Below are 207,888 nucleotides of genomic sequence, written 5' to 3' on the forward strand. Positions count from 1 at the left end.
ACTGTTCCTTATGTGGAGTTAAATAATTTATTGAAAAAGCTGGAGAGTTAATACCATACATGAAGAACATAGGTAATTTTACCATACACCAAACAGGCAATGTTCTTGTTATTGATTATACCCGAAGTTTAAAAGACTGGATAGATACGATTATAGCACTGGCTATTGGTTTAGGCTGTGTTGTTGGTGTTGTTTTTATAGCTTCTATGATGTTTGAAAAGTTTGATTGGATTTTACTGTTACCCCTTGGTTCATTTGGCTTTGTTGCTTTTTTAAAATTAACCGATGGTATAGAAAAACTTTTTCAAAAAACAGGTGCTGTTATTACCATTGATAAAGATGCGGACCTGTTAATAGCCAATTATTTTTGGGGCAAATCTCGCTCCCTGCCATTCGAAACTATTAAATGTATACAACTGAACGGACAAGTTGATAATATTAAAACGGGCAAGTATTTGCAAAGGAGGGTGTTTTGTAAAGTAGAAGTACAAACAAAAGACGATAAAATAGAAAGCCTCGTGTATATTAACCCAACACAAATAGTAAGAATATCTGATGCGGAAATAGATGCAGATGTATATACTATAGGAAGTAAACTGGCTAAATTTATAGCTGAAAAAACGGGCATACCATATCAATGGACAGGCTTTCATGAGCAGGATACAGCGATGTAGAGACGTTGCATACAACGTCTTGATAAATAATACGCATTACGCTGCCCAAGGTTGGTGTCCTCATCAACCTTATACTTATTCTACACATTTAGCGGTTGGTCGGGAGACACATCCCGATAGCTATCGGGAGCGGACTGCAGATATATTGCATTTAGCCAATGCAGGCGTCCTCGCCTGCATTGTTTGTTTAAAGACGTTCCATGCAACGTCTCTACGTACCATACACACATTTGCATAATTCATTTATATTACAAGCCATAAAATGGTAAATAATATATGGATATATCAAATATAAAAACACCGGGTGTGTATATACAGGAAATTAACGCTTTTCCTAATTCTGTAGTGCCCGTGGCAACTGCCGTACCTGCCTTTATTGGTTATACACCAATGGCTATGTACGAGGGTAAATCATACACCAACGTAGCTCAAAAAATAACTTCGTTTGCCGAGTTCCAGGCCATTTATTGTTTGCCAGATGCACCGCCACCTGCGGCTCCTACCAAGCAATACAGTCCTGAGTATTATCTGGTAAAGCAAAAAAGCCAACCAACCACTGGCGATTATATGTTAATTGACAATGCTTATTATTCCATATTGCCCGACCCCAATACCATTTATTATATGTACAATAGCATTCAGTTATTTTACCAGAATGGGGGAGCCGATGCCTATATAGTTTCTGTAGGCTCTTATGGTCCACCGTCTAAAAATCCGATGCCTGCCGGGGAGCAACATATAGTAAACCCCAATGTGCAGTTAACTGATTTAATGAATGGATTGGCATTGCTGCGCAATGAGCAGGAACCCACTATGTATATTTGTCCAGATGCTACATTGCTTTCCATTGACAACAATGGAACACTGATGCAGCAAATGTTATTGCAGTGTACCGAAATGCAAACGGCTGTTGCTGTTTTTGATATTATAGGTGGCCGCAATCCTGACCCTATTATGTACACCAACGATATTACTACCTTTAGAAACAATACAGGTACAACAGGTTTAGATTATGGTGCGGCTTATTACCCATTTGTAGGCACTACCATTATGCAAAATTCGGATATTGACTATACCAATTTATTTGGTGGCGATACCGCGCAGCTTGCAGCTTTACTAAATCCGGCAGATAATCCTAACCTGGCTGTGGCAAGTATTTTTGCTACTATTAATAACCCCGCTTCCACCTTAACCGTTACCCAAAACAATAATGCTTTACTGGTAGCCAGTAAAACATATGGCTTAATAATAAAGCATGTATTAACCGATGCCAATATATTACCACCAAGCGGTGCTATGGCCGGGGTTATAACTACCATTGATAACCAGGATGGTGTTTGGCAGGCACCTGCCAATACCTCTATTGTTGGAGCTGCCTCATTACCCATCAGGTTGTCAGAAAGCCAGCAGGGTAATTTAAACATGGATCCTGTGTCGGGTAAATCAATCAATGCCATTCGCTTTTTTAACGGGCAGGGTATTTTAGTATGGGGCGCACGCACTTTAGATGGCAATAGTTTGGACTGGAAATACCTTCCGGTAAGGCGAACCATGACTTTTTTAGAGCAATCGTGTAAGCTGGCAGCAAGGGCTTATGTGTTTGAGCCCAATACTGCTAATACATGGGCAAGTGTAAAAGCTATGATTAGCAGCTTCCTGACCACCATCTGGAAAGAAGGAGGTTTAATGGGCGCTTCGGCTTCTGATGCTTTTTCAGTGGAGTGCGGCTTAGGAACTACCATGACGGCAGATGATATATTAAATGGTATAATGATTGTTAGTATAAAAGTAGCCGTAGTGCGTCCGGCTGAGTTTATAGTAATAACCTTTCAGCAACAGATGCAGACCAGTTAAAGAGCCATGAAACTATTTGTTCGTAAGCTTATACGGTTTTTGTCCGTGGTTGGTGTCCTCACCAATCACAGACAGTAACGTAGAGACGTTGCATGCAACGTCTTACTTTTTTTGCAAGATTAAAAAAGAATGGTATTTTGCTGAAGCAATGTTTTAACAATTCAACAATACTAATAATGATGAAAAGATTGAGCTATTACTACTGGGCGTTTATTTTGCTTTTGCAGGTAGTCATTATTGTACAAAAAATACAAAACGAAAGCATTTATATATGGAATGTGGTGGCTTTAATAAGTGCCGTTTTTTTTCTATACCACAGGCTTATCAAAAACAAAGTATATCAGAGTGCCGAAATATCCATGGCACTATTGATAGCCATTAACGGCATAACCGCAGGCTTGGCTCAAATAATAAACCTAAACAGCTTATTGGTACTGGTAACAAGCTTAGCGGTAACAGCTATATCCATTTTTATGGCCTATTTTATTTGGAAACAGGAAGGTGAAAAATAATATGAAATGGACTTATAGGAGATATCGGTTATGGGTTATTAATACGCCAACAGAAGCAAACCTATACTTATGGGATAAATGGAACCTGCTCATGCCCGCTATTAATAAGCTTGTTAATATAACTAAAGAGGAAGCGTTTATTCGTTCTTTCCAAAGTTATGAACAAGAGAATAGCTGGCTTGGCTTTGGTCGCATGCCATGGAACGAAGACAATAATATTAAATGGACTACAAAATATAGGAACATAGCTTCGGAAGATAAAATACTTAACTTTTTTAGTACCGAGGTTTGGGCTCCGGATTGGAATAAAGTTTCCAAAGAAAACATACCACCGGATATATTTATTAAGCTGTATAATTACTCCAATGCGCAAACAGTAAAAGAGGGTTTTGTTATAGCTATGCCTAAAGCTATGTATAAAAAAAACAAAACGCTGGTTGATGTCGAAATAACAAAATTGGTTAACCACATTCCCAATGCCAGCTTAAATACTTTAACCAGATTGTGGCAACCTGTATGGAAATTTAGCAACCGTATAGAGAATATAAACTTTCACGAAATACAAGAAATAATTAAACAGAAAAACTAACCAATTACAATAGCGTAGAGACGTTGCATGCAACGTCTCATTTTTGCATCATGATAAAAGAAATGTATTTTGCTAATGGAATGAAAAACACTGCGCATTTTGAGGTATATATTTAAGCTAATATTTTAAACAAGAATTAATAGAGACAATCAATGAAGCAATTTATAATTATAGTTATGCTCTATTTTTTCACAACTCATTTGTTTGGGCAAGCAAATTTTTTAGTAGAAGGTAAGATTGTTAATGTTGGAAGCATGAATAAAACATACAATTTCGCATATCAATACAAGGACAGTATTAGCTTGTATTTTATGGATAGTACGGTAGAATTTATTAACCCAACAAAAACAATTATTAAAGAAACACATTACTCCATAATGGATTCACAACCCAATGTTAGAATACAATATCTTAAAACCAATGGAGAGGATAGTATTGAAAAACATTTTATAGGCGAAAACTTAAAAACGGTTCATGAAACAAAGGTTGATAGCTTGAGTAGAATAATTTATAGCGCAATGACAGATGTTATGAATAATAATAAGACTTTTGAATGGACTTATGAATATACTGATAGTATTATTAGCAAGGGTAAAATAGCGATACAAACTGTTTTTATTAATGATTTTTATGGCTGTAAAAGATTTCAATTTAGAGTTTTGGAAGAATACAGTCAGAAGAGTTTGATGATAAAAAGGATTTTAGAAAGTAAATTAAATGATCCAACTCCTATAGTTAGTGAATACAAATACGATACAAACAATAAATTAATTAGTGAGGAAGAAGATGGGATTGAAGATATATTTCCTATAAAACATGTTAACACAACCTGTGACATAGAATTAGAAAAGGTTTTAACTGTTTCGAACTTTAAAGACATAAATAATCTTGTCAAACAATTACTTTTAAAAAACAAGAAGATGCTTACAACCAATAAATGTAAAAATTATGTGTGTAAATACATTTCTCCTGACAAGCAGAATACATTAGTCATAATAAAACGAGAGCCTTATTGGTGCGGTGGCCGAACGGTAATATTTACAATGAGTAAAACCTATTAGCAAGTATCTACAAACGGGACGAAAGATGTTCGGATTTATTTAATGAAGCAATCAGCTCTGTTTAATTTTCAATAACAATATATAACAATTATAAAATAGATATGTGGAAGTTTTTTAAGAACCTATTTAGTCATATTAGTAAGCAAAAAGCAAAAGAATTTACCCAACAAGAATATGAAATAGATTATGAACTAAAATCGCAAGGACTTGAAAGTATTCTGGGCAAAATGAACGACTTGGTTGGACACGCTATCATATCATTTGCTGTTGGTGGGGCTGTTGATATGTATTATTTTTCGAATCATATTAAAGGGACGGGCTTTGCAACAATGGAGCTTTTGGAACCAGACGGAACAGGACCATTACCAAATAGACTTGGAACTTATGAACTTGTTGCATTTACAAAACATGATTATAATACTGGTGAAGATAAACAAACTCCTTTTAACTTAATTGAACGAAAGATTTGTGGATTTTTTACTACAATTGGATTTTATTCGCGAGAAGCAGTATTAAGTCCAAATGAAACTTGTGAAGTACCTAATGGTGACAACCAAGAAAATATATGCTTGGTTTTTGATTTGTATAAACCAGACAATAAAATATTTAAGGTTGGAGAAAGAGAACATCATTTGCTATTATGCATTGAAGTGTTCAGAAGCGAAATGGAATATGCAAGAGCAAATGGGAGTATAAAATTATTTGATAAACTGAAACAAGCTGGGCATTATCCATATTCTGACTTGGATAGACAACCTGTTATATAAAACCTAAAAATAAATGCTAATGACAAGACTGTTAATATTTACAATAATTTGTTCGACATTTTTTACTCAGTTAAAGGCTGATTCTTGGATTGACCCCTCTTGGAAAAGAATGTTGGATAGTTCTGATATGATTGCATTAATTCAATACACCTCAAACGGAGACTTTAGAGCAAGTGCTAAAATTACTAGTATTTACAAAGGGCAGCTTAAAGTAGGAGATGAAATTTGGGTTTCTGGTTTTAGCAATCATTATGGACCAATTGATAAAATGAAAGTAGGAGATCAATATTTAGTTTTTTTAAATCTCTCTGAACTTACTGAACAAAGAATTGAATATTGGAATAATGAATTGTTAAAAAAAACTGAACTTAAAGACTATATAGAATCATTAAAAAACAAAAGAGCATTTTATGTATGTACTCCAACTTCTGGTGACTTAAAAGTGAATAACAACAAAGTTCAATACGATTTAATTCAAACAACATTTTATAGTAAACAGAACTTTTATTCATTGCAAGTATTTGAATTTTTTTTGAAAGCTTACAACGACAGCACAATGAAAAATAATTTATCAAAAGAACTTTTGAATAAAATAAAGAAGGGGAAAGAAAGTGAATCTAGTTCACAAGACTTAATGATGCTATCTCTTTTAAAGTATAATCAGTATGATAATGCATTTGACAAATATGCAAAAGTTAAAGATCCTTCTACTAAGTATGCATTAGCGCAGTTGATGGGAAACATGAATAGCGAAAAATCAAAACAAATTTTATTAGTTTTAATTAAAGATAAACATAGCTTAGTTCAAGGTGAAGCCGTGCGGCAACTTTCAAACGGATTTCCAAATGAAGTGGGAGCTGTTTTATTAAAGCAGCTTAAAGATGCTAATCCATATAACTCCGGACCTAAAAATATTATGGATCCCGTAATGAATCATATTGACGGAGGCAAATCTCAAATTATAAAAACACTTGGCAACATAAATTATAAGCCAGCTATTCCTGAATTGCTCACATTACTTGATACCAAAGACGATAATGAATTTGAACTTATAGTACAAACATTGAGAAAACTAGGAACAAGGACTTATGCAAGCTATATCAATAAACATTTAGACAACTTAGATTATGAAATGGTACTTCAACTATGTTTCATTATTCGTGATGATAGTCTAACAGAATGTATTCCTTCATTAATGAACTTTGTAAAAAAACATAATAGGACTATACTGCCAACACAAGAATGTACAATATCAAAGAATTTCGGTTTAGCACATTTTAAAACAGATTCAGTAAAAGAATTTTTGTCTTCAGATTTTTTAGACTTAATGAAAATGCCCAATACAAATAACGAATCTATTGATACAAAAAAGAAATGGGTAAATGAGTACATTTTAAGTTTCACTGAGTTAGGAATTCATAAACCTAAAGATGTTGTATATGATTATATGTTTGATTATTACGGATTCAATTCATATTTTAAAATGAATCCAAAATATTTTCAACGGAAATATGAAATAGAAGATTCTTTAGCAAAAATTGTCGAGTACGTTTTGAAGCCTTTAGAACCTAATGTTAAAGTTACTGCTGTAGCATTAATAGATAGTAATTTTAAACAAGTAAATTACTCTGTTAAATATAAAATTGATAAACCAGAAGGGTTTGATATGTGGGGGAAAAACAAACTTGATACATTAAATCAAATAATATTCAGTAATACCCAAATTAACAAACAGCATTTAGTGTGGTCAGCAGGTAATTATACAGGTACGGATGGCGCCATAAATTTTGAAAGATTTGGAGATAGTTTTATGAATGATTTTCTTGAATATATTTCGGTTTCTGCTGACAAAACAGACGTGGTGTTTATTGAGAATTTAATAAAGTATAATTATGCTAAGACTACCCATGAAAAGGAAAAATTGGATAAATATTTATTAAAAGCCAAAACCAATATTGGACAATAAAAAGGCTAATTTATAAAGTGTTAATTTTATAGCAATACTTATTTTAATATTATTAGTGCTTGCAATAGTTTTATTCTGGTAATCAATTCACCTTCCCAAGGTGTAATAAAATTCCTTTATAGCCACAAATTCCCCTTCCCAAGCTATATATAAGTTTATAAATGCCTCGGTCACCTGCTTCCCGGTGTATATGTAAGTTTGATTATGCCTGGGAAGCAGCTTCCCGAGCTATATATAAGTTTACCGATGCACTGGTCACTTGCTTCCTATGGTATATGTAAGTTCCTTTGTACCCATAAATTTTCTAAAATGGCAATAAAGAAGGTCCTTTATACCAATAATTTTTCTGAAATGTCTATAAAGGAGTTCCTTTATGCTCATAAATTTTCTTAAATGGCTACATAGGACTTACTACATATCTATGTTTTTTCTTAAAAACAGTTAATACTAAACTTTATAGTGTTTTTATTTGCTAATTTGCAATATAATTAAACTTTATAGTTGCAATTAATCAGATTGTGTTTATTTTTGTTATACAAAATTAGCTTATGAGTACAGAAGCCCAAGTAACATCCTTTTTAAAAGACTTTAAAGAAAAAATGAAGTTTTGGGATGTGGTGTTTCGTGATGAAAGGGGCAAAAATGCACAAGCTTTGATAGATTTGGAGCTTCGCCCCATTGAACGCAAAAATATACTGGAAGCACTGGAAAGTAAAGATTACAGCGAAGGTCCGCTGGAAGAAAAGCTATACGGAGGTGCTGATATGTGGGTGTTTGGTAAAACTGTAAAGGCAAAGGAAGTATATATTAAAATTACAATGGGTATAAAGGGTAGCAGTGTAATTTGTATTTCCTTTCATTTAGCACAACATAACATGAATTATCCTTTAAAATAATACAATATGAAAAGCCCGATAACAGGAAAAGAAATGATTTTGACCAAAGAGAAGCGGTCAATGGATTTTAGAAAGGAAACATTTGAAATTGTTTTTCATTATTACCAATGTGAGGATAGCGGAGAGCAATTTACCACCACGGCATTGGATGAGGTAAACATGAACCAGGTATATAACCAGTACCGCGATAAATTCAATATTCCGTTTCCCGATGAAATTAGCAGCATTAGGGAAAAGTATGGTTTGTCCGCTTCAAAAATGTCGGCTATTTTGGGGTTTGGGGTAAACAGTTACCGCCAGTACGAAGCAGGTGAAATGCCCAGTGTTTCCAATGCAAGGTTAATACAGGTAATAGGTGACCCCACTCAATTTATAAGCATGGTAAAGCTGTGCGATGGATTGGATGAAAACACCAAAGCAAAGTATATTCACAAAGCACAGGCAATTATAGAAGCGCAACAACGAAATAGTTTTGGCTTTAATTTAAAAGAGTATTTACTTGGTAATCATTTGGCCGATGTTTACTCGGGTTACCGAAACCCCAACTTTGAAAAATTTACCGAAATGGTGGTGTATTTTTCGGAAAAAGTGCAGCCTTACAAAACCAAAATGAACAAGCTGTTATTTTATGCCGATTTTTTAATGTTTAAGCAAAGTTGTTTCTCTATAAGTGGAGTGCGATACAATGCCATAGATATGGGACCCGTGCCTCATAATTTCCAAAGCATATTTGAATATTTATGTAACGAGGATGCAATAGACATTGTAAATACGCCATTTCCACAAGGTTATACAGGCGAACAATTTATAGCACGGAAAGACAGACCCTTTAATGCCGCTTTGTTTTCAGAAACGGAGTTAGCCGTTTTAGAAAAAGTAGCAACCGTATTCAAACCCATAAAAACAAATATTATTATTGAACTCAGCCATTTGGAAGAAGGCTGGAAACAAAATGAAAAAAACAAAAGCGTAATCAGTTATGAATATGCCTTTGAGTTAAGCCAAATTTAGAATAACAAGAACCCCCAATAAATATTATAAACATGGATATATTAGAAAAAAAACTTGCCAATATCATTGATGATTTAGATACTATTAAATTGGATGCTAAGGCTTCCGTTGACAATACCATAGTATTAGGTGATCGATTAAATAATATTACTGATGAAATAACTAAATTAAAAAATACACAAGTTGATATTTTTAAAATTCTTGTGAGAATTTCTCATAAATCTGGTGTAAATATTAAAGATATTTTTGATGGTCAAGTCTAGCTAAACTGTACGGCTAAAATTGTAAGTTTATACTTAACAACACACCTAGTAAACTAATGAAAAAAGAAAAATGGATAAATACGCCTTGGGCTATTGGTATTGGTACCGCTATATTTGGCTTATTATTGACTATTGGCTATGATTATTTAAAAGATCGACCAGTACTTACAACAATTTGGGCCATTATAATTTTTATATTAACATACAAATTACCAGTCTTTGCTTTTTTATCAGTTATTGGTTTATACTTTTTTACAAAACTATTAATTAAATTTTTTAGTAAAAAAAACGATCCAATTTGGGATGAGCAAGTGGGTAATTATAAGTTTAAAGAATTATACAAAATTCTATCAAGTCAAAATCTACCTATTAAAACTGTTGGAATGCGTTTTTCAGGATACGAACCACCAGAAGATAATTTATTGAAAATGTTTCATGCATATTCGACCTATTTTAATAAAGGAGTGGACTCAGAGGATGATTTATTTGATGCTGGATACAAATACAATGTTCTTGCTCCCAAACTTTTTGGTTATGGTTTGTTAGATAAAATAGAAACGAAGAATCTAGAACTAGATATTATGGATATAAAATATCAAACATCAGAAGTAGGGTTTAAGTTTTTTGCATTATTAGAAAAATCAATACATTTATCAAAAGACAAGAAAAGAGATAATAAAATAAAGTGGCAAGAGTAAAACTAAAAAGACTTTTTATTATTATTACACTATGCTGCATTATGGCTGGCATAGTTAGCCTAGTGTATTTAGTAAAAAAGCTAGGTTATGCTATGGGTGATAACATAATCCATTACTCAAACGGAATAGAAGCATCAAAACGGGATGGCATGTTTTTAGGTTATTACAAGCCAATACAAGATAGTATAGTGTTAGATAGCTTGGTTTTGAAAACGGAGAATATTTGGTACGAAAAGAACTGGACAACACATCACAACTTTCTTTTCCAAAAAAGTATTAAAGTGAATTCTGGTATTCATATCATTGCCCCCTATTTTTCATTATTATCAAGTGATTTAAAAGTTGATATTTTTATAAAGCAAAATAATCCTGATTGCAGTCCATGTTATTATGACATTGAAAAACATAAAGGCCTTGGTTATGCATACTATATAAATGATATACCTGATACACTGGTATTGTTATTTGGAACAGATAATGGCTTTGGAAGTAAAGACAGTGTAATTTATATAAGAGAATAAAATCACCTAGCGATTTTGTCCATGGTTGGTGTCCTCACCAACCATATCATAGCGGTTGGTCGGGAGGCACATCCCGATAGCTATCGGGAGCGGACAGTAAATAGGAATATGTTTATACCTCCACCGCTTGCTCTACTACTATGGCTTTGTTGTTACCGTCATATTGTATTACAACGGTATGCGGGCCTTTTTCAATAGTTAAGGTATTGTTCCATTCGTCAAAATCAAAGTCAATAGGCAAGGCTATAAAGCGGTATTTGTGGTGGTTTAGTTGCCACTGATTAATAATATTGGTTTTTTCCGCCCGGTCTATCTCTGCTAAAAACTGGCTTTTAGGTTTAACTTTAAAATATAAATAATAATCAATAGCCACCAGTTGCTTCAATACTACATCATCGGCAAAGGCAGTGCTTACATAACTGTTCAGTATGTCGTATATATCGTCAAGCGAGTGCTTGTGAAAGCTTTTTTGGGCTATAAAATGTTTACCCAAGCCCAGTAAAAAGTCGAAAATACCATAGTTAAGGCTGATGTATTTTAAGGTATTAACCGCGCGTTTTTTATTCCAGTATATTTCCAGTGCTTCTTCCAAAATAGTTATCTGGTGCAGCTCATCAGCCGTTAAATAATTGCTTTCTATAATCTGGTAGGGTGGGTTAGGGTCAAATTTGTAACCGTGTTGCTCGTGCTTGTGCCTTACGGGTGTTCCTTTTAAAAACTTTAAGAAGCCCAGTTGCAGCTCTGGTGGAAACAATTTAAATACCTCTTCTATACTATATTTTATATCGTTCCAATAATCCAAAGGCAAACCTACTATTAAGTCCAGGTGCATTTCTACCTTATTATCCAAGGTTTTAATAACGGCACTGGTCTTGTCAAAGTTTTGCTTGCGGCTTACCTGCAAGTTGGCTTGTTGGTTTACGGTTTGTATGCCTATTTCAAAACGGAACAAACCTTCCGGCACATGTTCCTGTATAAATTTAACAATATCCGGGTGTACTATATCGGCCGTAATTTCAAACTGAAACACATTTTCAGGGCTGTGGTGTTCCAGTATAAACTTAAACATATCAATGGTAAAATCCTTTTTCACATTGAAGGTCCTGTCTAAAAACTTAATAACCCTGCCGTGTTTCATCAGGAACAGTAAATTGGCCTTTATATCAGCTATGGGTAAGGAGCGTACCTTATTATCCAAGCTGGCTAAGCAAAACTCACATTTATAAGGGCATCCGCGCGAGGTTTCTACATAACATACTTTGTTGTAAAGCTCCTGGGGTGTATCATTTATATAAGGGTTTATGCCTGCATAGTTTATTAAATCAAACATAGGCGCGCTTGGGTTTTCGCAAACTTTATCGCCTGTTTTATATACCAGGTTAGGTACCTTTTCTACATGCGGGTAGGTATTTAAAAACTCGGTAAAAGGTGTTTCTCCTTCACCGGTAATAATATAATCAACCTCTGCTTTATCTATTACATCCGCATAGTCGTAACTCACCTCAGGGCCTCCCAACATTATTTTTATATTGGGGTTTATTTGTTTTATTAAACGCGCTACCTCCAAAGTAGGGGTTATATTCCATATATAGCAGCTAAAAGCCACCACATCAAAGTCCTTGCAAAAATCAGCTATACCGGTCCTGTCCTCTTTAATGGTAAACTCTTTCCACTCTATACCCTCTTTGTCCTTATTCAATTCATAAAGCAGGCGTATAGCCAGGTTTATATGAATATATTTTGCATTGAGGGTAGTTAAAAGTATGCGCATGTGTGTTGTGTTTATCGTGTTCCAAAAATAGTACTGCCAATTCTAACCATAGTGCTGCCTTGGGCTACGGCTATTTTATAATCGCTGCTCATACCCATAGAAAGTTGGGCAAATGATGGGTGTGTACTTAAATAGTTTTGTTGCAATTGGTTAAAAATGGTTTTTAAATGGGCAAATTCATTGGCTATTTTTACTTCATCATCCGTAAAGGTAGCCATACCCATGAGCCCTGTTATATCAATGTTTTTAAAAGCATTATCACCGTATTGCTTTACTATATTGAGTAATTCTGCTTCCTCCAAACCAAACTTGGTTTCTTCGTCAGCAATGCTTACTTGTAGCAAAACTGCTTGTTTTTTATTCAGTTTAGCTGCTTGTTTATCTATTTCCGTTAATAGGTTTAAGCTATCAACCGAATGAATAAGGCTTACAAACGGAATAATATATTTTACCTTATTGCTTTGCAAATGGCCTATCATATGCCATTCAATATCCTTTGGCATTTGTTCATATTTGCTTACCAGCTCCTGTACCTTGTTTTCGCCAAATATTTTTTGCCCTGCTTGGTAGGCTTCCATAAGGGTTTCAACAGGTTTGGTTTTACTTACTGCAATTAATTTAATATTTTGGTCTAGTTCTTGTTTTATTTTCTCAATATTTGCAGCTATACTCATTATGATAAAATTATTTTACAAATATGCACTAATTGCATTAGTAATTTCAATATCGGCTTGCGCACAAACCGAAACTAAGCCCAGTCCTTTCTTTGACAGGAAACAAATGGGCGATATAATAACCGATGTGCATTTGGCCGAAGCCAAAGTAAATGCCCTTGTTTTAAGTGGCGATACCTTAAATAAAAGCATGTTGGCTCACTACGATTTTATTTATAAAAAACACAATATAACCGAAAAGGCATTTAAAGATAATTATAACTATTATTTAGAAAACCCTGTTTTGTTGGATAGCGTGTATGCGGATGTGCTGGTTAATTGCGCACAAATGCAACTGGCTAAATAGTTGCCTTATAAGGCAGTATTGGTTTGGTAGTTTTGGTGCAAAAAGGTTTTCATTTTATCAAAAGCCCTTGCCCGGTGGCTAATGGTATTTTTTTCGCTTAATTCCATTTGTGCCAGCGTTCTGTTTTGGTCAACAGGCATAAAAACAGGGTCGTACCCAAAGCCATTGCTTCCAATTTTTTCGGTAATAATGTTTCCGTGTAAAGTGCCTTCAAACAAAAACTCCTTACCTTCAATAATAAGGGCTATAATGGTTACAAACCTGGCCGAGCGGTCCGTTTCAGTAGCCAGATTTTTTAGCAATAAATCCATATTGTCAGAGTCGTTTTTTTGTGCGCCTGCGTAACGGGCACTATATACACCGGGTGCACCTTGCAGGGCTGTTACCAATAACCCCGTATCGTCTGCAAAACAGTTTTTTTGTGTATGCTTGTATATGGTTCGGGCTTTAATCAAAGCATTAGCCTCCAAAGTGGCTCCGTCTTCTATTATATCTTGCGTATAAGCTATATCGCTCAGCGATTTTACCGTAAAACCCTCACCCAACAGGGCATTAATTTCCTTTACCTTGTTTTGGTTATGCGATGCAAATATCAGTTCCATTAATGAATCATTTTTTTAATACCCAGGTTCCACAACTGTAATTTTTGTTCCTTGTTGGTTTCATATACCATTAGCTCATCAGCCTTTAATAAATGCGTGCTTCTTATATTGGCTATCTGGTGCAGTTGCATATTCCATTTTTCCTTTTCCATCCACTCATTGCAGCCCCAAACTATCATTTTAAGTGGTTTCAGGTTTACTATCAGGTTACTGATGGAAGCCCCGTCAGGTTGCTCGCTAATATTTACCAATGCCATTTCACTTAACTCCAGTTTTAAACCCGCCTGAATGATATTATTCAGTAAATTCAATTCCGTATCAGTTAATGCTTTATCAACCAATAAAACAAAGCGTTGTTGGTTATTCCCTTCATACTTGTATTGTATTGAATTTTGTTTTTCTTTGACCCCGAAATATTCATCGAATAATAACTCAATAAATGGGTTTTCGACTTTAATAAGTTCATTCATTATTTAAAAAAATTACAGATGACAACAAGCATCAAAATTAACAAAAACACACAAACAAGAATCAATCTTTGTGATTTTAATAATATAGAGTTCGGAAAAATATTCTCCGATCATATGTTTAGGGTTGATTATGAAAATGGTGCGTGGCAAACTGGCGAAATAATTCCTTACGGAGATATTAGTTTTTCACCTGCTTTATCGAGCCTGCATTATGGCCAAGCCATTTTTGAAGGTATGAAAGCTTTTAAAGATGAAAAAGGTAACCCGCAGTTATTCCGCCCCGATGCTAATTTTGAACGTTTTAATTTGTCAGCAGAAAGAATGGGTATGCCTACCATTCCCGAAGAACTTTTTATGGGTGGCTTAAACGAACTGGTAAAATTAGACAGAGATTGGATTCCTACCAAAGAAGGAAGCGCTTTGTACTTACGCCCGTTTATGTTTGCTACCGATGATTTTGTGGGTGTGCGCCCGAGCAATAATTACTCATTTATTATATTCTGTTGCCCCGTTAACAGCTATTACCCAAAACCAATTAAAGTAAAAGTAGAAGAAAAATATACCCGTGCTTTTGATGGCATGGCAGGTTCAGCCAAAGCAGCCGGAAACTACGGTATAAGCATGCGCCCAACCATTGAAGCTAAAAAAGAAGGTTTTGACCAGATTATTTGGACAGACGGACGCGAGCATAAATATGTAGAAGAGTCTGGTACCACCAATTTGTTTTTTGTGTTAAACGATAAAACAGTTATTACTCCCGCTTTAGACGGTAATATATTAAAAGGGGTAACCCGCGATAGTTGTATTAAGCTATTAAAAGCAGAAGGTTATACGGTAGAGGAAAGACATATTAGTATAGACGAAGTAGCTGCTGCTGCCCGTGCAGGTGAGTTAACCGATGCATTTGGAACCGGAACTGCTGCTTTAATTGCTAAAATTGAAACCATAGCTTACAAACAAGAGCGTTTTGAATTACCTGATCCAGCACAAAGAAAAGTATCTAACTGGTTGTACAAAACCTTAGGCGAAATTCAAACTTCGAAAATTGAAGATAAATACAACTGGATAGTTAAATGTAACTAAGTTTATATTTAAACAAGCTATAAACTAAAAAGGCTTCCGTACCAAGTACAGAAGCCTTTTCTAGTTAACCAAACCCAAACCTTATCTTATATATACTTTACTAACTTCTACTTTATTGTTGTTGTTAATTACTACCAAATACAAACCTTTTGGTAAATTGCTGGTATCAATATTTTTAATGTCTTCGTAGCTTTCAATGGTTGTTTTAGTAAATATATTACCATTTATATCTCTAATCTCCACATCGCTGTATGTATTGGTTTTGTTGCAAACCATAATGGCATTGTTATCAATACCCACCGAAACCTCGTTGGCTTTTTTAGTGATGCTTTCCTGGTATTGCTCATTGCTTACATCAAGCGTGTTTTCATATATAACTCCCGGTATATCAGTTCTGCCTGCCGGTAATATGGTAACAAACGCTTTTTTGCAAATGGTATCTACTTTCGGTCCTTTCGATACAATCATTTTTACATCATATATACCAACTCTGTCGTATACGTGTGCAGGGTTAATAGAAAACTCCATTTGTCCATCGCCAAAATCCCATCTAACCCAGTCGTATTTTTCAGGATTTTCAGTTACAAAATAAACGGTGGTTTTACCTTTAGCTACCATATTCCTGTTAGGAGTAAAGTTATGGTTTTGAGCTGAGGCATTTACTAATAAGCCAATCAAAAGTGCTGCGGTAAGGAATAATGTTTTCATAATTGTTGTTTTTAAAATTATGAACCTTTAACGCTGCCCGTTTTCAAAAAGTTACCGCAAAAAGGGGTAATTGTACGTAAACGGTTACAATGGAAAGATGAAGGGAAAAAGGAGCCTTGTTTTTCTTTAAAAAAAGAAGGTAACAAACAGGTAAAATAATTTTATGGAAGCATTTAGGGCCACTACAAAGGCATTTTTGGGTTATTGATAAACCACAAAACAGATATTAAACCAAGAAATAAGTTCGGTTAGAACTTTTGGATGGAAAGCTATTAAATAGAAATGTAAAATATTTTACCGAGGAGTAAATGGTATTACAGCAGGTAAATACCTGCTAAGTTTTTTGTTTCTTTTTCTTAGCGCTTGGAAACAATATATTATTTAAAATTAAGCGGTAGCCCGGTGAGTTTGGATGCAAATTTAAATCAGTAGGGGGTTCGCCTACCAAATGTTGGTAATCCTCCGGATCGTGTCCGCCATAAAAAGTCCAGGTACCTTTACCAATAGAGCCATGAATATAACGGGCCTCTTTCAGTTGTTTGTTCTCGCCCATAATCAATACCGTATTTTTAATAAACTGTTTTCTAAAAGCAGTGGTTTGTCCCATAAAACCTTTAATGGTAGGGGTATGGTTTTGGCATAACATGGTAGGTACAATGTCAGATTTAGCTGAAAACTCAAACAAAGTAAATAAGTCATTGTCCTCATTTACCGGTCTGCTTTCCGGATTTGCATCTATATAAGAGTATTCATACTCATACGGATTCATAATTAAATTATAGTCTTTAAAAGCAATAGTCTGGCTGAAATCAAGCTTGCTGTTGGCATTTTGGTCTGCAGGGTCACCATCAAACATTTGTTCGCATATATCTACTCCGTCAGCACTCAAGGCTATATCATACGTATCGGTAGCGCTACACATGGCAAACAAAAAACCTCCGCCCATGGTAAAGTCTCTTATTTTTTTAGCCACCGCTAGCTTTAGTTCCGATACTTTTTTAAATCCGTGTTTGCTGGCCATCGATTCATTTTCTTTCACTTCGGCTTGATACCAGGCAGTATTAGCAAACTGCGCATAAAACTTTCCGTATTGTCCTGTAAAATCTTCATGGTGTAAATGGAGCCAATCGTATTTAACCAGTTTATCACCCAGTACTTCATCATCAAAAATAACTTCGTAAGGTATTTCAGCATAGGTTAAAACCATTGTTACCGCATCATCCCAGGGTTGTTTGGTTTTAGGCGAGTAAACAGCAATTTTGGGTGCTTTAAACAGTTTAACCAATTCCATATTCACATCCGGTTTGGCTATTTCCATTAAAATTTCGCTTACCTGTGCTTCGCTTATTACTTCGTAAGTAACACCTCTAATTTTTAATTCGCGTTCGTAAGCGGCATCGTAACTAAACATAAAGCTACCCGCTTTGTAATTTAATAACCAGTCTACTTCTATATCCTTGGTTAAAATCCAAAAAGCCATGCCATATGCTTTTAAATGATTTTTTTGAACCGCATCCATAGGGATTAAAATACGACCCGCAAAACTCGAAGTACTTATAAATATAAAAATTGCTAGAATGAATTTACGCATGTTGCCTTTGTTTCAGGTCAAATATACTTTTACTCATTAACTCATACAAGGCAATTAAGTCAATATTTTGATGAAGGAGCATTTTGTGTGTATGTATGGTTTCCGTATCGTTTCTTACTGCAGCACCCGTTTGAATAAGTGCAGGGTCAAAGTTAAATGCATTATTAATACCATTGCTTACCAAGTGTTGTAGTAATTTGTAATCAATGTTTTGTTCATCCAATATTTGTTTGGTGAGTGCCAGTAAATGGTTACTGAAATTATTGCTGATGGTAGCTGCTAAATGCAAGTACTGACGTTCAATGGAACTTTTATGTAATACCTTTTTCGATAATCTATCTGCAAAAGCTTCAATAATGCGGTAGTTTTCATCCGTATTGGCTTCAATGCATACAGGAGTATTGGTAAAGTCGGTAAAGCTATTTTTGTTTACACTTTCTATAGGCCAAAACACCGCTTTGTTTTTTACAGTACCCAACTCCTCCAATTGTTTTATACCCGAAAAGTGAACAGCTAAACTTGCTCCAATGTTTAATTGAGTAGCTACTTCGGCAATGGCATTATCGCTTACGCATAGTAAATACAAATCAACATGTGTAGGAATTTCATTTAAAGCAGTAAAAGAATTGACGGCATATTTAAGGCTTAATGCTTCACTCTTGGCTATAGACTTTCCGTAAATACCCACTATTTCAATATCAGTTGTTTTAACTGATTTGAGCAAGGCTTCGGCCATGTTTCCGGTTCCTATAATTACGCAATTTATCATTGAAAAGAATTTGATTGAATGCTTGTAAAAGCGAAAGTAGTTTTAAAAACCACAACAATAAAAATATAAGCATAAAAAAAGCTAAACGTTATCGTTTAGCTTTTTTATATAATTAACTAGTTTTAATTAGTTTTTAGTAAATGTTTTCGATACGGTTTTACCATCGTCTTTAAAGCGAATAAAGTAAATACCGTTTTGTAAATCTTCAATGTTAACATTGGTTTGAGTGCCCGACATATTAACCGATTTTACTTTAACTCCTAAAATATTGTAAATATCTACCTGTATGTTTTCTTTGGTAGCATATTTTAAAATCAATTCGTCTTTAGCAGGATTCGGGTAAAAACTGAATTCTTTATTTTGTTGCGCTGTAACAGTTTTAACAGCCACGTTCCAAACTTTAGCTTCAGCTATAAAAGTATCTACTGATTGCGTTTTAACGCTTCTAACAAGTACTTTAGCACTACCATTTCCGGGAACACCGTTTGGTTCAAAATCAATTTTAAAGCTACCTGCTACATTTTTCATTAAAGTAAAGTCGCTTTTAAAGCCAACAGTACCGCTTCCATCTATACATTTTTCCGGATCACAAACAACTACTTTCCATGTGGCAGGTACGTTTACTTCAAGTACTTCGTATTGGTAAAAAGTATCAGTAGCATCTATTGAAGTATTGTTAATTACAATATTCATATCAATAGCACTTTTTGTACTGCTACCCTGTGCTTTAATGTTTTTAGGGTTTAAAGTAAAGTTTTGAGCATTAACTACATTTGTAAGTGCAGATAAGGCTAATATAATTGTAAATATTTTTTTCATAATTATTGCATTAAGTCTATAATATTGCCACAATATTAAATAAAATAAACTTAAAAATAAACTTAAAACTTTATTAAATAAAATAAACTTAAAAATAAACTTAAAACTTTGAAACTTATCATCATAAATGGCCCAAATTTAAATTTATTGGGCACTAGGGAGCCTTCAATATACGGTTCCGATACTTTTGAAACTTATTTTAATAAACTACAAAGTGTTTATAATAAGGATATTGAATTGTTTTTTTACCAGAGCAATGTGGAAGGAGAGCTCATCAATAAATTACATGAAGCCGGGACGGGAAATAATAAATATGACGGAATAATTATTAATGCCGGTGCTTATACACATACATCCATAGCCATAGCTGATGCTATAGCTGCCATCAATTTAAAAACGGTGGAAGTGCATATAAGCAATGTATTTGCCCGGGAAGAATACCGCCATATTTCGTATTTAAGTAAAAACTGCGCAGGTACCATTACCGGCTTTGGCTTAAAAAGTTATGATTTGGCTATTGATTATTTTCTAAAAAAATGACACCCGTAAAAATAAAAGTAATTACAACTGTTACTGACATGTTAAACCAGTTTAACTTAATCAGGCAATTAAGTCCTGATGTTTCAGCTGCACAATATGAAATTCTATTAAAGGACATGATTAAATGTAATTACAAACAAGCCGTTGCTTATTTAAACGAGGTGCCCATAGGTGTTTGTGGTTTTTGGATTAATACCAAAATATATTCAGGTAAATACGTGGAGCTGGACAACGTGGTAATTGACACACAATACCGCAACTACCAAATAGGCCAACAACTTTGCAATTATGTAATACAATTGGCTACAAAAGAAGGCTGCCAGGTAGCCATGCTCGATGCTTACTTAGAAAATGAAAAGGCACACCAGTTTTATGAACGAAATGGTTTCCATAAAAAAGGTTACCATTTCATTAAAAAGCTGTAAGGCTTACCAAATATTAACCCTTAAGCTATCAGGTACAAACATTTTATCAGTTGGTTTTACTTGCCAAACTTCATAAAAAGCAGGTACACTTTGAAAAACACCGTTTACCCTGTATTTGGCAGGTGAGTGTACATCGGTCATCAAACGGTTTCTCAATTGCTCGTTTCTTTGGTGACCAAGCCAGCCCAATGCATAACCTAAGAAAAAACGTTGTGCAGGTGTGTAACCATTTATAGCTTTATTTTCCTGATAAGCTTTGGTTTTTATAAAGGCATCCCACGCAATAACAGCACCACCTAAATCGGCAATGTTTTCGCCTAAAGTAGCTTCCCCGTTTATATGCAGTTTATCAATAGGATTAAAGTTATTGAACTGGTTAATCATTTTTTGCGCACGGCCCATAAATTTATTGCCATCCTCTTCCGTCCACCAATTAGTTAAATTACCGTTTTTATCAAATTTTCTGCCTTCGTCATCAAAGCCATGTGTTATTTCGTGTCCAATGGTAGTAGCTCCTGCATATCCATACACAATGGCATCGTCAACATCTTCATCTTTTAGTCCCGGTATGGCAAAAATAGCTGCAGGTAATACTATTTCGTTTAAGCTTGGATTGTAATAAGCATTATAGGTTTGCGGTGTCATATCCCACGTTTCTTTATCAACGGGTTTACCAATCTTATTCATTTCATAGTTGTGCCACCAAATATTGCTTTGCAACATATTCTCTGCATAACTATTGTCTTTTATTTCCAAAGTTGATAAATCTTTCCATTTGTCGGGATAACCTACCTTTTTTTGAATAGTAGCTAATTTATCTAAAGCCTTTGTTTTGGTGGCTGAGCTCATCCAGTCCAGCTTAGTAATCCTGTTAGCTAACGATTCTTTAATGGCTTCTACTAAATCGCTGTAACGTTTTTTAGCTTTATCATTAAAATATTCTTTTACATACAATTGTCCGAGTAGTTCGCCCATTACTTTTTCCTCCACTCGTAATACGTTTTTCCATCTTGGTTTTTGTTCAGCAACTCCACTAAATACTTTTTCAAAATCAAAGCTAGCATCAACGTAGGCTTTAGGTAAATAATCAGCCATATTGTTTACCACATTAAATGTTAAAAGGGTTTTGATGGTGTTTAAGTTTTGAGGAGTAAATATCTTATCAAAATTTTTGTAGTATTCAGGTTGTCCAACAATAACAGTATCAATTTTAGCTGTACTTATTTGTGATATGTATGTTTTTAGGTTTAAGCTTTTACTCAATGCCGCAAATTGATTTAAACCCATTTTAAAATAATTTTTTTCAGAGTCGCGGGTTGCAGCCAGTGTTTTGTGTACTTTAGCTATTTGTGTTTCCAGTGCTAGTATTTGCGCAGCACTTGCTTTTTGTATAGGGGTTTTGGTACCAATTAAATTTAATATTTTATCAATATAAAGAACGTAAGCTTCACGGATTTTTTTGTTTTCATCGTCATTGTTTAAGTAGTATTCACGCTCAGGTAAGTTAAGTCCGCCTTGCCAAAACTTTAACACAACAGAGCTGCTGTTTTTATCATCCTGGCTTACATAACTGGCTATAAATTGTTGTATTCCGTGCTTTTCAAGCAAAGCCATACAGCTCACTAAATCATTGTTATTTTTTATGTTAGCAATGGAGTCTAATAAAAACTGAATTGGAGCAATGCCTGCTTTTTCAATGGCTAAGGTGTCCATAGCAGTACGCCAGAAACTGCCTATTTTTTGGTTTACAGAACCTTTTTCTGCTTTTTCTTTGGCCGCATCTTCATTTATTTTTTTAAGTCTATCAAGGTTTTCTTTATAAACCATATTGCCTATGCCCCAAGCACTTTCCTCTTTGGGAATAGGGTTGTTTTTTATCCAGTTGCCATTGGCAAAAGCAAAAAAATCATCTTGGGCTCTAACTGTTGTATCAATATTGGTGGCAGCAAAATCAGTATTAGCAGATTGGTTTGAATTGTTATTGTTGCATGCGGTCAGGCATACAAACACAGGAATAATAAGGGCAAATTTTCTCATAAAAGTGGGGCAATATACTTTTAAAAAGAAAAGCGGATTTTATATTTTTTTGAGCGGTTAATGAACCAATTTATTGGCACAGTAGCTACTGGCAAAAGCATCGGGTTTGGCTTTAAAAACAAAGCCCATTCCTTTTATATAACCCATTGCTTCGCTCAGTGCGCTATTTGATTTAAACTGAGGGTTTGTATTAATATCAGCATGTACTTCCATCTCCACATTGTATAGCTCTAATAAAGGACATATTTCGTAAGCTATACTTATTGATTTGGCTACTTCGGTAAGCATTCTTTCTTTAATGGACATGGGTTGATGGGTTTTATCGTTACTGATAAACATAAAGCCACCTCTTTTCTTTCTTAGAAATACAATAACAGTGGCAAACTGTGTTACATTACTATAAACCTGGCTATCAGTTCCAATACAAACTTTCAGAAAATTACCGGCTTGTGTTTCTTTAATAATTGCTTGTTCTACTTCATTAACAATGGAAGTATTCATTTTTTCACCATTTAACTTTGTCCATTCCATGATTACTTTATTAAAGTTATAATAGGGACAAGTAAGTTAAATTTTTACTACTAAACAAGTAAGCAATAATTAATTAACAGGAAATAGGAATAGGTGTTTTGTTTATTTAGTGGCTTGTGGAATGTACTCGTACACTACTTGAAAATTCGTTTTTTTCAATTCGGTGGTAATTTGTCCAATCAATAAATCTTCCGCTTGTGGGGTCGGATCGCATATAGAGTATTTGCGTCCGTTATAAGTTATTGGTTTGCCTTGTGGTTTATCAAATTGCACTGCTATAGTTACATGTGTTGGATACAATAAAGCTATCATTGGCAGGTTGTATATTTCTTTTACTAGGTAAAAAAATAAAGCTGCTCTGTCGTCACAGTCGCTGTGTTCGTATAATAAAGTTTGCTCTGGCGATAATCTTTTTTCTTTGCCAAAATTGTCCTGATCGTTCTCGTATAAGAATGCATAACGGGTAAAATGCATTAAGTAATCAATACCTTCTTTTTGACTTAAGCTTTGTATATTGGCTTTTAATAATGGTATTAATGTACTGTGAGTTTCTCTGCTTAGTGGAATGTTAAAGTAAGTAGCAAAATCAACTACAGGATAGTTTTTAAATATGGTTTGTACCTCATTGTTTAACTTAACTTTAAAATGGTAGCTTTTTTCTTTATAGTTAAACGATAAATCTTTTTCGGCATAAGTTTCCGGTTTGAAATTAGGTAACTGGGTTACTTTATACGAAAATGAATTAATTGCTTCCGGAATGTCAATGTTGATAGCAAATAGTTTTTCTGTTTCAAAATTTATTTTGCCATAATCATGGTAGTTTAAACAAACATACTGTTTGCCATTGCTCATGTAAAAAGGAATATCGTAAATATTGTCGTCACTTTTTACGTAAAACAAAATTTGATTTTTGCCTATTACCAAGGTCGCATCGTAACCTGATTTGGCTAGCAAAAACCATTTGTACAAGGTATAGCAATTATAGTTTTCTTGTTTTGGACTTAACTCTTGAGCTGTTTTCCTAATAAGCTGGTAGTATAACCAATCGTTTAAGTTAAGTTGTTTTTTGTAGGAAAGTAAAGTGTTTACCAGTGTTTCGTAATTGCCACCATCTAGCTGGTTGTAAAACGATTTGACAAATGATTCTGAAATTTCAAAGTCGTTTTTAAAAATGGTTGATTGATTAATAGGAACGCTTATAGAATCGCCATAAAACTCAAATTTAACCAACTGGGTGTTCCATTGGCTGTACACTGGTTTTGTGTAACATAAAACCAGCATGAATGAGTATAATATGATTAGTTTTTGTCTCAACGTATTAACCTGTTATTACAAATGTAAACTTAAATTAATAATTACATAACATTTAAAATTAAAAAAAGCATAAGAGATTTTGTAATGGACTAAATCCGATACAAAATGTAATTGCTTGAAAATAAGAAAACTATTTGTAGTGTGGGCTAGCTTTTCGCTTTTAGGTTTAAAAGGAATGTTTAAAACATCACTTCGGCTTTATTTTTTGTCGTTTCAGTTATAAAAAATAGCATTTAAATAAGTAAGCCCTGCTTCCGCTAATTGATTAATAAGACTTTTGTGTTACAATTATTAACCAAACAATGAAAACAACATTTAACTATTTACTTACCGTATTATTTTTAGGTTTTTTTACGGCTAATGCACAAGAGGTAACCCAAACAGCGAGGGGAACAATTTATGATAAAGACACCAAGCAGCCTTTAATTGGCGCTACTGTAATTATTATAAACGATACAAAGAAATTAGGCTCCATTACCGATGCAAATGGATTATTTAAAATTGAAAAAGTACCTGTAGGCCGACAAATTATTAAAGTTACTTATTTGGGCTATGAACCTTTGTTAATGCCTGATGTAATGGTAACAGCGGGTAAAGAAGTAGTACTTGAAATTGGGTTAACGGAAGCCTTAAAAAAGATGAATGATGTGGTTATTTCATACGATAGGAAAAAAGACAGAACGGTAACGAACAATGAAATGGCAACGGTAAGTTCGCGTTCATTTAACCCTGATGATACTAAAAAATATGCAGGTGCTTTAGGCGATCCAAGCAGAATGGCGGCTAACTTTGCAGGAGTTGTTGCGGGTAACGATAGTAGAAATGATATAGTAGTAAGAGGTAATTCGCCAAGTGCTATGTTGTGGCAATTGGAAGGTGTTAATATTCCTAATCCCAATCACTTTGGAAGTAATTTTGTTACAGGTGGCCCGGTAAGTATGTTAAATGCAAACAATATTGGTAAGTCTGATTTTTTTACGAGTGCATTTCCTGCACAATATGGTAATGCCAATGGAGGAGTGTTTGATTTGGTATTACGTGAAGGAAACAATGAAAAACGTGAATTTATCGGGCAGATTGGTTTTAACGGGTTTGAGTTAGGGGCAGAAGGTCCTTTTAGTAAAAAAACAAAGGCTTCGTTTATATTTAACTATCGTTATTCAACTTTAGGTTTACTTAAAAATGTGGGAGTAAATGCGGGAACAGGTTCTGCTACCCCATTGTATCAGGATTTAAACTTTAAAGTAGCCATACCAACTAAAGGAAAGGGTAAGTTTACAATATTTGGTATGGGCGGAATAAGCTCTATTGATTTATTGGCTAAGGATGTTGATACTGCTGGTGTTGATTTTTATGGTAATGTATACCAGAACCAATTGCCCCGCTACAGTAAAGCATTGGTAGGAACAGCATTTGAAAAAAGTTTAAGCAGTAAAACATGGGCAAAAGCTACCTTGGCTTATAGCCATAGCGATGATTCGTACACAGCAGATAGTATTAACTTACCTAATACCACAACATGGCGCCAAGCCAAAGGAACTTTTTTGGATGATAAGTATTCGGCAGTATTAAATATAACCCATAAGTTCAATGCTAAAAATACATTGAATATAGGTTTTACAAATGACTTAACGCTTTTTGATTATAAAAATTCAAATTATTATTACTCAGGCACTGTTGATTCGGTAAGGGTTAACCAAACCGGAAACGTTAATTTAACCCAGGCTTATGCACAGTTAAAACACAGGTTTAATTCAAGGCTTACTTTAAATGTGGGCTTACATGCTCAATATTTTTCAGTGAATGAGAAAGCTGCCATTGAACCACGTGTTGGTGTTAGGTATGCTTTAAACGAAAAATCAAGCATCAATTTTGGCTATGGATTACATCACCAAACATTGCCTATTTATAATTTGTACGTACAAAATGAATCGGGAGAGCGGACTAATAAAAAATTAGATTTTATCCAGTCGAATCATTTGGTATTAGGTTACGAAAGACAAATCAGTTCATTGATTAAATTTAAAGTGGAAACATATTATCAATACTTAACCAATGTACCTGTCAATAATTATGCGTCTACTTATTCAGCTTTAAATATAGGAGCTTCATTTTCGCCAAGCGATGAGTATAATTTAGTGAGTAGTGGAACAGGTCAAAACTATGGTGTGGAGTTAACATTGGAGCGATACTTTAACAAAGGTTTTTATTTTTTACTGACAGGTTCGTTGTTTGATAGTAAATACAAAGGCAGCGATGGGGTAGAGCGTAATACTGCTTTTAATACCAAATATGCAGCTAATTTTTTAGCAGGAAAAGAGTTTAACGTGGGTAAAAAAGGAAATATTTTATATGCCAATATTAAACTAACTACTATTGGAGGTAAGTACATTACCCCACTTGATTTTGCTGCATCGCAAGCAAAAGGCGAAGCGGTATATAATGATGCAAATGCATTTAGCCAGAAACAAGATGCTTACTTTAGAACGGATTTAAAATTGGGTTACAGGCGTGATTTTAAAAAGAGTTCGATGGAGTTTGCCATCGATTTTCAAAACATAACCAACCACCAGAATATATTCAGTCAGGGCTATAATAAATTGCGCAATAGTATTTCAACCAACTACCAGCAAGGATTTTTCCCTGTACCTATGTTTAGATATACATTCTAAATTTAATTGATAAATTGCATAATATTTAATTTATAAATGGCCATATCATCAAGAGCATTTGAAAAATTCATAAGTACTAAAGATATTATTATCAGGCATTTGATAATAGTTGTAATATCATTAGTTTTTGGGTATTTATCTTACTTAAGTGCTCCAGTTAAAACCAGCCATTTTTTTATGAGAGCTTATTTTTCAAACTTTATTTACATAGCACTTATTTGGAATGGAAACATCCTTTTAATGGGCATTGTAGATAAAGTTTATGATATTAATAAAGAAGTTAGAAAAAAGTTATTGCTATCGGCAGCGGTAGCATTGTTCTTGCCAATTTTTATGCACTATACCTATAGTTTTTGGTTCTTTCCTTTAATTAATGGCTTTGATTGCACTGTAAATTCAAAGGAAAGTTTGACCTATTTAATTGTATCGGTGGTAAGTACTTTATTGGTAAATAGTATTTATATGTCAATAGAATTCTTTAACCATTGGCGTAAAACCTTAACCGAAAAAGAAGAGTTTAAAAGAACCAGTTTAAGTGCGGAGTTTGAAGCTTTAAAAAATCAGGTAAACCCACATTTTTTATTCAACTCATTAAATACATTAAGCAGCTTAATTGACGAAAATCCAAAGCAGGCCAATGAGTTTGTTCAAAAGCTTTCCAGTGTATACCGTTACGTATTGGCACATAGAGACAAGGAAACCGTTATGCTACAGGAAGAACTGGAGTTTATTAAATCGTATATTTTTTTAAATAAAATACGCTTTGGTGATAACCTAAGCACTGCTATTGATATTAACGAGGAATGTTTTGGCTTACGCATTCCAACTCTGACATTACAAATGCTTGTGGAGAATGCCATTAAACACAATGTGATTTCATCGCAAAAACCTTTACATATTACCATAGGTTGTAAAGATGGATTTATTGAAGTAAGCAATAATTTACAACCCAAACTAATGCTAGCTGAAAGCAGTGGAATAGGGCTTAGCAATATTATTGAACGCTATAAATTTTTAACCAAGCAAGAAGTACTTATTACTAAAACAGAAACTTGTTTTGTGGTGAAAGTCCCTTTGCTATAAATGGTATGTACAACAAACATTATTGTACTAAAAGTATAACATAAATGAAGATTATTATTATAGAAGACGAGGCTCCTGCTTTGAGTAGAATAAAAAAAATGGTTTATGAACTTGAGCCAGATATAGAAATTATAGCAACGGCTGATAGTATAGAACAGGCAGTAAGTGTTATTAAGAAAAATAACCAGGTTGATTTAATTTTGATGGATATTGAATTGGCCGATGGACAAAGTTTTGAAATATTTAATTTAGTAACCGTTCAAAGCCCGGTTATATTTACTACTGCCTATGATGAATTTGCGTTAAAAGCATTTAAAGTAAATAGCATTGACTATTTACTAAAGCCAATAGACAAGGATGAATTACAGAAGGCTTTTAGCAAATACAAAACATTGCAAAAGAGTAATAGCATAATGGATGTTAACCAGCAAATGCAAGAGTTATTGTTTAATTTAAAGCAGCCTAGCGGAGCTTATAAAAATAGGTTTTTGGTTAAGCAAGGGCAAAAATTAATCAGCATAGCTACGGATAATATTGCTTATTTCTTTACGCAAGATAAACTGTGTTATGTGCAAACAAACGGGAGCAGTAAATATGTAATTGATTATACGTTGGATGAGTTAATGGGTATGGTAGATACAACTTTGTTTTTTCAATTAAACAGGCAAACCATAGCTTCTATTGCATGCATTCAATCGGTCCATACCTATTTTAACGGTAAACTTAAAGTAGAGTTGAAACCCTCTTTGAGTAACGAAGTAGTTGTTAGCCGTGAAAGGGCTGCGGAGTTTAAAGATTGGTTGGGCAAATAAAGTATGCACTTATTTTATTTTAGAGCGTCTGGTACGTTCTTGTAAAATAAGTTTAAGTTCTCTTCCTGTTTGCCCTTTTACGCTGGTGTTTTCAGCAGCTCTTCTAAACAAATAAGGCAATACGGATTTTACAGGTCCATATGGTAAATACTTGGCTACATTATATCCCGCATCAGCTAAATTATAGCTTAAGTTATCACTCATACCATATAACTGACTAAAGTAAATGCGTCTGTCATTGTTAGGTATGTTTTTAGCCAACATTAATTCTGCTAATAATCTACTGCTTGTTTCATTATGCGTTCCTGCACAAATGCTAATGGTATCGATATTTTCAATGCAGTATCTTAACGCATTGTCATAGTCTTTATCACTCGTTTCTTTGGTAGGTTGAATAGGGTCAGTATAGTTTAGTTCTTGTGCACGTTTGCGCTCCTTCTCCATATAAGCACCCCTTACCAGTTTTAATCCTAAATAATAATTATTTGCTTTGGCCTCTTGGTGGCTTTCTTTTAAAAACACCAATCTATCGTGTCGGTATAGTTGAATGGTATTAAAAACAATGGCTTCTTGTTTATTAAACTTTTCCATCATTTCATGGGCTAAATTATCAATAGCCGTTTGAATCCAGGTTTCTTCTGCATCAATAAAAATACGTACATTTTTATCGAAAGCTATTTTACATATTTTATTTATTCGGGCTTTTACACGGCCATATTCGGTTTCTTCTTCAGTTGTTAATGTTTGGTTTGCTGTTACTTTTTCTAACAAGGCAAAACGTGCCAAACCAGTAACTTTAAACACACAAAATGGTATTTTGGGGTTTTGTGCAGCCTTTTCTATTGTTAAAATGGTTTCATCACAAGTGTGTTCAAAATCGTTTTCTTCTTCTTTTCCTTCTACCGAATAATCCAGTATGGTACCAATATTAAATTTGTATAAAGTGTCAATGGCTTTTTCGCAGTCGTTAATGCTTTCGCCTCCTACAAATTGCTGGTAAACTGTTTTTTTTATTAAACCTTTTATAGGTAAATGCAAATTAAATGCTAATTCTACCATAGGTGGACCCATTTTTACCAACCAATTTATGCCAATAGCTTTAAACAGATAATAAGAAGTGCGTAATTCGCTATTGTTCTTTGAACGAAAAGCTATTTCCGTATTCGAAAAATCCAGATTTAATATTTTATTAGTCATAAATTGTTTTAAAGATAAAGTGTAATTTAGCCCCGCAATTATAACATATTACAAACATTGTTTTTGCTACATTGATGAAAGTTATTTTCGATAAAAATTATAAAGTATTTTTTGGATCAGATGTTTTGAGTCATTTGGCTCAATCTATTATACAAAAATCTTATAGTCAGGTTTTTGTGTTGGTTGATGAAAATACGGAAAAATTCTGTTTGCCAGTTTTAAAACCCTATTTAGAAAAGTTTACACTCATTAGAATGAAGAGTGGCGAGCATAATAAAAATTTAGAACAGGCCACTATTATTTGGAATACTTTACAAAAAAATTTAGCCAACAGAAACAGTGTATTGCTTAATTTTGGTGGAGGTACTTTAAGCGACTTGGGTGGTTTTTGTGCCTCAACCTATAAAAGAGGTATTGACTTTATAAATATACCAACCACTTTACTCGCTATGGTCGATGCATCAATAGGAGGAAAGCAAGGAATTGATTTAAATAATTATAAAAATTTAATAGGGGTGTTTAACCATCCTACACAGGTTTTCATCTATCCTCAGTTTATCGAAACTTTATCAGCAGCTGATAAGAGAAATGGTTTGGCTGAATTATTAAAACATGCTTTAATTGATGACAAAGAATTATTTGAGAAATTAATTAAAACAAGACAGATTGATTACCATCAGATAGAAAAATTCATAGAGAAGTCGACCAAAATTAAAATTAAAATAGTGAACAAAGACCCTTATGAAAAAGGGTTACGCAAAATGCTCAATTTTGGACACACCATTGGCCATGCTATTGAAACGTATAGTTTAATAAATGATGCTAAACCTTTAAAACATGGAGAAGCTATAGCTATAGGTATTATTTGTGAATCGTATCTATCGAATAAAATGCTGAAATTGTCTAACAGCGATTTGAACAGTATTGTTAAGTTTATACAATACAATTTTGAAAAATACAGCAATCAATGGCGTTATGATGATTTAATAACCAATATGCATCACGATAAAAAGAACAATACCAATCAGATTAATTTTACTTTGTTAAAAAAGTTGGGTAAAGCTGAAATTGATTGCCATTGTAGCACGGAGCTTATTATTGAATCGTTACAATTTTACGAATCGCTTTCCTTTTATAATTCATAATGTATAGTTTAGTTTATCAAAAAAAAGCACTAAACTATTGTTCCATTAACCTACCTACCTCCAAGAGCATTAGTAACAGGGCATTAATATTAAATGCTTTTTTAAAGCAACAAGTCCAATTACATAACTTATCAACGGCTGACGATACGCAACTGATGGTTAAAGCACTTAGCCAATCGCAACCTGTTATAAACCTTGAAAATGCGGGTACCTGCATGCGCTTTTTAACAGCCTATTTTGCTTGTATGGAAAATCAGGTTACTGAATTGCTTTGTAACGAAAGGATGAAACAAAGACCGATTAAAGAATTGGTTGAGGTATTGAATTATTTGGGTGCGGATATTGAATATTTAACACAAAGTAATTACCCTCCTTTAAAAATAAAAGGTGCTACACTATCAGGAAAGCCAGTTGAGATAGATGCTTCACAAAGCAGCCAATATATTACAGCTTTGATGTTAATTGGTCCGTTTATACAAAATGGATTGAGTATACAGCTAAAAGGGCAGGTAGCGTCCTTTGATTATATTAAAATGACAGCTTCATTAATGGATGTTTTTGGGTTTGATGTTTTGGTAAATGAAACAAATATTGAAATTAAGCCATTAACTAAACCTATATTATTAATGGAGTATACTATTGAAAAGGATTGGAGCAGTGCTGCTTTCTGGTATTTAATGGTAGCCCTGGAAGCGGACTTAAAAGTGTGTTTAAATGGATTGTCAAAAAGTAGTATACAAGGTGATAAAGTAACAGCCGAAATATTTGAAAAACTAGGAGTGAGGTCAGAAGAAATAGCTGAGGGTTTACTTATTTATAAATATAACAGCTCTGGTTCAGACATGCATTTTGACTTATCTGCATGTATTGATTTGGCTCCTGCTTTATGTGTGGCCTGTGCAGCACTCAATATAAAAGCAACCATATTTGGATTACAAAATTTGGTTATAAAGGAAAGTAACAGATTGGTCGTTATTGTTAATGAATTAAGTAAACTGGGCTACCACATTACACATACTTCTAACAGTATATTTATTGATCAAATGGTACAAATTAATTATCAGAAAGCCGTTGTAATTGATACGTATGATGATCATAGAATAGCCATGGCATTTGCTCCTTTGGCTGTGCTGTTTTCGCAATTACAAATAAAGGATATTAAGGTAGTGTCTAAATCCTATCCTGCTTATTTTGATGATTTAAGCAGGGTAGGGATTACTGTAAAATAGTTATTAGTTAATCTACGATACCATAAGTAATAGAAACACTTGTTAATGGAGTATTTACAAATAACTCATCAGCCGTTTCCCTATCAATTCGCAGTATTACATCTTTTTCTTCTTTTTCAGATAATGTGCCGGTAACGCGCACATATATTTTTTTAAAGTTATCTAAATTAGTAACTAAAAGTAATGTTCCTGCCGGGGCTGTTTTATGTAGTATACCTGTAAAAATTGGATTGTCAGTTAAAATACATAAACCTCTTTCTTGTACGGCCAATATTTTATTTGATTTATCATTTTGTTTAATTTGGGTTTTTTGATCAGGCGTAATTGAGTTAAGCGCTAAATATGGTTTAGCAGCTCTTTTAGCATTTACAATTAAATCTTGCCCAACTCTTACTCTTTCTTGGTATAAGTTATTCCAGTTGGCGATATCGCTGGGTGCTATTTTATATTTTCTAGCTATACTTTCTAGGGTTTCTCCTTTTACAACCACATGCGTATAGTTTTCTTTTGTTTCTCCATCGGAAGCATTGGCATGTACATCTTTTATATTAATGTCTTTAATATTATCGGCAATTGTTTTCCTGGCACTGTCTTCTAACCTGTCGTTAGCAGGTACTATTACATCTCCCCATTTAAAACTTGGATCGTATGGTTTTTGCTCGGTGCTTGCAATAATTTGTTCTGCTTTTCCTGTTTTTGGATTTTTTGTTTTTTTAACTTTAGCTTGTTTAGGCTGTTTTTCTTGCTTGTCTTCTTTCTCCTCTTGAATAGGTTTAGGTTGTTTTATTTTACTGGTTTTGGCTACGGCAGTATTTTTTGTTTTTTGCCCGTAAGTTAAACCGGTTAGTTTCTTTAAAACCTCTTTGCTTGTAGGTATTAATAATATTTGCCCAGTTGTAACTTTTGTTGAAGTTAAACCATTAACAGCCAAAATACGGGCATTTGTTGAGTAATTTGTTTTCGAAATTCTGGTCAAATCTTCTCCGCTTATTACCCGGTGTTTAATATATAATTTACCTGCTTTTTTTACTACAATATAATCACCTAATCTTGATTCACCAGGTTCTAATCCTTCATCTACTACTTGTTCTTCCTCGTCAATAACAACTGGTTCTGCAGCTATTTGCTCTTTCATCACCACAGGTTCTTCCACTTTGGTTGTTGTAATCAATGTTGAATCAATAGCCGTTTTATCCGTGGTATCTACTGCATTTGTGGTTTCTTCAAAAGCTACTACTTGTTCTCTTCTTACCGGTATTTTTATGATTTTACCAACCTCAAGCTGTGGGTTTGCATTTGGGTTGAATTCCAATATTTCCGCAGGTGTACAGTAATAATGTTTGGCTACATCTTTTAAATTATCGTTTTTACCAATTCTGTATACTATTAAACTATTTGCGCCTCTGAATTCAGTTCTTAATTCTTCTCCGTATACTTTTGCCCTTTCGATTTTAACAGTTTTTTTTGTTTCTTCTCCGGCTTTTGTAACGGTAGTATCTCCGGTGTATGGTAATACAAAAGAATCGGTATCAGTATTATTTATATTAATATCAGTTGCTTGTTTCTGTGCTTTTTTTTCTGATGGAGGTATGATAATGGTTTTTGCTCCTTTTAAATTTTCTTTCAACTCAGGGTTAGCAACGTAAAGCGCACTGATGGAAACAGCATATTCATCTGCAATTGATTGCCAGGTATCTGTTGTTTTAACAGTGTATACGGTATATGTTTTACCGTCAATAACGCGTGTTTGATTTTGTGCTGTTATACTTGTAATACCAATTACAACAACAATAAAAAATAACAAAAAGTGTTTCATTTTCATTTGTATTTAATTGACCAAAAATAAGTAAGATTATGGATTTTTTTCAATAATCTTAAGCTTCTTATAGTCAAAACCTGTGGATTGTCTAGTTTTTAAGTTACTGACTCAAGATGTTATGGTACAATTGAAGGTACTGATTTGCCATAGCCTTATCGGTATAAAAAGTGTTTAATTTTACCAATGCTTTTTTTGTTTTGTTATAGTTTATATCAAGTGTTCCTAAGATGGAAGCCTGTAAACTGGCAGTATTTTCGAGTTCAAAAAAAGTAACCTCATCGTCTGAAAGCAATTCTTTAAAGCTTTCAATATTGGAGCAAACAATCGGTTTTTCGCATGCTGCTGCTTCCATTAATGAAAGTCCGAACCCTTCTGAACGCGATGGCATAATGAAACTATCGAACTGGTGAATATAGGAAGCGCCATTGGGCTTATAGCCTAGAAAAAGTACGCGGTCTTCAACCCCGAGTGTTTTGGCTAAAGTTTGTAAATTGACTTTTTCTTTACCCTCTCCAACTATCACATAAGCACATGCAGGTAAATGTGGTAGTGCTTTTATTACTTGGTCTAAGCCTTTCCGTTCAGTTAATTGTGCTACAGAACCTAGAATTTTGTAATTGGCCTTTAAATGGTTTATTTTATTTAAATCAATAGCATCAATAGTTGAATCAATTTTACTATTAACACCATTATAAATAAAAGTAGTTTTTCCTTTTAATTGGGTTTTATAGAAAGAAGCCATGTGGCTGTTAATGCAAACTACTTTATCGAATGCTTTAATCAACCTTATCCAAATAGGAGAGAACAGGGTCGCAATAAATTTATTATAACTGTAATAAAGATTCTGAAAAATATATTGGTGTAATGTAGTGATTAATTTTGGCTGTAGCTTTCTTTTATGCCACCACACAAAACAATCCGGCCTAAGCATATGACTGTGAATAATATCAAAATCATTTAAACCAAGTGGGCTAAAAAAATTGATACGTGTACAAGGACAATTGAATTGGAGCTCCCGTATATCATCAAAATAAAAAACCTCAAAATCTATTTCATGGTGTAATTGACTAACAATATTTTGAGCTACAATGATTGGTCCTGTATTGGCCAACGATGGAAGTATAATAGCAACCTTTATCATTTATTAAACCTTGTATAAGAGTTTACTTTTTAGCCAAAATACTCTATTTGTTGCATAATCTCCTACAAACTTTGAAAACAAAATATTGACATTAGCCACAACCATTACCATACAATTCAGCTTAACCAATAAGTTACCTTTTATAAACGAGGTAAGTATTATTTTAAATATGCGTAAGCTTATCCAGTTATTTATTTCTGTTTTTTCTGCTTGTGTAATTGTTTTAGCTTCTTGTTGAAAGTATTTTTGTGCTGTGTTTTTTAGTGCGTCAATAGCCTTGTTTATTTGCTTTACCGTATAAGTTTTCGTTATTTTTAAATAAATAATCTCATGCAATAAAGACTCTATTTCAATTTGTAAAATAGTATGAAGATTTTTTTTCGATAACTGTAATGTATTTTCGCTTTGTGTATTCCTGTTATGGTTTGATACACTGTTAATATTTCTCCGGTACTGATAAAATAAGGCTTTTGATGCATCAACCGCTATGTTTAAATTATCAATTAACAGGCGGGAGAATAAGTCGTAATCTTCTATATGTTTAGCCTCATTAGTAAAGTTATATTTATACTGTTTAAGTACATCGGTTTTAACAATAAGCCCTGCATGTAATAAAGGACACTCAAACAATGCTACAAATTTAATCGCTTTAGGTAAAGTGCAATAAAAGTGGTCAACCTTACTGTGGTAATAATCTTGATGGGTAATATAAATAGCTTTTGAGGTCAATAAATCAATATTGGCATTTTGATTTAGCCTGCTAATTTGTAATTCAATTCTGTTGGTATCAATTAAATCATCTGCATCAAAACGAGCTATGTATTCGCCAGTAGCTAGATTAATACCTTTATTTAACGTTCTTATCAAACCTAAGTTTGTTTCATTCTGAATTACTTTTACCCTTTTGTCCTTTTCTGCAAATTGTTTTAGAATAGCTAAAGTTTTATCGCTTGAACCATCGTCAATAGTAAGTACTTCTAAGTTTTTATAGGTTTGATTGATGACACAGTTTAGCGCTTTTGTTAAATACTCCTCTGCATTGTAACAAGGTATTAGGAATGTTATTTTGGGGTTTAATATCATTTATAAAAGTGTGTCAGTATGAGTTTGAAGTACTACTTCGTTTTGTTGTTCCAAAATATAAATAATGCAAAGTTGAACTAAAAAAAAAGGAAATGCTAGACTAGCAGCTGAAAACCCCATTGTTATTAATGGTAAAACGACATAGAAAGACCTCCATGATGTATTCTTTCCAAGAAAATACATATTTATACTGAATAGAAGTAACCCAATTAAACCTGTTTCTATTAATAGGGTTATTATTAAGTTATGAGCACCCATTCCGATGAAACTAGCGGTGTTACCCATCCCAATTCCAAGTAAAATAGTGTTTAATGATGCACTTTTTAATAATGTTATGGCTAAATCTATTAATATAAATTTAGAATTAAAGCTAGCATCTCTACTTAAAATTGATAGTAAAATTAAAGAAATAAAAATTAAAATTATTGCCAAAGATATTATCCCAAATATTTGTTTTTTGTTGATGGTTATTGGGAATGATATTCTGTTAAATATAACTGAATAGAGTAATAAGGTAATTATTGCGGAGCGTGATGTAGAAAGTATGGTAAGAATAAAAAGCAGTGATTTAATTATCTTCGCATTTGGGATAATTATGTTTTTTTTGCTTAAATAAACCATAAAAAAGTAAGTTAGACATATTTGAACTCCAACAAAGTTAGCATCTAAGTACATTATAGAGTTAAATTTAAACATATAAGCCAATCCTTGCTCTCTTGTATGTCCTGAATACATATTTGTTGAGTACAAAGTTGGGTGACTTAATCTCCAAAAAGCATCTGCAATAAATAGAAGAGTATGGAAAATAAGCATGTAATAGATTAAATTTTTGAAACTATTTTTAGAAAGGGAGTTTAAATTTTGATAACAAAAGAAAAAGAAAAAATACGGTAAAATTAACCCTAAAGTGTTTGGGAATTTGGTATTAGGAATAAGTGATTGTGCGGCAAAACTGAATATGAAAACAAACAAATTAAAATAAGCTAATTTATTGTGTTTTATTTCGGGTTTCAATATTTGCTTAAATGCAAAAACTATAATAGCTAATAACAGGAAAAAATAAATAGGGCTATAAGGTGTTATACCGGCTAAAAACAAACCAGAACCTATTAGTAACAATAAGGAAATAAAATAATCTGCACTAGTTGCCATATTTGGAAAACAATTTTATAAATAGCCAACTACTTGATTTAACAGTTCTTTTAATATTGGTATTTGAAATGTTGAATTTAAAGTAATGTAAAAAGTAATCAGTAAAACTAATTTTAGCATTAAGTAGTAAGTATAATTCTTTATAATGAAATTCAGAAATAATTTGATTGATTTTCTTTTTCTTGTCTTTACTGTTGTTAGGTATAAAATGTAATTTTATGTCCATAACACTTTTTTCAAAAGCAATGAGTTTATTTATGTCTTTACTTTTTGAACCTGACTCATCTAATATTCTATAAACACAAGTTATCTCTTCCATATACTTTACTTTCGCTTGTTTTGCGAAAAAAATCCATAATGGTAAGTCCCCAAGTTTCCAGTCTTTATTAAAAGGATCTATTTCGTTTTGATAGCTTATAAATAAATCTTTTCTAAAGCAGGTTGTTAACGTACCTATTATATTTCCCTTTGTTAGTAGGTGATTATAAATATTGTCTGTTTTAGGAATATTAACTTTTACTGGTTCATATTGTTGTGTATGCTGATGCAATTTTTTATAGTTAGTATGCACTAATCCATAATCAGCATGCGTTTCTAAAAAGGCAACTTGTTTTTGTAATTTCTTTTTATCAATCCAATAATCATCACCCTCAAAATAGGCTATGTATTTTGAGGAAGGGTAACTTAATAGGTCAATCCAGTTTGTATTGGCACCTACATTCTTTTCCTGTAAAATAAGTTTTATTTTATCAGGGTACTTTTCTTTATAACCTAAAAGTATTTCTCTTGTATTATCAGTCGAAAAATCATCTGCAATAACAAGTTCCCATGTATATTCAGTTTCCTGCATTAATACACCCTCAATGGCTTGAGCAATGTATTTTCCATGATTATATGTAATAAGACAAACTGATACTAATGGGGTAGTCATTGTATTTTATTTTCCCTTTTCACACATTAAAAAAATACTTGAGCATAAATCAGGGTATTGTTGACCTAACTGGTAGCAACCATCCAAATATTCTTTTGAAATAATATCAGTATTTAATAATCTATCCCACTGGAAATTGGCTAAAGCTTTAAAGAATATTCCTGAGCGATGAACTACTTTTAACCCTGCGGCTTTTGCATCTCTTTCCAGTGTATCTAACGAATAGGTAATTCTATGTCCATGTTCAGCCTCGGCCGGAGTTACAGCGCTGTTATGCGTAATTAACCCCATTTTTACAGCTATTTGTCTTGAAGGAGCATTGGCATTAGGACATACTAAGAAAAAACGCCCGTTATCAGATAGCCATTCATCGTTAATACGTTTCATTACTTTAATAGGATCATCAATATGCTCCAATACATGGGTTAAAACTATATTGTCGTATTTGGTAGGCAGCGTGGCTGTTTCAAACATGGAATTGATAAACTTTACTTTGTCACCAAATTCTTTTTTTGCTATTTCAATAGCTTCGTCCGATGCTTCCACACATGTAATATCGTCAAAGTGGGGTAAAAATCTTCTGGTAAAATTTCCTTGAAAACTACCTAATTCTAAAAAGTTACCTTCCTTAAAAAAGGGCTCAAATGATTTTAACATATAAGGGTGCATTACATCCAAGTCAAAACCATAGGTGTATTTGCGGCCTTCATTATCTTTAAATTCTTCGTTATAGTTTCTGGTTGTGTTCATTTTTAATTAATTATTTTGTTCAAGTTCTGCTAAACCAAATCCGGTTCTTCCAAATTCATTTCCGTTGTAAAGTAAATAAACTTTACCATTACATTCAAAAATATGCGGATAACACATCATTTCCGAATCCCAATCGTTTTCGCTTAAATCAATCCCTGCATTTTCATCATCGCGGGTCCAGTTTATCAGGTCGTCAGAATAAGCATACCCCAATTTATAACCACGGCCTTTTACGTTTCTAAAGCCTGTGGCAAACCTGTAGCAAAAGTACATATGGTAACGATTACCTATTTTAACAACAGTTGGCAATGCCTGGCATTCATCTTCTCCAATTTTATTAGGTATAATCAGATTACTGTTTTTATTCCAGTTTATGCCATCTTTTGAAGTAGCCTGTGCAATTTTATATACGCGCGATTCTGTTCCGTCTGTTTCGGCATTGTTTATCCATTTTACTCCATAAATATACCACATGTAAAATAGCCCTTCATAAAACTGAACAAAAGCATCACATACTAAAAATGGCTCTTTCAGCGAAGAGGATACAATAGGGCCTTTACCATATTTTTCAAAAGTTAAACCTTCATTGTTGCTATATGCTAAACCAATGGAGGTTTCAAGTGAGACAGATTTACGTCTGCTTAATCCACTTGTAAAGCCGTAAATTTTACCCTCATGACGTAACACATTCATGGGGAAAATTCCATGCTCATCAAAAGTCCCAAGGCCTCCTAACGGAATAACCGTATCTTTTGAAATATTGATGATGTTTTTGAAATCTTTATCAAAATCAACAAATGCAATATGTCCTAAGTATTTACCTGTTGGTTCTACCTCGCGGGTAGTAAAATATATTCTTACAAAATTATCTGATACCAGTACTTGCGGTGATTGGGCAAATTGAACGCAATTATTGGGTAATTGATGTTCTGTCGGATCAAATATTTTTCCTAATTTTTTCCATTTCATAGTCTATAAATTCCCCTTTAATTTTGCCAATCCAAAGCCATAACGGCCAACTTCATTACCTATGTATAACATGTAAATATTATTATCCAATTCAAAAACATGTGGGTAGGCATTCATTTCTGAATCCCAACCTTCTTCTGAAAGTTCAATCCCCACTTTGCTATCATCCCTAGTCCAGTTTAATAAATCTGTTGAATATGCATATCCTATTTTTCTAGTTCTAGTTTGCCTGAAAGATGAAGGAACCCAACCGCAAAAAAACATATGGTATTTTCCATTGGCATAGAAAACATCAGGGCTTGCCTGTGCCTCGGTTTTATCCCAGCCATCAGGAATTATGTCTTTATTTATTTTATTCCAATTAATGCCATCGTCAGAAATAGCTAATCTTATTTTATGGCTGATTTCTGGTTTGTTATTTTCTAAGTACCAATTGGCACCGGCTATATAAAAAAGATAATATTTATCGTTGAATTTTCTGATTTTAGGTCCACTTAAAGTAAATGGTTCTTCCGGTGTATATGGTAAAACAGGTCCTTCGCCCATTCGTTCAAAATGTTCGCCATTATTTTTACTAACAGCTAATCCTATTCCCACATTAAATGGTACTGATTCACACCTTGTCCAACCTGCGTAATAACCCCACAATTCATCGTTGTTTTTTATAATGGATAGGGGATAGGTTCCAAACTCATCAAATGTTCCTTTGTTGCCTAAGTTAAGTACCGGTTTTGCTGCAAACCGCTCTATTTTAAATAAGTCTTTTCTATTTAAATCAACATAGGTTGTGTAAGTAACATATTGGCCATTTTCATCGCGTTTTGGTCTGCATCCAAAAAACACTCTCACAAAATCATCAAATACCAAAGTACATGGTGCCTGAGCAAACTCATTCATCCATTCTTTCCTGTTTTCATAATCCAGTGGATTATATATTCTTCCTAATTTTTCCCAACTAAACATTAATTATTTATTATTTTTTATGATGGTAGTTTACAAAGATTTCTAGCTCCGGTTTTTAAGGAGCCGTAGTAGTAATCATTAAAGCCTGCTTTATCCATTAATTCAAATACTTTTTCCATATTGTATTCAACTCTATGTAGGTTAATTGAATTGTTTTCAATAGTAGCAAAAGCTGCCCTTGGGTCTCCGTCTCGCGGTTGTCCAACAGAGCCAGGATTACAGTAGATTTTATTCTTGAAATTTTGCAAGGTTTGTAAATGGGTGTGTCCTGAAAAAAATATTTCACCTTCTACTTTCGAAAAATACTCCTCGTTTGGTTCTAGTAAGTACTCATCAATAGGGTCAGCCCAACCACCATGTACCATTTTTATATGGTCTATTTCAAATTGTAACTGAAATGTTTTTACCCAACTTAAATTTTCTGCTGTTATAACTTTACGTTGATATGCTAAGCAGTCATTAACACTTTTTGATCGCGGACAGTATCCTCCACCGGCCATATACCAATCGTGGTTACCCATTAATGAAGGTATATTTCTTTTCCTTAACTCATCGCAGCATTCATTTACCTGCGAGTAATAACCAACTACATCACCTAAGCAATATATTTTAGAAATATTCATTTCATCTATCTTATGCAACACGCTTTTCAGTGCTTCATAATTTCCATGTATATCAGATATGATTGCTATTTTCATAAAATATAAAATCCTCAGTATATCTTACTGCTTTTCCTTTTCTTATTAAAGGTTGTAAAGGTAATTTATTTTCTAAATAATATTCAACCGACATTAACGATTCATTGTAGCCAAATGCTGTTCTGATAGATGTGGCGGAGGATATGCGGGGGTTTATTTCTAACAATTTAAGTTCACCGTGGTGGTTTCTAAACTGAAAATTGGTAGGGCCTACAGGTTTAAAAATGGCACAAAGTTCCAGTATTGCTTTTTTAATAGACTCCATTTCAACTACTTCAGCCTTTTCTGTAAAACCATCATTTGATAGTTTCCTCCTGATAGCCATGTAGGCACAAATGCCTCCTTTACCATCGCAGAATGCAGAAGCAGAATATTCTTCATTGTCAGTTCCAATAAAAGGTTGTACCATTAAATCGGTACCAATTTTGGATTGATGAATAAGAAAGGTTTCTTTATTATTCACTTTTACTATTCCTTTTGAGCCAAATCCTATCCTAGGTTTTAATAGTAAATTAGCACCAAATTCTTCAACTATTAACTCGTAATCATTTTCTAAACTTGTAGGAATAGCTGTGCTTACATTGTGTTTTTGTAATTGCTCATAAAAAAGCCATTTGTCTTTGGTAAATTTTATAAGGTCAGTATTATTTAATAATATTTTTGCCCCGCTTGATTCTATCTCACTAATATGTTCAACCCATTTGTATAAATCGGCTTCAATGCCTGGTATAATGAATGCAATATTGTGCTTTTTAATAGTATCTGTTAGCCATGTTATATAATTGTTATCGTTTGTTAAAATGGCTTTTTCAAAAATATCACAAAATCCTTGAGCTACTGAATCTTCATATATAGTAGTTCCAATTAGCTTTAAATTTTTATTAGCACTTTTAAGCGATTTAAGGATACCATAGCCTACTATTCCGCTAGCGCCTGAAACAAGTATATTACTCATTGGTATTCCTCCTGTATGCTGCAATTTTATTCATTCCTTGTTCAATTGTAATTTGAGGAAAAAAGTTTATTAAGTTGTATAAAGTATTATCATTCCCAAAAACATTATTGGCAATGTTTTCCTTGTTTGTAATGAAGTTTATTTGTCCATTGCTATTGAATGCCTGCATAGCCGCTCGGGCTATTTGCGAAATGGTTACATCTTCCGTATTGGTTAATGAAAAACTACCCGTAATTGTATGTTGCATTACTTTTTTTATAATTATAGCCAAATCGTCAATATGTAAATAGTTTCTTTTGGCATCGTGGTTACCAAATATGTCTATATTTTCTTTTAATTGAGCTTTATCAGCAAATGCATAAATTAATGGTTGGTGTTTCCTGAAACTATCATCGTTGCCATAAAGCATGGTAGGCTTTAAAATAGTAATCGGTAGTTGTCTTTTTTTGCAATAAAACAAAGCAATTTCTTCCGCATGCTTTTTCGATATTGAATAAATGGAATAATTAGCAGAATTATCTTTCAATTCAGTATAAATGCTGGATATATAGATGAAATGTTTAACGTTTGCTTTTACAGCAGCCTCACATAATTTTAGGGTACCAATTACGTTTACATATTCAGTATTTAAAATATCCTCAAATGAGTTTCCTCCAAAACTAGCTGCTATATGTAATACTACATCTATATTATCAGGGAAATTAATTACCTGATTTGTATTATTTAAATCAATAATAATATCGCAATCTTTTCTTCCGGCCGTTATCACTTCTGAAAACTCAGAGAGTATAGGCTTAAGTGTTTGTGCGATAGAAGAAGTACCTCCAATAATTAAAATATTCATCTAAATTGTGGTAAATGAGTTATTTAAATAATTAGTAATTGCTGATTTTGAATTAAACATCATTACATCAATAATAGATAAAAATGGAATAAACTCATTATTGAATTGTTTGTATTGAATGTTGTCGGCCTTTATAAATTGTAAATGTATTGACTCTTTTAAAAAATGTTCTTTGCTATACAAGTCAGTTCCACCAATAGGATTTATATAGGTAGTAGCATGTAGTTCTTTACAAATAGCTATTACTTTTTCTTCGGCCTTTAAATGATGGTTTATTGGTAAAGTGGAAGAAACTACAATTTCGGTTTTAATAGATAAGTAATCTAAAGTTTTATTTAACGCATTAAAAATAAAGCCGAATAAATTAGTTGATGAATAATTAAAACAATCTTCTATTAGCTTGATAACATCATTAAAGTGTGGTGCTTTTCTGTAGTTTTCCTTTATTTTATTTAATAGCTTACCTTTTTCTTTATGCCAGTCGGCCGATAGGTGTCTATCCATAACATCTAAAAAGTCGGAGTCTTTTAATAGGGGTAATGTAAAATATTCATCTTTACCATTACTAAGTATTCTATTTCTATTAATCCAACCTTTTTTTGTGTATTGAATATTGTCGTAAATTACAAAACAATCAACCGCATTTATTAATTGAAAATACCCAATATATGGAAATATATAGGGCTGCATAATCCCAATTTTCATGTTTTAATTGTTTAAAGCACGTAATAGAATTCTACATACATAATCTATCTCTTCATTTGATAATTTATGATACATAGGAAGACATAAAATTTGCTTTGAAATACTTTCGCTTACGGGTAAGGTATTTTCACTTTTATAAATTTCAACTGTATTTAATGATGGATAAAAATACCTTCTGGGATTTATTCTATTGGCTTCTAACTCATGTTTAACTTTTAGTAAAACACTTTCACTCTCAAAAACAACCGGGTAATAAGCGTAGTTAAAATCAGCTTTACTATTCAATTCTATTTTTTTGAGTTTTGGATTCGTTAACCATTTGTCGTAATGCAAACTTTGGTTTTTTCGTGAAGCCAGTATTGCTTCTATATCTTGTAAGTTCGCCAACCCCATGGCTGCATGGAACTCTGAATTTTTACCATTTATACCAACTGCATCAAAATGCTCGGGTCCGTTGTGTCCAAAATTCCTAAGCAGGGCCATTTCTTTTAACAGCTCAGGGTCGCTTGTAAATACTGCACCACCCTCTACTGTATGGAATAATTTTGTAGCATGAAAACTGGTAGTAACGATATCGCCAAACTCAAATACTGATTTGCCTTTGTATTTTGTACCAAAGCAATGGGCAGCATCGTATATAACTTTTAAATTATGTTTTTTAGCTATTTTATCAATTGCATCAATATCGCAAGGATTACCAAAAACGTGGGTAGCTAAAATAGCACTTGTATTTGGCGTAATGGCATCTTCAATTAATTGTGGGTTTATGTTTAAAGAGTCTTTATCAATATCGACAAATACTGGTTTACATCCTTCCCAAACCAAACTACTTACTGTGGCCACATAACTAAATGGAGTTGTAATAATTTCTCCTTTTAATTGTAGTGCTTTTATTGCTATTTGTAATGCAATAGTACCATTGTTTATGTAAAGTAAATGAGGTACTTGAAGATATTCTTTTAATTTTAATTCTAACTCATTAACTAATGGTCCATTATTTGTAAGCCATTCACGTTGCCAAATACCTTTTAAGTATTCTGTATAAGTTTCTAAGCTAGGTAAATATGGAGTAGTTACATTTATTGCCATAAGGATATAAAATAGGGTGCAATATATCTTATTTCTATAGGAAATAAAGTTTTAATTTTTAATGTATTCGACTACTTTAGACTAATAACACTTTAATTATATGCGCGTTATGATTTTTTTAGCGTAAATCCTTTTGTCAAAATTTTAATGTCGTCAATAACAGCAGGATAAAATTTAAATAAAATAAACACAAAAGATATAATAGCTAAACAAAAACTGATTCCGATACCTAACAGTTCACCTATAAAAGGAATAAGTAGTATTTTAGAAAGGTAGAGTATAATTAAATAAACAATAGCAATACCTGCAATAGGTAATATATCAATAAGTTGATCTTTTATATTATAGCCAGAAACTTTACCTGAAACATACAGGTTAAAAAATACACCTATAAAAGATATTGTCATTATGCCGATAAGCATTCCTAAAATACCGAATGATAAACCAATTCCAATTCCAATTACGAGCAATACTTTTTTTATAATCTCTAAGTTTAAAAACTTATCAGCCCGACCTTTGGCCAATAAAATGTTTATATTTAAAGCACTGATAGGGTAAAGAATGCCTAATATAGAAAAGAGTTGTATGTAAGTTACCATCGGTAACCATTTTTCTCCCAAAAGTAAATGAATAATTTCATTGGCTAAAACGGCTATTGTGCCCATAGCAGGTATAATAAATAAATTAGCCATGTTAAGGGCTTTTTTATACGTGTTTTTGAGTCTTTCAAAGTCGTTTTGCGCTTCTGACATAACTGGAAATAAAACCTTTACAAAAGCACTGGTAAAGGTTCCAACCGAAACGTTAATTAATGTTTGTGCATAGCTGTACAACCCAAGTATGGAAGCTGAAAAATAGCGACCAATTATCATGGTATCAATACTGCTAAATGCAGTATTGATTATGCTTGAAGCAAAAACTTTTAACCCAAAACCTAGTAAATTTTTTAGTGAATCTTTACAAATAATAAAGGAAGGTCGCCATTTTTCGTAAAGCCATATCAATCCTACATTTATTACACTTGCTACTACTTGTTGGGCAACCAATGCCCATACACCAAAATTTAAAAAAGCGAGACTTAAAGATACCAAAGAAGCAACAACAACGGATATGGTTGAAAATAATTCCATCCGTTTAAAGTTAAGCTGTTTTGTTAGTATGGCGTTGTGAGTAAGAATTAATGAGTTAAATAAAAAAATAAGCGATAAAGCCCTTATAATAGGAAGCAAGGCTTCTTCGTGGTAAAATATAACAATAAGTGGTGCGGTAAAATACAGCAATAAACAAATAGCAATACCAAGTAGTATGCTCACCCAAAATACCGAAGATAGTTCTCTTTGATTTACTTCTTTTTTCTGAATTAAACTCGAAAATAAGCCTAATTCACCTAATGAAGTAAGTAAGGCAATAATAACAGAAACCATGCCTATTAAACCAAACTCTTTAGGCGTAAGTAACCTTGCCAAAGCAATGTTTACCCCAAATTTTATTATTAATTTGGTAAACTGTCCAATTATAGACCATGTTCCTGCTTTTACAATTTGTTTTGACAATTTGGTAATACTTCTAATTACTATTGATAATAGTTTTTAAATTTTTTGTTATCAGATAAATTGATAATAAAATGGATGTTATAACGGATCCAATGATAGCAGAAATCAATCGCGATAATTTCTTTTTTTCAAGAGGTAAAGTAGGTTTATCAACCGTTTGAAAAAATGGAGTTTGGTTATCTAAAGCAAATTTTGCAATCTCTAGGTTTTTAAGAACTTCTGCATACATCAAGCTTAGCATTTCTACATCTCGTTTTGTCCTTTCAACGTCTACGCGTCCTTGCATTCTAATTACTTTTAAATTTCTATCAAATATACCTGCGCCATAACTTTCTTTTTCGTATAACAATGTTCTTATGGAGTCAGCTCTAAATTTAATTAGCTGGTAATTTTTTAATTGGCGATGAATACTTTTTGTGGTATAATATTCGGATAAATTTTTAAATAGACTTTCAACGAATAATTTAGCAAATTTTTCATTTATTGATTTAAAATCAATGGCAATAATTCCAGCACTTTGGATAACAATACCTGTTTTCTTTTTGGTATCTATAGTTAATAATTTATCATCAACTATTCGCTTTATAATTAAATCGAGTACTTTATTTTCCTGATATGACAAACTATCAAGGAGGTTATGTTTAAAATAAGTAAATGAATTTAAACTGGTATCTGATTGAAAAATACTTGATAGCTTATAAATATCTATGAAATGATTAACTAATAATTCTGGTTTATCATTGATAACTACTTTTTCTAATAGCGTATTTCCAATAAGTTGACGAGAATTGGCTATATATAATAATTTGTCTTCATTTACATTAGTATTTCCTCCAATACCAGCAATACCAGCAATACCAGCTAATGAAGATAAATTAAATCCTGAAGAACCTTCATTTTCATTTAAAATAAACGAATATTTGGAAATATAAGTTGGCTTTGAAATATGAGCAATGTAAAATCCAATTAATCCCCCTAAGAGACTTATTAATATAATAATTAATAGTTTAGTTAAAAGGAACATAATAGAGTTTTTTATAAAACTTATTATGTCAATTAATTCCACTGAATTCTTCATTAATTTATATAAATTTAGTAAACCTTTTGTATAGCGACAATAGTAATATTTTATATTGAATTTCTGTTAAAATAGTGTTTTGTATCTATGTAAAACATAAATAAGAAGGTTATAGCGTAATACATTAAATTTGGTTGTAACAAATAATGAATTAAAAATATTAAAAAGAATATAAGCAAGTGATTTTTAAATGCTCTTTTGGCTAATAAAAACAATAAATAAAAAGGAATGATTGATAATATTCCATATTGAACTAAAATAAATAATAAGCCATTATGGGGTTCATGGGCATTTGTAAATGATATCCACCTAGAAGAAAAATTTAATGCACCCGGACCATAAATAAAATAGTTATCTACACATAAATTTAATCCATCCGTTAAAGAATGTTTTCTATCCAAGTTACTTTGTAATGACCGCTCATTTTCTTCACTTTTTAAAAGCCGGGCAATAGAAGAACTTGGATTTTCTCGGGCGTAATTAGTAAGTTGATCTGAGAATATAACAGCAGAAAATAGAGTAACTATTACCGTTACTCCAATAATAATTGTTTTAAAAAAAGTTATATTTTTTAACAGCAAATAAAAAACATAGCTAAACAACATAATTAAGCCTTGCCTTGACCCAGCCAAATCTGTAAGATATAAAGCCAATAAAAAAATAATTACTAATAGGACTTTTTGTAAACCTTTATTCTTTAAATTTAGCTCATACGATAAAATTAAGAAGTATATACAAATAGCTCCTGAATAAGAATTGGAATCAATTAAAGTACCAGCAATTCGTGTTAAAACCCTTTTTTCAATATTATCGGAAAGAATAATAGAAAACAAGAGAGGATTGGCATTTTCAAATAACCCTTGGATAGTTAAAATTATGATTGAAAGTAGACTTATGTGTATAAACCACTTATTTAATTCTGGTTTTTTATTATTAATGCTAAAGGTCCACGAGAAATAAAAAAAATACAATAACACTCTTATTAAATCGTTTGCAATGGGAACAGAACCATTAATAAACCAATCAATAAAACATAATGGTATTGAAGTCGTTACAAAAAAAATAGTGTTCCAGCTATTTATAAAGTTAACAATCTGGTCTTTGTTAAAATTTAAAAGAAAGAATAACAAGCTAAGCAATAAACAAATGATGATTATGATAGAAGAGCTTAATCCAAATATTCCGGAGAAATAATATAAATTATTAATTATAGTTATTCCTATTCCTATATTGATAAATTTCTCTAATTTTCTTAGCATTTTTATCTAGATTGTTTTTTAAGTTATCTAGAAAACAATTTTTGCTTTAAGGAATAAAACTGTAATAGATATTAAACAAATAAAACTGAACAGAAATGCACCGATAATACTAAATACGATTAGTGATTTCGATAATTCTTCAAGGGGAAAAGAGGGTTTATCTATTACTTGAAAAACAGGTTTTTCTTGGTCATAATTAAATTTAGCAATTTCTTTGTTCTTTAATAATTCGGCATACAGCACATTTAATAATTCAGTTTCTTTTTTTAGTCTTGCTTCGTTTACTTTACCACTAAACCTGATTATTTTATTAGAAATGTCCATCTCATTAGCAACAGCGACTTCACTTCTTTCCATAATTCTTTTTGTTGAGTCTAATCTTTGGGAAACCAAATCTAAATTAGCCTTTAAGCTTTTTGTTATAATCTGTGTATAGAAATCGCTTAAATTAAAATAAATGGCATCGATAAGTCTTTTTGATAAGAGCTCATCTTTTGATTTATAACTAATTAAAATAATACCACTAGAAGACTGGCCAACAAAAGAAGAAGTTTTCTTTTTTACAGCATCGCTTTGTAAGTCGTTTGATTTTAAAATTTTTGATATTAAAAAATCCATTATTTTATTCTCTACATGGCTTAAGTTATCAATGTTTTTAGAAGTGAAGTGATTGAAATTTTGTAATGAAGTATCTTTTCCGTCCCAATCTTTTTTATAGTCGTTTAGTGCTATTAATTTATCGGCAACCGTAATTTTTTCTTCCTCAATAATAGCAAGTAGTGATTGGCCTAATATTTTTTTTGTTGTAATTAAAAACAAAATTCTATCATCAGATACATTCACACTTGAGCCAGATGCACCTAATTGCCCGGCTAGCGCTGCTATTGGATTTTGACTTATACTTTTTGCATCGTTTATTATAAAGCTTAACTTAGCTTCATACTTTACAGGGCTTAATTTAACGTATGTAAAGCCAGCAGCTAAACCAATCAATACAGAAATAATTAAATATACTTTATGGTTTAGAATATACTTTAAATAATCATTTATATTGTTTATAACATTTTTAAAATTAACAAGTTCTTTATTTTCATCCATACTATTTTACAGTAATACTTCTAACTATCGTAAATACTAATACTAGGGTAGTTGTAATAGCCGAAGAAACAGTAACCATTTCCATGGTATTCAATTTTTTGTTTTCTTCTTTTTGTGGAATTACTATTTCTCCCCCTTGTTTTATTTTAGGATAGAAATTAATAAACATAAATCTTTTAGTGGCTTTAGCTGTACCATTTGCATAAACAACATAAGCTCTTTTTCTCAAGGCGCGACTTGTAAAACCACCGCTATTTGAAACGTAGTATTTTAATCCTTTTCCTTTCTCGAATTTTAATTTTATTGGGTATAATATTTCCCCACTAACCAATACAGTCTGTTTTTCAATCGGTATTTTAATTATATCGCCATCACGTAAAAATAAATCTGATTTAGAGCCTGGGTTTTTTAATATGTAGTTTAAATCAATACCTACCAAATCATAATTGGAGCTTTTTTCATCATCAATTGTTTCTGAAATTTCAGTAGTATCTTTTGTTTGCTTTTTTAGTGCTTTTAACTTACTTTCTTTAATAAATTCTTCTGTATTAGTTTGTATTTTTGGTCTTAATAATATCGCTCCATCAGGATAAGCAGTTGCAGTAACCCCTCCGCTTCTTTTTATTAAATCAGATATACGTTCGTTGTTTTTTTCAAGACTATACGTACCTGGGTATAATACTTCACCATCAATCGATACATTTTTTTGAGCAACATATCCCGGCAGCATAAATACGGTTACATTATCAAAAGGTAGGAGCTCAAATTTTAGACTAGGATTGTCCTTTAAATCTTTGTCTAAGTCGAATTGTTTAATAACAGAAATTTCACTATTAGCTTTTGTTCTGTCAACATCAAATTTTCTTCTGGCTACTTCAATTCTTTTTATAGATGCTGCTTCTTTAAACCCACCAGCAGCTATAATAAGGTCTTCAATTCTCATGTTTTCAGCATAAGGAAATACACCAGGTTTTATAACTAAACCATTGATAGTAACATTGTATGATTCTTTTAACTCTTGTTTAGAAGCAATTTGAATGTTGTCTTCTCGTTGTAAAACTATATCTTCTGCTTTACCTTGCATAGCATCCGCTAAATTGATTGAAAGCATGGTCAGTGTATTATCGCTTTGCAGTCTGTATATAATTGCTCTTGTTTGAAAAGCATCTTCTCGTAAGCCTTCTGCCTTTTTTATTAATTGTAAAATAGTTAAGCCTTTCTCTAAGGCGTAAGTACCGGGTCTAAATACAGCGCCATTAATTTGCACCCTGTTTTCAAATCTGTCTAAAAGCATATCCACGGAATATACATCACCACTTTTGGGATTGAATAGGCTAAATAATTCTTTTTGAATATCAGCTACACTTTTTTGTTTTGATGTATTACGTGTTACTTTAATTCGTTCAGTAAATGCATTATCCGTAAATCCTCCGGCAAAGCCAATAACATCATTCAAATTTTCATTTTTAGTTACTTCATATAAACCAGGTCTTTTTACTTCACCGGTTAATTCTATTCTGTTTTCATATGCATTTACTTTTATAACGTCTTGATCCTGCAAACGTATATTGCCTTTTGCCTCACCTTTAGTTAAAAAATCATATATATCAAGAATGGCTATTGTTTTATTGTTTCTGACCACTTTAATATTACGCATAGACCCATTTTTATTGGGCCCGCCAGAGGCATATAAAGCGTTAAACACAGTAGCTAGTGAGGGTAATGTGTAAGTGCCTGGGAGATTGACTTCTCCAATTATTAATACTTTAATGCTTCTAATGTTTCCCAAAGTAATACTTACACTGGTTTCACCGGTATTAATTCTATCGTATACTTTGGTTAAATTCTGAGTTATTTTTTTTCTGGCTTGCTCAATCGTTAATCCTGATACCTGCACAGGGCCTACATAAGGAATTCTTATATTACCGTCAGGAGAAATCTTTAAGTTAAAAGTTTCTTCTGAAAAACCATAAATATCAATGATTAATTCATCGTCAGGACCTAGCTGATAGTTAGTAGGCGTTGCAATTTTTAAATTGGGTTCGAAAGTAAGATTCTTATTGTTAAATAATTCGGCACCAAACACTTTTGGCCTGATCTCTGAAAATACTAAATCTTCATTATTGATTTCAGCATTATTGTTGTCGGTTTTACCTCTACTGCCTTGATTATTATTGTTATTGGTAGGAGTTGAATTACCTAAATTTTCTATCCTTGTTTTTAACTTGGCAAATTCGCTACTGGACATTTTACGTTTAGTAGCTTCCTGCTCCAATTGATTCATGGATAATCCTCTAGATTGTGCTTTATTCCAAAAGTCAGCAATTTGATCATCGCTTAATTCATTGACTTTTACTTTTGAAAGATTTTGAAAATTTAGCACCTGTCCAATAGCGCTAAATGATAAAAAGATAATTAAAAATGTACTTAAGCAAATTTTTATTTTACTCATAAGGTTTCGCTAATGGGCTTATTTATTGAATTTAGGTCGCAAAGTAACACTAATAACCTAATTTTAATAATTACGATGTTTTTTTACCTTATGGAGGATAGATTAATTGCTAAATAAGCTTTAATTGCGCTTGAAATAATATTGATAAATTGTTGGTGAAATAAGGTTTTAAATCAATTATTTCGCTTTTTGTTGTATTGAGTTTTTTGTATGAATAAAATTAAGTTAAATGTGTTAGGCTTAAGCAGTGGGCAAACCAGCGGCAGCTATACACTTATATTGGGGGAAGCTAATGGCAATAGACGCTTACCTATTGTTATTGGTAGTTTTGAGGCGCAAGCCATTGCTATTGAAATTGAAAAAATTGTTCCTTTCAGGCCAATGACGCATGATTTGTTTTTGAGTTTTTTTAAAGAGTTTGGAATAGAACTGGTAGAAGTACAGATATATAATTTGAATGAAGGCGTATTTCATGCAAAGCTAGTTTGCGACCAAATGGGTATTATAAAAGAAATTGAAGCAAGAACGAGCGATAGTATTGCTTTAGCTGTTAGGTTTAAATGTGCTATATACACTTTTGATGATATTATGGAGGAGGCTGGGATTATAATTGATGCCAGTGAGGAGGAAGAAGACGATACTTTTATTGAAGATGAAATAGAAAAAACAATTGATATTAAAGCAGCAAAGACCAATGATTTTTCTAAGTTAAATTTAGACGATTTAAATAAATTATTGCAGGAAGCACTGAACATTGAAGATTATGCAATAGCAGCAAAAATTAGAGATGAAATCGAATTGAGGAAGAAATAAAAATGATGGAAAAATACACAGGTATTTTAGGTATATTAGGTATATTAGGATTAGCCTTTTTGTTGTCAAACAATAAAAAGAGAATAAACTATAGATTGGTTTTTAGTGGACTGGCTTTACAGTTATTGCTAGCGTTATTAATTTTAAAAGTACCTGCCGTAACATCCTTTTTTCAATTGATTGGACGTGGAATGCAAAAAATAGAAGGTTTTGCGAGAGAAGGAGCCAAGTTTTGTTTTGGAGGCGTATTGCCTAATCCACCTGAAGCCGCTAAAGTTTTTGGTGCAAATAATTCCTTTATTTTTGCTTTAAACATTCCTGCCACTATCATCTTGGTTTGTGTTTTAGTTGCCATTTTATATCATTTTGGTATTATGCAACGTATTGTGGCTGTGATAGCAAAAGGAGTTTATTTTATTATGCGAGCCAGCGGGGCTGAAACCCTGTCAAATGTCGCAAGTGCTTTTGTTGGACAAGTAGAGGCGCAGGTTATGATACGTCCGTATTTACAAACAATGACCAAAAGTGAAATACTGGCCAGCATGAGTGGGAGTATGGCTTGTATTTCGGGAGGTATATTAATTGTTTATGTTAATATGGGTATTCCTGCCGAATATTTAATTGCAGCCAGTTTAATGGCAGCTCCGGCCAGTTTAGTTATAGCTAAAATAATTTATCCGGAAGTGGAAGAATCGCAAACAAAAAACGAAATAAAAGTAGAGGTTAAAAGCCATTACACCAATGTAATTGATGCTATTTCTCACGGAGCATCGGATGGTATGAAAATATCAATAAACATTGTAGCTATGCTGATAGGTTTTATAGCCTTAATTTCTTTAATAAATTATATAATAGGAAAAGCATTTCCCGGCTTAAGTCTGGATATTATTTTTGGCTACTTATTTTACCCATTTGCCTACGTAATGGGGGTTCCCAAGCAAGATATAATGCAAGTAGCTACATTTATGGGACAGAAACTGAGTATAAATGAATTTGTAGCTTATAATAGCTTAACAGCAGTAAAGCAAACTTTAACCCCAAAGGCAATAGCCATTGCTAGTTTTGCTTTATGTGGTTTTGCAAATTTCAGTTCAGTTGGAATGCAAATAGGTGGTATTGGAGCTTTGGCACCCGAAAGAAGAGGTGATTTAGCTAAGCTGGGACTTAAAGCACTTTTATGTGGCACTTTAGCCAGTTACTTAAGTGCTTGTTTAGCAGGAATAATTATGTAAAAAAAACCGCCCGCTTGAATAAACAAGCAAGGCGGAATTTCATTTAACCTCTAAACATTTTCAATTACGAAAACAAATTCAATTATATAGACACTAAGTTTGTTTTATTGGTTGCACTCCAATGTTCGTTTTATTTAAATGAAAGTTTTATTTACTTAAATAATGCAATCATTTATCCAAAATAGGTTTTTAGTTTTTCAATTAAAATGGTAGGAGCCAAGCAAGGCTTTTTTGTTTTCATATCAATGTTTACCAATACTACCTCAGCCTTTGCTATTAAAATAGTTGTATCACGATATATTTCGTAATGAAAGTGGTTACGTATTTTGGGTAACTCTTTCATCATAGTTACTATTGTTAGTTCATCATCGTAATAAGCAGGTTTAATGTACTGACATTGTAAACTAATAACAGGCATCATAATTCCATTTTCTTCAAAACTTTTGTAGGTAAGCCCCATTTGTCTTAAAGCGTCCGTTCTTCCAATTTCTAAATATTGAGCATAATTGCCATGGTATACTACACCCATTTGGTCCGTTTCTGCATACCTGACTCTTACTGTTGTTTTACTTTCAAACATAAACTTACTGGATAATTTTGAACTCCGTTCTCCTGTTTTTACTTCTATTGCTCTCCGTTAAATTATCTGCAATGGGTTGTGTTTCTGCATATCCTTTATACGAAATTTGAGTTGGGTTGATTTTCTTTTCTACCAAGTAGTCATAAACAGCTTTTGCCCTGTTATTTGATAAAACCAAGTTGCTTTGTTTATTGCCTTGGTTATCCGTATGTCCGCCTATTTCAACTTTTAATTTAGGGTTTGCTTGTAAGAATTGAACCAATTTATCAAGTTCTGTTACCGATTCAGGTTTTAAATCAAACTTAGCCGTTTCAAAGAATATATTTTTTAATACCACTTTAGCTCCAGCCGTAATTGGTATTAACGGAACATCTAAAAATAAAGGATTGGTAGCACCTTGGTCTTTTAAACTAAAGTTTTCCGAATAGAATAAATACCCTGGCAAACTCACATTTAATGCATAATTTTTATTGCCTTGTAAACACATCAAAAACTCGCCACTTAGTTTGTTTGAGTAGGTTTCAATGACTGTTTTATTGGTTGCCAAATCAATTAGCTCCAGTTTAGCTGAAAGCTTGTTCTTTTTAACGGCATCGTAAACGACTCCTTTAACATAACCGGTTTGTTCGGGCCTAGCTTCTTTGTACAACTCAAATTTATAAATATCCAAGCCTCCAAAACCTCCGGCTTTAGCTGATGAAATGAAAGCATTTACGCCATCAGATGTAATGCTAAAGCTTTGTTCGTCTTTATTTGTATTAATAGGGTAACCAATATTAGTTGGTTTTTGCCAGCGGCCATTTGCATCTTTTTTGCTTCTGAAAATATCCAAGCCACCCATACCCGGATGTCCTTTACTTACAAAATACAATGTTTTATCATCTAATGCAATAAAAGGGTATTGCTCTTCACTATCCGTATTTATTTCAGGGCCCAAATTAACCGGTGGTGACCATTTTCCATTGTTGTAATTAGTCATCCAAATATCGCTGCCACCAAAGCCTCCCGGGCGTTCACTGGCAAAATAAACTGTTTTACCATTAAACGATACACTAGGTTGCGTTTCCCAGTGCCTTGTATTTACAGGTGGGCCTAAGTTTTTAGGTTCGCTCCAGCTTAATCCGTCCAGTCTGCTTAATTCAATATCGCAGCTTGTTTCAGGGGTACAAAATGTAAAAAATATATATTGCCCGTCTGCACTTATTGAAGCAGTTCCTTCATTTTGGTCCGTATTAATAGGGTAACCCAATGGTTTTGCCAATGAAAATACCTCTTCATTTTTTTTACTGATAAAAAAGTCTTCGTTTCCCGAAACCCTGTCGCCTAGGTTTCTAGTAAATATAAGTGTTTGCCCGTCAGCCGTTAATACCGGAAAATAATCATCATGAGCTGAATTGATGTTTTGTCCTAAATTAATAGGTTTATAGGGAACCGGATTTTTGATAGCTTGAACTGCAAAATCAATATGTTTTTCTAGTTTTAGTCCAATAGGTTTACGTGCATACCAATCAGGGTAAGCTACAAATTTTTTAATATTGATATAAGCACTATCGTATTGAGCATGGTCAAATTGATAGCTTGCCAAGCCTAAATAGGCCAAGGGAAAATTAGGGTTAATAAGTACTAATTGGTTGTAAATTTCCTGCGATTTCTCTTCCTGTTCATTGCGTTCGTACAAATCAGATAAAAGCATTCTTGCATCTATATAGTTATTATCAGCACTGATGGCTTTGTTACAAAGCGCTATAGCTTCACTATAATTTTGCAAATTGTAATTTGACAAAGCTTCATTGAACATTTTTTCTGCCCGCCCATTTTTTGTAGAGGTAAACGGTTTTTCCTGAGCAAAACTCAGTTTAATTAAAAATAAACAAGTAATAAATAGATATTTCTTAATCATGGTGGCAATATATTCAAATATTGTGCTAAAAAAGGAGAGGTGGTTTGTAACAGTAAGAAAATAAACCATTTTCTTTATTGAGCATATACAAAAACCTATCTGTGGTATTATTGTTTATAAATGAAAAAGCAAAAGCAATAAAATTGAAAATTAATTTAAAGTAAAATGTCAGAACAATTAGAACATATACATTGCCTTATAATAGGTAGTGGTCCTGCTGGATATACAGCGGCTATTTATGCAGCGCGTGCCGATTTAAAACCAGTTATGTATACAGGCCCTCAACCTGGTGGGCAGTTAACCATTACTAACGATGTTGAAAATTATCCAGGTTATCCTACAGGTATTATGGGACCGGAAATGATGGAAGATTTCAGAAAACAGGCGGAACGATTTGGAACAGATATTCGTTACGGAATGGTAACTAAGGTAAATTTTGATGGTATTCCACCTTATAAAATCACGATTGATGAAACCAAAGAAGTACTGGCCGATACGGTAATTATTTCGACTGGTGCCAGTGCTAAATGGCTAGGCATTGAAAGCGAAACCAAACTAAACGGACATGGTGTTTCGGCTTGTGCTGTTTGCGATGGTTTCTTTTTCAGAGGTAAAGAGGTAGCTATTGTGGGTGCCGGTGATACTGCTTGCGAAGAAGCAAGTTACCTGTCAAAAATATGCAGTAAAGTATATATGATAGTGAGGAAAGAAGAGTTCAGAGCATCTAAAGTGATGCAGCACAGGGTAGAAAACACTCCGAATATTGAAATTTTATTTAACTCTGAAACAGATGAAATTTTGGGTGACCACAAAGTAGAGGGGGTAAGAGTAAAAAATAATAAAACAGGCGAATTAAGAACAATAGAGCTAGGTGGTTTTTTTGTGGCCATTGGCCATAAACCCAATACTGAAATATTTGCACCGTACCTTGAAATGGACGAAACAGGTTACTTAATTACGGTACCAGGTACCAGTAAAACAATAGTGGAAGGTGTATTTGCTTGTGGCGATGCGCAGGATAAAATTTATCGACAAGCGGTAACGGCTGCTGGTAGCGGTTGTATGGCTGCACTGGATGCAGAACGTTATTTATCTGCTAAACAATTTGGCATGCACGCTTAACAAAAAGCCTCTTAGTAAATTTGCTAAGAGGCTTTTTTTATGAATACATATTGGTTAGGCTTGTTCTTCCCAAACCTGAACCAGTTCTACCAATACATCAACAGCTTTTTGCATATCCTGAACACTTACGTATTCCTGTTTGCTATGTATAGCCATTTCACCTGTAAAGATATTGGGACAAGGTAAACCCATAAAAGAAAGTCTTGAGCCATCAGTACCACCGCGAATATTGGTTTTTACAACCTGTAAGCCGGCACGTTTATATGCTTCTTCTGCATTGGCCATTACTTGCGGAAATTGATCCAAAATTTCTTTCATGTTTCTGTATTGCTCAGTTACTTTTATTTCAAAAGTAGCACCCGCAAATTTATCAATGGTTTTTTGTGCCAAATCAGTAAGCATGGCTTCATGTTCCTTTAGTTTAGCAGTTTCAAAATCGCGTACTATAAAACCAACCGTAGCTTTTTCAACGGTACCTTCTATAGAAACAGGATGCACAAAACCTTCATAGCCATCTGTTTTTTCAGGGCACATATTGTCGCTTGGCAATAAACTGGTAAAGTATGAAGCTGCTTTTATAGCACTTACCATTTTGTTTTTAGCATAACCCGGATGTGCACTAATACCATGAAATATTACTTTACAGCCATCAGCACTAAATGTTTCTCCTTCTAGGTGAGCTCTTTCCCCACCATCTAAGGTATAGCCAAAATCAGCATTTAGTTTTTTCATATCTATCTTATCTACTCCCTGGCCAATTTCTTCGTCAGGCGTAAATAAAACTCTGATATCACCATGTTTAATTTCCGGGTGATTGATAAGCAATTGAGTTAAATCCATAATGATAGCCACACCTGCTTTATCATCGGCACCTAATAAGGTTAAACCGCTTGCCGTAATTAAATCGTCACCAATTCTTTCCAACAAATAAGGATGATTTTTTGAAGATAGCACAACAGTATTGTCGTCAGGCATTACAATATCTTGCCCGTTCCAGTTTTTATGTAATACAGGTTTAACATTGGTGCCGCTACAGTCAGGGCTTGTGTCAACATGCGAGCAAAAACAAATAACAGGAACTTTTTTAGTAGTGTTTGAAGGAATAGTGGCATATACATAACCAAACTCATCCGTTTCTACTTTCTCTAAACCTAAATCAAGTAATTGCTGGCAAAGTAATTTACTTAAATCCTTTTGTTTTTCACTACTTGGATTACTGGTACTATTGGGGTCGGCAGTCGTATCTATTTGCACGTATTGCATTAATCTTTCTGCTACAGAATATTTATAATTTTGCATGGTAATGTGTTAAATTGTTTTGCATGCAAGGTTAAATATTCTGGCTAAATTTTATTCATAAAAATACAGCTAAACATTATTTTTTTGTGATAAATCTACTTTGCTTAAATGATGTTAATATTTTTGTCATGAATAGTTTTTATAAATAGTAAAACCGCTTATTTTCGCACGGATTTAAAATTAAATAACATGAACATTTCAGTTGATTATGCGGCAATATTTATCCAGTTTTTGGTAGGTTTTGGCTTTGTGGCTACTACTATGGTGGCTACGCATTACCTTGGCCCTAAGCGTAAAACAAGTGATAAGCTGGAGATTTTCGAATGTGGAATCGATAGCCAGGGAAATGCTCGCTTACCTTTTTCTATAAAATATTTTTTAACAGCTATATTGTTTGTAATGTTCGATGTGGAAGTTATTTTTATGTACCCATGGGCTGTTAATTTTAAAGAATTAGGCACTCACGGTTTTGTTGAAATGCTTCTTTTTATTGGAACACTGTTAATTGGCTTTGCCTATATTATTAAGCGTGGTGCTTTAAAATGGGAATAATCAGATTTTTCTTCCCCGGTTAAATCTATAAAATTAAAAACGCTCAATCGATAAATAACTTAGAATGTCAGATATAAAAATTTCACCAACTCCACCAAGTATCGAAGGACCAGGCTTTCAAGCTACCTCGTTAGATAAAATAATTGGATTGGCCAGAGCAAATTCACTTTGGCCTTTGCCTTTTGCTACTTCGTGTTGTGGTATTGAGTTTATGGCTACCATGGGTTCAAATTACGATTTGGCTCGTTTTGGTTCAGAACGTATCAGCTTTTCACCTCGCCAAGCCGATGTTTTATTGGTAGCCGGAACAATTGCTAAAAAAATGGGTCCGGTTTTAAAACAAGTATATTTACAAATGGCTGAACCACGTTGGGTAATAGCCATTGGTGCTTGTGCATCAAGCGGTGGTATATTTGATACCTATTCAGTATTACAAGGAATAGATAAAGTAATTCCTGTAGATGTATATGTGCCGGGTTGTCCTCCGCGCCCTGAGCAAATAATAGATGGTATTTTAAAATTACAGGAAATAGTTAAAAACGAATCGCTTCGCAGAAGAAATTCAGATGAGTATAAAGCGCTTTTAGGAAGTTACGGAATACAATAATGGTAAACATAGATAATCAATATATTTTAGCTGAAATTACCAATCAATTTGGCGATAAAGTGTATAGCTCATACGAGCCATATGGTTTGTTAACCATTGAGTTTGATAAAAACAATATCAAAGATTTACTTCAGTTTTTATACAATCACAAAGAATTGCAAATGCAGTTTTTAACTGATGTATGTGGTATTCATTACCCTGAAGTAAAAGGCAAGGAAATAGGAGCAGTTTATCATATACACAGCTTAGTAAACAATATACGTTTACGTGTGAAATGTTATATGCCTGTTGAAAATCCTAGTATAGATTCAGCTACGTTTTTATTTAGCTCGGCTAACTGGCAAGAACGTGAAACCTTTGACTTTTATGGCATAAATTTTATCGGGCATCCTAATTTAAGACGCATTTTAAATGTGGACGAAATGGACTATTTCCCAATGAGAAAAGAGTATCCATTAGAAGACGGAACAAGAACAGATAAAAACGATAGTTATTTTGGACGATAAATCCTTTGGGTTTTAAATGATATAAAATTAAATGATTGAATCATTAGAATTAAATACAAAAAGCGAGAAAGAGGATTATAATATTTTAAATCTCGGTCCTACACATCCTGCTACACATGGTGTGTTTCAAAATATATTGAAAATGGATGGTGAAATTATTCATGATGCCACTTCAACCATAGGATATATACACCGTGCTTTTGAAAAAATTGCAGAACATCGCCCATATTATCAAATAACACCATTAACTGACAGGTTAAACTATTGTTCATCACCCATTAACAATATGGGTTGGCACATGACAGTAGAAAAATTATTGGGTGTAGAAATACCAAAGCGTGTTGATTACATGCGTGTAATTATTATGGAATTAGCGCGTATTGCCGACCATTTGGTTTGTAATGCAGTTATTGGAGTAGATACTGGTGCGTTAACAGGATTTACTTACATGTTCCAATGGCGTGAAAAAATATACGACATTTACGAACAAGTTTGTGGTGCACGCTTAACAACCAATATTGGCAGAATAGGTGGATTAGAAAGAGATTTTACACCGGAATGTATTAGACGTATACGTGAATTTTTAACCGATTTTCCTAAATACTTTGATGAGTTTTCAGGCTTGCTTGAACGCAACAGAATATTTATGGACAGGATTATAAATGTAGGGCCAATAAGCGCTGAACGTGCTTTAAACTATGGCTTTACTGGTCCTAATTTACGAGCAGCAGGCGTTGATTACGATGTACGCGTAATGAATCCATATAGTTCATATCAAGATTTTGATTTTATGATTCCTTTGGGAACACAAGGTGATACCTATGATAGATTTATGGTTCGTCAGCATGAAATCAGAGAAAGTTTAAAAATTATAACACAAGCTTTAGAAAATTTACCGGAAGGTAAATTTTTTGCGGATGTGCCTGATTTCTTTTTGCCCCCAAAAGAAGAAGTGTATAATAATATGGAAGCTTTAATTTTCCACTTTAAAATAGTAATGGGCGAAGCAACAGTTCCTGTTGGCGAAGTGTATCACTCGGTAGAAGGTGGAAATGGCGAATTAGGATTTTACATGGTAAGTGATGGCGGACGTGCTCCTTATCGTTTGCATTTCCGCAGACCATGTTTTATATTTTACCAAGCTTACCCGGAAATGATAAAAGGTTCGATGCTTTCAGATGCTATTTTAACCATGAGTAGCATGAATGTAATTGCTGGCGAATTGGACGCATAAATAATTATGAATTATGAATTATGAATTTTGAATGGACTTTTATTCAATCTTTTTTGTTCATATTATTATATAAAAACAACTTAATACGGATACTAGTTTTGGATAATCCAACATTCAAAATCTGACATTCAAAATTTAAAAAGATGAGTGAAATAAAATTTAATGATGAAACACTTGCCATGGTGCAAAGTATTATCAAACGTTATCCCGAAGGCAAGCAGAAATCGGCATTACTACCACTTTTGCATTTAGCACAAGCTGAATTTAATGGTTGGTTAAGTTCACCTGTAATGGATTATGTGGCATCGTTATTAAATATTAAACCTGTTGAGGTATATGAAGTGGCTTCGTTTTACAGTATGTACAACTTAAAGCCGGTAGGAAAATGCTTGCTTGAGGTTTGCAGAACAAGTTCATGTTGGTTACGTGGTGCTAATGAAATAGTGGAGCATATTGAAAATAAATTGGGTATTAAAGATGGAGAAACCACTGCCGATGGTAAGTTTACTTTAAAAACAGTTGAATGTTTGGGTAGTTGCGGAACAGCGCCAATGCTTCAATTGGGTGCAGACTTTCATGAAAACCTGACATTTGAAAAAGTTGATGCTTTAATTAGCGAATGGAGCAATAAAGCTGAGCATAGTAAATATTTAGACATTGATACATTTAGAAAAAACTAAACGTAATTATTAATTCTGAGAGCTAAATTACAATGAGTAAAAAAATATTATTAGAACATATAAACGTACCGGGAATTAATACTTTAGCCGTATACCGTGAAAAAGGTGGTTATGCTTCAGTTGAAAAAGCTTTGAAAACAATGGCACCGGATGCTATTGTAGAAGAGGTTAAAAAATCAGGTTTACGCGGACGTGGTGGAGCTGGTTTTCCAACAGGCATGAAATGGAGTTTTTTAGCTAAACCAGAAGGTGTAGCCAGATACTTAGTTTGTAATGCTGATGAAAGCGAACCGGGAACTTTTAAAGACAGGTATTTAATGGAAAAAATTCCTCATTTATTAATTGAGGGAATGATTACTTCAAGCTTTGCTTTAGGAGCTAATAGTTCATACATTTATGTACGTGGGGAGTATTTTTATATTATTAAAATATTGGAAAAAGCCATTGCCGATGCTTATGAAGCAGGTTGGTTAGGCAAAAATATTTTAGGAACTGGTTATGATTTGGATTTATATGTGCAAGCGGGTGCTGGTGCTTATATATGTGGAGAAGAAACAGCTTTATTAGAAAGCTTGGAAGGTAAACGTGGTAACCCAAGAATTAAGCCTCCATTCCCTGCTATAGCCGGTTTGTACGGTTGCCCAACAGTGGTAAACAATGTAGAAACCATTGCAGCCGTTGTACCTATTGTAAACAATGGTGGCGATTGGTATGCAGGCATTGGTATTGGAAAATCAACAGGAACTAAATTAATTTCAGCATCAGGACATATTAATAAACCCGGTGTGTACGAAATTGAAATGGGCATTACCGTAGAAGATTTTATATATAGTGAAGAGTATTGCGGTGGTATAAAAAATGGTAAAAAACTAAAAGCAGTAGTTGCCGGAGGCTCATCAGTGCCTATTTTACCTGCCGAAATGATATTAACTACTGCCAGTGGCGAAAAACGCTTAATGAGCTACGAAAGTTTAGCTGACGGTGGTTTTGCAACAGGAACCATGTTAGGTTCAGGCGGATTTATAGTAATGGATGAAACCACAAGTATTGTACAAAACTTACATACGTTTGCTCGTTTCTATCACCATGAAAGCTGCGGACAATGCAGCCCATGTCGTGAAGGGACAGGTTGGATGGAAAAAATATTGCATAAAATATTAGATGGACATGGTACTATACAAGACGTAGATTTACTTTGGGAAATTCAACGTAAAATAGAAGGAAATACCATTTGTCCGTTAGGTGATGCAGCAGCTTGGCCGGTGGCAAGTGCTATTCGTCATTTCAGACACGAGTTTGAAGAGTATGTGAAAAATCCTGCTGTAATTAAGGAAGTAAAGCATTACCATAACATGCATAATTTAGCAACAGCATAAATATAAAGTCTGATTAACGACTAAAAGAAATTATAAATGGCAAAAGTAACAATAGACGGACAAACAATAGAAGTAGCAGACGGAACAACCATTTTGCAGGCTGCACGTATGATAGGGCCAGAAGTGGCTCCGCCAACTATGTGCTATTATAGTAAACTAAAAACCAGTGGTGGTTATTGCCGCACTTGTTTGGTTGAAGTAAGCAAAGGTTCAGAAAAAGATCCTCGTCCTATGCCTAAATTAGTAGCAAGTTGTCGTACTACTATTATGGATGGTATGGAAGTAAAAAATGTTACTTCCGAAAAAGTAATAGATGCACGTAAAGGAGTAGTAGAATTTTTATTGTTAAACCATCCTTTAGATTGCCCTATTTGTGACCAAGCAGGAGAGTGCCAGTTACAAGATTTAGGTTACGAACACGGCTCTGCTAAAACGCGTACCGATTTTGAACGTAGAACGTTTGATAAAATAAATATTGGTAATAAAATCCAGTTACACATGACCCGTTGTATACTTTGCTACCGTTGTGTAAAAGTAGCCGAGCAAATTACCGATGGACGTGTGCATGGAGTAATGAATCGTGGCGATGCAAGTGAAATATCAACGTATATTGAACAAGCTATTGAAAACGATTTTAGCGGAAACGTAATTGATGTTTGTCCCGTTGGTGCATTAACTGATAAAACATTCCGATTTAAAAGCCGTGTTTGGTTTACCAAACCGGTAGATGCACATAGAGATTGCGATAAATGCTGTGGCAAAGTGGTAATTTGGTATAAAGGTGAAGACGTTTTACGTGTTACCGGTCGTAAAGACCAATGGGGCGAAGTAGAAGAGTTTATTTGCAATACTTGCCGTTTTGATAAAAAGAGTACCAGTGACTGGACTATTGAAGCTCCTACAGCTATTAGCCATCAATCAGTTATTTCAGCTAATCATTACGAGAAAATGGTAAGACCAAAAGAATTAACATTAAATAATATAAAACCAATTGCTTTAACGGAGGGAGATAACAAATAATGTTTTTATTATTTTTTAAAATAGCACTTATAGTCATTTTATTTTTAATAAGCCTAGGTGTTGCTGCTTATGCTACTTATGGTGAACGTAAGGTGGCTGCATTTATGCAAGATAGAATCGGGCCAGATCGTGCAGGACCATTTGGTCTATTACAACCCATTGCCGATGGCGTAAAAATGTTTATGAAAGAGGAAATTATTCCAAATGTTTCCGATAAGCTATTGTTTATTTTAGGTCCTTGCATTTTTATGATTACCGCTTTAATGACCAGTGCCGTTATTCCTTGGGGAACTGCAATGGAATTTAACGGTGTAAAATATGCATTGCAGGTAGCCGACATCAATATTGGAATTTTATACGTTTTTGGTGTAGTAAGTTTAGGTGTGTATGGTATTATGATTGGTGGCTGGGCGTCAAACAATAAGTTTGCTTTATTAGGTGCTGTGCGTGCTTCAAGTCAAATGATCAGTTATGAATTGGCTATGGGTATGTCGCTTATTGCCATTATCATGATGAGTGGTTCATTAAGTTTAACGGATATTGTAACAGCACAAGGTCAAGGAAACCTTTGGGGATTTATTCCAGTAAGTGGTTTAAACTGGAACATATTTTACCAACCCTTAGGATTCATTATTTTTCTTATTTGTGCTTTTGCAGAATGTAACAGAACACCTTTTGATTTACCGGAATGTGAAACAGAATTAGTAGGTGGTTACCATACAGAATACTCATCAATGAAACTAGGTTTATACTTATTTGCCGAGTATATCAATATGTTTATTTCTGGTGCTATTATTTCTTGCTTATATTTTGGTGGTTATAACTTTCCAGGCTTAGCTTATTTAAGTTCGGTTTTAGACCCTAATATAGTGGCTGTAATTAGTTTTGGTGCCTTGTTTACAAAAGCTATTTTCTTTGTATTCTTCTTTATGTGGATTCGTTGGACAATTCCGCGTTTCCGTTACGATCAACTAATGAAATTAGGCTGGCAAGTGTTATTGCCATTATCAATATTAAATGTATTATTAACCGGTGGCGGATTAACCTTTTTTAGCAAATAAAACAGAACAAAACATGGAAAATACAGTAAAAATTAATGATATAATTGATTATAAATTATTAACCGAACGCAAAGTTTTTTTATGGGGGCAGGTAGATGATGATTCTGCTAAACACGTAATTGATAGACTACTGTATTTGGATATGATTGAACCTGGAAAGGATATCACTTTAATTATAAATAGTCCCGGTGGGTATGTTACCTCTGGTTTTACTATTTATGACACCATAAAATCTATTAGCTCACCGGTGTCAACCGTTTGTATGGGTTTGGCAGCTTCTATGGGCTCAATATTGTTATCAGTTGGAACAAAAGGAAAACGTTATATATACCCTAATGCCAAAGTTATGATACACCAGCCAAGTGGTGGGGCTCAGGGGCAATCGTCAGACATACAAATACAGGCACAGGAAATTTTAAAAACAAAAAGATTAGGTGCCCAGATTTTAGCTGATAACTGTGGTCAAACAATAGAAAAAGTACTAGCTGATTTTGACCGTGATTATTGGATGGATGCAGACGAATCATTGGCATACGGAATAGTAGACGGTATAATAAAATAAAAGTAAAATGCAATTAACCAATAGATCAAAAGTAGTAAGCAATAAGGAAATGAGCTTTAAAGAAAAGCTTTATATTCCTGCTATATTATCGGGTATGGGCGTAACTTTTAAACACATGTTTAAAAAGAGCGTTTCATTGCGTTATCCTGAAGTTACCAGGGAGTTTAGCCCGGTTTACAGGGGCTTGCACGTTTTAAAACGCGATACTCAAGGACGCGAAAACTGTACAGCTTGTGGTTTATGTGCTGTTGCATGTCCTGCAGAAGCTATTACCATGGATGCAGCAGAGCGAAAAAAAGGCGAAGAGCATTTATACCGCGAAGAAAAATATGCAGCGAAATACGAAATAAATATGCTGCGTTGTATTTTCTGTGGTTTGTGTGAAGAAGCCTGCCCTAAAGATGCCATTTATTTAACTGACAGAATTGTTGAATCGGATTATAAACGTAACAGTTTTATATATGGTAAAGATGTGCTGGTTGAAAAAATGGAGCAACGAATAGATATTACCAAACGTAAAAAAAGCTATAAAATTGATTAGGATCAGAGATGGTTTTATAAAAAAAGCGACTAAATTTTAGTCGCTTTTTTTATGACATATTACCACTTAATTTCCTTGGGTAAAAACTGACTGGTCTCGCCATTATTTCTTATTAAATCACGTACTACCGATGAACTGATGGGTGTATACGCAGGGTCGCACATTAAGAAAACAGTTTCCGTTTGCGGATGAATTATTTTATTCATTTGGGCTATGTTTTTTTCATAGTCAAAATCAGCCATGGTGCGTATACCACGTAAAATATATTGTGCGTTTATTTCTTCACAAAAAGTAACAGTTAGTCCTTCGTATGCTTTTGCCTGTACTTTTGGTTCATCAACAAAAATATCGTGAATCCATTGTAAACGCTGCTCAATAGTGAATAATGTACTCTTAGAGCTATTATGGCCAATACCCACTATAATTTCATCAAATAAAGGTATTGCACGTTCTATTATGTTTACGTGTCCAATGGTTATAGGATCAAAAGTTCCTGGAAAAAGAGCGATGCGTTTCATCAAAATAAAATTAGGTATGTTTAAAAAAACTAAAAGCCGATTGGCCGTATTTTCTACAATCAAAAAAATGCTTTTGTTGGCTTAAATCCAAATTGCTTTGGTGTTCAACTATAAGCCATCCATCCATATTAAGCAGTTCTTTATTAAAAATGTGTTCAGGAATACTTGCTAAAGTATCTAATGCATAAGGTGCATCGGCAAAAATAATATCAAATTTTTCATCGCATTGCTGAATAAAAGTAAAGGCATTTTTCTTAAATGTTTTCAGCTGGGTAAACTGATGCTTTTTGGCTGTTTCTTTTATAAAGTTTACGCAGCCAAAATCTAAATCAACACTCACTACTTTATCAGCTCCTCTGCTACAAAACTCATACGCTACATTACCTGTTCCACTAAATAAATCTAAACAATGCAGTTTACTAAAGTTAAAGTTGTTTTCTAAAATATTGAACAAACTTTCTTTGGCCCTGTCCGTTGTGGGGCGCACTGGTAAACCTTTAGGAGGATTAATAATAATTCCTTTATGTGTGCCACTGATTATTCGCAAAGCAATACGCTTGAAGCAGCAAAATAAAAATGTGCAGGCATTTTTGAAAAATCTATCGGGTAAGTGAATTTATCTAGACGTTTACCCAATTCAATTTGGCTACAATATTTTTTTAGTAATAAGTACTGGCTGTCATTTACCTCAATACCTCCAAATACCACTAAATGCAGGTCTTTACTTATATTTAATTGCTCAGCAACAGCCAATACATAATAGGCTATGTCTGTTTGGTTATCAAATTTAAAGTTGTTGTAAAAATGAATCTGGTCGTTTTTAAATTGCAAAATCTCAATATAATCAACGTGCAAATTTAAGTAAAGCGTATGCTCCCTATTTGTTTCTTCCAAGTGGCTGCATGCTTTTATAAACAGCAATGACTGATGCAGTATTTCTGCCGTTGGCATATTGAAACGAATAAATTTCAATATTTCGTTTCTGATATTGAATAAGCTAACCGTATGATGTAAGTTTAACTTATTGTATAATACTTGCGAATTAACCTTTATACGTTTGTTTAACTGGTAATACGACTCTGATTCTATAATATTATTTAAGCTATCAGGTACTAAAGTGCAGTTGTCGTCAGCTATAATTACTTTTTTACTTTTATAGTTGGGTTTAAATTCATCAGTTACTTCCTCCAGTTCTTTTAGCTGGTCATAATTCATATCTAAAAATGAAATAGAATTATTGGTAAATATTTTAAATGAAACTACCCTGTTTATTTGTTCGTCAGCTATTATTGATAACATTTCATGCTGTGCAATAATTAAAAAGTACTGATATCTAAAACTACTTTCAGCGTTATAGTCGCTATCAATGTAATGTTTTACTTGTAGTGATAAATTATTTTCTGTTTGCATGAGCTAGACTTACATTCGCAAAATATTTTATTTAACTTAAAAACGTAAATTATTTTATTAACCATGATAGAAAACTTGAACTGGACGCCTGCTAATACTAATTTTAAAGAAATGATTATTGAAAAATCAGTTGGAAATTTGTTTATGCAGGATGTAGGTTATCAATTTAAAACCATAGAGGCCGGTTATATTGAAACGTATTTGGATTTAGAACAAAGGCATTTACAACAAATGGGTTTTGCTCATGGAGGTGTTACTGCTACCATGGCCGATATTACAACCGGTTTTGCTGCCTATACTTTGGTAAATACAAACCAGGGTGTAGTTACGGTTGATTTAAAAGTTAATTATATAAATCCGGGTAAAGGGCAGCGTTTAAAAGCTGTAGGGCATGTATACAAAGCAGGCAGTAAGTTGATGTTTTGTAAATGCGAAATATTTATTGTGAACAACGGACAGGAAACACAAATAGCCTTTGCTGACAGTATAATGGCAATATTGAACGAAAGTGATGTAAAGAAATAAACCAATCAGGAGGGGAGATAGAACAATTTATTCAAAGCCAAGTTGCTTGATTATTTGTTCTATTTGCCAATCTTCTACCGGATTATATTCATCTTTTAAATTACCACCAAAAAATTTGGTCATACCTTGCCAGTAATAAGCAGTAAAGCTACCCCGATATGTTTCTAATAATTCATAAGTAGTTTTACCTGTTTCTCTATAAATAAGCTTAATAAGTATTTTACCCTGGCTAACAGTCAATCCTTTTAAGTCATCCATAAACTGATCCTTTATATTGGCCTCCGTTTTCTTTAAGTAAGCTTTACGAGCCTTTTCCGTATTTAGTAACTGCAGGTTTTGCTCCAGCATTTGGTATCTGAAAGCTGCCAGCTTAGCATAGGGTAACGCTTTTTTTACGTTGTATACCAAACGCTGGTATTTTTTTTCGTATTCAGGATCCTTCTGCGCGTTTACAATAAAGTCGGGTAATGTTATGTTCCGAATAGTATCCTGTGCTTTTGAGCCAAGCATACATAACAAAGCAACGAATAGAAATAGTGATTTAGGCATAATACTTTTTGTTCAAGAAAATATAATGCCAAAAATATCTTTAATTAGGTGAAATTTCAACTTGATGTTTTTTTAACAGGAATTTTAATTTTCTCACCCCATACCTGAAACGACCTTGAATGGTATTTATATTTTCACCTAAATGGTCTGCAATTTCCCTGAATTTCATATTGCCCCATTGTTTTAAGATAATAACCTCTTGTTGATCTTGCGGTAGCTCCAGTATTAGTTGTCGTATTATTTTAGCTTCTTGTTCAGCTTCATATTCAACAAAAGGCATTTTAACCTTGTCGTCAGCATAGTTATCAAAATAAGAGTATGATTCATCTTCGTCAGATGAACTGATGAAACTGGAGAATACAATGTCTTTTTTTCGTGATGATTTACGTAGGTAATCGATACAAAAATTGTTGCATAAACACAGTAGATAAGGCTTGAACTTACCAATTTCAGTGTATCTACCATCATTGATTACTTCAATAATTTTGATGAATACATTTTGGAAAATTTCTTCAGCATCATCTTTACTTTTTACTTTTTGTAAAATAGTAGCGAATGCAGCATTTTTATGCTTACGCAGTAAAATTTCAAAGCTACGGGCATTACCATTCAGATACTGAATAATTAATTCATCGTCACTAACATTTGAAGTTTGCATGGTTTTAGGCTTTTAAAGGTTTTGTAAATCTTTTAGCAAACAGTAATTTTTAATTGGTTAGTGTAAATATGTGTGTGTATAGGCGATGAATTGGTTGATTGTGAAAACGAATTTACTAACAAATATCATAAATGCAAGTATTCGGTAAAAAAATATGAAAAATAAATTAAAACGAACTAAAAAGGAATTTAGCTCGTTAACTAATGCTGGATATTATTATAAAGCAGTATTAAACAGCAGCCTTTTTCGACTGAAACATTTCAGCTAAAACAGCCACCGTTTTATCAATATCTTCACGGGTGTTTTGTTTACCAAACGAAAAACGAACAGGTGCTCTGTTAGGTTCTACATTTAAAGCACGTAATACATGGCTTCCTACTTCTGAACCACTACTGCAAGCGCTGCCACCACTTACTGAAATACCTGCAATGTCTAATTTAAACAATAACATTTCGCCTATAGGATGAGGAGGAAATGAAACATTTAACACGGTATATAATGAGTTACCTTCTGCATCACCATTAAATTTTATTTCAGGTATGGCAGCCTTCAATTTTTCAATCATATATGTTTTTAACGATTGAATTTGTGCTTGTTTTTCTGCTACGTGGCTATAAGCTAATTCTAAGGCTGTAGTAAGTCCAACTATACCATACAGGTTTTCTGTACCACCACGCATGTTTCTTTCCTGTGCTCCACCGGTAATAAATGGTTGTAATTTGGTAGAGGAGTTTATATAAATAAAGCCAACTCCCTTAGGGCCGTTAAATTTATGCGCAGCACAAGCTATAAAATGTACTTTTAACTTTTGTACATCAATAGGGTAGTGGCCTATGGTTTGAACAGTATCGCAATGGAATAAAGCATTGTATTGCTCGCATAAATTACCTACTTGTTCAACGTTTAATAAATTACCGATTTCATTGTTGGCATGCATTAAACTTACCAAAGCATTGGGGTTGTTTTTTAATAGTTCTTCTAAATGTTCGTAATTAACATGTCCATTCTCTGTTAATTGAACCAAATGCATTTTTATTTTTCCTGCGTGGTCAAGCTCTTCTATAGTATGTAACACGGCATGGTGCTCAATAGGAGAGGTAATAATGTTTTTTATATTGTAATCTTTTACCGCTTTTCTAATAGCCATATTATCGGCTTCGGTACCGCCTGAAGTAAAAAATACTTCACCCGGTGAACAATTGATTAGCTGAGCAACTTTCCTTCTGCATTCTTCAATTAAACTACGCGTTACTCTACCATGCGCATGGGTACTACTTGGATTTCCAAATTCGTTCACCATTACGTTGTACATGGCATCTGCAACTGTTTTGTCAAGAGGAGTGGTTGCTGCGTTATCAAGATAAATTCTGTCCATACTATTAAAAAAAGTTTTCAAAAATACGTGATTAATTTATAATCGCTAATAAAAATTCAGGAATGGCTTTTAGCCATTTTGGTTCTTATTTTACTTAAAAACTCAGCGCTTATCCCTAAAAATGAGGCAATATGGTGCTGGGCTACGCGCTGGGGTATTTCGGGATAGGTTAATAAAAATGTTTTGTAACGTGTTTCAGCATCTTTTGATAAAGTATTTAAAAAACGTTGTTGCAAAGCGGCATGTGTTTTCTGAATCATTAACCTGAACATGCGTTCAAATTGCGGCACTGTTTCAAATAGTTTTTCTTTATCCTGCTTTTCTATAATAAACAGCTCACAGTCTTCTAATGCCTGAATGTTAAGTTGAGTAGGCGTGTTTTGTGTATAACTGGCCAAATCACTTACCCACCAGTTTTCGGTACCAAAATGTAATACTACTTCCTGGTCGTTTTCATCAATATGGTAAATACGCATACAACCTTTAATAATGAAGGCTTCAAAGTTGCAAACCTCACCCATAGTAAGTAAAAGTGTTTTGCGTTTTACTTTTTTAAACCGTAATATGGAATGAAAAAAGTTGAGTTCACTTTCGTTAAGTGTGATGCAGTTAAAAATGTATTGATCTATTTGATTATACATAACTTTAGTTTATAGCTAGTTTACGATATAAGGATGATAGTTTTGTTGCTTCTTTTTGCCAGTTGTAGTGGGTTTCAGTAGCACTTAAACAAGCACTGATACAGTTATTATAAAATGCAGTATCATTAAATAGTTTTGCTATGGCATCACTTACTTCAGTAGCATTATTTAAATCAACAGCTATTCCTACTTGGTATTTTTGCAACACATCAGTATAAATGGTGCTGTTACAAAAAACGGAAGGTAAACCTACTGCCAGGTATTCAAAAAACTTTCTTTCATGGCTCACAATCATTTCAGTGGGCTGGTTTTTTAAACAAATGGCTATTCTGCATTGCATGCTTATTTTATAAGCAGTATCCATATCCAAGTATCCATAAAAATGAATTTGATTTTTTATTTCATGGTAATGCGGATTGCTTTCAAAGTTTTGATCGGTTCGTGAGCCAAAATAACCAACGCAGTGCAGGTAATATACTTGGCCTTTTTGTTTCAGTAAATAAAGGGCATTGATTAAAACATTGATGTCGTAATACATATCCTTAATCATGCCCACATAAAATATATGATTACCTGTTAACGATAGCCTGTCATCTATGCAATAGGGTTTCATTTTTTCTGCATCGGCAAAATTTTCAATAATGGTATACTGGTTTGGTTTTACATGGAAAATGGGCAAGAAAGAGTCGTTGGCAACTACCGGTATATAATGAATATGCTTACTTGAATAACTTAAAAGTCTATCGTAAAAGTTGGCAATTAACTGTTTTCGTTTTGCGGGAATCCATGGTTTTAGTAAAATATCCTGTTTGGTATTTTCATGAATATCGTAAATTACTTTTTTGCCTAAAAGGGAAAGCAATAATCCAAATGGAAGCATTTCAGCATCGTGTATATGGTAAATATGTGCTTGTTCTTTTAATGCCAGTGTGAAAACGTTAAAAATAGTGGCAAAAACTCTCTGCCAACGATTTTTAGGTTTGGGAATACCAATAATTTTAACCCCGTTTTTATTACCTGAATAATTGCCGATGGCAATTAAAGTTACATCAAAATCAGTTGCCATACTTACACATTCCCGATAAAAAACGCGTGTGTCTATAATACTATGTACTGAAGAAAAATGGCAGATTTTAATTTTCAATTGATTATTTTAAAAATATGGAGCAAGGTAAAAAAAAATGTACAATTTGAAATACATCAATCAAAAAAGCTAAATAATTCGTACTGGTTTTCGGAGTTTAGCTGCCATGAAAAATGCTGTAATCCGTTGCTGATGATAATGATTTTACATTTGAATTGTTGGTTGTACAAGGCTAATTGCAGGGCTGTTTCGCTGTTTAGTTGAATAGATGGTGCTTTGCATTCAATTAAAATATCAGTTTCTGCATTTTTGTTAAAAACTAAAACATCAAACCTTTTTGTAGTATTTAAGTACACTATTTGTCGTTCCACAGCAATATGCGCTTTGCTAATATTTTTGTGCGTAATTAAATAGCTAATAATGTGCTGTCTTACCCACTCTTCGGGGTTTAAGCTTACAAATTTTTTCCTTATCTGGTCGTAAATAAAGGGTTTATTTTGCTGCTTTTTTAGCTTAAATGGATATGTTGGTAGGTTAAGGTGCAAAGTTTTGTATACAAATGTTCACAAATCAAATAAAAAGGCTCGAAAACTTTTAATTATTTGCAAACATAAAATAAACGAAAAGTGGCTACAGAAATATCTCTTCAGTTCAATAAAATAATGCAGGATTTAAAGGCAAAAAAGTTTGCTCCGGTTTATGTTTTGCATGGCGAAGAAACCTATTTTGTTGATGTTATTGCAAATTATATAGAACATAATGCATTAGCTGAACATGAAAAAGGCTTTAACCAAACCATATTTTATGCTAAGGATATAGAGCCTAATCAGGTAATTGAAAGTGCCAGGCGTTTCCCTATGATGGCTGATAAGCAACTTATTATTGTAAAGGAAGCACAGGGATTTAAAAACTTTGATTCATTTGAAACTTATTTAGAAAAGCCGGTTCCCAGTACTATATTGGTTATATGTGTAAAAGGGAAAAAGCTTGATAAACGTACCAAATTCTATAAATCGGCCGACAAGTATGTAACTTTTGAGAGTGCCAAACTATATGAAAAGGATTTATTACCTTGGATAAAAAGTTATGTTCAAACGCAGGGATACACTATCAACGATAAATCGATTGCATTGATTGCTGACTCGTTGGGAAGTGATTTATCAAAAATTGCCAATGAATTGGATAAACTGTTTATCAATAAAAACGGCCCTGATAAAGACATAACGGATAATGATATTGAAAAGTATATAGGCATTAGTAAAGAGTTTAATCCCTATGAATTATTATCAGCTATAGCTGCAAAAAACTCACACAGGGTGTTTAAAATAGCCCATCATTTATCAAGAAATAAAGACTTTTCTATTATTCCTTTTGTAGCTATGGCTAGCGGTATGTTTGCCAAAGCTTACATCATTTCAAAAACAAATACACGCGATAAAAAAACAATTCAGTCAGCATTTGGGTTAGGTTACTATCAGGCTGATGATTATGTGAATTTGGTAAAAAATTACTCCATGAACGAATTGGAACGTATTATAGCCTTGTGTGCTCAATACGACTTAAAAAGCAAGGGAATCAATAGTGTAGCGCTAAGTAGCCAGGAAATATTAAAAGATTTTTTGGTAAGACTATTCAAATAAACCCACCGCTCGGCTTGATAATTTGTTATTTAATTGTTATTTCTGCATTTTAAAATAAACTAAAAAGAGTATTTATATGAAGAGAATTTTCCTATTTGGTATGGCTGCCTTAAGCATTTCTGCTTTTGCGCAAGCACCGCAAAAAACAAGACTTGCAAAGGTTACAACAGGAGTTGAACCAATGCAAGCTACAAAAACTGTGAAGGAAGCTGACAAGCCTTCGGTAGTTAGAGTAAATGGTTCTAACAAATCAACTGCAACTTTTGGTAAAGGTGCAGAATTTCAAAGAACAGCTAAAGTTGGTGAAACTTTTAACAACCAACAAACCAATGGTTCTGTAGCTAACCACGTTTACTTACATGCCGGTGGAAAGGTTTCTTTAACCTGGACAACTGCTCAGGACAATCCTTCGCAAGGATCTAACTCAAGGGGTTCTGGTTATAATCATTTCAATGGAACTTCATGGATAAACCCAACTCAGGCATCTTTAAGAATTGACCCTGAGCGTACAGGTTTCCCTTGTTATGCATACAGCGCAGCTACAAACGAAGAAATGATTATATCGCACGTAGTAAAAGCTTCGGGTACTCCAAATGCGGGTGCTGCAACCGGTTTAATGTTAAACCGCAAAACCGGATTAGGTGCTGGTACCTGGACAGGAACTACTGTTTTAGATTCATCTAACATAGCTATACCGGGTGTTCTTTGGAACAGAAGTGTAGTATCGGGTAACTATTTACACGTATTTGCTTCTTTTACTGATTCTGGAACCAACCAACCTAACAGACCTTATATTAATGGTGTTAGAACGCCTCAGGTTTATTCACGTTTAAACATTAGCGGTAATACTTGGGAAGTTAAAAAACAAGTATTAACAGGTTACAACTCTGACCGTATCTGGAGTGGTGGAGGTGATAACTATGCAATGGATGCAAGAGGTTCAAACGTAGCTATTTTAATAGGTGGATTAACTGATGATATGATGTTATTCAAATCAACAGATAACGGAGATACCTGGACTAAAACCATTATTGATTCATTCCCGGTACCTGCTTACGATTACAAAACTTTAGTAGATACTGCTATGTCGAATGATGGAACAGTTAGCGTTGTTTTAGATGCTGACGGTAACGCACATTGCTTCTGGGCTATCAGCCAGGTGTTAGATAACGATACTACTGATAACTCAGTTACTTTCTTTAGAGGTGCAGGTTTAAATGAAATCAGACACTGGAAAGAAGGTACTCCTTTAGATAGTATTCAAATTATTGGTCAATCGCCTGATGCTGACGGAAGCGGTGCTTTAAATTTAAGTGCAAGCTGGAATGCAACAAGTGCTAGATATGGTAATATTTCCATTACTTCTATGCCACATGCTTCTATTGTAGGAGATACTATTTTCATGATATTTTCTGGTATGACTGAAGGTGATGCTGATGCTAACGGAAGAAACTACAGAGATGTGTTTTTAACTTACTCAACTGATAAAGGTGCTACTTGGGATACTACTATGCAAAACTTAACCCAATACATGGGCTTTAACTTAGAAGAAATGTACGCAAGTATTTCTCCAACAAGTGATGCTAACTTACACATTACTTTCTCTCAAAGCTCTTCAATTGGTGCTTATGATGCAACTAACAATCCTGATGCATTAGGTCCTTATGATTTGGTTTACATGAGCATTCCTAAATCGTCTATCTTAGCTAAAAAAACAGGTATTTCTACCCTTAAAAACGAAGTGTTTAATGTAGTTTCAAACTACCCTAATCCATTTAACGGTAAAACTAACATCAGCGTTAACTTTAAACAAAGTACTAATGCAGTAGTTCGCGTATTAAACGTAATGGGACAAGAAGTTTATAACCAATCATACGATAAAATTCCTGCAGGTTTATCTAACTTAGAAGTTAATCTTTCTAATGTGGCTGCCGGTGTTTATTTCTACAGCATTGAAGCCAATGGTTTTAAAGCTACAGGTAAAATGATTGCTGAATAAGCAGTACCTTTTATCCAACAAAAAAGAGGCTGAACTTTTAAAAGTTCAGCCTCTTTTTTTTATTATTGATTCCGTCATTGCAATCATGTCGAGCGGAGTCGAGACTAGTTTTCGGCTTCGCTCAAACTACAGACGACAATTACTGAATGGGTTCGAGTGTTTTGTTATAACAAATATCGAAAATATCAGGCTTGCTTTCTATAATATTAAACTGAACTAACTTATCTAATATCTGGTTCATTTCCTCTTCACTTACCTCTGCTTTGGCGGCATATTCTAACTCCGAAAACCACGACATCGCATCGGCCAGTTTTATTTGATAACGCCAGGCAATTAGGTCAACCGCTTCATCGTTATATTTTAAGTCGTTACAGCTTTTGTTTACTACTTCCAATACTTCATCAAGGGTAGTGGGTTGTGTATTGATAAAATTATCCGTAGCTACTATGGCAAAACATGGCCAAGGTGTTTTACATTCTCCAATCATTCTAAACTCACCACTATCTACATAAGGTTTAGTCGTAAATTTTTCCCACATAAATAACTGGGCTTCGTTAGCGGCTAAAGCTTTCCTGGCTCCGTTTAAATTACCTACTAAAACAAAATCTTCGCTATCGTTAATGGATAAACCATTGTTAGCGGCATTTACATAAGCCATTAAATGCGATCCCGATTTATATCGGCTAATGGCATATTTCTGGCCTTGCATTTGGCTAATGGTTTTGATGTTTGATTTGGCATCAACAAAAATACCCCAACGTAAAGGGGAGTTAACGTAAAACTGTACCAGCTTACTTGGATTACCTTGCATAATATCGGAAACTACTCCTTCGGTTAAAGCAATGGCAATATCAATTTCGCCATCGCGCAACATTTTACACATGGCTCCTGTGCCTCCGGGCACATCAATCCATTCAATGGCAATTCCTTTTTTGGCAAAATCGCCACGTTCAATAGCCAGGTGCCAGGCTAAGTTAAAATGCTCCGGTACGCCTCCAACTCTTATTGTTTTAAACATTGTTTTAATTGTTTATTAATACAAAAATATACTTTTATTGGTAGCAGTAAAGCCAATTTACAGGATAAAATTCATCTTTTAGGCCTATAATTATCAGTTGTGCGGGTTTATAAAAGCTTTACTTATTATAACGTAATTAAAGGCAATTGGTTTTAGTTTATTTAAAGCGGGTATGGGGTTAAAGACTTTGCATGCAAGGTCTCTACGGGTTGTATTTATACCTATATTTTGAAATGGGTTTTTTGGATGCTTTTTAGGCTTTTGGGAGGGTAAATAAGGGGTGTTTTTTAGTAAAAATTTAGGTACAGGCAGAACGAACCTACAACGAAGGAAAAACGAACCCAAAACGAAGGTTTTTTTTGGTCATTTTTTGGATGGATGGTGTTGGTGTTTTGCTTACTTGTTTTATATTGGAAAGTATATTTTAAACTGTTTGGGAAGTGGGTTGGTGTCTTGTTTTTGAGCTTTTGGAAGGGGATATGCTCACTCGCAGCACGCGAGCGAGAGCGGATATTTGCTATAAAAACCTATAGCCGACTGATAAGCCAAAGCCAGTATTTTTTTCGCTTAGTTTACTGCTGCTGTTAGCATTAATATTTATTAGCCCTAATTGTGAAGTAAGCATCATGTTTATGCCATTGCTAAATTCATAACCTACGCAAAAGTTAGCACCTACATCCCATCTTTTATAGTAAATAAGGTTATTTGCATCGCTGCCTGGTGCATCGGTTGTAAATTGTAAGTCGGTATTGGCAGGCGCATTGGTGCCAGTAAATTTGGCATTACCAGCCATGGCATAGCCAACATAAGGTCCAAATGCCAATACCAAATGTCCGGTTCCTAATAATGGTTTATACACTAAATTAACAGGTAGCTCAATATAAAATATAGACAAGTTTCGGGTTAAAGAACGAGTTCCTGAATTATCAGTGTAATTTACATTTCCCTCAGTTCCTTTTGATATAAACTGCAAGCCAGGTTGTATGTAAAAATCAGTTGCAATTGGAATTTCCTCGTTTACTCCTATATTAAATCGGGTTACCAACGAGTTGGAAAGTGTACTGCCTCCACCATCATCTCCATTGATGTTTTGAAAATTTATACCACCATATATGCCAAACGACATACTGCCTAGCGTATTGTTTTGTGCGCTAGTATTTAGGTTAAACGCTAGTAAAAAAAGGGAAACTATAAAAATACTTTTCATAAATATAAGCTTTTTTAAAATTAGTTAGTTGATTCCTTTTCGGCCTCTGCACGCATTTTGCTATTGGCCGTTATCAAAAATTCAACACGCCTGTTTTGTGCTCTACCATCTTCTGTTTCATTGGTGTAATTGGGTGCACTTTCGCCATAGCCTTTGGTGCTTATTCTTCTACCTACAACACCACTATTTTTTAGCCAACTAGCTACCGATGAAGCCCTGCGCTTTGATAAACTCATGTTGTATTGATCTGTTCCTGCGTTATCAGTATGTCCTTGAATTTCAATATTCGTTTCGGGGTATTTATTTAACACACTTACCAATTTGCCTAAATTATCTTTGGCATTATCATTCAAATCTGATTTATCAATTCCAAAAAGAATTTTGCTGTTAAATTCTACTATAATTCCTTCACCTACTCTATAGACCTTGGCATCAGGAATCGAATTTTTTAAATCTTCTGCTTGCTTATCCATTTTTCGGCCTATTATAATACCTGTTGCTCCACCAACTGTAGCACCTATTAAAGCACCTAAGGCTGTATTGCCCGATGCTCTGCCAATTACCGCACCTATAATACCTCCTCCTGCTACGCCAATTACCGCTCCCTTTTTAGTTTTGTTCATGCTTTTACAGCCATTTAATACAAGGCTTAAAGAGAATATACTAAGTATAAAAACAGCGATTACCTTAGTTTGTATTTTATTTGATTTCATAGTTTGTTTCATCATTTTTTTTGTTTCAAATTTGTTGTTATGCTTCAGCATAATTGTTATAAAGCATTTATTAAATGTTATATAATTCTCACTAACGGAACCAATAAAAATCTATGCAGCTCCGTCTTTTAATGTTATTTATTTTGTGATAAAAAACTTCATGGCAGTTTGAGGCAGTGAATTATATTCGCATTCTATTTTACTGAAATAATGAAAAAGATTTTAATTGCTAACAGAGGCGAAATAGCTTTACGTGTAATGCGTACAGCCAAGGAAATGGGTATAAAAACAGTAGCGGTTTTTAGTGAGGCTGACAGAAAAGCTTTACACGTGCGTTATGCTGATGAAGCAGTATGTATTGGGCCTCCTCCAAGCAATCAAAGTTATTTGTTAGGCGATAAAATTATAGAAGTGGCCCTATCATTAGGGGTTGACGGAATACATCCGGGATATGGTTTTTTAAGTGAGAATGCGCACTTTGCCCGTAAGGTAAAGGAGGCAGGTATTACATTTATTGGGCCGAGTGCAGAAAGCATGGATTTAATGGGTGGAAAAATTTCAGCCAAGAATGCGGTAGCTGCATTCAATGTGCCTATGGTACCGGGTACTAAAGATGCCATTACCGATATTGGTGAAGCAAAGAAAATAGCTGCCGGTATTGGCTATCCGGTATTGATTAAAGCAAGTGCCGGTGGTGGTGGAAAAGGCATGCGTGTAGTAGAGCAGGAAAGCGAATTTGAAGAGCAAATTAGAATGGCTCAGTCGGAGGCAAAATCTGCCTTTGGCGATGATGCTGTTTTTATAGAAAAATATGTGGGTTCGCCACGCCATATTGAGTTTCAGATATTGGGCGATACGCATGGTAATATAGTTCATTTGTTTGAACGCGAATGCAGTATTCAGCGTAGGCACCAAAAGCTGGTAGAAGAAGCGCCAAGCAGCTGTTTAACGGAAGAGGTGAGGCAAAAAATGGGCGAGGCGGCTGTTAATGTAGCCCGTGCCTGTAAGTATGTGGGTGCCGGAACGGTTGAGTTTTTAGTAGATGAAAAACTGAACTTTTATTTCTTAGAAATGAATACGCGTTTGCAGGTGGAGCATCCGGTTACGGAGCAAATTGTAGGTATGGATTTGGTGAAGGAGCAAATACGCGTAGCAAGGGGCGAGGCTTTAGGCTATACGCAGGAAGATTTAAAAATAAGCGGACACAGTATTGAATTGCGTGTTTGTGCGGAAGATCCTGCCAATAATTTTTTACCGGATATAGGTAAATTGAATTCGTATAAAATTCCGCAAGGATATGGTGTAAGGGTGGATGATAGCTTTGAAGCAGGTATGGAAATACCTATTCAGTACGACCCGATGATAGCCAAGCTGATTACCTTTGGTAAAGACCGTAACGAAGCCATTTTGCGTATGATACGTGCTATTGATGATTACCAGTTAACGGGTATTGAAACTACTTTGCCTTTTGGTAAATTTGTGATGCAGCACGAAGCATTTGTTTCGGGTAACTTTGATACCAAGTTTATTGATAATTACTTTAAACCTGAGTATTTGCAAAACACTGCTGATTACAACCAGGTAAGTGCTTTTGCAGCGGGTGAGTTGTTTTTTAAAGGCGATGCAAATGCTACCCAAAAAGTAGCAGAAGGAAATAAGAGTAACTGGTTACAAAACAGGAAAGCCTAAAAGCTATTCTGGATAAGTAAAATCATTATTTTTAGCTGAACAACAACGTGATATTTATTTATAATTGTACACTTTTTTACAGTGAAAGCAATAGAAAAAACACAAGATAAACCATTGGAATGCCCGGTACCACATAACAAAAGGTGGAAGTGGTTAGGGTATGTTAAAAAGCTTGGCTTTTGGGGCTTTATGTTCTTTTTGGTAAAAGGTGTTGTATTGTATATTCTGTTGCCTTATCTGGCTGCCAAAGGTGTTTTTAAATGGTAGTTTGGCTTTAAAGTTATCTTGTAGTGCGGATAGTCTGGCCTTGTGTGGTTGATTTGTGTAAAGTAGTCCCAAAGTAAACTTTTGCCGTTAAGATGATTCAAAGTCCAGTTCAATCTATTGCTATTATAATTCTATTTTTTATTTTCAGCCTAATTACAAAAAGGCATTTTAAGTAATACACATATCCCAATAGAGACTGTGTATTTAATTGACTTTTATTAATATAAATGTTTATATTAATCTCATTTTATATTTCATAATTATATTACATTTGAATTTAGTTATTTGCCGATGAGTTAAAGTAATTTCTTCAGACCTATTGATTTTAAAGGCAAATGACACGTTTATTAAATTAGCTCTATTTTTATTTATAGCTTAAATTAAAAAAACAATGATGAATCAAATTAACAACCAAATGGAACAGTTAAATACTGTTCAGGCAAATGCCTCAGCATCAGTTGTTGCAGGTAACGTTCAAAATGCAGTTCTTAGAAGACTAATTGAAGAAGTGCGCAACGAGGGCAAGAACTTTATTAACGCTTATGACCGCACTCACAGCCGCCACAACCGTGGTAGATAATGAGCCAAATACTAATACTCATAGAGATTTAGATACGGTTTTAATTAAGGTTGCTAGCAGGTGTAATATTAATTGCAGCTACTGTTATGTATATAACATGGGAGATACCAATTGGTCTCGCATGGAAAAATTCATATCCAAGGAAACAGTAGATGCTATTGCCGATTCGCTTAAACTCTTATCAGATACACAATCTACACCATTTAGCATCGTTTTACATGGCGGAGAGCCTCTTCTTTTAGGAGAGGAGAGGCTGGATTATTTGCTTGCAACCATACGAAAGTACTTGTCCGATAAGTATTCGATAAGCATTCAAACAAATGGGGTACTTATTAGTAAGTCAATCCTTAATATTTGCTCAAAATACCAAGCCAGTGTGGCTGTTAGTATTGATGGGCCTAAACATGTTCACGATAAATTAAGGGTTAACCATAAAGGCGAGGGTACTTTCGAAGAAGTTATAAAAGGAATAAATGAGTTGAAGTCTCATCCTGATTCATCTTTTTTAAATGCTGGATTGCTGGCAGTAATTGATCCTACTTCTAATCCTGAAGAAGTTTATTCATTTTTTAAGCAGCTCAATCCTCCAAGTGTTGACTTTTTATACAGGGATGGAAACCATACAAGGCTTCCCGCAGGTAAATCAGCTATCAGCTCTACAGAGTATGGCGAGTGGAAGAGTAAGCTTCTTGAGGTTTACTTAAGTGATCAAAACCCAATGCCTATAAGGGTGTTAGATGACATGCTAAAGGTGTTATTGGGTGGAATTGTTACAAAAGAAGGCTTAGGTTTAACAGATTTTGGCATTGTTATAATAGACACGGATGGCACCGTTATGAAAAACGACACTTTGAAAAGCTCGTTTGACGGTGCAGATAAGTTTTCAAATCCTATTAATATTAAAAATGCCAACCTCAGAGAGTTTTTAAACTCGGTTGAGTTTGATGAATACAGGAAAATGCAAAGGCCTTCAAATCCTAAATGTTTAAGCTGCCCTGAACTTAATGTTTGTGGTGGTGGTATGATATTGCATAGGTGGCAAGATGGAAATGGATTCGATAATCCTTCGGTGTATTGTTCAGACCAATTGTATTTAATCAACAATATGCGGGAGGCGTTATCTCAAATTATAGTTACAAATGAATAGTTCAGTTATTTTAAATTTCTCTAACACTCAGGCTGAGTATACACCGTTCCCGCATTTTCACTGTTCTTCAATTCTTCAAAACGGCCTTGAAACAACATTATACAATTGGTTTGAAAACACAGCACAGTGGCATTTAACCAAAACCGACTTTTACGAACAATACGAGTTTGATTTTTTAAATGCCGAACTGCCCGCGGATATAAAATGCCTTGTAGATGAAAATTGCTTAGCCACTATAAAAGAAAACATACAGCATAAACTTAATGTTTCGGCTATTGAATTGGTTGGAATTGCAGCGCATAAGCTGGTGGATGGTCACCGTATAGGTATTCATAATGATTTTATAAACGATGAAGAAAGCCACAGGCTGGTTATACATATTAACCCACATTGGCAAGAACAAAACGGGGGAGTGCTTATGCTTTTTAACTCCTACGAAGCCAGCGATTTAAATAAGTTAGTTAATCCTATTCATAACTCGGCTTTTGCGTTCGAAATTTCGCCCAACTCTTACCACGCAGTGTCAAAAATTTATGATTCATCAAGGTATACCATTATTTATACATTCAGGAAAGTTTAAGCATGAGTATTGATAAAACAGTACAAAATTTCCTTGCTCAGCCCATTCCGTTATGGGAGAACACAGCAACCGAATACGTTGTTAACCAGGCATGGGATAAGCTAAAAACACAGGGAATAAGCAACCCTGATGAATACACCACTGCAAGAATTATCAATGATTCCGCCATTGCTATTGGCAACAGAATTGAGATAATAAAAGATGAAAAAGGTTTGCCAATTTATATGGAAGCTCCATCGGCCGATAGGTTAGGTGTTTTTTATGATGGACATGGCCTTGTGCCTGATTATGAAATAGAAACAGGTACACAGCTAAACAAACTTAAAGAGGCAATTGATACGCTGGCTCAGGTACAACCAGTGTTTAGTTGTGTAGCAACACTTGTCAGGTGTATACAGGTTTTAAAGCAGGATGATGCTGAAATTGATTTAAGCTATAGCAGCCCTAAAATTCCATTCACTGTTTTTGTTTCTGTTTGTGCTGATGATTCAATAATTACTAACCTGCGGGTGGCTGAATCTATTTTGCACGAAGCCATGCATTTAAAGCTTACCCTTATTGAGGATATTACTCCTTTGCTTTTGCTAGATACAGGCAACAGGTACTTTTCGCCATGGCGCGATGAAAAAAGGCCAGCCCGCGGAGTGTTACATGGGTTGTTTGTTTTTAAAGCAATATTAGATTTTTATAAAGAGATTAGACCGATATATACCCAAAATGATGAAGTTATTAGCTATTTAGACTTCCGTATAAAATCAATCAGATCAGAGATTAATTCTTTAGCGGATTTTCCTTCCAATCCTGACTTAACAGAATATGGCGAAATGATTGCTTTTAACATAGTGCGACCTTCTTTACTTTCTATATAGTCGATTGCCATTGCAGAAAATTCACCTTTTGAGCTTATTGCATTTTGGGTATATTTTATAGCGTCATTAATATCTATTTTGTCTTTACTAGTTTTTAAAATAACTAATCTTGCTTTTATATCGCTAATTACTTTAAGCCTCTTGTTATTCAAATCATCTCTGTCTAAATCACATATTTCGATAGTGTATTTACCATATTCAGATGTCCCTTCAATTAATTGACTTTTAAATATAATATGCTCCCGAGGATTTTTCACTCCACAAGGATCAAGCAAATATGGGGCTTCATTTTTTATACTCTTTTTATGATAAAGGGCTCTTTTTTTCTCATCTTTTAAAGGAAAAATAGTGCTTTTTTTTCGGTTACAATGGGTGCATACGAAAAATAAATTACTCCAATCATATCCTAACCAATAGTAGCCTGGTCGGATTAACTTGTCACCTTTCTTTATCTGAAAGCCTTTTTTTGGTCTATAATGCTCTACGGCTCCATCTTCATGCTCTTGATCTTTTTCACAATAACAACATTTATTGTTTTGAGCTTGCTTTAAAATAGGTTTAACCGACTTATCATTATATACTTTATCGCTTATAATAAATTCTTCTTTACCACTTTTATATAATTTAGGATTTGAGCTATATTTTTTACAATTAGCTTCATTTAACTCAGTTCCCTTTGTCGTAAGCACCAATGGAATATCGACAGGTTTATCTATCCTTATCATAGTTTATTGTCTATAATTTTAGATGCAAGCTTAGCTATTAATTCTCTATTCTTAATTTCCTCGGCAGTTTCTCCAGAAGGCAATTCGGACATTTGTTTTGTTATAATAGCTAACCTTACTCTATCTCTATTTAATAACCTTTTCTTTGCAAGTAGTTTCTTCCGCTCATCCATCAGTTCATCATACTTAATACCTCTAGTAGATTTTAGATTAAAATAATCTTCACTGGTTAATATTTGATCAGCACGCCAGCCATCAATTCCATGAGGATCATTTAAGACTATTAATCCTCCATCATCGTCATCTTTTACAACTGCATAATTAGGTTTTATGGTTATTAATTTATTATCAAACTCTATATCAAATTCAGGTTGAACCATTAATGGGCTATGAGCAGTTGCAATGAATTGAACATTTGGAAAGTGCGTAGAGAGATTTTTCATAATTTCTCTTTGCCACTTAGGGTGTAAGTGTAAATCCACTTCATCTATTAATACAATAGCCGCTTCTTTTAAAGGATCTTTACTTGTAGGATACTCCTGAAAAAGCCTCCAGGCTAAATCAACCGTCCATGAAATTACCGTTCGGTACCCAAGACTTGCATTCTTAAAAGGTATTTTTAATCCGTGTTTCGTTGTTAACAATACGTTTCCCTTCTTTTCGTATTCGCTTAAAAGTTTGGGTGTTATAATTGTTATGTGTTCAGGTTTTTCAATATTGGGCAAAACGGAGGCCAACATCAATTTAACTTTATCCAAATACTCTTTGGATTTCTTTTTTTCTTGTCCTTTAGCCCCTAATGCAGCATAATTTGAAGTATGAAGGATATCTTCTGCATCAAACAATACTGTTCTTTCTGCAATGAACTGAGGAAGAGTATCCTCTAGTTCCGAATCATTCATATTTAGTTTCCCTAAACGCCTTGAAGCGCTGTATGCATAAATGATTGGCATCCTCTTATAAAAGATTTGCTCTGGTTTATTTGTTTCATGCTTAACAGTTTCAAGCTTGCCGGCTGAATTAAGTGTTATTTTAATACTTGTATTACAAATATTTTCCTTTAATACTTTACTGTTTAACTTCTTATTGGCAATAAATATAGCGTCAATTTGTGCTGATAGCTCTGGCTTTGTCTTTGTTTTTCTTACAAGTCTTAAGAATGTTTCATTCTCCTCATCGGTAATATATGGCTGTATCTTATTGTTATAATCTTTTTTGTTAATATCAGAATATGGAACGGGTTTCATCCAAGCAATACATTGTAAAAGAGTAGATTTACCAATACCATTTTCTCCTATAATCAGTGTCCATTGAGGAATTGTACCATCCTCATTTTCGAGGTTAAGTTCTACCTCTTTAAATGTTCTTACATTTGTGAGCTTGAGTGATTTGACGTAGATAGGGGCTTTCATTTTGTTTCATTTTTATGGCAATATATTTAAAATTGGGAGATAAGTAAAGTAGTGTGTTAGTTAGGTTGTAGTTTCCTTATCTCATGTAGGCCAAGAGCGGTGTTTTATTGTGGCTTCGTCTATGCCTTGTGCTTTAGGTTTCTTAGTTATATCTGCATCCTTTCTTTCTAGGCTATGGCTATTTACAATAATGCTAACTGTATACAATTTTACTAGTCAGTTAGGGCTATTTACCTGTTTATATGTTTGGCATTTTTATGTTTTGCGGTATGGCAATCAATTATCATTGTAGCTATTAACTATAATACGTATGCTGCATTGGTCCATTCAACAATTACAACTGAACTTAAAATACACCTGGAAAATTTCGCGTAATGCGACTGATTTTAAGGTAAACAGTATTATTACCTGTACCGATCATATACATGAAGGAAAAGGGGAAGCAGCACCTAATATCAGGTATAATGAAACACCGGAATTGTTGTTGAGTAGCTTTGAGCAGTTTGTAAATGCGGGTGCCAATGCCATTAACAATGCCAACGATTTATCCCTATTACTTAATCAGGTAAATGTACCCAATGCATTGCGCTTTGGTATTGAGCAGGCTTATATTCATTATTTATGCGCCCAAAGGAAGGAGAGTATTTATGAGTTTTTAAAAATAGAACAACCTGCTAAAACGCATACTTGTTATACTTTACCCATTATGGAACCCAGTAAGGTGGTAACTTTTTTCAACGAAAACAACCTGAATAGGTTTGCCTATTTAAAAATAAAAATAAGTGTTGATGGTGCTTTGGACGAAATAAAAACACTGGCTTCTATGTATGATAAACCTATTTTGGTGGATGCCAATGAAGCCTGGAAAGACCCTGATGCTTTGGTTAATTTTATGGATAGCTTACAGGGTTTAAACATTGCCATGATTGAACAACCAATGCATAGCAGTATGGTTGATGAATATAAATATGTGAAGCCACATGTAAAGCTGCCTTTAATGGCGGATGAAAGCTTTTGTGCGCATGTTGATTTTAACGAATTGAAACAACAGTTTGATGCGGTAAACATGAAACTAATGAAGGCCGGTGGCTACTTAAATGGTTTGCGTTTAATTTATGAAGCTAAAAAGTATGGTTTAAAAACCATGGTGGGCTGTATGGTAGAAACTACCCTGGGTATGAGCGGTGCTTATGCTTTTACGGGCCTATGCAATTATGCTGATTTGGATGGTTATATGATTGTAGAGAATGAACCTTACGGCTTATTGCAGGAAGTAGATGGCGAGGTATATTTAAAAGCATAGCCGTCATTTATACGGTTCTATTGATATTGGTAAAGACGTTGCATGCAACGTCTCTACATTATTTTTCAATTACTTCGTACATATCCAAACGTCTGTCTTTCCAGTTTAAAACGGTTCCTGTATTACGGGCACGTTCAATGGCTGCTAAATCTAGGTCGGCAATAACTACTGTTTCTATATTGGTGCTGGCTTCTCCGGCAATGGCATCGGGCGGAAAAGCAAAATCGCTTGGCGTGTATATACCCGATTGCGCATAGTTAATATCCATATTATCTACCGAAGGTATATTACCTACGGTACCTGCTGTAGCCACTATTATCTGGTTTTCGACAGCACGTGCCTGGGCACATAATTTTACGCGTAAATGCCCGTGTTTTTCATCGGTACTAAATGGTACAAAAAGTATTTTAGCCCCTTTGTTACAAGCAATACGGGCCATTTCAGGAAACTCTACATCGTAACAAACATTAATAGCTACTTTACCACAATCGGTATTAAATACTTTTATTTCATTACCCGGTCTTACTCCCCACCATTTGGCCTCGTTAGAGGTAATGTGTATTTTGTATTGCTTTTCGTAGGTTCCATCTCGTTTAAACAAGTAGGATATATTGTATAAATGGTCGTTTTCTACCTGTAAATGCGTTCCTGCTATGATATTGATATTGTACTCTAAAGCTAAGCGGGAGAACAGGTTTATATAATCTTCGGTATAATCATCCAGTTTACGGATACTATCTTCCGGGCTCATGCTTTTGTACTCGTGCAGCGATAAAAGCTGTGTGGTAAACAATTCAGGGAATAAAGCAAAGTCTGATTTATAGTTACTGGCCACATCGGTAAAGTACTCGCATTGTTGGGCAAACTGCTTAAATGAAGTAATTTTACGCAACTCATATTGAATACAACAAATACGTACTTTTTTCATCAACACGCTTCTTTCGCGTGTTTCTGCCTGGTAATCTAAGTTTACCCATTCCAGTAAAAGACCATATCCTTCGCTTTCTCTGTCTTCGGGTAAATAGTCTTTAATAATGCGCTGTATGGTAAAACCTTGTGCTAACTGAAAGGTAACAACGGGGTCTTTAAATTTTTTATCGACAACACGTTTTATATAAGCACGTACGCCAAACTCTTCAGAGTGTTTGTGGTAATTGGGTAAACGCCCGCCAATTAAAATACGCATCAGGTTTTTGTCTTCGCACAAAGCCCTGCGCATTTCGTATAAACGCCTGCCAATTTTTAAACCTTGATAGTTGGGGTGAACCATTACTTCTATACCGTAAAGGGTATCGCCTTCTTCATCGTGGTTAGTTATATATCCGTTATCGCATATTTCTTTCCAGGCATGGTCGTCATCGTATTCGTCCCAACTTACCATTAAACTGGTTGCTGAGCCTACAATTTTTCCTTCAAAGCTGATTACCTGCATGCCCTCCGGAAAAATTTTATACTGACTTTCTAACATGTCGTATTTCCAGGGTTCGTTGTCGGGGAAACAAATTTTAGAAAGAGCTATGATTTCGTCAAAGTCACTTTTTTCGGCATTGCGCTCAATCAATTTGGGCTTACGACTATTGCGTATTTTCATTCTGTTTTTATTTTATCATTAACTTTAATGAAATAATATTGCTGGCACTTAACAAGTCTTTGTTAAAGGCATTGCCTAAAGCGTAATCCAATTCAATTTTATTCAGTTTTAAGCCTACACCAATAGCCGGTGATACATTGTAGGAGGTACTGTTATCTATATTTTTTATTTTCTGGAAGTTGTTTACACCACCTCTTATAAATATAAATTCTTTGTAAGCTAATTCTGTAGCAATACGCGGATCAAGGTTTAAAAAGCTGGTGGAAACAAGGGTGTTTCTTTGTCCATCTGTATACACATCAAAATCGCAACTACCTAAAACGGAGAACCAGCTTTTGGTATACTTATAGCTACCGCCAACGGTTAGTTTGGGTAAGGTTAACTCTAAATTATTATTGGGTAATGCATTACCTGTACTTACCAGTTTTTCTTTTTCTGCCTCTGAAAAAGTATAGGTCCAAGCATTAAAGGTGGTGGTTACATCGCGTAAAATGGCTCCGAATTTAAATGTGGGCGTGGAGTATAGGGCACTTGCATCTAAACCAAATCCCCAGGCATTGGCAAAATCGCCAATTACCCTGCGTATTACTTTTACATTGCCACCTAATTGTAAGTTTTTTACCCAATTGGTTTCTGTAGCGTAGCTACCTATAAAAGCGTAATCAACGGCTGAAAATTGTGATATTTTTGTGTAATCTATTTGCCCGTTGCTGTTCATAATAAACAGCGTGTTGGGAATATTATCAACCCCTAAACGAATAATAGAAAGGGCTGCCACTGATTTTTCGTTTAAGCGGAAAGCTCCGGCTAAATAATCGTGGGTTAAAATGCCTGCAAACTGGCTGTTGCGCATACCTATTATTTGCGCCTTGTCTTTCATGTTGTTCAGGGCTGCCGGATTGTAATAACCTGCAGTTACATCATTAACCGCTGCCACCGAAGCACCTGCCATACCTAAATTTCTGGCACCTACTCCCAGACTCAAAAACTCATTGCTATATTTTAACTGAGCCCACGCATGTTGGCTTAATATAAAGATTAAAATGGCTGTTATTATTTTCTTCATCTATTAAAAATGCCTTTGTGTGCTTTATTTATTGCGTTTGGAATACTGTTTTTAATGCTGCTAATATAGTCATTGGTTCATTAAAATATTTTTGTTCTATAAAATTTACCAATTGCTTAACCAACATTTTGTCGTTTAATGTAATGTCTGTTTTTGTTGTATGGGCGTAAACTCTTGTTAACGAATATACAAAGCTTTCGTCCAATGCATAACCAAATAAATACCTGGCATCGCAAAAATGCCTGAAATTCTTGATGAAAGGGTCTGCGTTTTTAAACGAAAATCTACTAACGTAAGCATGGAGTATTTTAGTATCTATTTGTGCTAAATCGTTGTAAAACTGGTGGCAAACTTCGGGCATTTGCTTTACAATTAACCGGTCAATAAGCATTTCTGTCAGTATATGGCCCAAAAACCATTTACGGGGTAAATGTGCCAGTGGCTTAAACTGGTTTATTTCCTCCACAATGGCTGTATTGTATTGGTTAAAAAAGGCAGAGGGATGAAATGTTTTATCGGCTTGGTAATGGGCTAAACAACCTTCCAGTAAATTTTGCTCATGCTCCGTAAAATCGGTAAAAGTGTTGGTGAAATGCTTCACATAATTGCGCGCAAAATCGGGTAAAAACAAGGCAGCGTTAAAGTAATAATTACCTTTCTGGTTGTCTATGTAATAATGCGAGAGATAGTTCACTTATATGAACAACAATAAGTTAAATTTTTTGTTTAATAACAATCAGTTTTAAGGAAATTGGATTGATAGGTAGAGACGTTGCATGCAACGTCTTTACATCCCTAATCATTTTCCATATCGCTTAACTCAAGCTCTAAGGCGTGGGTTGATATATTGATTTCGACTAACGATAAAGCCAATGATACCAAGAAAACAAGTAAACTGAACCCGAATATAGTTTGTGCCCATATAATGTAATCAGTATACAGGAAAAACATAGTGAGTACACACATAAAGAAACTTATTACGCCAAATGCCTGCATGTATTTTATGAGTCGCAAGCGTTTACGTAAATTTTTTATCTGGGCAATAACGGTGAGCTTATCTGTGCCGTTTTGCTGGAATTTTGTGTGTAAATTCCTTATCAGGTTGGCTACGGCTAAAAACCGGTTGGTATAAGCTAACATTAATAAGGTAATCGCTGGAAAGAGTAAAGCCGGGGTATTTATAGTTATTTCCATATTGATAAGTGTTAATTTTAATCAATAATATATTCTTCCGCTTCTAATCCATCATTCTCCAAGCGGATAATGGTTTGGTTATTTTTGTTTCCTATGGTAATTATTTCGGCTGAAAACCGACCATTTTCTTCTTCCACTAAAACATCGTCAATAATAGTATTAACCAAATGTTCCCAAGCTTTTGTTTTACCGGCATTACGACTTTGGTATTGCAGTTGCCCGTTAAAATCGCCCATAAGCTGAGCGTTTAATGTGGGTATATCAATAGCAGCAAGCGGTAAAATCATGTCGTTGTCTTCGGCTTTTTGCAAAACCAAAGTGCTGCCATCTTTCATCAATAATTCAATATATTCTACAAAGCTGAATACATCGTCAGGCTTTGATTTATTAACCCAAAAATGATAATATACCTGGGTTAATAATTTGCCTTCAATACTTTTAAGCAGCAGTAGTTGTTCCTGGTTATAGTACATAACTATTCTACCAGCTTGGCTAACTCACTGATGATAATTTTTTCCATGTTGTTTTCTAAATTATCGTAAGTACCTTTTATAAAGGTTAAGCCCGTTATGTTTTGGTATAGTTCTACGTATCTGTCGGTAATGCTATCAATTAAATCGTTTGGAAACAGGGGAGCACTTGTTCCTTCTTGCCCTTGAAAACCTTGCGAAATTAACCATTGGCGCACAAACTCTTTCGACAGTTGTCTTTGTTGCTGGTCCTTGGCTTGAATAGCATCGTAAGTATCAGCATAAAAGTAGCGTGATGAATCAGGGGTATGGATTTCATCCATAAACATAATTACACCGTCTTTATTGCCAAATTCGTATTTGGTATCTACTAAAATTAAACCTTGTGTTTTGGCATAATCAACACCAAATTGATAGAGCTTGTGGGTATAGTTTTCAATTACTTCGTAATCTTGTTCGTTTACCAAACCTTGTTTTATAATTTCTTCTTTGCTTATATCCGTATCGTGGCCGCTACTGGCTTTAATAGTTGGCGTTATAATAGGCTTTTCAAATTTGTCGTTTTCGCGCATGCCATCAGGCATTGGTACTCCGCAAATGCTACGTTTACCGCTTTTATATTCGCGCCATGCATGGCCTGTTAAATAACCCCTGATAACTATTTCTACCAAGTAGGGTTTACATTTATGGCCTATGGTAACGTTGCTGTGTGGCGATGAAATTCTCCAGTTAGGCACTACATCTTTGGTAAGGTCGAAAAAGAAAGAAGCCGTTTGGTTTAATACCTGACCTTTGTATGGAATGGGTTTAGGCATTACTACATCAAAAGCCGATATTCTGTCTGATGCAATCATAACCAGAATGTCATCGTTAATATTATATACATCGCGCACTTTGCCGCGATAAAAGTTTTTTTGTTTATGAAAAAAATAGTTTGTAGCTATTAATGCATCCATGGTATTTTAAAAATATTGAAATGCAATAATACTGCTTTATAAAATTAAACATCGTTAATTATACCAATGTTCAAAAAATTATGGCTCCATTTTAAATTAAAACAATTATAACAGTCTTACGTTTAACTAATTGTTAATGTATGCGTTCAATTCGTTTAAGAGGTTGAAACAAACATGTTAACAAAAGCTATATTGTTTCGTATTTTTCAATTGTCAGCAGGGTATAAAACAGTGGACAATCAACAGTTTTTTTGTGACTGAAAGGCTGTTCCGGTTTGTATTTGGTGTCAATTATCTTTTAATTTGTTTACTAATCTTTACTCAAAAAATGAAAAGAAAAAATTTATTGGTCAGTAGTTTTTTAATGATAGCCTTACTGGGCTTGGGTTTTATACTGATTGCTTATCCACCAGCAAAAGCTGTTTGCAATTCAATTACTGATAGATTGGCTATTACATCGCCAAGTTATCCGGGATTTGGAATTGACTTACCGGAAGACTATGAAGTACATGGAATTGATGTAAGCAGGCATCAACGTGATATTGATTGGGAAGCTGTTTCTAATATGTTTCACGATCAGATAGGTATTTCGTTTGCTTTTATAAAAGCGACCGAAGGGCGTACTGTTGGTGATGATTACTATGAATACAACTGGAAACAATGCAAAAAAAATAATTTATTACGCGGAGCGTACCATTTTTTTAGGCCACATTTAACGGCTGAAGAACAAGCTAATTTCTTTTTCAGTAAAGTAAAATTGGATCAGGAAGATTTACCTCCGGTATTGGATATTGAAATAAAAGGTAGTGCTACACCTGCAGTATTAAAAACAAAGGTTAAACGCTGGTTAGTGCTTACCGAAAAACATTATGGTGTAACACCAATTATTTATACCAACTATAGTTTTTACAAAAACTATTTCTCGGGTAAAGAGTTTGAAAAATATCCGTTTTGGATTGCTCATTACGCTACCAACGATTTAAATGAAAAAACAAAAGAATGGCGCTTTTGGCAACACCACGATAAAGGCAGAGTGAACGGAATTAGAGGAGGAGTTGACTTTAACGTATTTAAAGGAAGTTATGACGATTTGTTGAAGCTTTGCAAGAAATAAAAATGCTTCTGGCCTCTGGCAACTAGCTTCTAGCTAGATATCAATAAAAAAAAACTCGAAAGTGATAAGCTTTCGAGTTTTTTTTATGCCCTGCTTCGAGCAGCTATAGTTATTTGCTAGTTGCCAGCAGCTAGTTGCCAACCTTATTTCATCTTAAAATCCTCCAGCATATTCTTTTGCTTTTCCCATACTTTACCGTTCCAAAGCATATAATCGTAACTGCCATCAGGAATATAGGTTTCGTACATACCTACATTATCAGCTTTGGGAGGAATAATATTTTCGTAAATTAATAGTCTGGGTTTTTCTTCATAACGCAAGGTCATGGTGGCTTTGTTGTTAAACTCCCAGATTAAGCGGTGCAAAGGTTGTTTGCCTTTTATATCAAAAATGGGTGCGCCAAATACGGGTGTATTGTTTTTAAATAATAGCACATCAACTACTTTTTTATTGCTGCGTTCTGTTGCGCCATCCCATCCAAGTAAAGTGTAATAAGTTCCTTTCTGGTTTTGTGTTTTTATTATTTTGTAATAGATAGCACCGAACCAATGGCTGGCATCGGTTTCTACATAAAACACATTTTCTATGCTGTCACTTCTGTCTATTAAAGGAAAAAAGTCGGGCATGCCAAATAGTTTCTTTTCCCTTTTTATTTTGTTTGGATTCATTTGTATAACACCAAAATTTCTGAAATGCTCATCGTTACTGGCTACGTTCCAGGTAATAATCCTGAAATAATCATCGGGCGATTTTACAATGGAAACATTTTTAAGAGAATCAAATGGAAAGAAATAAGAATTCTGTACGCGTAAAGTTCGGGCCAATGTTTTAATAAAATTGGTTCCGCAGGTAATGCGCGTGGTTTCGTCAAAACTGGTTACCATCTCTTGCGAAAGGCCAACCAACCTTAGCTCAGCATCCTTAAGGGTATCAAGCGTTAAAGAGTCAATTTTTTGTGCTTTAACATGACTAACAAACAGAAAAATAATGATTGAAAAGAGTATGTGTTTCATGAGTGGCAAATGTAGTGTTTAAAATAAAAATAAATTGCTGCGTAAAATCTTAACAAATTATAAAAACGTAAAGTAAAAATGGTTAGTATTGTACAATTATGAAAATGCTAAAATCATTAACAGTAAACGTATTACTAATTTTGTTAACGCTTTATTTGCTAAGCTGGTTAGGTGCTTTTTTGTTAAGTGGTTATACCCGACACGGACAATCGCTGACACTACCTAATTTAAAAGGTCTTGCTTTTGAAGATGTAGAGAAAATTTTAGCACAAAAAAAACTACGTTACATTATTACCGATACTGCTTTTATTGATAATATGCCCAAAGGAAGTGTGGTGGAACAAAATCCATCGGCTAATACCAAAGTAAAAGAAGGCCGTTACGTATATATAACCATTAATTCAAACTCAAGTATAGGCGTGCAAATGCCCAATTTAATTAATAGTTCATTGCGTTTTGCAGAAACCGTATTGTTAGGTGCAGGTTTACAATTGGGTCGTGTTATTTACAGACCGGATGTAGCACAAGGCGCAGTTTTAGACCAATTATACCACAACCAAAGTATTCAACCCAATGTTAAGGTTCCCAAAGGTGCCAGCATTGATTTGGTAGTTGGAGACGGCATGGGCTCAAGCATGGTTACTATTCCTGATTTAACCAACTTAACGTTGAACGAAGCACGTGGCGTACTGGAAAGTAGTATGCTACAAGTTGGAAGCGTTGTGTACGAAGGTAAAAAAGACTCATTGAATGCCACCGTAAAAAGACAATCGCCTGCTTTTGAAGAAGGGCAAACCATTAAGAGCGGCCAACAGGTTGATTTGTTTTTAGGTGATTAATGGGACTCGTTTTACAGCTTTCAATAAAATACATTTAATTACGTTAACACCATTTATGAAATTATATTTATGCTTATTAGCCTGCTTTTTAATTATACAAACCAAAGCGCAGGAAATAGTGCTTCCTTTGGGCAGCAATGTATGGTTAAACAACCATGCTGATAAAAATGTAGTAGCCAATAACAGTAAACAGTTGGGTAAAGCCGCTACATTAAGTATTCCTTTTACAGAGTATTTTAACGCACGGAATTATGCTAAGCCCGATACTTTAAAATGGATGGATAGCAATGTAACCGTTACTAACTTAAACGCTACATTTGACAATAGAGATATCAACGGAACGGTTTACAGTAAAGGTTTTGCCGATGCTGATGTATTAACTTCCCGTTTAATAAATACAAGCGGAGTTGGCAATGTTTTTATCTATATCAATTATTCAACAGGTATTGATTGGCTTACCAACGATTCATTGATACTACAAATAAAAGGCAGTAACGATGTTTGGAAAACAATCTGGAAATCGGCCAATGATACTTTTACCAACCGCGATGTTTTTGTAAACTTTAGCTTTGTGAATGAGTTTGCAAGTAATAATATCCAATGCAGGTTTATTAACTATTGTCAAACTACCAATGCTATTACTGAAGATTTCAGGATAAACAAATTTATTATTTCTTATAAAAACATTATACCATTTTACCAATCGTTTAGAAGTTACACGCCATTAACATTTGCCCCTTTAAATACCAACTGGATAGGTTTCTCTACCCAGGTAAGCATTAACGATAGTGCAAAAATGATGTGGGGTAACAGTGTTATTTTTAATTCCATTACACAGTTTAAAGACTCAAGCTATAATGGTAACAGTGGTGCTTATGGCAGTGCTGATACCTTAATGTTAAATCCCGTTGATTTAGCAACAGCCAGCGTTTCTGACCAACTGGTATTAAGCTTTTGGGTAAGAAGCTTTACGGAGGCACGCAGCAACGACTCCCTTTATTTAGAAACCTTAGATAATTTAGGCAGGTGGCAACGGGCTTGGGCAGTAAGCAAAATTGATACGCTTTACCAGAAAGTAAGCATTCCTTTAACCGGGCGTTTACGGCATTCCGCTTTTACATTCCGCTTAATTAATAAAGGTACTTATACTTTAAACGATACACAAAGTTTTGCGGTGGCTGCTTTAAAAATAACAGCCAAACAAAATTTACCTTTGGTCGAAGATTTTTCAAGTACTACAGGTGTTTATCCTGATGCGGAGAAATGGATTGATAAAAAAGTATTCATCAATAATAACTTTCCTAAAAACCAGCCTAGTTTAAACGTAGCCACGTTTGACGGATTAAATGAGAATGGTAATGCGTATAGCAAATTCCCTGTAAAGGGTATAGCTGATATGCTTACCAGTAAAGGCTATAATTTATCAGCCTTTTCTGTTAATGATTCCATTTATTTAAGTTTTTATTACCAATACCAGTTGCAGGGTACTACGCAACAAATATATCCTGACGATTCGTTGATTTTAGAGTTTAGAAGTTCGCCCAATGATGCAGATTCGTTTGATATAGTTTGGAAAAAATCGGCATTGGATACGCTTGGTTACGACACCTTTTACAGGATACTGATTCAGGTGCCTGCTGCTTATTTGCATGATGATTTCCAGTTCAGGTTTAAAAACAGGGGAAGCTTAACAGGTAACTTAAGCCAATGGCATGTTGATTATATTAAACTCGATAATGGACGCAGTCGTTTTGATACCGCTAATTACGATTTGGCTATATCATCAACACCCACATCTATACTCCGTAAATACAGGTCAATGCCTTGGAGCCATTTTACCATGAACAAAAATAAGTATACTAACGATACCGTATATTTTAGTGTGTTTAACAATGATAAACGTAACTTTTTGGTTGATTACCGCAGGCAGTTATACGACAACGAACAAAGCTTGGTTTTTACCAATAACAAAGCGGCAGGGAGTATTCCTTATCAGGTAAGCAGTAATTTGGTAAGTGATAATCCAACTACTTTAAATAGCAGTTCAACAGGTTTGGTAAAAACATTCAGAAGCAAAGTAGCAGTAAGCGATAATAACTTTGCTAATAATGATAATATTCCAATCAACGACAGTATCAGTGTAAATACCAAGTTCAGCAATTATTTTGCTTACGATGATGGCACAGCCGAAGGAGGTTATGGTATTTATTTAAAAACAAATGCTTCCGTTGCGCTGGCTTACGATTTAGAGAAACCAGATACCATTTATGGTGTAGAAATATTTTTTAACCAGGCCGAACAAGATGTAAGCACGCGTAGTTTTGATTTGATGGTTTGGGAAGATATTAGCCCCATTAACCAAACAGCTACCAGCGATAAAATCATATACCGCAAAAATGGTTTAAAACCTATTTACAATAACACTATTAATGGCTTTGCTACTATTTTATTTGATTCGGCTATTGTAGTTGGACAACGCTTTTTTGTTGGCTGGGAGCAAATAGGCCAGTTTGTATTGAATGTAGGTTTAGATGAAAACTATTATGTAGGTAATCAAATATACACCAATCCAAACATGTTTTATAAAACAGATGGCTTTTGGAAACCTACCGAAATTCCAGGTGCTTTAATGATAAGACCATTGTTAGGTCAGGTAAGAGATTTTCCTGTTTCAATACCGCAAACACCTCAACCAAAAGCAGGTTTTGATTGTGTTATTTATCCAAACCCAACTACTACGGCATTTACTATTGAAACACTTTACAAAGGCAATTTAACAGTAAGCGTGTTTGATTTAATGGGTAAAGAAATAATGCAAACCAATATGAATAATGGATTGCAAACTATTAATTTGCCATCACTAACAAGCGGCATGTATTTGGTACAATTGGTTGATGAAAGCAACGGTACTAAGCTGACTAAAAAACTAATTATTGACTAATAAATTTTATATAAATTATGACAGATATAACTACAGATGAATTAAAGCAACGTATGGATGCGGGTGAAAAATTAACCATTATTGATGTACGCGAACCCCATGAATTTGAAGAGTATAATATTGGAGCTACTTTAATTCCATTGGGCACGTTGCCTGCTAAAGTAGATGAGTTAATGCATTTAAAAGACCAGGAAGTAATAGTACATTGTCGTAGTGGTGCAAGAAGTGCCAATGCCAAAATGTTTTTATTAGATAATGGTTTTAGCAATGTACGCAACTTGTTAGGTGGCATGATGGACTGGAGAAGTAAATACGAATAGTATTGATACAGCTAAAATATTTCGGCTATTGAAATTATTTTATTTTAGAACAAAAATTTTAATCACACTTACCATTATAGCCTGTGCTGTAATGGTAAGTGTTTTTTGTGGCACAGAGCAAAACACTACAGCCACCAATACCAGCCCTTATTTAAACCACAACGACACCGTAAAGTATGTGGGTATGCAACAATGCAGGGCTTGCCACGAAGGTATTTACAAAACATTTATTGAAACAGGTATGGGCAAAAGCTTTGATTTAGCTACCAAGCAAAAATCAAGTGCTGATTTTTCCAAAAACCATGTGGTGTATGATAAATTTAAAAACCTCTACTACCATCCTTATTGGCAAAACAACAATATGTACATTATGGAGTTTCGTTTAAAAGGTAAGGATACCGTTTATAAACGAGCCGAAAAGGTGGATTATATTATTGGGTCAGGACAACACACTAATTCCCATTTGATGAACATAAATGGTTACGTATATCAAATGCCACTAACGTGGTATGCGCAGGAAAAAAAATGGGATTTACCTCCCGGTTTTGAAGGTGGTAAAAACTCAGGCTTTAACCGCAGTATAGAGTTTGAATGCATGAGTTGCCACAATGCCATGCCTGCCGTTACTGATTATACGGCCAACCAGTTTGTAAGTGTGCCCAACGGCATTGATTGCGAGCGTTGTCATGGTCCGGGAGAAGCACATGTAAAAGATAAGCTGGCTAACCATATAGTAGATACCGCACACGAAATAGATTATACCATTGTAAACCCACGCAAACTTCCGTGGGAACGACAAATAGATGTATGCCAACGTTGCCATTTACAGGGCAATGCCGTTTTAAAACCCGAAAAAACTTTCCGCGATTTTAGACCCGGTATGCAGTTGAGTGATTTTTGGGATGTATACATGCCTAAACAAAAAGACGGTGATGAAAGTTTAATAATGGCTAGCCACGCGCAGCGTTTGCAGCTGAGCAAATGTTTTATAGAAGGCAATAAAAATACCAAACAAGGCGACAAAAGTTTTGAAACACTTAACCTAACTTGTATTACTTGTCATAACCCACATGTAAGCGTTAAAAAAACAGGCACACAAATATTCAATACAGCTTGTATCAATTGCCATAACGAACCACAGGAAACCAAATGTACCGAAACTGAAAAAGTACGTATGGTCAGCAATAACAATTGCGTACAATGCCACATGCCTCGCTCTGGTACCATTGATATTCCGCATGTAACCGTGCACGACCATTGGATAAAAAAGCCTGCTAAACAAACAGAAATAAAAAGCATTGAAGAGTTTGCAGGTTTGTATTGTATCAACAATAAAAAAACTACAGAGCTATCTCAGGTAAAAGGTTTGATTAATTATGTAGAGAAATTTGAAGGCAAGCCCGAGGCATTACAGCAAGCTGCCACTTATTTTAAAAACGATTACAAGCAAAACGATTGGCTAGATGCACAAATTCATTTGCATTATTTGCAAGCCGATTACAATGCTATTATTGCCAAAGCCTCCTTTATAAAAGTACAGGAACAAACCAGTGCCTGGTTATGTTACAGGGTAGGACAGGCTTTTCAAAGCAATAACGATTTTGTAAGGGCTGAGTTATTTTACCAAAAAGCAGTTGATTTATCGCCAAGCAGCATTGATTTTATTGATAAGCTGGGGCAGGTGAAAATTCAATTGAATAAGTTAGAAGAGGCTATAAAAATATTGCAAGGCAACTTGCTTTTCAATGCAAAACAAGCCAATAGTTTAACCAATTTAGGCTTTGCTTATATTAAGCAGGGCAATACTGCTTTGGCTAAAACCTATTACCAAAAAGCATTGCAACTGAACCCCGACTACGAACAAGCCTTATTTAATTTAGCCGCTGTTTACAATATGGAAGGCAATACAGCAGAGGCCAAAAAGCTATTGCAACAAATTATGCAATTAAACCCGGGCAATACACAGGTAAAACAGCTATTGAAAACCCTTTAATAACCCCACTTTTTATTGGTTTGGCTAAATAATAGCACGCTTAATTGTGTACTGTGTTAATTGGCTTATATTTGCCGCTTATTTTTAGTTAAAAAGCGGTAAAAGCAATTTATGAATCAAGACGATATAATTAAACGCAGAACTTTTGGAATTATCAGCCATCCCGATGCAGGAAAAACTACTTTAACAGAAAAGTTTTTGTTGTTTGGTGGAGCTATACAAACGGCTGGTGCGGTAAAAAGCAATCGAATAAAAAAGGCAGCTACTTCCGATTTTATGGAAATAGAGAAGCAGCGTGGTATTTCGGTAGCTTCATCAGTAATGGGTTTTGATTATAAAAACTACAAAGTAAATATATTAGATACACCCGGTCACAAGGATTTTGCGGAAGATACCTACCGTACTTTAACGGCTGTAGATAGTGTAATATTAGTAGTTGATTGTGTGAAAGGGGTAGAGGACCAAACACGTAAGCTGATGGAAGTTTGTCGCATGCGTAATACCCCTGTTATTGTTTTTATCAATAAAATGGATCGCGAAGGGCAAGATGCTTTTGACTTGTTAGATGAAATAGAAAAAGAATTAAATATACATACACGCCCGTTAAGCTGGCCTATAGGTATAGGCTCAAGCTTTAAAGGCGTATATAATTTGTACGATAAAACATTACAGTTATTTGCACCCAGCAAAACAAAAGTATCGGACGATATACATGCCATTAATGATTTAGCCTCGCCCGATTTAGAGAAATACATTGGTGATAAAGCGGCAAAAAAATTACGCGATGATGCAGAATTGATAGAAGGCGTGTATGAGCCTTTTAACAAGGATTTATATTTAGATGGTTATTTAGCTCCCGTATTTTTTGGAAGTGCTATTAATAATTTCGGAGTAAAAGAGTTGTTAGATACCTTTGTGGAGATAGCCCCGGAACCACGCTCACGCTATACCGAAACACGCGAAGTATTACCTACCGAAAAGAAATTTACAGGCTTTATATTTAAAATTCACGCCAACTTAGACCCTAATCACCGCGATAGAATTGCTTTTTGCCGCATTGTTTCAGGCAAGTTTGAGCGCAATAAATTTTACCACCATACCCGTTTAGAGAAGAACTTCAGATTTTCGAGCCCTACCAGTTTTATGGCCAACGAAAAGAGTATTGTTGATGAAGCCTTTCCGGGTGATGTAGTGGGCTTATACGATACCGGTAACTTTAAAATTGGCGATACCTTAACCGAAGGAGAAAAAATCAGCTTTAAAGGTATCCCTAGTTTCTCTCCTGAAATATTTAAAGAGTTGGTGAATAAGGATCCTTTAAAAACAAAACAATTAGAAAAAGGTATTCAACAGTTAACAGACGAAGGCGTAGCACAGTTGTTTACCCAACAACCCGGTAATATAAAAATTATTGGTACCGTGGGCGACCTCCAGTTCGATGTAATACAATTCAGGTTATTACATGAGTATGGTGCTTCTTGTTCGTTCAGACCGTTGAATTTTGAGAAAGCCAGTTGGTTTACTTCTACCGATAAAAAAGCGTTGGATAAGTTTTATATGTTAAAACGCCATAACATAGCGCAGGATAAAGAAGGCAGGCCGGTTTATTTAGCAGAGAGCTTATGGTCGTTAAAAATTAATCAGGATAACTTCCCCGAAATTCAGTTTCACTTTACCTCCGAGTTTAAAACCGATCAGGATACCATTAAGAATGCCAGTGCCTGGTAGTTTTTTAGTTGGTTAGAATGAATTACTTTTAATGAAGCATAAACAAAAGTAAAATGGAATTATGAAACAATATATTTTAAAAGTTATTTTACTGCTAGGAGTTCCTGTCACTTTTATGGCTTCACTGTGGTTGAAGTTTGTTAAGAAAGCAGGTACTGGTAAAATGGGCAATCGTATTTTTATGCAATTAGGCATTTTACCTATTTTGGATCATTATTATCAACCAATGATTAATCCCGAAAAGCACTTGACTAAATCATTAAGAGATGATAGAAAGCTTACAGGGATTGATTTTAATGCAGAGGAGCAATTAAATTTATTAGCTCAATTCAACTACAATGAGGAACTTTTAACATTCCCTGTTAACAAACAAAATAACATTGCATTTTACTACAATAATAGTTCCTATGGCTCAGGCGATGCAGAGTACCTTTACAATATGATTAGGCATTTTAAACCCAATAACCTCATTGAAATAGGAAGTGGTAATTCTACATTGATGGTAAATAATGCTATTCATGCTAATAAACTTGAAAATACCCAATACAACTGTAACCATATTTGTATAGAACCTTATGAGCAACCTTGGCTTGAAAAAACAAGTGTTAATGTAATAAGAGAAAAAGTTGAAACCCTTGATGTATCATTTTTTCAGCAATTAGAAGCGGGCGATATTTTATTTATAGATTCTTCTCACATTATAAGACCTCAGGGAGATGTTCTTTTTGAATATTTAGAATTATTGCCAACCTTAAAATCGGGAGTTTTAATTCATGTACACGATATTTTTACGCCTAAGGATTATTTGGATGACTGGATATATAAGAATCATTTTTTATGGAATGAGCAGTATTTACTAGAAGCATTTATGACTTATAATTCCGAATTTAAAATTATTGGCGCATTGAATTATTTATCGCATAATTATAGAAAAGAGTTTGCTGATAAATGCCCAGTTTTTGCACAACAACAAGGCCGAGAGCCTGGTGCTTTTTGGTTGAGAAAAAAGTAATGCATAATTATTAAAATTTCATATAAGCTATTGCACACATCCAAACCAGCATAGCTATTCCTTACTTCTTTTACTGGCTTGTAAGTTTTGTTCGTAGTTTTCTATCCAGTCCTTCACACTTACTTTTTTTATCAATTCAGCTATAAGTGCATAAGGTATGTCATCCATTTTTTTAAAGCGCACACAACTCTTACCCATATCGAGTTTGGTTTTAGCGTATTTAGGGTATTCGCTCGTAAACCAATGTAGTAGTTCAGGGTTTGCATATAGCCCCATGTGATATAAAGCTATAAAGTTTTTTTGCGAAGCTATATTTATAAAAGGCAATGCCAGTTTTGGGTCGCAATGATAACCCGGAGGATAAATACTATGTGGTACAACATAACCAATCATACCATAGGTCATCTTCTCTTCAAAACCTTCAGGTAAATTGCTTACAATGGTATTGCGTAATTGTATCAATGCCGTTTGTCTTTCTTCCGGTAGTTCGGCTACATAATCTTCAATAGTATTGGCTTTTGATTGCATGTTTTTTTATTTCAAACTAATGTTTTTTTGAGTGCTTTTGCAATAGGTGTAAAGACAATCCCGATAACTATCGGGAGGACCGCGCATCAGCTCACCCACCACTGTCCCTTGTAGTGTCTCCTGACCAACAAGCAGTCTATCATTTTAGATACTTTTTGACAACCAATCGTTATCTTGCTTTTAAATCATGAAAGAAAAATAAGATGATGAAATACTTATTAGGTTGTTTTTGTTTGCTGAGTATATGGCTATATGCACAGCAGCGAACTAATACCGCTACTTTGGCACAGCAGGCAGGAACCAAAGTAGCTACACGCTTTGTAGTGCCCGAAACTTATGGAAGGAAAGTATATGCCAAAGGTTCATTTGGCGATTATTTACAGCAGTTGGCTTTGCAGCCTGTTGGGAGCAAAGTATTGTTTTACAATGGCGATATAAAGCCCAATCAAAAAGTAGCTGCAGCCGTATTAACTTTAGATGTAGGCAAAAAAGACTTACAACAATGTGCCGATGCCGTAATGCGCTTACGGGCCGAATATTTATTTGCCCAAAAAAAATACACAGCTATTCATTTTAACTTTACCAGTGGTTTTGTAGCCGACTATGTAAAATGGGCGGAGGGGCAGCGGATTAAAGTAAAAGGAAATACTTGTACTTGGTATAACGCAGGCGAGTCCGATTATTCCTATAAAAATTTCAGGCAATATTTAGATATCATATTTTGTTATGCAGGTACTTTATCATTGAGTAAAGAAATGAAAAAGGCTAAGTTAGATAGTATAGAAGTGGGCGATGTATTTATAAAAGGAGGCAGCCCCGGGCATGCTGTTATAGTGGTTGATATGGCTATACAAAAAAGTACAGGCAAGCGCATATTTATGTTGGCACAAAGTTATATGCCCGCACAAAGCATGCATGTGTTGGTCAATGAAAACAATGGTGCTTTATCACCTTGGTATGAAACAAATGAGAGCGATATGTTATATACACCGGAGTGGACTTTTAACTGGACCGATTTAAAACGTTTCTGATGAAATTATATAAAAGAATAATCTTGTTACTTGGCTTTGGTACGTTGTTACTACAGGTTGGCGGACAGGTAAAACCTGCTGATTTAAAAACAGCTTGCGAGGCTTTTAACTTATACAATAAACAAGTAAGAGATGCTTTACTAAGTAAAGAAAAAGCAAAGAGTTTGTTTGTAGAAAAAATGCAGGCTATAATCCATGCTTATACAAGCTTGCACCAAATGGATAGTATGGCCAATCCGCAGCTTCACTTTCCTTTACAGGGTTATACCGCTAAAGCCATTGGTGGAAAAAATGGCAATGGTTACTATGGCAGCTCGTATAGTTATTTTGATGGCAATAAACACAAAGGACATCCTGCACACGATATATTTATCAATGATAGAAACCAAGATGCTTTAGATGATAAAACCTTAAAACCTGTAGCTGTTGTATCGGTTGACTATGGAGTGGTAATAGCCATGGAGCAACATTGGGATACTACGAGCAGTTTAAGAGGAGGTAAGTATATTTATATTTTTAATCCACAAACCAAACGCATTTGGTATTATGCCCATTGTGCAACTATTAAAGTAAGCTTAGGCGATGTAGTGTATGCAGGGCAGCCCATAGCTACTGTTGGACGTACAGGTATGAATGCTTTTAAAAAACGTTCGCCAACTCATTTACATTTAATGTTGTTAGCGTTGAATAAAGCAGGTTTACCGGAACCTATTAACTGTTATTCATTGTTGAAGAATTTATAACGATTAGCAGCGTTAGTTTTTTGCCCTTGTTGTGTCTCCCGACCAACAAGCACTCTAAAGCAGGTTTACTACGACCCATTAATTATTACGGATTGATCAGCCTAACGAATAACATCTACAGAACCTCGTTTTACATAATATTTACCCGATACACCAAAAGCTTCAATTAAATAAGTATACGAATCAGCCTGTACAGGCTGGCCTTTGTATAATGCATCCCAACCCTGTTCCTTGTCAGTGCTTTCAAATATAATATCGCCCCACCTGTTCATAATGCTAAGGTTTATTTTACTCATACCGCTGAATACCGGTTTAAATATATCGTTCAGCCCATCCTCATTAGGCGTAAATGCATTCGGTACATAAAAGTGTTCATCCGTTACCAATATTGTTTTCATGGTGGAGTCAGGGCAACCATCTTTTGAAATAGCATAGAGTTTAATATCCGTTTTACCCGTATCGCTTAACAGCAGCAAAAAACTATGCTGATTCATACCGTATATATTGAATTTTTTTATCTCCCAGTTTATTTTGTCGTTAGCATTGCCCCCGTATTTTATGGTTACTGACTGATTCTTTTGGTATACGCCCGTATCAGGCCCAAATTCCATCATGGGTTTGCGCCCTAGTTTAATAGTATAATGGAGTGTATCTTGGCTTTGGCTGCATGCCAGGCTGGTGGTTAATACCCAACCGTTGGTATCAGCTATTATTTGCATGTATTTACTGGCTTGCGTACTTTGGTTATCCCATAGTATTTGTTGGGCATTGCTTACGGTAATAGATACCGTATCGCCATAGCAGGCTATAGGTGGGTAGTTTATTTGGGCTTTGGCTGCATTAATAAGCACATAGCCAATTACGGGCGGGTTTTGGCAATGCAGTATATTACTTTCCGTTACACTTACAGTACCTATGCCCGGTGCGCTGCCCCAATCAACAAAAATCTGATGCGTACCGTTGCCTGCATTAATGGTGCCTCCGTTTACTTGCCATTGATAGTCCGCCCCGGTATGCTCGTCTACAAAATAGTGAACGTTTCTATCTCCGGGGCAAACGGTATCAATAACCTGAGCTGTTAGGCCGGTAGCGCGCAATAGTGTTGCAAGTAGTACTATGGCAGGGAATAAACAGCGCAAGTAAATAAGGCTTTACACTTTTAATAATGTCTGATGGCAGAAGTTCCTGTTTTTGGTATAACGGTTACATTGGCATTACCCGAAAAAGTTCCGGTACAGCCTAAACGATCGCTTAAAGAAGTAACAGCATATGCTTTTACGCCTGAGCTGGTATACACTTGTGAGTTAAAATTGTAAGTACTGCTTGAAGTAGTTACGCTTCGGGCAGTTCCGTTTTCGGTATAGTTAACCAACCAAGGAGCTACCCCTGTAAAAGTAAATTTTAATTTTCCCAGTACAGTAGCAGCGTTTACACAAATAGAATCAGTTCCGCTAAGTACTACTGTAGGTGGCGCCAAACGCAAAACAGCCAATGAAACAGTATCCATAGGGCAGCCCAGTATATTTATTTCAACCACTTTTAAAATATCAATACCTGGGGTGGCCGACCAATTGATAGTAATAGAATCAGAAGTGCCTCCGCTGGTTTTGGTACCATTGGTAATAATCCATTGAAAAGTGCTGCCCGCTAAGCCATCAACCGAATAACTTTTTCCCGTTGCTCCCGCACAAACGGTATCGGGGCTGGTGGTGCTTTGGGCAAAAGCTAGCTGAGTAAGGCTTACTAATACAAGTAATAAAGCCATGCGTAAGTGTTGAAGTGTTTTCATATAATGTTTAGTTTAGTAGTGGTATAAAATGGTTGTTGAATTCGGTATGGTAGATTGCCCCTGGGCATAGTTGGTTTGGTTATACGCACGGCCTCTGGCTACGTGGTAATTGTTTCCGTTGAGTTCATCCGCTTTAAAACGGAAGGCATATACACGATAATACACCGCCTTGCACTCGTACGTATGCGTATAAGTAAAACTAAGCGTTTGAGAATTATTAATAATACCTATAATGGTGGAGTTGCCTATACTTTGCCCGTTGGTATAAGTTCTTCCATCCGTAGGTAATGCTGTAAAATTGCTGGTGGTGCTGCTTACTATCAGGTAACCTTGCAGCGTATCGGTAGGATAAGGATCCGTCATACCATTCCATTTAAGCGTATCGGTAGTATAGTTGGCATTGGAATTAACCGTTAGTGTGGGCGAGCTCCAGGCTGGCTCTCTTATACTAAGCCAAAAGGTTTGGTTGTCAGTGGTGGAGGTGGTACGTATATTGGGTAAACCTTGGGTAAATCCACTGCTTATCATATTTGTTTTGATGGTATCTTCACTCGTATTGGTATAGCCCCCTATATTGGCTCCCGGGCAAACCTGTATCAGTCTGTTATCATATCCATCGGGTTCATTAATTACTTTGGGGTTATTGGCTACATTCCAGTTACCATGGTTACCTCCGTGCCCCAAGGAGTGGATATCAGTACTGCCATTTTTAATGGTAACCATATCCGTATTATTGTTAAAACTTAATTTGCTGCTGTTGGTAGCGGGTGTATTACTAAAAACCGATGTTAATTGGGCATGAACACTTATAAAGCCATCTGCGGCCGAAGTGTCAACGGTGGGAGCATTGGCACTGCGGCAATACAATACAATAATGGTTCCTTTGCGCAAATGGTTCCATAGGTTAATGGGTTTGAAAGCAATACTTTGGTAGCTGTTTAAATGGCCACCATTGTTGGCATTGTAATCACCTATGGTCCAGTTCCTGATATCCGTATTGTCCTCCGTAACAAGGAGTTCTATCCAGCAGCTTTTTGCATCTTCGCCAATATAATAGCTGCTTACTACCATGCTTTGGGCATGCAGGTATGGGCTAATAAACAAGAGACAGACAAGACAGTAACAGTATTTCATTAAATTCTATTTACATAGCAATATTAGCAGCTTAAATAAATAAAAGCGCAATTCAAATAAATAAAATACAGAAACGAACTGATAGATAGTTACATAAACTATTATTAATTTGTTTGTAATCTTATCTTAATGCGTGGGTAGTTTCCTAACTGTCATGGTGTTAGGTGTTTTACCGTTGTTTTGGGCCATAAAATAGAGTAGGTATATTGGGTTTCAACGAATGAGCGTTTACGCCATTGCAGGCGTCCTCGCCTGCAATTATTTCATTGCTATCCTAAACAAAAACATCTTTCTCCTTTTTATATTCGATACTTTTTGCATTGTCAAAAAAATATCAAAAAATACGAGTGTGTTGTTGGTCGGGAGACACAACAACGGCAATGAGTGATATGATGCATAGCCGCTTTATGTGTTCATTAAAATATATTCTTCACCTTTAGTTTCATCTTGCTGTCAAATAAAACACTATAAGGTTTATAACTGAGTTTACCATTTTTTATAAGCAGCAATGAGGGTGAATTAGTTTGGAACGTGGGCACCAGTTTAAGTAATTCAGTTTTATTAATAAAGAATAAGCTGGGTTTGGTTTGATGAAACAGGTACTTATTGGCTATGTTTTTATAAGTAATTACACTTTGGTTTTTATTATTGTTGAGTATAAAAATAGCCGTGCTGGCAAAGCTGTTGTGTTGTTTAATCAGTTGGTTTATCTGCTCTAAACAGGTACCACAATAAAGGTTATCAAAGAGTATTACCAGCTTAAATTTTGTTTTGCGTATGTCCAGTTGTATGGCTTCATCCTGTAAGTTTTGTAATACAACTGTTTGCGAACGGTTTTGGTGTAACAAACCAAAAAGACAATAAACGAAAAGGAATAGTTTAGTCATGCTTTAAGTATGTATAAGTGTCAATATTCAAACAAGGGTTTTTTATTTGGTTAGAGAAAAAGGTATTGATAGCCTCTTTTTTAATAGTATATCTATTGGTGCTGCCTCCGGTACAAAGCGTAACCAATTTGTTTTTATAAAACCCAAAATTATAGGCATTGCTTACCGTATTGGGGAAATTAACGGGCTCAAAGAATACTTGTTCCTCTGCCATAGGCTCCATGTAGTTGGCTTTGGTATTACTTATTATTAGTTGCCATTTGTTTTCACTCTTTTGCCAAATATCAATGTACTTGTCTTTATCTTTTTGGTACATTACAAAAACAGTATTTTCATCTATCATCTTAGTAGCTGTTATGCGTTTTAATGTTTTATCTAATTGCATAACCATGGCTATGGGGTTGCCTGCATATTTTTTTTCTGCTTGTTGTATTATTTCTTCTTTACCTGCATTGAAGTCTGCCTGGTATATAGAATCAACCTTATCAAGATTTTGATTATAGAGGTATATTTTATAAGTATAGCTATTACCCGTTAACAGCGTATTGTTACCATAATCTACATATTGGCAAAAGTAATCAACCTTTACGCTGTTCGGAAAATCAAAGGCAAAGTCTTGGCTATGGCTAAAGTCAATGCCTTGGGGTTTAATAGTGCCTTTATCTATAAAATTGGTGCCCTTATTGTATAGCCGCGAAGCTATAAAAGTACTGTCGTTTATAAAACCTATATGGGTAAACGATTTGTATTTTATCTGATGCAATAATTGGTAATGATTGTTTGGTGTTTGCTTGTATACATTTAATACATCCTGTATAAGCAATATTATGTATTGCGATGAAGCGGCTAATAGCAAATTGCCATTTTGCTCAATGTTCTCTTTTAAAAAAGCCACGTTATCGACTTGCATGGGTAATTGTACATAACGGGTACTGATAGCCGTAGGGAGCTGATTGTTTATTTGGTATATGCCTACCGATAAACCAGTATCATTAAGCAGAGTAAAATTGCTGAAATAAACTGCTCCATTGTAAAAGGCCGATGCCGGTTGTGTTATTAAATCGTAGCCTGCCTGTAGCTGGCAATTCACTACCAGCGTATCAAATTTAAATACCTGGTGTATGGTATGTTTGGGCGTATTTTTACCACAGGCAAGCGTAAGCAATGCCATGACAAGCGTAATGAAATATAAGGGAGCTTTTACTCCCTTATATTTGGGTTTAATTGTGTTATTGCAATTCCAATCCATCGCGTTTTACTTGAATACTTATTCCTTCATCGTCTTTAAGCCAGTTAAGCGTATAGGGCATAGGCATATTGGTAACAGGGTCTAAATAATTTTTATGGGCTGTTCCTTCGTCTGTTCCTGCCGCTATTTGCTCGTAAGCATATGTTTCTAAATTTGCCGAAGCTATATCATCAACACTTGGATTGGTAGGCATTAAGTCGCCTTTTTTGGGGCAAAACTCCCAACCGGGATGCAGGCAACGGATAATGGTAACTTCCAGCTCTACGGTAGTTCCGCCATAACTTCCATAGGCTTTCACACTGGTTACATTGGTATAGTTATACCCGGTAGAGCCTCCGCCAAAGGTATGCCTGTAATATACTTCGCCACCTGCTACGAGGCCTGCGTTTGCACCGTAGCTTAATAGGGCTAAGCATAGGGCTGTTATTATTCGTTTCATTATTGTTTGGTTAATAAGTTTGTTGTTTACCCCGCTATTTAAAGCTAGCCTTGGGGTTATGGCATTTTTAGGGTATCAGCAAATCAGTATTGCTATGTTTTGTTATTTGGCTACTTTCGTAGCTAAATAGGATGGAGTTTTATCAGCATAGGACACGTTTTATTTATTTACATGGCCTGTAGGTGTTAGCGCACCTATGGGCTTTTTGTTTGTATATGTATAAATATATATTATACAATGATAGAGAAGTGTCTATTGGCAGTCAATAGGGGAAATACTCTTTTTTGATAGGGAAAACACTCTTTTTTAAATATATGATTGCAGGTGTGTTGGGATAGTGTTTGATGCTTTTGCATAGACTTTACTATCCGTGGAGTTAGCAAAGCGCTCTACGGATTACATATGAAAAGGAGTGTCTTTGACACGGTGTTTTAAAAGAAGAGTCTGAGACTCTTTTGCATTTGATATCCGTAGTCGCCCTTGCTTATCCTTTTGCTTCAGACTACGGATAGTAAGATAGTAAGGTTCCTTGTTTCTTGCTTCGATACTTTTTGCATTGCCAAAAAAGTATCCAAAAACGCTAGACGAAAAAATGCTTCTGCCCGCAGGCCGGATGCGCGGCCCGCTCCCGATAGCTATCGGGATTGTCTGGCCAGCGCTAGCCTTCTATTTATATTATGTGTGCAATAATGCATGTGGAGTGTGTTATCATTCTTCTATCTGCCTTGCGCGCACTTCCTTTTTGTGTTTAGAGAATGGTTATGAAATATTGTGGGGAGGACTTGCAATGTAGTTGAGAGGTGTTGCGATGCAGTTGAGAGGACTTGAAAGATAGCTGAGAGGTGTTGAGAGATAGTTGAAAGGACTTGACATGTGGTTGAGAGGTGTTGCGATGCAGTTGAGAGGACTTGAAAGATAGCTGAGAGGTGTTGAAAGATAGTTGAGAGGACTTGACATGTAGTTGAGAGGTGTTGCGATGTAGCTGAGAGGACTTGAAGGATAGCTGAGAGGTGTTGAAAGATAGTTGAGAGGACTTGAAGGATGGTTGAGAGGTGTTGCGATGTAGTTGAGAGGACTTGAGAGATAGCTGAGAGGTGTTGACATGTAGTTGAGAGGAATTGATATGTAGTTGGGGTGTTTTTTTGTCAGGGATTGGGTCGGAAAATAAATTTATGCAAAACTGTTAAAATAAATATGCCACAGCTCACAATAAAATAAAAGTTGCTTACGTTGTAAAGGGTATTAAATTTTTAATTTTATGTCCAGATACTTTAATGAAAAAATGAGTACTTACAACAAGGTTGAACAGGTACTCTCGGAATCACAAAGTGTGATTAGGAACGTTACTCCTTTAACTCAATTAGTCACCGAATTCAGTGCCCTGCAATTATTAATCAGGAGCAATATGCAACTGAGTGTAGGTGCCAAGGGAACGCTGCATGATAATAAGCTGCAGAAGTTTGATGACATGGCAAAACTATGTGTACGCAATGCACGCAAAGCTTTGGTATGGGCTAAAAAGAACAACAAGTTTGATGCTATTCATGTGTATGATGTAGTGCCCAGTGATTTTAAAACCTCGGGTGTAAATGCGCTGAGCATAGCGAGTAATGTGCTGGACAGGTTGCAGATTGATTTAACCCAATTGAAAGACTATATGATACTGGAAGCAGATGTAGATGCTTTGGAAAGTGCTATAGATGCCGCACAGATTTACAGCAGTGAACCTGCTACCAAACGCAAAAAAGGAGCAGAAGCTAACAGAACCATTCGTGATTTAATTAAAAAGACCGATGACTTATTGGATAATATTGAAGATTTGATTGTAGCCGCTTTTGAAGATACCCATCTTTCCTTTGTGCGTTTGTTTTTAAGTGCCAGGCAGATTTCCGATTTGGGTAGCAGGAAAACAAAGGTATTGGTACATGTAACGGATAAGGATAACAACCCCGTTGAAGATGCTTATGCTGATATAGTGGAAATGGAAGATGAAGAGCAATACAGCGATGAGTATGGTGACTTAACTATATTGGGTATTAAAAGGGGTACTTATACTTTGGTGGTTACCAAAGGAGCGTTTAGGGTAAGTACTAAGTTTACTATTCAACTAGGGGAGCAGTTGAAGTTAAAGGTAGTGTTGGTGTAGCCCCGTCCCGATAGCTATCGGGAGCTATCGGGGGTAGTTTATGTTGAAGGAATCCCGGGGTGAAAGCTCTGGGATTTTTTTTTGCTTGATGCTTTTTGTATTGTCTTTAACAAAGGTTATTTTAAATAAAACAGTTTCTTCTTTTCTTACTTCGATACTTTTTGCATTGCCAAAAAAGTATCCAAAAACGCTAGACAAAAAAATGCTTCTGCCCGCAGGCCGGATGCACGGCCCGCTTTTTTGTCGGGCTAGCGCTCGCCTCCTTTTTGTCCCGATAGCTATCGGGATGTGTGGTGGGGAATGGGGGTGAAAGCCCTGGGATTTTTTTTGCTTGATGCTTTTTGTTGGCAATGTGAAACCTTAATAGATTGGTTTGGTGTTTTGTTGAATTTGTAATTTAAAATGTAGGTATTTTCTATTTGGTTATTTAATGTTTTATTATAATTTGCTAACACTAGCAAAACAGGTGTAAAGCGAATGTTAAACTTTAGTACAAAAGAAACAATAACATTTATTAAAAATTAGCCACATGATAAATACAAATAAAGTGGGTCCTATAGTTGGGCACACTAAATCGGACGTATCCAAAATATGGATTAAGGGAGAAAAATTTGATGAAAATGATTCGAAATTATGTATAGGAACTCTAGACCTTTATGATAATCAACAAAATTATCAATATTCAAAAATTGTATTTCTAGAAAACTATTATGATTATACTGGAGTAATTTTGGTTGATGGGTTAAACGCCTCTAGTTTCTATCACTTTCAAACAGGTATATTTTATAGAGATTCAAAAGAAAATTTGGATATTTCCATAAAGTACAATCATCCATTTGGTACTGAAGGAGAAAGAGTAGCAGGTAGTTTTACTACTGCTCCTACTGATGGAGACGGCAATACTCTTCAATTTGCTTTTGGTTCTTGTAGAAGTAATATTTTGAAAAAGGACCCATTAAAAGGGGACCGTACTTTTCAATCTCTTAATATTCTTAAGGAAAACAATAAACTTGATTTGGTTCTTATGACTGGCGACCAAATTTATTCGGACATTCATGGACCTATTAATAAAATAAACAGTGAGGATGAGTTTTACGAAGAATATAAAAGAGCCTTTTCTACGCCTAATATAAGGAAATTAATGCAAAACGTTCCAACTTATATGATTTGGGATGACCATGAAATCAGAAATGATTGGTCAAAAGATAAAATGTATGATCCAAAATTAAAACAAGAAGATATTGCTAATAACAAAATGATATATGGTTTTGCTAAAAGTGCATATTATTCATACCAACATCTTCATAACCCGACTACTTCAAAAGCAAAAAATTCGAATGAAAAATTCTGGTATGAATTTGTTTATGGAAAATTTCCTTTTTTCGTTATGGATACAAGAAGTTATAGATTTAAAAAAGACTATGAACAAAAAGGAATAAGCAAGACTATGCTTGGTGAAGAGCAATTAAAAGATTTGCTTACTTGGATAGAAAAAAATAAAGATGCCCCCGTTAAATTCATTGTTTCAAGTAACCCATTTTTTCCTGATAAAAAAGATAAAGATAATACAGAGCTATGGGGGCATTTTAGTGAGGAACGTAAGCAGATTCTTGACTGCTTATATTCAAATAATTGTAATAACACGATTATTTTATCAGGTGACATACATAATTCTGCTGTAAGTATATTAGAACACAGGGATAATCACTTCAAAGTAGTAAATCTCATATCTTCGCCATTTTACTGGGGTGCTTATTTTGAAGATTTTGAGTTTCTTTATGAAAAAGAAAAAGAATTATATGATGGAGAATATAAATATACAACAAGTAAAATGTACGGACAGAGTGATTTGTTTATGCATGTAGATGTTAATTTGGAAAGAAACCCCATTGTTCTTGCACAGATTTATAATGGCAAACCTGAAAATTCAGGAACATTAAAAACTATTACTAATCCAATTGCTATTTATTAAATAATGAGGCAACTATCTAGTTCACCTATTTTATTTCTCTTGTTGTAAGTATCTGGTTTTTGCTTGATACTTTTTGCATTGCCAAAAAAGTATCCAAAAACGCTAGACAAAAAAATGCTTCTGCCCGCAAGACCTGATGCACGGCCCGCTTTTTTGTCGGGCCAACGCTAGCCTCCTTTTGGTATGTGGGTTTCTAATTAGATGAAATAAAAGGTTGAGGTTATTTCTATGCCGATAATCTGTCGATTTCCTTTTCAAGTTTTATTAAAACAATCTTTTGATTTTCTATATCCAAAGTATCACAGATAAATGTGCATAGCGCTTTTTTGTCTAAATCTCTTAAAATACTTTCTGCGCCATAATCATTCTTTTTTGTTCTTTCTGTATAAAAAGAAGGCACATTAATACTTTGATTAATTGTTAAGAGATTCTCGACACCAATTTTAAAAACCAAATTTTCATTATTGACTTCCATTTTTCTTATTAATAGGTTTTCAATATTCTCCTCAGGCTTATTTGTATCACTATCATAGAACAATACTATTTTGCTTTTTATTTGTTCCATATTTGCGGTGAAAAATGTTTTGGCTTGATTTAATGCAGTGTCTCCAGTGTTTTCTGCATTTCCTTTGTCATTTATTCTTCCTATCCATTTAAATTCAATTGGCAAGTGTGTTTTATTGAAGATTTCAAGACATCTGTTATAATATTTTTCATCTGTTTCACCCTCTACAAAAACAGTTGTTTTGTTATCCGTTAAATAATGATTTATGTTAAATGCTTCCTGAATTAATTTTTCGTTTGACCAACCAAAGAATTTGGCTTCGTTTGGAATAAAAGTTTTACCAGTTATGCCTTTTTGTAGAATAATTACTTTGTCATCATTTCTATTTGCATTGTGAATTATAAATGGAGAGTGAGTTGATATAATTATCTGTGAAGTTTGCTCGCCATCATTATTTGTAAAAAGTTTTTTGAAAAAACTGAGTACTTTAAGTTGCCAATTTGGGTGAAGACTAATTTCAGGCTCGTCAATCAATATCAATGCTCCCATAGAACTTTCCTTATCTTTTAAAAGGAAACTACCTCTAAAAACTATTTGTTTTTCGCCTGAACTTAATTTACTAATGGACATTTCCTTTCCATTTTCTACAAATATTACTTCTTTTTTATTATTTACATTTTCAATACTCTTATATCTCTTTTGAGGAAACATAAAATCAAAGGCCGAAGTAAAACGTTTGATTCTTGTATCCATTTTATTTGTATCAATTACCTGACCGAGATTATTTCTAGCCCATTCAGTAAATTCTAGAGCATCTAAACTTTGTATATCAATTAATAACTGAGTTATTTCCGTAGCTAGGTTTGGATTACTGCGTTGGCTTCGTAAATTATTACTATCGATGTTTGTAGATGTGACGGTTGAAATTTCATTCGGTGTAAAATTGATTTCTACATCTGAGAATATTGCCCCTAAAACACTTTTTGTGTCTGTATGTGAAAATAAGCTACCTGCCATTGATTGTGAAAACCCATTTTCTTCTTTTCCTTTAATGTCTATTTGAGCCCAATTATCTATAATATTATAATCAATATGAATTTGAAAAATATTATCTACATAATTCTTATTGAATTGCTGGTGTGAGTGTTTTCCAACTTTTAGTATATTTATTTCTTTTTCTGAAAGTTCTATTTCAAAATCTCTTTTCTCATCTCTTTTGTCATTCGTTAATGTTAGATTAGAAAATTCAAAAATGCTATTAAGTAAAAGAGATTTGCCAACTCCATTTTCTCCTGCAATAATTATTGTATTAATGGTCTTACCATTAGTATCTGTAAAGTCAAGTTCTAAGTTTCCAAAAATTGGATGATTTGTAAATCCTATTTTTCTAATTTTCATTGTTTATGTATTTTAAATATTAAGGCTTAAAGAGTTTTTTCTCAAGAAAAGAGAAGATTTTTTCAAAATTATTTTTTGTTTGATTATCGAATTCAAAATTTCTTTTATTGATTAAACACTCTTGAATTGTTCTATTAAAATGTGTTTTGTTGAGAGATGTTGAAGATGGGTAAGCAATTAATTGAAATTTTAATGCTTCATTTTTGTCAAACATATTTTCCATTTTAAATTTCTTCCAAACTTTGTTAATGTCTTCTAACGTGAAAATTCTGGGTTCTACCATAATTCCAAACTTTTCGATATATCTATTTTTTTGGTTGACTCCTTCTTTGTCAGAATCAAGTAAGACAATAAACTCCTTCCCCCAAGCAATATATAAACTTATTAGAGTATCAAGATTTCCAGAACCCGTGCTTGGAGCAATATTTACTCTAGTTGTCTTTTTTAAAATTACTTCCTGAAAATATTCCAATGTATAAAAGTCATTTTTACCTTCCATAAAAACACAATTCGGAAGCGATTCTAAATTGCTTGGAGAATAATCAAGCACATCAAGTATTGGTTGAAAGTAAGCCGCATTATGAGGATGATTAATTACAAACTCTCTGTAAGGTTCAATTGAAATATTTGTTTTCTTTATATTATATGTTTCCGTATCTTCAATTTTCAATCCATCATTTTTTACAACATAAGTGCTTTCAAGCCAATTAGGATTTATTAAATGGTGGCTATGTGTGGTATAAATTATTTTACTGTTTTTAGTGAGATTTTCAAAACTCTTCAAAAGTTGTTTTTGTGCTGATGAATGTAGGTTAGATGCTGGTTCATCAAAAAGGTAAATGATGTTTTGTGGAGTGTTTTTTCTGAAAGGTCTAAATTGTGTAAAAAGTAAAAAAATAAAGAACCACTTAAAACCTAGTGACCTTTCATTGATTTGATATATACCATCTTGTGCTTCAATTTCAAATTCAAGGTAAGGAAGCTTTTCATCATCAATATTATAGTTGATTGTAATTCTTGTATCCTTTATTTCTCTTTTAAATATTCTATTCCACGCCTCAAAAACGACATCAGTTACTTTTCTACTCATTTTTTGTAATAAACTGTGTAAATTTCTTTTGTCATTTGGATCACCACTTTTTATTCTATTAATAAGATGTGTTTTAATATTAGATTCATTTTCAAGTGAGTATAAAATGTCTTGAATAAGTTCAGTATAAAAAATTTCTTTCGAAGTCGCTACACCTTTAGCTTCAAGATAAATTTTTGAAGGGAAATCAAAAAGAAAATTCGGGAAGTAGAGAATGCTAGGGATTAATCTTTGACATAAAAGATATAACCCTTCATTTTCTTTTGTGTATTGTTTGCCATGTATGTCGATGTACTTTGTCTTCGGTTGAGTTTTCAATAAACCCTGAAAACCAGTCCACATTGCATCTAGTTTATGAAACTTTGAATCTTTAAATATATAATCACGATAGTATTTTATACTAGTAGTAGTTTTTACTTGTCTGAAAGGTGTATTTGCTTTAACGTATTCATTTATTTTTTTTAAATCATTAGCATCAAGTTTTATTGTAACTTCAAGCGAAATAACACCATTGAAATTGTCACGTTTACTTATTGGAATTAAGATATTATAATCTTTAATTATTGCCCCTGGGAGTTCCAAGGGACTTAGCCCTTTATCGTTAGGATTGAAAAAATTGATTGCTTCTAGTATTGTTGTCTTACCACTTTCATTTAATCCAACTAAAGTATAAATATTTGCATCAGGTGATTTATCAAGGTTGACAGTTACATTTTCGATTCCTTTGAAATTTTTTATTTTGAACTCTGTAAATTTCATATTATTTAGGTTAGTATTTTTATAATAAGTTGTTCATTAATTTTACCAAACCTATTCATAATATTTAACAGTAACAACCATAATAGGAGAAAGAGTAGTTTTACTAAAAGGGTAGTATTTATACTAGAAAAACACCCTTTCTTTTATGTGAAATATGAGCGTTAATCCGTTACCTGCTTTTTTTACTAAACAAAACACATTTCAGTGTTAAAAACCCTACCCAATAAACGCTGTCTTTAATTGTACATTCGCTCAGTTAAAATGGCAAAAGGCACAAAAGAAAATAAAGTATTGTTTGGCGATGTAAAAGACTTTACAGAGCCCGAGGTGGAAGCACCCAAAGAGGCACCTAAGAAAGGAGCTAAGGGAAGCTTTAAACCATTTAAGTTTTTAGCAGACGAACGTTTCATCAAATCGTTGGGCATAGGCTTGCTGTTGTTTGCGGTGTTTTTAGCCATAGCGGGCTTTTCATTTTTACTTACCTGGCAAGCCGACCAAAGTTTGGTGAAGGATATGAGCTTTGGCTTGTTCCAGCTAGACAATGAACTGAGTGCCCAAAACGCTTTGGGTAAGTTAGGTGCCTGGTTAGGTTTTGTATTTTTTTACAAAGGTTTTGGCGTTGCTTCCTTTGCTTTCTGCTTAATATTTATGGCCGTGGGTATTTTTCTGCTTACCAAACTACAGCCTATTCCTATTTTTAAAACCCTGCGCTATTCGTTCTTTACCGTTATATTTATTTCCCTGTTCTTGGGTTTTGTGTTTAACCACAGCTACCAGATATTGGGAGGAGTATTCGGGCATTTTGGAGCCCAGTACCTGCAAGGTATATTGGGTAATATAGGTACCAGCTTGTTTTTGCTCAGCTACGTACTCGTATTTACCGTGGCCATATTCAATATTGAGTTTTACAAGCCCGGTTTTAAAATAGGCAAAGAGCAGTTTTTTGAATCGAGCGTAGGGGGGGGAAGTGAAGTAAAAGATGCTGCAAATACAGGCAGCAATGTAGTAGAAGGTGAGTTGGCTGCAGCCGAAGAAGAAGCCTTGCCTCCTTTAGATGCCGATGATTTTGTATTGGTAGAAAAACCCATAGAAAATACAGCAGAAATAACCGAAGAAGAAGCGGAGTTTCCCGAAGATACCCAAAATCCGCAAATAACTTTTGCCGATGGTTTACCGCTAGAGGAGCTGGATACGGAAGAAGATGCTTTGGATGAATTACCCATTACTGAATTAGCCGAAGAGATAGCAGCAACAGTTCCTATAGAATTACCCCTAACACGCGATACCAATCATGCACCCGATGCGGCTGTTTTTAAAACCGATAGCGGTTTGGTGCTGGAGGTAAATGATGCCTTGGCTAACGAAGAAGAAGAGCCAGCCGAGCCAGCCCGCAAAGCTCATTATGGTATAGACGAAGCGTACGACCCTACTTTGGAATACAGCAATTACAAGTTCCCGACCATTGAGCTGCTAACCGATTACGGTGACAGCAAGTCGAAAATGGATACCAATGAGCTGAACGAAAAAACACGCATGATTGAAGAAACCTTGCGTAATTACAATATAGGTATTAAAAAGATTTCGGCTACCGTTGGGCCAACCGTTACCTTGTATGAAATTATTCCGCAGGACGGGGTGCGTATAGCTAAAATAAAAAACCTGGAAGACGATATTGCTTTGAGCTTAGCCGCTTTGGGTATACGTATTATTGCGCCTATTCCGGGTAAAGGAACCATTGGTATAGAAGTGCCTAACTCAAACCCTGCTATGGTGCCTATGCGCAGCTTAATCAGCTCATCCAAATTTATCAATTCGGATATGGATTTGCCTATAGCCTTTGGTAAAACCATTTCCAACGAGGTGTTTGTGGCTGATTTGGCCAAGATGCCCCATTTGTTAATGGCGGGTGCTACAGGGCAAGGTAAATCGGTTGGATTGAATGCCATACTGGTTTCGTTGCTGTACAAAAAGCATCCATCGCAAATTAAGTTCGTATTGGTCGATCCGAAAAAGGTAGAGTTAAATATATACAAACTGATAGAACGCCATTTCCTGGCTAAAATACCTGGCGATGCCGAAGCCATTATAACCGATACCAAGCTGGTGGTTACTACCCTTAGCTCGTTATGTAAAGAAATGGACGACCGCTACGATTTGTTAAAGGATGCACAGGTAAGGAATTTAAAAGAATACAACGCCAAGTTTTTAAGCAGGCGTTTGGTACCTACTGATAAAATGCAGCACCGTTTCCTACCTTATATAGTGGTGGTGATTGATGAGCTGGCTGATTTGATGATGACGGCAGGTAAGGAAGTTGAATTGCCTATAGCACGTTTGGCCCAGTTAGCCCGTGCCATTGGTATCCATTTAATTTTGGCTACGCAACGCCCTTCGGTTAATATTATTACGGGTACTATTAAAGCCAATTTCCCGGCCCGTGTGGCTTTCCGGGTTTCGCAAAAAATAGATTCGCGTACCATTTTAGATGCCAACGGAGCTGACCAATTGATAGGAAAAGGAGATATGTTGTTTAGCAATGGAAACGATTTGGTGCGTTTGCAATGCGCTTTTGTTGATACACCGGAAGTAGAACGTATAGTAGAGTTTATAGGCAACCAGAATGGCAACGAGCCATATTTATTGCCACTGGTACAAGTGGAAGGTGATGATGGCATAAACAGTGGCGAAGGATTTAACAGCCGCGATAAAGATGAACTGTTTGATGAAGCCGCCCATTTAATAGTATCGAGCCAGCAGGGTTCTACCTCGTTATTGCAGCGTAAGCTAAACTTAGGCTATAACCGAGCAGGCCGCTTAATTGACCAATTGGAAAAAGCGGGTATAGTAGGTCCGTTTAAAGGCAGTAAAGCCCGCGAAGTGTTGGTATCGGATATTATAGAGCTGGAAGATAGGTTGAAGAATTTGTAGCGTAACTGACGTTTGAGCGGAGCCGAAAACGAGGTTTCGGCTTCGCTCAACCTCCGTGGGCTCCGCTCGACCTACGTGCGTGAGCAACATGTAAAGACGTTGCATGCAACGTCTCTACGAAGTGGTGGTTGAGCGTAGCCGAAACCACTGTTGGGGAGTAATCATTTAATTTAACATTTAGTTATTTAATAGTACTTGCAAATTGGCGTTTGAGGTCGTTGAGTGAAGCCGAAACGAGGTTTCGGCTTCGCTCAACCTCCGTTAAAATAATAGTCGCTCAACCTCCGAAGGAAGTGGTGGTTGAGCGTAGCCGAAACCACTGTGGGGAGTAATGATTTTATTTAACATTTTAGTCATTTACAATTTGTATCTTAGCGCGATTTTTTAACGCTGTGAAAAAATACACACTCCAAATAGAAACAGAAGAAGACAGCCTGTTTTATGCTTTATTAAGCACTGAAAAAATTACCCGCTTAGCATGGCTTTTAAATGCGCAATTCCAGTTTAATTTTGAACGTGTGGAGAGTATTGAATGGTACAACGAATCAGAAAGAGCCAATTATTATTTCAGCAAATTTATTTACAACGATGAGCTGAACCATTTAACCTATACTTTGTTTGCTAACTATAGCGAAGCCAAAATATTGTTTACCGAGCTTAGGGCTATGCAATACTTTATTTTAGTAGAAGGCGGCTTATCCTTTTTTAGCGAAAAGCCATTTTTAGCACAGCTTAAACAAATTAACGAAATACAACTAACCATGCAGGTTGACCAAAGCAGGTTAAAGCAAAAACCAAACTTAATTTTATAATAAATAGATTTTAAAAATAGATACAGATACATGACAAAAGCACTTTTTAACCGTACTAAAATAGTTGCCACCATAGGGCCGGCAACCAGTAGTTTAGATAATTTAAAAGCCATTATAAACGAAGGAGTAGATGTATGCAGGTTAAACTTTTCGCATGGTACTTACGAAGACCACCAAAAGGTAGTTGACAATATAAGACAAGCCAACGAAGAGCTAAGCACCAATGTATGTATGCTGTTAGATTTGCAAGGGCCTAAGCTGCGTGTGGGCGAAATGGAGAACGGTAAAGTAGAGTTGATACAGGGCGAAATTATAGAAGTAACTACTGAAAAATGTATTGGAACGAGTAAACGTATTTATATCAATTTTGAAAACCTGCCTAAGGATGTAAATATAGGAGAGCGTATATTATTAGACGATGGCAAGCTGGAATTAAAAGTAATTGAAACCAATAAAAAAGACCTGGTAAAAGCCCTGGTTATATTTGGTGGCGTGCTTTCCAATAAAAAAGGATTCAATTTACCTGATACCAAAATGAGCATACCGAGCATGACGCAGAAAGATTTGGATGATTTGAAGTTTGGTATAGAAAACAAAGTTGAGTGGGTAGCTTTATCGTTTGTGCGCAGTGAGCACGATGTAGTTTTTATCAGAAATATTATTGATCAAAACGATTGGAAACCGCGTATTATTTCAAAAATAGAAAAGCCCGAAGCGGTTGAAAATATTGATAAAATAATTGCTGCATCGGATGGAATTATGGTGGCTCGTGGCGACTTAGGTGTGGAAATGCCTATGGAGCAGGTGCCCGTTATTCAAAAACGCATTGTTAAAAAATGTATTGAAGCCAGCAAGCCTGTAATTATAGCTACGCAAATGATGGAAAGCATGATAGTAAGCCCTGTGCCTACCCGTGCGGAGTTAAACGATATAGCCAATGCGGTAATGGATGGTTCTGATGCGGTAATGCTAAGTGCTGAAACTTCGGTAGGTGCTTACCCCGTTAACGCCATCAGCTATATGCGCAGAACCATTATGGAGGTAGAAACAGGCACCAATGCGCCTTACTTTAAAGGCCAACGCCCTTCGGCTGATAGTGAAACCTTTTTATCGGACGAAATATGCTTTACAGCCGTAAGGGTAAGCGACCATTTAAAAGCCGATGCCATAGTTGGCATGACTTTTTCTGGTTACTCTGCGTATAAAATTTCATCGTTCCGCCCGAAAGCCAGTATATTTATTTTTACCACCAATCCGCGTTTGGTAAATACGTTGAGTTTGGTTTGGGGTGTTAGAGGCTTTTTATACCGCGAGTTTGAAAGTACTGACGACTCGATGCAGGATGTAAATAACAGTTTATTAAAAGGTGGATTTGTAAAATCAGGACAGTTGGTTATTAATACAGCCAGCATGCCTATTATTGAACGCAACAGGGTAAATACCATTAAAGTATCAGAAATAAAATAAGGGTAAGTATGAGAAAATATTTTTTATTAATAGGCGTAGTCAGCATGTTATATGCCTGTTCCAAGTCAGATAACAACAGCCAGCCATCGCAGACCATTATAACCAGCGATAGCTCGGAGTACAGCGGCCGTTTAAAAGTAGTGGTGTTAGATGGTGCCAATAACAATAATGTTATCAATGGTGCATCGGTATTTTTATATCCTACTTACGAAGATTTAAAACGTAACTTTTATTTAAATACGGTAGTGAGTGCGGGTGGTAATGCCGACTTTGGTTATGTACTGCAAGGCAACTATTATTTAAGGGCGCAAAGCGGTACCAAAAGCGATACCAATGTAGTGCAGGTAATGGGGCAAAAAACCATAACCCGTACCATGATTGTACGATAAGCGATATGGAAACAAACGAACTGATACCAATAGAAAATAAAATAGCCAACAGTGGTTTAATTACCATTGATTTGGAAACCCTGCGCCATAATGGTAAGCGGGTGGCTTTCGATATAAAGGACTGGTTGTTCAGGGAACTGATATTAAAGGAAAAAGACTTTAGAGAGTTTGTTAAAAACCACAACTGGACACAATACGAAAACCAGAATATTGCTTTTTATTGCAGTACGGATGCGCTGGTGCCTACCTGGGCATATATGTTACTGGCAAGTGCTGTACAACCCTATGCGCATAAATATGTATTTGGCACTTTAGCGGAGCTGGAAACACAATTGTATATAGATGCTATTGAACAATTAGATATAAACGAATACATAGATAAACGCATTATTATTAAAGGATGTAGTCAGGATGAATTACCTGTTACGGCTTATGTGGCTATGACCAATAAACTATTACCTGTAGTAAAAAGTTTAATGTATGGCGAGGCTTGCAGCAATGTGCCTATTTATAAAAAACGATAAGAGATTTGAATGGATAATAAAGTAAAGATTAAACTAGGTAATATTAATAACTTAAGCGATGCGCGTTTTGCAGCCGCAGCGGGCATTGACTATATGGGTTTTTGTTTTGATAATACCAATGTGAATTATATTCCGCCCGTAAGGGCACAACAAATTATAGAGTGGACAACAGGCTGCTTTATAGTAGCTGAATTTGGTCAGCAAAGTCTGCGTGAGATTACTGATATAGTTGATATGCTAAATATAGATATAGTTGAATTAAACAACGATTTATTACCTACAGATATTAGCGGTATTGATAAACCTATTATTAAGAAAATAGACATTGATGCCTGGAGCACGGAAGCCATCGAAAAACAATTAAGCGCTTATGCCGAAAAGGTGGATGCTTTTCATTTATACAACAGCCAACACACTACCAATCTGGATGAAGCATGGCTTAAAAACCTGTGTGCTACCTATAAAATTATATGGGGCTTAAACACCAGCTCTGAAAACATACCACACATCGTAAACACTTACCATCCTTACGCCTTAAACATAACCGGTGGCGATGAAGAAAAAACCGGCATGAAGGATTTTGAGGAACTCAATTTGGTGTTGGATGCGTTGGGTTTATACGAGAGTTGATTTTTGATTTCGGATATAGGATTTATGATATGGCAACCATCATAAATCACAAATCAAGAATCCGCAATTAATTTTATCAGTTTATCTACTTCCCCCGTATTGTTATAAATGTGGGTTGAAACACGTAGAGAGTTCAATCCATTTTCGGGTACCATCCTGATGCGTATTTTATTTTCAACTGCAGTTTGGTAAAACTTAGCGTAATCTACCCCCTTAATTCTAAAGCCATTTACCGCGCATCTTGATATGGCTTCGGTGGGTGTGAGTAGCTCAATTTTATCGCCTAATGCAAGCAGTTTCTCTTGTGTATAGTTACCTAAATATTTAATGCGTTCGTGTATGTTTTGTTGCCCGATGGTATTGATAAAGTCAATGGCAGCATCAACACCACGGTATAAACCCAACGATTGTGTGCCACCAAAATAACGGTGTGCTGAATCGGCATAGGTGCCCATTTCAGGAGGGTTAGCCATCATGTTCCATTTGGCATTATCGCTGCCTCCGCCTACAAAATAGGTTTGTAAGGTGTTTTGGAAATCTTTACGCACATATAAAAACCCGGTTCCTTTTGGCCCTAACATCCATTTGTGGCAACAGCTTGCATACATATCGCAACCCATTTCGTGCAGGTTAAGCGTTAGCATACCGGGGCCATGCGCACCATCAATAAATGAAAAAATACCACGTTCTTTAGCTAACTTACAAATAGCTTCTACAGGTAATATTTGTCCTTGTGTACATGGAATATGTGGTACGGCAATTACTTTGGTTTTTTTGGTAATTAATGCTTCAATGCGTTGCAGTGTTTCGGCAGCGGTAGCAGCAGGCGTAAATGTTTTTATAACTATGCCATGCAGCTTACGCCTGTTAAGCCAGGGAAAAGCATTGCCCACATGTTCGTGGGTATTCATTATTACTTCATCGCCTTTTTGCAAAGGCAAACCCCAGCACGAAATATTAATGCCATCGGTTACATTATGCGTAAGGGCTATTTCATTTTCGTTAGCTCCCACAAAAGTGGCCAGCTTAGCGCAGGTTTGTTCCCAACCACCGTAGTTGCCTTGTTGGTCCATGTCCATCATTCCCTTTTTTACTGCTTCAATAACAGGGTAGGGCGAAGGGCCCATGGTGCCGTTATTTAAGTATATAAAATCTTTGGTTAAAGGAAACAATTGCCTTACGGTTTGCCAATAGTCTTCATCGTTATGGGCAACGGTGGTATTGGCTTTGTAAATAGAAGCGTTACTGTTTATAGCATTTAAACCGTTTACATGTATGCCGGCAAAAAGAGCTGTGGCTGTTGTTTTAATAAAGTTCTTTCTACTTGTTTTCATACATCATGTATTGTTTAAATGCTATAAATAAATGGAGTGTTTATAAGACGCATGTAAAGACGTTGCATGCAACGTCTCTACCCAAATAGGCTATCTATTTCTTTTTGGTGGTGTACTTGGTACCTTTTCCTAAAAAGAAATTAAAGGTATCGCTACGCAATCCTAAGCGCAATGTTTCGCTAGGTATTACATCGTTAGGTGCAATATTGCCCAGGTTTACATTGGCGCCTACCAGTTTTATAAAATAAGTTTGTTGTGCTTTTTGTGGTGCTTCCCAAATAATTTTTTCGTGCGGAATTTTGGTTAATATTTCTTGCACCAATCCTTCTCTTACCTCGCCACTGCTTCTGTATACACCTACGTTACCAGCCTCGCGTGCTTCGGCTATAACCTTCCATGCTCCGGCTTCAATTTCGGTTTGCATCAGCTCTATCCATTGGTAAGGAGGAATAATTTTTTCTACATCTTTACTTCCTACTTCGCTTAATACGGTTACGTATTTGCTTAGCTTTTGTATATAATCCAATTTAATATCGTGTGGTAACTCAAGCGTTCCGTCCGATATTTCGGCATGTGTTAATTGGAATTTATCTAATGCTTTTAAATAATCGTCAAATTGGTTTCTCACTAAAAAAGCTTCAAACAAAGTACCTCCAAAATAAACTATTACATTGTTGTTTTGGTAAAGCTTAATTTTTTCAAGCAGGTTGGGTGTTACTACTGCCGTGCCAAATCCTAGCTTAATAATATCTATATAATCGCCCGATACTGATAATAAATCTTCTGCTTCGCGAAAACTAAGTCCTTTATCCATCACCATGTTTATTCCACTTTGGCGAGGTTTTACGGTACGCTCAGGCATCATTTTTAATTTAAAATTTTTCATTGCTATGGTTATGATTGCGTGTTTTTATATGCTGTTTAAAATTCAAATATAGCATTACCTATATAGCTGTCAACCTAATATTGCTTAGCTTGTTTGCTGATATTTAACTTACGCTTATATAAATTGATTTTATTTCGTTGGCGTATTTGGTTTCCACTATTTTACGTTTAATTTTTTGGGTTGGGGTCATTTCACCGTCTTCCATAGTAAATGGCCTGCGTTTTAATGAATAATGTTTTACGCGTTCAAATTTACCCAATGTACCTTCTAAATGTTTCATGTCCTCATCTATCCAGTCTATAATTTCTTTATCGCGAATGAATTCGTCTTCTATTTTAAAAAAGTCTTCCTTTAAGCCCCATTTTTCTTTCAGCTCTTCTTTGCTTGGTACAATAAGTGCCGTTAAATATTCCTGCCTGTCGCCAATTAAAAATATTTGCTCAATCTTGCTCGATTTTAAATAGGTGTTTTCAATAGGTGTTGGGTACACGTTTTTACCAAACGAGTTTACAATAATGTTTTTTATCCTGTCGGTTATTTTTAAATAACCTTTTTCAAATTTACCTACATCGCCCGTATGTAACCAACCGTCTGCATCAATGGCTTTGGCTGTTTCTTCGGGTAAGTTCCAGTAACCTTTCATTACGTTTAATCCGCGTACCAGTATTTCTCCTTCTGCCGATTCGAAATCAGGTTTATACGATTCGTAGTTTTGTATGGTAATTATTTCTTTGGTATCTACATGTTGAATGGCTACTTCATTGCCTTGTCCTATACGGCCCACGGTTCCCCATATTTGCCTGTCAATTTCGTTGGCACACACAAATGGCGATGTTTCTGTTAAGCCATAACCCTCGATAACCAATATATTTAAGTTGGCAAAAAACTCACCCACGTGTTGCGGTAAAGCCCCACCACCGCTTACCATTACATTCATTTTACCACCTAAGCGTGCTTTTATTTTGGAGTAAACCAATTTCTCCGCTAGGGCCAGTTGGAGGTTTAAAAACAAACCATTGCCTTTACCTTGCTCTTTGTTTATTCTGCGTTTTTCCCCGGCAGCTAAAGCCCAGTTAAATATTTTTAGCTTAAAGCCACCTGATGAAGTAGCGCTTTTACGTACACGCTCTTCTATACGCTCCAATAAACGCGGAACGGTTAATATAGCACGTGGTTGTACTTCCTGTATATTGGTAGTAAGGGCTTCTAAACTTTGGGCAAACGCTACTTTAAAACCTTTGTAGGTACTAAAATAGTAAGTACAGGTGCGCTCATATACATGGCAAAGAGGTAAAAAAGAAAGGAAAGTAAACTCTTTGGTAACAATAGGCAAAAGGAAATCGGCCATTACTATATTACTCATAAAGTTATTATGGGTAAGCATAGCGCCTTTCGGTTTTCCTGTGGTCCCTGAAGTGTATAACAAACACGATAAATCATCGTAAGTTACTTTTTCCAGTTCCTCTTCAATCAGATTTTGATTGCTGTTGTAAAGCAACCTGCCTTGTTCCATTACATTGTGGTATGAAATAATATTATCGCCTTCGGTATCAAAGGCAGTTATAATGGTTTGTAAACTTGGGCAGTTGTCTTTTACTTTTTTAAGTCGTTTCAATAAAAAAGGAGTACCCACAAAAATTACTTTGGATTGGGAGTCGTTTATAATGTATTCAATATCGGCTTCGGATGAAGTAGGATAAATAGAAACATTGATAATGCCTAATTGCATTAAACCTTGATCAAAACAAATGTATTCAGGACAATTTTCAATTAAAAGGGCTGCTTTATCGCCTTTGCGTAAACCAATATTATATAAGTAAGCTGATATAGCGTTTAACTGTTCAAAAACTTGGGCATAGGTTATATCTTCATACCTGTCTTTTTTCTTTACTTGTAAATAAGTGTCGCCCGGTTTATTAATATGATTAGCCGTGTGGCGTAAAAAATAATGAAGCGATTTAAAGTTTTTGTACTTATCTGAAATTATTTCGAACATTTTATAGGATTAAATATTTATTACTGCGAATAAAAGCCATTTTTTTGAAAGCACAATTGCACAAATTGCAAAACACAGCGAATAATATTTTTGAAAATTACTAGGAAAATAAGGTGGTTTAGCAATTTTTTAAAATAAATTAAATCCGGTTTAGCTTTTGGCAAGGTATTTGCAAATTTGGGGTAAGTCATATCACTCTGTAATATTTATATAATATTGATAGGTTTTATTTTAGTGGTATGGTTTTGTAGTGTATTTTAATTTTATTTTGTATAACAATTTGATAAATAATATTATGTCAGTTAAAACAGTTTTTGCAGTATTAGCCACCAGTATACTATTTACTTCGTGTGCTGTTCTTAACCAACCGGATTCGGCTGATGATGATTTGTATTACGGTAAATCAACATCAACTAAAAAAGTGAAGATGGTTCCGACTGTTGATTTGGAAAAAATTAAACGCGAGAATCCTTCGCAAATAGATCCGACTAAACCTTCGGGTTATAATAACAATGTTACACCTAATCCGAATGCGGCTATGGCATATCCTGCTTACAAAGCCCACCAAGATTCGATGTATCGTTTACACCCAGAACTTTCAGGTTACTACCAGGCTTACTCAATGCCTCCGTTTAGCTTAAGCGATGAATACAAACGTATAAAAGCAGAACGCAGACAAGCCAGAAGAATGGCTAGAATAAACAACAGAAGATATTACAACAATGGTTGGAATAGTGGCTGGGGTTATAATAATTCTTACTACGGAAATTACGGTTACAACAATTATGGTTACAATAACTGGAACAACGGTTGGGGATATAACAACTGGAACAACTTTGGCCCCTCTATAAATTTTGGATGGAATAGCTGGAACGGATGGAACAGTGGAATAGGCTTTGGTTGGAACCAACCTTTTTATTCAGGTTGTAATTCGTTTTATAATCCATGGAATAACTATTATGGTTACGGCAATAATTATTACCAACCGTATTATCCTTATTATCCCTCAACACCAACCGAAAACAATCCAAATCCACCACAATCTCGTCCGCGCGATGTAATAGGCTCCAATTTGCCTGCTACCAATGGCGGTACTATTGATAACCCCAATCCAAATCCGCAACATGTTACTAATAATAACGGAACAACGGTAACACCTGGTGCTAATCAACAAACCCCGGCAGCTACTAACAGTGGCGGAACTTTAATTAATACACCAAACGGTGTACAGTATATTGCTCCGCGCACTACGCAGTCTAACCAGGCTTATCCAAGTAACAGCACTTCGTTAGAGAATAACAGAAGTCAAAATGAATACAGGCAGAACAATCCGCAGTATTTTGATAATAATGCAGGCAATAATAACAATCAGCCTCAACCTAATAATCCTAATGTAAATAACAATAGCAATGTTCCAAGAACAACCGATAACTATCAACAAAACAACAATAATCAAAATTATCAACCTCGTTTTGTAGAGCCAAGTCGTTCATCATCCAACTCACAACCATCAGCACCGTCTAATTCTGCTCCCAGAGGAGGAAGTGGCGGAGGTGGATCAGCAAGCCCCGGTATGTCACGTCCAAGATAGATAGTATCAGATTAGTTATAGTCATTATATTTAATAACAACATTTTAGTATGAAAAAAATAGTTTTAGCAACGTTAAGCGTTATGCTACTGGTAAATGCTCGCGCCCAAAATGAACAGGATGCGCTCAGGTATTCGCAAAGTAGTTTGTTTGGTTCGGCCAGGGTACAAGGTGCCGGAGGTGCTTTTGGCGCATTAGGTGCCGACTTAAGTGCTGTAGCCATTAACCCGGCAGGTATTGGTTTATACAGGCGCAGTGAGTTTAGTGGCAGCTTTGGTGTAACGGCTTATTTAACCGACTCCAAATACATTGGTACAAGCGCATCTGAATCAAAAACCAATTTAAACATACCGCAGTTTGGGTTTGTGTTTAACAAACTGCAACAGGGTTTTAATGGCGATGAAACAGAAGGTTTGGTTAGTTATTCGTTTGGTATTGGTATGAACCGCCTGAACGATTTTCAACAAAACAATTATTATACAGGTGTAAATACCAAAACAAGTATTGCCGATTATTTTGCTGAGAAGGCTAATGGCAGGTATTTTGCCCCATCAACTTCTTATACAAATGATATAGCGGGAATGGCCTGGAATACTTATATGATTGATAGTATAGGTAATGGAAGATATGGCTCTACTTTCAGAAGTAAAAACGATACGGCTTTCTCTATACAACAAAGCAATATTAATAAGCTAAGCGGACGCATTAATGAGTGGAATTTTTCAGCAGGTATTAACGTGGCTGATGTGGTATACTTTGGTGCTTCGTTGTTGTTTCAAAATGTAAATTACGAATCGAATAATGTTTTTAAAGAAAATGTACTCATAACAAGTACTGACAGTAACAAATACCGATTGAGCGCTTTTACCAGCAATGTAAAAACACAAGGAACAGGTATTGGCGGTAGGTTTGGTATTATTATAAAACCAAGCGACTATTTTAGAATAGGAGCCAGCTATACTACTGCAGTAAGACTTAATTTAAAAGATGAGTATAATTACGGATTAAGCTCTACCGTAAACAATCAAAACTATTTTTTCAATGCCAATACCAGAACTGACTTTTTTGAGTATGATGTGGTAACACCGGCAAAGCTTACTTTAAGTGGTGCTATTATGCATCCTAAGTTGGGTTTTATATCGGTTGACTGGGATAGGGTGGATTATACAACAGCCCGCTTAACATCAGGTACGGAAGAGTTTTACAATGCCAACCAACAAATTAAAACCAAGTATACAGTGGCTAATAATGTAAGAATTGGTGCGGAGCTAAAGTATAAGGATACACGCTTTAGAGCAGGATATGCTAACTATGGCAGTCCTTTGAGCTCCACTTCAAACGGTATTTCTATTAACAATGCCACCCAAAGTGTTACAGGAGGTTTAGGATTTATTTTCCCTTCGGTTGACAGGTTTGGTTCTGATTTTTATATAGACGGAGCGATGGTTTATACATGGGGTAAAAACTACCAAACGCCATATACTTTAAAAGAAGTGGGACAGGTAAATTACAGTGCCGAAACAGCATTTACTTATATGAACTTTATGGTTACAGCAGGTTTCCGCTTTTAATCATTCAGGTTAAAATTAATTTTATCTAATTCATTGCCATTGGCCAATATACTTATTGTATGTTGGCCTTTGTAGTGTTTACGCGTGGTTAAATTAATAAACGCATGTTTCTTCTTCACTTCGAAAACCTGATTGGGTTGTAATGTATAAGTGCCTATCTGAAATATTTTAGGCAATTGTTTGCCATTGGCTTTGTGGTAATAAATATTGTATTCCAACCTAACCTTTGCTTCTTGTTTTTCTAATAACTGTACACCAAAGTTAAAATGTATGGAACCGCCAATAGCCACCGTTTGCTTATCAATACTGAAATGTGTGAGCTTGGTTTTTACCTGATGGTTTAAACCAAATGAGTTGAGTATTTCAGCATGTCCTTTTTTGAGCAAACCCCGACTGGCATGTTTTAAAATCCAATCTGTTTCAGCCGATTTCTTTTGCCATTGGTTGATTATTTGTAATACTATATGCGGATGGTCTTTTGAAATATCGTTAATGCAATTAGCTACACTGCGCCTTACATATTCCGATTCATCAGCCATTAAGTTATTTAAAATGGGCAGGATTGGCTTAGGGTCTTTTTTAAACTCAGGTAAAGCTATAGCCCAAGGTAAACGAGGTCTGATTCCTTCGCTTGCCAAACGCCTTACATGGTGGTTTTTGTGTTTACTCCAAAGCGCATGTTGCTTGAGCATTTCTTTAGGGTATTGAATAATAAAAGGCCTTACAGCAAACTCGCTGCTGGAGTATTGGGTAAAATGTTCCAGTGCATTGATAGATGTATCTAAATCATTTAATCCATACACTTCTACAAAATCAGGAAAAACCATAGCGGTGAATCCTGTGAACTGTGTAGCCAGCTTTTTCAAAATATCTACTTGTTCAGTATAGCTTACAGGCATGGTTTTATGCAGGCTGTTTGTAATATGCCGCATGCGCTGTTTCAGTTCTTTATTATCCCAGTCTTTATCAAAAACGGTTTTAATAAAATGGCTTTTATCAAATGCTTTATAGTTACCGTGTATGCTATCAGCTAACTCACTAATAAGTGCTTTGCTATATAAGTTTTTAAGAGGTTCGGGCATGTTATGATTTAATTTTACTGCTGTTTACTACATTTACCCAAATACCTTTTTTATGCGCAAATATACTTCCGTTATACATGGCTTCACACTTGGCCGGAGGTAAATAAAAACGACCGCAATAGCTTGCATTGAGTATAATGTAATAGGTTAGTGTTTGTCCCATTCTTATGTTGAAATAAGTGTAAACCCTGTCATCTTTTATATCCTGATAAGTGCTGTTGCTTGACGCAAACAGCGGGTTTTCGCCAAACAAACGTGTATTGTGTATTTGCCATCCACTCGCAAAAATATTACTCAAAGCCATTTGCTCAAAGTGACCTAAGTTGCTATTGTTTGTTACTTTTACTTCGCAAACAAAATCAGTCCCTTGTTCCATTTGTGTCGGGTTAATAATGTTACCTTTTAAGTCTTTGTATTGTATGCCCAACTGTATATTGCTTTCTGCTTCTGTGGTCACATCGGTTAAAGGTTGTCCTTTATTAATTATCCTTACAAATAAATTATCGGTTGAGGTATTTTTTAAAGTAATGTTTTGCGGGTTACGGCTTGTAAAGTTTACAGGCGTTTGGTTAATGAATGTTTTTGAATTGATGCTTTGCTTATTGGTACCAACACTCACTTCATAATTTAAAGTTTTACTTGTACTGTTTTTCTTACAGTAATCAGCCATGGCTATTAAACAATAAGCAGTAGTTTGTGTACTCAGCCAATAATCGCTGCTCAGGTTTTTGCTTATCTGAATGGCTTTTTGCATAGCCAAAGTACGCTTATCCAATAAATTTAATGTTTGTAGTATAATGGCATCATCGCGCTGTGCGCTTCCATAACTAAAACTCATTTCGTTATAATTGGCTACGTTAATTGATAAGTTGTTTATGATTTGCAAAGCTGTTTCCTTTTGCCCAATTAAAGCATAGCTGGCTGCTAAACTCCATTTACTGATGGTGTTTAAACTTTTGCTTTCTTTTAGTCTGTTCATGGCTCCAATTTCGGCCGCTCCAGCCAATGCTAATGTATATAGCCTGTACGATTGAATAATATCATTTTGCTGTGCTGTCTGGGTGTAGTTTTGCGCCAGTTTTTTCTGGAACTGTCGCCAGTTACTCAATAATGAGGCAGGTACTGCGTAACCATTGCGTTGTGCTTCAATTAAAAAATGGCCTGCATAATTGCTTCCCCATTCATCAGGATAAGTTTGTCCCGGCCAGTAAGCAAAACCCCCATCGTTGGTTTGAAATAATTTGATGCGGTCAATGCCATTTTTAACATTGGTTTCAATGTTATGTGTTTGTACAGCGTTTAATTCAATTATTTTATTTAATACCAACTGAGGAAATACGGATGAAGTGGTTTGTTCAATGCATCCGTGCGGGTATTGTATTAAGTAATCTAAACGCTTACCTAAATTAATAGGAGGGATGCTTGAAACTTCAATATTGCCCGTGCTTATATTAATGGCTCCAATAGGGCTTATGCTGCCGGTGTAGGTTTTATTGCGTTCTACAAAAGCTTCAGTTACTTGTGTTATGTTTGGATTGGGGTTTCTGATATCTATTTCAATTTCTTCGGTAATAGATTGTGAACCATTGCTTGCCTTTATTTGTATTCTGCCAATGCCTGTAACACCTTTTACGGCTATATCAAACTCAATTAATTCTTCACCGGGTTTTGCAAAATAAATGGTTTTGTTAGTTGCTCCATTCATGCTTAACAGGTTATTGCATTGTACGGTAATGTTTGCCTTTTTTATTTTTGCTTCCATTGAGAAAACACTGATGGGCAGTTTTACCAATTCATTGATACCAAGTACTCGTGGTAACGAAGCCAGCATCATTAAAGGTTTGCGTACCGGTACTGCTTTTTCGGCATTGCCATAAGCACCGTCTTGTCCTGCCACAACCATTACTCTCACTGAACCGTAATAGGTAGGTAAAACAAACTGAATTTTTTCCTTTTTTCCCTTTGGTAAAAAGTAAGGGCCTAAAAACTTAACTACGGGTTTAAACCTGTTGGCTTTGTTTTCTTTTTTCTTTTTGTTCAGTCCCTCATCTCCACCTATGCTTAATACTTTATCCATTTGCAGGTTGTAAGCATTCATTATAAAATCGTATAAATCGTTGGTTTGTACACCCAATGCTTCACGTGCATAAAATACTTCATGTGGGCTAGGTGTTTTAAATCGGGTTAAGTCCAATAAACCTTCATCAACAATGGCTAAAGTATAGGTCATTGCCCTGCCATTGGCTTCGCTTACCTCTACACTTTGTACCTCATCAGGTCGTAATACATCAGGTGTTTTTATAACGGGTTTTAAAACAGTTTCCGCATCGCTTACATTAATAGGTTTAATACCATATAAACGTATTGGTAAATCGTTTTTAACCTGCTCATGCGGTTGTAAGACGCTTATGTGTACAAATGCATTAGGTAGCATTTCTTTGGTAGCCTTAAATGAAAATTCAGTCTCTCCATTTTTTAAATTGGCCCAATATGTTTTTACTACTTCGGTTCCGTTCTCCACACTTATTAAAGCCCTGCCACCTGAAGTTGATGGGAAATTAATTACTACATTTTCGCCTACTTTATAATCGTTTTTGTTGGTACTAAACGATAACATAGTTGCTTCTGAAGCATTGCCTCTGTTGGAACGACTGTATGTGTTTGGCCAGTCTAAATAAAAAGCCTTACTGCAACTTTGGTTGTTTTTTAAATTGGTTGCTATAATTACATAACGCCCCCATTGCGGATAATCTACTTTAAAGCGGTAAGTACCTTTTCCATTTTGTATGCTGATGTTATCATTTTTGATGAGTTGGTTATACTCATTGGTAGCATAATCGCTCAGGTCTTCATCTGATTGGTCCCACCACCATCTGTATTCTATTTTATATATTTTTATATTTACATTATTGGAACCACTTACCGGTATGCCCATTTTGCTTAAATAGGCTAAATCAACTTGTATATCACTATTGGTTTCATAGTAGTCGTATTCATTTTCTAAGCCCGGCATTTTTAGTCCTACGTATTCCTGGTATGGATAATAGTTTTCGTTAAATCGGTCAGTACTAAAGCCACCGCCCGGTTCAAATACTTTGGTTAAAAAATTAACATTTAAAATACCCGGTGCATTTTCACCTGCTTGTAATGTTCCGTTTATATTGGCTAATCCTTCACTGTTTAAAGTGCCGTCAAAAATACGTTCTGTTTCAGCTTGTAGTTTTCTGGTATTGTCAATAAAAGAATAACTTTCATAACCTTTAAATTGAGCATCGCTTAAGCTGTAAGTAGCATCAATAGTTGCTTTGAAATTACTAGCTATAGCACCGTGTAACCATGTACTTGTTAAAACACCACCCAGGTTTTGCCCCTTACTTAAAAACTTGTTGTTAAAGGCTAAATTTATTTTAAGTCTGTTTGGTACAACGGTTTCAATACGTACATTTTTTTCAAACGATACATTACCAATTTTTACTTTGGCTAACCAATTTCCCGTAGGCGCGTTGTCGTCAGTGGTAGTGGTAAAATTGTAAAATCCATTTAATCCGTTGTTGCTTATTAAACGCCTGTGAATTTGCCCCTGTGGGTTATACAATTCAAAAACAATGGGCACATCGCTTGGTAAGGTTTTGCCTTTATCGTTCAGTATAAAATTAAAGTAAATACTATCTCCAGGACGCCATACACCGCGTTCTGCATAAAGAAAGCCCTTGATTCCTTTCATTAAAGGTTTACCACCAATATCAAAACGGCTTAAGTTAAGGGCTGTATTTTCATCCAATCGTAAATAAGCTTTTTGTCCGTTATAATTGGCTATTAATAAATAAGGCTTTTGGTTTAGTTTAACGGTTGCCCAACCTTGTGCATCGGTTTTTGCATTAGTTAGCTCTATTTGTTGGTAGTTTAAAATACTTAATTTAGCGCCACCAATGGGTTGGGTTGTTTTAATATCGTTTACCGAAATAAACATAATGCCATTGCTTCCTCGTTTGGCAATTAAACCAATATTACTTGATAGCAGGTTTCGTTTTATCCAGCGTTGGCTATTGTAATAACTGTTGTGGCAAGGATTGTCTCTTTCCTGCCAGTCGTAATCTTCAGGCCAGTAATAATCGCTGTATTCCTCTTCGTTATTGTTATCATTATCCCACTCTGCCATTGTTTCCAAATCATCATTGTGGTTGTATGATGTTGTAGCCAGCTGATTGGTATCTTTTTCGCAGCTATATAAGCTATACTCTTTTTTGAAGCTTAACTCAATATGGTAAATAGCACCCGGCTCGGTTTTCATTACCTGCGCCAAGTCAATAGCAAATTGGTTGGAGTGGTTTAAGTCTGTTAATTTGTTTTTACCTAATAGTACTTTTCGTTTCAACATAGGTTGGCCAACACGTCTTAATTCATTGGTTCCGTCTAAATTATTTACCTGTAAAAACTGAGGTATGTTTTGTTCAAAAATTTTAATAACGGTTACATCAACAGCACTTAAATTAACAGCTTTAAAAGGGAATAAACATTTGTTGCCATCAGGCATTATCACCCCATTACCAACTATGGAAACAGATGGCAGTTCATTGTTGAAAACCACGTTAAATGTAGCACCAATAAATAATTTATTACCCAGTGTATTTAAAATACCTTCACTTACTTTAACCGTTTTTATGCCTATAAATTTACTATCAGAGTAAATTCTGATTTGGTTACTAAATACCGTAAAGCGTAAATCACTTATATCGTCTACCGTTATTAATCCTGCTAAATCTTGGTTAGGTTGAATAGGGTCAGAAAAAAACAGACCAATGTATTGTTCTTCTTTGTTTTCGGCATCAGCCTGGATGGCCTTAAAATCGCCAATAGCAGGTATACCAATTTTAAGCGTACCTTCTTGCTTTGCTTCAATTGCTTTGCCATTATAGCCAATAGTCACACTGTAAGCTTGGTTTAACCGTTCTAAACTATCTATAAAAAACTCATGTGTTACACCATCTTCCTTGTGTTGCCATTTTATTTTATAGGCACTTTGATTGACACCTGCGCTTAATACTTCTTCCATTAAGGCAGCTTCTTCATAATCAGCTGTATAAACAGTACCTCGTATGCTCACATATTTGTAATTATTGGGGTCTGCAGCAAATAAATGGGTACTTTTAATTTCAAAAGCTTGTTGAATGGTTTGGGTGTAAAACTCAAAAACAGCCAAGTCAGGGGCTATCTCTTTAACAACCGTACTTAATTTAAATTTTACGGTAAACTCCGTATTTCTTGGTAATATTTTATCGGGTTTAAATGCAATAGTATAAGCATCGGTTAACACAACTGTGCCTTTTACTGATGGGCTGATGTCAAATAAATCGCTTCCATTTTGTATGATGCTGCTATCGGTAACAGGTTTATTAAGCTTAACAATAAAAGCATCGTTACGCATAATAACACTTGGGCTAAATGCTGAAATATAGGCGCCAAATGCGGGGTTGGTGTTTTTTCGTTTTGATTCAGGTTTGGCTTTAACAATCCAGATAATTCCTATGAATAAGGCAATTAAAAAAGCTACGGCTAGCTTGGGTGCGTTTGAAAGTACTTTTTGCATACTTTTAATATTAAATTTATTGATGTAAAATAAAATTATAATTTGTTGATTTACTAGTAATGTTGATTGAATGTTTGAATGATTTTTTAAGTTAATTTTACCTTTGGTTAAAAATAAAAGGAAAATTGAAATTTTACTACATCAATAAATTAATTCATCATTATTTAACGTCAACGTTTATTGATGTTTTGCACTCACCTTTTGTTTTTGATTTGTATCAAACAGCTATTCGTAGTCAGAAGGATGAAGCTAAGTTTGTGGCTATTGAAAAATGTAGAAACAGCCTTTTGACAAACAATCAAATTATCAATTATACCGATTTAGGTGCTGGTAGTAATATGCTTTCCAATGCTACACAAAAAGTAGTGAAGCAAATAGCTAAAACCCATTTAAAACCAGCAAAAATTGCCGCTATTATTCACCGTATTGTTTTAAAATATAAATATAAAAATGTGGTTGAGTTAGGAACTTCGCTTGGTATTACTACCAGTTATATAGCAAGTGCATTGGCTGCAAATTACAATAGCTCAGTAGTTAAATTTACTACGCTAGAAGGAGTAGCTGATGTAAAACAAATCGCTAATGAACAGTTTAAAAAGCTTAAACTAGACAATTACATTCATTCCATAGAAGGTAATTTTAATACAAAACTAGATGAAGTTTTAAAGCAGTATAATGAGTTAGATGTTTTTTTTGTAGATGGCAATCATACCTATGAAGCTACTATGGAATATTTTAAAAAAGCATTGCCATTGGCAAACAATAATTCTGTTTTTATTTTTGACGATATATATTGGAGTGAGGGAATGACAAAGGCATGGGAAGAAATAAAAGCCAGTGAAAAGGTGAAACAAACAGTAGATTTATTTTTTATAGGTTTGGTTTTTTTTAGAGCCGAACAAACAGAACAACATTTTAAATTACGTATTTTTTAAATTTTAATATTATTACTTATGAAAGTTTTCTTTACTACCTGTTGCTTATTTTTAGCAAACTTTTTATTGGCTCAAAATGCTGATTCTGTAAAAGTACAAGGTCCGATTAAGTGGAAACACAATGTACAAACAGGGTTAAATTTAACTCAATCTTCATTTTCTTCTAATTGGCAAGGTGGGGGAGTAAATTCATTGGCAATAGGAGGATTTTTAAATGCCTTAAGCACTTATGAAGGACTAAAATGGAACATGAATAGCGATTTACAATTACAATTGGGTTTTGTAAACAATGGCGAAAGCACCACTAAAAACGCAGATAGAATTTTTTATGATTTGAAAGCAGGTAGAAAAATAGCCAAGTATTGGGATTTGTTTGTTTCCACCAATTTTCAATCACAGTTTCAGGATGGTTTTTTGTATGGTAAAAGAAGTGATGGTGGCGATTCATTGGTTTCAACCTTTATGGCACCGGCTTACCTTACTTCATCAATAGGTGTGGAATACAAACCTGTAACCTATTTCTGGGCACGTTTAGGTGTGGGTACATTACGCCAAACATTTGTTTTAAATGAAACATTGTCTGATCGCCAGGCTTTTGGATTAGATAAAGCAGGTGACAAAGTGAGAAATCAGGCAGTATTACAAGCGGTTTTAAATTTCGACAAAGATTTACTGAAAAATATAAACTTAAAATTACGCTCATCTACTTTTTGGGATTATGTAAAATATGATAAAGCAGGTTCCGTTGTTCAGCGTTTAGATTTAAATTTAACCATGAAGGTGAACAGGTTTATCAATACCAATATACAAGCCGTTATACTGTACGATTATTTTCAATCGAAAGATTGGCAACGTTCTCAAGTGCTTTCATTAGGCATTTTGTATAATTGGACCAGACAGTAATTTTTAGCGCTTACGATTAGGGAGTATGGTTGATAACTTTTAAGTACAATCAATAAAATCAATCGATTTCTTTTTCTTTTTCAACATTCTGTTTTCATCTAAATTGTTAGTTTAAATTAGCAAACTATTTAAAGGAAAAATGCAGTTTTCACACTTACATGTTCATACCCAGTTTTCGTTGCTTGATGGAGCTGCGGATATTGGTAATTTATACAAAAAGGCATTGGCGGATAATATGCCTGCTATTGCTATTACTGACCATGGTAATATGTTTGGTGCCTTTCAATTTGTAGCCGAAGCCTATAAACACAAAAACGATGACGGTACTTTAAAAGTAAAACCAATAGTTGGTTGCGAGTTTTATGTGGTGCCCGATAGAACTAAAAAAGCATTTACAAAGGAAGATAAAGACAAAAGAAACCATCAGTTACTTTTGGCAAAAAATGCCGAAGGTTATAAAAACTTAATTAAGCTCTGCTCCCTTGGCTATATGGAGGGAATGTATGGTAAATACCCCCGAATAGATAAAGAACTTATTTTAAAATACCACAAGGGTTTAATTGCTACTACTTGTTGTTTAGGCGCTTTGGTACCACAAACTATTTTAAAAAAAGGAGAACAGGAAGGCGAAAAAGAATTTAAATGGTGGCTCGATTTGTTTGGCGAAGATTATTATGTAGAAATGCAACGCCACGATATTAAAGAGCAAAATGAGGTGAATGAAGTGTTGATGAAGTTTGCAGCCAAGTATAATGTAAAAGTTATAGCCTCAAATGATTCGCATTATGTTGACCAGCAAGATGCCAATGCACATGATATTTTGCTTTGTATCAATACCGGTTCATTACAGAGCACGCCTACTTTAAAAGAGTTTTCTGACGATGATGTAACTGCCAAAGGAAGACGCTTTGCTTTTGCCAACGACCAGTTTTATTTTAAAACAACGGAAGAAATGAGTACGCTTTTTAGCGATATTCCTCAAGCCATTGATAATACAAACGAAATAGTTGGAAAAATTGAAACACTTGATTTAAAGCGGGATGTTTTATTACCCAATTTTGAAATACCAAAAGAGTTTCAAACCCAGGATCAATACCTAAGGCATTTAACTTATGAAGGTGCCCGTAAACGTTATAGTGAGCTGACACCAAATATAGAAGAAAGAATCAATTTTGAATTACATACCATTGAAACAATGGGTTTTGTTGGCTATTTCTTAATTGTAATGGATTTTATAAAAGCAGGTCGCGATTTAGGGGTATTTATTGGCCCTGGTCGTGGTTCGGCAGCCGGCAGTGTTGTTGCTTTTTGTATAGGCATTACTAATATTGATCCTATAAAGTACGAGTTGCTTTTTGAGCGTTTTTTAAATCCGGATAGAAAGTCGTTACCCGATATAGATACCGATTTTGATGATGTTGGAAGACAAAAAGTAATTGACTACGTAATCCAAAAATATGGAAGAAATCAGGTAGCTCAAATTGTTACCTATGGTACCATGGCTGCTAAGTCAAGTATTAAAGATGTTTCACGTGTAATGGATTTACCATTGGCCGATGCAAATACCTTGGCTAAACTGGTTCCATCAAAACCGGGTATTAACCTGGGTCGTTTATTACATGCACCATTAGAAGGCGAAAAGAGTTTAAGAGAAAAAGAAGGATTGGAGGGTGAGGATTTAGACAATGTAAAAAAACTTCGATTAATATACGAAGGCACTGATTTACAAAGTAGGGTTTTAAAAGAAGCCGAAAAACTGGAAGGTTCAGTAAGAGGAACAGGTGTGCATGCTGCTGGATTGATCATTGCTCCGCAAGATTTAACCGATTTAATTCCCGTAGCTGTAGCCAAAGATTCAGATTTATTGGTTACCCAATTTGAAGGTAAAGTAATTGAAGATGCCGGGGTAATTAAAATGGATTTTTTAGGGTTAAAGAATTTAACTATTTTAAAAAATGCCCTACGTTTTATAAAGGATAATCATGGAGTAGAAATTGTACTTGACAATATTCCATTGGATGACCAAAAAACCTATGAAACAATTTTTCAAAAAGGAGATACCAATGGTATTTTCCAGTTTGAAAGTGCCGGGATGCAAAAACATTTAAAGGATTTAAAGCCGGATAAGTTTGATGACTTAGTGGCGATGAATGCACTTTACCGTCCAGGGCCTATTGCTTATATTCCAACCTATATTAATAGAAAGCACGGAACTGAAAAGATTGAATTTGATTTACCCGAAATGCAGGAATATTTGGAACCAACTTATGGGGTTACCGTATTTCAGGAGCAGGTGATGTTGCTGTCACAAAAAATAGGCAATTTTACGAAAGGCGATGCCGATACTTTACGTAAAGCAATGGGTAAAAAAGACAGAAAAACCCTTGATAAAATGAAGGGTAAGTTTGTCGAAGGTGCTACTGCAAACGGACATCCTAAAGACGTTTTAGAAAAAATTTGGAAAGATTGGGAAGCATTTGCACAATATGCTTTCAATAAATCGCATTCGGTTTGTTATGCTTATGTAGCATTTCATACCGCTTACCTAAAAACACATTACCCTGCTGAATTTATGGCAGCTACTTTAGATAATGCTTCAGGCGATATTGATCAAATATCGTTTTTTATGGAAGAATGTAGAAGAATGGGTTTGAATATTTTTGGGCCGGATGTAAATAAATCAGAGGTAAAGTTTTCAGTTAATAAAGAAGGTGAGTTACGTTTTGGTTTAGGTGCAATAAAAGGTGTGGGAGAAGCAGCCGTTGAAGAAATAATTGCAGAAAGAAAGAAGAGTGGTCTTTACAAAAGTATTTTTGATTTAACCAAGAGAGCCAACTTAAGGGCAGTAAATAAAAAAACATTAGAAGGTTTGGCTTTTGGTGGTGCTTTTGATTGTTTTGAAGGAACGCATAGAGCCCAATACTTTTCATTAGTTGATGATTCAAACATTATAGAGAAAGCAATCAGGTTTGGGAATGCTGCTCAAATGAATGAAAATGCTAACCAACAAAGTTTGTTTGGAGGAGGCGTTTCTATGAGCTTACCGGAACCAAGCATACCACCGGTTGAAACCTGGAGTTTAATGGAACAGTTGAAAAAAGAAAAAGATGTTATTGGTATTTACTTATCAGGTCATCCTCTTGATCCATTTAAAATAGAAATAGATAAATTAGCATCACATCCTTTAACAGAGCTAAAAGAATTAAAGCCTTTAAAAGGGGTTGAGCTGAAAATTATTGGTGTTGTAGCTTCTGTTAACCATAGAATAAGTAAAGCAGGTAAGCCTTTTGGTAGTTTTATAATTGAAGATTTTAATGGAACATTAGATATTCCATTATTTGGAGAGAATTATTTGAACTATAAAAAATACATGGAAGTTGGTTATTATTTATACATAAAGGGGCGAGTAGATAATAGATGGGGCAAGGAAGATGATTTTGAGTTTAAGATAGGCTCCATAGAAATGTTACCGGAAATAAGAGAGAAGTATATTAAAACTATCAGTATTGAAATAGATATAGAGTCGTTAGATGACAAGTTGGTTTCCTTTATACATGACACCGTGAAAGAAAATAACGGCTCAGCACTATTGAACTTAATAGTGATAAATAAAAATGAACAAATGAAAATAAGTATGCGGTCAAGTAAATATCAAGTTTCATTGACTAATGAATTACTTAAAAGTTTTGACGATATTGGACTTAACTACAGACTCAATTAAAAGTTAATGGCTTAAGAATTAAATTGAACTGACATTTTGTTTGTATTTTATAAATTGGGTTTTAAATTGCATACGTAATCACGATAATTAAATATTAAAATAAATAAATTATGGCATTAGAAATAAATGATGGCAACTTTGAGGAAGTTGTTTTAAAATCGAAAGTCCCTGTATTAGTTGATTTTTGGGCAGAATGGTGTGGTCCTTGCCGTATGGTAGGTCCGTTAGTTGATGAGCTTTCAAAAGAGTATGATGGCAAAGCGGTTATAGGAAAAGTAAATGTTGATTTTAACCCTAAAATAGCTACTGACTACGGTATTATGAGTATTCCAGCTTTATTGTTTTTTAAAGATGGGCAGTTGGTTGACAAACAAGTTGGCGCTGTTCCAAAACATATTTTGGCAGGTAAACTTGATGCTCAATTGGCATAAAATTAAATATTCATACAATAATTAAAATCCCTTTAAAAACTAAAGGGATTTTTTATTTTTACGCACTTTGGAAAATAATATAACAGAATATAATTTACTTCAAACCGGGAATTTAGAATTACTCGCAAAACAAGTTGTAGAGGGCTTTATTACAGGCTTGCATAAAAGTCCGTTTCATGGTTTTAGTGTTGAATTTGCAGAACACAGACAATATAACGCAGGCGAAAGTATAAAGCATATTGATTGGAAGCTATATGGAAGAACAGAAAAACTTTATACCAAACGTTATGAAGAAGAAACCAATTTACGCTGTTATATAGTTATTGATAATTCGGCTTCCATGTATTTTCCAACGGATGGCGTAAGTAAAATTCAGTTTGCTACTTATGCTTCGGCCTGTTTAACTTATATGCTTAAAAAGCAACGCGATGCTGTTGGGCTAAGCATATTAAACGATGATATTGTTTTTCAGTCACAAGCAAAGTCCGGTTCAGTTCATGTTAAAATGATTTTTAATGAGTTGAATAAATTAAATGACATGAAGCAAGCAAGTGCCGGAAGTAATCTTTCTCAAGGATTGCATCATATTGCAGAAACAGTTCATAAACGCTCATTGGTAGTTATTTTTACCGATATGTTTAGCAATGATAATTTAGAAAAAATGTTTGAAGCTTTTCAGCATTTAAAATATTGTAAACATGAGGTTATTTTATTTCATGTGGCCGATAAAAAACTGGAACTTGACTTTGATTTTGCTAAAAGACCCTATCTTTTTATTGATAGTGAAACCAAAGAAAAATTAAAACTGCATTCTAATTTGGTGGCAGATGATTATAAAAAAATGTTTATGGCTTTTAAAGAAGAGATAAAATTGAAGTGTGCTCAACTGAAAGTAGATTTAGTTGAATCCTACATTCAAGATAATTTTGATCAAATACTTTTAAGTTTTCTACAGAAACGAGAAAAAATAAAATAACGACAAAAATATTTTATTTGTAATAATTTGACGTACATTTGTGGGGTAATATTTATAGTATGGCAAAAACATATAAATCAACCCGAGTGGTTAAGCCTAGTAAAATAGCCAATGCAAACCCCGCTAATATAGTAGAAGAGTCAGCAGCTATTTATCATACAACAATAAATCCTATTCAATCTATTTTAAATATTACCACTAATTTTCAGAATGAAATGGATTTGGTTCTATTAAGTAGAAACGGTGTACTTAAGCAAGCTGTTAACAATATGGCTGCTAAGTTTGGTATTACCCAGGAAAAAATTTGCGAACTCTTACATATGAGTGCCCGTAACTTTCAGCGAATCAAAGATAACTCACATTTAGATATATACACATCAGAGCAAACCATTGAGATGGCTACTGTTTATGCCAAAGCATATACTGTTTTTTCAACTGAAGATGCCATTAAACATTGGTTTCAAGCACCCAATTATGCTTTGGGAAATCAAAAACCAATAGATTTACTAGATACCAGTTTTGGTGTAAAAATGGTTACAGATGTTTTAGGCCGTATTGAACACGGTATTTATTCTTAAGTAAATTATGCAGTTGTATAGATTTGCTTTACAAAAATTTGTAAAAAATTTAAGTGGTGAAGGTGCCAAACTTTATGGTGGTAGATGGAACAGTAAGGACAATGCAATGCTTTATACTGCCTCTAGCCCTTCTTTAGCTATGTTAGAATTTGTATGTAATGCAGGTAGTTTGGCCAGAACTAAGCAAACAGCACTCTTAACTTTACAACTAACTACTAAAGTAAAAATAGAGACGTTATCGGTTAATGATTTACCTGGTGATTGGCAAAATGTACCATCGCCAGATGCCCTTAAGCGGCTTGGCGATAATTGGCTGAATAGCGGAAGTACATTAGTATTAAAAGTACCTTCAGCTATTATTCCTGTTGAGTATAATTGTTTAATCAATCCGCTACATAAAGATTTTTCAAAACTAATTATAGAAGATGTAATTGCTTTGGATATTGATAACAGAATATTAAAATTAGTATAGATGATTGCATTTTCAAATGGTAAGATAAACTTAGGTTTACATGTAATTAATAAGCGTGATGATGGTTTTCATAATTTAGAAACGGTTTTTTATCCTATTCCATTAAGTGATTCTTTAGAGCTTATTGTAAGCAGTAATGATATGAATAAAGAAATTGGTTTTCATTCATACGGATTACAAATAAATGGGAGTATTGATGATAATTTGATTGTAAAAGCTTATCATTTATTAGCCAACGATTTTTGTTTGAAAAAAGTCGATTTTTATTTGTTGAAAAATATACCAATGGGTGCTGGGCTTGGCGGTGGAAGCAGTAATGCTGCCTTTGCTTTAAAAATGCTCAATGAGTATTTTTCATTGAATTTAACAAATGCCCAACTTGAAAAATATGCTGCTATACTAGGAAGTGATTGCGCTTTCTTTATTGAAAATAAACCAAGTTTTGCAAAAGGACGAGGTGAGGTATTGGAGTCAATCGCAATTGATTTAAAAGGATATTATTTGGTATTGGTTAAACCCAATATTCATGTTAGCACTGCCCAGGCTTTTGCCAATGTTTTTAAGAGAGGCGAAAGTGAAGTATCTTTAAAAGAGTTAATAAAACAACCAGTTGAAAATTGGAAAGGTTTAATAGAAAACGATTTTGAGAAAACTGTTTTTATACATCATCCAGCCATAGCTTTAATTAAAGAACAACTTTATGTAAAGGGTGCTGTTTATGCGAGTATGAGTGGGAGTGGGGCTAGTGTATTTGGTTTATTTAAAAGTGAAATAAATTTAAAGCAGCAATTTGAAAATAACTTTTACTTTAGTTGCCAGCTTTAACTTAATGTGTCGCTTTCAATAACACCATCTCGTAAGCGTACAATACGTTTGGCGCGTTTGGCTATATCTTCTTCGTGGGTTACTATAATTACGGTATTTCCTTTTTGGTGAATTTCTTCTAACAAATCCATAATTTCATGACTTGTTTTGGTATCTAAATTCCCGGTTGGTTCGTCAGCTAAAATAATAGCCGGGGTATTTACTAAAGCACGAGCTATGGCTACACGCTGGCGTTGCCCTCCACTTAATTCGTTTGGTTTATGTTCAACTCTTTCACCTAAACCTACACTTTCTAAAGCTTGTTTTGCTTTGGCTAATCTTTCGGTTTTTGCTATACCTGCATAAACTAAAGGTAATGCTACGTTTTCTAATGATGAATTACGTGCTAATAAGTTAAATGTTTGAAATATAAATCCAATTTCTTTATTCCTGATTTCAGCCAATTCATTATCTGTCATATGGCTTACGTTGGTTCCATTTAATTTATAACTTCCGCGGCTTGGTGTATCGAGGCAACCTAAAATATTCATTAAAGTAGATTTGCCCGAACCAGATGGACCCATTAAAGCAACATATTCTCCTTTTTCTATTTTTAAATCAACGCTTACTAAAGCATTTACAACAACCTCACCAATTTTATAGGTTTTACCTATGTTGTTTATATCAATTACTAAGTTAGCCATTCGTTTACGTTGTTTGTTGCAATAAAATTCTTTTCTTGATAATAGTTTGATGTTTTTTGATGGAAGGAAAAATTCGATTGATTTAAACTTAGAAAAATACTTAAAGAATTATTTTTCTAAAAACTTAGGTACTCTAAAGTAGTCAGAGTCTTTGTTTGGAGCGTTTAACAATGCTTCCTGATGTGTTATTTCATGTTTTGGTTCATCATTACGTAACACATTTTCTTGCTCGGTCATAAATATTAAAGGTTCTATATTGTCAGTATTTACTTCATTCATTTTTTCAAAGAATGAAATAATTTGAGTCATGTCCTTTTGTAGTTCCACTTTTTCAGTATCAGTAAAATCAAGTTTAGCTAAATCTGCTAGCTTATTTATTATATCGTTATTAATTTCCATAATTGTACTCTGCTAATTTGTTGTTAATTATTTCACATACTCTGTTTTTCAATTCATCCACATTGTCTAATGTCATACCTTGTGTTGAAATTGGCTTATGGATAATTTGATATCCATGTCCAGGCTTGCCTTCAAAAACTCCCTGATCAGGTAATATGTTCCAATTGCCTATAATGGTAACAGGAAGAATGTCTACTTGTTTTTCAATAGCTAATCTAAAAGGGCCATCTTTAAATTTTATAAGTTTAGGAACCTGGTTTGAAATGGTGCCCTCCGGGAAAATAACTAAGCTGCGCCCACTTTCAAAAAAGCGAGTTGCTTTCATATAGGCTTCGGCTGCTTTACGTGCATTTTTTCTATCTACTGCAATATCAATGGTTCTAAACCAAATGCCAAAAACGGGTATTTCTTCCAATTCTTTTTTTGCCATAAAACTAAAGTCCAATTGATTTAGCTTTACGGTCAAGGTAACTATATCTAGTTGTGAAGTATGGTTTGGACAAATAATATATGGTTTTGATGTATCAAAAGGTTCTTCTATAATTTGAGTAATTCTTACAAAGCCGGTTGTTAATAATATGCAACCCCAAAAACGTCTTATTTTATGCCCTAAAGGATAGCGTTTTGGATTGCTTAATGCATATAGAATAAATGGATATAACAGGGTAAATGAAACAACTGTCCATAAGCCAAACCAAACGGCATAAGTTGTTTTTAAAGGATTTTTTGAAAATTTCACAAGCTAAATAAGTTTATTGATTCCAGGTTGACGGATTTTTACGCCAATCGTTTAGTTGAGCCAATTGTTCAGGTAAAACTATGTTTTTTTCAATAGCAATTTGAATTAATGTTTCGTAATTACTTAACGATACATACTTGCAATCTGCTTTATCAAAGGCTCGTTGTGCTTCATCAAATCCGTAGGTGAAAATGCTTGCCATTCCCAATACTTCGCAGCCATAGTTTTTTAATGTTTCTACTACTTGTAAACTACTTTTGCCTGTACTTACCAAATCTTCAATTACAACCACTTTGGTATTGGGTGCTATATCTCCTTCTATTTGCTTACCCATACCATGTTTTTTAGCTTCGGAACGTACGTAACCAAATGGTAAGTTTAATTCATCTGCCACTAAAGCACCCGGTGCAATACCTGCGGTTGCTACTCCAATAATAGCTTCTACAGTTGGAAACTGAGATTTAATTAATTGGCCTAGTGCTGCTTTTATAAAGTTTCTGGCTTCAGGGTATGAAAGTGAAACTCTGTTATCGCAATAAATAGGGCTTTTCCAGCCACTAGCCCAGGTAAAAGGCTCGTTTGGTTTTAATTTAATTGCATTTATTTGTAACAGATATTCCGCTACTTTTGCGGCAGTATTTTCACTTGTATTCATATTGGGCAAATGTATAAAATTTTTATAGACGATAAACCATTCATTATAGCAAATTCTCATTTTAGTGATAATTCTTTTGCTTCATTTGATTTTGAAGAAAAATTATTTGAAAGCAAAGTAAATGAGACTTTTACTGCAAAATTTGAAGGTGTTATTTTTAGATGCTTAGATGTGGAGCACGTTTTTAAAAAATTTGCCAGTTATTTTAAAATTATAGAAGCTGCAGGTGGATTGGTTTTTAATGCTAAAAACGAATTGCTTTTAATTGAAAGATTAGGTGTTTGGGATTTACCTAAAGGGAAAATTGATGCAGGCGAAACACCGGAAATAGCTGCTATTAGAGAGGTGGAAGAAGAGTGTGCTGTAACTGGGTTAACTATTGAAAACTTAGTTTGCCAAAGTTATCATACGTATTTTTTTAAAGAGAAACACATTTTAAAACGCACTTATTGGTATAAAATGAATACTACATTTAGTAGCGATTTAGTGCCTCAAACCGAAGAAAATATAACAAAAGTGGAGTGGCAATATTTTACTGAAAATGACATTGAAACCTTAAACACTTACGAAAGCATAAAAGATGTTTTAAGGGCTCATTTTTGTAAATGATTTTCAATTACTAATATTATGCTGCAGGTATTATAGGAAATGAAATTAGAAAACTGGTACCCTGATTTTCAATACTATTAACGGTTACTTTTCCATTATTTTTATCAAGGTATTCTTTTACCAATATCAACCCAAGACCTGAACTTTTTTCGCTTTCGGTTCCATTTCTGTTTATTTTCCTTGATAAGGAAAATAAATTATCAACCATATGCTGAGGCATACCGATGCCTGTATCTTTTATCTCTATTTCTGCATTATTTCCATTATTAACTGTTATATTAATTCCAATAGAACCACCTCTGGGGGTAAATTTAAAGGCATTTGAAATCAGGTTCCTAAAAATGGCATTAATCATATTCTTATCTGCCAAAATTATAGAGTTGGTTTCAAAATTTTTAATAATTGTTATTTCTTTGGTTTTAAAAGTCTCTTCCATTGTATCAATTACATTTTCAATTTGCTCATTTAAATTGAAAGCGCTGGGTTGAAATTGGTAAATGCCACTTTGCATGCAAGACCAGTCTAATAAGTTTTCTAGCAATTCAAAAAGGTGTTTTGCCGATTTATTCATATTAGAGGCAATAAACTGAAGGTCTTCTTTTTCAAGACTTGACAGGTCATTTAAGAGTACATCTGTCATACCCATAAAACCAATAAAAGGATTACGCAAATCGTGGGAAATAATGGAGAAAAATTTGTCTTTTTCTTCGTTTAGTGATTTTAGTTTTACTTCACTTTCTTCCAGTTTTTGTTGCGCTTTCATGATATTTGTAATATCACGAGAGTAACTTAACACTGAAACTACCTTGCCTTCATTGTTCAATTCAGGAATTAAGCTCCAGTCGTTGTATAATTTACCATTTTCAATGGCTACAACTTCTCTGCTGGGTTTTCCTGTAATAAAAACATCTTCAATTTTCGAATCCCAATAAGTATAATCAGCTTCGACAAAACCCAGTTCCTGATGGTCTTTGCCAATAAAGTCTTCTTTTTTAATACCAAAAAGTTTTTCAGCAGCAGAGTTTACAAATAAGTGTTTGTAATTTCTGTCAAAACGCATTATTAAATCATCAGTGCTTTCGGTTAAAATACGGTATTTTAATTCGCCTAAATAAAGCTCTTCTTCTAGTTTTTTTTGTGCACTAATATCACGGGCAATGGCGTAAATTTTATTATCTGTTTTATTGATTTTTCCTTTCCAGTCAAACCAAACATAATTACCATTGGCATCTCTATAACGATTTATAAAATTAACTATTTCGTCTCCTTCAAGTTGCTTTTTAAATTCTAAAATGGATGTTTCTTTATCATCAGGGTGAACAAATTGAATAAAAGATTTACCAACTAAATCATTGCTTGAATAACCTAAACTATTTTTCCAAGCAGGATTTAACTCAATGAAATTTCCATCTATCGAAACTATACAAAACAAATCGGCACTATCATAAAAAAAAGTGCTCATCATATCATTATTTAATGAAGGTGAGGTGGTTGTTTTTTCGTGCAGTTTTGAACTCATAATGGCAATGATTGCAAGTGTTTTCTAAAATAATAATGAATTGGGCCCGAATATATAAAATTAAAATTTGAACAAACACATGAGGGTTTATTTAAACAGACTTATTACTTATGTAAGTGGGTTTTAATATGCAAAAAGCTGTAATAGTTGTAGTTTAGCCATAACCCCAAAATTTAAATTAATTCCATTTCAAACTGTCTGGCTATTTCTTGTTTTAGAATAGTTGTTAGCTCGTTAAAATCTACTTCATGGCCTAGTTCCTGGGCTATGCTTGTTACATCTTTATCGTCAATACCGCAAGGGATTATATTTTTAAAATAAGCCAGATTGGTATTTACATTTAATGCAATTCCGTGCATGGTTATCCAACGACTACAACGTACGCCCATAGCGCATATTTTGCGTGCAGTTGGTTTATCTGCATCTATCCAAACGCCTGTATAACCTTCATATCGGCCACCAACTATTCCATAATGTGCAATAGTTTTAATTACAGCCTCTTCTAAAAAACGAAGGTATTTATGTATGTCGGTAAAAAACTGTTCTAAATCTATAATAGGGTAAGCTACTAATTGGCCCGGGCCATGGTAAGTAATATCGCCACCACGGTTTATTTTATAAAAAGTGGCTTCTGCTTTTTTTAAACCTTGTTCATCTAGCAATAAATTATCTAACGAGCCACTTTTACCTAAAGTATAAACATGTGGATGCTGGCAAAAAATAAGTTCATTACTGATAATAGTTTTTTCATTATCGGGTAATTCACGTTCGGCTAATTTATAGTCTACTTTTTGTTTTAGTATGGCTTCTTGCTGATCCCAAGCTTGTTGGTAATCAATAAGTCCCCAGTCAATAAAATTGGTTTTTACCATGTTGGTTTGCCCGTTGATAGTTGTTAGTTATTAGAAAAAGACAAATTTAATTAAGCTGTGTAAATCATCTATCAACTAACAACAGCCAACTATTAACTATAGTTTTAGTCAAGTTTTAAAACGGCCATAAATGCTGATTGTGGAATTTCAACATTACCTACCTGGCGCATACGTTTTTTACCTTCTTTTTGTTTTTCGAGTAATTTACGTTTACGTGAAATATCGCCACCATAGCATTTTGCTGTTACGTCTTTACGTAAAGCCTTAATGGTTTCGCGTGCTATTACTTTAGCTCCAATACTTGCCTGTATCGGAATTTCGAACTGATGGCGTGGAATTAATTCTTTTAGTTTTTCGCAAATCTTTTTACCCCAATCATAAGCTCTGTCGCGGTGAATAATGGCTGAAAGTGCATCAACATTATCTTTGGCTAATAAAATATCCAGTTTTACTAAATCACTTTGTACGTAACCTATCGGATGATAATCAAAAGAAGCATAACCTTTTGAAATGGTTTTCAGTTTATCGAAGAAATCGAATACTACTTCTGCCAAAGGCATATCAAATTTCATTTCAACCCTATCCATGGTTAAGTAAACCTGGCTTTTTAACGTACCACGTTTTCCTAAACATAAGCCCATAATGGGTCCTACAAATTCTGAACTGCTAATGATAGTTGCGGCAATAAATGGTTCCTCTACATATTCAATATGGTTTGGCTCAGGTAAATCGCTAGGGTTATTTACCACAATTAAATCGCCTTTTTTTGTGTAAGCATGGTAACTTACGTTGGGTACGGTAGTAATTACGGTCATTTTGAACTCACGTTCTAAACGCTCCTGAATAATTTCCATGTGCAGCATTCCTAAAAAACCACAACGGAAACCAAAACCTAAGGCTGCTGAACTTTCCGGTTCAAAAGTTAACGAAGCATCATTTAATTGAAGCTTGTACATGCTTTCCCGCAATTCTTCAAAATCTTCTGTATCAACAGGGTAAATACCTGCAAAAACCATTGGTTTTACATCTTCAAATCCATGAATAATTTCGGCTGTTGGGTTGGCTACGGTTGTTAAAGTATCGCCCACTTTTACTTCACGGGCTTCTTTAATACCTGAAATAATATAACCTACATCACCGGCTTTTACTTCGCTTCTGGGCTCCATATCCAGACCTAAAATACCTACTTCATCAGCAAAATATTCTTTACCTGTGGCCATAAATTTTACTCTATCGCCTTTTTTTATTACTCCGTCTATAATTCTAAAATAGGCTATAATTCCCCGGAACGAGTTATATACTGAATCAAAAATAAGTGCTTTTAGAGGTGCTTTTTCATCGCCTTTTGGAGCTGGAACACGACTTACAACGGCTTTTAAAATATCGTGTACACCTTGGCCTGTTTTTCCGCTTGCTCTTAAAATATCTTCGTATTTACAACCAATTAAGTCAATAATTTGGTCACTTACCTCTTCGGGCATTGAACTAGGTAAATCTATTTTATTTAAAATTGGAATAATTTCCAATCCTTGCTCAATGGCTAAATATAGGTTTGAGATGGTTTGTGCCTGAATGCCCTGACTTGAATCTACAATTAACAAAGCTCCATCGCAAGCAGCGATAGAACGAGAAACTTCGTAGCTAAAATCTACGTGTCCCGGGGTGTCAATCAGGTTTAAAATATATTTTTTACCATCTAATTCATACTTCATTTGAATAGCGTGACTTTTAATAGTAATACCTCTTTCACGCTCTAAATCCATATTATCTAACAACTGAGCCTGCATTTCTCTTTGGCTGGTTGTTTTTGTGTATTCTAAAAGTCTATCTGCTAATGTGCTCTTACCGTGGTCAATATGAGCTATAATACAAAAATTACGTATGTTTTCCATTCAGCGCGAAAGTAATGTTTTTGTATTTGATTTTTAAAGGGAAAAGTGTTTGCCTTTAAATTACTTATTTTTTTGCTGTATTAGGTTTTAGATAAGCCTAATTTATAAGGAGATAGTATTGATTTGATTTTTGGGAATACCGAGTGATATGAGCATGGCTTGCCAATCGTTAAGGGCTGAATAATTTTCGCCCAATACCCAAATGATATTGGTTTTTTGAATGGCCTCTTTATTGAGTTTACCAAATTGTTTATTGTTTAATAACTCGTAGAATGTTGTTGGGCTTATAATACCTTCATCCATTTTTAAACTGGGGTTTATATCGTCTATAATTAAATAGTCAGTATTTCGCCAATTCCATAAATTGGTAATGTGTATTTGTTCATTGCTTAACTCAGGTTCAAAAAACAGGTTGTATAGTTTTGTTGCTGAAGTATAAAGGGCTTTTTTATGTTTAATGGATTGCTCATTTGCAATGGCAACACTTAAACTTGTTTTACCACTTTTATAAGCACCAAAAAGCAATAAGTGATTACCTTTTTGTGTATTATTTACAAAATCGCTAATGATATATTTTGTGTTATCGTCCAATTTGTTTTTCCATTGGCTTAACCGGAATTGAAAAGGGAATTTTGCTTCTTGCTGATACATTTTGGTGGTGTACCAATAGTAAGATGGATAAGTTAAGGTGAAAAATATTGTTCCGATAATAATAAGCAATGTTTGGCTAAACTGAATGGTAATACCAGCAATAAATGCACCCATCATAAAAAAACAAACATCGGTAGCGGTATCAAAAGCTACATTGGCTAAGTCGGGTTTAAAAATATATTCATTGGCATTTTTTAATAAAGGAGCTAGAAAATTATATGATTCGAAAGTGAGCCAAAGGAAACTCACTCCAATGGCTGAAAACAGGTTTAATTGACTGAATGTAAAATAATTTTTTAATATTTGATAGGCTAGGATGGTAGGAATAAAACCCAGGGCTAAATGACCAAATTGGTTGGCTAGCCACGTATAGGTTAGTGTGATACCGCGGTAAGAGTCTTTACCAATTAAATCAAATTGTAACTGTTGCAATATGTATTTTGCCTGAATTAGTATCATCATTAGTAGCGCAATGATTATTTGTTTTTCAGGGCAATATAGCAGATAATTAATAATGTAATTAGTAAGCTATTAAATGCAAATATGAATAGCTTGTTTGGTTGTTTAATTTTTTTTATAGAGTGTTGTAGCATTATGCTTAATAAAGTTCACCATACGGCTATTATTTGTTCGGATTATGAAGTTTCTAAGCATTTTTATATTACTGTTTTGGGCTTAACTGTTTTAAGAGAAGTTTATAGAAAAGAAAGGCAATCTTTTAAGCTTGATCTGGCTTTAAATGGAAATTATATTATTGAATTGTTTTCGTTTCCTAATCCGCCTAAACGACCTTCAAGACCTGAGGCTGCCGGTTTGCGACACCTGGCCTTTGAGGTTGATAAAATAGAAGATATAATAGCACATTTGCAATTGCATAAAATAGAGGTGGAGCCTATCAGAGTTGACGAGTACACCAACAAAAAATTTACTTTTATTGCTGACCCTGACGGGTTACCAATAGAGTTTTACGAAAAATAATTATAAATGAATAAACCCAATATATTAGCTATTGTGGGTAGCATAAATGCCAGTTCTATCAATGCCAAAATTATACATAAACTAAAAACTTCTTATAGCCATTTAATCAATATTGATGTGTATGAAGACATTGCTTCATTACCCCATTTTAGTCCGCATTTAGACACTGATAATGCTCCTGAAAGCGTGGTTCATTTACGTGAATTGCTTACAAGGGCAGATGGTGTTTTATTTTGTACACCTGAGTATATTTTTAGTTTACCAAGTATTGTTAAAAATATTTTTGAATGGATGGTGTCTACCGTTATTTTTACCGATAAACCGAGCGCTTTTATTATAGCAGCCAGCTCGGGCGATAAGGCTTTTGAGCAGATGCAATTAATGCTAACTACAGTTGGTGCTAAAATGAGTTTGGATAGTAATGTTTTAATTAAGGGTGTGAAAAGTAAAACAACTATTGATGGTGATATTACAGATATTGAAACAAAAACGGCTATTGATAAACTAATAGCCGCTCTGGTTCAAAATATAAATAAATAAAAGTTATTCGTTAGTAGGCAAAAGCAAAAACAGCTTCTACATCTTTCAATTCAATATTGTTTACACCATCAGTAAGTCTGCATGTAAACTTAATTTTCATTTTAACTGTTTTTTGCCCGGTAGCATTGTTTTTGTAGTTGCTAATTTCATCTATAAAAAAGCCGGTAAATTGTTCTGTGTATTTAGATGAATAAGTAACACCATTTTTATCAGTATATTCTACCAGAACTTTGTCTAACTGCAGGGTATCGCGTACGGGAACTATATTGTACGAAAAGTTTGCACTACATTTGTTGGTAGCAGCAGTGGCTATGTTTTTACTTACTACAGTCGTATCGTTGGTGGCTTTATTAATGGCCAACAAATTGACTTGGTATACTCCTTCGGCTGCAAAAGCAGGCAATTCAAATATTTTTCCTTTAGGCTCTGAATTAATTTCGTTTAGGTATTTCCATATAAATTTATGGGTTGATGAATCCGCATTTAAAACTTCGCATTTGAACTTGTTACTACCCGTATTGGTATAGGTGTAATCAATATAATTATTCAGGTTGTTTCCGTTAATATAAATTGGATTGTCAATATCCGTAACACAACCTGTATAATCTACCTTTAACGAAATATTTTGTTTGCCTTCAGCGTTAAATATAAAATTAGGGCTTTCCTGTTTTGAACCAAAACCACCACCAAAATCCCAGGTATAATCGGGTGTTCCATCGCCTCTGCTTTGGTTGTTAAATATAACCCTGTAGCTCATAGGAGGTAATTTTTCATTGTAAAAAAGAAATGCTTTTCCTATTTTGTATAATGAGTCGATAGACCAATTGCTATTGTTTCCTACCTGGTAATTTCTAAAAGTTATACTTAGTTTTTCGGTACAATTAGTGCAAGTTTTTGCAATGGTTCCTTTAAACTGTTTGATGTTTAAACTATCAACGGTGTTTTCGGTTTTCATCACCATATTATCATTACCGGCTTCAAACAATAAAGGTGAATTATTGGCACTTGCACTTACATAAAACTCGGCTTTTCCAATATAGTTTACAGGCTCTTCTACTGTTTTACAAGCGCTTGTAAGTATAGCAATACTGGCTATTATATATATTATTTTTCGCATTGTTTTTATTTTAAAATATATTGAATTCCTAATTTCAATCCTTTGTTATAATCTGCTTTATTAGTATTAAAAGCTTCGTTTTTACTGATGTCGTTTAATCCATAAATATAACTTACTCCTAAAGCTATATTTTTAGTAAAGCGGTATTGATAATTTAAGCTAAGCTGCCAGTCAGTTTTATTTAATACACTGCTATATCCACTTGCATTAACAGCGTTGGTAGTATTGTTTTCCAAGTTAACAGTTGTTATTTTATCGTTCGATTGAAGTAATTGTGCCATTTGAATACCTAAACCTAAACTGTGGTTTTTGTAAACGGGATACATGGCGTTTAAACCAATAATAGCATATTGAATAGATTGGTTGGTAATATTGGTTTGCTTAGTCTCTGAACTAAAATCGTATTGTTTGTTTATATACTCTCTGCTATCGGTATTTTGATTGATTTGCTCAAAATGCAGATTGGTATTGAACGATAGTTTACCAAAGTCTAAATACAAACGACCTCCAACAAAATAGCCAAGTGAGTTGCTTGCAAATGTATTATTGAAGCTATTTAAACCCACTTCAGCACTGGCATTGAATTGAGAAATGATACTGCTTCTTTTTATAGTTGGCTCCGGTTTGGCTAAGAAAGTATAGTTTTTGTTTTCAAAAGTTAAATCGGTAGGGGTAACTTGCAAGGTATTTACTGCTTTTTGTGTTAAGTAGTTTTCTTCTTGCTCCGGTGCTGTTATTACTGATTCTTCTGTTAAAATATTATTGTTTTCAATAGTTGTATTAGCAGTTTGGGTAGCAATAGGACTTGGTTTTAATATATTGTTTTCTGCCAGTACATCATTGTTATTGTGCGTATTGGCGGCTATTACTGGTTGATTGGCTTCTTGCTGTTCGTTACCGTTATTTGTTGATGGATTAGCAGGATTGGTATTGCTTATTGCGGCTTGCGTATTTGTTTCAGGCACTATAACTGTATTGGGCAGTGTAGCTTCTTGTAAAGCAAGAGTAGCAGGTGTTGTTGTTTTGGTTTTATTGCTAACTAAGAACCATGACAGTAATCCAAGTAATGCAATTGTTGAAGCATAAAATATTTGCTTGTTCCAAAAGGCACTTTTTTGAACTCTGCGTTGGGCTATCAACAAAGCTTCGGCATGCTCCCAATAAGCATCCTCGTAAGCAAATTCTTTGCTATCAAGCTTGTTTTTAATTAAATTGTCTAAATCTTTATCCGTCATGCTAGTTTTTCCCTTTGTTTTAGTTGAGGAAATATTTCAACCAGTTTTCTTTTTAAAATTGTTCGTGCATTGTTTACATGCCATTTACTAGTACCTTCACTAATGCCTAATTTTTCTGCAATTTCTTTATGGTTATAACCTTCTATTGCAAATAAATTAAATACCAATTTGCTCGATTCAGGCAACTGCTGTATATGAATATTTATATCATCGGCAGTTAACTTGGCTTCGGCTTCATTTAAATCAAACGGATGAAAATGCATATCTACATCTTCCGATGATTTGTCAATGAACAAAGCATTTTTTTTATTATTTACCCTAAACTCATCAATAATGGTATTAACCATAATTGTTTTTATCCAGGCCTCAAATGATTTGTTGACATCAAAGTGTTGCAGGTTGTTTAAAATTTTAAAGAACGCTTTATTTACTTGCTCAACAATATCATCCTTATTCTGGTAGTACTTGTAGCATACAGGCATTAATTTAGTAAAACAGAATTTATATAAAGCACTCTCGGCCTTACGATCCTGTTTAATACATAAATTAATAAGCTTTTGTAGCTCTTTGTCCATTTAGGGGAAAATTTTATTCAATAATCGGTTAAATTTTGTATTTCAACCTACTTTACGATGCTATTTATGAATAGGTTGGGTGCTCATCTCAAATATTTTTATTGGTGTTCATCTATTTATTTTGATTATTGCAATAGCAAAAATACAAATGAAAACGAAAGAAGAAATAGTAAACGATTGGTTACCACGTTACACAGGGGTGGAGTTGAAGAAGTTTGGTGAGTATATTTTATTAACCAATTTTATGAATTATGTAGAGTTTTTTGCAGAAAAATTCAATGTACCTATTGATGGTAAGGATAAGCCTATGCAATCGGCTACGGCTGAAAATATTACCATTATAAACTTTGGAATGGGAAGCGCCATGGCAGCTACCGTTATGGATTTATTAGGGGCTATACACCCAAAGGCATTATTGTTTTTAGGTAAGTGTGGCGGATTGAAAAAAGTAACTAAGTTGGGCGATTTAATTTTACCCATTGCGGCCATAAGAGGCGAGGGTACCAGTAACGATTATATTATGCCTGAAATACCGGCCTTGCCTTCGTTCAGAATGCAAATGGCGGTTGCATCCAGCATTGTTAAACACAAGGTTGATTACTGGACTGGAACCGTTTATACAACTAACCGCAGGGTGTGGGAACACGATGAAGAATTTAAAGAAAAATTGCGCAAAACCCGTGCAATGGCTATAGATATGGAAACGGCTACCATTTTTGTGGTGGGTTTTGTAAACAGTATTCCAAAAGGAGCTTTGTTATTGGTAAGCGATAATCCAATGACGCCTGACGGTGTTAAAACATCAAAAAGTGACACTGCTGTAACGGCTAAATATGTTAAAAAACATATAGAAATTGGTATTGATGCTTTGATTGAGTTACGCGATTCAGGTGAATCGGTTAAGCATTTACGTTTTGAAGAGAAAAAAAAGCCCAATTAATTGGGCTTTTTCATTATAAAATAAATTCTTGTCCTTGTTCCGGCATGGTTACATTTTCAATGCCATTGGCTTTCAATCTATCATACATAGCGGTCATTTGAGTTTCGTCTCCATGTACTAAAAATACCTGTTTGCTTCCGCCATCATGTGTTTGTTTAATGTAATTGAATATTTCATCACAATCAGGATGCGAGCTGAATATATCTGTTGAGGCTATTTTGGCAAAAACGCGTTTGTCTTTATTTTTAATTCTAATGTTTGGTTGTCCCTGTAAAAGCCTGTGTCCTAGTGTGCCTTCAGCACAGAAACCGGCAATTAAAATGGTTGAAAACGGATTTTCAATATTGTTCATTACGTGTTCCTGAATACGACCACCCTCTACCATACCTGCGGCTGAAATAATTACACAAGGGTCAGGGTAATACAATAACTCTTCGTGGTGGTTATAATCTTCTAAAAACTTTACATCTTCAAACTCAAATAGCGAGCCTACTTCTTTTTGAAATTGTGCAGCTTCGGGGTTTAATAAGTCAATATTTTTTTCGTACACGCGGGTACTGCGTATAGCCAAAGGACTATCAACAAATATTTTTACATGGGGGATTAACCCGGCATGTTTTAGCTGGTGAATAGTGAAAACAATAGATTGTGTTCTGCCCACACTAAAGGCCGGAATAACCAAGCGCCCCCTGATATTGATACAAGTGGAAGTAATGTAATGCAACATTTCCTCTTCCGCACTTTGGGTAATTTTATGTTTACGCCCGCCATAGGTACATTCGCTCACTAAACAATCAATGCCATTAAGTACTTTGGCATTGTTTACCAATTTTGAATCGCTGCGGCCTAAATCACCGGTAAAACCAATGGTTTTGGTTTTGCCATTTTCGTTTACACTTAATTTAACCGAGGCTGCGCCCAATAAATGCCCTGCTTCTATTAATGTTACTTCTGCTTCCTGATTTAAGGTAAATGGGGTATCAAAAGGAACGGTGTAAAATTGAGCAACCGTATCTTTAACCTGACTGGCTAAATACAAAGGTTTGGCTACCATATTGCGTTTGGTTTTCTTGGCATTACCTAAACCCTTGCGGTATTCCATTAATTGTATATTGGCGCTATCGTACAGCAAGTATTCTACCAATTCAGCGGTAGCTGAAGTACAAATTATTTTACCTCTAAAACCTTGCAACACTAAACTAGGCAAGTTGCCAGAATGGTCAATATGGGCGTGGGTTAATATAACAGCATCTATATCGGCAGCGTTGAAAGGAAATATATCTTCTTTAAAAACAGGATTACGTTTTAATTCGTAATCCATGCCACAGTCAATTAGTATTTTATATCCGCTTTGTAACGTAACAAGGTGCATACTACCAGTAACCTGACGTGCTGCGCCTAAAAAAGTAATTTTCATTAATACTATAAATAGTTAAAGTCAAAAATTGTTTAAGCGTCAAATAAACTTAAATACCTTTATACAAAAAAAAATACTTAACAACATAATCAGGCATTGTTAAATATTTAGTTATTTGCCGTTTATTATTATGCAAAACCAAATACCTGCAAGCGAATTAATTTTAAATGATGATAACTCCATTTATCATTTACATTTATTACCTACCGACATAGCTGAAACCATTGTTTTTGTGGGCGATCAGGAACGTGTACCGGAGGTGAGCAAATATTTTGACCGTATTGAAATACAAAAAGCCAAACGCGAATTTGTAACACATACCGGTTTTATTGGTACTAAACGTATTTCAGTAATCAGCACGGGTATTGGTACTGATAATATTGATATTGTAATGAATGAGCTGGATGCTTTGGTGAATATTGATTTACAAACCAGAACTATTAAACCCAATCATACCGCTTTAAAAATTATTCGCATTGGTACTTCCGGAGCATTACAGGCCAGCATTCCTATCGATTCTGTTTTGGTCAGCGAACAAGCCATTGGATTGGATAGTTTGCTGCATTTTTATGAAAGGGAAACTAACCTTGAAATGGAAGCGTCTATTAAACAACAGTTGGGTTTTGAGTTTGTGAATCCTTACCTCGTTAATGGAGATACGGATTTAATCAATCAGGTAGGTGCTGATTATTTAAAAGGAATTACAGCCACCTGTTGCGGGTTTTATGCGCCTCAGGGTCGGTTTTTAAAAGCCAAAGGAGTTAGCAATGCATTAATCAATAAATTAAGTACCATCAAAGTAGGTAACAATGCTGTTACTAATTTTGAAATGGAAACGGCCGGTATTTATGGTATGGCGCAGGTATTGGGCCACCTGGCAGTTTCTGTTAATTGTATTTTAGCCAATAGAATTACCAACGAGTTCAGTACCAATCCGGCTAAAATAGTGGATGATACTATTCAGGCAATTTTAGAAAAGCTGGCCTAAATATGCGTTTGTATTTTGGTATTGGGTTATTGGTAGTATACCTGATGAATAAGGTGAATGCGCAAACCATTGTATGGAACAATGTTTCTATACAATGTACCGATGTAAACATTTATTCAAAATACCCGGCTTTGTTTACCTGGGATAGCCTGGCGTTTACACGTTATGAGCCTAAATCGAACAGCATTATTACCTTTAAGTACTGTAACCAGACCAAGCACGATTCGTGCAAATGGATAGGCAGGAGAAAGGATTTATATATTGAGGCTAATTATGTGACCGATTTTGATTGTGTATTGATTGACCCGGTAATTGACAATACAGAAATCATAAATTCGATGCTGATGTATATGGAGTTAAAAAATTACCTTGCCCAGCAAAAATTAAAGAAGAAATGAAAGTAATAAGCTTATTTATTTTGTTTGGTTTAATGGCTTGTTCAAATAACAACGATGAACAAATAAAAAAGGAACTGGCTATAAAATTAAAAGATTGTAATAAGGTAATTATTCAGGCTTTTCAAAACAGGGACACTTTTAACACTTTTACACAAGATAAATCAACCATTATTACATTTAAAGAGTTAATGAATGGCAGGCAGGATAAAAAATTAGGATGTACCCCTAAAGGGCAACTTATTTTTATGCAAAATGATTCTATTTTACTTGCAGCTACTACCAGTTCTAACTGTACACAGTATCATTTAAATGGCCAAACCTACCAAACACGTATGACTTTACGTGCGGGTTTGTTAATAGAAGAAGTGACAGAACGATTAATTAAAGAAAGAAAAAAGTAAGATGATAATATACGGTATAAAAAATTGCGATACGATGAAAAAAGCCTTTACCTGGTTAAACGATAAAGGTATTGCGTACGATTTTTTCGATTATAAAAAGCAGCAAATAACAAAAGCCGATTTTGACACCTGGTTAAAAGCCTATCCGATAGAAACGATTGTGAATACTAAAGGTACAACGTATAAAAATTTAAGCGATACCGATAAAAGCAAAGCGTTAAATCCAGCAACTGCTTTTGACATAATAAGCCAAAATCAATCAATTATAAAACGACCTGTTATCAATAACCATAACCAAATAACAGTGGGTTTTGATAATAGTAAATGGGAACAATTATTTAAGTAATATGGATACCTATCATATTAATAATATTGCTTCGGCCTGTAATGGGGAGTGGTTGCAAATGGTTAATAACATTGCACCTATTGAGCATTTGGTTATTGATACCCGTAAAATAGTATTTGCCAATACCAGTTTGTTTTTTGCTTTGCATACCAATAAAAATGACGGACACAATTATATAAAGACAGCGTACGAAGCTGGTATCAGGAATTTTGTGGTAAGCACTGCTATTGATGTTAAACCATTGGTACATGCCAATATTATTAAAGTAGCAGATACCTTAAAAGCATTGCAACAATTGGCTACTTTACACAGAAGTCAGTTTGTATTACCGGTAACAGCTATTACAGGTAGCAATGGAAAAACCATTATAAAAGACTGGTTGTTTCAGTTACTCAGGCTTCAGTTAACTATATGCAAAAGCCCTAAAAGTTATAACTCGCAGGTAGGAGTGCCATTGAGTGTATGGCAATTGAATGCGCAACATGAATTGGCTTTGTTTGAGGCCGGTATTTCGGAGCGTAATGAAATGCAATTGTTAGCCAATATTATTCATCCTACACTGGGTATATTTAACAATTTAGGTAATGCACATAGCGAAGGATTTTCGGATGAAACCGAAAAACTAAAAGAGAAATTATTGTTGTTTCAGCATGTAAAAAACCTTGTTTTTTCATGTAATCAAACAGCTATTAACAGCCATTTATTTGATTTTGTAAAGCAGCATCATATCAAGGCTTTCTCTTGGTCGAGTAACAAACAAGCTGAAGCCTATTACCAATTTACTACTGATACTGTTGGTAAGCACACACAAATAGTTTGCGAAGCAAAAAACATAACAGTACAAATACCTTTTACTGATGAAGCCAGTATTTGGAATGCCTGTACCTGCCTGGCCTATTTACTCATGTTGGATGAGTTAAAATTATTTACACTCGATTTACCGTCAGTGCTCAATAAATTTAGTGAATTGCAAGCGGTTGAAATGCGTTTGCAATTGAAGGAAGCCAATAACAATTGTATAGTTATTAACGATAGTTATAACAACGATTTAGATTCGCTTAAAATTGCGCTGCACTTTTTACAGTATCAAGGCAATGGCTTGCAAAAAACACTTATACTATCAGATATATACCAAAGTGGTTTTGCCAATGAAACTTTGTGCAAATTAGTTGCAGAGTTAATTGAAGCCAATGGTATTAGTAAGTTTATAGCCATTGGTGATGTGTTTTATCAATACCAGCATTTGTTTCCAAACCAATCCTTGTTTTATGTTACTACGCAGCAGTTCATGGAGTCGTTTAGTACACTGAATTTTGAAAACGAAATTATTTTGCTAAAAGGAGCAAGGCAGTTTGAGTTTGAAAAAATAAATGCTTTGTTGGAAAAACGGGTACATGAAACTGTTTTTGAAATAAACTTGAATGCACTCACCAATAACTTTAATGCTTATAGAAAGTTGTTGGGTAATAAAGTAAAAATAATGGCTATGGTTAAAGCCTTTAGTTATGGAACAGGTAGTTACGAAATAGCCAAAACATTGGTGTTTAATCAAGTTGATTATTTGGCAGTAGCCTATGCCGATGAAGGTGTAGTATTACGCAAGGCAGGCATACACACACCTATTATGGTTATGAATCCGGAAAAATCGAGTATGGATTTATTACTAAAATATAATTTGGAACCGGCCATTTATAATATAGCTATTTTACAAGAACTAATAAATGCTGCCAACGGGCAGGAGGTGGGTATACACATAGAGTTAGACAGTGGCATGAAACGTTTGGGTTTTGATGCCAATCAAATAGCCGGATTATTACTCATTTTAAGCAACAATAAAAACATACAGGTAAAAAGTGTAATGTCTCATTTGGCAGCCAGTGAAGCTGTGGAGCACGATACTTTCACCTTACAGCAAATTGATAAGTTTGATACATTATCAAAGCAAATAGTTGATCATTTTCCTTATGCTATTTTACGCCATTGTTTAAACAGTGCGGGCATTGTACGTTTCAAAAAAGCACAGTTTGATATGGTGCGTTTGGGTGTTGGGTTGTATGGTATTGATCCTGCTTTGGAAATACAAAATCAACTGCAGCAAATAGGCACTTTAAAAACAGTTATATCGCAAATTCGCCACATTGAGCCAAGCGAAAGCATTGGTTATGGTAGGAAAGGAGTAGTTACCAAACCATCGCGTATTGCTATTGTTGCTATTGGTTATGCCGATGGTTTGGACAGGAAGCTAAGCAATGGGGTTGGTTACATGCTAGTAAATAATAAACAGGCTCCTATTATTGGAAATATATGTATGGATATGACCATGATTGATGTAACTGAAATTGACTGTCAGGAAGGTGATGAAGCTATTGTTTTTGGAGCTAATCCTACCATTACGCAAGTGGCAGAAAAGCTGCAAACCATTCCTTACGAAATATTAACTTCCATTTCGCAACGTGTTAAACGTGTGTATTATGCTGAATAAATAAAGCGTATGAATTTACCTGTAATTACTACCCATAATATTGCCGAACTTTTTAATAAGGAGGAAATAGTATTGGATACGATTAAGCAAATTCAAAAAGATTTTGATATGCATGGCATTGAATTACATTTTACGGGTGAGGTAGCCGATGCATACAGGCAAATGATGGAACAGTTAACGCCTCAGTTAACACGCTTGCTTGCATCAGAAAGAAGCAAGTTGCAATCGGTTTTATACCGGGTTGATTTATCGGAAAGAAGTTTGCAAAAAGCCATTCAAAATACACCCGATAAAACATTACCCGAGGTAATGGCACACGAAATTATAGTGCGCGAACTGAAAAAAGTTTTAACCCGACATTATTTTAAAAGTCTGGAATAAGATTTATTTTGTTTAAATAATACTTTACAATGGATAGCATTACAATAACTACTGATACCGAAAAGCTTGACATAACCTTTATCCATCATTTTATCTCCAATACGTATTGGGCTAAAGGCCGAACGGTAGCCGAAGTGAAAACGTGTATAGAAAACTCCTTTAACTTTGGTATTTATCTAAACAATCAACAAATTGGTTATGCCCGTGTGGTTACCGATTATGTGGCTTTTGCGTATTTGATGGATGTATTTATAACAGAAGAGCACAGAAACAAAGGTTATTCAAGCCGTTTAATGGATTTTATACTCCAGCATGAAGCACTTGAAAAAGTAAAAGTATGGCGCTTAGCTACCACCGATGCTCATTTTCTGTACGAAAAATTTGGTTTTAAACCATTAAAAAGCCCAGAGAAAATGATGGAGCGGATTAATTCATAAACATATATTTCCACTTAAAATATTTATGGTACTTAATTAGGCGTAAGTTTTTATTTTCGCCCTAGTTAACCATTTAAACAAACGCAATGAAACTTAAACATTACTTACTATTGACTACGTCAGTATGTGCTTTTGGTGCACATGCACAACATAAAAACTCCAAGTCCGTTATTGATAAAAAATCGATGGATTTAAATACTAAACCAAACGATAATTTTTACCAATATGCCAATGGTGCCTGGTTAAAAAACAACCCGGTTCCAAGTACGGAAAGTCGTTGGGGAAACTTTAACATAGTGGCCGAAAGAAACAACGAGGTATTGCGTAATATTTTGGAAGGCTTGGCTAAAACAAACCAGAAGCCGGGCTCTATTGAAGATAAAATAGCCACCTTTTATAAACTGTATGTTGATACCAATAAACGCAAACAAGATGGAGCAAAACCTGTAGATAGTTATTTTGAACAAATCAACAATATTAAAAACAGCAACGATTTATTTAAAGTATTGGCTTCTTTTCACCGCAAAGGTATTTCTGGATTTTTTAGGTTTGGTGTTGGACAAGATGCTAAAAATAGCCAAGTATATATTCCTTATTTATCGCAAGGTGGATTAGGTTTACCTGATAAAGATTTTTACTTTAAAACGGATGAAAAATCGGTAAAAATACGGGAGGAGTACAAAACATATATCAGCAAAATGTTTGGCATTTATGGGTACAGTAGCTTAATACAAAGAAACAATGCGGAGTTAATTCTTAAAATGGAAACAGACTTAGCACAAGGTGCTATGAGTCGTTTGGAAAGACGCGACCCTGATAAGCAATACAATAAATATACTGTTGGCGATTTTTTTAGTAAGCTTAATAATTTGCCTATTAAAAACTATATAGCCAATACAGGTGTTGGCGAATTTGAAGAATTTATAGTAGGCCAGCCCGCTTATTTTATCAACTGGAATAAGTTAATGGATACTTACTCTATTGAGAACTGGAAAACATTATTAACATGGTCGTTAATTAACAATACCAGTAGTTTGTTAAGCCCTGAATTAGAGCAAGCCCAGTTTGGCTTTTATGCAACCGTGTTAAACGGAACCAAAGAACAAAAACCATTATGGAAAAAAGCCATTGCTGCCTGTAATGGTGGCGTAGGCGAAATGTTAGGCCAGCTGTTTGTAAAAGAAACATTTAGTAGTAATGCCAAAGTACAGGTAAACACAATGGTTTCTAATATTTCAGATGCCTTTAAAGAACGCGTTAAAAATTTAGCATGGATGAGTGCGCCAACCAAAGATAAAGCTTACGAAAAGTTAGCCAGCATTTCACGTAAATTCGGATACCCTGATAAATGGACTGATTACAAAGATTTAAAAATAACCAATAGCAGCTATTTTGAAAATGTATTGGCATCAAACGAGTTTGATTACAATGATATGATTACTAAATTAGGTAAACCTGTTGATAGAAATGAGTGGGGCATGTTACCACAAACAGTAAATGCTTATTACAATCCAATAAACAATGAAATAGTTTTTCCTGCTGCTATATTACAAGCTCCTTTCTTTGATGAGCATGCTGATGCTGCTTTAAATTACGGTGCTATTGGTGCAGTAATCGGTCATGAAATAACACATGGTTTTGACGACCAGGGAAGCAAGTACGATGCAAAAGGAAACTTAAACAGTTGGTGGACTGCAGAGGATAGAACCAAGTTTGAGGAAAGAACCAATGTATTGGTTGAGCAATTCAATAAATTTAAAATGGGCGATAGCTTATATGTAAACGGTAAACTAACTTTAGGCGAAAACATTGCCGATTTAGGTGGTTTAAGCATAGCCTACGATGCCTTTAAATTGTTTTTAAAACAGAATCCAAAAGAAAACGTAGTTAAGGATGGTTATACACCAGAGCAACGTTTCTTTATTGGCTTTGCCCAATTATGGAAAAACAATGCACGCCCTGAGGCTATCCGCCAGTTAATATTGACCGATACACATTCACCGGGAGAGTACAGAGTAAAGGGTCCGTTGAGCAATATGCCAAGTTTTTACGAAGCATTTGATGTACATGAGAACAACGGCATGTTCATTAATAAACCGGAAAGAGCAGATATCTGGTAAATAAAATATTGAGTATTAGCAGGGAAACATTAAATTGTTTTCCTGCTAATCTTCATAATCGCTGGCATTAAATGCAGCATCGGTTTTGCTTGAGGTAGCTACCAGTTGTAAAATGTCGTTTAATTCCTTCTCCGTAAAATCCCTCCACTCACCAACGCTTAAATTTTTCAGGCTAATATTCATAATACGTACCCGTTTCAGCTTTTTTACTTCGTAGCCTAAATAACTGCACATACGCCTTATTTGTCTGTTAAGTCCTTGTGTCAATATTATTTTAAAAACATAATTACTTATAATTTCAACCGTACATTTTTTAGTAATAGTACCCAGCATAGGTATACCATTACTCATTTTCTCTACAAAGTTTTTAGTAAGCGGTTTATCAACGGTAACTATGTATTCCTTTTCATGGTTATTACCCGCCCTTAGTATTTTATTTACAATATTGCCATCGTTGGTTAAAAAAATCAACCCTTCGCTTTCCTTGTCAAGTCTGCCAATAGGGAACATACGTTTAGGATGATTGATATATTTAATAATATTGTTTTTAACATTTAACTCTGTTGTACATATAATGCCAACAGGCTTGTTAAAGGCAATGTAAATATCGTTGTTAATGGTTTTTATTTTTTCACCATCCACTTTAACTATATCGCCATCGTTTACCCTGTTTCCTAACTTGGCTACTTTGTTATTAATAGTAACACGTCCATCCACTATAAATTTCTCCGCTTCGCGCCTTGAACACATGCCGCTGTCGCTGATAAATTTATTTACGTTTATACCACTTTGGTTTTTACTATCCATATTGTTTCAAAGTGCCAAAACTACCAAATATTAACAAAAAAGTAATCTTTTAAAAAGTATTTTTTAAAATGCTTTTGATTGGTTTATTTGCATACCAGTAACTCAAATAACAATACTAGTATGAAAAAATTACTATTCGCTTTAACATTATTACTGTCTGGTCAAATCTGGGCACAATCAAACCTGACCGTATTTGCCGAAGAAGGAGAAAAATTCATTATTTTTTTAAATGGCGTACAACAAAATAAATCAGCACAAGCCAACGTACACGTAGAAAATATAAACGACAATGTACAAAAACTACGTTTGGTTTTTGAAGATAAAAGTCTTGCACCTATAACCCAAAATTTATATTACGAACCCCATAAAGAATATACCTGTGTAGTGGTTCAGAAAAAGAAAAATCAGGTAAAAAGAATTGATGGGAAAAATACACCAGCAGTATATGTTATCCGTTTGCAGGATGTAAAAGACATAGACCCTAATGCAGTTAAGAAAACGGATAAAATAGTTTTACCTGATAATATAAATAGCAATGATATAAACACCAACGAAATGGTAACAGATAAGACAACCATTACCACTACAACTATTACTCCGGCTAACAAAGGAGAAAACGTGAATGTAAATGTAGGTGCAAATGGTGTTGGCATTAATATGAACATTACAGGTACAGAAGGTGAAAGAGTAAGCAATACATCAACTACTACCACAACCACTACTACACGTAGTACAAGTAACAACCAGGTGGCTCACGTAGATCACCAAAAACATAAAGCGAAACCGGCAACTCCTGTATGTGCACCCATGAGCCCAACTACAATGGGAAGTGTGTTAGACCAAATAAAAAAACAAAGTTTTGAAGACAATAAGCTAAACGTTATAAAACAGGTTTTAGCCAGTAACTGTATAAGTGCTGCACAAGTAAAACAGTTAATGGGAGAATTTAAGTTTGATGAAAATAAATTGAAAGTAGCTAAAATGTGTTATGAAAAAACGACTGATAAAAACAATTACTTTACTTTAAACGATGCCTTTTCATTTAGTTCAACAGCAGATGAATTAAACACATTTTTACAAAGCAAAGGTGCCGTAATAGATAGCGGAGAATAATACTTACGCTCTTTAATTATTTACAAATACGGGATGAAAAAAATAATAATTTTAATGTTTGTTGCCTGCTTTTTTATAAGCTGCGATAGTTCATTAAAGTATGTAAAGGCTGCTGATAAAATGGCTACGCAAGGCAATTACAGTGATGCAGCCGATAATTACTATACAGCCTTACTAACCAACCCTTCAAATGCAAAAGCCAAACAAGGCCTGCAAAAAAATGCACAATTGGTTTTAGATGCTAAGTTTAGCAGCTTTGCTAAACTGGTGGTGGAAGGAAGTAACGAAGAAGCTTTAAGGCAATACAATTATTGCAACGATTATTTTCAGAACGTAAAAAATGTAGGTATAGAGTTAAACTGGCCAACTATGTACAACCAATTGTATACAGAAACCAAACAAGAGTTTATTTCAAAGCAATACGATATAGGTTTAGGCTTAATGAAAGAAAATAAATTTGATAAGGCAGAGTTTGCTTTCAATAAAATTTTAGAGTTTGACAGCAGTTACAAAAATGTTTCTGTATTGCGTGTGCAAACCATTATAGAGCCTTTGTATGAGCAAGGCTTAAAGTATATTGAAGCACAAAATTACAAAGCGGCCTATAAAAGTTTCGGGCAAGTAGCCCAGTTTGATGCCTCTTATAAAAGTACCTTGCAGCTTATTGACATCTCGTTGAAGCAAGCCAGTTTACCCATAGCGGTTGTTTTATCGAGTAAAGCAACATACGATAATTACCAGGATGTTTCCTTTTATCAGCAACTGGTAGCTAGGATAAGTAAAAGTACAAACCCGTTTTTAAAAGTAATTGACAGAAACAATATAGACAAACTTTTAAAAGAACAGGAATTGGGTATGACCGGTATAATTGATGCCGAAGCAGCCAGCAAAGCGGGTAAATTAATAGGCGCAAAGTACTTTTTACTGGTAGATGTAAGTCAGGTAAATTTTGATGAATTAGTACCCACCACCAGCAACGAAATTGCTTACGAATCATACAGCGAAAGAGTATATGACCATGCAACGGGACTAACACAATCCGTTATAAAATTTAAAAAAGTAAATTACAAAGAAACCAAACAGTACCGTAAGGTAGATGCAAGAGTAGCTTATCAGCTGGTATCAGTACAAAGCGGGCAGGTAGTATCGGCTGAAGTATTCTCATCAGAGCAAGCCGATGCACATGCTTATGCCCGCTTTAATGGCAATACCGATAATTTATATCCTAGTTTACCGGCCGGTAATTATTTACCAAGCGCACCAACGGAGTGGAAAGAAAAATTCAGCGAATTAAATCGACCTTTGGAAAGCAAACAAAATTTGGCTGATAAAGCTTTTCAGGATATAAGCACTAAAATTGTAAACGATATTAATTTGTACATTGAGCAATAAATAAAGCCTCACGTATATTTTAAGTAACAGATAAATAATAACGAGCGTAATCAAACATGAAAAATACAATCATTTTAGCCAGCCTGATAATAACCTTATTGGCGTGTGGCAATAGTAACGAAAATAAAAAACCGGTAGAAGCACCTAACAGAATAAAAATAGCTGTTGACGAAAGTTTAAGACCCGTTATAGAAGCAGAAGAAATGGTTTTTGAAGCACTGAACGATAATAAGTTTATTGATTTTGTGTATACCAGCCCGGGCGAGGCCATGCAATTAATGTTATTGGATAGCGTAAAGCTGGCTATTGTTCCGCGCAAAGCCACCAAAGCCGAACAAGCAGCAATGGATAAAGAGCAGTTTAAATTTACCCAACAAAGAATTGCTGTTGATGCATTGGCATTAATCATTAACAAAACAAACCACGATACCGTTTATACAGTACCACAGGTAAAACAATTGTTAGATGGTTCGGTGAGCGACTGGAAACAAATATTTGCTAAAAATACTTTAGGCAAAATCCAGGTAGTGTTTGATAATCCTAGCTCAGGGGCTATGCAATATTTTAAAGATTCATTACTAAACGGAGCCGATTTAGCCAAACATTGTTTTGCTGTAAAAACCAACGAAGAGGTAATAGATTATGTAGAAAAAAATAGCAGTGCTGTAGGTGTAATAGGTTTAAACTGGATTAGTGACCAAGATGATAGTAAAATGAAAGGCTTTTTAAACAGAATAACCGTAGCCGATATTATACCACGTAAAATTTCGTACGAGTCATTAACCTATAAACCCATTCAAGCCAATGTTGCCATCAGACAATATCCGTTTTGCAGAGATATATACATTTTGGGCAGACAAGAAAGAATTAGCATAGCCAGCGATTTTGTTAATTTTATTAATGGCGATCAGGGACAACGTATTATTTTAAAAGCAGGCTTGGTTCCGGCCAAAGCTCCTATTCGTATTTTACAAGTAACCAAATAGTTTTTCATGCAGCAAGGCAATTCCTATAAAAAAATAAACAGTGACGATATTGCTTTTTTTGAAAGCATAGTGGGTGCACAATATGTATTGGTTCAAATAGCCGATAAAGAAAACTACACCCACGACTATACGGAAGATTTGGTTTTTATACCCGATGCAGTGGTAAAACCTTCCAATGAAAACGAAGTAGCAGCTATTTTAAAATATTGCAATGAACATAAAATAATAGTAACAGCACGTGGCGCAGGAACAGGTTTAAGCGGTGGCGCTTTAGCTGTATTTGGTGGTGTAATACTGGCTATGGAGCGTTTCAATAAAATACTCAATATTGATGAGCGTAACTTTCAGGCAACTGTTGAGCCCGGTGTAATTAATGAAGCCTTTCAACAAGCAGTAAAAGAAAAAGGATTGTTTTATCCGCCAGACCCTGCCAGTAAAGGAAGTTGTTTTTTAGGAGGCAATTTAGCACACAGCAGTGGAGGTCCGCGTGCTTTAAAATACGGCACCACGCGCGATTATGTATTAAACATACAATTGGTTTTAGCCAATGGTGATATTATATGGACAGGTGCCAATACCTTGAAATACTCAACAGGTTATAACCTTACCCATTTAATAGTAGGTAGCGAAGGTACATTAGGCATTATTACAAAAATGGTTTTAAAGCTTATTCCGTTTCCACAGCAAACACTTTTAATGTTAGCACCTTTTGCATCGCCTGAAAAAGCATGCGAAGCAGTAGGAGCCATTTTCCGTGCAGGTTGTAATCCATCAGTATGTGAGTTTGTAGAGCCCGATGGTTTTAAACTTTCAGCGGCCTTGCTCAATATTAAATTTGATATACCGGCACACATTGGTGCTTATTTGCTCATAGAAGTAGATGGCAATAATTTAGACAGCATGATGGTGGAGTGCGAAGCCATTAGCGAAGTGTTATACAAACATGAATGCGATGAAGTATTGTTTGCCGAAAGTGCAGAGCAGAAAGAATATTTTTGGAAACTACGCAGAAGCATAGGCGAAGCCACCAAGCATAACAATACTTATAAAGAGGAAGATACCGTAGTACCCCGTGCTGAATTACCTCTTTTATTTAAAGGTGTAAAAGAAATAGGGGCGAGGTATAATTTCAGAACCGTTTGTTATGGACATGCAGGCGATGGGAATTTGCATGTAAACATTTTAAAAGACGATTTAAGCGATGATTACTGGCAAAACAATATTACACCCGGCATTATTGAAATATTTGAATTGTGCAAGAAACTGGGAGGTACTATAAGTGGTGAGCATGGAATAGGTTATGTACAAAAACAATTTATGCCCATTATGTTTAGCCCAAACCACCTGCATTTAATGCACCAGATTAAGCTGGCTTTTGACCCTAACTTAATTTTAAATCCGGGTAAAATATATTAATAACAGTGTTTACATAATTGCTATAAACAAAAAAGCGAATCTCATATGAAGTTCGCTTTTTTGTTTGAATAAGTTATTAAAACCTTTTATTCATTAATCATTTCCCAAAGCTTATCCTTTAACTTATCAATATGTAAGTTAGCTGCAGCGCTTATAAAAATATGAGGTACGCGAGGCAGCTCTTTTTTTATTTCTTTCAATTGTGCTTCGTCCACTAAGTCACATTTAGTAATAGCTAACAGGCGTTTTTTTACACCTAACTCTTTGTTATACGATTTAAGCTCTTTTAGCAGTATTTTATATTCTTCTTTAATATTAGGGCTGGTAACGGGTACCATAAACAGGAGCGTAGCATTACGCTCAATATGGCGTAAAAAGCGTGTGCCTAAACCTTTACCTTGGCTTGCACCTTCTATAATTCCGGGTATATCAGCCATTACAAAACTTTTGTAATCGCGGTATTCTACTATACCTAAATTTGGCACCAATGTAGTAAACGGATAATCGGCTATTTCAGGCTTAGCAGCTGAAACAACGGAAAGCAAGGTTGATTTACCGGCATTAGGCATACCTACCAAACCAATATCAGCTAAAACTTTCAGCTCTAAAATTTTCCATTCCTCTTTTCCATCTTCGCCCGGTTGCGAGTAACGTGGGTTTTGGTTTACTGCATTTCTAAAATGGTAATTACCCAAGCCTCCGCGTCCGCCTTTTAGTATAATGGCTTCCTGGCCATTTTCTGTTATTTCAAATAAAACTTCGTTGGTTTCCGCATCGCGGGCAACAGTGCCTAATGGAACTTCAATGTATTCATCTTTACCATCTGAACCGTGGCGTAAACCAGCATCGCCATTACCACCTGGTTGGGCTATAACATGCTTGCGGTATTTTAAGTGAATCAGTGTCCAAATATTGTTATTGCCACGTAAAATAATATTGCCACCACGCCCCCCATCTCCACCATCGGGTCCACCTTTTGCAGTTCTTTTATCGCGCAAAAAGTGCATGGCTCCTTTACCACCTTTTCCTGTTCGGCAGCATATTTTAACGTAATCTACAAAGTTTGAATCTGACATTGTTCTTTTATTAAAAATTAAAATTTAAATAGGAACAAACTATTAGACCGCTTGTTCGATTTCTTTGCACAATAAATTAAATATGGCGTCAATTTCGCCAATTCCGTAAATGCCTTTGTATTTGTTTTGTGCACTGTAAAAGTCTTTTACAGGGGCTGTTTTACTATTATACTCGTCTATTCTTTTTTGAATAATGCTTTCGTCCTGATCATCAGGTCTGCCACTGGCTTTACCTCTAAGCAGCAAACGTTGTTTTAACTCTTCTTCTTCCACCTCTAAAGCCAGCATTAAAGTAATACCTGAGTTTTTGCTTTCCAATAAACCATCTAAAGCGGCTGCTTGTGCTTGTGTACGTGGAAATCCGTCAAAAATAAATCCTTTGGCATCAGGTGTTTTTTCTAACTCGGCTGCTAACATGTTAATGGTTACTTCATCAGGTACCAGTTTACCATCGTTCATAAAACTTTGGGCTAATTTACCTAATTCGGTTTCTCCTTTAATATTGGCTCTGAAAATATCGCCAGTTGATAAATGTACTAAGTTGTATTTAGCAATTAATTTCTCACTTTGGGTGCCTTTGCCTGCTCCCGGAGGTCCAAAAAGTACAATGTTTAGCATGTGTGTTTAAAAATTATTGCTGGCGAATTTCAATAAAAGGAAGCAATGAAACCAATAATATTTATTTTTGATGATAAATATTTTATAATGATTGTATTTGAAAACTACGGAATAGCCGATTTGGAGCAGGTTTCAACCGAAATAATCCGCTTGGCTAAAGGTAAAAAAATCTGGACTTTTAATGGAGAGATGGGAGCGGGGAAAACAACATTAATAAAATCTGTTTGTAAGCAACTAGGTGTTACAGATGAGGTAAGCAGCCCTACTTTTTCTTTGGTAAATGAGTATAAAACTACCAATGGCAGTAAGGTTTTTCATTTCGATTTTTACAGGATTAAAAATATAGAAGAAGCCTTTGATATAGGCTACGAAGATTATTTTGACAGTGGTTCCGTGTGTTTAATAGAATGGCCGGAAAAAATTGAATCCTTGTTATTGCAAGAAGATCCTTTTGTTATAGATATTGCTGTAATCGAAAATAAACGACAAATAAGCGTTAACTAAATAGTGTTGTTAAGCGTTTACCACACATGAATAAAACTTACTGGATACTTATTGTTTTATTTTTTGCTTGTACCAAGGAGGAGAAAAATAATACCGCTGTTTTGCCAGATATAGTAACGGGTAAAGTAATTGATATTGCTTTGGATGGCTCTGTTCCTATAGATGCAATTTCCAATAAAGCTGGTATTCCTTATAATACAATTCCTGCCACTAACAGACACAACGAAGCCAATAAAGCCATGTTGTTTAATGCAGCCGATTCTGCTTTGGTTGATTTTGGTGATTTGGAAGCGGCATCCTTTACCAGTCATCAGTTTACCATTAGTTGTTGGGCTTATTTAACAGATACTGCCAAACCTTGTGCTATACTCAGTAAAAGAAGTGCTTTTGGCGGATTTGAATACAGTATCGATAATCATTTTAAAGCCAAAAAATATTTTAGTTTTGATAATTGGATAGAGAGTGGAACCAATACGGTGTATGGCATTGACCCTTTTAATGCTTCAGCTCCTGTAATATTGAACAGTTGGCAACACATTGCTTATGTTGGCACAGAAAGCCAGTTACAGGTGTATGTAAACGGAGTATTACAAAACGGAACAGACCAAAGGCAAGCTTTTTCTTTTTCAAATACCGATAAGCACTTTGTAATAGGCAATGGTGGCGGGTATGGAAAAAACTACTTTTTTAATGGAGCCATTGACGATATAAAAATTTACAACAAAGTACTCGACCTTTCAGCCATTCAAGTATTGGCTGCTCAATAGATATAATATTTTTAAGGGTGTAAGCTGGTCACGGTGGGCATTTCTGCTAACTTAAAAAGCTTCCAGGTATCTATTGATAAGTTAAATGCTGCTACAGCCCCGGGTTTAAAATTCAGAATTTTGCTTCCGCTTAATATGCTGCTCATGGCTCCAATAGTTGGGTTATGGCCTACTATTATCACAGTATTTTTACTGTCGTCAATATTTCTGATTACCTTTAAATACTCATCAACAGCCGCTTCGTAAAGTTCACTTAAAGGAACAATGTCGGCTTTGTCGTAGGCATAATTTTCAGCTACAATTTTAGCCGTTTTGTAAGTACGTTTTGCTAAGCTTGTTATTACTAAATCAATAGCAGGTATTTTCTTTTTTAACAATTTAGCTATTGCATCCGCATCCACTTTCCCTTTTTCTGCTAATTTTCTATCAAAGTCACGCATGCCTAACTCTATGGTTTCAGCTTTAGCATGGCGCATTAAAATAAGAGTTTTCATTATGGCAAAATAAGTTTTATGGTATAATTGGATCGTCCTTTAATCTTTGTGGGCGGCCTGATTTTCTGCCTTTACGAGCATCTCTCATTTTCATTGGGTCTTCTTCTTTTAATCCGCGGGTTAATAATATAACCCAACCTAAAATTAACATAATACCACCAATGGGAGTTATACCACCAATAAATGTTAAGCTTTCACCTCCCCACAAACTTTGGGTTGATAAAGCATATAAACTACCGGTAAATAAAAATATACCAACAATAAATAAAGAGATAGCTAACTCAAAAGGTTCTTGTTTAAATTTTCTGAATGATAACGACAAAAACGAAATAGCTAAAGCGTGGTAAAACATATATTTAGTACCGGTATCAAAAACGTAGATATTTTCGTGGGTAATTTCATCTTTAAGTAAGTGAGCAGCAAAGGCCCCCATTATAACACTAAAGGCACATAAGCCCAGACCAAATCGAAGTAGCATTCGGTTATTAATATCCATTTTTTGTTCTATTAAGTTTTTTGTGTTAACAAATAACAACTTTTGTGAACGAATAAGCAATTATTTTTGAACGTATTTTTATTTACCCATGAACAGGAATATTTTAACAGGCATAGTTATAACCTCCATACTGACTATTTTTTTTCTATTGGTCTTTTATTTTTTTAAGATTAATACAAAAACATTGCATGCTATCAATGTATTACCTCGTAATACGGTATTTGCCATAGAGGTTAAAAATGTTTCGTTACAATACAAATTGTTAAATCAACAATTGTTTTGGCAACAATTATGTAACAACCCAACTATTTCACAAGCCAATAATAATGTTAAGTTTCTTGATAGCTTGTTAAACGAGCAAAACGATTTTGAAGACTGGAAAGAAAGTGAGAACATAGTTATATCATTTCATGCCTATAAAAACAATACAGTTGATGAATTAATAATGGTTGAAACCATTAAAAAAATTGATATGGATGATGCTGTAAACTGGATTTACGATAACCATAAAGACAGGTTTAACAAGAGCAAGCGTAACTTTTTGGGCAATACCATTTACGACTTTGTTGATTTTAAAACACAAAAAGCATTTAGTATAGCTTATAAAAACAAATTATTTATTGTTTCTACCAACGGACAATTGGTTGAAGAGGCGCTGATAAATACCAATGGTAAAAAAGCTTTTGAAACATCGAAACTCGATAAACTAAGTTATGTAAAAAGTTTAGGTAACTATAACTTATATGTGAACTATAAAAACTTACCGCTTTTTGTAGGCAGTTATATTGATTTAAGTAAAATGCCAAACCTAATGCCTGTCGAAACTATGTCAGAGTGGGCCGCTTTGGGTGTAAACGTAAATAAAAACAATATTCATTTAAAGGGTGTAAGTGTTACTGACGACTCCCTTTTTCAATACTTTGATTGTTTTAATAACTTACAATCATCAGAGCAAAGCATTAAAAAATTAATTCCTGCCAATGCTACCTATTACATGGGTATAAACTTTAACGATGAAAAAGTATTTGAACAAAATTTAATAGAATACTACAAAGTAAACAATATCAATACCACCAATATGGTACGTGACAGTATTGATAATGTACCAAACTATTTAAACCTAAAGAAGAATTTAAAATTAAGCTTAGGAAACGAGATAGCACAAATTGGATTGCACAATCCACAGTTGAGTATAGATAGTTGCCAACTGTTAATTGTTAAACTTAAAAATAAGGATTTATTGTTACATGAGTTTAAACAAATAACACAAACCGATAGTACTCAAAATAGTACCGATACTTTGTTAGCCAATATTCCCAATGTATTTAAAGTTAACTTAAGTACTTATTTCGATTACAGATGGGGCAATATTTTTACTAAACATCAAGCTACGTTTGCTTTTATGTATAACGATTATATGGTTTTGGCTAATAATTTAATAACCATTAATGAGTTTTACCAACAACAATTAAAGTCAGCGTTATTATCAAACAATGCTGATTTTATTAACCACGAATCAGAGTTAAATCAAAACAATAATATTGAGCTGATAGTAAACAATGATTTTATGTCGCAACAGATTGAACAGGTATTGCAGCCTGAATTTGCTACTACTTATTTAAGTAACAAAGGCTATTTTAAAAAAGCTAAACTATTTAGTTTTCAAATGGCCGCTACTACCGACAAAAATTATGTAACTAACGTGCACATAAGCTTTAATGTAAACGAAAGCAATAAAACACAACTGATGTGGGATTTGGATTTAGACACCAACATTGTAATGGAGCCACAGGTCGTTTTTCATTCGCCTACCAACCAGAATGTAGTGTTTGTACAAGATGCCAAAAACCAAGTGTATATAATTAATAACGAAAGCAAAATATTGTTTAAAGTACCTGTAGTTGGCCGTATTTTAGGTAAAGTAAACCAGGTTGATGCTTTCAATAATGGAAAAGTTCAATACTTGTTTAATACAGGTTCGCAGGTTTATTTGTTAGATGAAAACGGCAAAAATTTACAAGGTTATCCGTTTTGGATACCAACAGGAACTAACTACCCAATAGTAGTGGCTGATTATTATAAAGACAAAAGTTACCAGATATTTGCCATTGGTAAGTTTTATAAAATATGGGCTTATAATATTCAGTCAAAATTATTACCGGGCTGGAATCCTAAAAATGCATGGCCTAATCCGGTTCAAAATATTCAGAACTTTTCTTTTAGAAACGAACTCATTTCTTATGTGATAGATGAAAAAGGAAAACTTAACTTTTACCAGTTGAATGGCAAAACCCATAACGTGTTTGGCTTTGATAGTTTAAATAACTACAAATACATGACACACGAAGCTATTGACTCAACCCATATTAAGTTTTATTACATGGATTCAACCAATTTATTTAAGGTAAAATATTTTGATGCCACTGGAATAAGTAAAGTAAATATTATAAAAACCATTACATCAAAACCGATTAATAGTTATTTTATTAATAACGAACTTCATTTCTTAAATAAGGAAAATATTACTTACACCATTACCAATAACCAAGGCCGTATTCTATACACTAAAATGTTACCTGATAGTTTTAATTATCAAATGCAGTTAATGTATAATAGTACAGGCTATCATGTTTCGTATTTAGATAGTTTAGTAGGAAAAGTATATTTTGAAAGTACTACCAATAAACCCGTAACGGAGTTTCCGTTAAAAGCTAACCTGTACTATAAATTTGGTAATTTAATGAACGATGAACGTAATTATTTAATTACATCGATGGATCGTAAATTATTAGTGTATCAGGTAAAATAATTACTATGTTTAAGTCCAAAACCATTTTAATTATTCAGTACCTTGCTTTTGCAATCATTAGTGTTGGCTTGGTATATTATTGTTTTGGTAAAATTGATTTAAGTACCTTTTACAATACCTTACTCAAAGGCAATTATTCTATTCTGTTTTTGGTAACCATAGTTTCCCTTGTGGTTTATTATATCCGTATAAAACGATGGCAGTATTTATTAAAATCGCTGCATTATAAGCTGGCTTTTAATACCGGCTTTGCTTCATTGGCTTCGTGTTATCTGGTTAGTTTTGTAGTGCCTAGGGCAGGGGAGATAGTACGTTGTGCAATTACCAAACAAACCGATAAAATTGATTTAACTGCCAATGCTACCAGTATTATATTTGAGCGTTTAGTCGATATATTATGCTTGTTTATATTACTGGTATCTCTACTCGGTATAGAGCTATTTATTGATACCAAAATTTTGTTGAACTGGATTGATTTTAACAGTTACGTTTTACTCATAAAAAAGTATGCTGTTTTAGGAATTATTGGAGTTGTAGCTGTTGGCATATTTTTATATCTGAATAAAATTCAAAAAATAAACCAGTTTCTTATTAAACTTTGGCTTGATATAAAAATACTACTTCAGTATGCTACCAATATTGGTTTTTTAGCACAAACCTTAGCTATTTGGTGTTGCTATTTTTTAATGACTTACTTATGGTTTTTTGTGTTTGAATCAACTAGCCAGTTAAGTTTATTGCAGGCATTACAAATTACTTTAGTGGGTTCTTTGGCACGCTCTTTACCATTACCGGGGGGGGCAATGGGTGCTTATCATTTGGCAGTAGCCTTGGCTTTAAACAAAATGCATATCGACAATGAAACAGCTTTAAGCCTGGCTTTTATTATACATGGTTTTCAAACCGTATATACCTTTTTTGTGGGTAGCACTTCTTTAACATGGTTATTGCTAACCAATAAAATTTACCGCATTAAATAAATTTTTCCTACCCCTTCCGTAAAGTATTTATCAGTAGCGTTTGATTTACTGGTTTCAATACTCCTTTCATTTATACGGGTAATTACCTGGTATAAATACACTCCGTTTGCTAATCGGTCACCATACATATCGTTTCCATCCCAAGCATATTCGCTTATGTTATTACCTATTTTAATAGCACCAAACTCTTGCCGGGTTATTTCCTTTACTACTTTACCGGTAATGGTCATAATACGTATCAATAAATCATCGGGCGTTTTGCTACCGGTTAATGTAAATATAAACCTGATATTGGTAGTACCCGGATTTGGATAGGGGAAAAAGTTAGTGATGGTTGATTTGTTAATTACTTTAAAGTTTACCTCATAATCGTTAGAGCCAGATTTATTGCCTACCGCATCTGCTGTTTGTACCTTTAAAGTATAAGTATCGTCTGCTAAGTTTTTAGGTTTATATATTAAAGTAGCTTTGTTGTTTTTATCCGATGCAGGAATAAACTGCACATCGCTGTTGTTGATATAAATTTTTTCAAAGTCAAAATTACTTTGTTTCTTTATCCATAAGCTAAACTTACTCGTATCGTTTTGGAGTATAAATTTATTGTTATCAGTCGAGGTAATTTGTATAGTTGGCTGTGGCGAAACAATATCACCACTCATAATTTTTACCCCGTCAAAAGTTACACTTATGTACGGGTTACTGTTATCATTAGTAACCGTTAAATTAGTGCTTATATAATTGTTTATATACGTTAACTCCTGTACAGTTTTCTCATTATTAAGCGTAAACTGAACCTGGTTGTTTTGGCTTAATCCCAAGGTAGGAAGCTTTTTGCTAAATGTATAATTGCTGTTTATAGCCAAAGGTAAAATAGTGTCATTGGACTGGTACTTGGTAACACGCGATTCATCTACTATTTTTATGTTCAGGTTAGCGGTATCGAAAGTAATTTTACCAATATTTTCAATACCAATTTCTACCAATAAACTATCGCCTTCTTCAATAGGATTGTTTTTTACGGTAAACACTAAATTAGGTGATAACTTAGCTTCGGCAGCAGGCGTAGCTTCAATTTGCCAGTAACCAAATTGTTGTGGAGTACGTTTGGTACTGTCTTCCATATCAATTTTAAGTTTCAAGTAAGGTATCAACTTGGCATCTATTAAACTCAGGTCTACATTTGATGATGTAATGTTTGTATAAATTAAAGTATCAGCTCCTTGTTTATTTACACCAATAATATCAATATGGTATTTGCTGTTAGGGGAAACATCCGTTTCATCAAAAGAGTATAATAATTTGCTCCAGCTATTTACCGGCCCGAATGGTTTTGATACAATACTACCTCTGTACCATTTGGTAACCAAAGGTTTTATTATTTTAATGAAACGGGTATCCTGAGGTTGATTGGCTGCAGGTGGTAAGCTTACCATTCCCTGGTCAACTAAGGCTCCCAGCGAGTCATTATTCACCGTATCTTCAGCAGCAAAATTAATAGGTGCATCTTTCATACTTATAATAGCCCAGGCTGTATTTTTACTTTTTATTTGAGATATTTTAGTAGCACCAATTTTTGATAAACTATTTAAAGTAGCAGTATCCCAATGGTCTATCCCACTATCATACCTTGAAAAGATAGCCACATAATAACCCGAAGGAATACTGTCTATAAATGTTCTAAATTCTTCTCTACCACCAACGGTTCTTGTATCAAATGGATAATAACGGTAACTTCTATTGGTTTTATTACTTTGAACAAATGCACAATTAAAAGGGTAATTAGGTAGTTCATAAGGGATTTCAGCTTGGTAAGGTTCAAAAACAAGAGCAACTGTTCCTTGTGATATACAAGAACCAACGCCAGCATTTAATTGATATGGTATTATAACTCCCATATTTCTATGGTCAAAACGTTTATTTTGCATTCCAAGGTTTAATTCATTGTCAGCAAATTCAAGTCGTTTTTTTACACTGTTAAACATCGTTTCTTCATTGAAGCTAGTATTGGAGTATTGGTCAAATGCACTTTGCCTGAATCCGAAAGTACTGTTTTGTATTTTTGTGAATGAAGCACTTACCCATGCTCCTCCCTGGTTTGCGGGTAAGTTAAACCGGGCTCTCCAATAATAAACTATTGAGTCATTAGCGGCTAGTTTTATTTTCCATTTGGCTAAATCGTTAAACTTGATAATACCCGATGTTTGGTAAAAAGTAGAGCTTGTATTAAAGTTTAAAGAGCTGTCAATTTCAAAAATATATTCTTTATCTTTAGCTAATAAATCATTGTTCTGAGCAATTAATTCAACCGAATCAGAATTATGTAAAGCATAGTTAAGTGGACTTAATATATTTAAACCACTACCCGGAATAAACACAGTAGTGCTTTCACTGTTGTTTTGTTTATTAGCCTCCGTCTTACTGTTACGTTTATCAACTATTACTTTAAATGTATTGTTACCAACCATGCTGCTACCAAAACTTTTTAAGTTTAAGCTTAAAGTATCCATATAGTAAGGAGCAATAAGTGAAATACTATCGTAGGTAATTAAGTTGTTGTTGGGCAAATAATGCTCCACTGTAACAAGCAAAGTATCATCAATGGCTTTACCCATGTTTTTAATAATGGCATTCAATTGAAATGAATCAACCTGTGCATTGATATCTTTATTGCTTAAGAAAATATTTTGCTGTGTAATTGCATAATCAGGTAAAGTAGGACTTGCCAAACGCAATGCTGGGTCACCCTGGTAAACCAACTGGTACGAGTGCGATATTTCAAATACGCCTCCCGAAGTAGTTGTTTCCGATAACGATTGTGCTATAATCTGGCCAATGCTTTTACCATACATGTTTTTACTTAAGTTGCCATACATGGTATTCATCTGGCTAAATAAGCTTCCTGTTAAGGTTAAGTTAGAATGTGCCAGCCAGCCAATAGCGCCTTTGTTATTGGCTACTAAAAAATCTTTTCCATAAATGTTACCTGTGCCGTTAGGGTCTGCATCGCTTGCGTTACCTATATTACATCCGTTAAAGTAAAAGAAAGTGTATTTGTTTTGGTTCTGAATATTGTTGATACCTCCAAAGTCTACATCCAATACCGTTAAAGAACCGTGGCCCAAAAAAGTCATTAAACCTTTTCCTTTGTTTAACTCACCAATTAATATTTCGCGTATACCAGTTTCAACAGGTTCTGAAGAGGTTTTATTGAACGAAGTAACATTACCTCCAAAAAAAGTAGTGCTTATCTGGCTTTTGTTTCCATTTATTTGGTTAGTATATGTTATTTGTTCTGATTCACTTCCCCCACTTAAATGCAAAACCTGCTTGCGCCAATCGGCTAAGCTATCAGGATTGGTTTCGTAGTAAATAAGCTTATCCAAATAGTTTTGTACTTCCTGGTTGGTGGCTGCCGGAATACGTCCGGTTGCAATACCCGGTGCATAAGGTTTGCTTACATCTAAACCAAAGGTAAACATATTATCGCTGGCAGGTTCTCCTATGGCAGGAACTAAATTTTTATTGTAAGCATCCTGAAAATTATTTCTTACCAAATTGTTTTGATAGCCTCTTCCCAATAAAAGAAGATACTCAGGTTTTTGACTTTGGTTAGTGTATAAATATTTAAGAAAATGTTTAACAGCCAATGGATGTTCATAGCCATAAGAAAATTGATTATATAAATCTTCACTAAACGTAAGTAAAGTATTGTACGATTGCGCTCTGTAGTTTTTGTAATTAGCAGCAGCAGCACTTAACTTTTTATTGGATATAATAATAAAATTGTAGTTCAGTGTAGAGCTTACATAGTTCATATCAACAGGCTCTAACGAGCTGATATTTTTTATATCCGTATCGTCATAAACAAAGAACTTTTGTTCCTGGTTAAAGTTTTCAGCCAGCGCTTTTAAATCTGTTCCCGTTAAACTACAGGTAATTTTCCTGTTGCTAGTTAAGTCCAATATATTAGGACTGCTTTTGGTATAGTTGGCAAATTGAAAGTAAATACGGCTGCTGCTTTGTTGTGCTATATGGCTAAAGTTTAAAGTGCTTGTGCCACTTAAAGTAAAGTTACTGGCGTATGAAAGCGTTAAATACGATAAAGCACTAAAATCGCTGGTAATACCTAAATCAGCCAGAGTTTCAAATTTAAATTGTGTGGTAGCAGAGCCAATATTGGAAGCACTCAATGGTATAAAATAGCTTGTTTCAATATAGCCTAAGTAAGTAGTATCTTTTATGGTAGTAAAGCCTCCGCCATTTGCAGCCACACCAATTTGTAAATGATGGTTGTTACCGGAAGTAGCAGCATTACTTACTCCAAATACCTTTGATTCAAGAACAGGGCTAGGTCCCACATTGCTTATGTTTGGGGTATTGAGCCAATAAATCCTGCTGTCAGTTAATCCAAACTTACTGCCCATCCAGCTTTCGCCATCCACGTATTCCGAGAGGTAATAAGCTTCCCTGTCTACACTGTAAAAAGTACCCCTGTAATATTCATCAAGCGGGGCAATGGTTGTTTTTTTTATAAAATAACTTTCAGGTGTATAAGCTGCGTAATTCGATTCATTAAAAGTGCTGAACCTTTTTGTTTGTATAGGACTTGAGACAGGTAATATGGTTAAAAAATAAACGGCTGTATCTGTAAACAAACTATTAAACTGATGCGGTTGTTCTTTTGCCGTTCTGTATAGCTCAGCATCCAATTTGCCATCGTTTTTACCGGCATAAAATAATATATAATCACCAGTGTTAAATGCTCCATCGCCTTCGTTAGGTATAAAACAATATTGTTCAATGCCGTTTTTAAATAATTGAAAACGTTTAGGATGTAAACCGTTTAAATTAATTCCCAGTTGAGCCAAGGTAGTGGAGTCTATTTTATAAACACCCTCTTCCGAAATCTTAATTTTATAGTAGGCCTGATTATTTTGTATCCATTCATTACCCAAAGACTGACCAAATAGGCCTAAGTTAATAAACAGGATACTGACAAGTAAAATTAATTTCTTCATTGATTAAGTTCAATTAACAAATATAACCGCAATTGCTTAAAAATGGAGGCGTAATTATTTTTTTACATTTTAATAAAATACCCATTTATATTGCGATTTTAAACCATATAATTTGTCAAAAACAATTAAATATATATCGTTTGGTAAATACGAAACAGGGGGCTTTAAACACGAACTTTTTTTCGCCCAAAGTTTAGTAAACCTCTTAAACGAACAAGGTTTAAATTTAGTGTTACAACGGATACGGAAAAATAAATTTTATACGAACCTGTTCGGTTATATAAACCTACTGCTGATTGGTTTTACTGCCAATGCCAGTTACAATATAGTGGTTGCCCGCATTGCATTTACGGCTGTGCTTCGTAATTTGTTTAACAACAACAGGGTTTATATTGTACTGCATAATTACGATGAACAGGATGGAAAATCAGTTTGGCTAAAGCTGTATTTTAAAATGTTATTTGCCTTGCTATGGTATGTTCCGTTAAAAAGAGTAAGCATTATTACCGTGGCACCTTATTGGGTTCATTACTTTGAAACCATTACCCGTAATAATATTAAAGTACATTTGTTCCCCAACTTTTTTGACAATAGCTACTACACAAAGTTTGTAACCGGAAATAAGAAAAAACAAATACATCTGGGGCAGTGGAGCTTTAAAAACCATCCCGATGTTTTTACGTTAGCCGAACAGCTTCATAAAAAAGGCTATTACTGCTATATGAGCACTAACTATAAAAACTTTGCGGCACAACACAGTTATTTTGATGTATTGTATTTTGAGGAGTTTGATAACTATTTAAAGTACATGGCTGAGAGCCAATTTACCATTGCTTTCACTGCCATTAACGAAGGATGGAACAGGGTAGCCCATGAAAGCATTTTGGTACATACACCTGTAATAGCTTATGCAAAAGCAGGCTTGAAAGATTTGGTTGATGAAAGCCATAGCTATGCCGTAAATAATATAGCGGAAGCCATAGCCATTATTGAAAATAAAAATGAGCCGGTAAATAGTCATTTACTGGCTCATTATGATAGGAGTTATTGTAATAATTATTTAAAGCCGATTACGGCAGAATTACTTAGTTAAAAAACTCTCTCATTCTATCAAAGAAACCTTTGTCATTTGCATTAGGCTTAGGTTTAAAGTTTTCTGAGTTGCGTATTCTCTCTAATATTTCACGCTCTTCGCTATTCAGTTTTTGAGGTGTCCAAACATTTACATGAATCAATTGATCACCTTTGTAATTGGTATTTAACTCAGGTAAGCCTTTGCCACGTAAACGAAGTATTTTACCTGCTTGTGTGCCGCTTTCAATTTTCAATTTAACCTTGCCATCTACCGTTGGTACTTCTACTTGAGTACCCAAAGCTACATCAGCAAAATTGATGTATAAATCGTAAACAATATTGTTACCGTCACGTTTTAAAATAGGGTCTTCCGCCTCTTCAATTAAAATAATTAAATCACCGGCAGGGCCACCCATTGGACCTGCATTTCCTTTTCCGCTTAAGCTTAGTTGCATTCCATTGGCAACACCTGCAGGAATATTAACCGAAACTACATCTTCTTTATTTATTAACCCGTCAGCATTTGAACCTGCTGGGCGTTTACCCATAATTCTTCCTGTTCCCTGGCAAGTAGGACATGCACTGGTAGTAGCCATTTGCCCTAAAAAAGTATTGGTTACCCTGCGTACCTGACCAGAGCCTTTACAAGTAGTACAGGTATCAAAACTTAAACCTTCGGCCATTACCAAACGGCCGTATTTTAGTTTTTTCTCTACACCGGAAGCTATTTCCTGTAAAGTAAGTTTTACTTTTAACCTGATATTACTTCCCCTGATTCCTCTGGCACCACTACGGCTTCTTCCGCCTCCGCCTCCAAAAAACGATTCAAACGGGCTTCCATCGTTACCAAAAACATCACCAAACTGGCTAAATATGTCGTCCATATTCATACCGCCTCCGCCATAGCCCCCCTGACTTCCGGTTCCGGCATGTCCATATTGGTCGTAACGGGCCTTTTTATTGGAGTCGCTTAACATTTCGTAAGCTTCGGCAGCTTCTTTAAATTTATCCTCAGCAGTTTTATCGCCCGGGTTTTTATCAGGGTGAAACTTAATAGCCATTTGTCTATAAGCCTTTTTTATATCAGCCTCGTTAGCGCCTTTGCTTAGTCCTAATACTTCGTAGTAATCTCTTTTTGCCATTTTTTATTTTAGTATTTTGAAAACCGTATCAGCTTAAATGCTCTAATTTTCAAACCTTGTAATTAATTTTATTCTCCTACTACCACTTTGGCAAAACGAATTACCCTGTCGTTAAGCAAATAACCTTTTTCGATGGTATCAACCACTTTACCTTTTAACTCCTCGGTAGGAGCAGGAATATTGGTAATGGCTTCATGAAATTCACTGTCAAAAGGTTTATTGGTGCTTTCCATTTCTTTTAATCCTTTGTTGATTAAAATGTTTTTTAGCTTGTGGCTAACCAATTCAACTCCTTCTTTTACTGCACTTACTTCAGTAGCCTTTTCCATGGCTTTTGATGCACGTTCGAAATCGTCTAAAACAGGAATAAGTGAAACCAATACTTCTTTATTGGCAGTCATCATTAATTCCATTCTTTCTTTGGCTGTTCTGCGTTTGTAGTTTTCAAAATCGCTGTATAAGCGTAAATATTTATCTTTTGCCTCAGCCAGTTCTTGTTCTATAGTTATTGGTTCTTCTGCCTTTTGTTCTTCATTAATGACAGTATTGTCAGTTTGCTCACTTTCATTAACTGGATTTTCAGCAGTGTTTTCTGTTGTCGAATCGTTTGTTAATTCGTTGTCTTGCTCGTTATTCATTGTAAATAGCTATTTTGTACTAAATGTTTATAATTTCTAAAAGCCTACTACATCAAAAGTTTTGCCATTGGAAATTTTGGCTGATTTTATTAGGTAAACCTGATGATAAGAAAAATAGTTTAGATGAGTAACGCACTTACTCATTCCCTAAATAATTTTTACTTTGTGGCCCTTGATTCATCAATAAATCAATAATAGATAAGTTGTTTTGAAAAGGATATTTTTCAGTAAAAACCTGTAAATATTTTTTTAACTGTAAAGCTTCTTCATTTTCTTGCCGGCTACGTTTTTTAGCATCAAAATAATGCCTTAAATCGTTTACTTCCGTATACTCCAATTCAAAACTTTGCGTATAGGTAATGGTTTTGTTTACCTTTAGCAGTTGTAGAATAAGTTTCAATAACACGTTGTTAAATTCAAACAAATAGCTGTGTTTTTGTTGAAGATAAAATGCTTCAAAATAATCTTTATAGTAAAACCAAAAAGCCGATTTACCGTAAGCTGATTGAAAAGCCAGCCAATGTTGTTTTTGCCAGTCTTCTTCGTAATTAATCTGCACCTGATTAATAGCCTGTTTCGTATGGTGTATTTTAACAACAGGAATACTTAAAACCTGTAAGCCATTGGCGCCTAAAATATGGCAACGATTACTATAGGTTTGTTTTATATAATTCTGGTGTTGTTCTATAATAATATGCTCAGCATTTAATAAATGAGTACAGTATACCAAGTTAGGTAAATAAGCACTCGGCAGTATAATGGTTGATGAGATAATTTGATTTGTAGGCACAGTGCTTACCGCAGTTAAATTTAGGAGTTCAATAATGTTATTTGTTTAGTTTATGAGAAAGCCAGTTCTTCTACTTTATCCCAGTTTAACACACTCCAGAAAGCAGTTATATAATCAGCACGTTTGTTTTGGTATTTTAAATAGTAAGCATGTTCCCAAACATCTAAAGCAATAATGGGAGTACCTAAATCTTTTACTATTCCATTCATCAATGGGTTGTCCTGATTAGGGGTTGATATAATTTTATACTTACCATCCTGTCTTATTAACCAAGCCCAGCCACTGCCAAATGTACCAAGGGCTGCTTTGGTAAATAGTTGTTTGAAATTATCAAGGCTTTCAAAATTTTCATTAATCATGTTCAATACCTTTTCGCCAGGCTTGGTATTGGTTTTTAATAAACTCCAAAATAAGCTATGGTTATAATGTCCGCCAGCATTGTTTCGTATGGCTGTTTGTAAATCTTTAGGGAAATTATTGATGTTGGCCAATACCTCGTTAAGCGAACCGTAATTCCAGGAAGGTGCTTTTGCTTTCGCTTCATTTAATTTTGTTACATAAGCTTGGTGGTGTTTGGTGTAATGAATTTCCATTGTTTGTTTATCAATAAATGGTTCCAAAGCATCATAACCATAGGGTAGTGGTGGTAAAGCAAAATCCTTATCCATTTTAGCCAAAATAGAATTGATTTTTGCTTCTGTTTTTTCTGAATTTAATATAGTAGCACCAGCAAGCAAAGCAGCTGATTTTACAAACGATTTACGTGTTAGTTTCATGTTTTATATTGAAAGTTCGAATGTATTATTATTTATTAATTATTGCTACACTTGCCAGTAAATGTTAACAACGCTGAGTTTTAATCGTGTAAAATTTGGGGAATCCAATAATTAAAAAATCAGTACTATTGAAAAAATTATGATAGTAGGAATTATACCAGCCCGTTATGCCAGTACGCGTTTTCCTGGCAAGCCATTGATAGATATTGATGGTAAAACCATGATACAACGTGTATATGAACAAGCCAGTTCAGCAAAATCATTAGCACACGTAATAGTAGCCACCGATGATGAACGTATATACAAACATGTAGAAAGTTTTGGTGGCAAGGCAGTATATACCAATGAGAACCACCCAAGCGGTACAGACAGATGCATGGAAGCGTTGGTGAATGCAGGTTTACAAGCCGATTATATTATCAATATACAAGGTGACGAACCTTTTATTGACCCAAGCCAAATAGAGTTGTTAGCTGCTTTATGCAATGGACAAACGGAGTTAGCTACTTTAATGATAAAAGTAGATGGACACGAGGTATTGTTTGACAAAGGCGAAGTGAAAATAACGCTGAATACAGACATGGAAGCACTTTATTTTAGCAGAATGGTTATTCCGTATATAAAAGGAGTAGCAGAAACAGAGTGGCATTTACACCACAATTATTACCGCCACGTAGGCATGTATGCTTATAGAAAAGATATTTTAGAGGCAGTATGTAAGTTATCACCTTCCTCGTTAGAGAAAGCAGAATCGTTAGAGCAATTGAGGTGGTTAGAGAATGGTTATAAAATTAAATGCGCCATTACCGAGCATGATAGCCATTGTATAGATACGCCCGAAGATGTAGAAAAAGTTTTAAAGCTATTGAAGCATAAATAATACTTCATCGTATAGCAACAAAAAAGACCTTGAGATTCTCAAGGTCTTTTTTGTTATTGGAAAGGGATTAAATTATCCTTCTAAATCTTGTATATCTAACATACCAATTGGTTTACCATTATCAGTAACCAATATAGTATCTACTTTAGTTGATTTAAATAAACCGGCAGCTTCGTTTAATAAAGCACCACCTTCAATAGAGATAGGTTGGTTGTAAGTAAAATCACCAATTGATTTACCCAATACATCTCTTCCGTCAGTAGTTAGTTTTCTACGTAAATCGCCATCAGTAAATACACCTTTTAAGCTACCATCAGCATTTACAACTGTAATGGCACCAAAGCCATACTCAGTCATTTTTACAATGGCTTCCGCTAAATTGGTATTTGCATCAACTATTGGGTTTACACTATTCAAAGCTTCTTTTACTCTTACCGTCATTAAACGGGTATCTTGAATAAACTGATCAGTTCCAACAGTAGTAAAATGATTTTCTGTTAACTGTTTCATTATTTTTAACGGAACAGTAATGGTATGAACGCCTAAGTTTAAAGCATTACGAATGTGCTCCATAGTACGAACTGATGAGAACATTACTTTAGTATCGTAACCATAGTGGTCAACAGCATCAACAATTTGAGCTACTAAATCCAATGCGTCATGTCCTTGGTCTTGTAAACGACCAACCAACGGGCAAACGTAAGTAGCACCTGCTTGCATAGCCATATAAGCTTGTTGCAAAGTGTAAACCAAATGTACGTTAACCATCATTCCATGGTTGCGTAATAATTTACAAGCACGTACACCTTCTAAAGAAACAGGTATTTTAAATACCGTTTTTTTAATATCTAATCCTAAGTCTAATTGACGTTGAGCTTCTTTTAAAATATCTTCGGCAGTATCGCCAAGAGCTTCAATTTGTAAGATAGGCACTATTTTCGATAGCTTTACAATCATACCGTCAATATCAGTTATGCCTTCTCTTTGCATAAAAGTAGGGGTAGTTGTTAAACCATTTAAAAAGCCTAATTTAAAGCCTTCTTCAATCTCTTTTAGATTGGCTGAGTCTAAATATAATTCCATTAAATAAGTATTTTTTTGTTTAAAATTTACTAGTCGGCAATATTAAAAATTAATTCAGATAAATGAATTTTTTATTTTACCCAATTTATGAATAACAAGCGCCTTGTTAAAACATGATGTCGAATTCCTTTTTTATAAAGACCAAAGCTTTATGTGTAGGCGTATCGTTCATTTTAATAATTTCTTCGAAAATAGCTTTGCTTAAGTCCAAACCTACAGAGTTGGGTCCTAAGTTAGAGTAGGAAGTATTGATTAAATTAACCATTTCCTCTTTCACTACGCGAATCATTTGCCAGCACTGAGCCGAAACATATAATTGCTGCGAAATATTGTGGTTATATTCCTGGTTAATGTTGGCTATTAAATCTATTTTTAGTTGCGATGCGGCAATACCGGGTTGGTGAATACGCAATACCAAGCTTTCAGGGCTAATGCGTTCAATTAATAAAATTAAGCGTTCGTAAGCTTGTAATTTAAGCGGAAGCAAAGTTTTATCTTGGTCCTTACGTAAGTCTAATAAACGTTTTTGGTATTTGTCGTCAAAAAATGCTTTTTGTTGAAAATAAACAACTAAAAAAATAACCAATGAGGGTATTGCATATTTTAGTAATTCAAGAAAAAAAGAAAAGCCTTCATTCATAAGCAGTATTTTTTGATTTAAGTATTGGGTTCGTTATTTACCTCTTCTTCTTCTGGTTCGCTAATAGCTAAAGAAGGTGTATTCAGATTATTTAAGTTAGCAATGGCTTTTTGCGAAGCCATTTGTTCAGCTTGTTTTTTATTGGTATGCTCTGCATCGCCAATCATTTGACCTTCAATTACTACATTTACCTTATAAATTTTTTGTTTGCCATGGGTTAATTCCTCTACGATAAACTCTAAATTTATATTTGATTTTTGGCAGTGTTCTATTAAACGACCTTTGAAATTGCTTTCTGTTTGTTGTAGTTTATCTACATCAATATGGTAACGGAGTAATTTTTCAATGATAAAGTATTTACATTTTTTAAATCCTTTATCTAAAAAAACAGCACCAATAAAAGCTTCTAATGCATTACCAAAAATACTGTTACGTAAATTGATGTTTTGCATGCTTTTTTTATCATACTCTACTAATTTACTTAAGCCAATTTTCAGCGCTAGGTCATTTAAACTTACCCTGCTTACAATTTTGGAGCGTAATTCAGTTAAAAAACCTTCGTCTTTGTAAGGGTATTTTTTAAATAAGTATTCTGCAATAACAGCGTTTAAAACAGCATCACCCAGGTATTCTAATCTTTCATTACTATCCTTACTGCCACTATTGTGAATTTTTGTGGATATAGAATGGTGGCGCAAAGCCTGTTGGTAACAACTCAAATTAATGGGTCGTAAACCAGTAATTTGCACTATTCTGACGTACAAAAATTTATTGGCAGAAAAATAATATTTAATAGAAGATAAAAGGGCTATCAAACTTATTCTTCGAATTTTTTAATAATGATAGATGCATTGTGTCCACCAAAACCAAACGTATTGCTTAATACAGCTTTTACCTCGCGGTGTTGCGCTTTATTAAAAGTTAAGTTTAGTCGGGTATCAAATGCCGGATCATCAGTAAAATGATTGATAGTTGGCGGAATAATACCTTTGTTAATAGCCAATAAACTGGCTATAGCTTCAATAGCACCTGCTCCGCCTAATAAGTGACCGGTCATTGATTTGGTAGAACTTATATTGATGTTATAAGCATGCTCACCAAATACTTTTTGAATGGCTTTTATTTCCTGTGGGTCGCCAAGTGGAGTAGATGTACCATGTACGTTTACATAGTCAATTTCACTTGGTTGCATACCGGCATCAGCCAAAGCGGCAATCATTACATTGGCTGCACCAATTCCTTCCGGATGCGGAGCTGTCATATGGTAAGCATCGGCAGTGGCACCGTACCCTACAATTTCGCCATAAATTTTAGCACCACGTGCTTTGGCGTGTTCCAATTCTTCTAACATTAAAGCTCCCGCGCCTTCACCTAACACAAAACCATCCCTGTCCAAATCAAATGGACGCGATGCTGTTTCGGGGCTATCGTTGCGTTCAGAAAGTGCTTTCATGGAGTTAAACCCACCCATAGCTGCTTCGTTTACTACTGCTTCTGATCCACCCGTTAAAACCATATCGGCTCTATTTGACTGGATGTACATAAAAGCATCGCCTATGGCGTTTGTGCTGGAAGCACAAGCAGAAACTACTGCAAAGTTAGGGCCTCTGAATCCGTATTTTATTGATATTAACCCTGCGGCTATATCAGCAATCATCATCGGAATAAAGAAAGGGCTGAAACGAGGAGTACCATCGCCTTTGGCAAATGCGCTCACTTCGTCTAAAAAGGTTTTTAAACCACCTATACCTGAAGCCCAAATGACTCCTATACGGTCTTTGTTTATTTTTTCTAAATCAATTCCGCTGTCTACAACGGCTTCATCAGATGTTATCATGGCAAATTGCGTGAACCTGTCCATGCGTCTTGCTTCTTTGCGGTCAATGAATTGAGTGGGGTCAAAATTTTTGACTTCGCAAGCAAATTTGGTTTTGAATTTGGAAGTATCAAATTGGGTAATAGGCGCGCAGCCACTTACCCCATTTGACAATCCATTCCAATACTCCTGCAAACTGTTACCAATTGGAGTTATGGCTCCAAGGCCAGTAATTACTACTCTGCGTGATGGCATGTAAAAATTAGTTTTGGGAGATTAAGTGTTTTAATTTTTTGTAAAAGAATTAAGCAAATTATGGTTTTACATTTTGCTCAATGTAGCTGATAGCTTGACCAACAGTGCCAATTTTTTCAGCTTGATCATCTGGAATAGCAATGTTAAACTCTTTTTCGAATTCCATGATTAACTCAACAGTATCTAATGAATCTGCTCCAAGATCGTTAGTGAAGCTAGCCTCATTAGTAATTTCTGATTCTTCAACACCAAGTTTATCAACTATGATGTTTTTTACTTTTTCTTCAACGTTTGACATTATTGTAATTTTATTAAATGTTTAATTGTGGGTGCAAATAAAGCGGTTTTTACTAAAAAAATAAACATTTTAAATTATGTTGATAATCAATGTTTAAAATGATTGTAAAGTATTTGTAATCAGTTTTTTGAGTTTTAAACACCACCCATTACATAAAGGTTTGAAAGTGTAGGTTGGGCACTGCCTCCTTCATTTTCGAGCGTAATAGCAAAGGCTTGCGCTGCTCCGAAGTCTTTCATTTTGTATAATACGGTATCGTTATTTAAATTTATAACCCCTGCATCAACAGGTTTTCCATCAACAATAGCCCAAAGTTGGTATTGTTTTCCTGCGGCCGGGCTTGGTAATTGTTTTATTTGTAAAAACACCTCACGCGTATCCTTTTTCCAGTAAATCATAGCCATTTGGTTACGGGTTTTATCAACCGATGGCATGACTATTTTCTGAACCTGCGGGTCGCTCATTATTTCCATTTCGGCCTTGTACTCGTTTAGCTTTACTTTGGTGCTTTTTTCACTATTGGCCAATACACTTTTTTCTGAGTTTAACGCTAAGACCAATTCATTGGCGCTTTGCCATTTGGTATATAAAACCACATTACCTATTAAGCTTACTATAATAACAGCCGCAGCAGCCATCCAGTAATTGTTGTTGGTTTTAGTAATTGGAATTACTTCGGCTTGTTCAACTTTACTGATATGTATGGTTGGTTTCTCCAACTCATCTATTTCGGCAAATATATTTTCTTTTATAAATGAAGGAGGGGTTTTGGCATTGGCTTGGGCATAGTTGTGCATAGCCTGAGTTGTTTTCTCCAATTCAGCCTGCAGCTCAGGGTACAAAGCACAAAGACGCTCAAAGTCTAGCGCTTCTGCTTCATTGCAAAGTCCGTAAACGTAACTCTCCACAATTCCTGATTCTATGTATGCCTCTATATTCAATTTACTTAATTAATATCAAAAACTTTTCTTAACTCAATCATAGCATTCCGTATTCGCGACTTAACTGTACCCAATGGCATATTCAATTCTTTTGAAATTTCATCGTGGGTATAGCCTTCAAAATATACTTTATCTATCAATTGTCTGTGTTCCGGTCGCAGGTTCGAAACTATTTTTTTTAATCCAATCTGGTCAACCTTTGCCTGTACCTGGTATGAAGCATCAATGTTTACCAAGTTGTCATCAATACTTTGGTTTTGTGCTTGCTTATTGTATTGTTTCGAGCGTACTTCATCAATAGCTGAATTTCTGCAAACATTGAGCATCCACGTATATATTGAACCTTTTTCCCTACTATAATTGTCTATGTTTTTCCAAATCTTTACAAAAGCTTCCTGTAAAACATCGTTGGCTATTTCTTCATTTTGCGTAATCCTGTTTATTACACCATAAAGTGCAGCCGAATAGTTATCGTATAAATAACTAAACGCTTCCCTGTTTTTTTCTTTCAGGGCACTAACAAGCAATTGCTCGTTTTTATATGGTTGATTATCTTTGATAGAATTAACTTTATAAGCCGGTGCAATTTATATAAAATACGTACAAATTGGCTGCTTGGATTTTTTTAGTATTAATTTTTTTTTCCGTAGGCCAAATCTCCTGCATCGCCTAAGCCTGGAACTATATAACTGTGCTCGTTTAATTCATTGTCAATAGCGGCAGTATATATTTTTGCCTGTGGCATAAACTTGTTTACATACGCTATACCTTGCTGGCTGGCAATTAAACTGGCTATATATACTTTGTTGGGTTTTCCGTTGCGGCAAAGTGCCTGATAAGCCAGGTACATACTGCGCCCGGTGGCTAACATGGGGTCTATGAGTATAATGGTTTTATCCAATAAATCAGGCGAAGCCATGTATTCTACTACTATTTCAAATTCACCGGGAGAGCTATGTTTACGGTAGGCTGATACAAAGGCTGAATCGGCTTCATCAAAATAACTTAAAAAACCATCCTGCATAGCCAGTCCTGCTCTGAGTATGGTACAAACTACAGGTTGTTGTGCAAGTACTTTTGTATTGGCTTTGCTAAGCGAGGTTTCAGTAACGGTATCACTGTACGCTAAATCCTTGCTTATTTCATAAGCAATAATCTGGCCTATACGTTCTAAGTTTTTTCTAAAGCGTAACGTGTCCTTTTGTATTTGTACATCGCGTATTTGCGTAAGGTAATGCCAAACAAGGGAGTTGTTGTCTGATAAATTGGTTATCATATCAGTGGTTTAGTCTTTCTTAGAAGGTGTTTTATAGATGCGTACCGAATCTAGTTTTGATGTAGTCGGTTTAGCAGGCGCAACCGGTAAAGGTTTTTGTATTTGTAGCTTAATGCTATCCTGCTTGGTTAATGGCCTTATTTTTATAATGCTGTCAATAGCGGCTTGGTTTTTATTTACTATTAATGGTTTGGCAGCAGCAGCTCCTTTTTCGGAAGGCATTACTATACTGGTCGGATATATTCTAACCCCGTAATCGGTACCTTCTTTTAACATAGGGGCCACAGCCATTTGCGTGTAGTTTTTAAAGAAACATAAATCGCGGGTATTAAAGCTTTGTGCAGGAATGTTTTGAATAAGCTTACCTGTTTCTACTTCCCATACTTTTACACTGCCATCGTTACAGCCGGTTGCGCAATATTTGCTATCGAAAGTAAAAGCCACTGCCGTTACTTTCCAGCAGTCAACAGGCAGCTTACGGATTTCTTTTCCTGATTTTAAATCCCAAATACGGGCACTTTTATCGTTGCTACCACTAATTAAGTAATTTTGATTAGGGCTTATTTCAATAGCATTTACGGCATCGGTATGGCCCACAAATGAGCGCATTACAGCACCTGTAGCTACGTTTAATACTTTAATGGTTGGCTCTGCACCGGCTACAAATAAAAACTTAGGATCGGTACCCAATGTTAAAGCATTAACGGAAACACCGTTTTCAAACACACGTAGCTTTTTGTTGGCTTCTATAGCCCACAACACAATTTTACCTCTTTCATCGCCACTAAAAATAAACTTACCTTTATTGTCAAACGTAATGGCATTGATATTTGATTGGTGTGCTGTCGGGTCAGCATAATCCCTTATTTTTTTAAATAAGCTATCGTAAACACCTATAGAGAAATCGTTAGAGCCACTTGCCAATAAGTTTCCTGCATTGTTAAACCTAACGGTAGTAACAGGGGCCAAATGCGCTTTAATGGTTTTTATTAATTTAAAAGCAGTGTCGCCACTGTAAATGTTAATGGTATTGTCCCAACCTGCGGTAGCTAAGTAGTTGTTTTTGGCTGAATAGCTTAGCCCGTTTACATCGTTAGTATGGCCGGGTAAAATGGTTTTAGGTGTAGTAATTTGCGTTTGAGCAAAGGTATTAAGTGCAAACAAACAGCATATAATGGGAGTGAATATTTTTTTCATTGAAATAATGGTAACTCTGGTATTTTTTGTAATGCGAACCTAAAGAAAGTAATTAAAAAAATGGTAACTGTTAATAAATTGGTACAAAATGTTTGTTTATGAGCCTAAACGGGCTTACCTGCCAGCCATTTAGGGTACGATTTACAATATTGGCTAATGGGACAAATTTCGCATTTGGGCGACCTTGCCGTACACGTATAACGCCCGTGTAATATAAGCCAGTGGTGGGCTATGGCTACATACTCCTCCGGAATATATTTAAGCAATTGCATTTCCGTTTGCAGCGGGTTTTTGGCATTGGTGGTTAAGCCTAAGCGAGCACTTACCCTAAATACATGGGTATCTACCGCCATACTGGGCTGGTTAAAAACCACCGAGGTAATTACATTGGCTGTTTTCCTGCCCACTCCCGGTAGCTTTACTAAATCTTCCGTATTGTCAGGAATTTTACCATTAAAATCGTGTACTAACATATTGGCCATGCCAATTAAATGTTTGCTTTTGTTACTGGGAAAACTGACTGATTTAATATAATAAAATACTTCGTCATACTCCGCTTCGGCCAATTTTTGAGGGGTAGGAAAGGCTTTGAACAATTCAGGCGTAACCATATTTATTCTTTTATCGGTACACTGGGCTGAAAGTATAACGGCTATCAATAGCTGGAAAGGGTTTTCGTAATGCAGCTCCGTTTCGGCTATTGGCTGATTTGTTTTAAAATAATCAATTATATATTCAAACCGTTCTTTTTTAGTCATAACATTTTGAGTTGAATGCTTGCAATAATAAAGTCAAATTAGGTAAACATACCCTGTTATGTTTATTATTGCTAAAAAATTAACCATGAAAATAATTGCCATGCTGCTTTTGCTTGTAGGTTTACAGGTAAATATATCGGCACAAAATAATAACGACAGCTTTAACCCGGCACAGACCAGCGCCAAAGTGTTAACCAAGCGTATTATTAAAATAAATTCACCCGACAGCATTAACCCTGATTTTGAAGTAAGCAGGGGAACAGCTTTGGTTTTTCAATACGAGTACAAAGCCAAAGAATACATCAATATGGCTGATGATGAAATGGTGGAACGAATCATTTTTCAGGTATCGCCAAGGGGAACCCGGTTTGATTTCAATACCTCATCTATCAGCAAGGCCAAGATGATTTATACCTTAAGCTGCTTTTGTGCAGAGCGGGGCAACTATGTAATAAAACATGGCCGTATAAGTGGCCGGAAAATAAGCAAAAGGGTATGGGAAGTACAGTTTGACTTTACTTACTTCTCCAGAAGCTCTAATACACCTATTCATAAAAAATTCAGAGTTAAATTTAAAACGGCTTAATATACTTTATGGCAGCAAACAGTGCAGCAAACCTGCTTATAAAAAAAGCTACCCCGGCCGATGTGCCTTTAATTATTGATTTAATAAAACAACTGGCCATATACGAAAAGCTGGAAGCGGAAGCCAAAGCAACTCCGGCCGCTATTGAAACCTATTTGTTTAGCGATAAAGCGGTAGCGGAATGTTTACTGGCTTTTGCAGCTGATGAGTGCGTAGGCTTTGCCTTGTTTTTTCATAATTTCAGCACTTTTGTAGGCAAGCCGGGTATTTATTTGGAAGATTTATTTATTAAAGAGGCATACCGAGGTTTGGGTTACGGTAAACAGCTATTGCTGCATTTGGTACAAATAGCCAAAGAACGCAACTGCGGCAGGGTAGAGTGGAGTGTGTTGGACTGGAACGAACCTGCCATACAGTTTTATAAAAGTTTAGGTGCTACCGCCATGAGCGAGTGGACTGTTTACCGTTTAGATGATAAAGCCATTAACCAATTACTGACTCCGCATGCAGGTTAAAGTATATACCGATGGTTCGGCCAGGGGAAACCCCGGCAATGGCGGTTACGGCATAGTAATGGTAAGTGGTAAGCACCGCAAGGAGCTGTCTGCGGGTTACCGATATACCACCAATAACCGCATGGAGCTATTGGCCGTAATTGTAGCCATACAGCAATTAAAGTTTCCGAATACGGAAGTGGATATATATACCGATAGCAAATATGTATGCGAAGCCATTGAAAAACGCTGGGTGTTTGGCTGGCATGCCAAGAACTTTGCAGGCAAAAAGAATGGCGACTTATGGCGCGAGTTTTTAAAAATATACAGTAAGCATAAAATAAAAATGCATTGGGTAAAGGGCCATGCTGGCCATGTGGAGAATGAGCGTTGCGATGTGTTAGCCACCCAGGCAGCCGATGGCGGCAACCTGTTGGTTGATACGCAATATGAGCTGGAAAGCAAAAACGCCAATGGTTTGGTGTAAGTAAAGCACAAGCATATTATTTATAATTAATGGGTTAGCTTTAAAAAGCTATAAAGGCTTAAAATATATTTTGCGGGTAAAATAAAATGAGTATAATTGCAGCCCAATTTACAATGCCCGGATGGCGGAATTGGTAGACGCACTAGTCTCAAACACTAGCGAGAAATCGTGCCGGTTCGACTCCGGCTCCGGGTACGCAT

At 34.8% G+C, this 207,888-nt stretch carries 196 protein-coding genes and 1 tRNA gene (1 of these 197 only partly in view); 98 read left to right on the plus strand and 99 right to left on the minus strand.

Features of this window, described 5'->3' with window-relative positions; genetic code table 11:
* The 13 genes from V4538_09020 to V4538_09080 form a co-directional block, all read left to right on the plus strand.
* Positions 1 to 51, plus strand: the end of a protein-coding gene (locus V4538_09020; protein ID MES2381170.1) for a hypothetical protein. It extends 465 nt beyond the left edge of the window; the window shows 51 of its 516 coding nt (coding positions 466-516); the start codon falls outside the window, past its left edge; it ends in the stop codon at positions 49 to 51.
* Between the two features lie 8 nt (positions 52 to 59).
* Positions 60 to 674 (plus strand): hypothetical protein, encoded by a 615-nt coding sequence (locus V4538_09025; protein MES2381171.1) that lies wholly within the window; start codon positions 60 to 62, stop codon positions 672 to 674.
* Between the two features lie 276 nt (positions 675 to 950).
* Positions 951 to 2,528 (plus strand): phage tail sheath C-terminal domain-containing protein, encoded by a 1,578-nt coding sequence (locus tag V4538_09030; GenBank protein ID MES2381172.1) that lies wholly within the window; start codon positions 951 to 953, stop codon positions 2,526 to 2,528.
* Positions 2,529 to 2,704: 176 nt separating this feature from the next.
* Positions 2,705 to 3,040: a hypothetical protein gene (locus tag V4538_09035; GenBank protein MES2381173.1), complete on the plus strand. Its 336-nt coding sequence runs from the start codon at positions 2,705 to 2,707 to the stop codon at positions 3,038 to 3,040.
* A gap of 1 nt (position 3,041) precedes the next feature.
* Positions 3,042 to 3,629, plus strand: coding sequence for a hypothetical protein (locus V4538_09040; protein MES2381174.1), 588 nt, complete (start codon positions 3,042 to 3,044; stop codon positions 3,627 to 3,629).
* A 152-nt stretch (positions 3,630 to 3,781) separates the two neighbouring features.
* On the plus strand, positions 3,782 to 4,690 hold the full coding sequence (locus tag V4538_09045; GenBank protein MES2381175.1) for a hypothetical protein: 909 nt from the start codon (positions 3,782 to 3,784) through the stop codon (positions 4,688 to 4,690).
* Between the two features lie 101 nt (positions 4,691 to 4,791).
* Positions 4,792 to 5,457: a hypothetical protein gene (locus V4538_09050; GenBank protein MES2381176.1), complete on the plus strand. Its 666-nt coding sequence runs from the start codon at positions 4,792 to 4,794 to the stop codon at positions 5,455 to 5,457.
* Between the two features lie 19 nt (positions 5,458 to 5,476).
* A complete protein-coding gene (locus V4538_09055) occupies positions 5,477 to 7,423 on the plus strand; it encodes a HEAT repeat domain-containing protein (protein ID MES2381177.1) in 1,947 nt (648 codons plus the stop codon).
* A gap of 548 nt (positions 7,424 to 7,971) precedes the next feature.
* Entirely contained in the window at positions 7,972 to 8,319 is a 348-nt protein-coding gene (locus V4538_09060) for a toxin (GenBank protein MES2381178.1), read from the plus strand.
* Between the two features lie 6 nt (positions 8,320 to 8,325).
* Complete coding sequence (locus V4538_09065) at positions 8,326 to 9,330, plus strand: type II TA system antitoxin MqsA family protein (GenBank protein MES2381179.1); 1,005 nt, start codon at positions 8,326 to 8,328, stop codon at positions 9,328 to 9,330.
* Between the two features lie 32 nt (positions 9,331 to 9,362).
* Entirely contained in the window at positions 9,363 to 9,593 is a 231-nt protein-coding gene (locus V4538_09070; protein ID MES2381180.1) for a hypothetical protein, read from the plus strand.
* Between the two features lie 56 nt (positions 9,594 to 9,649).
* Positions 9,650 to 10,291 carry a hypothetical protein gene (locus V4538_09075; GenBank protein MES2381181.1) on the plus strand — a complete coding sequence of 214 codons (642 nt, stop codon included), beginning with the start codon at positions 9,650 to 9,652 and terminating at the stop codon, positions 10,289 to 10,291.
* A gap of 41 nt (positions 10,292 to 10,332) precedes the next feature.
* Entirely contained in the window at positions 10,333 to 10,812 is a 480-nt protein-coding gene (locus tag V4538_09080; GenBank protein MES2381182.1) for a hypothetical protein, read from the plus strand.
* 112 nt (positions 10,813 to 10,924) lie between these two features.
* Here the strand turns inward: V4538_09080 and V4538_09085 are convergent, their stop codons facing one another.
* Positions 10,925 to 12,583: a DUF4080 domain-containing protein gene (locus V4538_09085; protein MES2381183.1), complete on the minus strand. Its 1,659-nt coding sequence runs from the start codon at positions 12,581 to 12,583 to the stop codon at positions 10,925 to 10,927.
* An 11-nt stretch (positions 12,584 to 12,594) separates the two neighbouring features.
* Positions 12,595 to 13,257 (minus strand): YggS family pyridoxal phosphate-dependent enzyme, encoded by a 663-nt coding sequence (locus V4538_09090; GenBank protein MES2381184.1) that lies wholly within the window; start codon positions 13,255 to 13,257, stop codon positions 12,595 to 12,597.
* Position 13,258: 1 nt separating this feature from the next.
* On the opposite strand from V4538_09090, the gene V4538_09095 reads away from it, so the two are divergent.
* Complete coding sequence (locus V4538_09095; GenBank protein MES2381185.1) at positions 13,259 to 13,603, plus strand: DUF4296 domain-containing protein; 345 nt, start codon at positions 13,259 to 13,261, stop codon at positions 13,601 to 13,603.
* Between the two features lie 5 nt (positions 13,604 to 13,608).
* On the opposite strand, the gene rdgB is transcribed toward V4538_09095, so the two are convergent.
* Positions 13,609 to 14,205 (minus strand): RdgB/HAM1 family non-canonical purine NTP pyrophosphatase, encoded by a 597-nt coding sequence (gene rdgB / locus V4538_09100; protein MES2381186.1) that lies wholly within the window; start codon positions 14,203 to 14,205, stop codon positions 13,609 to 13,611.
* A complete protein-coding gene (locus tag V4538_09105; GenBank protein ID MES2381187.1) occupies positions 14,205 to 14,675 on the minus strand; it encodes a hypothetical protein in 471 nt (156 codons plus the stop codon). The genes rdgB and V4538_09105 overlap by 1 nt, the downstream gene beginning before the upstream one ends.
* A gap of 18 nt (positions 14,676 to 14,693) precedes the next feature.
* On the opposite strand from V4538_09105, the gene V4538_09110 reads away from it, so the two are divergent.
* Positions 14,694 to 15,758: a branched-chain amino acid aminotransferase gene (locus V4538_09110; GenBank protein MES2381188.1), complete on the plus strand. Its 1,065-nt coding sequence runs from the start codon at positions 14,694 to 14,696 to the stop codon at positions 15,756 to 15,758.
* Positions 15,759 to 15,839: 81 nt separating this feature from the next.
* Here the strand turns inward: V4538_09110 and V4538_09115 are convergent, their stop codons facing one another.
* The 4 genes from V4538_09115 to V4538_09130 form a co-directional block, all read right to left on the minus strand.
* Positions 15,840 to 16,466 carry a PKD domain-containing protein gene (locus V4538_09115; GenBank protein ID MES2381189.1) on the minus strand — a complete coding sequence of 209 codons (627 nt, stop codon included), beginning with the start codon at positions 16,464 to 16,466 and terminating at the stop codon, positions 15,840 to 15,842.
* A gap of 334 nt (positions 16,467 to 16,800) precedes the next feature.
* Positions 16,801 to 18,057 (minus strand): asparagine synthetase B, encoded by a 1,257-nt coding sequence (locus tag V4538_09120; protein ID MES2381190.1) that lies wholly within the window; start codon positions 18,055 to 18,057, stop codon positions 16,801 to 16,803.
* Positions 18,050 to 18,826: a DUF2520 domain-containing protein gene (locus tag V4538_09125; protein MES2381191.1), complete on the minus strand. Its 777-nt coding sequence runs from the start codon at positions 18,824 to 18,826 to the stop codon at positions 18,050 to 18,052. Before V4538_09125 ends, V4538_09120 begins: the two co-directional genes overlap by 8 nt.
* Positions 18,827 to 18,952: 126 nt before the next feature.
* On the minus strand, positions 18,953 to 19,645 hold the full coding sequence (locus tag V4538_09130) for a T9SS type A sorting domain-containing protein (GenBank protein MES2381192.1): 693 nt from the start codon (positions 19,643 to 19,645) through the stop codon (positions 18,953 to 18,955).
* Positions 19,646 to 19,753: 108 nt separating this feature from the next.
* Between V4538_09130 and aroQ the strand changes: the two genes are divergently transcribed.
* Both aroQ and V4538_09140 read left to right on the plus strand, forming a co-directional pair.
* On the plus strand, positions 19,754 to 20,185 hold the full coding sequence (aroQ, locus tag V4538_09135) for a type II 3-dehydroquinate dehydratase (GenBank protein ID MES2381193.1): 432 nt from the start codon (positions 19,754 to 19,756) through the stop codon (positions 20,183 to 20,185).
* Positions 20,182 to 20,610, plus strand: coding sequence for a GNAT family N-acetyltransferase (locus tag V4538_09140; protein MES2381194.1), 429 nt, complete (start codon positions 20,182 to 20,184; stop codon positions 20,608 to 20,610). The genes aroQ and V4538_09140 overlap by 4 nt, the downstream gene beginning before the upstream one ends.
* Positions 20,611 to 20,613: 3 nt before the next feature.
* Here V4538_09140 and V4538_09145 read toward each other — a convergent pair whose 3' ends face one another.
* From V4538_09145 to V4538_09155, 3 genes are all read right to left on the minus strand, one after another.
* The gene (locus V4538_09145) at positions 20,614 to 22,647 is read right to left on the minus strand and encodes a M13 family metallopeptidase (protein MES2381195.1); all 2,034 of its coding nucleotides are present in this window, start codon (positions 22,645 to 22,647) and stop codon (positions 20,614 to 20,616) included.
* Between the two features lie 57 nt (positions 22,648 to 22,704).
* Positions 22,705 to 23,178 (minus strand): ribonuclease H-like YkuK family protein, encoded by a 474-nt coding sequence (locus tag V4538_09150; GenBank protein MES2381196.1) that lies wholly within the window; start codon positions 23,176 to 23,178, stop codon positions 22,705 to 22,707.
* A 102-nt stretch (positions 23,179 to 23,280) separates the two neighbouring features.
* Entirely contained in the window at positions 23,281 to 24,492 is a 1,212-nt protein-coding gene (locus V4538_09155) for a hypothetical protein (protein MES2381197.1), read from the minus strand.
* Positions 24,493 to 24,794: 302 nt separating this feature from the next.
* Here V4538_09155 and V4538_09160 point away from each other — a divergent pair, with 302 nt between their 5' ends.
* The 3 genes from V4538_09160 to V4538_09170 are packed head-to-tail and all read left to right on the plus strand — an operon-like array spanning position 24,795 to position 29,059.
* Positions 24,795 to 27,164, plus strand: a complete 2,370-nt coding sequence (locus V4538_09160) for a TonB-dependent receptor (GenBank protein MES2381198.1) — start codon at positions 24,795 to 24,797, stop codon at positions 27,162 to 27,164.
* A 36-nt stretch (positions 27,165 to 27,200) separates the two neighbouring features.
* Positions 27,201 to 28,247 (plus strand): histidine kinase, encoded by a 1,047-nt coding sequence (locus V4538_09165; GenBank protein MES2381199.1) that lies wholly within the window; start codon positions 27,201 to 27,203, stop codon positions 28,245 to 28,247.
* A 44-nt stretch (positions 28,248 to 28,291) separates the two neighbouring features.
* Positions 28,292 to 29,059, plus strand: a complete 768-nt coding sequence (locus V4538_09170; protein ID MES2381200.1) for a LytTR family DNA-binding domain-containing protein — start codon at positions 28,292 to 28,294, stop codon at positions 29,057 to 29,059.
* A gap of 9 nt (positions 29,060 to 29,068) precedes the next feature.
* On the opposite strand, the gene V4538_09175 is transcribed toward V4538_09170, so the two are convergent.
* On the minus strand, positions 29,069 to 30,256 hold the full coding sequence (locus V4538_09175; protein ID MES2381201.1) for a proline dehydrogenase family protein: 1,188 nt from the start codon (positions 30,254 to 30,256) through the stop codon (positions 29,069 to 29,071).
* 74 nt (positions 30,257 to 30,330) lie between these two features.
* On the opposite strand from V4538_09175, the gene aroB reads away from it, so the two are divergent.
* A complete protein-coding gene (gene aroB, locus V4538_09180; protein MES2381202.1) occupies positions 30,331 to 31,401 on the plus strand; it encodes a 3-dehydroquinate synthase in 1,071 nt (356 codons plus the stop codon).
* Positions 31,401 to 32,630: a 3-phosphoshikimate 1-carboxyvinyltransferase gene (locus V4538_09185; protein ID MES2381203.1), complete on the plus strand. Its 1,230-nt coding sequence runs from the start codon at positions 31,401 to 31,403 to the stop codon at positions 32,628 to 32,630. The genes aroB and V4538_09185 overlap by 1 nt, the downstream gene beginning before the upstream one ends.
* 7 nt (positions 32,631 to 32,637) lie before the next feature.
* On the opposite strand, the gene V4538_09190 is transcribed toward V4538_09185, so the two are convergent.
* From V4538_09190 to V4538_09275, 18 genes are all read right to left on the minus strand, one after another.
* A complete protein-coding gene (locus V4538_09190) occupies positions 32,638 to 34,446 on the minus strand; it encodes a LysM peptidoglycan-binding domain-containing protein (GenBank protein ID MES2381204.1) in 1,809 nt (602 codons plus the stop codon).
* Positions 34,447 to 34,549: 103 nt separating this feature from the next.
* Positions 34,550 to 35,590 carry a glycosyltransferase gene (locus V4538_09195; protein ID MES2381205.1) on the minus strand — a complete coding sequence of 347 codons (1,041 nt, stop codon included), beginning with the start codon at positions 35,588 to 35,590 and terminating at the stop codon, positions 34,550 to 34,552.
* 3 nt (positions 35,591 to 35,593) lie between these two features.
* Entirely contained in the window at positions 35,594 to 36,673 is a 1,080-nt protein-coding gene (locus tag V4538_09200) for a glycosyltransferase family A protein (GenBank protein MES2381206.1), read from the minus strand.
* Positions 36,674 to 37,825, minus strand: coding sequence for a hypothetical protein (locus V4538_09205; GenBank protein MES2381207.1), 1,152 nt, complete (start codon positions 37,823 to 37,825; stop codon positions 36,674 to 36,676).
* Positions 37,815 to 38,756 carry a glycosyltransferase gene (locus tag V4538_09210; GenBank protein MES2381208.1) on the minus strand — a complete coding sequence of 314 codons (942 nt, stop codon included), beginning with the start codon at positions 38,754 to 38,756 and terminating at the stop codon, positions 37,815 to 37,817. The genes V4538_09205 and V4538_09210 overlap by 11 nt, the downstream gene beginning before the upstream one ends.
* 6 nt (positions 38,757 to 38,762) lie before the next feature.
* Positions 38,763 to 39,506, minus strand: a complete 744-nt coding sequence (locus tag V4538_09215; protein ID MES2381209.1) for a class I SAM-dependent methyltransferase — start codon at positions 39,504 to 39,506, stop codon at positions 38,763 to 38,765.
* 6 nt (positions 39,507 to 39,512) lie between these two features.
* Entirely contained in the window at positions 39,513 to 40,475 is a 963-nt protein-coding gene (locus tag V4538_09220; GenBank protein MES2381210.1) for a hypothetical protein, read from the minus strand.
* 3 nt (positions 40,476 to 40,478) lie between these two features.
* Positions 40,479 to 41,438, minus strand: a complete 960-nt coding sequence (locus V4538_09225; protein ID MES2381211.1) for a glycosylase — start codon at positions 41,436 to 41,438, stop codon at positions 40,479 to 40,481.
* Between the two features lie 17 nt (positions 41,439 to 41,455).
* Positions 41,456 to 42,136, minus strand: coding sequence for a metallophosphoesterase family protein (locus V4538_09230; GenBank protein MES2381212.1), 681 nt, complete (start codon positions 42,134 to 42,136; stop codon positions 41,456 to 41,458).
* Positions 42,114 to 43,091, minus strand: a complete 978-nt coding sequence (locus V4538_09235; protein MES2381213.1) for an ATP-grasp domain-containing protein — start codon at positions 43,089 to 43,091, stop codon at positions 42,114 to 42,116. The genes V4538_09230 and V4538_09235 overlap by 23 nt, the downstream gene beginning before the upstream one ends.
* On the minus strand, positions 43,084 to 43,935 hold the full coding sequence (locus V4538_09240) for an NAD(P)-dependent oxidoreductase (GenBank protein ID MES2381214.1): 852 nt from the start codon (positions 43,933 to 43,935) through the stop codon (positions 43,084 to 43,086). Before V4538_09240 ends, V4538_09235 begins: the two co-directional genes overlap by 8 nt.
* Entirely contained in the window at positions 43,936 to 44,640 is a 705-nt protein-coding gene (locus tag V4538_09245; protein MES2381215.1) for a WbqC family protein, read from the minus strand. It lies immediately after the preceding gene.
* 3 nt (positions 44,641 to 44,643) lie between these two features.
* Positions 44,644 to 45,729 (minus strand): DegT/DnrJ/EryC1/StrS family aminotransferase, encoded by a 1,086-nt coding sequence (locus V4538_09250; protein MES2381216.1) that lies wholly within the window; start codon positions 45,727 to 45,729, stop codon positions 44,644 to 44,646.
* Positions 45,730 to 45,836: 107 nt separating this feature from the next.
* A complete protein-coding gene (locus tag V4538_09255) occupies positions 45,837 to 47,282 on the minus strand; it encodes a lipopolysaccharide biosynthesis protein (protein ID MES2381217.1) in 1,446 nt (481 codons plus the stop codon).
* A gap of 13 nt (positions 47,283 to 47,295) precedes the next feature.
* Positions 47,296 to 48,360, minus strand: coding sequence for a hypothetical protein (locus V4538_09260; GenBank protein ID MES2381218.1), 1,065 nt, complete (start codon positions 48,358 to 48,360; stop codon positions 47,296 to 47,298).
* A gap of 50 nt (positions 48,361 to 48,410) precedes the next feature.
* Entirely contained in the window at positions 48,411 to 49,619 is a 1,209-nt protein-coding gene (locus tag V4538_09265) for a hypothetical protein (GenBank protein ID MES2381219.1), read from the minus strand.
* Positions 49,620 to 49,646: 27 nt separating this feature from the next.
* Positions 49,647 to 50,717 carry a hypothetical protein gene (locus tag V4538_09270; protein MES2381220.1) on the minus strand — a complete coding sequence of 357 codons (1,071 nt, stop codon included), beginning with the start codon at positions 50,715 to 50,717 and terminating at the stop codon, positions 49,647 to 49,649.
* A gap of 1 nt (position 50,718) precedes the next feature.
* Entirely contained in the window at positions 50,719 to 53,169 is a 2,451-nt protein-coding gene (locus V4538_09275) for an SLBB domain-containing protein (protein MES2381221.1), read from the minus strand.
* A gap of 210 nt (positions 53,170 to 53,379) precedes the next feature.
* On the opposite strand from V4538_09275, the gene V4538_09280 reads away from it, so the two are divergent.
* A complete protein-coding gene (locus V4538_09280; protein MES2381222.1) occupies positions 53,380 to 53,982 on the plus strand; it encodes a bifunctional nuclease family protein in 603 nt (200 codons plus the stop codon).
* A 5-nt stretch (positions 53,983 to 53,987) separates the two neighbouring features.
* Positions 53,988 to 55,214: a nucleoside transporter C-terminal domain-containing protein gene (locus V4538_09285; GenBank protein ID MES2381223.1), complete on the plus strand. Its 1,227-nt coding sequence runs from the start codon at positions 53,988 to 53,990 to the stop codon at positions 55,212 to 55,214.
* Positions 55,215 to 55,386: 172 nt separating this feature from the next.
* On the opposite strand, the gene V4538_09290 is transcribed toward V4538_09285, so the two are convergent.
* Both V4538_09290 and V4538_09295 read right to left on the minus strand, forming a co-directional pair.
* A complete protein-coding gene (locus tag V4538_09290) occupies positions 55,387 to 55,794 on the minus strand; it encodes a thioesterase family protein (protein MES2381224.1) in 408 nt (135 codons plus the stop codon).
* Positions 55,795 to 55,798: 4 nt separating this feature from the next.
* Positions 55,799 to 57,694 carry an OmpA family protein gene (locus V4538_09295; GenBank protein MES2381225.1) on the minus strand — a complete coding sequence of 632 codons (1,896 nt, stop codon included), beginning with the start codon at positions 57,692 to 57,694 and terminating at the stop codon, positions 55,799 to 55,801.
* A 165-nt stretch (positions 57,695 to 57,859) separates the two neighbouring features.
* Between V4538_09295 and trxB the strand changes: the two genes are divergently transcribed.
* Positions 57,860 to 58,816: a thioredoxin-disulfide reductase gene (gene trxB / locus V4538_09300; GenBank protein ID MES2381226.1), complete on the plus strand. Its 957-nt coding sequence runs from the start codon at positions 57,860 to 57,862 to the stop codon at positions 58,814 to 58,816.
* Between the two features lie 54 nt (positions 58,817 to 58,870).
* Here trxB and pepT read toward each other — a convergent pair whose 3' ends face one another.
* The gene (pepT, locus tag V4538_09305; protein ID MES2381227.1) at positions 58,871 to 60,115 is read right to left on the minus strand and encodes a peptidase T; all 1,245 of its coding nucleotides are present in this window, start codon (positions 60,113 to 60,115) and stop codon (positions 58,871 to 58,873) included.
* A 189-nt stretch (positions 60,116 to 60,304) separates the two neighbouring features.
* On the opposite strand from pepT, the gene V4538_09310 reads away from it, so the two are divergent.
* From V4538_09310 to V4538_09355, 10 genes are all read left to right on the plus strand, one after another.
* Positions 60,305 to 60,667 (plus strand): NADH-quinone oxidoreductase subunit A, encoded by a 363-nt coding sequence (locus V4538_09310; protein MES2381228.1) that lies wholly within the window; start codon positions 60,305 to 60,307, stop codon positions 60,665 to 60,667.
* A 64-nt stretch (positions 60,668 to 60,731) separates the two neighbouring features.
* A complete protein-coding gene (locus V4538_09315) occupies positions 60,732 to 61,274 on the plus strand; it encodes an NADH-quinone oxidoreductase subunit B (protein MES2381229.1) in 543 nt (180 codons plus the stop codon).
* Positions 61,274 to 61,780, plus strand: coding sequence for an NADH-quinone oxidoreductase subunit C (locus tag V4538_09320; protein MES2381230.1), 507 nt, complete (start codon positions 61,274 to 61,276; stop codon positions 61,778 to 61,780). Before V4538_09315 ends, V4538_09320 begins: the two co-directional genes overlap by 1 nt.
* Before the next feature lie 31 nt (positions 61,781 to 61,811).
* Positions 61,812 to 63,014, plus strand: a complete 1,203-nt coding sequence (locus tag V4538_09325) for an NADH-quinone oxidoreductase subunit D (GenBank protein MES2381231.1) — start codon at positions 61,812 to 61,814, stop codon at positions 63,012 to 63,014.
* A gap of 143 nt (positions 63,015 to 63,157) precedes the next feature.
* A complete protein-coding gene (gene nuoE, locus V4538_09330; GenBank protein ID MES2381232.1) occupies positions 63,158 to 63,694 on the plus strand; it encodes an NADH-quinone oxidoreductase subunit NuoE in 537 nt (178 codons plus the stop codon).
* Between the two features lie 32 nt (positions 63,695 to 63,726).
* Entirely contained in the window at positions 63,727 to 65,070 is a 1,344-nt protein-coding gene (gene nuoF, locus V4538_09335) for an NADH-quinone oxidoreductase subunit NuoF (protein ID MES2381233.1), read from the plus strand.
* Positions 65,071 to 65,106: 36 nt separating this feature from the next.
* Positions 65,107 to 66,090 carry a 2Fe-2S iron-sulfur cluster-binding protein gene (locus V4538_09340; GenBank protein MES2381234.1) on the plus strand — a complete coding sequence of 328 codons (984 nt, stop codon included), beginning with the start codon at positions 65,107 to 65,109 and terminating at the stop codon, positions 66,088 to 66,090.
* Positions 66,090 to 67,151, plus strand: coding sequence for an NADH-quinone oxidoreductase subunit NuoH (gene nuoH, locus V4538_09345; GenBank protein MES2381235.1), 1,062 nt, complete (start codon positions 66,090 to 66,092; stop codon positions 67,149 to 67,151). Before V4538_09340 ends, nuoH begins: the two co-directional genes overlap by 1 nt.
* Positions 67,152 to 67,164: 13 nt before the next feature.
* On the plus strand, positions 67,165 to 67,713 hold the full coding sequence (locus V4538_09350) for an ATP-dependent Clp protease proteolytic subunit (protein ID MES2381236.1): 549 nt from the start codon (positions 67,165 to 67,167) through the stop codon (positions 67,711 to 67,713).
* 7 nt (positions 67,714 to 67,720) lie between these two features.
* A complete protein-coding gene (locus V4538_09355) occupies positions 67,721 to 68,254 on the plus strand; it encodes an NADH-quinone oxidoreductase subunit I (GenBank protein MES2381237.1) in 534 nt (177 codons plus the stop codon).
* Between the two features lie 59 nt (positions 68,255 to 68,313).
* Here V4538_09355 and coaD read toward each other — a convergent pair whose 3' ends face one another.
* From coaD to V4538_09370, 3 genes are read right to left on the minus strand one after another with little or no spacing between them, the layout of a single operon-like run.
* On the minus strand, positions 68,314 to 68,772 hold the full coding sequence (coaD, locus tag V4538_09360; protein MES2381238.1) for a pantetheine-phosphate adenylyltransferase: 459 nt from the start codon (positions 68,770 to 68,772) through the stop codon (positions 68,314 to 68,316).
* A 10-nt stretch (positions 68,773 to 68,782) separates the two neighbouring features.
* Positions 68,783 to 69,319, minus strand: coding sequence for an RsmD family RNA methyltransferase (locus tag V4538_09365; protein ID MES2381239.1), 537 nt, complete (start codon positions 69,317 to 69,319; stop codon positions 68,783 to 68,785).
* Positions 69,310 to 70,182, minus strand: a complete 873-nt coding sequence (locus tag V4538_09370; protein ID MES2381240.1) for a DUF3822 family protein — start codon at positions 70,180 to 70,182, stop codon at positions 69,310 to 69,312. Before V4538_09370 ends, V4538_09365 begins: the two co-directional genes overlap by 10 nt.
* A 63-nt stretch (positions 70,183 to 70,245) precedes the next feature.
* Between V4538_09370 and V4538_09375 the strand changes: the two genes are divergently transcribed.
* On the plus strand, positions 70,246 to 70,707 hold the full coding sequence (locus tag V4538_09375) for a PaaI family thioesterase (protein MES2381241.1): 462 nt from the start codon (positions 70,246 to 70,248) through the stop codon (positions 70,705 to 70,707).
* Between the two features lie 27 nt (positions 70,708 to 70,734).
* Here V4538_09375 and V4538_09380 read toward each other — a convergent pair whose 3' ends face one another.
* The 6 genes from V4538_09380 to V4538_09405 form a co-directional block, all read right to left on the minus strand.
* A complete protein-coding gene (locus tag V4538_09380) occupies positions 70,735 to 71,256 on the minus strand; it encodes a DUF4294 domain-containing protein (protein ID MES2381242.1) in 522 nt (173 codons plus the stop codon).
* 40 nt (positions 71,257 to 71,296) lie between these two features.
* Positions 71,297 to 71,914: a sigma-70 family RNA polymerase sigma factor gene (locus tag V4538_09385; protein MES2381243.1), complete on the minus strand. Its 618-nt coding sequence runs from the start codon at positions 71,912 to 71,914 to the stop codon at positions 71,297 to 71,299.
* Positions 71,915 to 72,143: 229 nt separating this feature from the next.
* Entirely contained in the window at positions 72,144 to 73,289 is a 1,146-nt protein-coding gene (locus V4538_09390) for a cysteine desulfurase family protein (protein MES2381244.1), read from the minus strand.
* Positions 73,290 to 73,345: 56 nt separating this feature from the next.
* A complete protein-coding gene (locus V4538_09395) occupies positions 73,346 to 73,930 on the minus strand; it encodes a Crp/Fnr family transcriptional regulator (protein ID MES2381245.1) in 585 nt (194 codons plus the stop codon).
* Between the two features lie 4 nt (positions 73,931 to 73,934).
* On the minus strand, positions 73,935 to 75,074 hold the full coding sequence (locus tag V4538_09400) for a glycosyltransferase (GenBank protein MES2381246.1): 1,140 nt from the start codon (positions 75,072 to 75,074) through the stop codon (positions 73,935 to 73,937).
* A 56-nt stretch (positions 75,075 to 75,130) separates the two neighbouring features.
* Positions 75,131 to 75,559 carry a type I restriction enzyme HsdR N-terminal domain-containing protein gene (locus V4538_09405; GenBank protein MES2381247.1) on the minus strand — a complete coding sequence of 143 codons (429 nt, stop codon included), beginning with the start codon at positions 75,557 to 75,559 and terminating at the stop codon, positions 75,131 to 75,133.
* An 81-nt stretch (positions 75,560 to 75,640) separates the two neighbouring features.
* On the opposite strand from V4538_09405, the gene holA reads away from it, so the two are divergent.
* Together holA and V4538_09415 are read left to right on the plus strand one after the other, a co-directional pair.
* The gene (holA, locus tag V4538_09410; protein MES2381248.1) at positions 75,641 to 76,654 is read left to right on the plus strand and encodes a DNA polymerase III subunit delta; all 1,014 of its coding nucleotides are present in this window, start codon (positions 75,641 to 75,643) and stop codon (positions 76,652 to 76,654) included.
* A gap of 76 nt (positions 76,655 to 76,730) precedes the next feature.
* Entirely contained in the window at positions 76,731 to 78,653 is a 1,923-nt protein-coding gene (locus V4538_09415) for a T9SS type A sorting domain-containing protein (protein MES2381249.1), read from the plus strand.
* Between the two features lie 139 nt (positions 78,654 to 78,792).
* Here V4538_09415 and V4538_09420 read toward each other — a convergent pair whose 3' ends face one another.
* The 3 genes from V4538_09420 to V4538_09430 all read right to left on the minus strand — a co-directional run bounded on the left by V4538_09420 (position 78,793) and on the right by V4538_09430 (position 81,501).
* A complete protein-coding gene (locus tag V4538_09420) occupies positions 78,793 to 79,671 on the minus strand; it encodes a substrate-binding domain-containing protein (GenBank protein MES2381250.1) in 879 nt (292 codons plus the stop codon).
* Positions 79,672 to 80,188: 517 nt separating this feature from the next.
* On the minus strand, positions 80,189 to 80,878 hold the full coding sequence (locus V4538_09425) for a porin family protein (GenBank protein MES2381251.1): 690 nt from the start codon (positions 80,876 to 80,878) through the stop codon (positions 80,189 to 80,191).
* A gap of 20 nt (positions 80,879 to 80,898) precedes the next feature.
* A complete protein-coding gene (locus V4538_09430; GenBank protein ID MES2381252.1) occupies positions 80,899 to 81,501 on the minus strand; it encodes an OmpA family protein in 603 nt (200 codons plus the stop codon).
* 300 nt (positions 81,502 to 81,801) lie between these two features.
* On the opposite strand from V4538_09430, the gene accC reads away from it, so the two are divergent.
* The 6 genes from accC to V4538_09460 all read left to right on the plus strand — a co-directional run bounded on the left by accC (position 81,802) and on the right by V4538_09460 (position 86,723).
* Positions 81,802 to 83,280: an acetyl-CoA carboxylase biotin carboxylase subunit gene (gene accC, locus V4538_09435; protein ID MES2381253.1), complete on the plus strand. Its 1,479-nt coding sequence runs from the start codon at positions 81,802 to 81,804 to the stop codon at positions 83,278 to 83,280.
* Between the two features lie 81 nt (positions 83,281 to 83,361).
* Positions 83,362 to 83,547 (plus strand): hypothetical protein, encoded by a 186-nt coding sequence (locus V4538_09440; protein ID MES2381254.1) that lies wholly within the window; start codon positions 83,362 to 83,364, stop codon positions 83,545 to 83,547.
* Between the two features lie 391 nt (positions 83,548 to 83,938).
* Positions 83,939 to 84,127, plus strand: coding sequence for a YhhA family cyclophane-containing RiPP (gene yhhA, locus V4538_09445; GenBank protein ID MES2381255.1), 189 nt, complete (start codon positions 83,939 to 83,941; stop codon positions 84,125 to 84,127).
* Positions 84,090 to 85,274 carry a cyclophane-forming radical SAM/SPASM peptide maturase YhhB gene (gene yhhB / locus V4538_09450; GenBank protein MES2381256.1) on the plus strand — a complete coding sequence of 395 codons (1,185 nt, stop codon included), beginning with the start codon at positions 84,090 to 84,092 and terminating at the stop codon, positions 85,272 to 85,274. Before yhhA ends, yhhB begins: the two co-directional genes overlap by 38 nt.
* Positions 85,267 to 85,854 carry a cyclophane-containing peptide 2OG-Fe(II) oxygenase YhhC gene (gene yhhC / locus V4538_09455; GenBank protein MES2381257.1) on the plus strand — a complete coding sequence of 196 codons (588 nt, stop codon included), beginning with the start codon at positions 85,267 to 85,269 and terminating at the stop codon, positions 85,852 to 85,854. Before yhhB ends, yhhC begins: the two co-directional genes overlap by 8 nt.
* A gap of 2 nt (positions 85,855 to 85,856) precedes the next feature.
* On the plus strand, positions 85,857 to 86,723 hold the full coding sequence (locus V4538_09460; GenBank protein ID MES2381258.1) for an HEXXH motif-containing putative peptide modification protein: 867 nt from the start codon (positions 85,857 to 85,859) through the stop codon (positions 86,721 to 86,723).
* Positions 86,724 to 87,444: 721 nt separating this feature from the next.
* Here V4538_09460 and V4538_09465 read toward each other — a convergent pair.
* On the minus strand, positions 87,445 to 88,860 hold the full coding sequence (locus V4538_09465; protein ID MES2381259.1) for an AAA family ATPase: 1,416 nt from the start codon (positions 88,858 to 88,860) through the stop codon (positions 87,445 to 87,447).
* Between the two features lie 310 nt (positions 88,861 to 89,170).
* Between V4538_09465 and V4538_09470 the strand changes: the two genes are divergently transcribed.
* A complete protein-coding gene (locus V4538_09470) occupies positions 89,171 to 90,163 on the plus strand; it encodes an enolase C-terminal domain-like protein (protein ID MES2381260.1) in 993 nt (330 codons plus the stop codon).
* A 58-nt stretch (positions 90,164 to 90,221) separates the two neighbouring features.
* Here the strand turns inward: V4538_09470 and V4538_09475 are convergent, their stop codons facing one another.
* The 6 genes from V4538_09475 to V4538_09500 form a co-directional block, all read right to left on the minus strand.
* A complete protein-coding gene (locus V4538_09475) occupies positions 90,222 to 91,754 on the minus strand; it encodes a carbon-nitrogen hydrolase family protein (GenBank protein MES2381261.1) in 1,533 nt (510 codons plus the stop codon).
* A 7-nt stretch (positions 91,755 to 91,761) separates the two neighbouring features.
* A complete protein-coding gene (locus tag V4538_09480) occupies positions 91,762 to 92,820 on the minus strand; it encodes a hypothetical protein (protein MES2381262.1) in 1,059 nt (352 codons plus the stop codon).
* Between the two features lie 28 nt (positions 92,821 to 92,848).
* A complete protein-coding gene (locus V4538_09485; GenBank protein MES2381263.1) occupies positions 92,849 to 93,514 on the minus strand; it encodes a hypothetical protein in 666 nt (221 codons plus the stop codon).
* Between the two features lie 101 nt (positions 93,515 to 93,615).
* A complete protein-coding gene (locus tag V4538_09490) occupies positions 93,616 to 94,014 on the minus strand; it encodes a DUF2721 domain-containing protein (GenBank protein ID MES2381264.1) in 399 nt (132 codons plus the stop codon).
* Between the two features lie 17 nt (positions 94,015 to 94,031).
* Positions 94,032 to 94,487 (minus strand): hypothetical protein, encoded by a 456-nt coding sequence (locus tag V4538_09495; protein MES2381265.1) that lies wholly within the window; start codon positions 94,485 to 94,487, stop codon positions 94,032 to 94,034.
* A 2-nt stretch (positions 94,488 to 94,489) separates the two neighbouring features.
* Positions 94,490 to 95,440, minus strand: coding sequence for a phosphoribosylaminoimidazolesuccinocarboxamide synthase (locus V4538_09500; GenBank protein MES2381266.1), 951 nt, complete (start codon positions 95,438 to 95,440; stop codon positions 94,490 to 94,492).
* A gap of 328 nt (positions 95,441 to 95,768) precedes the next feature.
* Here V4538_09500 and V4538_09505 point away from each other — a divergent pair, with 328 nt between their 5' ends.
* Complete coding sequence (locus V4538_09505) at positions 95,769 to 96,554, plus strand: glycoside hydrolase family 25 protein (GenBank protein MES2381267.1); 786 nt, start codon at positions 95,769 to 95,771, stop codon at positions 96,552 to 96,554.
* A gap of 143 nt (positions 96,555 to 96,697) precedes the next feature.
* Here the strand turns inward: V4538_09505 and V4538_09510 are convergent, their stop codons facing one another.
* The gene (locus V4538_09510) at positions 96,698 to 97,567 is read right to left on the minus strand and encodes a hypothetical protein (GenBank protein ID MES2381268.1); all 870 of its coding nucleotides are present in this window, start codon (positions 97,565 to 97,567) and stop codon (positions 96,698 to 96,700) included.
* 104 nt (positions 97,568 to 97,671) lie between these two features.
* Between V4538_09510 and V4538_09515 the strand changes: the two genes are divergently transcribed.
* From V4538_09515 to V4538_09540, 6 genes are all read left to right on the plus strand, one after another.
* Entirely contained in the window at positions 97,672 to 98,406 is a 735-nt protein-coding gene (locus V4538_09515) for a PASTA domain-containing protein (protein MES2381269.1), read from the plus strand.
* A gap of 55 nt (positions 98,407 to 98,461) precedes the next feature.
* Positions 98,462 to 101,347, plus strand: a complete 2,886-nt coding sequence (locus V4538_09520) for a T9SS type A sorting domain-containing protein (protein MES2381270.1) — start codon at positions 98,462 to 98,464, stop codon at positions 101,345 to 101,347.
* A 17-nt stretch (positions 101,348 to 101,364) separates the two neighbouring features.
* Entirely contained in the window at positions 101,365 to 101,667 is a 303-nt protein-coding gene (locus tag V4538_09525; GenBank protein ID MES2381271.1) for a rhodanese-like domain-containing protein, read from the plus strand.
* A 28-nt stretch (positions 101,668 to 101,695) separates the two neighbouring features.
* Positions 101,696 to 103,660 (plus strand): tetratricopeptide repeat protein, encoded by a 1,965-nt coding sequence (locus V4538_09530; protein ID MES2381272.1) that lies wholly within the window; start codon positions 101,696 to 101,698, stop codon positions 103,658 to 103,660.
* Between the two features lie 111 nt (positions 103,661 to 103,771).
* On the plus strand, positions 103,772 to 105,388 hold the full coding sequence (locus tag V4538_09535; protein ID MES2381273.1) for a peptide chain release factor 3: 1,617 nt from the start codon (positions 103,772 to 103,774) through the stop codon (positions 105,386 to 105,388).
* A gap of 61 nt (positions 105,389 to 105,449) precedes the next feature.
* On the plus strand, positions 105,450 to 106,400 hold the full coding sequence (locus tag V4538_09540) for a class I SAM-dependent methyltransferase (GenBank protein MES2381274.1): 951 nt from the start codon (positions 105,450 to 105,452) through the stop codon (positions 106,398 to 106,400).
* A gap of 54 nt (positions 106,401 to 106,454) precedes the next feature.
* Here the strand turns inward: V4538_09540 and V4538_09545 are convergent, their stop codons facing one another.
* A complete protein-coding gene (locus tag V4538_09545) occupies positions 106,455 to 106,928 on the minus strand; it encodes a DUF1801 domain-containing protein (GenBank protein MES2381275.1) in 474 nt (157 codons plus the stop codon).
* Between the two features lie 206 nt (positions 106,929 to 107,134).
* Between V4538_09545 and V4538_09550 the strand changes: the two genes are divergently transcribed.
* Positions 107,135 to 107,959, plus strand: coding sequence for a DUF4846 domain-containing protein (locus V4538_09550; GenBank protein ID MES2381276.1), 825 nt, complete (start codon positions 107,135 to 107,137; stop codon positions 107,957 to 107,959).
* Positions 107,959 to 108,702, plus strand: a complete 744-nt coding sequence (locus V4538_09555) for a M23 family metallopeptidase (GenBank protein MES2381277.1) — start codon at positions 107,959 to 107,961, stop codon at positions 108,700 to 108,702. The genes V4538_09550 and V4538_09555 overlap by 1 nt, the downstream gene beginning before the upstream one ends.
* A gap of 101 nt (positions 108,703 to 108,803) precedes the next feature.
* On the opposite strand, the gene V4538_09560 is transcribed toward V4538_09555, so the two are convergent.
* The 6 genes from V4538_09560 to V4538_09585 all read right to left on the minus strand — a co-directional run bounded on the left by V4538_09560 (position 108,804) and on the right by V4538_09585 (position 114,200).
* Positions 108,804 to 109,799: a T9SS type B sorting domain-containing protein gene (locus V4538_09560; GenBank protein MES2381278.1), complete on the minus strand. Its 996-nt coding sequence runs from the start codon at positions 109,797 to 109,799 to the stop codon at positions 108,804 to 108,806.
* A gap of 62 nt (positions 109,800 to 109,861) precedes the next feature.
* On the minus strand, positions 109,862 to 110,491 hold the full coding sequence (locus V4538_09565) for a hypothetical protein (GenBank protein MES2381279.1): 630 nt from the start codon (positions 110,489 to 110,491) through the stop codon (positions 109,862 to 109,864).
* Between the two features lie 12 nt (positions 110,492 to 110,503).
* On the minus strand, positions 110,504 to 111,562 hold the full coding sequence (locus tag V4538_09570) for a hypothetical protein (GenBank protein ID MES2381280.1): 1,059 nt from the start codon (positions 111,560 to 111,562) through the stop codon (positions 110,504 to 110,506).
* A 479-nt stretch (positions 111,563 to 112,041) separates the two neighbouring features.
* Positions 112,042 to 112,512 (minus strand): hypothetical protein, encoded by a 471-nt coding sequence (locus V4538_09575; protein ID MES2381281.1) that lies wholly within the window; start codon positions 112,510 to 112,512, stop codon positions 112,042 to 112,044.
* Positions 112,505 to 113,683, minus strand: a complete 1,179-nt coding sequence (locus V4538_09580) for a hypothetical protein (GenBank protein MES2381282.1) — start codon at positions 113,681 to 113,683, stop codon at positions 112,505 to 112,507. Before V4538_09580 ends, V4538_09575 begins: the two co-directional genes overlap by 8 nt.
* Before the next feature lie 58 nt (positions 113,684 to 113,741).
* Entirely contained in the window at positions 113,742 to 114,200 is a 459-nt protein-coding gene (locus V4538_09585) for a hypothetical protein (protein MES2381283.1), read from the minus strand.
* Between the two features lie 1,258 nt (positions 114,201 to 115,458).
* On the opposite strand from V4538_09585, the gene V4538_09590 reads away from it, so the two are divergent.
* Both V4538_09590 and V4538_09595 read left to right on the plus strand, forming a co-directional pair.
* A complete protein-coding gene (locus V4538_09590) occupies positions 115,459 to 116,346 on the plus strand; it encodes a carboxypeptidase-like regulatory domain-containing protein (GenBank protein MES2381284.1) in 888 nt (295 codons plus the stop codon).
* A 529-nt stretch (positions 116,347 to 116,875) separates the two neighbouring features.
* Positions 116,876 to 118,318, plus strand: coding sequence for an alkaline phosphatase D family protein (locus V4538_09595; protein ID MES2381285.1), 1,443 nt, complete (start codon positions 116,876 to 116,878; stop codon positions 118,316 to 118,318).
* A 226-nt stretch (positions 118,319 to 118,544) separates the two neighbouring features.
* On the opposite strand, the gene V4538_09600 is transcribed toward V4538_09595, so the two are convergent.
* Together V4538_09600 and V4538_09605 are read right to left on the minus strand one after the other, a co-directional pair.
* Positions 118,545 to 120,221, minus strand: coding sequence for an AAA family ATPase (locus V4538_09600; protein MES2381286.1), 1,677 nt, complete (start codon positions 120,219 to 120,221; stop codon positions 118,545 to 118,547).
* A gap of 19 nt (positions 120,222 to 120,240) precedes the next feature.
* Entirely contained in the window at positions 120,241 to 122,070 is a 1,830-nt protein-coding gene (locus tag V4538_09605) for an AAA family ATPase (GenBank protein MES2381287.1), read from the minus strand.
* A 261-nt stretch (positions 122,071 to 122,331) separates the two neighbouring features.
* Between V4538_09605 and V4538_09610 the strand changes: the two genes are divergently transcribed.
* The 6 genes from V4538_09610 (at position 122,332) to V4538_09635 (ending at position 128,820) form a co-directional block, all read left to right on the plus strand.
* Positions 122,332 to 124,998 carry a DNA translocase FtsK gene (locus V4538_09610; GenBank protein ID MES2381288.1) on the plus strand — a complete coding sequence of 889 codons (2,667 nt, stop codon included), beginning with the start codon at positions 122,332 to 122,334 and terminating at the stop codon, positions 124,996 to 124,998.
* A 392-nt stretch (positions 124,999 to 125,390) separates the two neighbouring features.
* On the plus strand, positions 125,391 to 125,810 hold the full coding sequence (locus tag V4538_09615) for an IPExxxVDY family protein (GenBank protein ID MES2381289.1): 420 nt from the start codon (positions 125,391 to 125,393) through the stop codon (positions 125,808 to 125,810).
* 30 nt (positions 125,811 to 125,840) lie between these two features.
* Entirely contained in the window at positions 125,841 to 127,277 is a 1,437-nt protein-coding gene (pyk, locus tag V4538_09620; protein ID MES2381290.1) for a pyruvate kinase, read from the plus strand.
* A gap of 8 nt (positions 127,278 to 127,285) precedes the next feature.
* Complete coding sequence (locus V4538_09625; protein ID MES2381291.1) at positions 127,286 to 127,666, plus strand: hypothetical protein; 381 nt, start codon at positions 127,286 to 127,288, stop codon at positions 127,664 to 127,666.
* A gap of 5 nt (positions 127,667 to 127,671) precedes the next feature.
* Positions 127,672 to 128,190: a DUF2480 family protein gene (locus V4538_09630; protein ID MES2381292.1), complete on the plus strand. Its 519-nt coding sequence runs from the start codon at positions 127,672 to 127,674 to the stop codon at positions 128,188 to 128,190.
* 9 nt (positions 128,191 to 128,199) lie between these two features.
* Positions 128,200 to 128,820 carry a hypothetical protein gene (locus tag V4538_09635; protein ID MES2381293.1) on the plus strand — a complete coding sequence of 207 codons (621 nt, stop codon included), beginning with the start codon at positions 128,200 to 128,202 and terminating at the stop codon, positions 128,818 to 128,820.
* Positions 128,821 to 128,873: 53 nt separating this feature from the next.
* Here the strand turns inward: V4538_09635 and V4538_09640 are convergent, their stop codons facing one another.
* From V4538_09640 to V4538_09650, 3 genes are all read right to left on the minus strand, one after another.
* Positions 128,874 to 130,154, minus strand: coding sequence for an aminotransferase class V-fold PLP-dependent enzyme (locus V4538_09640; GenBank protein MES2381294.1), 1,281 nt, complete (start codon positions 130,152 to 130,154; stop codon positions 128,874 to 128,876).
* Positions 130,155 to 130,248: 94 nt separating this feature from the next.
* Positions 130,249 to 131,040, minus strand: coding sequence for a phosphosulfolactate synthase (locus V4538_09645; protein MES2381295.1), 792 nt, complete (start codon positions 131,038 to 131,040; stop codon positions 130,249 to 130,251).
* A 103-nt stretch (positions 131,041 to 131,143) separates the two neighbouring features.
* Positions 131,144 to 133,036 (minus strand): long-chain fatty acid--CoA ligase, encoded by a 1,893-nt coding sequence (locus V4538_09650; protein ID MES2381296.1) that lies wholly within the window; start codon positions 133,034 to 133,036, stop codon positions 131,144 to 131,146.
* Between the two features lie 295 nt (positions 133,037 to 133,331).
* Here V4538_09650 and V4538_09655 point away from each other — a divergent pair, with 295 nt between their 5' ends.
* Positions 133,332 to 134,627 carry a hypothetical protein gene (locus tag V4538_09655; protein ID MES2381297.1) on the plus strand — a complete coding sequence of 432 codons (1,296 nt, stop codon included), beginning with the start codon at positions 133,332 to 133,334 and terminating at the stop codon, positions 134,625 to 134,627.
* Between the two features lie 49 nt (positions 134,628 to 134,676).
* Positions 134,677 to 136,197 carry a hypothetical protein gene (locus tag V4538_09660; protein ID MES2381298.1) on the plus strand — a complete coding sequence of 507 codons (1,521 nt, stop codon included), beginning with the start codon at positions 134,677 to 134,679 and terminating at the stop codon, positions 136,195 to 136,197.
* On the opposite strand, the gene V4538_09665 is transcribed toward V4538_09660, so the two are convergent.
* Positions 136,194 to 137,279, minus strand: a complete 1,086-nt coding sequence (locus tag V4538_09665; protein MES2381299.1) for a DNA alkylation repair protein — start codon at positions 137,277 to 137,279, stop codon at positions 136,194 to 136,196. The genes V4538_09660 and V4538_09665 overlap by 4 nt on opposite strands.
* Before the next feature lies 1 nt (position 137,280).
* A complete protein-coding gene (locus tag V4538_09670) occupies positions 137,281 to 142,866 on the minus strand; it encodes an MG2 domain-containing protein (GenBank protein ID MES2381300.1) in 5,586 nt (1,861 codons plus the stop codon).
* Positions 142,867 to 142,991: 125 nt separating this feature from the next.
* Between V4538_09670 and V4538_09675 the strand changes: the two genes are divergently transcribed.
* The 8 genes from V4538_09675 to ispE all read left to right on the plus strand — a co-directional run bounded on the left by V4538_09675 (position 142,992) and on the right by ispE (position 151,707).
* Complete coding sequence (locus V4538_09675) at positions 142,992 to 143,801, plus strand: class I SAM-dependent methyltransferase (protein MES2381301.1); 810 nt, start codon at positions 142,992 to 142,994, stop codon at positions 143,799 to 143,801.
* Positions 143,802 to 143,819: 18 nt separating this feature from the next.
* Entirely contained in the window at positions 143,820 to 144,704 is an 885-nt protein-coding gene (locus V4538_09680) for a DUF3078 domain-containing protein (GenBank protein MES2381302.1), read from the plus strand.
* A gap of 139 nt (positions 144,705 to 144,843) precedes the next feature.
* Positions 144,844 to 148,425 carry a DNA polymerase III subunit alpha gene (gene dnaE / locus V4538_09685; protein MES2381303.1) on the plus strand — a complete coding sequence of 1,194 codons (3,582 nt, stop codon included), beginning with the start codon at positions 144,844 to 144,846 and terminating at the stop codon, positions 148,423 to 148,425.
* Positions 148,426 to 148,535: 110 nt separating this feature from the next.
* The gene (gene trxA / locus V4538_09690) at positions 148,536 to 148,856 is read left to right on the plus strand and encodes a thioredoxin (GenBank protein MES2381304.1); all 321 of its coding nucleotides are present in this window, start codon (positions 148,536 to 148,538) and stop codon (positions 148,854 to 148,856) included.
* A 67-nt stretch (positions 148,857 to 148,923) separates the two neighbouring features.
* Positions 148,924 to 149,832, plus strand: coding sequence for a DUF58 domain-containing protein (locus V4538_09695; GenBank protein ID MES2381305.1), 909 nt, complete (start codon positions 148,924 to 148,926; stop codon positions 149,830 to 149,832).
* A gap of 59 nt (positions 149,833 to 149,891) precedes the next feature.
* A complete protein-coding gene (locus V4538_09700) occupies positions 149,892 to 150,410 on the plus strand; it encodes an antitoxin Xre/MbcA/ParS toxin-binding domain-containing protein (GenBank protein MES2381306.1) in 519 nt (172 codons plus the stop codon).
* Positions 150,411 to 150,417: 7 nt separating this feature from the next.
* A complete protein-coding gene (locus V4538_09705) occupies positions 150,418 to 150,882 on the plus strand; it encodes an RES family NAD+ phosphorylase (GenBank protein ID MES2381307.1) in 465 nt (154 codons plus the stop codon).
* Positions 150,883 to 151,707 carry a 4-(cytidine 5'-diphospho)-2-C-methyl-D-erythritol kinase gene (gene ispE / locus V4538_09710; GenBank protein MES2381308.1) on the plus strand — a complete coding sequence of 275 codons (825 nt, stop codon included), beginning with the start codon at positions 150,883 to 150,885 and terminating at the stop codon, positions 151,705 to 151,707.
* On the opposite strand, the gene V4538_09715 is transcribed toward ispE, so the two are convergent.
* The 4 genes from V4538_09715 to pyrE all read right to left on the minus strand — a co-directional run bounded on the left by V4538_09715 (position 151,704) and on the right by pyrE (position 154,183).
* Positions 151,704 to 152,390, minus strand: coding sequence for an ABC transporter ATP-binding protein (locus tag V4538_09715; protein MES2381309.1), 687 nt, complete (start codon positions 152,388 to 152,390; stop codon positions 151,704 to 151,706). The two genes, ispE and V4538_09715, sit on opposite strands and share 4 nt — an antisense overlap.
* A 108-nt stretch (positions 152,391 to 152,498) precedes the next feature.
* On the minus strand, positions 152,499 to 152,789 hold the full coding sequence (gatC, locus tag V4538_09720; GenBank protein ID MES2381310.1) for an Asp-tRNA(Asn)/Glu-tRNA(Gln) amidotransferase subunit GatC: 291 nt from the start codon (positions 152,787 to 152,789) through the stop codon (positions 152,499 to 152,501).
* On the minus strand, positions 152,779 to 153,528 hold the full coding sequence (locus tag V4538_09725) for a lysophospholipid acyltransferase family protein (protein MES2381311.1): 750 nt from the start codon (positions 153,526 to 153,528) through the stop codon (positions 152,779 to 152,781). The genes gatC and V4538_09725 overlap by 11 nt, the downstream gene beginning before the upstream one ends.
* Before the next feature lie 13 nt (positions 153,529 to 153,541).
* Positions 153,542 to 154,183, minus strand: coding sequence for an orotate phosphoribosyltransferase (pyrE, locus tag V4538_09730; GenBank protein ID MES2381312.1), 642 nt, complete (start codon positions 154,181 to 154,183; stop codon positions 153,542 to 153,544).
* A gap of 9 nt (positions 154,184 to 154,192) precedes the next feature.
* Here pyrE and V4538_09735 point away from each other — a divergent pair, with 9 nt between their 5' ends.
* Positions 154,193 to 154,792, plus strand: a complete 600-nt coding sequence (locus V4538_09735; GenBank protein ID MES2381313.1) for an NUDIX domain-containing protein — start codon at positions 154,193 to 154,195, stop codon at positions 154,790 to 154,792.
* A 16-nt stretch (positions 154,793 to 154,808) separates the two neighbouring features.
* Here the strand turns inward: V4538_09735 and V4538_09740 are convergent, their stop codons facing one another.
* From V4538_09740 to V4538_09755, 4 genes are all read right to left on the minus strand, one after another.
* Positions 154,809 to 156,311, minus strand: a complete 1,503-nt coding sequence (locus V4538_09740) for a PAS domain-containing sensor histidine kinase (GenBank protein ID MES2381314.1) — start codon at positions 156,309 to 156,311, stop codon at positions 154,809 to 154,811.
* A 173-nt stretch (positions 156,312 to 156,484) separates the two neighbouring features.
* Positions 156,485 to 157,183 carry a lipoyl(octanoyl) transferase LipB gene (lipB, locus tag V4538_09745; protein MES2381315.1) on the minus strand — a complete coding sequence of 233 codons (699 nt, stop codon included), beginning with the start codon at positions 157,181 to 157,183 and terminating at the stop codon, positions 156,485 to 156,487.
* Between the two features lie 104 nt (positions 157,184 to 157,287).
* Complete coding sequence (lepA, locus tag V4538_09750; GenBank protein MES2381316.1) at positions 157,288 to 159,075, minus strand: translation elongation factor 4; 1,788 nt, start codon at positions 159,073 to 159,075, stop codon at positions 157,288 to 157,290.
* A gap of 102 nt (positions 159,076 to 159,177) precedes the next feature.
* Positions 159,178 to 160,188 (minus strand): DnaA/Hda family protein, encoded by a 1,011-nt coding sequence (locus V4538_09755; GenBank protein ID MES2381317.1) that lies wholly within the window; start codon positions 160,186 to 160,188, stop codon positions 159,178 to 159,180.
* A gap of 132 nt (positions 160,189 to 160,320) precedes the next feature.
* On the opposite strand from V4538_09755, the gene V4538_09760 reads away from it, so the two are divergent.
* A complete protein-coding gene (locus tag V4538_09760; protein MES2381318.1) occupies positions 160,321 to 160,704 on the plus strand; it encodes a VOC family protein in 384 nt (127 codons plus the stop codon).
* 6 nt (positions 160,705 to 160,710) lie between these two features.
* On the plus strand, positions 160,711 to 161,244 hold the full coding sequence (locus V4538_09765; protein MES2381319.1) for an NADPH-dependent FMN reductase: 534 nt from the start codon (positions 160,711 to 160,713) through the stop codon (positions 161,242 to 161,244).
* A gap of 10 nt (positions 161,245 to 161,254) precedes the next feature.
* Here the strand turns inward: V4538_09765 and V4538_09770 are convergent, their stop codons facing one another.
* Genes V4538_09770 through V4538_09780 form a run of 3 tightly spaced genes read right to left on the minus strand, consistent with a single transcriptional unit; the run spans position 161,255 to position 164,171 of the window.
* Positions 161,255 to 162,361 carry a hypothetical protein gene (locus V4538_09770; GenBank protein MES2381320.1) on the minus strand — a complete coding sequence of 369 codons (1,107 nt, stop codon included), beginning with the start codon at positions 162,359 to 162,361 and terminating at the stop codon, positions 161,255 to 161,257.
* Positions 162,362 to 162,366: 5 nt separating this feature from the next.
* On the minus strand, positions 162,367 to 163,596 hold the full coding sequence (locus V4538_09775; protein ID MES2381321.1) for an outer membrane beta-barrel protein: 1,230 nt from the start codon (positions 163,594 to 163,596) through the stop codon (positions 162,367 to 162,369).
* Entirely contained in the window at positions 163,593 to 164,171 is a 579-nt protein-coding gene (locus V4538_09780) for an RNA polymerase sigma factor (protein ID MES2381322.1), read from the minus strand. The genes V4538_09775 and V4538_09780 overlap by 4 nt, the downstream gene beginning before the upstream one ends.
* A gap of 148 nt (positions 164,172 to 164,319) precedes the next feature.
* On the opposite strand from V4538_09780, the gene V4538_09785 reads away from it, so the two are divergent.
* Positions 164,320 to 165,111 (plus strand): AMP nucleosidase, encoded by a 792-nt coding sequence (locus V4538_09785; protein MES2381323.1) that lies wholly within the window; start codon positions 164,320 to 164,322, stop codon positions 165,109 to 165,111.
* Positions 165,112 to 165,124: 13 nt separating this feature from the next.
* Here the strand turns inward: V4538_09785 and V4538_09790 are convergent, their stop codons facing one another.
* Positions 165,125 to 166,528 carry an MBL fold metallo-hydrolase gene (locus V4538_09790; protein ID MES2381324.1) on the minus strand — a complete coding sequence of 468 codons (1,404 nt, stop codon included), beginning with the start codon at positions 166,526 to 166,528 and terminating at the stop codon, positions 165,125 to 165,127.
* 130 nt (positions 166,529 to 166,658) lie between these two features.
* On the opposite strand from V4538_09790, the gene V4538_09795 reads away from it, so the two are divergent.
* The 8 genes from V4538_09795 (at position 166,659) to V4538_09830 (ending at position 174,081) form a co-directional block, all read left to right on the plus strand.
* A complete protein-coding gene (locus V4538_09795; GenBank protein MES2381325.1) occupies positions 166,659 to 167,516 on the plus strand; it encodes a nucleoside phosphorylase in 858 nt (285 codons plus the stop codon).
* 2 nt (positions 167,517 to 167,518) lie between these two features.
* The gene (locus V4538_09800) at positions 167,519 to 167,914 is read left to right on the plus strand and encodes a hypothetical protein (GenBank protein ID MES2381326.1); all 396 of its coding nucleotides are present in this window, start codon (positions 167,519 to 167,521) and stop codon (positions 167,912 to 167,914) included.
* Positions 167,911 to 168,315, plus strand: a complete 405-nt coding sequence (locus tag V4538_09805; protein MES2381327.1) for a hypothetical protein — start codon at positions 167,911 to 167,913, stop codon at positions 168,313 to 168,315. The genes V4538_09800 and V4538_09805 overlap by 4 nt, the downstream gene beginning before the upstream one ends.
* Position 168,316: 1 nt before the next feature.
* Entirely contained in the window at positions 168,317 to 168,661 is a 345-nt protein-coding gene (locus tag V4538_09810) for a Spx/MgsR family RNA polymerase-binding regulatory protein (protein MES2381328.1), read from the plus strand.
* Between the two features lies 1 nt (position 168,662).
* Positions 168,663 to 171,143: a bifunctional UDP-N-acetylmuramoyl-tripeptide:D-alanyl-D-alanine ligase/alanine racemase gene (locus V4538_09815; protein ID MES2381329.1), complete on the plus strand. Its 2,481-nt coding sequence runs from the start codon at positions 168,663 to 168,665 to the stop codon at positions 171,141 to 171,143.
* A 9-nt stretch (positions 171,144 to 171,152) separates the two neighbouring features.
* On the plus strand, positions 171,153 to 171,524 hold the full coding sequence (locus tag V4538_09820; protein MES2381330.1) for a hypothetical protein: 372 nt from the start codon (positions 171,153 to 171,155) through the stop codon (positions 171,522 to 171,524).
* A gap of 29 nt (positions 171,525 to 171,553) precedes the next feature.
* On the plus strand, positions 171,554 to 171,961 hold the full coding sequence (locus tag V4538_09825) for a GNAT family N-acetyltransferase (protein ID MES2381331.1): 408 nt from the start codon (positions 171,554 to 171,556) through the stop codon (positions 171,959 to 171,961).
* Between the two features lie 86 nt (positions 171,962 to 172,047).
* Complete coding sequence (locus V4538_09830) at positions 172,048 to 174,081, plus strand: M13 family metallopeptidase (protein ID MES2381332.1); 2,034 nt, start codon at positions 172,048 to 172,050, stop codon at positions 174,079 to 174,081.
* A gap of 45 nt (positions 174,082 to 174,126) precedes the next feature.
* Here the strand turns inward: V4538_09830 and rluF are convergent, their stop codons facing one another.
* Positions 174,127 to 174,888: a 23S rRNA pseudouridine(2604) synthase RluF gene (gene rluF, locus V4538_09835; GenBank protein MES2381333.1), complete on the minus strand. Its 762-nt coding sequence runs from the start codon at positions 174,886 to 174,888 to the stop codon at positions 174,127 to 174,129.
* A gap of 120 nt (positions 174,889 to 175,008) precedes the next feature.
* Here rluF and V4538_09840 point away from each other — a divergent pair, with 120 nt between their 5' ends.
* From V4538_09840 to V4538_09855, 4 genes are read left to right on the plus strand one after another with little or no spacing between them, the layout of a single operon-like run.
* Entirely contained in the window at positions 175,009 to 176,001 is a 993-nt protein-coding gene (locus V4538_09840; GenBank protein ID MES2381334.1) for a DUF4476 domain-containing protein, read from the plus strand.
* A 33-nt stretch (positions 176,002 to 176,034) separates the two neighbouring features.
* Positions 176,035 to 177,393 (plus strand): CsgG/HfaB family protein, encoded by a 1,359-nt coding sequence (locus V4538_09845; GenBank protein ID MES2381335.1) that lies wholly within the window; start codon positions 176,035 to 176,037, stop codon positions 177,391 to 177,393.
* Between the two features lie 56 nt (positions 177,394 to 177,449).
* Complete coding sequence (locus V4538_09850; protein MES2381336.1) at positions 177,450 to 178,379, plus strand: substrate-binding domain-containing protein; 930 nt, start codon at positions 177,450 to 177,452, stop codon at positions 178,377 to 178,379.
* A 6-nt stretch (positions 178,380 to 178,385) separates the two neighbouring features.
* Positions 178,386 to 179,795, plus strand: coding sequence for an FAD-linked oxidase C-terminal domain-containing protein (locus tag V4538_09855; GenBank protein MES2381337.1), 1,410 nt, complete (start codon positions 178,386 to 178,388; stop codon positions 179,793 to 179,795).
* A gap of 86 nt (positions 179,796 to 179,881) precedes the next feature.
* Here V4538_09855 and obgE read toward each other — a convergent pair whose 3' ends face one another.
* The gene (gene obgE, locus V4538_09860; protein MES2381338.1) at positions 179,882 to 180,871 is read right to left on the minus strand and encodes a GTPase ObgE; all 990 of its coding nucleotides are present in this window, start codon (positions 180,869 to 180,871) and stop codon (positions 179,882 to 179,884) included.
* Between the two features lie 42 nt (positions 180,872 to 180,913).
* Complete coding sequence (locus V4538_09865) at positions 180,914 to 181,489, minus strand: adenylate kinase (protein ID MES2381339.1); 576 nt, start codon at positions 181,487 to 181,489, stop codon at positions 180,914 to 180,916.
* A gap of 45 nt (positions 181,490 to 181,534) precedes the next feature.
* Between V4538_09865 and tsaE the strand changes: the two genes are divergently transcribed.
* Together tsaE and V4538_09875 are read left to right on the plus strand one after the other, a co-directional pair.
* On the plus strand, positions 181,535 to 181,993 hold the full coding sequence (tsaE, locus tag V4538_09870) for a tRNA (adenosine(37)-N6)-threonylcarbamoyltransferase complex ATPase subunit type 1 TsaE (GenBank protein ID MES2381340.1): 459 nt from the start codon (positions 181,535 to 181,537) through the stop codon (positions 181,991 to 181,993).
* A gap of 26 nt (positions 181,994 to 182,019) precedes the next feature.
* Positions 182,020 to 182,760: a LamG domain-containing protein gene (locus V4538_09875; GenBank protein ID MES2381341.1), complete on the plus strand. Its 741-nt coding sequence runs from the start codon at positions 182,020 to 182,022 to the stop codon at positions 182,758 to 182,760.
* Positions 182,761 to 182,771: 11 nt separating this feature from the next.
* Here V4538_09875 and V4538_09880 read toward each other — a convergent pair whose 3' ends face one another.
* Complete coding sequence (locus tag V4538_09880; protein MES2381342.1) at positions 182,772 to 183,254, minus strand: histidine phosphatase family protein; 483 nt, start codon at positions 183,252 to 183,254, stop codon at positions 182,772 to 182,774.
* A gap of 16 nt (positions 183,255 to 183,270) precedes the next feature.
* Positions 183,271 to 183,750 (minus strand): DUF423 domain-containing protein, encoded by a 480-nt coding sequence (locus V4538_09885; protein ID MES2381343.1) that lies wholly within the window; start codon positions 183,748 to 183,750, stop codon positions 183,271 to 183,273.
* Between the two features lie 88 nt (positions 183,751 to 183,838).
* Here V4538_09885 and V4538_09890 point away from each other — a divergent pair, with 88 nt between their 5' ends.
* Positions 183,839 to 186,559, plus strand: a complete 2,721-nt coding sequence (locus V4538_09890; GenBank protein ID MES2381344.1) for a hypothetical protein — start codon at positions 183,839 to 183,841, stop codon at positions 186,557 to 186,559.
* A gap of 5 nt (positions 186,560 to 186,564) precedes the next feature.
* Positions 186,565 to 187,539: a lysylphosphatidylglycerol synthase transmembrane domain-containing protein gene (locus V4538_09895; GenBank protein MES2381345.1), complete on the plus strand. Its 975-nt coding sequence runs from the start codon at positions 186,565 to 186,567 to the stop codon at positions 187,537 to 187,539.
* On the opposite strand, the gene V4538_09900 is transcribed toward V4538_09895, so the two are convergent.
* A complete protein-coding gene (locus V4538_09900) occupies positions 187,524 to 192,557 on the minus strand; it encodes a C25 family cysteine peptidase (protein MES2381346.1) in 5,034 nt (1,677 codons plus the stop codon). The genes V4538_09895 and V4538_09900 overlap by 16 nt on opposite strands.
* Before the next feature lie 112 nt (positions 192,558 to 192,669).
* On the opposite strand from V4538_09900, the gene V4538_09905 reads away from it, so the two are divergent.
* Positions 192,670 to 193,650, plus strand: coding sequence for a hypothetical protein (locus tag V4538_09905; protein MES2381347.1), 981 nt, complete (start codon positions 192,670 to 192,672; stop codon positions 193,648 to 193,650).
* On the opposite strand, the gene dnaJ is transcribed toward V4538_09905, so the two are convergent.
* From dnaJ to V4538_09925, 4 genes are all read right to left on the minus strand, one after another.
* Positions 193,643 to 194,773, minus strand: coding sequence for a molecular chaperone DnaJ (gene dnaJ / locus V4538_09910; GenBank protein MES2381348.1), 1,131 nt, complete (start codon positions 194,771 to 194,773; stop codon positions 193,643 to 193,645). The genes V4538_09905 and dnaJ overlap by 8 nt on opposite strands.
* 68 nt (positions 194,774 to 194,841) lie before the next feature.
* Positions 194,842 to 195,411: a nucleotide exchange factor GrpE gene (locus V4538_09915; GenBank protein ID MES2381349.1), complete on the minus strand. Its 570-nt coding sequence runs from the start codon at positions 195,409 to 195,411 to the stop codon at positions 194,842 to 194,844.
* A 136-nt stretch (positions 195,412 to 195,547) separates the two neighbouring features.
* Entirely contained in the window at positions 195,548 to 196,201 is a 654-nt protein-coding gene (locus tag V4538_09920; protein ID MES2381350.1) for a WbqC family protein, read from the minus strand.
* Positions 196,202 to 196,251: 50 nt separating this feature from the next.
* The gene (locus V4538_09925; GenBank protein MES2381351.1) at positions 196,252 to 196,869 is read right to left on the minus strand and encodes a superoxide dismutase; all 618 of its coding nucleotides are present in this window, start codon (positions 196,867 to 196,869) and stop codon (positions 196,252 to 196,254) included.
* A gap of 247 nt (positions 196,870 to 197,116) precedes the next feature.
* Here V4538_09925 and kdsB point away from each other — a divergent pair, with 247 nt between their 5' ends.
* The gene (gene kdsB / locus V4538_09930; GenBank protein MES2381352.1) at positions 197,117 to 197,857 is read left to right on the plus strand and encodes a 3-deoxy-manno-octulosonate cytidylyltransferase; all 741 of its coding nucleotides are present in this window, start codon (positions 197,117 to 197,119) and stop codon (positions 197,855 to 197,857) included.
* A gap of 72 nt (positions 197,858 to 197,929) precedes the next feature.
* On the opposite strand, the gene V4538_09935 is transcribed toward kdsB, so the two are convergent.
* The 10 genes from V4538_09935 to nth form a co-directional block, all read right to left on the minus strand.
* Entirely contained in the window at positions 197,930 to 198,940 is a 1,011-nt protein-coding gene (locus tag V4538_09935) for a transaldolase family protein (protein MES2381353.1), read from the minus strand.
* 106 nt (positions 198,941 to 199,046) lie between these two features.
* Entirely contained in the window at positions 199,047 to 199,580 is a 534-nt protein-coding gene (locus V4538_09940; GenBank protein ID MES2381354.1) for a hypothetical protein, read from the minus strand.
* A gap of 17 nt (positions 199,581 to 199,597) precedes the next feature.
* The gene (gene rnc, locus V4538_09945) at positions 199,598 to 200,329 is read right to left on the minus strand and encodes a ribonuclease III (protein MES2381355.1); all 732 of its coding nucleotides are present in this window, start codon (positions 200,327 to 200,329) and stop codon (positions 199,598 to 199,600) included.
* 68 nt (positions 200,330 to 200,397) lie between these two features.
* On the minus strand, positions 200,398 to 201,651 hold the full coding sequence (fabF, locus tag V4538_09950) for a beta-ketoacyl-ACP synthase II (protein MES2381356.1): 1,254 nt from the start codon (positions 201,649 to 201,651) through the stop codon (positions 200,398 to 200,400).
* A gap of 58 nt (positions 201,652 to 201,709) precedes the next feature.
* Positions 201,710 to 201,949, minus strand: coding sequence for an acyl carrier protein (locus V4538_09955; GenBank protein MES2381357.1), 240 nt, complete (start codon positions 201,947 to 201,949; stop codon positions 201,710 to 201,712).
* Between the two features lie 134 nt (positions 201,950 to 202,083).
* A complete protein-coding gene (locus V4538_09960) occupies positions 202,084 to 202,890 on the minus strand; it encodes an anti-sigma factor (GenBank protein MES2381358.1) in 807 nt (268 codons plus the stop codon).
* 5 nt (positions 202,891 to 202,895) lie between these two features.
* Entirely contained in the window at positions 202,896 to 203,417 is a 522-nt protein-coding gene (locus V4538_09965; GenBank protein MES2381359.1) for an RNA polymerase sigma factor, read from the minus strand.
* Positions 203,418 to 203,521: 104 nt separating this feature from the next.
* Positions 203,522 to 204,166, minus strand: coding sequence for a uracil phosphoribosyltransferase (upp, locus tag V4538_09970; GenBank protein MES2381360.1), 645 nt, complete (start codon positions 204,164 to 204,166; stop codon positions 203,522 to 203,524).
* A gap of 9 nt (positions 204,167 to 204,175) precedes the next feature.
* Positions 204,176 to 205,363, minus strand: a complete 1,188-nt coding sequence (locus tag V4538_09975) for a WD40 repeat domain-containing protein (GenBank protein ID MES2381361.1) — start codon at positions 205,361 to 205,363, stop codon at positions 204,176 to 204,178.
* Positions 205,364 to 205,467: 104 nt separating this feature from the next.
* On the minus strand, positions 205,468 to 206,121 hold the full coding sequence (gene nth, locus V4538_09980; protein MES2381362.1) for an endonuclease III: 654 nt from the start codon (positions 206,119 to 206,121) through the stop codon (positions 205,468 to 205,470).
* Positions 206,122 to 206,206: 85 nt separating this feature from the next.
* Here nth and V4538_09985 point away from each other — a divergent pair, with 85 nt between their 5' ends.
* The 4 genes from V4538_09985 to V4538_10000 all read left to right on the plus strand — a co-directional run bounded on the left by V4538_09985 (position 206,207) and on the right by V4538_10000 (position 207,883).
* Positions 206,207 to 206,707 (plus strand): hypothetical protein, encoded by a 501-nt coding sequence (locus V4538_09985; GenBank protein MES2381363.1) that lies wholly within the window; start codon positions 206,207 to 206,209, stop codon positions 206,705 to 206,707.
* An 8-nt stretch (positions 206,708 to 206,715) separates the two neighbouring features.
* Positions 206,716 to 207,222, plus strand: coding sequence for a GNAT family N-acetyltransferase (locus tag V4538_09990; GenBank protein ID MES2381364.1), 507 nt, complete (start codon positions 206,716 to 206,718; stop codon positions 207,220 to 207,222).
* On the plus strand, positions 207,212 to 207,688 hold the full coding sequence (gene rnhA, locus V4538_09995) for a ribonuclease HI (GenBank protein MES2381365.1): 477 nt from the start codon (positions 207,212 to 207,214) through the stop codon (positions 207,686 to 207,688). Before V4538_09990 ends, rnhA begins: the two co-directional genes overlap by 11 nt.
* Positions 207,689 to 207,803: 115 nt before the next feature.
* Positions 207,804 to 207,883 (plus strand) — tRNA-Leu (locus V4538_10000).
* Positions 207,884 to 207,888 lie beyond the last annotated feature (5 nt).

The organism is Bacteroidota bacterium (genome assembly GCA_040388375.1).
Taxonomy (GTDB): domain Bacteria; phylum Bacteroidota; class Bacteroidia; order UKL13-3; family UKL13-3; genus JAAFJM01.

Bases quoted from the DNA above. Each gene is read 5' to 3' on its own strand.
- V4538_09025 (MES2381171.1), top strand. From the start codon at position 60: ATGAAGAACATAGGTAATTTTACCATACACCAAACAGGCAATGTTCTT.
- V4538_09030 (MES2381172.1), top strand. From the start codon at position 951: ATGGATATATCAAATATAAAAACACCGGGTGTGTATATACAGGAAATT.
- V4538_09035 (MES2381173.1), top strand. From the start codon at position 2,705: ATGATGAAAAGATTGAGCTATTACTACTGGGCGTTTATTTTGCTTTTG.
- V4538_09040 (MES2381174.1), top strand. From the start codon at position 3,042: ATGAAATGGACTTATAGGAGATATCGGTTATGGGTTATTAATACGCCA.
- V4538_09045 (MES2381175.1), top strand. From the start codon at position 3,782: ATGAAGCAATTTATAATTATAGTTATGCTCTATTTTTTCACAACTCAT.
- V4538_09050 (MES2381176.1), top strand. From the start codon at position 4,792: ATGTGGAAGTTTTTTAAGAACCTATTTAGTCATATTAGTAAGCAAAAA.
- V4538_09055 (MES2381177.1), top strand. From the start codon at position 5,477: ATGACAAGACTGTTAATATTTACAATAATTTGTTCGACATTTTTTACT.
- V4538_09060 (MES2381178.1), top strand. From the start codon at position 7,972: ATGAGTACAGAAGCCCAAGTAACATCCTTTTTAAAAGACTTTAAAGAA.
- V4538_09065 (MES2381179.1), top strand. From the start codon at position 8,326: ATGAAAAGCCCGATAACAGGAAAAGAAATGATTTTGACCAAAGAGAAG.
- V4538_09070 (MES2381180.1), top strand. From the start codon at position 9,363: ATGGATATATTAGAAAAAAAACTTGCCAATATCATTGATGATTTAGAT.
- V4538_09075 (MES2381181.1), top strand. From the start codon at position 9,650: ATGAAAAAAGAAAAATGGATAAATACGCCTTGGGCTATTGGTATTGGT.
- V4538_09080 (MES2381182.1), top strand. From the start codon at position 10,333: ATGGCTGGCATAGTTAGCCTAGTGTATTTAGTAAAAAAGCTAGGTTAT.
- V4538_09085 (MES2381183.1), bottom strand. From the start codon at position 12,583: ATGCGCATACTTTTAACTACCCTCAATGCAAAATATATTCATATAAAC.
- V4538_09090 (MES2381184.1), bottom strand. From the start codon at position 13,257: ATGAGTATAGCTGCAAATATTGAGAAAATAAAACAAGAACTAGACCAA.
- V4538_09095 (MES2381185.1), top strand. From the start codon at position 13,259: ATGATAAAATTATTTTACAAATATGCACTAATTGCATTAGTAATTTCA.
- rdgB (MES2381186.1), bottom strand. From the start codon at position 14,205: ATGGAACTGATATTTGCATCGCATAACCAAAACAAGGTAAAGGAAATT.
- V4538_09105 (MES2381187.1), bottom strand. From the start codon at position 14,675: ATGAATGAACTTATTAAAGTCGAAAACCCATTTATTGAGTTATTATTC.
- V4538_09110 (MES2381188.1), top strand. From the start codon at position 14,694: ATGACAACAAGCATCAAAATTAACAAAAACACACAAACAAGAATCAAT.
- V4538_09115 (MES2381189.1), bottom strand. From the start codon at position 16,466: ATGAAAACATTATTCCTTACCGCAGCACTTTTGATTGGCTTATTAGTA.
- V4538_09120 (MES2381190.1), bottom strand. From the start codon at position 18,057: ATGCGTAAATTCATTCTAGCAATTTTTATATTTATAAGTACTTCGAGT.
- V4538_09125 (MES2381191.1), bottom strand. From the start codon at position 18,826: ATGATAAATTGCGTAATTATAGGAACCGGAAACATGGCCGAAGCCTTG.
- V4538_09130 (MES2381192.1), bottom strand. From the start codon at position 19,645: ATGAAAAAAATATTTACAATTATATTAGCCTTATCTGCACTTACAAAT.
- V4538_09140 (MES2381194.1), top strand. From the start codon at position 20,182: ATGACACCCGTAAAAATAAAAGTAATTACAACTGTTACTGACATGTTA.
- V4538_09145 (MES2381195.1), bottom strand. From the start codon at position 22,647: ATGAGAAAATTTGCCCTTATTATTCCTGTGTTTGTATGCCTGACCGCA.
- V4538_09150 (MES2381196.1), bottom strand. From the start codon at position 23,178: ATGGAATGGACAAAGTTAAATGGTGAAAAAATGAATACTTCCATTGTT.
- V4538_09160 (MES2381198.1), top strand. From the start codon at position 24,795: ATGAAAACAACATTTAACTATTTACTTACCGTATTATTTTTAGGTTTT.
- V4538_09165 (MES2381199.1), top strand. From the start codon at position 27,201: ATGGCCATATCATCAAGAGCATTTGAAAAATTCATAAGTACTAAAGAT.
- V4538_09170 (MES2381200.1), top strand. From the start codon at position 28,292: ATGAAGATTATTATTATAGAAGACGAGGCTCCTGCTTTGAGTAGAATA.
- V4538_09175 (MES2381201.1), bottom strand. From the start codon at position 30,256: ATGACTAATAAAATATTAAATCTGGATTTTTCGAATACGGAAATAGCT.
- aroB (MES2381202.1), top strand. From the start codon at position 30,331: ATGAAAGTTATTTTCGATAAAAATTATAAAGTATTTTTTGGATCAGAT.
- V4538_09185 (MES2381203.1), top strand. From the start codon at position 31,401: ATGTATAGTTTAGTTTATCAAAAAAAAGCACTAAACTATTGTTCCATT.
- V4538_09190 (MES2381204.1), bottom strand. From the start codon at position 34,446: ATGAAACACTTTTTGTTATTTTTTATTGTTGTTGTAATTGGTATTACA.
- V4538_09195 (MES2381205.1), bottom strand. From the start codon at position 35,590: ATGATAAAGGTTGCTATTATACTTCCATCGTTGGCCAATACAGGACCA.
- V4538_09200 (MES2381206.1), bottom strand. From the start codon at position 36,673: ATGATATTAAACCCCAAAATAACATTCCTAATACCTTGTTACAATGCA.
- V4538_09205 (MES2381207.1), bottom strand. From the start codon at position 37,825: ATGGCAACTAGTGCAGATTATTTTATTTCCTTATTGTTACTAATAGGT.
- V4538_09210 (MES2381208.1), bottom strand. From the start codon at position 38,756: ATGACTACCCCATTAGTATCAGTTTGTCTTATTACATATAATCATGGA.
- V4538_09215 (MES2381209.1), bottom strand. From the start codon at position 39,506: ATGAACACAACCAGAAACTATAACGAAGAATTTAAAGATAATGAAGGC.
- V4538_09220 (MES2381210.1), bottom strand. From the start codon at position 40,475: ATGAAATGGAAAAAATTAGGAAAAATATTTGATCCGACAGAACATCAA.
- V4538_09225 (MES2381211.1), bottom strand. From the start codon at position 41,438: ATGTTTAGTTGGGAAAAATTAGGAAGAATATATAATCCACTGGATTAT.
- V4538_09230 (MES2381212.1), bottom strand. From the start codon at position 42,136: ATGAAAATAGCAATCATATCTGATATACATGGAAATTATGAAGCACTG.
- V4538_09235 (MES2381213.1), bottom strand. From the start codon at position 43,091: ATGAGTAATATACTTGTTTCAGGCGCTAGCGGAATAGTAGGCTATGGT.
- V4538_09240 (MES2381214.1), bottom strand. From the start codon at position 43,935: ATGAATATTTTAATTATTGGAGGTACTTCTTCTATCGCACAAACACTT.
- V4538_09245 (MES2381215.1), bottom strand. From the start codon at position 44,640: ATGAAAATTGGGATTATGCAGCCCTATATATTTCCATATATTGGGTAT.
- V4538_09250 (MES2381216.1), bottom strand. From the start codon at position 45,729: ATGGCAATAAATGTAACTACTCCATATTTACCTAGCTTAGAAACTTAT.
- V4538_09260 (MES2381218.1), bottom strand. From the start codon at position 48,360: ATGAAGAATTCAGTGGAATTAATTGACATAATAAGTTTTATAAAAAAC.
- V4538_09265 (MES2381219.1), bottom strand. From the start codon at position 49,619: ATGCTAAGAAAATTAGAGAAATTTATCAATATAGGAATAGGAATAACT.
- V4538_09270 (MES2381220.1), bottom strand. From the start codon at position 50,717: ATGGATGAAAATAAAGAACTTGTTAATTTTAAAAATGTTATAAACAAT.
- V4538_09275 (MES2381221.1), bottom strand. From the start codon at position 53,169: ATGAGTAAAATAAAAATTTGCTTAAGTACATTTTTAATTATCTTTTTA.
- V4538_09280 (MES2381222.1), top strand. From the start codon at position 53,380: ATGAATAAAATTAAGTTAAATGTGTTAGGCTTAAGCAGTGGGCAAACC.
- V4538_09285 (MES2381223.1), top strand. From the start codon at position 53,988: ATGGAAAAATACACAGGTATTTTAGGTATATTAGGTATATTAGGATTA.
- V4538_09290 (MES2381224.1), bottom strand. From the start codon at position 55,794: ATGTTTGAAAGTAAAACAACAGTAAGAGTCAGGTATGCAGAAACGGAC.
- V4538_09295 (MES2381225.1), bottom strand. From the start codon at position 57,694: ATGATTAAGAAATATCTATTTATTACTTGTTTATTTTTAATTAAACTG.
- trxB (MES2381226.1), top strand. From the start codon at position 57,860: ATGTCAGAACAATTAGAACATATACATTGCCTTATAATAGGTAGTGGT.
- pepT (MES2381227.1), bottom strand. From the start codon at position 60,115: ATGCAAAATTATAAATATTCTGTAGCAGAAAGATTAATGCAATACGTG.
- V4538_09310 (MES2381228.1), top strand. From the start codon at position 60,305: ATGAACATTTCAGTTGATTATGCGGCAATATTTATCCAGTTTTTGGTA.
- V4538_09315 (MES2381229.1), top strand. From the start codon at position 60,732: ATGTCAGATATAAAAATTTCACCAACTCCACCAAGTATCGAAGGACCA.
- V4538_09320 (MES2381230.1), top strand. From the start codon at position 61,274: ATGGTAAACATAGATAATCAATATATTTTAGCTGAAATTACCAATCAA.
- V4538_09325 (MES2381231.1), top strand. From the start codon at position 61,812: ATGATTGAATCATTAGAATTAAATACAAAAAGCGAGAAAGAGGATTAT.
- nuoE (MES2381232.1), top strand. From the start codon at position 63,158: ATGAGTGAAATAAAATTTAATGATGAAACACTTGCCATGGTGCAAAGT.
- nuoF (MES2381233.1), top strand. From the start codon at position 63,727: ATGAGTAAAAAAATATTATTAGAACATATAAACGTACCGGGAATTAAT.
- V4538_09340 (MES2381234.1), top strand. From the start codon at position 65,107: ATGGCAAAAGTAACAATAGACGGACAAACAATAGAAGTAGCAGACGGA.
- nuoH (MES2381235.1), top strand. From the start codon at position 66,090: ATGTTTTTATTATTTTTTAAAATAGCACTTATAGTCATTTTATTTTTA.
- V4538_09350 (MES2381236.1), top strand. From the start codon at position 67,165: ATGGAAAATACAGTAAAAATTAATGATATAATTGATTATAAATTATTA.
- V4538_09355 (MES2381237.1), top strand. From the start codon at position 67,721: ATGCAATTAACCAATAGATCAAAAGTAGTAAGCAATAAGGAAATGAGC.
- coaD (MES2381238.1), bottom strand. From the start codon at position 68,772: ATGAAACGCATCGCTCTTTTTCCAGGAACTTTTGATCCTATAACCATT.
- V4538_09370 (MES2381240.1), bottom strand. From the start codon at position 70,182: ATGCAAACAGAAAATAATTTATCACTACAAGTAAAACATTACATTGAT.
- V4538_09375 (MES2381241.1), top strand. From the start codon at position 70,246: ATGATAGAAAACTTGAACTGGACGCCTGCTAATACTAATTTTAAAGAA.
- V4538_09380 (MES2381242.1), bottom strand. From the start codon at position 71,256: ATGCCTAAATCACTATTTCTATTCGTTGCTTTGTTATGTATGCTTGGC.
- V4538_09385 (MES2381243.1), bottom strand. From the start codon at position 71,914: ATGCAAACTTCAAATGTTAGTGACGATGAATTAATTATTCAGTATCTG.
- V4538_09390 (MES2381244.1), bottom strand. From the start codon at position 73,289: ATGGACAGAATTTATCTTGATAACGCAGCAACCACTCCTCTTGACAAA.
- V4538_09395 (MES2381245.1), bottom strand. From the start codon at position 73,930: ATGTATAATCAAATAGATCAATACATTTTTAACTGCATCACACTTAAC.
- V4538_09415 (MES2381249.1), top strand. From the start codon at position 76,731: ATGAAGAGAATTTTCCTATTTGGTATGGCTGCCTTAAGCATTTCTGCT.
- V4538_09420 (MES2381250.1), bottom strand. From the start codon at position 79,671: ATGTTTAAAACAATAAGAGTTGGAGGCGTACCGGAGCATTTTAACTTA.
- V4538_09425 (MES2381251.1), bottom strand. From the start codon at position 80,878: ATGAAAAGTATTTTTATAGTTTCCCTTTTTTTACTAGCGTTTAACCTA.
- V4538_09430 (MES2381252.1), bottom strand. From the start codon at position 81,501: ATGAACAAAACTAAAAAGGGAGCGGTAATTGGCGTAGCAGGAGGAGGT.
- accC (MES2381253.1), top strand. From the start codon at position 81,802: ATGAAAAAGATTTTAATTGCTAACAGAGGCGAAATAGCTTTACGTGTA.
- yhhA (MES2381255.1), top strand. From the start codon at position 83,939: ATGATGAATCAAATTAACAACCAAATGGAACAGTTAAATACTGTTCAG.
- yhhB (MES2381256.1), top strand. From the start codon at position 84,090: ATGACCGCACTCACAGCCGCCACAACCGTGGTAGATAATGAGCCAAAT.
- yhhC (MES2381257.1), top strand. From the start codon at position 85,267: ATGAATAGTTCAGTTATTTTAAATTTCTCTAACACTCAGGCTGAGTAT.
- V4538_09460 (MES2381258.1), top strand. From the start codon at position 85,857: ATGAGTATTGATAAAACAGTACAAAATTTCCTTGCTCAGCCCATTCCG.
- V4538_09465 (MES2381259.1), bottom strand. From the start codon at position 88,860: ATGAAAGCCCCTATCTACGTCAAATCACTCAAGCTCACAAATGTAAGA.
- V4538_09470 (MES2381260.1), top strand. From the start codon at position 89,171: ATGCTGCATTGGTCCATTCAACAATTACAACTGAACTTAAAATACACC.
- V4538_09475 (MES2381261.1), bottom strand. From the start codon at position 91,754: ATGAAAATACGCAATAGTCGTAAGCCCAAATTGATTGAGCGCAATGCC.
- V4538_09480 (MES2381262.1), bottom strand. From the start codon at position 92,820: ATGAAGAAAATAATAACAGCCATTTTAATCTTTATATTAAGCCAACAT.
- V4538_09490 (MES2381264.1), bottom strand. From the start codon at position 94,014: ATGGAAATAACTATAAATACCCCGGCTTTACTCTTTCCAGCGATTACC.
- V4538_09495 (MES2381265.1), bottom strand. From the start codon at position 94,487: ATGTACTATAACCAGGAACAACTACTGCTGCTTAAAAGTATTGAAGGC.
- V4538_09500 (MES2381266.1), bottom strand. From the start codon at position 95,440: ATGGATGCATTAATAGCTACAAACTATTTTTTTCATAAACAAAAAAAC.
- V4538_09505 (MES2381267.1), top strand. From the start codon at position 95,769: ATGAAAAGAAAAAATTTATTGGTCAGTAGTTTTTTAATGATAGCCTTA.
- V4538_09510 (MES2381268.1), bottom strand. From the start codon at position 97,567: ATGAAACACATACTCTTTTCAATCATTATTTTTCTGTTTGTTAGTCAT.
- V4538_09515 (MES2381269.1), top strand. From the start codon at position 97,672: ATGCTAAAATCATTAACAGTAAACGTATTACTAATTTTGTTAACGCTT.
- V4538_09520 (MES2381270.1), top strand. From the start codon at position 98,462: ATGAAATTATATTTATGCTTATTAGCCTGCTTTTTAATTATACAAACC.
- V4538_09525 (MES2381271.1), top strand. From the start codon at position 101,365: ATGACAGATATAACTACAGATGAATTAAAGCAACGTATGGATGCGGGT.
- V4538_09535 (MES2381273.1), top strand. From the start codon at position 103,772: ATGAATCAAGACGATATAATTAAACGCAGAACTTTTGGAATTATCAGC.
- V4538_09540 (MES2381274.1), top strand. From the start codon at position 105,450: ATGAAACAATATATTTTAAAAGTTATTTTACTGCTAGGAGTTCCTGTC.
- V4538_09545 (MES2381275.1), bottom strand. From the start codon at position 106,928: ATGCAATCAAAAGCCAATACTATTGAAGATTATGTAGCCGAACTACCG.
- V4538_09550 (MES2381276.1), top strand. From the start codon at position 107,135: ATGAAATACTTATTAGGTTGTTTTTGTTTGCTGAGTATATGGCTATAT.
- V4538_09555 (MES2381277.1), top strand. From the start codon at position 107,959: ATGAAATTATATAAAAGAATAATCTTGTTACTTGGCTTTGGTACGTTG.
- V4538_09565 (MES2381279.1), bottom strand. From the start codon at position 110,491: ATGAAAACACTTCAACACTTACGCATGGCTTTATTACTTGTATTAGTA.
- V4538_09570 (MES2381280.1), bottom strand. From the start codon at position 111,562: ATGGTAGTAAGCAGCTATTATATTGGCGAAGATGCAAAAAGCTGCTGG.
- V4538_09575 (MES2381281.1), bottom strand. From the start codon at position 112,512: ATGACTAAACTATTCCTTTTCGTTTATTGTCTTTTTGGTTTGTTACAC.
- V4538_09580 (MES2381282.1), bottom strand. From the start codon at position 113,683: ATGGCATTGCTTACGCTTGCCTGTGGTAAAAATACGCCCAAACATACC.
- V4538_09585 (MES2381283.1), bottom strand. From the start codon at position 114,200: ATGAAACGAATAATAACAGCCCTATGCTTAGCCCTATTAAGCTACGGT.
- V4538_09590 (MES2381284.1), top strand. From the start codon at position 115,459: ATGTCCAGATACTTTAATGAAAAAATGAGTACTTACAACAAGGTTGAA.
- V4538_09595 (MES2381285.1), top strand. From the start codon at position 116,876: ATGATAAATACAAATAAAGTGGGTCCTATAGTTGGGCACACTAAATCG.
- V4538_09600 (MES2381286.1), bottom strand. From the start codon at position 120,221: ATGAAAATTAGAAAAATAGGATTTACAAATCATCCAATTTTTGGAAAC.
- V4538_09605 (MES2381287.1), bottom strand. From the start codon at position 122,070: ATGAAATTTACAGAGTTCAAAATAAAAAATTTCAAAGGAATCGAAAAT.
- V4538_09610 (MES2381288.1), top strand. From the start codon at position 122,332: ATGGCAAAAGGCACAAAAGAAAATAAAGTATTGTTTGGCGATGTAAAA.
- pyk (MES2381290.1), top strand. From the start codon at position 125,841: ATGACAAAAGCACTTTTTAACCGTACTAAAATAGTTGCCACCATAGGG.
- V4538_09625 (MES2381291.1), top strand. From the start codon at position 127,286: ATGAGAAAATATTTTTTATTAATAGGCGTAGTCAGCATGTTATATGCC.
- V4538_09630 (MES2381292.1), top strand. From the start codon at position 127,672: ATGGAAACAAACGAACTGATACCAATAGAAAATAAAATAGCCAACAGT.
- V4538_09635 (MES2381293.1), top strand. From the start codon at position 128,200: ATGGATAATAAAGTAAAGATTAAACTAGGTAATATTAATAACTTAAGC.
- V4538_09640 (MES2381294.1), bottom strand. From the start codon at position 130,154: ATGAAAACAAGTAGAAAGAACTTTATTAAAACAACAGCCACAGCTCTT.
- V4538_09645 (MES2381295.1), bottom strand. From the start codon at position 131,040: ATGAAAAATTTTAAATTAAAAATGATGCCTGAGCGTACCGTAAAACCT.
- V4538_09650 (MES2381296.1), bottom strand. From the start codon at position 133,036: ATGTTCGAAATAATTTCAGATAAGTACAAAAACTTTAAATCGCTTCAT.
- V4538_09655 (MES2381297.1), top strand. From the start codon at position 133,332: ATGTCAGTTAAAACAGTTTTTGCAGTATTAGCCACCAGTATACTATTT.
- V4538_09660 (MES2381298.1), top strand. From the start codon at position 134,677: ATGAAAAAAATAGTTTTAGCAACGTTAAGCGTTATGCTACTGGTAAAT.
- V4538_09665 (MES2381299.1), bottom strand. From the start codon at position 137,279: ATGCCCGAACCTCTTAAAAACTTATATAGCAAAGCACTTATTAGTGAG.
- V4538_09670 (MES2381300.1), bottom strand. From the start codon at position 142,866: ATGCAAAAAGTACTTTCAAACGCACCCAAGCTAGCCGTAGCTTTTTTA.
- V4538_09680 (MES2381302.1), top strand. From the start codon at position 143,820: ATGAAAGTTTTCTTTACTACCTGTTGCTTATTTTTAGCAAACTTTTTA.
- dnaE (MES2381303.1), top strand. From the start codon at position 144,844: ATGCAGTTTTCACACTTACATGTTCATACCCAGTTTTCGTTGCTTGAT.
- trxA (MES2381304.1), top strand. From the start codon at position 148,536: ATGGCATTAGAAATAAATGATGGCAACTTTGAGGAAGTTGTTTTAAAA.
- V4538_09700 (MES2381306.1), top strand. From the start codon at position 149,892: ATGGCAAAAACATATAAATCAACCCGAGTGGTTAAGCCTAGTAAAATA.
- V4538_09705 (MES2381307.1), top strand. From the start codon at position 150,418: ATGCAGTTGTATAGATTTGCTTTACAAAAATTTGTAAAAAATTTAAGT.
- ispE (MES2381308.1), top strand. From the start codon at position 150,883: ATGATTGCATTTTCAAATGGTAAGATAAACTTAGGTTTACATGTAATT.
- V4538_09715 (MES2381309.1), bottom strand. From the start codon at position 152,390: ATGGCTAACTTAGTAATTGATATAAACAACATAGGTAAAACCTATAAA.
- gatC (MES2381310.1), bottom strand. From the start codon at position 152,789: ATGGAAATTAATAACGATATAATAAATAAGCTAGCAGATTTAGCTAAA.
- pyrE (MES2381312.1), bottom strand. From the start codon at position 154,183: ATGAATACAAGTGAAAATACTGCCGCAAAAGTAGCGGAATATCTGTTA.
- V4538_09735 (MES2381313.1), top strand. From the start codon at position 154,193: ATGTATAAAATTTTTATAGACGATAAACCATTCATTATAGCAAATTCT.
- V4538_09740 (MES2381314.1), bottom strand. From the start codon at position 156,311: ATGAGTTCAAAACTGCACGAAAAAACAACCACCTCACCTTCATTAAAT.
- lipB (MES2381315.1), bottom strand. From the start codon at position 157,183: ATGGTAAAAACCAATTTTATTGACTGGGGACTTATTGATTACCAACAA.
- lepA (MES2381316.1), bottom strand. From the start codon at position 159,075: ATGGAAAACATACGTAATTTTTGTATTATAGCTCATATTGACCACGGT.
- V4538_09755 (MES2381317.1), bottom strand. From the start codon at position 160,188: ATGATGATACTAATTCAGGCAAAATACATATTGCAACAGTTACAATTT.
- V4538_09760 (MES2381318.1), top strand. From the start codon at position 160,321: ATGCTTAATAAAGTTCACCATACGGCTATTATTTGTTCGGATTATGAA.
- V4538_09765 (MES2381319.1), top strand. From the start codon at position 160,711: ATGAATAAACCCAATATATTAGCTATTGTGGGTAGCATAAATGCCAGT.
- V4538_09770 (MES2381320.1), bottom strand. From the start codon at position 162,361: ATGCGAAAAATAATATATATAATAGCCAGTATTGCTATACTTACAAGC.
- V4538_09775 (MES2381321.1), bottom strand. From the start codon at position 163,596: ATGACGGATAAAGATTTAGACAATTTAATTAAAAACAAGCTTGATAGC.
- V4538_09780 (MES2381322.1), bottom strand. From the start codon at position 164,171: ATGGACAAAGAGCTACAAAAGCTTATTAATTTATGTATTAAACAGGAT.
- V4538_09785 (MES2381323.1), top strand. From the start codon at position 164,320: ATGAAAACGAAAGAAGAAATAGTAAACGATTGGTTACCACGTTACACA.
- V4538_09790 (MES2381324.1), bottom strand. From the start codon at position 166,528: ATGAAAATTACTTTTTTAGGCGCAGCACGTCAGGTTACTGGTAGTATG.
- V4538_09795 (MES2381325.1), top strand. From the start codon at position 166,659: ATGCAAAACCAAATACCTGCAAGCGAATTAATTTTAAATGATGATAAC.
- V4538_09800 (MES2381326.1), top strand. From the start codon at position 167,519: ATGCGTTTGTATTTTGGTATTGGGTTATTGGTAGTATACCTGATGAAT.
- V4538_09805 (MES2381327.1), top strand. From the start codon at position 167,911: ATGAAAGTAATAAGCTTATTTATTTTGTTTGGTTTAATGGCTTGTTCA.
- V4538_09810 (MES2381328.1), top strand. From the start codon at position 168,317: ATGATAATATACGGTATAAAAAATTGCGATACGATGAAAAAAGCCTTT.
- V4538_09815 (MES2381329.1), top strand. From the start codon at position 168,663: ATGGATACCTATCATATTAATAATATTGCTTCGGCCTGTAATGGGGAG.
- V4538_09820 (MES2381330.1), top strand. From the start codon at position 171,153: ATGAATTTACCTGTAATTACTACCCATAATATTGCCGAACTTTTTAAT.
- V4538_09825 (MES2381331.1), top strand. From the start codon at position 171,554: ATGGATAGCATTACAATAACTACTGATACCGAAAAGCTTGACATAACC.
- V4538_09830 (MES2381332.1), top strand. From the start codon at position 172,048: ATGAAACTTAAACATTACTTACTATTGACTACGTCAGTATGTGCTTTT.
- rluF (MES2381333.1), bottom strand. From the start codon at position 174,888: ATGGATAGTAAAAACCAAAGTGGTATAAACGTAAATAAATTTATCAGC.
- V4538_09840 (MES2381334.1), top strand. From the start codon at position 175,009: ATGAAAAAATTACTATTCGCTTTAACATTATTACTGTCTGGTCAAATC.
- V4538_09845 (MES2381335.1), top strand. From the start codon at position 176,035: ATGAAAAAAATAATAATTTTAATGTTTGTTGCCTGCTTTTTTATAAGC.
- V4538_09850 (MES2381336.1), top strand. From the start codon at position 177,450: ATGAAAAATACAATCATTTTAGCCAGCCTGATAATAACCTTATTGGCG.
- V4538_09855 (MES2381337.1), top strand. From the start codon at position 178,386: ATGCAGCAAGGCAATTCCTATAAAAAAATAAACAGTGACGATATTGCT.
- obgE (MES2381338.1), bottom strand. From the start codon at position 180,871: ATGTCAGATTCAAACTTTGTAGATTACGTTAAAATATGCTGCCGAACA.
- V4538_09865 (MES2381339.1), bottom strand. From the start codon at position 181,489: ATGCTAAACATTGTACTTTTTGGACCTCCGGGAGCAGGCAAAGGCACC.
- tsaE (MES2381340.1), top strand. From the start codon at position 181,535: ATGAAACCAATAATATTTATTTTTGATGATAAATATTTTATAATGATT.
- V4538_09875 (MES2381341.1), top strand. From the start codon at position 182,020: ATGAATAAAACTTACTGGATACTTATTGTTTTATTTTTTGCTTGTACC.
- V4538_09880 (MES2381342.1), bottom strand. From the start codon at position 183,254: ATGAAAACTCTTATTTTAATGCGCCATGCTAAAGCTGAAACCATAGAG.
- V4538_09885 (MES2381343.1), bottom strand. From the start codon at position 183,750: ATGGATATTAATAACCGAATGCTACTTCGATTTGGTCTGGGCTTATGT.
- V4538_09890 (MES2381344.1), top strand. From the start codon at position 183,839: ATGAACAGGAATATTTTAACAGGCATAGTTATAACCTCCATACTGACT.
- V4538_09895 (MES2381345.1), top strand. From the start codon at position 186,565: ATGTTTAAGTCCAAAACCATTTTAATTATTCAGTACCTTGCTTTTGCA.
- V4538_09900 (MES2381346.1), bottom strand. From the start codon at position 192,557: ATGAAGAAATTAATTTTACTTGTCAGTATCCTGTTTATTAACTTAGGC.
- dnaJ (MES2381348.1), bottom strand. From the start codon at position 194,773: ATGGCAAAAAGAGATTACTACGAAGTATTAGGACTAAGCAAAGGCGCT.
- V4538_09915 (MES2381349.1), bottom strand. From the start codon at position 195,411: ATGAATAACGAGCAAGACAACGAATTAACAAACGATTCGACAACAGAA.
- V4538_09925 (MES2381351.1), bottom strand. From the start codon at position 196,869: ATGGATAAGGATTTTGCTTTACCACCACTACCCTATGGTTATGATGCT.
- kdsB (MES2381352.1), top strand. From the start codon at position 197,117: ATGATAGTAGGAATTATACCAGCCCGTTATGCCAGTACGCGTTTTCCT.
- V4538_09935 (MES2381353.1), bottom strand. From the start codon at position 198,940: ATGGAATTATATTTAGACTCAGCCAATCTAAAAGAGATTGAAGAAGGC.
- V4538_09940 (MES2381354.1), bottom strand. From the start codon at position 199,580: ATGAATGAAGGCTTTTCTTTTTTTCTTGAATTACTAAAATATGCAATA.
- fabF (MES2381356.1), bottom strand. From the start codon at position 201,651: ATGCCATCACGCAGAGTAGTAATTACTGGCCTTGGAGCCATAACTCCA.
- V4538_09955 (MES2381357.1), bottom strand. From the start codon at position 201,949: ATGTCAAACGTTGAAGAAAAAGTAAAAAACATCATAGTTGATAAACTT.
- upp (MES2381360.1), bottom strand. From the start codon at position 204,166: ATGATAACCAATTTATCAGACAACAACTCCCTTGTTTGGCATTACCTT.
- V4538_09975 (MES2381361.1), bottom strand. From the start codon at position 205,363: ATGAAAAAAATATTCACTCCCATTATATGCTGTTTGTTTGCACTTAAT.
- nth (MES2381362.1), bottom strand. From the start codon at position 206,121: ATGACTAAAAAAGAACGGTTTGAATATATAATTGATTATTTTAAAACA.
- V4538_09985 (MES2381363.1), top strand. From the start codon at position 206,207: ATGAAAATAATTGCCATGCTGCTTTTGCTTGTAGGTTTACAGGTAAAT.
- V4538_09990 (MES2381364.1), top strand. From the start codon at position 206,716: ATGGCAGCAAACAGTGCAGCAAACCTGCTTATAAAAAAAGCTACCCCG.
- rnhA (MES2381365.1), top strand. From the start codon at position 207,212: ATGCAGGTTAAAGTATATACCGATGGTTCGGCCAGGGGAAACCCCGGC.